The sequence below is a fragment of the Streptomyces sp. NPDC052107 genome (assembly GCF_040680215.1).
Taxonomy (GTDB): Bacteria; Actinomycetota; Actinomycetes; order Streptomycetales; family Streptomycetaceae; genus Streptomyces.
Genome location: NZ_JBFAWG010000005.1, coordinates 110,420 through 299,845, shown reverse-complemented (window position 1 = coordinate 299,845; position 189,426 = coordinate 110,420). Strand labels below are relative to the sequence as shown.

171 protein-coding genes, 2 tRNA genes and 7 pseudogenes (1 of these 180 running past the window's edge) are annotated in these 189,426 nt (G+C 72.0%); 87 read left to right on the top strand and 93 right to left on the bottom strand.

Annotated elements, in window-relative coordinates; translation table 11 throughout:
* Both AB0M27_RS08250 and AB0M27_RS08245 read right to left on the bottom strand, forming a co-directional pair.
* Nucleotides 1–794, bottom strand: a 794-nt coding sequence (locus tag AB0M27_RS08250; RefSeq protein ID WP_365719204.1) for a helix-turn-helix domain-containing protein, incomplete at its 3' end; no start/stop codon positions are given.
* Between the two features lie 163 nt (nt 795–957).
* Nucleotides 958–1,031 (bottom strand) — tRNA-Pro (locus AB0M27_RS08245).
* Nucleotides 1,032–1,136: 105 nt separating this feature from the next.
* On the opposite strand from AB0M27_RS08245, the gene AB0M27_RS08240 reads away from it, so the two are divergent.
* Nucleotides 1,137–1,643, top strand: coding sequence for a DUF309 domain-containing protein (locus AB0M27_RS08240; protein ID WP_365719202.1), 507 nt, complete (start codon nt 1,137–1,139; stop codon nt 1,641–1,643).
* A 73-nt stretch (nt 1,644–1,716) separates the two neighbouring features.
* Nucleotides 1,717–2,490, top strand: a complete 774-nt coding sequence (gene cobF / locus AB0M27_RS08235) for a precorrin-6A synthase (deacetylating) (protein WP_365719200.1) — start codon at nt 1,717–1,719, stop codon at nt 2,488–2,490.
* A gap of 90 nt (nt 2,491–2,580) precedes the next feature.
* On the opposite strand, the gene AB0M27_RS08230 is transcribed toward cobF, so the two are convergent.
* A complete protein-coding gene (locus AB0M27_RS08230) occupies nt 2,581–3,339 on the bottom strand; it encodes a cobalt-precorrin-6A reductase (RefSeq protein ID WP_365719198.1) in 759 nt (252 codons plus the stop codon).
* Between the two features lie 60 nt (nt 3,340–3,399).
* Between AB0M27_RS08230 and AB0M27_RS08225 the strand changes: the two genes are divergently transcribed.
* Entirely contained in the window at nt 3,400–4,200 is an 801-nt protein-coding gene (locus AB0M27_RS08225) for an HAD-IIA family hydrolase (RefSeq protein ID WP_365719196.1), read from the top strand.
* Here AB0M27_RS08225 and AB0M27_RS08220 read toward each other — a convergent pair.
* The 3 genes from AB0M27_RS08220 to AB0M27_RS08210 all read right to left on the bottom strand — a co-directional run bounded on the left by AB0M27_RS08220 (nt 4,197) and on the right by AB0M27_RS08210 (nt 7,817).
* On the bottom strand, nt 4,197–4,970 hold the full coding sequence (locus tag AB0M27_RS08220; RefSeq protein ID WP_365719194.1) for a sulfite exporter TauE/SafE family protein: 774 nt from the start codon (nt 4,968–4,970) through the stop codon (nt 4,197–4,199). The genes AB0M27_RS08225 and AB0M27_RS08220 overlap by 4 nt on opposite strands.
* 84 nt (nt 4,971–5,054) lie before the next feature.
* Complete coding sequence (locus tag AB0M27_RS08215; protein ID WP_365719192.1) at nt 5,055–6,569, bottom strand: long-chain fatty acid--CoA ligase; 1,515 nt, start codon at nt 6,567–6,569, stop codon at nt 5,055–5,057.
* 60 nt (nt 6,570–6,629) lie between these two features.
* Nucleotides 6,630–7,817, bottom strand: coding sequence for a thiolase family protein (locus AB0M27_RS08210; RefSeq protein WP_365719190.1), 1,188 nt, complete (start codon nt 7,815–7,817; stop codon nt 6,630–6,632).
* Nucleotides 7,818–7,971: 154 nt separating this feature from the next.
* Between AB0M27_RS08210 and AB0M27_RS08205 the strand changes: the two genes are divergently transcribed.
* From AB0M27_RS08205 to AB0M27_RS08185, 5 genes and pseudogenes are all read left to right on the top strand, one after another.
* A complete protein-coding gene (locus AB0M27_RS08205; RefSeq protein WP_365719188.1) occupies nt 7,972–8,781 on the top strand; it encodes a lysophospholipase in 810 nt (269 codons plus the stop codon).
* An 85-nt stretch (nt 8,782–8,866) separates the two neighbouring features.
* Nucleotides 8,867–9,358: a DNA starvation/stationary phase protection protein gene (locus AB0M27_RS08200; RefSeq protein ID WP_365719186.1), complete on the top strand. Its 492-nt coding sequence runs from the start codon at nt 8,867–8,869 to the stop codon at nt 9,356–9,358.
* A gap of 30 nt (nt 9,359–9,388) precedes the next feature.
* On the top strand, nt 9,389–9,733 hold the full coding sequence (locus AB0M27_RS08195; RefSeq protein WP_365719184.1) for a DUF3140 domain-containing protein: 345 nt from the start codon (nt 9,389–9,391) through the stop codon (nt 9,731–9,733).
* 2 nt (nt 9,734–9,735) lie between these two features.
* Nucleotides 9,736–10,379 (top strand): annotated as a pseudogene (locus tag AB0M27_RS08190) (endonuclease).
* 48 nt (nt 10,380–10,427) lie between these two features.
* Entirely contained in the window at nt 10,428–11,228 is an 801-nt protein-coding gene (locus AB0M27_RS08185; protein ID WP_365719182.1) for an SAM-dependent methyltransferase, read from the top strand.
* A 74-nt stretch (nt 11,229–11,302) separates the two neighbouring features.
* Here the strand turns inward: AB0M27_RS08185 and AB0M27_RS08180 are convergent, their stop codons facing one another.
* Nucleotides 11,303–12,157: a Cof-type HAD-IIB family hydrolase gene (locus AB0M27_RS08180; protein ID WP_365719180.1), complete on the bottom strand. Its 855-nt coding sequence runs from the start codon at nt 12,155–12,157 to the stop codon at nt 11,303–11,305.
* Nucleotides 12,158–12,383: 226 nt separating this feature from the next.
* On the opposite strand from AB0M27_RS08180, the gene AB0M27_RS08175 reads away from it, so the two are divergent.
* The 7 genes from AB0M27_RS08175 (at nt 12,384) to AB0M27_RS08145 (ending at nt 20,109) form a co-directional block, all read left to right on the top strand.
* Complete coding sequence (locus AB0M27_RS08175; protein ID WP_365719230.1) at nt 12,384–13,196, top strand: SAM-dependent methyltransferase; 813 nt, start codon at nt 12,384–12,386, stop codon at nt 13,194–13,196.
* Between the two features lie 75 nt (nt 13,197–13,271).
* Entirely contained in the window at nt 13,272–14,675 is a 1,404-nt protein-coding gene (locus AB0M27_RS08170) for a glutamine synthetase family protein (protein ID WP_365719178.1), read from the top strand.
* A gap of 2 nt (nt 14,676–14,677) precedes the next feature.
* The gene (locus AB0M27_RS08165; RefSeq protein ID WP_365719176.1) at nt 14,678–15,853 is read left to right on the top strand and encodes an amidohydrolase family protein; all 1,176 of its coding nucleotides are present in this window, start codon (nt 14,678–14,680) and stop codon (nt 15,851–15,853) included.
* A 16-nt stretch (nt 15,854–15,869) separates the two neighbouring features.
* Nucleotides 15,870–16,397, top strand: coding sequence for an NUDIX hydrolase family protein (locus AB0M27_RS08160; RefSeq protein WP_365719228.1), 528 nt, complete (start codon nt 15,870–15,872; stop codon nt 16,395–16,397).
* Between the two features lie 183 nt (nt 16,398–16,580).
* Entirely contained in the window at nt 16,581–17,375 is a 795-nt protein-coding gene (locus AB0M27_RS08155; protein ID WP_365719174.1) for a hypothetical protein, read from the top strand.
* A gap of 230 nt (nt 17,376–17,605) precedes the next feature.
* Nucleotides 17,606–18,928, top strand: coding sequence for a GAF domain-containing SpoIIE family protein phosphatase (locus AB0M27_RS08150; RefSeq protein ID WP_365719172.1), 1,323 nt, complete (start codon nt 17,606–17,608; stop codon nt 18,926–18,928).
* Between the two features lie 125 nt (nt 18,929–19,053).
* Complete coding sequence (locus AB0M27_RS08145; protein ID WP_365719170.1) at nt 19,054–20,109, top strand: MASE1 domain-containing protein; 1,056 nt, start codon at nt 19,054–19,056, stop codon at nt 20,107–20,109.
* Between the two features lie 28 nt (nt 20,110–20,137).
* Here the strand turns inward: AB0M27_RS08145 and AB0M27_RS08140 are convergent.
* Nucleotides 20,138–20,214 (bottom strand) — tRNA-Pro (locus AB0M27_RS08140).
* 182 nt (nt 20,215–20,396) lie between these two features.
* On the opposite strand from AB0M27_RS08140, the pseudogene AB0M27_RS08135 reads away from it, so the two are divergent.
* A pseudogene (locus AB0M27_RS08135) lies at nt 20,397–20,598 on the top strand (transketolase); the annotation flags it as partial.
* Between the two features lies 1 nt (nt 20,599).
* A pseudogene (locus tag AB0M27_RS08130) lies at nt 20,600–20,746 on the top strand (transketolase); the annotation flags it as partial.
* A gap of 135 nt (nt 20,747–20,881) precedes the next feature.
* Here the strand turns inward: AB0M27_RS08130 and AB0M27_RS08125 are convergent.
* The 14 genes from AB0M27_RS08125 to AB0M27_RS08060 all read right to left on the bottom strand — a co-directional run bounded on the left by AB0M27_RS08125 (nt 20,882) and on the right by AB0M27_RS08060 (nt 34,584).
* Nucleotides 20,882–22,165, bottom strand: a complete 1,284-nt coding sequence (locus AB0M27_RS08125; RefSeq protein ID WP_365719168.1) for an MFS transporter — start codon at nt 22,163–22,165, stop codon at nt 20,882–20,884.
* A 94-nt stretch (nt 22,166–22,259) separates the two neighbouring features.
* Nucleotides 22,260–22,619 carry an MmcQ/YjbR family DNA-binding protein gene (locus AB0M27_RS08120; protein ID WP_365719166.1) on the bottom strand — a complete coding sequence of 120 codons (360 nt, stop codon included), beginning with the start codon at nt 22,617–22,619 and terminating at the stop codon, nt 22,260–22,262.
* 30 nt (nt 22,620–22,649) lie between these two features.
* Nucleotides 22,650–23,180, bottom strand: coding sequence for a GNAT family N-acetyltransferase (locus AB0M27_RS08115; protein WP_365719164.1), 531 nt, complete (start codon nt 23,178–23,180; stop codon nt 22,650–22,652).
* A complete protein-coding gene (locus AB0M27_RS08110) occupies nt 23,177–23,761 on the bottom strand; it encodes an XRE family transcriptional regulator (protein ID WP_365719162.1) in 585 nt (194 codons plus the stop codon). The genes AB0M27_RS08115 and AB0M27_RS08110 overlap by 4 nt, the downstream gene beginning before the upstream one ends.
* A gap of 52 nt (nt 23,762–23,813) precedes the next feature.
* The gene (locus AB0M27_RS08105; protein WP_365719226.1) at nt 23,814–25,175 is read right to left on the bottom strand and encodes a radical SAM protein; all 1,362 of its coding nucleotides are present in this window, start codon (nt 25,173–25,175) and stop codon (nt 23,814–23,816) included.
* A 48-nt stretch (nt 25,176–25,223) separates the two neighbouring features.
* Entirely contained in the window at nt 25,224–26,126 is a 903-nt protein-coding gene (locus tag AB0M27_RS08100) for a LysR family transcriptional regulator (protein WP_365719159.1), read from the bottom strand.
* Nucleotides 26,127–26,157: 31 nt separating this feature from the next.
* Complete coding sequence (locus tag AB0M27_RS08095; RefSeq protein WP_365719157.1) at nt 26,158–27,351, bottom strand: glycine C-acetyltransferase; 1,194 nt, start codon at nt 27,349–27,351, stop codon at nt 26,158–26,160.
* Between the two features lie 45 nt (nt 27,352–27,396).
* Nucleotides 27,397–28,425, bottom strand: coding sequence for an L-threonine 3-dehydrogenase (tdh, locus tag AB0M27_RS08090; protein ID WP_365719155.1), 1,029 nt, complete (start codon nt 28,423–28,425; stop codon nt 27,397–27,399).
* 189 nt (nt 28,426–28,614) lie between these two features.
* Nucleotides 28,615–29,190, bottom strand: a complete 576-nt coding sequence (locus AB0M27_RS08085) for a GAF domain-containing protein (RefSeq protein ID WP_365719154.1) — start codon at nt 29,188–29,190, stop codon at nt 28,615–28,617.
* A 61-nt stretch (nt 29,191–29,251) separates the two neighbouring features.
* Nucleotides 29,252–29,851, bottom strand: a complete 600-nt coding sequence (locus AB0M27_RS08080; RefSeq protein ID WP_365719151.1) for an ATP/GTP-binding protein — start codon at nt 29,849–29,851, stop codon at nt 29,252–29,254.
* Complete coding sequence (locus AB0M27_RS08075; RefSeq protein ID WP_365719149.1) at nt 29,829–30,200, bottom strand: DUF742 domain-containing protein; 372 nt, start codon at nt 30,198–30,200, stop codon at nt 29,829–29,831. The genes AB0M27_RS08080 and AB0M27_RS08075 overlap by 23 nt, the downstream gene beginning before the upstream one ends.
* Nucleotides 30,201–30,202: 2 nt before the next feature.
* On the bottom strand, nt 30,203–30,637 hold the full coding sequence (locus tag AB0M27_RS08070; protein WP_365719147.1) for a roadblock/LC7 domain-containing protein: 435 nt from the start codon (nt 30,635–30,637) through the stop codon (nt 30,203–30,205).
* A 92-nt stretch (nt 30,638–30,729) separates the two neighbouring features.
* Nucleotides 30,730–33,072 (bottom strand): ATP-binding protein, encoded by a 2,343-nt coding sequence (locus tag AB0M27_RS08065; protein ID WP_365719145.1) that lies wholly within the window; start codon nt 33,070–33,072, stop codon nt 30,730–30,732.
* Between the two features lie 345 nt (nt 33,073–33,417).
* Nucleotides 33,418–34,584, bottom strand: a complete 1,167-nt coding sequence (locus AB0M27_RS08060) for an MBL fold metallo-hydrolase (RefSeq protein ID WP_365719143.1) — start codon at nt 34,582–34,584, stop codon at nt 33,418–33,420.
* Nucleotides 34,585–34,803: 219 nt separating this feature from the next.
* On the opposite strand from AB0M27_RS08060, the gene AB0M27_RS08055 reads away from it, so the two are divergent.
* From AB0M27_RS08055 to AB0M27_RS08035, 5 genes are read left to right on the top strand one after another with little or no spacing between them, the layout of a single operon-like run.
* Complete coding sequence (locus AB0M27_RS08055; RefSeq protein WP_365719141.1) at nt 34,804–35,961, top strand: acyl-CoA dehydrogenase family protein; 1,158 nt, start codon at nt 34,804–34,806, stop codon at nt 35,959–35,961.
* On the top strand, nt 35,961–37,616 hold the full coding sequence (locus AB0M27_RS08050) for a 5-guanidino-2-oxopentanoate decarboxylase (protein ID WP_365719138.1): 1,656 nt from the start codon (nt 35,961–35,963) through the stop codon (nt 37,614–37,616). Before AB0M27_RS08055 ends, AB0M27_RS08050 begins: the two co-directional genes overlap by 1 nt.
* Complete coding sequence (locus AB0M27_RS08045; protein WP_365719136.1) at nt 37,613–38,797, top strand: Glu/Leu/Phe/Val dehydrogenase dimerization domain-containing protein; 1,185 nt, start codon at nt 37,613–37,615, stop codon at nt 38,795–38,797. The genes AB0M27_RS08050 and AB0M27_RS08045 overlap by 4 nt, the downstream gene beginning before the upstream one ends.
* On the top strand, nt 38,794–41,067 hold the full coding sequence (locus AB0M27_RS08040; RefSeq protein ID WP_365719134.1) for an acetate--CoA ligase family protein: 2,274 nt from the start codon (nt 38,794–38,796) through the stop codon (nt 41,065–41,067). Before AB0M27_RS08045 ends, AB0M27_RS08040 begins: the two co-directional genes overlap by 4 nt.
* A 50-nt stretch (nt 41,068–41,117) precedes the next feature.
* A complete protein-coding gene (locus AB0M27_RS08035; protein ID WP_365719132.1) occupies nt 41,118–41,726 on the top strand; it encodes a TetR/AcrR family transcriptional regulator in 609 nt (202 codons plus the stop codon).
* Nucleotides 41,727–41,747: 21 nt separating this feature from the next.
* Here the strand turns inward: AB0M27_RS08035 and AB0M27_RS08030 are convergent, their stop codons facing one another.
* Both AB0M27_RS08030 and AB0M27_RS08025 read right to left on the bottom strand, forming a co-directional pair.
* On the bottom strand, nt 41,748–42,512 hold the full coding sequence (locus tag AB0M27_RS08030) for an SDR family oxidoreductase (RefSeq protein ID WP_365719130.1): 765 nt from the start codon (nt 42,510–42,512) through the stop codon (nt 41,748–41,750).
* 201 nt (nt 42,513–42,713) lie between these two features.
* Nucleotides 42,714–44,267, bottom strand: coding sequence for an APC family permease (locus tag AB0M27_RS08025; protein ID WP_365719128.1), 1,554 nt, complete (start codon nt 44,265–44,267; stop codon nt 42,714–42,716).
* 189 nt (nt 44,268–44,456) lie between these two features.
* On the opposite strand from AB0M27_RS08025, the gene AB0M27_RS08020 reads away from it, so the two are divergent.
* Nucleotides 44,457–45,071: a TetR/AcrR family transcriptional regulator gene (locus AB0M27_RS08020; RefSeq protein WP_365719126.1), complete on the top strand. Its 615-nt coding sequence runs from the start codon at nt 44,457–44,459 to the stop codon at nt 45,069–45,071.
* 325 nt (nt 45,072–45,396) lie between these two features.
* Here the strand turns inward: AB0M27_RS08020 and AB0M27_RS08015 are convergent, their stop codons facing one another.
* The 3 genes and pseudogenes from AB0M27_RS08015 to AB0M27_RS08005 form a co-directional block, all read right to left on the bottom strand.
* Entirely contained in the window at nt 45,397–46,182 is a 786-nt protein-coding gene (locus AB0M27_RS08015) for an SGNH/GDSL hydrolase family protein (protein ID WP_365719124.1), read from the bottom strand.
* A 225-nt stretch (nt 46,183–46,407) separates the two neighbouring features.
* A pseudogene (locus AB0M27_RS08010) lies at nt 46,408–46,755 on the bottom strand (M23 family metallopeptidase); the annotation flags it as partial.
* Between the two features lie 72 nt (nt 46,756–46,827).
* On the bottom strand, nt 46,828–48,900 hold the full coding sequence (locus tag AB0M27_RS08005) for an alpha-galactosidase (RefSeq protein ID WP_365719224.1): 2,073 nt from the start codon (nt 48,898–48,900) through the stop codon (nt 46,828–46,830).
* Between the two features lie 175 nt (nt 48,901–49,075).
* Here AB0M27_RS08005 and AB0M27_RS08000 point away from each other — a divergent pair, with 175 nt between their 5' ends.
* Entirely contained in the window at nt 49,076–49,873 is a 798-nt protein-coding gene (locus AB0M27_RS08000; protein WP_365719122.1) for a tyrosine-protein phosphatase, read from the top strand.
* A 185-nt stretch (nt 49,874–50,058) separates the two neighbouring features.
* On the opposite strand, the gene AB0M27_RS07995 is transcribed toward AB0M27_RS08000, so the two are convergent.
* The 21 genes from AB0M27_RS07995 to AB0M27_RS07895 form a co-directional block, all read right to left on the bottom strand.
* Nucleotides 50,059–50,859: a hypothetical protein gene (locus tag AB0M27_RS07995; RefSeq protein ID WP_365719120.1), complete on the bottom strand. Its 801-nt coding sequence runs from the start codon at nt 50,857–50,859 to the stop codon at nt 50,059–50,061.
* A 30-nt stretch (nt 50,860–50,889) separates the two neighbouring features.
* Nucleotides 50,890–51,012, bottom strand: a complete 123-nt coding sequence (locus AB0M27_RS07990) for a DUF6126 family protein (protein WP_365719118.1) — start codon at nt 51,010–51,012, stop codon at nt 50,890–50,892.
* The gene (locus AB0M27_RS07985) at nt 51,009–51,632 is read right to left on the bottom strand and encodes an XRE family transcriptional regulator (RefSeq protein ID WP_365719116.1); all 624 of its coding nucleotides are present in this window, start codon (nt 51,630–51,632) and stop codon (nt 51,009–51,011) included. Before AB0M27_RS07985 ends, AB0M27_RS07990 begins: the two co-directional genes overlap by 4 nt.
* Nucleotides 51,633–51,971: 339 nt before the next feature.
* Nucleotides 51,972–53,357, bottom strand: coding sequence for an aspartate aminotransferase family protein (locus AB0M27_RS07980; RefSeq protein ID WP_365719114.1), 1,386 nt, complete (start codon nt 53,355–53,357; stop codon nt 51,972–51,974).
* 52 nt (nt 53,358–53,409) lie between these two features.
* Entirely contained in the window at nt 53,410–55,362 is a 1,953-nt protein-coding gene (gene dxs, locus AB0M27_RS07975) for a 1-deoxy-D-xylulose-5-phosphate synthase (RefSeq protein ID WP_365719112.1), read from the bottom strand.
* Nucleotides 55,363–55,396: 34 nt separating this feature from the next.
* The gene (gene ispG / locus AB0M27_RS07970) at nt 55,397–56,524 is read right to left on the bottom strand and encodes a flavodoxin-dependent (E)-4-hydroxy-3-methylbut-2-enyl-diphosphate synthase (RefSeq protein ID WP_365719110.1); all 1,128 of its coding nucleotides are present in this window, start codon (nt 56,522–56,524) and stop codon (nt 55,397–55,399) included.
* Nucleotides 56,525–56,528: 4 nt separating this feature from the next.
* Nucleotides 56,529–57,554, bottom strand: a complete 1,026-nt coding sequence (gene hpnH / locus AB0M27_RS07965) for an adenosyl-hopene transferase HpnH (RefSeq protein ID WP_365719108.1) — start codon at nt 57,552–57,554, stop codon at nt 56,529–56,531.
* Between the two features lie 5 nt (nt 57,555–57,559).
* Complete coding sequence (locus AB0M27_RS07960) at nt 57,560–58,201, bottom strand: 1-hydroxy-2-methyl-2-butenyl 4-diphosphate reductase (protein ID WP_365719106.1); 642 nt, start codon at nt 58,199–58,201, stop codon at nt 57,560–57,562.
* Nucleotide 58,202: 1 nt separating this feature from the next.
* Nucleotides 58,203–60,230, bottom strand: coding sequence for a squalene--hopene cyclase (gene shc / locus AB0M27_RS07955; RefSeq protein ID WP_365719104.1), 2,028 nt, complete (start codon nt 60,228–60,230; stop codon nt 58,203–58,205).
* A 121-nt stretch (nt 60,231–60,351) separates the two neighbouring features.
* Complete coding sequence (locus AB0M27_RS07950; RefSeq protein ID WP_365719222.1) at nt 60,352–61,416, bottom strand: polyprenyl synthetase family protein; 1,065 nt, start codon at nt 61,414–61,416, stop codon at nt 60,352–60,354.
* A 71-nt stretch (nt 61,417–61,487) separates the two neighbouring features.
* Nucleotides 61,488–62,921, bottom strand: coding sequence for a hydroxysqualene dehydroxylase HpnE (gene hpnE, locus AB0M27_RS07945; protein WP_365719102.1), 1,434 nt, complete (start codon nt 62,919–62,921; stop codon nt 61,488–61,490).
* The gene (locus tag AB0M27_RS07940) at nt 62,918–63,022 is read right to left on the bottom strand and encodes a DUF6380 family protein (protein ID WP_365719220.1); all 105 of its coding nucleotides are present in this window, start codon (nt 63,020–63,022) and stop codon (nt 62,918–62,920) included. Before AB0M27_RS07940 ends, hpnE begins: the two co-directional genes overlap by 4 nt.
* A 23-nt stretch (nt 63,023–63,045) precedes the next feature.
* Entirely contained in the window at nt 63,046–64,008 is a 963-nt protein-coding gene (gene hpnD, locus AB0M27_RS07935; RefSeq protein ID WP_365719100.1) for a presqualene diphosphate synthase HpnD, read from the bottom strand.
* Nucleotides 64,005–64,901 (bottom strand): squalene synthase HpnC, encoded by an 897-nt coding sequence (gene hpnC / locus AB0M27_RS07930; protein WP_365719099.1) that lies wholly within the window; start codon nt 64,899–64,901, stop codon nt 64,005–64,007. The genes hpnD and hpnC overlap by 4 nt, the downstream gene beginning before the upstream one ends.
* A gap of 360 nt (nt 64,902–65,261) precedes the next feature.
* A complete protein-coding gene (locus AB0M27_RS07925) occupies nt 65,262–66,074 on the bottom strand; it encodes an ABC transporter ATP-binding protein (RefSeq protein WP_365719097.1) in 813 nt (270 codons plus the stop codon).
* The gene (locus AB0M27_RS07920) at nt 66,067–66,996 is read right to left on the bottom strand and encodes an ABC transporter permease (RefSeq protein ID WP_365719095.1); all 930 of its coding nucleotides are present in this window, start codon (nt 66,994–66,996) and stop codon (nt 66,067–66,069) included. The genes AB0M27_RS07925 and AB0M27_RS07920 overlap by 8 nt, the downstream gene beginning before the upstream one ends.
* A 61-nt stretch (nt 66,997–67,057) precedes the next feature.
* On the bottom strand, nt 67,058–67,930 hold the full coding sequence (locus AB0M27_RS07915; protein WP_365719218.1) for a glycosyltransferase family 2 protein: 873 nt from the start codon (nt 67,928–67,930) through the stop codon (nt 67,058–67,060).
* Between the two features lie 8 nt (nt 67,931–67,938).
* Entirely contained in the window at nt 67,939–68,718 is a 780-nt protein-coding gene (locus tag AB0M27_RS07910; protein WP_365719093.1) for a CDP-alcohol phosphatidyltransferase family protein, read from the bottom strand.
* Entirely contained in the window at nt 68,696–69,757 is a 1,062-nt protein-coding gene (locus AB0M27_RS07905; protein WP_365719091.1) for an iron-containing alcohol dehydrogenase family protein, read from the bottom strand. The genes AB0M27_RS07910 and AB0M27_RS07905 overlap by 23 nt, the downstream gene beginning before the upstream one ends.
* A complete protein-coding gene (locus AB0M27_RS07900) occupies nt 69,745–70,497 on the bottom strand; it encodes a phosphocholine cytidylyltransferase family protein (protein ID WP_365719089.1) in 753 nt (250 codons plus the stop codon). The genes AB0M27_RS07905 and AB0M27_RS07900 overlap by 13 nt, the downstream gene beginning before the upstream one ends.
* Nucleotides 70,494–72,299 carry a DUF5941 domain-containing protein gene (locus AB0M27_RS07895; RefSeq protein ID WP_365719087.1) on the bottom strand — a complete coding sequence of 602 codons (1,806 nt, stop codon included), beginning with the start codon at nt 72,297–72,299 and terminating at the stop codon, nt 70,494–70,496. Before AB0M27_RS07895 ends, AB0M27_RS07900 begins: the two co-directional genes overlap by 4 nt.
* Before the next feature lie 273 nt (nt 72,300–72,572).
* Between AB0M27_RS07895 and galE the strand changes: the two genes are divergently transcribed.
* From galE to idi, 3 genes are all read left to right on the top strand, one after another.
* Nucleotides 72,573–73,544: a UDP-glucose 4-epimerase GalE gene (galE, locus tag AB0M27_RS07890; RefSeq protein WP_365719085.1), complete on the top strand. Its 972-nt coding sequence runs from the start codon at nt 72,573–72,575 to the stop codon at nt 73,542–73,544.
* A 157-nt stretch (nt 73,545–73,701) separates the two neighbouring features.
* A complete protein-coding gene (locus tag AB0M27_RS07885; protein ID WP_365719083.1) occupies nt 73,702–74,643 on the top strand; it encodes a cation diffusion facilitator family transporter in 942 nt (313 codons plus the stop codon).
* 198 nt (nt 74,644–74,841) lie between these two features.
* Nucleotides 74,842–75,435, top strand: coding sequence for an isopentenyl-diphosphate Delta-isomerase (idi, locus tag AB0M27_RS07880; RefSeq protein ID WP_365719081.1), 594 nt, complete (start codon nt 74,842–74,844; stop codon nt 75,433–75,435).
* A gap of 247 nt (nt 75,436–75,682) precedes the next feature.
* Here idi and AB0M27_RS07875 read toward each other — a convergent pair whose 3' ends face one another.
* Nucleotides 75,683–76,177 (bottom strand): ATP-binding protein, encoded by a 495-nt coding sequence (locus AB0M27_RS07875; RefSeq protein ID WP_365719216.1) that lies wholly within the window; start codon nt 76,175–76,177, stop codon nt 75,683–75,685.
* 175 nt (nt 76,178–76,352) lie between these two features.
* Nucleotides 76,353–76,952: a DUF308 domain-containing protein gene (locus AB0M27_RS07870; RefSeq protein WP_365719079.1), complete on the bottom strand. Its 600-nt coding sequence runs from the start codon at nt 76,950–76,952 to the stop codon at nt 76,353–76,355.
* Nucleotides 76,953–77,081: 129 nt separating this feature from the next.
* Between AB0M27_RS07870 and AB0M27_RS07865 the strand changes: the two genes are divergently transcribed.
* A complete protein-coding gene (locus AB0M27_RS07865) occupies nt 77,082–77,837 on the top strand; it encodes an enoyl-CoA hydratase/isomerase family protein (RefSeq protein ID WP_365719077.1) in 756 nt (251 codons plus the stop codon).
* Here AB0M27_RS07865 and AB0M27_RS07860 read toward each other — a convergent pair.
* The gene (locus AB0M27_RS07860; RefSeq protein ID WP_365719214.1) at nt 77,824–78,459 is read right to left on the bottom strand and encodes a DJ-1/PfpI family protein; all 636 of its coding nucleotides are present in this window, start codon (nt 78,457–78,459) and stop codon (nt 77,824–77,826) included. The two genes, AB0M27_RS07865 and AB0M27_RS07860, sit on opposite strands and share 14 nt — an antisense overlap.
* 352 nt (nt 78,460–78,811) lie before the next feature.
* Nucleotides 78,812–79,771 carry a GlxA family transcriptional regulator gene (locus tag AB0M27_RS07855; RefSeq protein WP_365719075.1) on the bottom strand — a complete coding sequence of 320 codons (960 nt, stop codon included), beginning with the start codon at nt 79,769–79,771 and terminating at the stop codon, nt 78,812–78,814.
* Between the two features lie 170 nt (nt 79,772–79,941).
* Between AB0M27_RS07855 and AB0M27_RS07850 the strand changes: the two genes are divergently transcribed.
* The 4 genes from AB0M27_RS07850 to AB0M27_RS07835 all read left to right on the top strand — a co-directional run bounded on the left by AB0M27_RS07850 (nt 79,942) and on the right by AB0M27_RS07835 (nt 84,124).
* Nucleotides 79,942–80,073, top strand: coding sequence for an LPFR motif small protein (locus AB0M27_RS07850; protein WP_365719073.1), 132 nt, complete (start codon nt 79,942–79,944; stop codon nt 80,071–80,073).
* A gap of 111 nt (nt 80,074–80,184) precedes the next feature.
* Complete coding sequence (locus AB0M27_RS07845; RefSeq protein ID WP_365719071.1) at nt 80,185–82,572, top strand: Tex family protein; 2,388 nt, start codon at nt 80,185–80,187, stop codon at nt 82,570–82,572.
* Nucleotides 82,573–82,662: 90 nt separating this feature from the next.
* Nucleotides 82,663–83,238, top strand: a complete 576-nt coding sequence (locus tag AB0M27_RS07840) for a DinB family protein (protein ID WP_365719069.1) — start codon at nt 82,663–82,665, stop codon at nt 83,236–83,238.
* Nucleotides 83,239–83,335: 97 nt separating this feature from the next.
* Nucleotides 83,336–84,124, top strand: coding sequence for a calcium-binding protein (locus AB0M27_RS07835; RefSeq protein ID WP_365719067.1), 789 nt, complete (start codon nt 83,336–83,338; stop codon nt 84,122–84,124).
* Between the two features lie 11 nt (nt 84,125–84,135).
* Here the strand turns inward: AB0M27_RS07835 and AB0M27_RS07830 are convergent, their stop codons facing one another.
* Nucleotides 84,136–85,776: an ABC-F family ATP-binding cassette domain-containing protein gene (locus tag AB0M27_RS07830; RefSeq protein WP_365719065.1), complete on the bottom strand. Its 1,641-nt coding sequence runs from the start codon at nt 85,774–85,776 to the stop codon at nt 84,136–84,138.
* A 70-nt stretch (nt 85,777–85,846) separates the two neighbouring features.
* Nucleotides 85,847–86,878, bottom strand: a complete 1,032-nt coding sequence (locus tag AB0M27_RS07825) for an oxidoreductase (RefSeq protein ID WP_365719063.1) — start codon at nt 86,876–86,878, stop codon at nt 85,847–85,849.
* Nucleotides 86,879–86,955: 77 nt separating this feature from the next.
* Between AB0M27_RS07825 and AB0M27_RS07820 the strand changes: the two genes are divergently transcribed.
* A complete protein-coding gene (locus AB0M27_RS07820; RefSeq protein WP_365719061.1) occupies nt 86,956–87,894 on the top strand; it encodes an FAD-dependent oxidoreductase in 939 nt (312 codons plus the stop codon).
* A 134-nt stretch (nt 87,895–88,028) separates the two neighbouring features.
* Here the strand turns inward: AB0M27_RS07820 and AB0M27_RS07815 are convergent, their stop codons facing one another.
* Nucleotides 88,029–90,008, bottom strand: coding sequence for a Xaa-Pro dipeptidyl-peptidase (locus AB0M27_RS07815; RefSeq protein WP_365719059.1), 1,980 nt, complete (start codon nt 90,006–90,008; stop codon nt 88,029–88,031).
* 199 nt (nt 90,009–90,207) lie between these two features.
* Between AB0M27_RS07815 and AB0M27_RS07810 the strand changes: the two genes are divergently transcribed.
* Nucleotides 90,208–91,710, top strand: coding sequence for a M1 family metallopeptidase (locus tag AB0M27_RS07810; protein ID WP_365719057.1), 1,503 nt, complete (start codon nt 90,208–90,210; stop codon nt 91,708–91,710).
* 48 nt (nt 91,711–91,758) lie between these two features.
* Here the strand turns inward: AB0M27_RS07810 and AB0M27_RS07805 are convergent, their stop codons facing one another.
* The 3 genes from AB0M27_RS07805 to AB0M27_RS07795 are packed head-to-tail and all read right to left on the bottom strand — an operon-like array spanning nt 91,759 to nt 94,688.
* Nucleotides 91,759–92,676 carry an adenosine kinase gene (locus tag AB0M27_RS07805; protein ID WP_365719055.1) on the bottom strand — a complete coding sequence of 306 codons (918 nt, stop codon included), beginning with the start codon at nt 92,674–92,676 and terminating at the stop codon, nt 91,759–91,761.
* Nucleotides 92,673–93,161 carry a macro domain-containing protein gene (locus tag AB0M27_RS07800; RefSeq protein ID WP_365719052.1) on the bottom strand — a complete coding sequence of 163 codons (489 nt, stop codon included), beginning with the start codon at nt 93,159–93,161 and terminating at the stop codon, nt 92,673–92,675. Before AB0M27_RS07800 ends, AB0M27_RS07805 begins: the two co-directional genes overlap by 4 nt.
* 42 nt (nt 93,162–93,203) lie before the next feature.
* Nucleotides 93,204–94,688 carry an amino acid permease gene (locus AB0M27_RS07795; RefSeq protein WP_365719050.1) on the bottom strand — a complete coding sequence of 495 codons (1,485 nt, stop codon included), beginning with the start codon at nt 94,686–94,688 and terminating at the stop codon, nt 93,204–93,206.
* A gap of 234 nt (nt 94,689–94,922) precedes the next feature.
* Here AB0M27_RS07795 and AB0M27_RS07790 point away from each other — a divergent pair, with 234 nt between their 5' ends.
* Nucleotides 94,923–95,630 (top strand): MerR family transcriptional regulator, encoded by a 708-nt coding sequence (locus AB0M27_RS07790; RefSeq protein WP_365719048.1) that lies wholly within the window; start codon nt 94,923–94,925, stop codon nt 95,628–95,630.
* On the opposite strand, the gene AB0M27_RS07785 is transcribed toward AB0M27_RS07790, so the two are convergent.
* The 3 genes from AB0M27_RS07785 to AB0M27_RS07775 are packed head-to-tail and all read right to left on the bottom strand — an operon-like array spanning nt 95,616 to nt 100,259.
* A complete protein-coding gene (locus tag AB0M27_RS07785) occupies nt 95,616–97,799 on the bottom strand; it encodes a 3-hydroxyacyl-CoA dehydrogenase NAD-binding domain-containing protein (RefSeq protein WP_365719046.1) in 2,184 nt (727 codons plus the stop codon). The genes AB0M27_RS07790 and AB0M27_RS07785 overlap by 15 nt on opposite strands.
* Before the next feature lie 41 nt (nt 97,800–97,840).
* Entirely contained in the window at nt 97,841–99,055 is a 1,215-nt protein-coding gene (locus tag AB0M27_RS07780; protein WP_365719044.1) for an acetyl-CoA C-acetyltransferase, read from the bottom strand.
* A gap of 43 nt (nt 99,056–99,098) precedes the next feature.
* On the bottom strand, nt 99,099–100,259 hold the full coding sequence (locus AB0M27_RS07775) for a CaiB/BaiF CoA-transferase family protein (RefSeq protein ID WP_365719042.1): 1,161 nt from the start codon (nt 100,257–100,259) through the stop codon (nt 99,099–99,101).
* 419 nt (nt 100,260–100,678) lie between these two features.
* Between AB0M27_RS07775 and AB0M27_RS07770 the strand changes: the two genes are divergently transcribed.
* Entirely contained in the window at nt 100,679–101,878 is a 1,200-nt protein-coding gene (locus AB0M27_RS07770; protein WP_365719040.1) for a saccharopine dehydrogenase NADP-binding domain-containing protein, read from the top strand.
* A gap of 115 nt (nt 101,879–101,993) precedes the next feature.
* Nucleotides 101,994–102,182, top strand: coding sequence for a hypothetical protein (locus AB0M27_RS07765; protein ID WP_365719038.1), 189 nt, complete (start codon nt 101,994–101,996; stop codon nt 102,180–102,182).
* Here AB0M27_RS07765 and AB0M27_RS07760 read toward each other — a convergent pair.
* On the bottom strand, nt 102,146–102,886 hold the full coding sequence (locus AB0M27_RS07760; RefSeq protein WP_365719036.1) for an endonuclease V: 741 nt from the start codon (nt 102,884–102,886) through the stop codon (nt 102,146–102,148). The two genes, AB0M27_RS07765 and AB0M27_RS07760, sit on opposite strands and share 37 nt — an antisense overlap.
* 61 nt (nt 102,887–102,947) lie before the next feature.
* Between AB0M27_RS07760 and AB0M27_RS07755 the strand changes: the two genes are divergently transcribed.
* Nucleotides 102,948–103,244: a YciI family protein gene (locus AB0M27_RS07755; protein WP_365719034.1), complete on the top strand. Its 297-nt coding sequence runs from the start codon at nt 102,948–102,950 to the stop codon at nt 103,242–103,244.
* Between the two features lie 7 nt (nt 103,245–103,251).
* Here AB0M27_RS07755 and AB0M27_RS07750 read toward each other — a convergent pair whose 3' ends face one another.
* The gene (locus AB0M27_RS07750) at nt 103,252–103,590 is read right to left on the bottom strand and encodes a plasmid stabilization protein (RefSeq protein WP_365719032.1); all 339 of its coding nucleotides are present in this window, start codon (nt 103,588–103,590) and stop codon (nt 103,252–103,254) included.
* Between the two features lie 59 nt (nt 103,591–103,649).
* On the bottom strand, nt 103,650–104,753 hold the full coding sequence (locus AB0M27_RS07745; protein WP_365719030.1) for an oxidoreductase: 1,104 nt from the start codon (nt 104,751–104,753) through the stop codon (nt 103,650–103,652).
* A 211-nt stretch (nt 104,754–104,964) separates the two neighbouring features.
* On the opposite strand from AB0M27_RS07745, the gene AB0M27_RS07740 reads away from it, so the two are divergent.
* Nucleotides 104,965–105,381 carry an SsgA family sporulation/cell division regulator gene (locus tag AB0M27_RS07740; protein ID WP_365719028.1) on the top strand — a complete coding sequence of 139 codons (417 nt, stop codon included), beginning with the start codon at nt 104,965–104,967 and terminating at the stop codon, nt 105,379–105,381.
* A gap of 135 nt (nt 105,382–105,516) precedes the next feature.
* Here AB0M27_RS07740 and AB0M27_RS07735 read toward each other — a convergent pair whose 3' ends face one another.
* On the bottom strand, nt 105,517–106,236 hold the full coding sequence (locus AB0M27_RS07735; protein WP_365719026.1) for an isocitrate lyase/phosphoenolpyruvate mutase family protein: 720 nt from the start codon (nt 106,234–106,236) through the stop codon (nt 105,517–105,519).
* A gap of 352 nt (nt 106,237–106,588) precedes the next feature.
* Here AB0M27_RS07735 and AB0M27_RS07730 point away from each other — a divergent pair, with 352 nt between their 5' ends.
* The 3 genes from AB0M27_RS07730 to AB0M27_RS07720 all read left to right on the top strand — a co-directional run bounded on the left by AB0M27_RS07730 (nt 106,589) and on the right by AB0M27_RS07720 (nt 110,364).
* Nucleotides 106,589–108,214: an ABC-F family ATP-binding cassette domain-containing protein gene (locus AB0M27_RS07730; protein WP_365719024.1), complete on the top strand. Its 1,626-nt coding sequence runs from the start codon at nt 106,589–106,591 to the stop codon at nt 108,212–108,214.
* Between the two features lie 137 nt (nt 108,215–108,351).
* Nucleotides 108,352–109,128 (top strand): dimethylargininase, encoded by a 777-nt coding sequence (gene ddaH / locus AB0M27_RS07725; protein ID WP_365719022.1) that lies wholly within the window; start codon nt 108,352–108,354, stop codon nt 109,126–109,128.
* A 261-nt stretch (nt 109,129–109,389) separates the two neighbouring features.
* Nucleotides 109,390–110,364 (top strand): acyl-ACP desaturase, encoded by a 975-nt coding sequence (locus tag AB0M27_RS07720; protein WP_365719020.1) that lies wholly within the window; start codon nt 109,390–109,392, stop codon nt 110,362–110,364.
* 59 nt (nt 110,365–110,423) lie between these two features.
* On the opposite strand, the gene AB0M27_RS07715 is transcribed toward AB0M27_RS07720, so the two are convergent.
* On the bottom strand, nt 110,424–110,669 hold the full coding sequence (locus AB0M27_RS07715; protein WP_351806980.1) for a WhiB family transcriptional regulator: 246 nt from the start codon (nt 110,667–110,669) through the stop codon (nt 110,424–110,426).
* Between the two features lie 271 nt (nt 110,670–110,940).
* Here AB0M27_RS07715 and AB0M27_RS07710 point away from each other — a divergent pair, with 271 nt between their 5' ends.
* A complete protein-coding gene (locus AB0M27_RS07710; RefSeq protein ID WP_365719018.1) occupies nt 110,941–111,732 on the top strand; it encodes a VOC family protein in 792 nt (263 codons plus the stop codon).
* Nucleotides 111,733–111,779: 47 nt separating this feature from the next.
* Here AB0M27_RS07710 and AB0M27_RS07705 read toward each other — a convergent pair whose 3' ends face one another.
* Both AB0M27_RS07705 and ligD read right to left on the bottom strand, forming a co-directional pair.
* Complete coding sequence (locus tag AB0M27_RS07705) at nt 111,780–112,895, bottom strand: LacI family DNA-binding transcriptional regulator (protein WP_365719016.1); 1,116 nt, start codon at nt 112,893–112,895, stop codon at nt 111,780–111,782.
* A gap of 323 nt (nt 112,896–113,218) precedes the next feature.
* Entirely contained in the window at nt 113,219–114,238 is a 1,020-nt protein-coding gene (gene ligD / locus AB0M27_RS07700; protein ID WP_365719014.1) for a non-homologous end-joining DNA ligase, read from the bottom strand.
* 74 nt (nt 114,239–114,312) lie between these two features.
* Between ligD and AB0M27_RS07695 the strand changes: the two genes are divergently transcribed.
* On the top strand, nt 114,313–115,389 hold the full coding sequence (locus AB0M27_RS07695; protein WP_365719012.1) for an ATP-dependent DNA ligase: 1,077 nt from the start codon (nt 114,313–114,315) through the stop codon (nt 115,387–115,389).
* Nucleotides 115,390–115,448: 59 nt separating this feature from the next.
* On the opposite strand, the gene AB0M27_RS07690 is transcribed toward AB0M27_RS07695, so the two are convergent.
* Complete coding sequence (locus tag AB0M27_RS07690; RefSeq protein WP_365719010.1) at nt 115,449–116,639, bottom strand: zinc-dependent alcohol dehydrogenase; 1,191 nt, start codon at nt 116,637–116,639, stop codon at nt 115,449–115,451.
* 209 nt (nt 116,640–116,848) lie between these two features.
* Between AB0M27_RS07690 and AB0M27_RS07685 the strand changes: the two genes are divergently transcribed.
* Nucleotides 116,849–117,823 (top strand): DUF3048 domain-containing protein, encoded by a 975-nt coding sequence (locus AB0M27_RS07685; RefSeq protein ID WP_365719008.1) that lies wholly within the window; start codon nt 116,849–116,851, stop codon nt 117,821–117,823.
* Nucleotides 117,824–117,841: 18 nt separating this feature from the next.
* Here the strand turns inward: AB0M27_RS07685 and AB0M27_RS07680 are convergent, their stop codons facing one another.
* Nucleotides 117,842–118,306 carry a MarR family transcriptional regulator gene (locus tag AB0M27_RS07680; RefSeq protein WP_365719006.1) on the bottom strand — a complete coding sequence of 155 codons (465 nt, stop codon included), beginning with the start codon at nt 118,304–118,306 and terminating at the stop codon, nt 117,842–117,844.
* Between the two features lie 182 nt (nt 118,307–118,488).
* Here AB0M27_RS07680 and AB0M27_RS07675 point away from each other — a divergent pair, with 182 nt between their 5' ends.
* From AB0M27_RS07675 to AB0M27_RS07640, 8 genes are all read left to right on the top strand, one after another.
* The gene (locus tag AB0M27_RS07675; RefSeq protein ID WP_365719004.1) at nt 118,489–119,244 is read left to right on the top strand and encodes a CoA transferase subunit A; all 756 of its coding nucleotides are present in this window, start codon (nt 118,489–118,491) and stop codon (nt 119,242–119,244) included.
* Nucleotides 119,244–119,888, top strand: coding sequence for a CoA transferase subunit B (locus AB0M27_RS07670; RefSeq protein WP_365719002.1), 645 nt, complete (start codon nt 119,244–119,246; stop codon nt 119,886–119,888). The genes AB0M27_RS07675 and AB0M27_RS07670 overlap by 1 nt, the downstream gene beginning before the upstream one ends.
* Nucleotides 119,885–121,105, top strand: coding sequence for a thiolase family protein (locus AB0M27_RS07665; RefSeq protein WP_365719000.1), 1,221 nt, complete (start codon nt 119,885–119,887; stop codon nt 121,103–121,105). Before AB0M27_RS07670 ends, AB0M27_RS07665 begins: the two co-directional genes overlap by 4 nt.
* Nucleotides 121,106–121,120: 15 nt before the next feature.
* A complete protein-coding gene (gene pcaH, locus AB0M27_RS07660; RefSeq protein WP_365718998.1) occupies nt 121,121–121,894 on the top strand; it encodes a protocatechuate 3,4-dioxygenase subunit beta in 774 nt (257 codons plus the stop codon).
* Nucleotides 121,895–121,899: 5 nt separating this feature from the next.
* Nucleotides 121,900–122,502: a protocatechuate 3,4-dioxygenase subunit alpha gene (pcaG, locus tag AB0M27_RS07655; RefSeq protein WP_365718996.1), complete on the top strand. Its 603-nt coding sequence runs from the start codon at nt 121,900–121,902 to the stop codon at nt 122,500–122,502.
* Nucleotides 122,503–122,525: 23 nt separating this feature from the next.
* Nucleotides 122,526–123,857 carry a 3-carboxy-cis,cis-muconate cycloisomerase gene (pcaB, locus tag AB0M27_RS07650; RefSeq protein WP_365719212.1) on the top strand — a complete coding sequence of 444 codons (1,332 nt, stop codon included), beginning with the start codon at nt 122,526–122,528 and terminating at the stop codon, nt 123,855–123,857.
* On the top strand, nt 123,854–124,999 hold the full coding sequence (gene pcaD, locus AB0M27_RS07645) for a 3-oxoadipate enol-lactonase (protein WP_365718994.1): 1,146 nt from the start codon (nt 123,854–123,856) through the stop codon (nt 124,997–124,999). The genes pcaB and pcaD overlap by 4 nt, the downstream gene beginning before the upstream one ends.
* A gap of 64 nt (nt 125,000–125,063) precedes the next feature.
* A complete protein-coding gene (locus tag AB0M27_RS07640; RefSeq protein WP_365718993.1) occupies nt 125,064–125,855 on the top strand; it encodes an SDR family NAD(P)-dependent oxidoreductase in 792 nt (263 codons plus the stop codon).
* A 16-nt stretch (nt 125,856–125,871) separates the two neighbouring features.
* Here the strand turns inward: AB0M27_RS07640 and AB0M27_RS07635 are convergent, their stop codons facing one another.
* Nucleotides 125,872–128,556 (bottom strand): AAA family ATPase, encoded by a 2,685-nt coding sequence (locus AB0M27_RS07635; RefSeq protein ID WP_365718991.1) that lies wholly within the window; start codon nt 128,554–128,556, stop codon nt 125,872–125,874.
* A gap of 172 nt (nt 128,557–128,728) precedes the next feature.
* Between AB0M27_RS07635 and AB0M27_RS07630 the strand changes: the two genes are divergently transcribed.
* Entirely contained in the window at nt 128,729–129,268 is a 540-nt protein-coding gene (locus tag AB0M27_RS07630) for an anhydro-N-acetylmuramic acid kinase (RefSeq protein WP_365718989.1), read from the top strand.
* 112 nt (nt 129,269–129,380) lie between these two features.
* Nucleotides 129,381–130,472 (top strand): DUF2510 domain-containing protein, encoded by a 1,092-nt coding sequence (locus AB0M27_RS07625; RefSeq protein WP_365718987.1) that lies wholly within the window; start codon nt 129,381–129,383, stop codon nt 130,470–130,472.
* Between the two features lie 178 nt (nt 130,473–130,650).
* Here AB0M27_RS07625 and AB0M27_RS07620 read toward each other — a convergent pair whose 3' ends face one another.
* Entirely contained in the window at nt 130,651–131,265 is a 615-nt protein-coding gene (locus AB0M27_RS07620) for a TetR/AcrR family transcriptional regulator C-terminal ligand-binding domain-containing protein (protein WP_365718984.1), read from the bottom strand.
* 244 nt (nt 131,266–131,509) lie between these two features.
* Between AB0M27_RS07620 and AB0M27_RS07615 the strand changes: the two genes are divergently transcribed.
* From AB0M27_RS07615 to AB0M27_RS07605, 3 genes are all read left to right on the top strand, one after another.
* Nucleotides 131,510–132,313, top strand: coding sequence for a phosphatase PAP2 family protein (locus tag AB0M27_RS07615; RefSeq protein WP_365718982.1), 804 nt, complete (start codon nt 131,510–131,512; stop codon nt 132,311–132,313).
* Entirely contained in the window at nt 132,310–133,257 is a 948-nt protein-coding gene (locus tag AB0M27_RS07610) for a hypothetical protein (RefSeq protein WP_365718980.1), read from the top strand. Before AB0M27_RS07615 ends, AB0M27_RS07610 begins: the two co-directional genes overlap by 4 nt.
* A gap of 105 nt (nt 133,258–133,362) precedes the next feature.
* Nucleotides 133,363–134,325 carry an SDR family NAD(P)-dependent oxidoreductase gene (locus tag AB0M27_RS07605; RefSeq protein ID WP_365718973.1) on the top strand — a complete coding sequence of 321 codons (963 nt, stop codon included), beginning with the start codon at nt 133,363–133,365 and terminating at the stop codon, nt 134,323–134,325.
* A 132-nt stretch (nt 134,326–134,457) separates the two neighbouring features.
* Here the strand turns inward: AB0M27_RS07605 and AB0M27_RS07600 are convergent, their stop codons facing one another.
* Both AB0M27_RS07600 and AB0M27_RS07595 read right to left on the bottom strand, forming a co-directional pair.
* Nucleotides 134,458–135,306, bottom strand: a complete 849-nt coding sequence (locus AB0M27_RS07600) for a phospholipid scramblase-related protein (RefSeq protein ID WP_365718970.1) — start codon at nt 135,304–135,306, stop codon at nt 134,458–134,460.
* Between the two features lie 66 nt (nt 135,307–135,372).
* Nucleotides 135,373–137,421, bottom strand: a complete 2,049-nt coding sequence (locus AB0M27_RS07595) for a phosphocholine-specific phospholipase C (protein ID WP_365718968.1) — start codon at nt 137,419–137,421, stop codon at nt 135,373–135,375.
* 415 nt (nt 137,422–137,836) lie between these two features.
* On the opposite strand from AB0M27_RS07595, the gene AB0M27_RS07590 reads away from it, so the two are divergent.
* The 3 genes from AB0M27_RS07590 to AB0M27_RS07580 are packed head-to-tail and all read left to right on the top strand — an operon-like array spanning nt 137,837 to nt 139,994.
* Nucleotides 137,837–138,901, top strand: coding sequence for an aromatic ring-hydroxylating dioxygenase subunit alpha (locus AB0M27_RS07590; protein ID WP_365718966.1), 1,065 nt, complete (start codon nt 137,837–137,839; stop codon nt 138,899–138,901).
* On the top strand, nt 138,898–139,068 hold the full coding sequence (locus tag AB0M27_RS07585) for a hypothetical protein (RefSeq protein ID WP_365718964.1): 171 nt from the start codon (nt 138,898–138,900) through the stop codon (nt 139,066–139,068). The genes AB0M27_RS07590 and AB0M27_RS07585 overlap by 4 nt, the downstream gene beginning before the upstream one ends.
* A complete protein-coding gene (locus AB0M27_RS07580) occupies nt 139,065–139,994 on the top strand; it encodes a PDR/VanB family oxidoreductase (RefSeq protein ID WP_365718962.1) in 930 nt (309 codons plus the stop codon). Before AB0M27_RS07585 ends, AB0M27_RS07580 begins: the two co-directional genes overlap by 4 nt.
* Nucleotides 139,995–140,212: 218 nt before the next feature.
* Here AB0M27_RS07580 and AB0M27_RS07575 read toward each other — a convergent pair whose 3' ends face one another.
* Complete coding sequence (locus AB0M27_RS07575; protein WP_365718960.1) at nt 140,213–140,884, bottom strand: hypothetical protein; 672 nt, start codon at nt 140,882–140,884, stop codon at nt 140,213–140,215.
* Nucleotides 140,885–141,124: 240 nt separating this feature from the next.
* On the opposite strand from AB0M27_RS07575, the gene AB0M27_RS07570 reads away from it, so the two are divergent.
* From AB0M27_RS07570 to AB0M27_RS07560, 3 genes are all read left to right on the top strand, one after another.
* Nucleotides 141,125–141,781, top strand: a complete 657-nt coding sequence (locus AB0M27_RS07570) for a helix-turn-helix transcriptional regulator (protein WP_365718958.1) — start codon at nt 141,125–141,127, stop codon at nt 141,779–141,781.
* Nucleotides 141,782–141,795: 14 nt separating this feature from the next.
* Nucleotides 141,796–142,353, top strand: a complete 558-nt coding sequence (locus AB0M27_RS07565) for a toxin-antitoxin system, toxin component (protein ID WP_365718956.1) — start codon at nt 141,796–141,798, stop codon at nt 142,351–142,353.
* A 173-nt stretch (nt 142,354–142,526) separates the two neighbouring features.
* Complete coding sequence (locus AB0M27_RS07560) at nt 142,527–142,754, top strand: hypothetical protein (protein ID WP_365718954.1); 228 nt, start codon at nt 142,527–142,529, stop codon at nt 142,752–142,754.
* A 33-nt stretch (nt 142,755–142,787) separates the two neighbouring features.
* Here AB0M27_RS07560 and AB0M27_RS07555 read toward each other — a convergent pair whose 3' ends face one another.
* Nucleotides 142,788–143,468 carry a 4'-phosphopantetheinyl transferase superfamily protein gene (locus AB0M27_RS07555; RefSeq protein WP_365718952.1) on the bottom strand — a complete coding sequence of 227 codons (681 nt, stop codon included), beginning with the start codon at nt 143,466–143,468 and terminating at the stop codon, nt 142,788–142,790.
* Nucleotides 143,416–144,321: a metallophosphoesterase gene (locus AB0M27_RS07550; protein ID WP_365718950.1), complete on the bottom strand. Its 906-nt coding sequence runs from the start codon at nt 144,319–144,321 to the stop codon at nt 143,416–143,418. The genes AB0M27_RS07555 and AB0M27_RS07550 overlap by 53 nt, the downstream gene beginning before the upstream one ends.
* A 321-nt stretch (nt 144,322–144,642) precedes the next feature.
* Here AB0M27_RS07550 and AB0M27_RS07545 point away from each other — a divergent pair, with 321 nt between their 5' ends.
* Both AB0M27_RS07545 and AB0M27_RS07540 read left to right on the top strand, forming a co-directional pair.
* Nucleotides 144,643–145,752, top strand: coding sequence for an ATP-grasp domain-containing protein (locus AB0M27_RS07545; protein ID WP_365718948.1), 1,110 nt, complete (start codon nt 144,643–144,645; stop codon nt 145,750–145,752).
* 122 nt (nt 145,753–145,874) lie between these two features.
* Nucleotides 145,875–147,560 (top strand): carbohydrate binding domain-containing protein, encoded by a 1,686-nt coding sequence (locus tag AB0M27_RS07540; protein WP_365718946.1) that lies wholly within the window; start codon nt 145,875–145,877, stop codon nt 147,558–147,560.
* Between the two features lie 174 nt (nt 147,561–147,734).
* On the opposite strand, the gene AB0M27_RS07535 is transcribed toward AB0M27_RS07540, so the two are convergent.
* Together AB0M27_RS07535 and AB0M27_RS07530 are read right to left on the bottom strand one after the other, a co-directional pair.
* On the bottom strand, nt 147,735–150,875 hold the full coding sequence (locus AB0M27_RS07535) for a glycoside hydrolase family 38 C-terminal domain-containing protein (protein ID WP_365718944.1): 3,141 nt from the start codon (nt 150,873–150,875) through the stop codon (nt 147,735–147,737).
* 58 nt (nt 150,876–150,933) lie between these two features.
* Nucleotides 150,934–152,271 (bottom strand): 6-phospho-beta-glucosidase, encoded by a 1,338-nt coding sequence (locus tag AB0M27_RS07530; protein ID WP_365718942.1) that lies wholly within the window; start codon nt 152,269–152,271, stop codon nt 150,934–150,936.
* A gap of 162 nt (nt 152,272–152,433) precedes the next feature.
* Between AB0M27_RS07530 and AB0M27_RS07525 the strand changes: the two are divergent.
* The 3 genes and pseudogenes from AB0M27_RS07525 to AB0M27_RS07515 all read left to right on the top strand — a co-directional run.
* A pseudogene (locus AB0M27_RS07525) lies at nt 152,434–153,063 on the top strand (beta-galactosidase domain 4-containing protein); the annotation flags it as partial.
* 232 nt (nt 153,064–153,295) lie between these two features.
* Nucleotides 153,296–155,122: a LamG-like jellyroll fold domain-containing protein gene (locus AB0M27_RS07520; protein ID WP_365718940.1), complete on the top strand. Its 1,827-nt coding sequence runs from the start codon at nt 153,296–153,298 to the stop codon at nt 155,120–155,122.
* 125 nt (nt 155,123–155,247) lie between these two features.
* The gene (locus tag AB0M27_RS07515; RefSeq protein WP_365718938.1) at nt 155,248–156,024 is read left to right on the top strand and encodes an IclR family transcriptional regulator; all 777 of its coding nucleotides are present in this window, start codon (nt 155,248–155,250) and stop codon (nt 156,022–156,024) included.
* A 20-nt stretch (nt 156,025–156,044) separates the two neighbouring features.
* On the opposite strand, the gene AB0M27_RS07510 is transcribed toward AB0M27_RS07515, so the two are convergent.
* On the bottom strand, nt 156,045–156,383 hold the full coding sequence (locus tag AB0M27_RS07510; RefSeq protein ID WP_365718936.1) for a nuclear transport factor 2 family protein: 339 nt from the start codon (nt 156,381–156,383) through the stop codon (nt 156,045–156,047).
* 140 nt (nt 156,384–156,523) lie between these two features.
* On the opposite strand from AB0M27_RS07510, the gene AB0M27_RS07505 reads away from it, so the two are divergent.
* From AB0M27_RS07505 to AB0M27_RS07490, 4 genes and pseudogenes are all read left to right on the top strand, one after another.
* Nucleotides 156,524–157,774, top strand: a complete 1,251-nt coding sequence (locus AB0M27_RS07505) for an Ig-like domain-containing protein (RefSeq protein ID WP_365718934.1) — start codon at nt 156,524–156,526, stop codon at nt 157,772–157,774.
* Nucleotides 157,775–157,957: 183 nt separating this feature from the next.
* Nucleotides 157,958–159,358, top strand: a complete 1,401-nt coding sequence (locus AB0M27_RS07500; protein WP_365718932.1) for a glycoside hydrolase family 16 protein — start codon at nt 157,958–157,960, stop codon at nt 159,356–159,358.
* A gap of 244 nt (nt 159,359–159,602) precedes the next feature.
* Nucleotides 159,603–159,731 (top strand): annotated as a pseudogene (locus tag AB0M27_RS07495) (NADP-dependent oxidoreductase); the annotation flags it as partial.
* A 122-nt stretch (nt 159,732–159,853) separates the two neighbouring features.
* Nucleotides 159,854–160,027, top strand: coding sequence for a hypothetical protein (locus AB0M27_RS07490; protein ID WP_365718930.1), 174 nt, complete (start codon nt 159,854–159,856; stop codon nt 160,025–160,027).
* A 5-nt stretch (nt 160,028–160,032) separates the two neighbouring features.
* Here AB0M27_RS07490 and AB0M27_RS07485 read toward each other — a convergent pair whose 3' ends face one another.
* On the bottom strand, nt 160,033–160,938 hold the full coding sequence (locus tag AB0M27_RS07485) for an AraC family transcriptional regulator (protein ID WP_365718928.1): 906 nt from the start codon (nt 160,936–160,938) through the stop codon (nt 160,033–160,035).
* Between the two features lie 146 nt (nt 160,939–161,084).
* On the opposite strand from AB0M27_RS07485, the gene tkt reads away from it, so the two are divergent.
* Genes tkt through AB0M27_RS07450 form a run of 7 tightly spaced genes read left to right on the top strand, consistent with a single transcriptional unit; the run spans nt 161,085 to nt 170,000 of the window.
* The gene (gene tkt, locus AB0M27_RS07480; protein WP_365718926.1) at nt 161,085–163,160 is read left to right on the top strand and encodes a transketolase; all 2,076 of its coding nucleotides are present in this window, start codon (nt 161,085–161,087) and stop codon (nt 163,158–163,160) included.
* Between the two features lie 30 nt (nt 163,161–163,190).
* Nucleotides 163,191–164,336, top strand: coding sequence for a transaldolase (gene tal / locus AB0M27_RS07475; RefSeq protein WP_365718924.1), 1,146 nt, complete (start codon nt 163,191–163,193; stop codon nt 164,334–164,336).
* Nucleotides 164,333–165,940, top strand: a complete 1,608-nt coding sequence (gene zwf, locus AB0M27_RS07470; RefSeq protein ID WP_365718921.1) for a glucose-6-phosphate dehydrogenase — start codon at nt 164,333–164,335, stop codon at nt 165,938–165,940. The genes tal and zwf overlap by 4 nt, the downstream gene beginning before the upstream one ends.
* Entirely contained in the window at nt 165,937–166,863 is a 927-nt protein-coding gene (gene opcA, locus AB0M27_RS07465) for a glucose-6-phosphate dehydrogenase assembly protein OpcA (RefSeq protein ID WP_365718919.1), read from the top strand. The genes zwf and opcA overlap by 4 nt, the downstream gene beginning before the upstream one ends.
* A gap of 1 nt (nt 166,864) precedes the next feature.
* The gene (gene pgi / locus AB0M27_RS07460) at nt 166,865–168,526 is read left to right on the top strand and encodes a glucose-6-phosphate isomerase (protein WP_365718917.1); all 1,662 of its coding nucleotides are present in this window, start codon (nt 166,865–166,867) and stop codon (nt 168,524–168,526) included.
* 1 nt (nt 168,527) lies between these two features.
* Nucleotides 168,528–169,406, top strand: a complete 879-nt coding sequence (gnd, locus tag AB0M27_RS07455; protein WP_365718915.1) for a phosphogluconate dehydrogenase (NAD(+)-dependent, decarboxylating) — start codon at nt 168,528–168,530, stop codon at nt 169,404–169,406.
* A 6-nt stretch (nt 169,407–169,412) separates the two neighbouring features.
* Nucleotides 169,413–170,000 carry a histidine phosphatase family protein gene (locus AB0M27_RS07450; RefSeq protein ID WP_365718912.1) on the top strand — a complete coding sequence of 196 codons (588 nt, stop codon included), beginning with the start codon at nt 169,413–169,415 and terminating at the stop codon, nt 169,998–170,000.
* A gap of 39 nt (nt 170,001–170,039) precedes the next feature.
* Here the strand turns inward: AB0M27_RS07450 and AB0M27_RS07445 are convergent, their stop codons facing one another.
* From AB0M27_RS07445 to AB0M27_RS07435, 3 genes are all read right to left on the bottom strand, one after another.
* Nucleotides 170,040–171,980 carry a transglutaminaseTgpA domain-containing protein gene (locus tag AB0M27_RS07445; protein ID WP_365718910.1) on the bottom strand — a complete coding sequence of 647 codons (1,941 nt, stop codon included), beginning with the start codon at nt 171,978–171,980 and terminating at the stop codon, nt 170,040–170,042.
* Nucleotides 171,981–172,242: 262 nt separating this feature from the next.
* Nucleotides 172,243–174,024, bottom strand: a complete 1,782-nt coding sequence (locus tag AB0M27_RS07440; RefSeq protein WP_365719210.1) for a TIM barrel protein — start codon at nt 174,022–174,024, stop codon at nt 172,243–172,245.
* A 14-nt stretch (nt 174,025–174,038) separates the two neighbouring features.
* A complete protein-coding gene (locus tag AB0M27_RS07435) occupies nt 174,039–174,932 on the bottom strand; it encodes a shikimate dehydrogenase (RefSeq protein ID WP_365718908.1) in 894 nt (297 codons plus the stop codon).
* A gap of 163 nt (nt 174,933–175,095) precedes the next feature.
* Here AB0M27_RS07435 and AB0M27_RS07430 point away from each other — a divergent pair, with 163 nt between their 5' ends.
* The gene (locus AB0M27_RS07430; RefSeq protein WP_365718906.1) at nt 175,096–175,761 is read left to right on the top strand and encodes a TetR/AcrR family transcriptional regulator; all 666 of its coding nucleotides are present in this window, start codon (nt 175,096–175,098) and stop codon (nt 175,759–175,761) included.
* A gap of 194 nt (nt 175,762–175,955) precedes the next feature.
* Entirely contained in the window at nt 175,956–177,323 is a 1,368-nt protein-coding gene (locus AB0M27_RS07425) for an MFS transporter (protein WP_365718904.1), read from the top strand.
* A gap of 112 nt (nt 177,324–177,435) precedes the next feature.
* Here the strand turns inward: AB0M27_RS07425 and AB0M27_RS07420 are convergent, their stop codons facing one another.
* Nucleotides 177,436–177,777, bottom strand: a complete 342-nt coding sequence (locus AB0M27_RS07420) for a VOC family protein (RefSeq protein WP_365718902.1) — start codon at nt 177,775–177,777, stop codon at nt 177,436–177,438.
* Between the two features lie 317 nt (nt 177,778–178,094).
* Nucleotides 178,095–178,691 carry a TetR/AcrR family transcriptional regulator gene (locus AB0M27_RS07415; protein WP_365718900.1) on the bottom strand — a complete coding sequence of 199 codons (597 nt, stop codon included), beginning with the start codon at nt 178,689–178,691 and terminating at the stop codon, nt 178,095–178,097.
* A 104-nt stretch (nt 178,692–178,795) separates the two neighbouring features.
* On the opposite strand from AB0M27_RS07415, the gene AB0M27_RS07410 reads away from it, so the two are divergent.
* Nucleotides 178,796–179,674 (top strand): NAD(P)-dependent oxidoreductase, encoded by an 879-nt coding sequence (locus tag AB0M27_RS07410; RefSeq protein WP_365718898.1) that lies wholly within the window; start codon nt 178,796–178,798, stop codon nt 179,672–179,674.
* Nucleotides 179,675–179,692: 18 nt separating this feature from the next.
* Here AB0M27_RS07410 and AB0M27_RS07405 read toward each other — a convergent pair whose 3' ends face one another.
* Nucleotides 179,693–180,142 (bottom strand): PPOX class F420-dependent oxidoreductase, encoded by a 450-nt coding sequence (locus tag AB0M27_RS07405; protein ID WP_365718896.1) that lies wholly within the window; start codon nt 180,140–180,142, stop codon nt 179,693–179,695.
* 90 nt (nt 180,143–180,232) lie between these two features.
* Between AB0M27_RS07405 and AB0M27_RS07400 the strand changes: the two genes are divergently transcribed.
* From AB0M27_RS07400 to AB0M27_RS07390, 3 genes are all read left to right on the top strand, one after another.
* Nucleotides 180,233–180,814: a TetR/AcrR family transcriptional regulator gene (locus AB0M27_RS07400; RefSeq protein ID WP_365718893.1), complete on the top strand. Its 582-nt coding sequence runs from the start codon at nt 180,233–180,235 to the stop codon at nt 180,812–180,814.
* Entirely contained in the window at nt 180,811–182,247 is a 1,437-nt protein-coding gene (locus tag AB0M27_RS07395; protein ID WP_365718891.1) for an MFS transporter, read from the top strand. The genes AB0M27_RS07400 and AB0M27_RS07395 overlap by 4 nt, the downstream gene beginning before the upstream one ends.
* A 61-nt stretch (nt 182,248–182,308) precedes the next feature.
* A complete protein-coding gene (locus tag AB0M27_RS07390; RefSeq protein WP_365718889.1) occupies nt 182,309–183,532 on the top strand; it encodes a serine hydrolase domain-containing protein in 1,224 nt (407 codons plus the stop codon).
* A gap of 54 nt (nt 183,533–183,586) precedes the next feature.
* Here the strand turns inward: AB0M27_RS07390 and ribA are convergent, their stop codons facing one another.
* The gene (gene ribA / locus AB0M27_RS07385; protein WP_365718888.1) at nt 183,587–184,258 is read right to left on the bottom strand and encodes a GTP cyclohydrolase II; all 672 of its coding nucleotides are present in this window, start codon (nt 184,256–184,258) and stop codon (nt 183,587–183,589) included.
* 38 nt (nt 184,259–184,296) lie between these two features.
* Between ribA and AB0M27_RS07380 the strand changes: the two genes are divergently transcribed.
* Nucleotides 184,297–185,085: a creatininase family protein gene (locus AB0M27_RS07380; RefSeq protein WP_365718886.1), complete on the top strand. Its 789-nt coding sequence runs from the start codon at nt 184,297–184,299 to the stop codon at nt 185,083–185,085.
* 245 nt (nt 185,086–185,330) lie between these two features.
* On the opposite strand, the pseudogene AB0M27_RS07375 reads toward AB0M27_RS07380, so the two are convergent.
* From AB0M27_RS07375 to AB0M27_RS07355, 5 genes and pseudogenes are all read right to left on the bottom strand, one after another.
* A pseudogene (locus AB0M27_RS07375) lies at nt 185,331–186,488 on the bottom strand (lysylphosphatidylglycerol synthase transmembrane domain-containing protein); the annotation flags it as partial.
* Nucleotides 186,485–187,654 (bottom strand): class I SAM-dependent methyltransferase, encoded by a 1,170-nt coding sequence (locus AB0M27_RS07370; protein WP_365718884.1) that lies wholly within the window; start codon nt 187,652–187,654, stop codon nt 186,485–186,487. The pseudogene AB0M27_RS07375 and the gene AB0M27_RS07370, both read right to left, overlap by 4 nt.
* On the bottom strand, nt 187,651–188,838 hold the full coding sequence (locus tag AB0M27_RS07365) for a glycosyltransferase family 4 protein (protein ID WP_365718882.1): 1,188 nt from the start codon (nt 188,836–188,838) through the stop codon (nt 187,651–187,653). Before AB0M27_RS07365 ends, AB0M27_RS07370 begins: the two co-directional genes overlap by 4 nt.
* The gene (locus AB0M27_RS07360) at nt 188,835–189,233 is read right to left on the bottom strand and encodes a 6-carboxytetrahydropterin synthase (protein WP_365718880.1); all 399 of its coding nucleotides are present in this window, start codon (nt 189,231–189,233) and stop codon (nt 188,835–188,837) included. Before AB0M27_RS07360 ends, AB0M27_RS07365 begins: the two co-directional genes overlap by 4 nt.
* A 112-nt stretch (nt 189,234–189,345) precedes the next feature.
* Nucleotides 189,346–189,426, bottom strand: the final stretch of a protein-coding gene (locus AB0M27_RS07355) for a zinc-binding alcohol dehydrogenase (RefSeq protein ID WP_365718878.1). Its footprint extends 909 nt past the window's final position; 81 of the gene's 990 nt are visible here — the last part of the coding sequence; its start codon lies off the right edge, out of view; its stop codon occupies nt 189,346–189,348.

Below are 189,426 nucleotides of genomic sequence, written 5' to 3'. Positions count from 1 at the left end.
GAGGTTGCTGAACTGCTGCCCCGTTTCATGTTCTCCACATCGACCGAGGAGAACCGGCGCTCACGGCCGACCCACGTGAACGGGATCTTGCCGTCGAGAGCCCACTGGCGAAGCGTCATCGGGTGTATCCCGAGACGCTTCGCAGCCTTGGAGATACGCAGCAACTCCATGCACGCAACTATACATGCAACACTAAGGATTACTAACGAAGTTGGTGAGCCTTCGACGTAGAAGCCGAAGAACTCCAGCATCGCTCGCTCGCCCAGGTCCAGCGGATGGAACGGCAGCGGGTAGGGCTCCTCGTCCTCGAAGGGTGGACAGGGCTCCACGGGGTGCCGACCGTTCCAGTACGGCAGTTCGAAGGGAAGCCGTTCGCCGATGTCCTCGATGACGCCGATGTCCGGGGACAGGCTCAGCGAGCGGATGAGCCGGCCGTCGTCCCAGACGGCGAAGGCGAGCCAGTCGACGACGCTGTGCATCGCGTGGAGGTAGAGACGTCGGCCCCGGCCGGCGGCGACCAGGTGCTCGGGAAGTCGGGAGGGCCGGTCAAGCATGATCTCCCGGTCGCACACCAGGTCAAGGCCCGGTGCCGACAGCGCGCAGATGGTCCCTTCGGGCGGATGGAGCGCATCTGCCAGTTCCCACGGCTCCCCTTCGTCCATATGAACGCTCTGCCCTGAACGAACCCGGGCCACGAGTGCGGCAGCCCGGTCCCTGTCGCTTGTCGGCGCGTCCTGGAGCAGGCCGGCGACTGCCTTATCCGCGTAGGCCAGCACCGCGGTCTTCGCTCCCATGCCACCGTCCCTCGTCCGTCCTGTGGAGCCCTGCCGGGAGGCTGACGACCGCATCTGACAAGCAGGATCAACGGAGGGCGGCGGGCGTCCGGAAACAATCAAGAGCCCTGTCTCGCTGATGCGAAACAGGGCTCTGACCTGCGACTACGAAGTAGGCTTCGTGTCGGGACGACAGGATTTGAACCTGCGACCCCTTGACCCCCAGTCAAGTGCGCTACCAAGCTGCGCCACGTCCCGATGCACTCACTCGCGGTGACCCGCGTGATCGCGCGAACAGCACTTTACCCCACCTTCGGGGGTGGGCCGAAGAGGGCCCGGGGTGAGCCGGGGACAATCGGTTGTATGACGAACGCGGGCGCATCGGATGCCAGGGACCGGGACCCGGAGGGGCGGGCACGCAACGCGCGGCCCCGGGACGGGCTGGGCCGGCCGCTGCCCTACGCCACGGAGGGTGTCGCCCGGCAGCCGGAAGGTGTCGTGCGGCAGCCGCAGGAGACGGTCGTCGAGGCGCAGGCGCTGCTGGACGCCGGCAAGCCGTTCCACGCGCACGAGGTGTTCGAGGACGCCTGGAAGTCGGGGCCCGAGGAGGAGCGCACGCTGTGGCGGGGGCTGGCCCAGCTGGCGGTGGGCCTCACACACGCGGCACGCGGGAACACCGTCGGCGGCGCCAGGCTGCTGCGGCGGGGCGCGGGGGCGCTCGGGGATTGGGAGACGGAGCAGGGCGAGGACCGGCCGTACGGCATCGATCTCGCCGGCCTCACCCGGTGGGCACGGGAGCTGGCGGGGAGAGTGGACAGCGGCGACGGGCCCGTGGACGCGGCGGACGAGGCGCCCAGGCTCCGGTCCTGACGGGTTCGTGCGCTGTCGCAGGGTGTGTGGACGCGGTGCACCCGCTGTCAGTGGCATGCGGCAGACTCGGGGCGTGCGAAAGATTCATGTCATCGGTATCGGCGCGGGCGACCCCGACCAGCTGACCCTGCAGGCGGTCAAGGCGCTGCGGAGCACGGACGTGTTCTTCCTGCTCGACAAGGGCGAGGTGAAGGACGATCTCACTCAGCTCCGCCGGGACATGCTGGACGCGCATCTGCCCGAGGGCTCGTACCGGGTGGTGGAGGCCCGCGACCCGGAGCGGGACCGGAAGGCGGGCGGGTCGGCGTACTCGCCGGCGGTGGAGGACTGGCGCAGCGCCCGCGCCGGGATCTACGAGCGGCTGATCGCCGAGGAACTGGACGAGGACGGCACCGGCGCCTTCCTGGTGTGGGGCGATCCGGCGTTGTACGACAGCACGCTCGGGATTCTGGAGGAGGTGCTGGAGCGCGGCGCGGTCGCGTTCGAGTACGACGTGATCCCCGGCATCAGCAGTGTCTCCGCCCTGGTCGCCCGGCACCGCACGGGCCTGAACCGGGTGGCCCGTCCGGTGCAGATCACCACCGGGCGGCGGCTGGCCGAGGCGTTCCCGGAGGGCGTGGACGACGTGGTGGTGATGCTGGACGCCCATCAGGCCTTCCGGCAGTACGCCGACGACGACATCGACATCTACTGGGGCGCGTACATCGGCACCCCGGACGAGCTCCTGGTCTCCGGCCCGATCGCCGAAGCCGGTCCACGCATCGAGCGGGTGCGGGCCGAGGCACGCGAGCGCAAGGGCTGGATCATGGACACGTATCTGCTGCGCAGAAACCCCGGGGACCGGTAGGGCCCCGAACGGGAGGGGCCGTGCCGATATGCGGCTGCGCCGCGCCGGCACGAATCAACCACCACGACGCCGCAGACGAACGACGGCCCATCACGTCGCTTCCTGCGAAGCGCTGAGACCGAGCCACTCCAGTACGCCCGCCACATCCGACACCGCCGCCACGCCCTGCGGGAGCGGGGGGCGCCTCGTCACGATGACGGGCAGGCCGAGTTCCCGCGCCGCCGTGAGCTTCGCGGCCGTGGCCTCGCCGCCGCTGTCCTTGGTCACCAGCACCTCGATGCGGCGATTGCGCAGCAGCTCCGTCTCGTCGGCGACGGTGAACGGGCCGCGCGCGAGGACCAGTTCGGTGTCCGGCGGCATGGGCGGCTCGGGTGGGTCGACGGACCGCACGACGAAGTGCAGATCCGTCAGGTGGGCGAACGCGGACAGGCCCAGCCGTCCGGTGCTGAGGAAGACCCGGCGGCCGAGGCCGGGCAGCGCCGCGGCGGCGCCGGCCAGGGACGGGACGTCGTACCAGCGGTCGCCGGGGCGCGGCCGCCAGCCGGGGCGGCGCAGGACGACGAAGGGAGCTTCCGTGGCCGCCGCCGCGTTGGCCGCGTTGGCCGTGATCGTCCCGGCGAAGGGGTGGGTGGCGTCGACCAGGGCGTCGACGTGGTGCGTGCGCAGCCAGTCGGCCAGGCCCTCCGCACCGCCGAAGCCGCCGATCCGCACCTCTCCCGCCACCGATCCCGGCCGCGCGACGCGGCCGGCCAGGGACGTGGTCACCCGGACGCCGGTCCGGGCGGCGAGGTCGGCGGCGAGGCGGCGGGCCTCGGTGGTGCCGCCGAGGATCAGGACGTGCGCGGGCATAGGGGTGAGCGTACGAGGTCGTACGGGACGGTCCGCCGTGCGGGTCGCTACCGTCGAGCCATGCAATCCGTGCAGTCCGTGCGTGCCGTGCTGATCGACATCGACGGTGTCCTCACCGTCTCCTGGAAGCCGCTGCCGGGTGCGGTGGAGGCCCTGCGCGCGATCCGCGCGGCGGGGCTCGGCGTGGCTCTGGTGACCAACACGACGTCCCGTACCCGGGCGTCGATCGCCGAGACGCTGAGCGGCGCCGGTTTCGACGTGTGTGCCGAGGACGTCCTCACCGCGCCCTCCGTCACCGCCGCCCACCTGGCCGCGCACTTCCCCGGCGCCCGCTGCGCGCTGCTCAACAGCGGGGACATCGCGGAGGACCTCGGCGATGTCACCCTGGTGGACGAAGATCCCGAGGTGGTCGTGTTCGGCGGTGCCGGGCCGGAGTTCGACTACGCGGCGCTCAACCGGGCGTTCGGGTTTCTCCAGCGGGGTGCGCGGCTGGTCGCCATGCACCGGAACCTGTACTGGCGGACCGACGCCGGGCTGCGGCTGGACTCCGGTGCCTTTCTGCCCGGGCTGGAGAAGGCCGCGCACACAGAGGCGGAGGTGACGGGCAAGCCGTCCCGGGCGTTCTTCGAGGCGGCGCTGGCCCGGCTGACGGTGGACGCCGGGCAGGCGCTGATGGTGGGCGACGACGTGGAGTCGGACGTGCTCGCGGCGCAACGGGCCGGGCTCACCGGGGTGCTGGTGCGGACCGGGAAGTTCCAGCAGGAGACCCTGGACGGCGCGAGCGGCACCCCGGACCACATCCTGGACTCCTTCGCGGACCTCCCGGCGTTGCTGGGGCTCGACCGGGGCACCGGGAGCTAGCGCAGGAGCAGTTGTACTCCGCCCACGATCGTCGCCGCGATCACGAGGTGTTCGAAGAGTCGCTGGTTGATCCTGTTCACAGCCCACTTGCCGAACAACGCACCGGGCACGACGAACACCGCGAGTGCCGCGTCAAGGAGCAGCGAACGACCGTCGATCAGGCCGAGCCCCGCGCTGAACGGCACCTTCGAGACGTTCACGATGAGGAAGAAGAACGCCGAGGTGCCGAGGAAGCCGAGCTTGCGGAAGCCCGCCGACAGCAGGTACATCGACATCACCGGCCCGCCCGCATTGGCGACCATCGTGGTGAACCCGCCGAGCACGCCGTACGAGCGGGCCTTGGCGCGGCCGGCGCGCGAGGTGACCGGGTCCGGTGCCTCCCCGGCGACCGCCGTACGCCGCCGCCACATCGTCACCCCCGCCATCAGCAGCAGGATCGCGCCGATCGAGGTCCGTACGACCCCGTCGTCGGCCCACACCAGGAACAGCGTGCCGACCACCACCCCGGCCGCGACGGCCGGGAACAGCCGCCACAGGGTGGGCCAGTGGGCGTGCCGCCGGTAGGTGAGGACGGCGAGCACGTCACCGACGATCAGGACGGGCAGCAGGATCCCGGTGGAGGCGCGGGCGGGCAGCACCGCGGCGAAGATCGCGAGGCTGACCGTGTTGGCGCCGCTCACCGCGGTCTTCGAGAAGCCGACGAGCAGGGCCGCGAAGGCGAGCGCCGCGAACCCCCAGCCGGACATGTGCCAGAGCGTCATCGTGTTCATGCGGGGACCGATGCTATGTCCGGACAAGTGTCCGGCGTAAGGACCGTCTCGCCTGGTGGCCCCTGCCGCGACCTCTTCCGCCCGCTATGACCGTTCCGCGTACTGCGCCCGCAGCTCCCGCTTGAGCACCTTCATACTGGGCCCGAGCGGCATCGCGTCCGTGAACTCCACGCGCCGCGGGTACTTGTGCCGGCCGAGGTGCTCCTTCGACCACTCGGTGATGCCGGCGGCGTCGGGCGCGGTGCCCGGTGCCGGTACGACGACGGCGCAGACCTCCTCGCCGTGCAGCTCGTCGGGCAGACCGATGACCGCGACCTGGGCGATGCCGGGGTGACGCATCAGCACCTCCTCGACCTCCCTCGGGTACACGTTGTAGCCGCCGCGGATGATGACGTCCTTCTTGCGGTCGACGATCCGCAGGAAGCCGCCGCCGTCCTTGGTGCCGAGGTCGCCGGTGCGGAACCAGCCGTCGACCACGGCCTCGGCAGTGGCCTCGGGCCGGCCGAGATAGCCGGAGAAGACGTTGTGGCCGCGGATGACCACCTCGCCCAGCTCGCCGGGCGGCAGCAGCTCGATGCGGCCCTCCACCTCGGCGCGGGCGATCTCCACGTCGACGCCCCACAGCGGGTGGCCGATGGTGCCGGCCTTCGTGCCGAACAGCGGCTGGTTGACGGTGGCCGTCGGCGAGGTCTCCGACAGCCCGTACCCCTCGTAGATCTTCGCCCCGAACGCCTCCTCGAACCGCTCCAGTACCGCGACCGGAAGCGAGGCCCCGCCGGAGACGCACACGCGCAGGGCGGGCAGCGCGTCGGCGTCCGGGGCCGCCGCCGCGAGGGCGACGAACATGGTCGGCACGCCGTGGAAGGTGTTCACGCCCTCCTTCACCATCAGCTCGATGGCGCGGGCCGCGTCGAAACGGGGCAGCAGCACGAGCGTGGCGCCCGCCCGCCAGGTGGAGTTGAGCGACACCGTCTGGCCGAAGGCGTGGAACAGCGGCAGCGCGCCGAGGGCGATGTCGTCGGCGCGGATGTCGTTGGCGTCGAAGGCGTTGACGGTCGCGTTCATCACGATGTTGAAGTGGCTGAGCACGGCGCCCTTCGGGACGCCGGTCGTGCCGCTCGTGTAGAAGATCACCGCCGGGTCGTCGGCGGTCCGGGTGACGTACGCCGGCAGCGGTTCGGCGGCGGCGGCGAGCTTGTCGAGCTCCTCGCCGAGCACGACCACTCGGACGCCGGTGGCCTCGGCGGCGGCCCGGCCGGTCGCCGCCTGGGCCGGGTGCACGAGCAGCAGCGTCGCCCCGCTGTCCCCGAGCACGTGCTCGACCTCGCCGGACGACAGCAGCAGATGCACGGGGACGACGACTCCGCCCGCCGCGGCGATCGCGAAGTAGGCGACCGGGAACTCGGCGGTGTTGGGGGCCATCAACGCCACTCGGTCGCCCGGCCGGACACCGAGCCCGGTGAGCGCTCCCGCCCGGGCCAGCGCCTTCCGCCACACCTGGGCGAACGTGAGCCGCAGGTCCCCTTCGACGAGCGCGGTCTTGTCAGGGCGGCGCCTGGCGTTCTCGGCGAGAATGGCGGCGACGGACAGGGTTGCCATGGAGTGCTGCTCCGTTTCCTTGCTGCGGCTCGACTGACCAGATCCCCCGTCGGAAAAGCGCTAGTGCCTCTCGACCAGCACCGCGCTCCCCTGCCCCACGCCCACGCACATGGTCGCGAGTCCCCGCTCGGCGCCCGTGCGCCGCATCCGGTGCAGCAGCGTCGTCAGGATGCGGGCGCCCGAGCAGCCAAGGGGATGGCCGAGGGCGATGGCCCCGCCGGTGGGGTTGACCAGGTCGGGGTCGATGCCCAGTTGGTCGACGCAGGCGAGGGCCTGGGCGGCGAACGCCTCGTTGAACTCGGCCTCCTGGAGGTCGGCGACGTCCCAGCCGACCCGGTCCAGTGCCTTGCGGGTGGCGGGGACCGGGCCGATGCCCATCACATCGGGGTGGACCCCGGCGGAGGCGCCCGCGACATAGCGGCCCAGGGACTCCAGGCCCAGCTCGTTCAGGGCTTCCTCGCTGACCAGGAGCAGCCCGGCCGCGCCGTCGTTCATCGGCGAGGCGTTGCCCGCGGTGATCGTCCCGCCCTGGCGGAAGACCGGCTTGAGGCGGGACAGCTTCTCCAGCGAGGTGTCCTCGCGGACGCACTCGTCCTGCTCGACCACGATGCCGTCCGGCCGCTCCACGGGCAGGAGTTCATCGTCGAAGTGCCCGTTCTTTCGTGCGGCGGCGGCGAGTTGGTGGCTGCGCAGGGCGAACTCGTCCTGGCGTGCGCGGGAGACGCCGTACCGCTCGGCGACCTCCTCGGCGGTCTCGCCCATGGACAGCAGGCCGTGCAGGTCCTTCATCGCCGGGTTGACCAGGCGCCAGCCCAGGCGGGTGTCGTAGGTCTCGATGCGCTGCGGCAGGGCCTCGTCGGGGCGGGGCAGCACGAACGGGGCGCGGCTCATGGACTCGGAGCCGCCCGCGATCACGATGTCGGCCTCGCCGGCGGCGATGGTGCGGGCGGCGGCGGTGACGGCTTCGAGGCCGGAGGCGCACAGCCGGTTGACGGTGGCGCCGGGCACGGTCTCGGGCAGCCCGGCGAGCAGGGCTGCCATGCGGGCCACGTTGCGGTTGTCCTCGCCGGCCTGGTTGGCCGCGCCCCAGTAGACGTCGTCGATCCGGGCCGGGTCGAGGGCGGGTACGTCGGCCACCACGTGGCGGATCACGGTCGCCGCCAGGTCGTCGGGGCGGACGGAGGAGAGGGCTCCACGCAGCTTGCCGATGGGGGTGCGGCGGGCGGCCGCGAAGTGGACGGGACGCACGGCTTCGACTCCTGACCTACGACCGATCGACGGCACTGTCGATCAGCGGACCACACGGGAACACTAAATTAGCACTGCTAGTTTTAGACTATAGACCTCCGACCGGCCCGCTGGGAAGATCCCCCCGGAGCTTCACCGACGCACCGGAGGAGACATGCACCACGTTCGCGAGCACACCCTCGACGGCACCCACGGCCCGGTCGCCGTACGCGAGTGGCCGCACCCCGCGCCGAGGTACCTGGCCCTGGTGGTGCACGGATACGGCGAGCACGCGGGCCGGTACGACGAGCTCGCCGCCGTACTGACCGGGCACGGGGCGGCCGTGTACGGGCCCGACCACATGGGCCACGGCAGGTCGGCCGGGGAGCGGGTGCTGATCGAGGACTTCGAGGACGTGGTCACCGATGTGCACGCGGTGGCGGACCTCGCCCGGGCGGCGCACCCCGGCCTGCCGCTCGTCCTGGTCGGCCACTCCATGGGCGGACTGATCGCGGCCCGCTACGCCCAGCGGTACGGCGCCGAGCTGAGTGCGCTGATCCTGTCCGGGCCGGTGATCGGCGCCTGGGAGCTGCCCGGGCGGCTGCTGGCCCTGCCGGAGATCCCGGACATCCCGGTGAGCCCGGCCGCGCTCTCCCGGGACCCGGCCGTCGGCGCCGCCTACGCGGCCGATCCGCTGGTGTGGCACGGGCCGATGAAGCGGCCGACGGTGGAGGCGTTCGCGCGGACCCTGCAGGCCGTCGACCGGTCCTGTGACATCGGCCCGCTGCCGCTGCTGTGGCTGCACGGGGACGACGACCGGCTCGTGCCGCTGCCCGGCAGCCGCATCGGCGTGGAGCGGCTGGCCGGTTCCCGGCCGACCGAGCGGATCTTCGCCGGGGCGCGGCACGAGGTGTTCCACGAGACGGACAAGAAGGAGGTCTTCGCCGAGGTGATCCGCTTCCTGGACCGGTCGCTGCCCCGCTGATCAGGCCTGTTTGCTCCCCCGAGCGCTGGGCACCCGCCCCTTCGAAAAGGACCGCACACACCCGACGAAAGGGGACGGACGCACCATGACGGTGATGAAGAGCACGCTGCCCGAGGAGGCACTCGGCGTCACCGGGACCGCCCTGCAGGAGACCCTCGTGGACCTGCTCGGGCTGTCGCTGATCGGGAAGCAGGCGCACTGGAACATCGTGGGCCCGCGGTTCCGGTCGATCCACCTCCAGCTCGACGAGGTGGTGGCGACGGCCCGCGCCCACTCCGACACGGTCGCCGAGCGCGCCGCCGCCCTGGGCGTGCCCCCGGACGGCCGGCCCGAGACCGTCGCCGCGACCTTCGCGCTGCTCGGCACCAAGGACGGCCGGCTGAGCGAAACCGAGGTCGTGGAGCTGATGGTGTCGGCGCTGGAAGGGGCCGTCGGCCGGTTGCGTGAGCGTATCGCCGCCACGGAGAGGCCCGACCCGGTCACCCAGGACCTCCTGATCTCCGTCACCGCCGACCTGGAGAAGCAGCGCTGGATGTTCGAGGCCGAGAACCACCCGCGCGAGACCGCCTCCAGCTAGCACGACACCCCCGCACGGAAGGGGAGACCCATGGCCGACTTCCTCGAAACCGAAGCGCTGTGGGAGGACTTCCACCGCGTGGTGAACATGACCTCGGCGGAACTCGCGGCCTGGCTGCGGGTCCGGGACGCCGACGAGGACACCGAGCCGCTGCCCGAAGAGGCGGGCACGGAGACCGGACAGCATGTCCTCGCCATCCTCCAGAAGCGCCGCACCGACCTCACCGACGACGACATCCGCGTGATGCACAAGGTTGTCGACACGGTCGGAGATCTGGTCGACATGGAGGACGAGCCGGAGCCGGAGAGGGCCCCGGAGGACACCCGCCGCCGGCACCGGCTGATGACACTGGGCCACGACCCGCTCAAGCCGTAGCCATGAACCGCGACGAGAAGGTCCTGCGCGAGCTGCTGTCCGCCTACGGGGAGACGCCGAGGAAGCGGGCATCAAGCTGAAGGACACCCCGCAGCCGCTGTACCGGCTGCTGGTGCTGGCCCTGCTGCTCAGCGCCCGGATCCGCGCCTCGGTCGCGGTGGCCGCCGCGCAGGCCCTGCACGAGGACCACCTGGACAGCCCGCGCCGCATGGCCGACGCGGACTGGCAGCAGCGGGTGGACGCGCTCGGCCGCGGCGGCTACCGGCGCTACGACGAGCGCACCGCCACCCAACTCGGCGACGGCGCCGAACTGTTGCTGGACCGCTGGTCCGGCGACCTGCGCCGGCTGCACGAGGAGGCGCACGGCGACACCGGGGAACTCAAGCGGCTGCTGCAGGAGGAGCCGGGGGTCGGTCCGGCCGGCGCCGACATCTTCCTGCGCGAGGCCCAGCGCGTCTGGCCCGAAGTGGCGCCCTACCTGGACGGCAAGGCGCTCTCCGGGGCACAGCGGCTCGGCCTGCCGAAGGACCCCGACAAGCTCACCGAGCTCGCCGGGAGGACCGAACCGGCCGTGCTGGCCGCCGCGTTGGTGCGGGCCGCACTCGACAAGGAGGTGGCCGAAGACTGTCTGCGCCGCGCGTCATGATCGTGTCAGACTGCTGCTCGCACCTCGGCGGGAGTGAAGGAGCAGCACGTGACGGGGACCGAGCCGGCCGCACAGCGCATCGACACCACACGGCCGCACCCGGCCAGGGTGTACGACTGGTTCCTCGGCGGCAAGGACAACTACCCCGTCGACGAGCGGCTCGGCCGCCAGATCGCCGCCGTGGACGGGGGCGGCGCGCCCCGGGCCGCGCGCGCCAACCGGGCGTTCATGCACCGGGCCACGCGCGCTCTCGCCGAGGACGGCATCCGCCAGTTCCTGGACATCGGCACCGGCATACCGACCGAGCCGAACCTGCACCAGATCGCCCAGTCGGTGGCGCCCGACGCGCGGGTGGTCTATGTCGACAACGACCCGATCGTGCTGGCCCACGCCGGCGCGCTGCTGCGCGGCACCCCCGAGGGCGTGACGGAGTATGTGCAGGCCGACGCCCGCGATCCGCGCGCCATCCTCGAAGAGGCCGCCCATGTCCTGGACTTCGGCCGTCCGGTGGCCCTGTCCCTGATCGCGCTGCTGCACTTCGTCGCCGACGAGGACGGCGCCCATGAGGTGGTGTCGACCCTGGTCGACGCGCTGGCGCCGGGCAGCTGCCTGGTGCTGTCGACGATGACGGCCGACTTCGAGCCGGAGAACGTGCAGAAGGGCATCGCCGCGTACGCCGCCGGCGGGGTGACCCTGGTCGCGCGTTCCCGCGACGAGGTGGCCGCCTTCTTCAAAGGCCTCGACCTGCTGGAGCCGGGCGTCGCACCGGTCGACGCCTGGCGCAGCGAACGTTCCCCGGAGGACGCGGGCCCGGTCTCGCTGTACGGCGCGGTGGGCCGCAAGCCCTGACGTGGCCGGACGGCGCGGTGGGCGTCAGTCCTGACTTCCTCGCCCGTCCGGGGACTCACCGGTGTCCCCGGCGGTCAAAGGCCGAGCACGCGGGAGATGGTCCGCAGTACGCCGTCGTCGTTGTTGGACGGGGCGAGGTGGCGGGCCCGGAGGACGACCCGGGGGTGGGCGTTGGCCATCGCGAAGGACCACTCGGCGGCGTCGAGCATCTCCAGGTCGTTGAGGTAGTCGCCGAAGACCATGGTCTGCGCCGGGGTGATGCCCAGCGCCCGCTGGAGAGCGCGCAGCGCGGTGCCCTTGTTGGCGGTGCGGTTCATGACGTCCACCCAGTGCTCACCGGAGACGACGACCTGGTGGGTGGCGGCGACCGACGCGAGGGCCGGGGCGGTGGAGTGCTCGGCGAACCCGAAGTCGAACAGCGCGACCTTGATCACGTCGTCCTCGACGGCGGTGACGTCCTCGACGATCCGGTGCTCGACGTAGTACTTGCGCACCTCCGCGAGGAACGCCTCGTCCGTCCGCTCGACGTACGCCGACCGCTTGCCGCACACCACGGCGCCGACGTCCACGCCGTCCGCGACCAGCCGTCGTACCGTGTGGGCCACCCCGGCCGCGACGGCCCTGTCCATCGTGTCGGAGCTCAGCTCCACGCCGTCGCGGACCACATATGTGCCGTTCTCCGCGATGAACACCATGCCCTCGGCGACCTCGGCGAACTGCCGGGCCAGCGTGGCGTACTGGCGGCCGCTCGCCGGGCTGAACAGCACGTCCCGTCGGCGCAGTTCGGCGAGCATCGGCCACAGACCGTCGGGGATCCGCTTGGCGTCGTCCAGCAGCGTGCCGTCCATGTCGGTGACGATCAGCCGGATGTCGGCGGGGCCCGCGGGCAGGCCGGGGACGGCGAGGAGGGGCGTGGGCGTGGCGGGCATGTGCTGCTTCCGGTCGGGGGGCGGCGTACCGGTCCAGTGTTCCTCATGCGCCGGAACGTCCCGGAACCGGTTCCTCGTACGCCGGAACGTCCCGAATTCGGTCCCTCCTGTACCGAAACGTCCCGGAGCCGCCCCGAACCGCCCACGGTGCGCGTTTTCCAGGACAGCGCGATCACCGGGCGGCACAATGACGGCGGAGAACCGAGAACCGGAGAAGGGCGGAGACGTGACCGAGGGCCACTCCCCGACGGCCGGACCGGAGAAGCTGAACACCTCCGTGGCGCACAACGCCCGTGTGTGGAACTACTGGATCGGCGGCAAGGACAACTACGAGGTCGACCGGCGGGTCGGTGACCATGTCGCCGGGATGTTCCCGGTGATCCGGGCGGTGGCCCGCGCGGACCGGGAGTTCCTGGCCCGGGCGGTGCGGTTCCTGGCCGCCGAGCGCGGGATGCGGCAGTACCTGGACATCGGCACCGGCCTGCCGACCGTCGAGAACACCCACGAGATCGCACAGCGGATCGCCCCGGAGTCACGGATCGTGTACGTCGACAACGACCCGATCGTGCTCGTGCACGCCCGCTCGCTGCTCACCAGCTCCCCGGAGGGCGTCACCGACTACATCGACGCCGATGTGCACGACCCGGACGGCATCCTGCAGCGCGCCGCCGAGACCCTGGACCTGGGCCGGCCTGTCGCGCTGATGATGCTCGGCATCCTGAACTTCGTCCTGGACACCGGCCAGGCCCGGGACGTCGTACGGCGGCTCATGGCGGCGCTGCCCTCGGGCAGCCACCTGGTCCTCACCCACCCGACCCACGACGCCGACGTGGGCGGCGAGGGCAACCGGGCCGCGATGGAGTTCTGGAACGCCAACGCCACTCCGCCGATCACCGCCCGCAGCGGCGCCGAGATCGCCGGCTTCCTCGACGGCCTGGAGGTGATCGAGCCCGGTCTGGTGCCCTGCTCGCAGTGGCGCGCGGAGGCGGCATCCGCCGCCGCGGTGCCGCAGTTCGGCGCCGTGGCCGTGAAACCCTGACGCCGGCACGGGCAGGTGGACCGACGCCGGACGGACGGACCGACGCCGAGGAGGACGTATGGCCGAGGAGAACGTATGACCACCCTTGCCGACCCCGTGCCGGGCGGGCGTCCGGAGGATCTGCGCCGGGTCGCGGGGCTCACGGCCGACCTCGCCGCGCGGGGCGTGCGCGGGATCGTCCTGGCCTATGTGGACACCGCGGGTGTCTGCCGGGTGAAGACGATCCCGACGGCGCGGCTGGAGGCCGCGGTGTGCTGGGGTGTCGGCATGTCCCCGGTGTTCGACACCTTCCTCGCCGACGACTCGATCGTCACCACCGACGTCCTCGGCTCCCCGGACGGTGACCTGCGGCTCTATCCGGACCTGGACCAGCTGGTGGAGCTGTCCGGGCAGCCCGGCTGGGCATGGGCGCCGGTGGACCGGATCACCCAGGAGGGAGAGCGGCACCCCGGCTGTGCCCGAACCTTTCTGCGCCGGATCGTCGCCGACGCCGCCGAACGGCACGGCCTCGCCTTCAAGGCGGCGATCGAGGTCGAGTGGGCGGTCGGGCTCGGCTCGGCACCGCCCGGGGAGTTCGTGCCGGCGGTGTCAGGACCGGCGTACGGCGCGATCCGGCAGGTCGAGCTGAGCGACTACTCCTCCGATCTGCTGGCCGCGTTCGACGCCCAGGGCGTGCCCGTCGACCAGTTGCATCCCGAGTACGCGGCCGGGCAGTTCGAGGTGTCGGTGGGCGCGCTGGATCCGGTGGCGGCGGCCGACCGCAGCGTGCTGGTCCGGCAGACGATCCGGGCGGTCGCACAGCGGCACGGCCTCAGGGTTTCGTTCTCGCCCGCGGTGTCCGCCGAGGGCGTCGGCAACGGCGGCCATGTCCACGTGTCCTGCTGGCGCGCGGGCGTGAACCTGCACGCGGGCGGGGAGCGCCGGTACGGCATGACGCCCGAGGCGGAGTCCTTCGCGGCCGGGATCCTGGCCCGCCTGCCCGCCCTGACGGCGGTCACCGCGCCGAGCCCCGCCAGCTATATGCGGCTCAAACCCTCCCAGTGGGCGGGGGTGTTCACCGCCTGGGGCCGGGAGACCCGCGAGACCGCGCTGCGGATGATCACCGGCTCGGCGGGCCGCCGGGACCAGGAGGCCAACCTGGAGGTGAAACCGGTCGACCTGGCCGCCAACCCCTATCTCGCCCTCGGCTGTGTCCTCGCCGCCGGCCTGGACGGGCTCGGCTCGTCCCTCGCCCTCCCCGAGGAGATCACCGGCGACCCGGCCCGGTACGGCCCGGACGAGGCGGCGGCTCTCGGCGTACGGCGGCTGCCGCAGTCGCTGCCGAGGGCCGTCGAGGAGTTCCGGGCGGACGAGGTGCTGCGGGCGGCGCTGGGCCCGGTCCTCGCGGACGCGGTGACCGCCGTACGGCTCGGGGAGGCGGCGGCCGTCCGGGGCCTGGACGACGCGCGGGTGGCGGCGGCCTACCGCTGGGTGTACTGACCATGGCCACGCCGGGACCGGTCCACGAGGCCCTCGCCGAGCTGGAGCTGGTGGACCACCACTGCCACGGCGCCGTGACGACCGACCTCGCGGCCGAGGAGTTCGCCTCGCTGCTGACCGAGGGCGAGCCCTGGCCCGGCGTCTCGCCCTTCGACACCCCCGCCGGCGTGGCCGTACGCCGGCACTGCGCGCCCCTGCTGGACCTGCCCCGGCACGCGCCGCCGGCCGAGTATGCGGCCCGCCGCGCGGAACTGGGCTGGCGGGAGGCCAACCGCCGCTTCCTGCGGGCCGCGGGAGCCGGGGTGTTCCTCGTGGACACCGGCTACGCCCCGCACCCGCTCACCTCGCCGGCCGAACTGGCGGAGGCCTCCGGCGCCGCCACCTTCGAGGTCGTACGCCTGGAGCAGGTGGCGGAGGCGGTGGCCGCGCGGGGCGTCGAGCCGGGCGAGTACGCGGCCCGCTTCCGTGCCGCCGCAGAGGAGGCCGTACGCCGGCCGGGCGTGGTGGCGGTGAAGTCGGTGGCCGCCTACCGCACCGGCTTCGCGCTGGACCCGGCGCGCCCGGCGGACGCCGAGGTGACCGGGGCCGCCCGGCACTGGCTCGCGGACGGCGGCCGGCTCACCGACCCGGTTCTGGTGCGGCATCTGATGTGGACCGCCGTGGACCTCGGCCTACCGCTGCAGTTGCACACCGGCTTCGGCGACGCCGACCTGCGGCTGCACCACGCCGACCCGGCGCTGCTGACCGACTGGCTGCGGCTGACGTCCGGCACGGTCCCGGTGCTGCTGCTGCACTGCTGGCCGTACCACCGGCAGGCCGCCTATCTCGCCGCGGTGTTCGAGCAGGTGTACCTGGACGTGGGCCTCGCCCTGCACCACACCGGCCCGGCCCGCTGCCGGGCGGTCCTTGAGGAGGCGCTGGAGATCACCCCGTTCCGCAAACTGCTGTACAGCTCCGACGCCTACGGGGTGGCCGAATTCCACCACCTCGGCGCCCTGTGTTTCCGGCAGGGGCTCGCCGATCTGCTCCAATCCCGCGTCGACGCCGACGAGTTGAGTCTGCCCGACGCCCTGCGGATCGCGTCCTGGACCGGCCGTGACAACGCCCTGCGCCTCTACGGACCGCCCGTATCCGACCCGGCCCGCGATCCCAGCGAGCGCCCCACCCGGAAAGTATGATCAAGCAATGTCTGACATGACCGAGACGACTCCCGGCTGGCTGTCCACGGACGAGCTGGAAATGGCCAGGGCCCGGATGCCGATCCTGTACGTCGAGGCCGTGCCCGTGCGCGTGGACGACAGCGGCGAAGTCACCAGCATCGGAGTGCTGCTGCGGATCGGCCCGGACGGGACGGTCAGCCGAACCCTGGTCTCCGGCCGCGTCCTGCACCACGAGCGGGTCCGCGACGCCCTGCTGCGCCACCTGGAGAAAGACCTCGGACCGGTGGCCCTCCCCCGTGTCCCCGCCTCCCTGCAGCCCTTCACGGTCGCGGAGTACTTCCCGACGGCGGGCATCACGCCGTACCACGACCCACGCCAGCACGCGGTGTCCCTCGCCTACATCGTCCCGGTCACCGGCGACTGCCGCCCCCGGCAGGACGCGCTGGACCTGGTCTGGTTCAGCCCGCAGGAGGCCGCCTCCGCGGCGGTGCAGAGCGAGATGCCGGGCGGGCACGGGGTGCTGCTGAAGCAGGCGCTCGCGCACGTGGGTCTGGCCTTCTGACGCCGGCGGCCGCCCGACCCGCCTGTCTATCAGGCCGGTCAGGCCGCCGACCAGGGGTTTCCTCGGCGTGTTCAGGTTGCTTTCAGGTTCGCGGCGGACCGTGGCAACAGCTGCACCAGAAGCCCCAAAACAATGGCAAAGAGGGCTGGGGAAACGCGAGTTGGGCGTGCGAGGGTGCGGGCCATGAGCACAGAGCACGTCCTGGACGACCGGCCCCGCGGTGACGTACGCGCGCGCATACGGGAGAGCGCGAACAAGGTGCCGGAGGTCACCGTCTACTTCTGGATCATCAAGGTCCTCACCACCGGCATGGGCGAGACCGCCTCCGACTTCCTCGCCCATCTGCTGGGCCCGATCCCGGCGGTCGGCCTCGGCGGCCTCGCGTTCGCGGCGTCGCTCGTGCTCCAGTTCGCCGTCCGCCGGTACGTGGCCTGGATCTACTGGACCGCGGTCGTCATGGTCAGTGTGTTCGGCACGATGGCCGCGGACGTGCTCCATGTCGGCCTCGGCGTCCCGTACACCCTGTCCACCCCGCTGTTCCTGATCGCCCTGACCGCCGTCTTCGCCCTGTGGTACGCGTCCGAGCGCACCCTGTCCATCCACTTCATCTGCACTCGGCGCCGCGAGTTCTTCTACTGGGCGGCCGTCCTCGCCACCTTCGCCCTGGGCACCGCCGCGGGCGACCTCACCGCGACGATCGGCCTCGGCTATCTGGGCTCGGTCGTCCTGTTCGCCGTGGCGATCTGCGTCCCGGCCGTCGCCCACCGCACCCGCCTGCTGGGCGCGGTGACCGCGTTCTGGACGGCGTACGTCATCACGCGCCCCCTCGGCGCCTCCCTCGCCGACTGGATGGCCCTGCCGGGCACCCGTGGCGGCCTCGGCTGGGGCCTGGGCCCGGTGACCCTGTCCTGGACGGTGGCCATTCTCGCGCTCGTCGGCTACCTCGCCGTGTCACGCCAGGACGTGCGCACCGTCTGAAGCCGCCCGCAGCACAGGAAACCGTCTGAAGCCGCCCGCCAGCACGGGCAAGGGCCTCGCCCGGCAGCGCCGGCGAGGCCCTTCACCTGCGGTACCGGCCGCCGTCATGCCGCCCGAGCAGGGTGCCGATGCCACAATCGAAGGTGACGCTGCCGTCCCGCGGGGACCGGCCTCGTGCCAGGAGGCCGGAACGGCGGGAGACGAGGCGGGAGGCCGGAATGGCGGGAGAGATGGCAGGGAGACAGCCCAGCCGACCGTACCTGCCCGACCTGCACATGCGTCTGCGGTCCGAGCTGGGCCGGATCGACGACCAGCTGCGCGCCCTGCTGTCCTCCATGGACCGGCTGCAGGGCCTGCTGGACGCGGTGGTGGCCATCAGCCGTGAGGTGGAACTGCCCGCGGTGCTGCACCGTATCGTGACGACCGCCATGGACCTGGTCGGCGCCCGCTACGGAGCCATGGGTGTGCTCGACGAGTCCGGGGAACGCCTGGAGCAGTTCATCGCGGTCGGTCTGTCCGAGCGGGAACGCGCTGCCCTGGCCGACGCCGGACTGCCGCGTGGTCTGGGTGTCCTGGGCCATCTGATCCGCTACCCCGACCCCCTGCGGATCGACGACATCCCGGGCCATCCCGCCTCCGCCGGATTCCCGGCCGGCCACCCGCGCCTGCGCTCCCTGCTCGGCGTCGCCATCACCGTGCGCAGCGAGATCTACGGCGACCTCTACCTCTCCGAGCGGCTCGACGGACAGCCCTTCGACGTGCACGACGAGAACGTCGTCGTCGCCCTGGCCAGCGCCGCCGGCATCGCGATCGAGAACGTCCGCCTGTTCGAACGGATCCGCGTGGGTGCCGAGCAGTTCCAGCGGCTTCTGCTGCCCACCCTGCCCGATCTGAGGCCGTTCACCGCCGCCGCCATCTACCGGCCCGCCGCCGAGCCCAGTCAGCTCGGCGGGGACTGGTACGACGCCATCCCCCTGCCCGACAACGTCGTGGCCGTCGTCATCGGCGACGTGGCCGGCCATGATCTTCAGGCCGCGGCCGCCATGGCCGCCACCCGCAACATGCTGCGCGCTCTCGTGTTCGACCAGAACAATCCGCCCGGCGCGGTCCTCTCCCGGCTCGACCGGACCCTGGAGGCGGTCGCGCACAATCGCATCACGACCACCACCCTGGCCCGCATCGAACCGGAGGGATCGGGCTGGCGACTGCACTGGAGCAGCGCAGGCCATGTCCCACCGTTGCTGATCACCCGCGAGCACCACGTGGTCTATCTGCTCGCCGAGCCCGGACTGCCGCTCGGCGTCGACACCGCGCAGCCCCGCCCGGACCACTCCCGCCTCCTGCCCCCGGAGGCCACCGTCGTCTTCTTCACCGACGGGCTGATCGAGCACCCCGACCACCCCGTCGACGAGAGTCTGAGCGAACTCGCCGGTCTCGCCGCGGTCCATGCATCCCTCCCGCTGGCGGAGTTCGTCCAGGCACTGGCCGATCAGCACCCCAGCGACGGTCACGACGACATGGCCATCCTCGCCCTGCGCACCCCGCCCGCCTGACCCCCGGGTCACCGCGCTCGTCGCCGCCCCGCGGGCCGGCGGGCCCGCCGTGGAGGATCCGGCGGGAGGGGCGGATGATGGGTTCGGATGACGGGTTCGGGCGATGTCGAAGCGGAGGTCGCCCCATGGCTGTCGCGCGGCATCAAGAACTCCGGCTCAGTGGTAGGGCCACGGCCGCCCTGGAGATCTGCGCCATCGCCGCGCTGTACTACGGCTCGGCCAGGCTGGGACTGCTCCAGCAGCTGGTGCGCGGCCAGGTCACTCCGCTGTGGCCGCCGAGCGGTATCGCGGTGGCGAGCCTGCTCCTGCGCGGCCCTCGGGTCTGGCCCGGAATCGCACTCGGCGCGTTCCTGGTCAACATCGCGCTGGGGCCGACGCTCCCGGCCGTGCTCGCCATCGCGGCGGGGAACACCGTCGCGCCCGTCTGCTCCTGCCTGCTGCTCCGCCGTACGGGGTTCCGTGCGGAACTGGACCGGCTGCGGGACGCGCTCGCGCTGATCTTTCTCGGCGCCTTCACCGGGATGCTGGTCAGCGCGACGACGGGCAGCGGGGCCCTGTTCCTCGCGGGCGCGCTGGCCCCCCGCGACTTCTGGCCGACATGGTCGGTCTGGTGGACCGGCGACGCGATGGGCGTCCTGGTGGTCACGCCGGTCCTGCTGGTCCTCCGCTCGGCACGCCCGCCGAAGTACGCGCGGCCCTCCCGATGGGCAGAGGCGCTGCTGCTTCTGGCGGCCACGGCCGTTGTGGGATTCCTCGTGACCAGTCACGTTCCGCTGCTGTTCGTCGGGTTCCCGCTGCTGATCTGGGCGGCCTTCCGTTTCCAGCTGGCCGGGGCCGCGCCCTGCGCGCTGGCCGTGTCGACCTTCGCTGTCATCGCGGGGGCCGAGAGATCAGGCCCGTTCGCCGCTCACGACCTGCTCACCAAGATGATCACCCTGCAGGCCTTCAACGGTTCCGCCGCGCTGACCGCGCTGCTGCTCTCGGCCGTCGTCAGCGAGCGGAACCAGGCCCAGTGGGAGATCGCGCGGGCCTGCGGGCAGCTCGCCACGATGGCGGCCAGGATCGCCACCGGCGACCGCCTCCCGACGCTTTCCGACGCGGAGGGCGAGAAGGAGGCCTACGCCCCCCACACACGGCAGACACGACGGCAGACACGACAAAGGTCGTCTCCTCATCACTGAGGAGACGACCTCCGACCGGCAGAAAAGCTGGTCGGGACGACAGGATTTGAACCTGCGACCCCTTGACCCCCAGTCAAGTGCGCTACCAAGCTGCGCCACGTCCCGGTGCCGTTTGACCTGGGGTTTCCCCGGTCGAAACGCGCAGGGAAACAATACCGCACTCCGCTCGGTGATCGCGCACCCGTTTTCCGGTTGACCTCAAGTTTGGTAGAGGTCGAACGATCGTCGGCACGACGATCGCAACGGGCGAGAACCGCACGTCCGGGTACGACGACCTGCCCGGCCCGATGATTCTGATGACGGGCGACGAGAAGCACGGCCCGGCGGCCGCCTCCACCCTCGCCCTGCTGTGGCTGCTCTACGACCGGGTGCTCCGGGTGACGCCGCAGCGGCGGGACGATCCGGCCCGCGACCGGTTCCTGGAGCAAGGGGCACGGGCCGACGGCGTACTACGCGGTGCTGGCCGCGAAGGGGTTCGTGCCGGTGGACGCACCGGGTCCTGGGCCTCGGCGTCGGCCGCGGCGAGCTGCGCCGCTGCGGCAGCATCGAGGAGCATGTGGCCGCGCACGGCCTGGACCCGGCGTCCTTGCGCGACCGAATCGGACGGTTCATGGCGCCCACCCACCGAGCCGGTTGAGCGCCGTACGCGACCGCAGTCTGCGCCCACCCGTGCCGCTGGGGGTACCCCCTCCGGGGGAGGCCTCGCAAGCGCGGGCAAGCGGCCCGACCCCCAGCCAGCACCAGCGCAGGGCACCTGCACACGCCCCTGCGCTCACCGCGCGGGCGCATCCGCTCGGACCAGGTCGCGTATCGCCGGGACCGCGAGCAGGGCCATGGCCACCGCCAGGCTCGTCGCGGCGGCGATCAGCAGGACGTGCCCGGCGCCGACCGCATCGGCCGCCGGACCCGCGAGGGCCTGGCCCACCGGCATCATGGCGAGGGATCCGGCCACGTCGTAGGCGTGGATGCGGTTGAGGACGTCCGGCGGGACCTGGGTCTGCACGCTGGTCGCCCACATCACGCCCCAGAACGACATCCCGGCTCCCGCCACGGCCGCTCCGATCGCCATCGCCGGCACACCGAGGCCCGCGCCGACGGCCGCGGGAAGGCCGAAGAAGGCGAACAGGGAGATCGCGCCGGCACGGAGCATGCGGCGGGGCCGCAGTCGCAGGGCGAGCAGGCCCCCGACCACCGTGCCCGCGCCGAGGGCGGAGTTGACCAGGCCATAGGCGCCCGGGCCGTGCTGCTGGACGATCTCCGTGGCCACGAGCGGGACGGTCGGCCCCCAGACCGCGATCATGTACAGGCACCAGACGGCGATCACGGCCCACAGCCAGGTACGGGACCGGAACTCCCGCCAGCCCTGGACCAGATCGGCCCGGAAGGCACGCATCCCCCGGCCGGTGGCGGCACTGCTGCCCTCGGGGAGCGGGGGCAGCCGGAGCAGCAGCAGGCACAGGGCGCTCGTCGCGTAGGTCGCGGCGTGCGCGGCGAACACCGCGCCGGGCGAGGCGAAGCCGACCAGGAGACCGGCAACGGCCGGGCCGGCGAGCTGGGCGGCGGACTCGGCGATGCGGATCGCGCCGTTGGCGCCCTGGATGTCGGTGGCCAGCCGGGGCACCGTACTGGCCACGCCCGGCTGGAAGACCGCACCCGCCACGCCGTTGACGAAGCCGATCGCGCAGATCTGCCACAGCACCACATGCCCGGCGAAGAACAGCCCGGCGGCGAGGGACTGGGTGACGAGCCGGACGAGGTCGGCGCCGATCATCAGCCTGCGGGTGCTGAACCGGTCGGCGATGACCCCGCCGAAGACGACGAGACCGGCGAACGCCGCCGCAGTCGAGGCCATGGCGAGACCGACCGCGCCCGCGCCGTACCCGTGCTCCAGCAGGCCGGCGGCGAGCGCCACGGGCAGCATGGTGTCGCCGAGCCGGGCGACGGCCCTGGCCACGAAGAACAGGGCGAAGTCCCGTGACCAGACGGCCCGCCCGCCGGTCTCGGCCCTGCCCGCCCCGCGCGTGCCGACGTCGCGCCGTGAGTCCGTTCCCGTCATCGCGGATGCTCCCTCCCCGCCGCCCCCTGCGCTGCCGCGCCCGTCTGCACCGCGCGGGATCATGCCACGCCCGGCTCGCGCACACGGGGTATTTTCACTCCCCGGGCGGCAGCCCCAACTCGGGGTGGGCGTCGAGGAGTCCGGGCGGTGCTGCCTGTCGCCAGGAGTCGGCGAGGATGTCGCGCAGCTCGTCCTCGTCCTCCAGTGCGGCGAGTCTCGCTCTGACCCAGGCGAACTGGGCCTCGTGGTCGGCGATCCAGAACTTCCCCGGCTCGGCCAGCACCAGTTCGTCGCGCTCCTCCTTGGGGCAGCGCACGGCGATGGACGTCTCGTCCTCGGGCAGGGTCGCGAACATCTTCCCGGCCACCCGGAACGTGGGCATGCTCCAGGCGATCTTCTCCGTGGTGTCCGGCAGGGACAGGGCGATACGGCGTACGTCTTCGGCATCCGGCATGCAACGCACCGTAGCTCCTGCCACTGACAGTCACCCCGCCGGCGGTTCCAGCCGCTTGTAGTACAGGGTCGTCGGGCGCAGCTCGCCGCCGGGACTCTCCGCGTAGTCGGGGATGACGCCGGCCCGGGTCCAGCCGGCCGAGCGGTAGAGGTGCTCGGCGGGGCTGCCGGTCTCGGTGTCGAGGTGGAGCAGGGTGATGCCGGCGGCTGCGGCGGCGTCCTCGGCGGTGGCGAGGAGGCGGCGGCCGAGCCCCTGCCCGCGCGCGGAGCGGTGCACCATCAGCTTCACCAGTTCCGCGCGGTGGCGGCTGTTCGGCTTGTCGGGGTGGACCAGGCTCACGGTTCCGGCCGGGCGGCCGGTGCTGTCGAGCGCCGCCCAGACGGCGAGCCGGCCCGCCGCGGTCGCCTCGGCCCGCTCCCACCACCACGCGGTGGCCTCCTCGCGGGTGAGCGCCGCGAGGAAGCCGACCGAGGCGCCACCGGCCACGGTGTCGGTCAGCAGGTCCGCCAACTCACCCGCCCGCTGCCGTAGTTGCGCGGCGTTCCAGCGCTCCACCCTCACGGCCGCACCACCGCCAGCACATACCGCGCCTCGACGGGGCCGGCGCACCGGAACCGGGTCCGGCCGAAGACGCGCATCCGCAGGCAGTCTCCGGGGTCCAGGTGGTGAACCTGCTCCCCGTCGGTCACCTCCAGGGTGCCGTCGAGCACCCACAGATGCTGTTCCAGACCGGTCACGGGCGGACGGTCGTAGGCGATGTCGGCACCCGGCACGAGCCGGCCCTCGACCAGTTCGCCGCGGAGCCCGGCGTGCGGCGGGGACACGGACCGCCGGACGAACCCCGAACCACGGTCCTGCCAGATCTGCTGGTCGGCGGCCCGGACCAGCGGCGCGGGTGCCGCCTCCACCTCGCTGAGCAGCTGGGACATGGTGCGGCCGTAGACATGGCAGAGCCGGTTCAGTACGGCGGCGGTGGGGCTGATCTCCGCACGTTCGGCGCGCGACAGGGTGGACCGGCTCACCCCGCTGCGCTCGGCCAGCTCCCCCAGGGACCAGCCGTGCTCGGCGCGCAGCTCGGCGAGGCGGGCGCCGAGCCGGACGTCGACTGGCTCCGGGGTCGATGCGACATCGTCCTGTTTCATATCAGGGATTCTATGCCATATATGAGACGAGTCCAGAGCTCCGGGGTTCTCTTCACTCCCGTCCGCCGAACGCCGCCAGCGTCCGCTCCAGCATCGGCAGCGCCCGCACCACCCGGCGGGAGCGGATCAGCAGGTCCCAGGCGGGCTCGAACTTCTTCCAGCCGCCCGCGTAGGCCAGGTGCCGCAGCCGCTCCTGCCGGCCCGGCTGGGCCGCCGAGCAGCGCCAGATGCTGGACCACCGGTAGAAGTCGCGATAGGCCCGCCAGTAGCCGTCCTCCAGCTGGCGCGGCGTCATGCCCTTGGGCCGGTAGACGACATGACGGGTGTCGTACAGGTCCCAGTCGCGGTGCGTGATGCGTCCCTCGGACTCCAGCTGCCTCCACAGCCCGGTCGACGGGTACGGCGTCATGATGTGGAAGGTCGCCGTCTCGATGCCCTGCTCGACGGCCCACTCCACGGTGCGCTCGAAGACGTCGGGGCCGTCCTGGTCGAGCCCGAAGACGAAGCTGGCGTTGGCCATCACCCCGGCGTCGTGCAGGCGTCGTACCGCGGCCGCGTAGTCGGTGCCGATGTTCTGGTTCTTGCGCCGTTCGGCGAGGTTGGCGTCGTTGACCGTCTCGAAGCCGACGAACAGGCTGCGCAGGCCCGCCTCCACCGCCCGCTCCAGCAGGCCGGGCTGGAGCACGGAGTTGACCGTGCCCGCCGCCTGCCACAGCCGGCCCATCCCCCGCATGCCGTCGAACAGGGCCTCGGCGAAGCGCCGGTTGCCCAGCAGGTGGTCGTCGAGGAAGTAGAGATGGCGGCCGGGGAGGCGGTCGATCTCGGCGAGGGCGTCGTCGACGGCCTGGGTGTAGAAGGACTTGCCGCCCTCGAAGAAGGCGTCCTTGTAGCAGAAGTCGCAGTGGTGGGGGCACCCGCGGGACACCACGATCGAGTTGGGCACGAGGTAGAGGTGCCGCTTGATCAGGTCGCGGCGCACCGGCGGCAGTCCGGCGAGGGTGCGCCGGGTGGAGTCGTAGCGGCGGGCCGGTACGCCGTCGCGGAAGTCCTTCAGGAACAGCGGCCAGGTGTCTTCACCGGGCCCGGTGAAGACGGTGTCGGCGTGGGCTGCGGCCTCCTCGGGCAGGGAGGTGACGTGCAGACCGCCCATGGCGACATGGACGCCGCGGGCCCGGAAGTGGTCGGCTATCTCGTAGCTGCGCCGGGCCGAGGTGATGTACGGCTGCACCACCAGGAGGTCGGGGGTGTCCAGGGCCGCCACGTCGATGCGCTCCACGTGTTCGTCGAGGAGCGTGACCTCGTCGTCCGGGTCGAGGTAGCCGGCCAGGGTGGCCAGGCCCAGCGGCGGGAACAGCGAGTACTTGATGGGCCTGAACAGCGGGCTGGTCGCTTCGGTCAGGGCCGGGAGGATCATCGTCACACGCATGACCTCCCAGACTGCGTGCGGCCGATGGCCGGTTCCCTACCCCCGGGCCGCTTCCCGCAGCGCGTCCAGCACCGGCCGGATCAGCGGGTGCCCCTCGGCGCCGCGCCGTACGGCGGCGAAGACGCGGCGGGTCGGGGCCACGCCGTCGACGGGGCGTACGACGACGCCGGTGAGGTCCATGCCGTTCAGCGCGGAGCGCGGTACGAGCGCCACGCCGGCATCGGCCGAGGCGAGCGCGACGACCGCGCGGAAGTCGTCGGAGGAGTGCTCCAGGCGGGGCTGGAAACCGGCGCTCTCGCAGGCCAGCACCACCACGTCGTGGCAGGGGTTGCCGGGGTACGGGCCGATCCAGGGGTCCTTGGCCAGCTCGGCGAGGGGCACCTCGGCGGCGTCCGCGAGGCGGTGGCCGACGGGTACGACCGCGTCGAACGGCTCGGCGTAGAGCGAGACGTGGGTGAGCCGGGGGTCGTCGGCGGGCGGGGCGCCCCGGTACTCGACGGCGACCGCCACGTCGACCTGCCGGTCCAGCACCATGGGCAGGCTCTCGTCGCCCTCGGCGTCCTGGACGCGGATGCGGATGCCGGGCGCGCAATGGGCGAGCCGGGCCACGGCCGGGGCCACGACCTGGGCGATGCCGGTCGCGAAGGCCGCCACGGTGACCGTGCCCGCCTCGCCCGAGCCGTAGGCGGCAAGTTCGGCCTCGGCCCGCTCCAGCTGGGCGAGGACCGCGTTGGTGTGGCTGAGCAGGATCTCGCCGGCCGGGGTGAGCCGTACGCCCTTGGCGCTGCGCTCGACCAGGCGGTGGCCGGTCTCCTGCTCCAGGGCCGTCAGCTGCTGGGACACGGCCGACGGGGTGAGATACAGCGCGGCGGCTGCCGCGGTGACCGTGCGGTGGTCGGCCACCGCACGGAGGATGTGGAGCCGCCGTGCCTCGATCATGCGGTCAATTATCGCAAGCCGTCGATGCCGGTCAGGCCCCCAGCTCGGCGCGGGCCGCGACGAAGGCGTCGACCGCGCGGTTGACGTCCTCGGTGGAGTGCGCGGCGGACAGCTGGACGCGGATGCGGGCCTGGCCCTGCGGGACGACCGGGTAGGAGAAGCCGACCACGTACACGCCCCGCTCCAGCAGCAGCTCGGCCATGCGGCCCGCCTTGGCCGCGTCGCCGATCATCACGGGGGCGATGGCGTGGTCGCCGGGGAGGATATCGAAGCCCTCGTCGGTCATCCGGCGGCGGAACAGCGCGGTGTTCTCTCCCAGCCGGACCCGCAGGTCGTCGGCGGACTCCAGCAGGTCGAGGACCTTCAGGGAGGCGGCGGCGATCACCGGCGCCAGGGTGTTGGAGAACAGGTACGGCCGCGAGCGCTGGCGCAGCAGGGCGACGATCTCGGTACGGGCGGCGACATAGCCGCCGGAGGCGCCGCCGAGGGCCTTGCCGAGGGTGCCGGTGATGATGTCGACGCGGTCCATGACGCCGTGCAGCTCGGGGGTGCCGCGGCCGGTCGGGCCGACGAAGCCGACTGCGTGCGAGTCGTCGACCATGACCATCGCGTCGTAGCGGTCGGCGAGGTCGCAGATCTCGCGCAGCGGGGCGACGTAGCCGTCCATGGAGAAGACGCCGTCGGTGACGATCAGCCGGCGCCGCGCGTCGGACGCCTCCTTCAGCTTCGCTTCCAGGTCGGCGAGGTCGCGGTTGGCATAGCGGTAGCGGCGGGCCTTGGACAGGCGAATGCCGTCGATGATGGAGGCGTGGTTGAGGGCGTCGGAGATCACCGCGTCCTCCTCGCCGAGCAGCGTCTCGAAGACACCGCCGTTGGCGTCGAAGCAGGAGGAGTACAGGATCGTGTCCTCCTGGCCGAGGAACGCCGAGAGCCGGGCCTCCAGCTCCTTGTGCACCTCCTGGGTGCCGCAGATGAAGCGGACGGAGGCCATGCCGTAGCCCCAGCGGTCGAGGGCCTCGTGGGCGGCGGCGATCACCTCGGGGTGGTCGGCGAGGCCGAGGTAGTTGTTGGCGCAGAAGTTGAGGACCTCGCCGGGGCGGCCGCCGGCGATGACGTTCACGGTCGCGGACTGCGGGGTGCCGATGATCCGCTCGGGCTTGTGCAGGCCGGCGGAACGGATCTCGTCGAGGGTGGCGCGCAGGTCGTCGCGGACGGTGTCGAACATGGGAAAGCTCCTGAAAGTGCTGGCGCGGCGGGTGATTGACGTCGCTTACGCGGTCCAGTCGAGGATGACCTTGCCGCCCTTGCCGCTCGCGGCGTCGGCAAAGGCCGCCTCGAAGTCGCGGTAGCCGTACCGGCCGGTGATCACGGGGGCGAGGTCCAGGCCGCCCTCCAGCAGCACGGACATCGCGTACCAGGTCTCGAACATCTCACGGCCGTAGATGCCCTTGATGGTGATCATCGAAGTGACGATCCGGGCCCAGTCGACCGGGAACTCCTGCGCCGGCAGGCCGAGCATGGCGATACGGCCGCCGTGCGTCATGTTGGCGATCATGTCCCGCATGGCCTCGGGACGGCCGGACATCTCCAGGCCGATGTCGAAGCCCTCGCGCAGGCCCAGCTCCCGCTGTCCGTCGGCGATGGTGGACTCGGCGACGTTCAGGGCGAGGCTCACACCGATCTTGCGGGCCAGGTCCAGGCGCTCCTCGCTGACGTCGGTGATGACGACGTTGCGGGCGCCCGCGTGCCGGGCCACGGCGGCGGCCATCAGGCCGATCGGGCCGGCGCCGGTGATCAGCACGTCCTCGCCGACCAGCGGGAAGGAGAGCGCGGTGTGCACGGCGTTGCCGAACGGGTCGAAGATCGCGGCGACGTCGAGGTCGACGGGGACCCGGTGCACCCAGACGTTGCTCGCGGGCAGGGCGACGTACTCGGCGAAGGCACCGTCCCGGCCGACGCCGAGACCGACGGTGGCCCGGCACAGATGGCGGCGGCCGGCCAGGCAGTTGCGGCACTTGCCGCACACCAGATGGCCCTCGCCGCTGACCCGGTCGCCGATGCGGATGTCGCTCACGTCCCGGCCGGTCTCGACGACCTGCCCGACGAATTCGTGCCCGAGCACGAGCGGGGTCCGGATCGCCTGCTGCGCCCAGCCGTCCCAGGCCCGGATGTGCAGGTCGGTGCCGCAGATACCGGTCCGCATGACCTTGATGAGTACGTCACCCGGCCCGATCTCGGGCTCCGGGACGTCCGTCAGCCAGAGCCCCGGCTCCGCCTTCTCCTTGACCAGCGCCTTCACGCGTGCGGCTCCTGTGGGTGAGGTCCCGGCCCGCGGGCAGACGTAAGAAGCCCGCACCGGGTCAGAGGGGTGAAATCACCCTGCAATCTGCCGTATGCGTGGGCCGCGGGTCCATCGAGCTTTTCTTAACCGCCGCCTCAGCTTTCCTTCACGCCCCAGGTACCGGCGGCGAAGGCACGCCCCGGCCGCTCACAGAGGCAGCCCGTCCTCGGCGCTCCGTTCGAGGCGTACGACGAGATCGGCGGCCAGCGCCTTGATGGTCTCCAGGCCCGATCGGCCCCAGACCCGGGGCTCGGTATCGGCCGCGCACACGGTGCCGAGCGCCATGCCGGAGCTGTCGATGAGCGGGGCGCCCAGATAGGAGCGCATGCCGTACTCGTCCACGACGGGGTTTCCGGCGAACCGCGGATAGTCGCGGACGTCCTCGAGCACCAGTGCCTTGCGGCGGACCACCACATGGGGGCAGAACCCGTGCTCGCGCGGCAGGACCCGGCCGAACTCCGGCCTGCTGCCGTCCTCCCTGAGCAGCGGCGCGACGGCGGGGACGCACAGGCCCGCGAAGAACTGGTGGCCCTCGCCGACGAAGTTGACCATGGCGTAGGGCGCGCCGGTGAGTCGGGCGAGATGGTCCGCGAAGGCGTCGAGCGCCGGGTCGGGACGGTCCGCCAGGCCGAGCAGGCGCAGTCGGTGCACGCGGGCAGGGGCCTCCTTGTCCTCGGGGGTGAGCAGCAGACCCCGGACCGGACGGGGCGGCTCGTAGGTCATGGCCGGGCTCCAGCGCTGTGGGCGTACCTCATAGGGGAACTCCGTGGACGGTAGTGCGGGATCACATGTGGGCGCCATGGCTCGGCGCTGTCGCCGGGGCGTGGGCGAGGAGGTGGCGTACGAGGGTGAGCAGGGTCTGCACGCCGGAGCTGGAGATCCGTGCGTCGCAGCGGACGACGGGGATCCCGGGGTCCAGGTCGATGGCGGCACGCACCTCCTCGGGGTCGTAGCGGTAACCGCCGTCGAACTCGTTGATGGCGACGATGAAACCGAGTCCGCGTTCCTCGAAGAAGTCCACGGCCGCGAAGCAGTCCTGGAGCCGGCGGGTGTCGGCGAGGATCACCGCGCCGAGCGCGCCCTCGGACAGCTCGTCCCACATGAACCAGAACCGCTCCTGCCCCGGAGTGCCGAACAGGTACAGCACATGGTCCGGATCGAGGGTGATCCGGCCGAAGTCCATGGCGACCGTCGTCTCCATCTTGTTCTCGACGCCGTCGAGACTGTCCGTGCCGACGCTGACCGTGGTGAGCAGCTCCTCCGTGCTGAGCGGGGCGATCTCGCTGACCGCGCCCACGAAGGTCGTCTTGCCGACTCCGAACCCGCCCGCCACCAGGATCTTCAGCGCGGTCGGGAACGGGTCAGAGCTGTCGTCGTAGTCCATCGAGCACTGCCTCCAGCAGAGACCGGTCAGTGGGTGTGTGGTGGAAAGCGGGGGGCTTGGTGGTCAGCGCCCCGCAGTCGACGAGGTCCGAGAGCAGCACCTTGGTGACCACCGCGGGCAGTTTCAGATGCGCGGCGACCTCGGCGACCGAGACGGGGGCCCGGCACAGGTCGAGCGCCTGGGCGTACTCGGGGCCGAGATAGCCGAGCGGGGTGACACCGGTGGCCATCACCTGCGACATCAGGTCCAGGGCGACGCTGGGCTCGGTGCGTCCGTTGCTGACCGTGAACGGGCGCACCAGCCGTCCGGCCGCGTCGTCCAGCCAGGGCCCGTCGCCGGCTGCGGCCACGCTCAAGGCCTCGTCGCCGTGGGTTCGACGGCGTGCTGCCGGGGGGCGGTCACCAGATAGGGGCGGACGCTCTTGACGAGCATCGCCATCTCGTAGCCGAGCACGGCGGCGTCGGCCTCCCGCCCCGCGAGCACGGCGAGACAGGTGCCGGAGCCGGCGGTGGTGACGAACAGCAGGGTCGAGTCGAGCTCGACGACGACCTGACGGACGTCCCCGCCGTCGCCGAACCGGACGCCCGCGCTGCGGCCGAGCGAGTACAGGCCGGAGGCCAGGGCCGCCATGTGGTCGGCACTGTCGACGTCGAGGCCGTGCACGGACTTCACCAGCCCGTCGCAGGACAGGAGCACCGCGCTGGTGGTGTGCGGTACGCGCTGGACGAGGCCGCTCAGCAGCCAGTCGAGATCGGATGCGTGGGCGGTCGGCGCATCGCTCGCCATGGTGGATCGACTCCTTGGGGTACGAAGGTCTGCGGGAGCGCTGGCGGTTGGGGGTGCGTGGTCGGAGGTGGGGGGTGGGTACGGTGCGGGCGTCAGCCGGCCGGGGCGCTCCCGTCGGGCCGGCCGGCGCCACGGGCACCGTCGGATGCGGGCGCGTGGGTGCGGCCCTGGGGTATGGGGGCGGGGTCTCTGTGGTCGGAGCCCATATGGTCTGAGTCCGTGTGGTCCAAGCCCATGCGATCCGAGCTCGTATGGTCTGAGCCCATGTGGGTGGACTGCACACGTGGTGGGTCGGTGAACGCCGCTGCGACGGACCCGAGGTGATGGGTCGTCATGGGGATGGCACGGGCTGCGTCGATGTGGGCGGACTCCATGTGGGCCGTGTCCATACGAGCGGAGTCCAGGCGGGCGGTGTCCAGACCGGCGGGCTCCTGGCTCTCCATGTGCTGCTGCGCCTCGGCGAGTCCGATCCCGCGCTGGAAGGCCGCCATCAGCCCCGGGTCGTGGCCCGGGACGGTGTCGCCGTCCTGGCGGGGTGCGGGACCGCCGCGCAGTTGGGGGACGATGTGCTCCTGGGCGCGGCGGCGGGGCAGTTGGGGCTTGTTCATGGTGCCGCGCACGCTGCCGGTGCGCGGCGTGGGCAGGATGCCCGCGTGCGCCTCGACCGCCGCCCGGTCCCCGGCGCCGATGCCGGGCGGGGCCTCGGCGGGGTTGGGCCGGTCGTGCCGGGCACCCCGCACGGGGAGCGGCGCGAGGCCGCCTCCGCTCTGCCCGCCGTCACCGCTCTCGGCACCGGGCCGTACGACCTCGCTCTCGGCGCCGCGCCGTCCGACCTCGCGCAGGGCGTGCCGCCGCCGTCCGGTCACCTGGGCCTGTCCGCCTCCGGTGCCGACCTCGCCTTCTAAGCCCACCGGCGCGCCTTCCCCGGCCACGGCCCGCGAGTCGGCCGGGGCATCGGCCTCCGGCCCGGTACCGCCGTGCGCAGGGCCGACACCCGCGGACCGCGGTCCCGGCACAGGCCCGGATACAGGTGCCGGCACAGATCCCGGCACCTTCCCCAGCGCGGACCCGTGCACTTGCCCGAGCCCCTGCCCCAGCACCCGGCCATGCCCACCGGTCTGGCCGTGAAGCCGTACCTGCGGCGAGGCACCGGTGTCCGCCGCATCCTGTGGCGGCCGGTGCACGCCCGCCCCGCCCGCCGCACCGGCGACCGCGCCGGACACCCCGGGTGCCGTACCCAACAACGCCTGCGGGACGACGAGTACGGCCTGCACACCGCCGTAGATGTTGGTCTGCAGCCGCACATGGATGCCGTGCCGCCTGGCGAGCTGGGAGACGACGTAGAGACCGATGCGGCCGTCGGCCAGCAGGCTGGCGACGTTGACCTGGTCGGGGTCGGCGAGCAGGGCGTTCATCCGGTTCTGTTCGCCGACCGGCATGCCGAGCCCGCGGTCCTCGACCTCCACGGCCAGCCCGGAGGTGACGAGGTTGGCGCGGAGCAGCACCTGGGTGTGCGGGGCGGAGAACACCGAGGCGTTCTCGATGAGTTCGGCGAGCAGATGGATGACGTCGGCGACGGCGTGGCCGCGCAGTTCGCCGTCGATCGGCGGCACCAGCTTGATCCGGGAGTACTGCTCGACCTCGGCGATGGCGGAGCGCAGCACCTCGGTCATGCTGACCGGGTTGCTCCACTGGCGCCGGGAGACGGCGCCGCCGAGCACGGCGAGGTTCTCGGCGTGCCGCCGGATGCGGGTGGCCAGGTGGTCGACGTGGAACAGGCCCTTGAGCAGGTCGGGATCCTCGATCTCGTTCTCCAGGTCGTCGAGGATCGAGATCTCCCGGTGCACGAGGGACTGGAGCCGGCGCGCGAGGTTGACGAAGACCTCCAGCTTCTGCTCGCTGCCCGCCTGGCTGGAGAGCTGGGCGGCGCGCACGACGGCGGTGACGGCACCGTCGTGCGCGCGGGCCAGGTCGGCGGCGAGCAGTTCGAAGTCGTCGGCGTCCTCGGGCGGCCGGCGGCGCGGTGCGCGCTGCGGCGAGGCCTCGCCCTGGCGCAGCGCGTCGACCAGGGTATGCAGGTCGGCCTCGCCGCGCGCGGCGGTACGGCGCAACGCGTCGACGCGGTCGGAGACCGAGCGGGCGGCCCGGTCGGCGGCCACGGCGGCGATCAGGATGCCGGCGACGGCCACGGTGACCGCTCCGCCGACCACGCCCCACAGGACGGGGCCGGTGCGCGCGCCGGTGGTGCGGATGCTGTACAGGACGGCGGCGGTGGCGCTGAGGGCGACCGCGAGCGGCGGCAGCACGGCGAGCCGCATGAGCTGGGGCCGTATGTGCGTCTCGGGCAGTGCCGGAGCGGGTCGGGCGACCGGTCGCCCGTGCCTGCCGCCCTCTCGGCGGTCGGCACGGGCGACCGGTGCTCGGAGGTGAGACATCTGCGTCCTCGTACTAGTCCGTCGGGCTGCCATCCGGCCACTGACGGTAGTCGCCTACCCCTCATGTGCGGGGGGCAGTTGACAAAGTCCCGCAGGATAGATCCCGCTCTGGTATGAGGTCTCGTACGACAGACCGATTACCCAGTCATGCACGGGAATTGGACTCGAAACACATCGATACGACTTGCGCAGAACCGATCACGACGCCGTGATCATCATCTGGACATTCCGCACGCCTGTCGACCCGGCCATCCACAGATCGGGCAGGCAAATTGTCACGCAGAGTATCCACTTTGGCCTTGACTGAGTCGTGTCAGGCAGGCCCTCCTTGCCGTCGGCGCGGCGTCACCTCTTGGCGGGCGGCTCCGCCACGAACGCGCCGACCGAGCGCCAGGTGCGCCGCAGCTCCCCGGACACGCCGCGCCACCACGCCTCCGCCGGGAGCTTGCCCGCCGGTTCGAAGGGCTCGCCCGGACGGGGCAGGGCCACCGCCTGGCCGGCCTCCTCGGCCGCCTCCTTCGTCCACTCGCCCGGCTCGGCCCAGGGGTGCGGGGCCAGGTTGAAGGTGCCCCAGTGGATCGGCAGCAGCGCGCCGTGCGGCGCACCTCCCTGCAGGTCGAGGTGGGCGCGCAGGCCCTCCTCGGGGGTCATGTGGATGTCGGGCCAGAACTCGCTGTACGCGCCGATCTGGATCATCGTGGCGTCGAAGGGCCCGTGGTCCGCGCCGATGTCCTTGAAGCCATCGAAATAGCCCGTGTCACCGCTGTGGTAGATCCGGTACTCCTCGCCGGCGACGACCCAGGACGCCCAGAGGGTGTGCTGGGTGTTGCGCAGGGCGCGGCCGCAGAAGTGGCGGGCCGGGGTGGCGGTGAGGGTGAGTCCGCCGATCCGGGTCGACTCGTGCCAGTCCAGCTCGCGCAGCCGGTCCGGGGAGACGCCCCAGTGCTCGAGGTGGGCGCCGACGCCGAGCGGCGCGGCGAACAGGGTGTCCGTGCCGGCCAGCGCCTTGATGGTGGGCAGGTCCAGGTGGTCGTAGTGGTCGTGCGAGATGACGACCACGTCGACCTCGCCGAGCGCGGCCAGCGGCAGCGGCACGGGGTGCAGCCGCTTGGGTCCGGCGAAGGGGAACGGGGAGCAGCGCTCGCCCCAGACGGGGTCGAACAGCACCCGGTGGCCGTCGATCTCCGCCAGGACGCTGGAGTGGCCCATCCAGGTCAGCCGCAGTCCGGTGGCGGGCGGCTTGGCCAGGTCGGCGAAGGCGGTGGGATGCACCGGGACGGTGCCCTTGGGGGCGCGCAGGGGCCGGGTGTCCTTGTCGAGGAACACCTTCGCGAGGTCCAGCGTGGAGCCGGAGGGCCGGGTGCGCGCCGTGCCGCCCGGGTTCTGGAAGACGCCGTCCTTGAAGTGGGGGGAGCGGCGGATGCGTGCCAGGCGCTCACCGCCCGGTTCCGCGCCGAAGGCCGCGGGCCGCAGGGCGCGGAGCCCGGAGCTCGAGGAACGCAGTCCGGTCACGGTACCTCCCGGTGAAGTGGGTGAGGCTCCCCATTATGGTCGGCGCCTCCGACAGCCCGGCCCGGCCGGGGTACCCCTGCGGGCCCGGGGGCACGCTACTGAACCTCCGTTCAGCACGTTGACAGGGGGCGGACCGGCTCCGGATACTGACTCACGATTCAGTAGAGACCTGTCCGGCGCCCTTCGCCGACCACCGTCCGCGGCCGCCTTGGAGGCACCATGTCCGACCTCCCCACCGAGCTGGTCCCGCTCCGCCCCGAACAGCAAGACGTCGTCGATCTCGCCCGGGCCTTCGCCCGCGAGGAGATCCGGCCACGCGCGCGTGCCGTGGACGAGGCGGACGTGGAGACCCCCTGGGATCTGTGGCGAAAGGCCGCCGAGGTCGGCATCACCGGCTTCATGCTGCCGGAGGAGTACGGCGGGGGCGGCTTCACGGACGTCTTCACCCAGTGCCTGGTCCAGGAGGAGCTGTGCGTGGGCGACCTGGGCATCGGCAACCTGCTGTGCTCCAACGGCTTCTTCGCCGACCCGGTCCTCGAACTCGGCACCAAGGAGCAGAAGCAGGAGTGGCTGACGCCCCTGACCGGCCCGGACACCCCGATGACAGCCCTGGCGACGACCGAGCCCGGCGCCGGATCCGACGCCGCGTCGATCGTCACCACGGCGCACCGCACCGCGGGCGGCTACCGGCTGCGCGGCCAGAAGGCGTGGATCTCGAACGCGGGCGAGGCCGAGAGCTACGTGGTCTTCGCCAAGACCGACCCCGCCCGGCGCTCGCGCGGGGTCAGCGCGTTCCTGCTGCGCAAGGGCACCGAGGGCATGACCTTCGGCGAGCCGATGCGCAAGATGGGGCAGCGGGCGATCGTCTGCCGGGAGATCTTCCTCGAGGACGCGTTCGTACCCGAGGAGCACCGGCTCGGCGCCGAGGGTGAGGGCTTCGTCGGGCTGATGCGGACCTTCGACATCTCCCGCACGGTGCTGGGCGCGGCGGCGACGGGAGTGGCCCGGGCGGCGTACGAGTACGCGCGCGACTACGCCCGTGAGCGGCGGCAGTTCGGCAAGCCGATCATCGAGCACCAGGCGGTCGCCTTCCGCCTCGCCGACATGCGCACGCGCGTGGAGCAGGCACGGCTGATGACCTGGCGGGCGGCCCGCCGGCTGGACGCGGGTCTGGAGGCGACCGCCGAGGCCGCGATGGCCAAGCTGACGGCGTCGGAGACGGCCGCGTACTGCACCTGGGCGGCCGTGCAGACACTCGGCGGCTGGGGCTACTCGCGGGAGTTCCCGGTGGAGCAGTGGATGCGGGACGCCAAGCTGGAGGAGATCGAGGAGGGCACCTCCGACATCATGCGGCTCGTCATCGCGCGGAGCCTGTGATGGGCGCTCCCGCCCGGCCCGGCACGCAGGACACCTCCCGCGGCCCCCTGACCGGCGGACAGGCCCTCGTACGGGCCCTGCGGGCGCACGGCGTGACCCGGGTCTTCGGCATCCCGGGCACACACAACCTGGAGGTGTACCGGCACCTTCCGGCCTACGGCATCGACGCTGTGACGCCCCGCCACGAGCAGGGTGCCGGGTACGCGGCCGACGGGTACGCGCGCGTGACGGGCCTTCCGGGTGTGGTCCTCACGACGACCGGGCCCGCCCTGCTGAACGCGGCGGCCGCCGTCGGCGAGGCCTACGCGGACGGCGTGCCGCTGCTGGTCGTCTCGCCGGGCATGCCGCTCGGCCATCCCCGGCTGGCCACCGGCGCGCTGCACGAGATGCGCAGCCAGACCGAGGCCGTGCGCGGCGTCGCCGCGTTCAGTCACCGGGTCTCGTCGGTCCCGGAGATCGACGCAGCCGTGGCCCGGGCGTTCACCCTGTTCCGCACCCGGCGCCCGCGCCCCGCGCACATCGAGGTGCCGCTTGACCTGCTGACGGCCACTCAGATGCTGGGACCCGTCCGGCGCGCCCCGTGCACCCCACCGTCCGCGCCCGCCCCGGAGGCCGTACGGCGGGCCGTCACGGCCCTGTGCGGCGCCCGTCGCCCCGCGCTGGTGCTCGGCGGCGGAGCCGTCGGCGCGAGGGCGCAGTGCCGCGCCCTCGCCGAGCGCCTTGCCGCGCCCGCCGTGACCACGGCGGCCGGCAAGGGCACGGTCACGGAGACCCATCCGCTGTCCCTCGGCGTGTCGCTGCACAGCCCCGCCGTGCAGAAGTGGCTCGCCACACGGGACGTCGTCCTCGCCGTCGGCACGGAGCTGTCCGAGTCCGACTTCTGGACCGTCCCGCCACCACTGGACGGCACGCTCGTACGCGTCGATCTCGATCCGGACCAGATGTACGCGGGCGTGGCGGTGGACGTACCCCTCGTGGCGGACGCACGGCTCGCCCTGGAGGCGCTGCTGGCGGCACTGCCGGACGACGGGCACGCGCGCGTACCCGCGGACGCCGCGCACACGCGCGTGGCCGACGAGGTGGCCACGCTGCGCGCCGCGCGGGACGCCGAGACCGCCGCGCGGGACGCCCGCTGGATCCCGTATCTGCGGGCGGTGCGCGAGGTGCTGGCGGCCGACGCCGTCATCACCTCCGACAGCGCCCAGTGCTGCTACTACGGCGCCCTCCCCCACCTCCCCGTCGGTCCCGAGGGCCGGTATCTGCACCCCACCGGCTTCGGCACCCTCGGCTACGCGCTGCCCGCCGCGCTGGGCGCCAAGGTCGCCGAGCCGCACCGGCAGGTGCTCGCGCTGAGCGGGGACGGCGGACTGCAGTTCACGGTGCAGGAACTGGCGACCGCCGTACAGCTCCGGCTCCCGTTGCCCATAGTGGTGTTCGACAACGGCGGCTACGGAGAGATCCGTGACGAGATGCGGGCACGCGGCGACGTGCCGGCCGCCGTGGACCTGGCACCGGTCGACCTGCCCGCCCTGGCCCGCGCCTACGGAGGACACGGCACGCGCGCGTGCGACCCGGCCGCACTGGCGCGCGCCCTCACCGAGGCCCTCGACCGGCCCGGCCCCACCCTGATCACCGTCCCCGAGGAGACCCCATGACCGCCCCCGCTCCCCTGCTGTCGCTCGTCTGGACCGACCACGTCACCGGTCGCCAGGGCTTCCTGGTCGTGGACCGGCTGGTGCGCGGCGTGGCCAGCGGCGGGCTGCGGATGCGCCCCGGCTGCACGCTCGAGGAGGTGGCGGGGCTCGCCCGCGGCATGACGATGAAGGAGGCCCTGCACTACGACCCCGAGGCCCGTTACGTCCCCCTCGGCGGGGCCAAGGGCGGTATCGACTGCGATCCCCAGGATCCACAGGCGTACGGGCTGCTGGTGCGCTATCTGCGCGCCATGCGGCCGTACATCGAGGGTTTCTGGACCACCGGGGAGGACCTCGGCCTCACTCAGGACCTGGTCGACCGCGCGGCGGCCGAGGCGGGTCTGGTCTCCTCCATCCAGGCCGTGTACCCGCTGCTGGACGACGAGGCGGCGGCGCGCGAGCGGCTCGCGGAGGCCTTCGCGGTCGAGGTGGACGGCATCGGCCTGGACGAGCTGGCGGGTGGCTGCGGGGTCGCCGAATCGGTGCTCGCGGCGCTGGACCGGGCGGGCGTGCCGTACGCGGGCGCCCGGGTGGCGGTGCAGGGGCTCGGCACGATGGGCGGGGCCACCGCGCGGTTCCTCGCCCGCGCGGGGCTGACGGTGGTGGCGGTCGCCGACGTCAAGGGCACGATCGCCAATCCCGCGGGGCTGGACGTCGAGGCCCTGCTGGCCGCGCGGGACGGCTACGGCACCGTCGACCGCCGTGTGCTGCGCGCCGGCGACCGTGAACTGCCCGGCGACGCCTGGATGTCCGCCGACGCGGAGGTGCTCGTGCCGGCAGCGGTGTCGTACGCGATCGACGCCGCCGACCAGGACCGGATCCGCGCCCGCTGGATCGTGGAGGCCGCCAACATGCCCGTGCTGCCGGAGGCGGAGGAACTGCTGGCCGCTCGCGGGGTCACCGTGCTGCCGGACGTGGTGGTCAACTCCGGTACCAACGCCTGGTGGTGGTGGACGCTGTTCGGCGACATCGGCGCGGATGCCGAGGAGGCCTTCGCGTACATCCGGCGGTCGATGCGGGCCCTGATCGAGCTGATGCTCGCGCGCGCCGAGGCCGACGGCACGACTCCGCGTGCGGCCGCCCACGCGCTGGTGACCGATCGGCTGCCGGTGATCGCGGACCGCTTCGGGTGGTACCGGTGACGGGCCCCGGCGAGCCGTCCCCGGCCGCGGGCGCCGGCGGGCCGCGCACGGACGCGCTCTTCGACCCCGCCTCGGTCGCCGTCGTCGGTGCCTCCGCACAGCCCGGGAAGTGGGGCTACTGGCTCGCCAAGGGGGCGCTGGCGGGACGGAGGCGGCGTGCGGTGCACCTGGTGAACCGTCGGGGCGGGAGCCTGGACGGCGTACCGTTCCGCGCCGGGCTCACGGGGCTCGCCTGCGAGCACGTCGTGGTGGCCGTGCCGCCCGCGCAGGTGCGGCCCGTGGTGACCGAGGGCCTGGCGGCGGGTGCCCGCCACTTCACCGTCATCACCTCCGGCGGGGACCCGGCCGAGGAGCGCGCGCTGGCCCGCGACATTACCGACCGGGGCGCCCGGCTGCTCGGGCCCAACTGTATGGGTTTGGTCGACACCGCCAGCGACCTGCGGCTCAGCTGGGGCGAGTTCCCGGCGGGCGCGGTGGGACTGGTGTCGCAGAGCGGGAACCTCGCCCTGGAGATCGGGCGGCTGCTCGCCCGCGCGGGACAGGGCTTCTCCCGGTTCGTCTCGCTCGGCAACCAGCGCGACCTCGACGCGGCGGAGGGCCTGGAGGCGCTCGTCGAACACGGGCCCACCCGGGTTCTCGCCGCCTACGTGGAGGACTTCCGCGACGGCCGCCGTCTCGCGCGGGTGCTGAGGGCCGCACACGCGGCGGGCAAACCGGTGCTGCTGCTCACGGTCGGCCGCAGCGCCGCCGCCGCGGGCGCCGCCGCTTCCCACACGGGCGCGCTGGTCAGTTCGTACGACACGGTGGCGGCCGTCTGCCGGGACAGCGGCGCGCTGCTGCTGGACTCGGCGGGCGAACTGGTGGACACGGCGTTGTGTTTGCTGGCCGTGCCGGGGTGGTCGGCCGGACGGGGCGAGCGGGGATGGGGCCACGCCGGTGGGCCAACACCCGGTGGCAAACGCTTGTTGGCCAACAGTTGTGGGCAGCAGCATCGGGCAGGGGTCAACGCTGGTGGGCAAACGAGCGATGGCGAACGCCTGTTGGCCAACACCCGTCGGCAAACACCCGATGACCAACACCCGTTTGCCAACACCCGTTGGCACGCGTCCGCCCGCATCGCCGTAGTAGGGGACAGCGGGGGTCAAGGGGCCCTCGCCGCCGATGCGTTCACCGTGCGCGGGGCTCAGGTGCCGGAGTTGTCGGCAGCCACCGTACGCCGCCTCGCCGAGGTGCTGCCGCCCGGTGCCGGCTGCCACAACCCCGTGGACCTGGCGGGCGCGGGCGAGGCCGATCTCGGCAGTTACGCGCGCGTGGTCGAGACACTGCTGGAGAGCGGGGAGGCCGACGCGGTCGTCCTGACCGGCTACTTCGGCGACTACGCGAGCGCCGACCCCCAGCGCACGGCCCACGAGTGCGAGGTGGCCGGCGCGCTCGCCGACGCCGCCGCCCGCACCGGACGCCCGCTGCTGGTGCACACCATGGCCCGCGACACCCCCGCCCTCGCCGTCCTGCGGGAGCGCGGGACACCGGTGTACGAGCGCATCGAGCAGGCGGCCGTGGCCCTGACCGGTGCCGTACGGCTCGCCGCCGCGGCCCCGGCCGGCCCACCGCCCCTCCCCCGCCCCGCGCCGCCCGCCCCCGACGGCGGCTACGAGACCGTCCGCGCCCTGCTCGCCGCCCAGGGACTGCGCTTTCCCCGGGCCGAGTTCGTGACGGACACCGAGGCGGCCGTGGCGGCGGCACGGCGCGTGGGCTTCCCGGTCGTACTCAAGGCGATGGGCCTCGCGCACAAGACGGAGGCCGGCGGGGTCGCGCTGGCCCTCGCCGACGCGGACGGCGTACGCACGGCCCTGGCCCGGATGCGCGCGTCCACCGGCGCCGCGCGCTACGCCGTCGAGGCCATGGCGGCACCGGCACACGCCCATGAGCTGATCGTCGGTGTCCGGCACGACCCGGCGTTCGGCCCGGTCGCCCTGGCCGGCGTCGGCGGCGTCACCGCGGAGTTGCACGCCGACACCGCACTCGCCCTGGCCCCACTCACCCCGGCACGCGCGCGTGCGCTGCTGCTCGGGCTGCGCCACGCGCCCCTGCTGACCGGCTGGCGCGGCGCCCCGCCCATCGACCTGGAGGCCGCCGCGACCGCCCTGTGCGCCGTCGCCCAAGTCGCCGTCGGCCACCCGGAGTTCACCGAGCTCGAAGTCAACCCGCTGCTGGCGCACCCGGGCGGGGCGCTCGCCCTGGACGCGCACGCGGTCGTCCGGGGCACATGAGAACCCACCGGGCTACAATGGACTGTCCAGTCCACTTTATGGAGGCCGGCATGGGCGGAAAGCTGACCGCGAAGGGGAGGGCGACGCGGAACCGGATCGTCGAGGGTGCCGCGGCGGTGCTCCGGGAGCGGGGTGTCGCCTCGGTGACGCTGGACGACGTCATGGCGCGGACGAGCACCAGCAAGAGTCAGCTGTTCCACTACTTCCCGGCCGGCAAGGACGAACTGCTCCTGGCGGTGGCCCAGTTCGAGGCCGATCAGGTCATCGAGGACCAGCAGCCCCACCTCGGCCGCCTCGACTCGTGGGAGGCCTGGGAGCGATGGCGGGACGTGGTCGTCGAGCGGTACGAGTCGCAGGGGGACCAGTGCCCGCTCGGGTCGCTGTTCCTGCAGATCGGGCGCTCCACCCCCGGAGCACGGGCGATCGTGATCGAACTCATGCGCCGCTGGCAGGAGAGCCTGGCGGCGGGCATCCGGGCGCTGCAGGCCACCGGCAGGCTCCCCGCCGATCTCGATGTCGACGTCAGGGCCGCGGCCCTGCTGGCCGCGATCCAGGGCGGTGTGTCGATCCTGCTGTCCACGGGCGGGTCGGCCCACTTGCGCGCCGCTCTCGACCAGGGGATCGCGGACCTGCGCCGCGCGGGCCGCACCGCGGGGTGAGGGGCGTACCGATCCCGGATGTCAGCCGGCGATGACGGCGGTCGCGGTGCGCCCGCCGTCGACGTCGAGGACGATGCCGTGCACGAAGGAGGACTCGTCGCCGGCCAGGTACACGGCCGCGTCGGCGATGGCGCCGGGGGTGCCCATGCGCCCTGCCGGGGTGCCCTTCATCATGGCCTCGGCGGGGTGTACCGTTCCCGGTTCGGGCGTCAGCACCACCCCCGGGGAGATCGCGTTCACCCGCACGCCCCGCGGCCCGAACTCCGCAGCCCACGCCCGCGTCAGCGTCTCCATGGCCCCCTTGGTGGAGCTGTAGAGGGCGCCGATCGGCACGCCCAGGCGCGCGATCCAGGACCCCAGGTTGACGATCGCTCCGCCGCCGGCCTCCACCATGGCCGGTGCGACGGCCGCGGTCAGGAAGAACGGGGCCTTCACATTGACCGCGTAGACCTTGTCGAAGGTCTTCTCGTCGGTCTCCGCCGTCGTGTCGCCCGGGTAGATGCCGGCGTTGTTGACCAGGACGTCGATACGGCCGCCGAGGACCCGCGTCGACTCCTCGGCCAGCGCCCGCGAAGCGGCGGCGCTTCCGTCCAGGTCGGCCAGGACGAAGTCGGCGCGGCCGCCACGGGCGCGGATTCCGTCGACCACCTCCTTGCCGCGCCCGGCACTGCGGCCCGAGACGACGACATGCGCCCCCTCGGCCGCGAAAGCCTCCGCGATCGCCCGTCCGATGTTGCTGGTCGCTCCGGTCACCAGTGCTGTCCTGCCCGCGAGCCGCTTCGACATGGTCCACTCCCTCGCCAGTCGATCCTGTTGAACCCGAACGACCGGACGGCATGCCGCCGCCGGCCGGACAGGACCCCGGACTGCCGGGGCAGGTGCCACTGTGCGGCGGCAAAAATGGACTTGCAAGTCCAAAAACGCGGAGCAGGCCGCAAGTCCGGGAACGTGGAGCGGGCCGCAAGTCCGGGAACGTGGAGCGGGCCGCTACCCCTTCTCCCTGCGCGTTCGCGCCCCCGCCGCGTAGAAGCCCAGCCCGATGAGCACGAACAGCACCAGCGGTACGACCTGGCTGAGGGTGTAGGCCGCCCTTTGCCCGGCGAAGGACTGCGGCAGCGAGTCCGCGGGGTTCCCGCCGGTGCCGAACCAGCCGACGCCGAAGCCCGGCCAGATCAGGACGACGACCGTGAAGGCCACGAAGGCGGTGGCGAGGCCGCTGATGAGACGGGCGCCGGGCAGCCCGCCGGGGACGGCGTAGGGGCGGGGCACGTCCGGGTGCTTGCGGCGCAGGACGGCGAGGCTCGGGAAGGTGATGACGTACGAGATGAACGTGGTGCTGATGGTCAGGCCGAGGCCCGCCGCGAAGTACTTCTCGCCGTCGCCGCCGGTGAGGTTGAGGGCGGTCACGAACAGCGCGGAGGCGAGGACGGCGGAGAGCAGGTTCACCCGCACCGGAGTGCCGTGCTTGTCGGAGATGCGGCCGAGCCAGGCGGGACCGGCGCCGTCCGCGCAGGCCACGGCCTGGGCACGGTGGGCGCCCATGGCCCAGGTGACGCCCGAGGTGAGCAGCCCGACGATGAGTCCGGCGGCCGCGATCCCGCCGCTCACCGCGCCGAAGCCGGTGAGGGTGACCGTGCCGTCCGCCGCGATCGAGCCGCCGTAGACCGTGAAGACGGCCTTGCAGGCGTCGATGAACCCGCCGAGGCTGCCGATGCGTTCGCCGGGCAGGACGAACAGGATGCCGAGGATCGGGCCGCCGTAGAGCAGGAGCGCGGCGAGGCCCGAGCGGAGGATGGACAGCGGGATGTCCCGGCGTGGGTTGCGCATCTCCTCGGCGGCCGAGCTGGGGAGTTCGAAGCCGACGTAGTTGAAGATCAGCACGGGGACGAGGGCGACGAAGCCGGCGTACGTCGGGGTGAAGCCTTCGGCGGGCAGGGCGTGGACGCCGTTGCGGACGGCGTAGACGACGACCGAGACAAGGAAGAAGCCCAGCAGCACGACCCGGGCGACGGCACCGGCGATCGGCACCCACTTCCCGATCCGCACCGACTGTACGACGGCCAGCGCGCCGCCCCAGATGAACACGAACCCGGCGACGTACTTCCAAGCGCCGGGCAGCGGGGTGAAGAACTCCTCCCAGGTGGTCAGCGCGATGATGCAGAGGCTGCCGCCCACCCAGACCGGGTTCGATATCCAGTACAGGAGCTGGTTGACGCCTGCGGTGAGGCGCCCGAAGGCCAGCCTGGTCCACACGTACGGACCGCCCTGGACCGGGAAGGCGGCGCCGAGTTCGGCGACGAGCAGGCCGTACGGCAGGAAGAACGCGAGCGCGAGGATCGCCATCCAGGTCAGGCCCTGCGGCCCCTGGGCGGCCACCGAGCCGATGGTGTCCAGGCCGACGAGCGTGCAGATGAGGAAGAACAGCACGTCGAGCCGGCGCAGGTCCTTGCGGAGCCAGGTGCGCTGCTCGTCCCAGCCGGCGGAGAGATCGGGTGTGTCGGGGCCTTGCGGATGCGCGGAGGTGGTCGGGGCGTGGGTCACGGGCGGACTCCTACGGGCGCGGGCTGACTCCTACGACGGCGGGGGGTGGCGGTGGCGCGGTGGCCGACTGTGACAGCGGACCGCTTACTGACTGAACGAGCAGTCAGTAGTGCGGTACTGTGGCCCCGTCCGCACAGGGGTGTCAAGAGGTCGTCGGCGCATGTCCGGGCGGCTGTGTAGGGTGACCGCGTGGCGAGAGTGCGGTTGAGCGTGGCCGAGCGGCGGGAGGAACTGCTGCGGGCCGCCATCGGGCAGATCGAGGCGCGGGGCGTGGCGGCGGTCAGGATCGCCGACGTGGCCGCGGCGCTCGGGGTGAGCAACGCGCTGGTGCTGTACCACTTCTCGACGAAGGAGAAGCTGGTCGCGGCCGCGTTCACGTACGCGGCGGAGGACGATCTCGCGCACTTGCGCAAACTGCTGGGCCGGCGGACGTCCGCGCTGCGCCGGCTGCGGGCCGCGGTGCGCTGGTACGCGCCGACGGGGCAGGCCAAAGGCTGGCGGCTGTGGATCGAGGGCTGGGCGGTGGCCCTGCGTGAGCCGGCCCTGCGGGAGGTCACCCGGGACCTGGACAAGCAGTGGAAGGCGGCGATCACCGAGGTCATCGCCGAGGGCGTGGCGGCGGGCGAGTTCGCCTGCGCCGACCCGGTGGGCGCCGCGCTCCGGCTGACCGCGCTGCTGGACGGGCTCGCCGTCCAGCTGACGTCATACCCGGGAGCGGTGCCGCGGACGCGCGCGCAGGAATGGGTCGACGAGGCGCTCGCACGGGAACTCGGGCTGGACCGGGCGGCGTTGTCAGAGCGCTAGGGCCCTGCTTCCGGCTGCGGGCAGCCGCGGTCCTCTGGCCGACCCGAGCCGGTGGCGATGGGGTGCGCCTCGCGCGAGCGCGTGCGAGTCCGGGGCGCACTGCGGCGAGGTGCACGAGGGAGCCGGCGCGGCGGGGTCGCCACGTCGCGCCCAGCACGACACGCCTCCCGATCGGTGTCGGGTCCTGCTCGGCACCGTGCGATCGAATCCGTTGCGGGCCCCGCACTGCCCGCCCCATTCCACCGAGGTACACCGGCCACCCACACTCCGCCCCAACAGCCGTGCCCCGCACCGCGATCCGCGGTACGGGGCACGTAGGCGCCGGTCAGGCGACCGAGGCGATGCGCATCTTGATGTCGTCGGGCGACAGGGTGCCCTTCGCCGTCACATGGTCGCCGGAGGACTCGCCGCGCAGTCGGCGGCCGATCCACGGGACGAGGTACTCGCGGGCCCAGTGGACGTCGTCGCGGCGGATCTCCAGGGTGCCCCGGGGCGGCTGCGGCGGCCACGGCTGCTCCGGGTCGGCCGGGATCTGAAGGCCCAGGGCCTGACCGGCGCGCAGCGCCACGCGCGTGTGCCCCTCGGGTGAGAGGTGCAGCCGGTCGCTGTCCCAGGCCCTGCGGTCCTGCACGGACTTCAGGGACCACAGGTCGAGCACGGGGCAGCCGTACCGGTCCGCGATGGCGCGGACGTGTCCGTTGTACGTGGCGATCTTGCCGCGCAGATGCTTGAGCACGGGGACGCCACGGGTGTCGAAGCCCGTTGTCACCATGACCGTGCCGGCTGCCTCGGTCAGCCGGGCCACGGCCCGTTCGAATCGCTCGGCCACCTCGTCCGGGTCCGTGCCGGGCCGGATGATGTCGTTGCCGCCCGCACAGAAGGAGACCAGGTCCGGGGCCAGTTCGACGGCCTTCGGGAGCTGGTCCCGCACGATCTGGTCGAGCAGCTTTCCGCGGACCGCGAGATTGGTGTACTGGAAGTCGCCCTCGGGCTGCCGGTCGGCAAGCAGTACCGCGAACCGGTCGGCCCAGCCCACGAACGCCCCGTCGGGCCCCGGGTCGCCGACGCCCTCGGTGAAGCTGTCCCCCACCGCCACGTACGACCCGATCACTGATCTGTTGTCATTCTTCGAATCGTCTGCCACGTCGGACCATGATTCACCTTCTTATGTGACTTACGCGACCGTAAGGAGGGGTTGACGAACGGTGAGATGTGACACTCTTAAATAATTTGCCAATCCAGGAATAGGGCCGGACGGCACGCCGAAGGCCGGACCCGGGGGGTGTGGGTCCGGCCTTCGGCGGCGTGTCAGGAAGGTGGTTCTGGTGCTCGGGCGTCAGACGACCGGGACGCCGTGCGCGCGGAGGTAGGCGACCGGGTCGATGTCCGAGCCGTAGTTCGGCGTGGTGCGGATCCCGAAGTGCAGGTGCGGGCCGGTGACGTTGCCGGTGGCGCCGGACAGGCCGATCTGCTGGCCCTCGGTCACGGTCTGCCCGGCCGGGACGGAGAACTGGGAGAGGTGGCCGTACTGCGCGTAGTGGCCGTCGTTCAGCCTGATGACGACCTGGTTGCCGTAGGCGCCGCCCCAGCCGGCGGAGACGACCGTGCCCGCGCCGACGGACTTGACCGAGGTGCCGGCCGGTACGACGAAGTCCGCTCCGGTGTGGTAGCCGCTGGACCATATGCGCGCATGGTCCCGCCACGACCCCTCATCCCGGAGCGAGTTGGAACTAAGGCGCAAATTCGGGCAGAAGGCTCAGATGCGCTGCAGCCGGAGGACCGTCGCATCCAGGTCGCCCTTGAGTCCGGTACGCAGCCCATGGTGCAGCAGGACGGCACCCCGGTGCACTTCGCCCGTTTCGCGGCATTCATACGACGCCGTGGGGTCGAGCCCGCGCAGCCGCAGCGCCGGCACCGGCTCGCCGTAGCTCTGCGCCTGGAGCCAGGCGAGGAGCACCGTGTCCTCCCCCAGGACGTACTGGACGGCGCTCAGACCGCCGGCCGGGGGCCGCAGCCGGTACAGCTCGCCCTGCTGGACGACCGGGCGGATCTCCTTGTAGAGCTCGACCCACCGCCGGGCCTCCGCCAGCTCCTGGTCGGTCCACTCGGTGAGGTCGCCACCGACCCCGAGGACGCCCGCCATGGCGCTGACGAACCGGAAGCGCAGGGAGCTGACCCGGCCGTTGAGCTGAGCGTTCGGGCTGTCGGTGACCCAGGCGGCCATGACCCGGGCGGGGTGGATCTGGGTGAAGCCGTGCTGGATGGCGAGCCGGTCCAGCGGGTCGGTGTTGTCGGAGGTCCACACCTGGTCGGTGCGGCTCATGACACCGAGGTCGATCCGGCCGCCGCCGCCCGAGCAGGACTCGAAGGCGACCTGCGGGTGGGCCGCGCGCAGCCGGTCCAGCAGGGCGTAGAAGGCGCGGACGTGGTCCACCCACAGGCGCTGCGGGTACGGCTCGCCGGGCCAGCCGGCGTCGGTGAAGCAGCGGTTGAAGTCCCACTTCACATAGTCGATCGGCGCGCTGGAGAGCAGAGCGTCCAGCTGCTCCCAGAGGTACTCCTGGACATCCTCGCGGGCGAGGTTGAGGACGAGCTGGTTGCGCAGTTCGGTCCGCTTCCGTCCCGGTTGGTACTGCACCCAGTCGGGGTGAGCGCGGTACAGGTCGCTGTCCGGGTTGACCATCTCGGGCTCGACCCAGATGCCGAACTGCATGCCGAGGCCGTGCACCTGGTCGGCGAGGGGCTTCAGGCCGTGCGGGAAGCGGTCGGGGTTGGGCGTCCAGTCGCCGAGGCCCGCGCGGTCGCTGGTGCGGGCACCGAACCAGCCGTCGTCCACGACGAACAGCTCGACGCCGATCCCGGCGGCCCGGCGGGCGAGCGCGCGCTGCTGCTCCTGGGAGATGTCGAAGGTCGTCGCCTCCCAGGAGTTGAACAGCACCGGCCTGTTCCGCCCGGCGTCCGGGATGACGTGCGCGCGTTGGTAGGCGTGCCAGGTGCGGCTCGCGCCGCCGAAACCGCCGTCGCTCCACAGGCCGGCGAAGACGGGGGTGGTGTACGACTCCCCCGGCTCGAGGAGCAGCAGGCCCGAGTCGTCGTAGCCGGCGCCGCCGGTGATCTGCACGCGCGCGTCCGGGAGTTGGGCGACCGCGATACGCCAGGAGCCGGACCAGCCGAGCGCGCAGCCGTAGACCTCGCCGCGCTCCTCGGTGGCGTCGGTGTCGAGCGCGACCCAGGGCAGGTGCTGGTGGCCGGTGTGGCCGCGGCGGCTGCCGATGACCTTCTCGCCGTAGGTGAGCGGGGCGGTGCTGAGGCGGGACTCGGCGGCCCAGCGGCCGTGCAGCTGGGACAGCCGCCAGCCGTCGCGGTCGGGCAGGGTCCAGGTGGCCGCGTCGGCGCGCAGCAGCTCCACGCGTGCGTGCGTGACGTTCGCCACGGCGACCCAGCGCTCGACGACGTCTCCCCGCATCCGGTAGTGCAGGGTGACGGCGAGGCCGTCGTCGTCGAAGCGCAGCCGCAGCTCGTCGCCCTGCGTGTCGTACGACACGAAACGCCACTCGGTGCCGCGGCGCTCGTCGGTGCGCACGGACAGGGCGGGGCGGACGAAGCGGGGGCCGCCCTCGACGGGGTACTCCTCGCGGCCGTCGAGCGGGGACTCGAAGGGCCAGTAGCCGGGCAGCGGGTCCTCGGCCAGGGCCTCCGCGTCCGGGAGGGCGATGCGTGGCCCCCAGTGCAGGTGGAGCAGCTCGTCCGCGTCGGTGAGATGCAGGGCATAGCTACTGGTGGGCCCCGAGAGGAGCCAGGTACGTCCGTCTTCGGCGATGTCCACCACGTAAGACCTCACAGGTGCCAACAGATCCGCTCAAGTGCCAACATCATCAGGGGGCGCAGCCCCTGGTGACAATGCCTGTGGACAACTCCTTGCCCGAGGAAACCGATGTCGTATGGTCGACGGAGCGCCCGCCGGCGAGATGCGACGGCGGGGCCCGACCCGGGAGGAGCCCCCCGTGACGCAGCAGGTCCCGTCGACCGAGCCGGAGCTGGCCGGTGTGCGCAATTTTCGTGACGTGGGCGGACTGCCCACCACGGACGGACGGCGGGTGCGTCATGGCGTGCTGTTCCGCAGCGGGCACCTGGCGCACGCGACGGAGGACGACGCGGCCTTCCTCGCCTCCCTGAGCCTGCACACGATCTTCGACTTCCGCAACGCGGCCGACCAGAAGCTGGAGGGCCCGGACGTCGAGCTGCCGGGCGTGCGGAACGTGAACCTGCCGCTGAGCGACCCGGCGGACGGCGCCGAGTTCTGGAAGATGGTCCGCGAGGGCGACCTCGACCAGCTGCGCGGCATCCTGGACGACGGCAAGGGGGCGGCCCGGATGATCGCCTCGTACCGGTCGATCGTCACGGAGCGCACCGCCGAGCACTCCCGGGTGCTGCGCGCCCTCGTCGAGGACAGCGTGCCCGCCCTGATGCACTGCGCGGCGGGCAAGGACCGCGCGGGCATCTCCATAGCCGTGACGCTCCTCGCACTCGGCGTGGAGCGCGAGGCGATCGTCAACGACTACCTGGAGTCCAACGCCAAGCACCGGCGCTACAAGGTCCGCCGCAGCGGCAGCGCGGACACCGCGTACACCCCGGAGATCATGGAGCTGCTCAGCCCCCTCTTCGACGCCCGCGCCGAGTACCTGCACGCGGCGTTCGAGACCATCGAGGAGACCTGGGGCGGGATGGACACCTACCTGGAACAGGGTCTCGGTCTCACCCCGGCGTCCCGCGACGTGCTGCGCGAGCGTCTGCTGGACTGACCGACGTGCCGCGCGAGCCTGTGCTGGACTGACCGGACGCGGCCGGACCGCGTCCGTCTACGCTGCCCGCATGTGGCTTTGCTGCCGGCCGATCGCAGCAGGCGGTGGGCCGCCCGGGACCTGCGGGCCCGCCTCGGCCGGTCCCTGGCCCGCGACGGAGACGACGGGTACCGCTGATCCGTCGGTCAGGGCGCCCAGGGCAGCCGGACCGCCTCGAGCTCGGTGTCGTGCAGCAGGGCCTCGACGAGCGGTGCGGGGCCCGACACCTTGGTGCCCCACAGGTCGTAGTCGGTGCACAGGACCCAGGAGCGGTCCTCGGCCCAGAGGTTGGACGGGCTGAAGTGGACCTCGGGGTTGTCGTAGAGCGACTCCGCGTCGCCGAGCCGGCCGACCCGCACGTGCGGGTTCGCCATGTCGATGTCCCGGAACATCAGCGGGTTGTAGTAGACCAGGCAGCGCGTGTCCGGGCCCGCCGGGCTGTGCTGGGTGAGGACGGCGATCAGCCGGTTCCAGGTCTCGCGGTCCAGGCTGCCCTCGGTGGGCGGGGTGAGGGAGAGGGGCCAGCTGTCCCCTGTGCGGGCCGATGGGAAGCACCGGTAGGAGGGCAGGAGTCCTTCGGGGACCAGGGGATCGCCGGTCCGCTCGGCGAGCTCCGCCCAGCGCAGCCGCCGCCATCCGGGCCCGGGATGCTCGGCCCGGCCGATACCGCCTCCCGTGGCGACTCCCGCCTCGGTGAGGTCGGCACCCCCGACGGCGCTCCGTCCGGCGCTGCCGTCCGCCACGCGGGCCCGGTGGACATCGTCGTACGTGACGTCGGCCGGAGCCTGCGCGTGCTCGTACATGGCGTTCAGGATCCAGGCCGAGTCCGGCAGCGGCGGCGGCATGAACCCGGTGATGCCGTCACCCGCCAACTCGTGCAGCCAGTCGGCCTTCCCCGGCGAAGTGAGCGGCCCGTGCGCGGTCAGCAGGCAGGACCTGTCATGCATGCGCACATGATTCCACGCGGCCCGGCCGGGTCAGTTCTTCGCCCCCAGCGCGAACAGCAGGAAGAGGAACGCGGCCAGGACATGGCCGGCAGCGATGTAGATGATCAGCCGGATCCACAGGGAACGGGGGAACTTCGTTTCTAGGTCGCTCATGGCAGCTCTCCGGTCAGCGGGCCCAGGCACAGCGTGGCCGTGGGGCTCTGCAGCAGGGTGTGGACGAACAGCAGCTCGACACCGTCGTGATCCACGGCGGCGAGGCGGTGCGGGGTGAGGGAGTCGAAGTGCGCGCTGTCGCCGGGGGCGAGCAGGTGCGCGGTGTCACCGAGGCGCAGCCGCAGCCGGCCCCGGAGGACGTAGAGCCACTCCTCGCCGGGGTGGACGCGCACGATGTCGCCCTGCGAGCCGTACGGCGCGTGCACGCGCAGCGCCTGCATGCCGCGGCCCGGCGCCCCCGCCTGGAGGTACGTCCAGCCGCCCGCCCTGGTCGGCTCCATGTCGCCGGCCCGGACGATCGCGTCCCGGTCGGCGACCGTCTCGCCGAGCAGTTCGGAGACAGTCGTACCGTAGATACGGGCGAGGGCCAGCAGCATCGGCAGCGACGGTTGCCGCTGTCCGGTCTCCAGCCGGGACAGATGGGCCGGTGAGAGCCCGGCAGCACGGGCCGCGGCCTCCAGGGTGAGGCCGGTGCGCCGGCGCAGTGCCCGCAGCTGCGGTGCGACGGCGGGCAGCTCGTCGCCCGGGGCCGCCGGTGGTCCGGCGTCTGAGGCGTTCATGCCTCCATTCAGCCCGAGGTTTGCCTATGGGGCAAATTTATTGCCTCTGAGGCAAACCGTGACTCACCCGCGGCAGCCCTGGGCTGCACCGCTCCGTTCCTGGGGCTCGGGGCCACGACGGGCCCGTGGCCGACGCTCACGTTCGACCTGTTCTCCGTGACGGTCGTCGCCGGCGTGCTCGCCATCGCCTTCGGTGCCGCGGGCGTCCACTACGCCCGCCGCGGCATCGGCCGGATGTGAATCGCCGTCACGGGAACCGTCCTGGGCGCGATCGGTTTCACCTGGCCCGTCTCCCGCACCGGGCGGTGCCGGTGCGGGACGCAGGCGGGCGCGGTGGGGTCAGCGGTTGGCCACCGCCTGCTTGATGAGTGTCTTGCCGAAGTCCCACATCAGCCCGCCGCCGCTGTGCGCGTCGTCCATCACCGCCGTGAAGGCGTCCACGAACCGCTCGACGTCCGCCTCGTCGATGATCAGCGGTGGGATCAGCTTGATCACCTCCAGGTGGTCGCCGGAGACCTGGGTGAGGATCCGGTGCCGCTGCAACAGCGGTACGACGACCATCTGCGCGAACAGACCCTTGCGGGCGGCCTGGAGCATGGTCCAGCGGCTGCGCAGCTTCAGCGAGGAGGGCCTGCCGAACTCGATGCCGATCATCAGGCCCCGGCCGCGGACGTCGGCGAGCAGCTCGTACGTGTCGACCATCGCGGTCAGCCGGGACTTCAGCAGCTCGCCCGTCTTGCGCACGCCCGCGACGATCTGCTCGTTCTCCATGACCGACAGCACCGCGAGTCCGCACGCCATCGCCTGGGCATTGGAACCGAAGCTCGCCGAGTGGACCAGGACCCGGTCCATCGACGAGTAGACCTTCTTGAAGATCCAGTCCTTGCCCAGGGTGGCGCCGACCGGGACGTACCCGCCGGACAGCGCCTTGGCCACGCACACCAGGTCCGGTTCGACACCGTCCTCGTGCTGGTAGGCGTAGAAGTCGCCGGTGCGGCCCAGACCGGTCTGCACCTCGTCGGCGATGAGCAGCGCCTTGTGCTTGTGCAGCAGCTCCTGGGCGGCGCGCAGATAGCCGGGCGGGGCCTCGTGCACCCCCTTGCCCTGGATCGGCTCCACGATCAAGGCGGCCACGTCGCCCTTCTTCAGCTCCCGCGCCAGGGCGTCGAGATCACCGAGGGGGACGGCGGTGTCGGGCAGCAGCGGGGCGAAGCCGTCGCGGAAGCCGCTCTCGCCGTTGACCGACAGGGAGCCGGTGGTCAGGCCGTGGAAGGCGTGGTCGCAGTAGAGGATCCGGGGCTTGCCGGTGGCGTACCGGGCGAACTTCAGGGCCGTCTCGACGGCCTCCGTGCCGCTGTTGCCGAAGAACACCCGGTCCAGGTGCGGGCTGTGGGTGAGGAGCCGTTCGGCGAGCAGTCCGGGAAGCGGCTGGCAGTCGAACCGGGTGAGGTCCGCGAGGTCCAGGTCGAGCACGTCGTGCAGCGCCTTGCGGACGACCGGGTGATGGCGGCCGAGGCCCATCACCCCGAACCCGGCGAGCATGTCCAGGTGGTCGTTGCCGTCCGCGTCGAAGAAGTGGGCGCCCTCGGCCCGCTCGTAGACCTTGTCGAAGCCGATGGTGTGCAGCATGCGCGAGAGCTGCGGGTTGAGGTGCTTCGTGTGCAGCTCGTAGCGCTCGGTTCCGCGCTCGGCGAGCAGGGCGCCGAGGTCGAACTCCGTGCTCATTCACTCTCCTTGTCAGTGCCCCGAAGGAGCGCGGGGCCATGTCGGTATGCGGCTACCGCCGCGAGGGCGCGACCAGCCCCGACGGCGCCGCGGACGCGATGGGGTCTTTCTCGGCACTTCCAGCCCCGCGCTCGGCGTCCCGCACCGCGAGACCGGCGCTGATCCTTCCGGCGATCTCGACGGGCGTGAGACCGATGTCGGCCAGCACCTCGCCGCGTTTGGCGTGCGCGAGGAACTGCTCCGGGATGCCGAACCGCCGTACCGGCACGTCCACGTCGGCGTCGCCGAGGGCCAGCGCCACGGCCGAACCGACGCCCGCGGCACGGCTGTTGTCCTCCACCACGGCCACCAGCCGGTGTTCGGCGGCGAGGCCCGGCAGCGAGGAATCGACGGGCTTGACCCAACGGGGATCCACCACCGTGCAGTTGATGCCACGGGCCTCCAACAGGTCGGCCACCTGAAGGCACACCGGGGCCATCACGCCGACGGCCACCAGGAGCACCTCGGGGCGTTCGGCTCGGTGCAGGACGTCCATGCCGCCGACCCGGTCGACGGCCGGGATGTCGGGGCCGACCGACTCCTTGGGGAAGCGGACCAGGGTCGGTGCGTCGTCCACGGCGACGGCCTCGCGCAGCTGGGCGCGCAGCTGGCCGGCGTCGCGCGGGGCGGCGATCCTCAGGCCGGGCACGACCTGGAGGATCGACATGTCCCACATGCCGTTGTGGGAGGCCCCGTCGACACCGGTGACGCCGGCCCGGTCGAGCACGAAGGTGACACCGCAGCGGTGCAGGGCGACGTCCATCAGCAGCTGGTCGAAGGCACGGTTGAGAAACGTGGCGTAGACGGCGACGACCGGATGCAGCCCGCCGGTGGCGAGGCCGGCCGCCGAGACGGCCGCGTGCTGCTCGGCGATGCCCACGTCCCACACGCGGTCGGGGAAGCGCTCGGCGAACTGGCCGAGGCCGACCGGGTGGAGCATGGCCGCGGTGATGGCGACGACGTCGTCCCGTTCCTCGCCGATTTTCACGATCTCGTCGCCGAACACCGAGGTCCACGAGGGGCCGTTGGAGGGTGCGAGGGGCTCGCAGGTCAGCGGGTCCATCACACCGACGGTGTGGAAGTGGTCCTCCTCGTGGGCGAGGGCCGGCTCGTAGCCGCGGCCCTTCTCGGTGAGGCAGTGGACCAGCACCGGGCCGTGGAAGCGTTTCGCGCGGCGCAGCGCCGACTCGACGGCCTTGACGTCGTGGCCGTCGATCGGGCCGACGTACTTCAGGCCCAGATCCTCGAACATGCCCTGCGGGGCGAAGGCGTCCTTGAAGCCCTTCTTCGCGCCGTGCAGGGACTCGTAGAGGGTGTTGCCGACGATCGGGGTGCGCAACAGTACGTCCTTGCCCCAGGCGAGGACCTTCTCGTAGCTGTCGGTGGTGCGCAGGGTGGCCAGGTGGTTGGCGAGGCCGCCGATGGTCGGGGCGTAGGAGCGTTCGTTATCGTTGACGACGATGATCAGCGGGCGGTCCTTGGCGGCCGCGATGTTGTTCAGCGCCTCCCAGGCCATGCCGCCGGTCAGCGCGCCGTCGCCGATGACCGCGACCACATGGCCCTTCTCCCCCTGCACCTGGTTGGCCTTGGCGAGGCCGTCGGCCCAGCCGAGCGCGGTGGAGGCGTGGCTGTTCTCGATGACGTCGTGCTCGGACTCCTCGCGCGAGGGGTAGCCGGACAGTCCGCCCTTGCCGCGCAGCTTGGAGAAGTCCTGACGCCCGGTCAGCAGCTTGTGGACGTAGGACTGGTGGCCGGTGTCCCACAGGATGCGGTCGACCGGTGACTCGAAGACCCGGTGGAGGGCGATGGACAGTTCCACCACCCCCAGATTGGGCCCGAGGTGACCTCCGGTCCTCGATACCGCTTGCACCAGGAACTCGCGTATCTCGTGGGACAGTTCACCGAGTTCCGCCTCGGACAGCGCCTTCAGGTCGCGTGGTGTCCGGATGGTCTCCAGAATGGTCACGCTGGGCCCCCTCTCGGTCCGTGCCGTGCTCTGCTCATTCGTCTGCGGGGATCGTCCGCTCGGCGAGCTTCATGGCCTCCTCGATGAGGGTCTCCACGATCTTCGACTCGGGGACGGTCTTGATGACCTCGCCCTTCACGAAGATCTGCCCCTTTCCGTTGCCCGAGGCAACTCCGAGGTCGGCCTCGCGGGCTTCACCGGGACCGTTCACCACGCACCCCATCACCGCGACCCTGAGCGGCACTTCCATGCCGTCGAGGCCCGCCGTGACCTCCTCCGCGAGCTTGTAGACGTCCACCTGGGCCCGGCCGCAGGACGGACAGGAGACGATCTCCAGGCGCCGCTGCCTGAGCCCCAGCGACTGAAGGATCTGGATGCCGACCTTGACCTCCTCGGCGGGCGGAGCGCTCAGCGACACCCGGATCGTGTCGCCGATGCCCCGGCTGAGCAGCGCCCCGAAGGCCACCGCCGACTTGATCGTGCCCTGGAACGCCGGGCCGGCCTCCGTGACCCCGAGGTGCAGCGGGTAGTCGCAGCTCTCGGCGAGCTGCCGGTAGGCCTCGATCATCACGACCGGGTCGTTGTGCTTGACCGAGATCTTGATGTCCCGGAAGTCGTGCTCCTCGAAGAGCGACGCCTCCCACAGCGCGCTCTCCACCAGCGCCTCCGGGGTGGCCCTGCCGTACTTCTGCAGCAGCCGCCTGTCCAGGGAGCCGGCGTTGACGCCGATCCGGATCGGCGTGCCGTGGTCCTTCGCGGCGCGCGCGATCTCCCTCACCTGGTCGTCGAACTTCTTGATGTTGCCCGGGTTCACTCGGACCGCCGCGCAGCCGGCCTCGATGGCCGCGAAGACGTACTTCGGCTGGAAGTGGATGTCCGCGATCACCGGGATCTGCGACTTGCGCGCGATGGTCGCGAGGGCGTCCGCGTCGTCCTGGGTGGGGCAGGCGACGCGGACGATCTGGCAGCCGGACGCGGTGAGTTCCGCGATCTGCTGCAGGGTGGCGCCGATGTCCGACGTACGGGTCGTCGTCATCGACTGCACCGACACCGGGGCCCCGCCCCCGACCGCCACCGGCCCGACGTGGATCTGCCGCGACTGCCGCCGCGGCGCGACCGGCCGGGCCGGTACCTCGGGAACGCCCAAGGGCACGGCGGTCATCGCCTCAGCCCTGCTTTCCGCTCGTCATCGTCTCGCGCGCGGCCCGCAGGGACTCCTTCAGGGAGCCCATCGTGGCGAGTACGGCGGTCGGCTCGTAGCCGCAGTGCGCCATGCAGTTGGCGCAGCGCGGGTCCTTGCCGCGGCCGTACTTGTCCCAGTCGGTCTCCTCGACGAGTTCGCGGTACGTGGACACGTATCCGTCGCTCATCAGATAGCAGGGGCGCTGCCAGCCGAAGAGCGAGTAGCTCGGGATCGCCCACGCCGTGCAGGGGAAGTCGACCTTGCCCTCCAGGAAGTCCAGGAAGAGCGGGCTCTGGTTGAGCCGCCACTTCTTGCGGTTGCCGCCCGCGAACGCCTTCTTGAACAGCTCGCGCGTCTGCTGCACACCGAGGAAGTGCTCCTGGTCGGGGGCCTTCTCATAGGCGTAGGCGGGCGAGAGCATCATCTCGTCCACCTTCAGGTCGTCATTGAGGTAGTTCAGCACCTCGATGACGGTCTGCGGGGTGTCGGTGTTGAAGAAGGTGGAGTTGGTGGTCACCCGGAAGCCGCGCCGCTTGGCCTCCTTGATGGCCTCGACCGCCTCGTCGAAGGTGCCCTCCTTCGCCACCGAGGCGTCGTGCCGCTCGCGCAGCCCGTCGATGTGCACGGCCCACGCGAAGTACGGCGAGGGCTTGAACTTGTCCATCTTCTTGCGCATGAGAAGGGCGTTCGTGCACAGGAACACGAACTTCTTCTTGGCTACCAACTGCCGTACGATCTCGTCGATCTGAGGGTGCATCAACGGTTCACCACCAGCGATGGACACCATCGGCGCGCCGGATTCCAGCACCGCGCCCACGGCCTGGGCGACGGGCATGCGCTGCTTGAGGACGCCTGCCGGATGCTGGATCTTGCCGCAGCCCTCACACTTGAGGTTGCACGCGAACAGCGGCTCCAACTCGACCAGCAGTGCGAACTTGTCCCGCTTCTTGAGCTTCTGTTCGAACAGGTATGTAGCGACCTTGATCGTCTGGCGCAACGGCATGGCCATCTGGCTCACCTCCGGGGGAGCAGCAAAGAACGGTGCCATTCGAAAAATGCGGGAAGAACGGAACGAAGAACACGGAAAGCAGATATTCCACCGCGTACGGTGCCGATCCGGACGAGTTCATGTTCGGGAGCGTCCACGACCACCCGTACGGCCGCGACCGGGCGCGCACCGGGGCGGACTGCCGTGAGGAGCGTGGCCGCCGACTCCATGTCGACCGCGATCGAGCCGGTCGCGAGCAGGTCGGACCGCTCATGGCCCCGGACGACATGGTCGGAGCCGGTGAGCGGGCCGGTGTGGACCGTGCGTCCGGGCAGGATGCGCACGAGCTCCTTGACGAGCAGTTCGGTGCCCACGCAGGCGACGGCGCCGCGCGGGTCCCGGGTCTCCTCGGCGACCACCAGGTCGCCGGGGTGCATGCCGGGGGCGAGCCCGGCGCAGAAGCCGGTGGCCAGTACGGCCGCGCCGGCCAGCGCCGGGACCGCGAGCTGCCGGGTGACGGAGCGTTCCGCCGCTCGGGGGCCCATGCCCGTACGGAGGAAGCTGACCGGCCCGTCCGCCCCGCTCCTGTCCCCGGTGCGCAGGGCGAGGCGCTCGATGCCGAGCGCGCAGGCGATCAGCAGCGGGACGGGTGCGGGCCGGGTGGTCAAGTCAGCTCCCCTTCGCCTCGGCCAGCGGCTTCCGGGTGAGGAGGCCGCGCTCGAAGGGGTCGCCGTACAGATACCGGCCGAGCGCGGTGAGCGGGAAGACCTGCCGGTACAGGTGGTAGTTGATGGAGAAGTCCCAGGGGAAGCCGGTGCCGGTGAAGTACGGCTCGTCCCAGGTGCCGTCCTCCTGCTGGGTGTCGGCCAGCCACTGGATGCCGCGCTCGACGGCCTTGGAGTCCTTCTCCCCCGCCGCGAGCAGCGCCATCAGCGCCCACGCGGTCTGCGAGGCGGTGGAGGCGCCACGGCCGCTCCACTCCTTGACGTACTTGTAGGAGCGCAGGTCCTCGCCCCAGCCGCCGTCGTCGTTCTGCACCCTCTCCAGCCAGCCCACGGCCCGCCGGATCGCCGGGTGCGAGCCGGGCAGGCCGGCCGCGGTGAGCGCGGGCACCACCGAGCCGGTGCCGTAGACGTAGTTGACGCCCCAGCGGCCGAACCACGAGCCGTCCGGCTCCTGTTCGGCGAGCAGCCAGTCGATGCCGCGCCGGGTGCGCGGGTCATGGGCGAGCCCCTCGGCGGCGAGCATCTCCACGACGTGCGCGGTGACGTCGGCCGAGGGCGGGTCGATGACCTCGCCGAAGTCGCAGAACGGCAGCCGGTTCGGGAACGGGCTGGTGTTGTCGACGTCGAAGGCGCCCCACGCCCCGTTCTTCGACTGCATCCCGAGGTTCCAGCGCACCGCGCGCCCGATCGCCCCGTCCACGCGGTCCGGGTCGTGGTGCCGGACCCGGCGCAGCGCGAGGGAGACCTCGGCGGTGTCGTCGATGTCGGGGTAGTTGTCGTTGTGGAACTCGAACGCCCAGCCGCCCGGCGGAAGTTCCGGTCGGCGTACGGACCAGTCGCCGGGCCGGACGATCTCCTCGCCGAGCATCCAGTCGGCCGCCTTGACCAGTTGCGGGTGGTCTACGGGGAGACCCGCGTCGACGAGTGCGATGGTGGCGAGGCAGGTGTCCCACACCGGGGACTGGCAGGCCTCGATCATCCGGGCGCCGTCCTCGCGCCATACGGCGAAACGGTCCAGCGAGGCGAGGCCCTCGCGCATCACGGGATGTTCGAGGTCGTAGCCGAGCAGGTGCAGGGCGATGACCGAGTACACGGCCGGGGGCTGGATGCCGCCCCAGCAGCCGTCGTTCTCCTGCCGCTCGATGATCCACCGGGCGGCCGAGTTCAACGCGGCCTTGCGGAGTCTGCGCACGGCGACCTTGCGGTAGCCGCGGACCACCTTGTCGAGTCGCTGGAACAGCCCGTCCCAGCTCACCACCGGGGCGAGCGGCTGCGGCGGGTTGGGGTTCGCCGGATCGGTGTGCAGCTCGTCCAGCGGGAACGGCGCCGGGCGCACCGGGCGCTTGGCGGAGACGACGGTGAGCGGCACGATCGTCTGCCGCGCCCAGCAGCCGAAGTCGTAGATGTTGAGCGGGAACCAGGTGGGGAAGTAGATCAGCTCCGGTGGCAGCTCGGGCAGGTCCTCCCACTTCCACCAGCCGAACAGGGCCAGCCAGATCCGGGTGAAGACACGGGAGGCGGCGATACCGCCGCGCTCACGGATCCAGGCGGAGGCCTTGGCCATGTGCGGCTCGTCCGGCGCGTCACCAGCCAGGCGCAGGGCGACGTACGCCTCGACGGTGGTGGACAGTTCGCCGGGCCCGCCGTAGAAGGAGGCCCAGGTGCCGTCCTCGCGCTGCTCGCCGCGGATGAACGTCGCGGCGGCCTGCGTGGTCTTCTCGTCGCGGATCCCCAGGAACTGGCGGAGCAGCAGGTCCTCGGCGTCCATGGTGACGTTGGTCTCCAGGTCGCCCTTCCACCAGCCCTCGGTGTCCTGCCGCGCGAGCAGGAAGTCGGTGGCGCGCCGGGCGGCGCGTGTGGCGGCTTCTTGTACCCCGGCCGTCTCGGGGGTGGTGATGGCGGTGGTGTCGCTGGCCGCGGCAGCGCGGGACGGCACAGTCGCCCCGGTGCTTCCGTCGGTCGTCGCTGTCATGGCTTCCCCTTCGTGCAGTCGTGCGAGTCGTGCTGCTGTGGGTCCGCCGTCGGCCGGTGTCCTGATGTCGATCCTCGGACACCGGCCGGCGACTACGCGAGGCGTGTTGGGCCGATAGTGATCATCTCTTTCGTACGACGACGAAGTCGGCGAGCGCCGTGAAGGAGTCGCGCACCCGGTCGGGCATGTCGACGGCCTCGAGGGCTTCGATGGCGATGGTGTGCTGACGGCGCGCTTCCTCGGCCGTCCAGTCCCGGCCGCCCGCCTGCTCGATGAGAGCCGCGCGGGCCGCGAACTCCTCCTCGGAGAAGTTCTCGACGTCGCTGCTCTTGGCGTCCGCGGCGAGGATCTCACCGAGCCGCTCGGAGGCGGAGCCGCCGGCCGCGAGCGCGGCCACGACCGGCAGGGACTTCTTGCGCTGGCGCAGGTCGCTCCAGGTCTGCTTGCCGGTGGCCTCCGGGTCGCCCCAGATGCCGAGCAGGTCGTCGACGGCCTGGAAGGCGAGGCCGAGGTGGTAGCCGTACCGCTCCAGGGCGTCGGCGGTGGCGGTGTCGGCGCCGCCGAGGACCGCGCCGATGGAGCTGGAGGCGGCGAGCAGCGCGCCGGTCTTGTTGCCCTCCATCTCCAGGCACTCCTCGACGGTGACCCGGTCGCGGTGCTCGTAGGAGATGTCCTGCGCCTGACCGTCGATCAGGGCGCGGGTGGCGGTGGTGAGTCTGCGGGTGGCGCGGCCGGCCTCGACGGTGCCGAGCTCCAGCAGGATCTCGTTGGCCAGGGCGAACAGGGCGTCGCCGACCAGGATCGCCTGGGCGGGGCCGTGCACCTTCCAGACGGTGTCCCGGTGCCGGCGCTGCTCGTCGCCGTCCATCAGGTCGTCGTGCAGCAGCGAGAAGTTGTGGACGAGTTCGACGGCGACGGCGCCGGGGATGCCCACCTCCGGCGCGGCGCCGGTGACCTCGGCGGAGAGCACGGCGAGCGCGGGACGCACGGCCTTGCCGCCGTCGCCGTCGGCCGGATTGCCCTGGGCGTCGATCCAGCCGAAGTGGTAGGCGGCGACGGTGTCCATGGGAGACGCCAGCCGGTCGACGGCCGCACGCAGGACCGGAGTGGCCAGGGTCCGGCCGCGCTCCAGCAGCGCGGTCACGTCCACCGCGGCCCGTGGGACGGGCGTCGAGGCCGGGGGCACAGTGGGCACAGTCTCTCCTCTTGTTGCGGTACCGGGGGTGCGGGGGCCTGCCGCGGGCTTCTGATCGAGCATCAGGCCGCCTCCTCGAACTCGAAGAGATGGCGGGGGCGGGGCCGGCCCAGGGCACTGAGGGCGGCATCGGCCGCGCTCACTCCACTGCGGACCGCACTCTCCATGGTCGCGGGCCACCCGGTGGCGGTCCACGCTCCGGCCAGGTACAGGCCGGGGGCCTTGGTGCGGGCGCCGGGCCGCAGCCGCCCGACGCCGGGGGTGGGGGCGAACGTGGCCGTGCGCTCCCGGGTCACGAAGAAGTCCTTCACCACGGCGCCCCGCGTACCCGGGATCAGCCGCTCCAACTCGGGCAGATAGCGCTCGCGCAGCTCGGCGACCGGCAGATCGACCTCTCCATGCGCGGCCGACTGGGACAGCGCCAGGTACTGACCCTCGCTCAGCCCGGAGGCGTCGGTGCGGTCGAACACCCACTGCACGGGGGTGCCCAGGGCCGCGAAGAAGGGGCGCGCGAGCACCTTGCGGTCGTAGACGACATGGACGTTGAGGATCGGCGCGGTGCCGATGTCCAGCAGCTGCCGGGGGGCGTCGAGGGCGCCGGGCGGCAGCAGGTCGTGGGCCTCGCGCTGGGGTACGGCGAGGACGACGGCGTCGGTTTCCAGGCTCTCGCCGGGAACCTGAACGCTCCAGGTGCCGTTCTCGTTGATAGAGACGGAGGTGACGCGTGTACGGACCTCGGTACGGACGCCCGCGGAGTCGAGCGCCTTGCGGGCCAGCCGGTCGTGCAGTTCGCCCAGCGGGACGCGGGCCCAGCCGATGTCGGCCGCGCCCGGGTCGGACAGCAGACCGGTCTTGAAGACCATCGCGGCGAGCCCCAGCGAGGCGTCGCCCGCGACCGCGTTGAGGGTGGCGACCCCGACCAGGTCCCACAGGGCCTCGACAGCGCGCGCCGACTGGCCGTGCGCGGCCAGCCAGCTGCCGAAGTCCTGGGTGTCCAGGGCCGGATCGGCGAGGTCGAGCCCCTTCAGCGCGAGCGCGGCCCGCCCGACCGCGGCGCGCTCGGCGAGCGAGAGGTGCGGATAGGCGGCCAGGCTGCGCCCCAGATGGAGGGGCACGGGCAGCGGGTCGCGCCGCAGCCGGCCGAGCCGCCTGCCCTCGGGCTTGGCGACGTCGACGACGGGCACGTCCAGGCGGTCCTGCAGCGGTGCCAGCGCCGCGCCCTCGATCCGGTCGAGGAACCAGCGGTAGGCGGTGCAGCAGCGCAGGTACACGTGCTGGCCGTTGTCGACGGTCAGGTCGCCGCGCTGGAAGGAGAAGGCGAGGCCGCCCAGCCTGGGCCTGCCTTCGAGCAGGGTGACACGGACGCCCGCGTCGGCGAGCGCGAGCGCCGCGGTGATCCCGGCGAGCCCGCCGCCGACCACGACGGCGCTGCGGCCTGCCGCACCCTCTTCTCCCGCAGTGGCGTGCTGCTGTGCGGGGCGTGAGCCGTCGCTCATCGTGCGTCCTTCCATGCGTGGCGAGCGTGCAGGTTGAACGGTGCACGGTCGGCCGTCGCAGTCAGGGACGCCACGCCGCAGTGGAGGGTTGCCTGCCGCATGTCTCCTGGTTCGGTGAGGTCCATCAGGGGCGCCTCCTGACGGAACGCGGGGAGACATGGCGGCTCACGTGCCGGGTGTCCAGACCCGACAGACCGCGTACCGCGACATAGGCCTTCTCGCGTCCGGGCAGCGAGACCCGGCCGCGCAGCACGGCCTCCGGGTCGCGCTCGATGCGGTCCAGCAGCCGGCGGTAGATGCCGGCCATGGCGGCGACGCACGCGCCGCTGCGCCGGTCGAGCATGGGCAGCAGCTGGTAGCCCTCGGCGAACAGGGCGCGGGCCCGCCGCACTTCGAAGTGCACGAGGCCCGCGAAGTCGGAGCCCTCCGGCGGGGTCGGCCCATGGAACCCGGCGGAGCAGCCGAACTTGGCGAGGTCGTCGGCGGGCAGATAGGTACGGCCGCCGGCCGCGTCCTCGCGTACGTCCCTGAGGATGTTGGTCAACTGCAGGGCGAGGCCGAGCGTGTCCGCGTACTCGGCCGCGCGCTCGGCGCCGCGCGCGCCCGGCTCGGTGCCGAACACGCCGAGCGAGAGGCGGCCGATGGCACCGGCGACACACCGGCAGTAGACCTTCAGGTCGTCCCAGGTCTCGTAGGTCTCGCCGCGTACGTCCATCTGGACGCCGTCGATCAGCTCGTCGAGCCCGCCGAGCGGGATCGGGAAGGCGCGCGCGGCATGGGCGAGGGCGACGGCGACCGGATCGGTGTCGTCCTCCTCGACCTCGTCCTCCCGGACCCGGGCGAGCAGCGCCCGGGTGTCCTCCAGCCGCTTCAGCTTCACCTCGTCGGCCAGGTCGCCGTCGCCGATGTCGTCCACGCGGCGGGAGAACGCGTACAGCGCCGACATGGCGCGGCGCTTGGGTGTGGGCAGCAAGCGGATGCCATAGGCGAAGTTGCGTGCCTGCTGCCCGGTGACGGTCTCGCAGTAGCTGTAGGCGGCGAGTACCGGTGCGGACACGTGCGACGGAGAATCCACGGTCCGGATCACCCCTCTCCTCGCAGGATCACGCCCGCCTCACGCAGCAACTGGACCTTGCCGGGTCGGGGCGGGCCGGGAAGTACGTCGTATTCGGCGGCGGCGATCGCCCTGATCGCCGCCCTTCCCCCCGCCACGAACCCTGCGAGAAGCAGCTTCAACCTGCCGTGGACGCTACCCACCAGGGGGGCGCCTTCATTCAGCAGATCGCGGGCGCGTTGTGCCTCGTATGCAACCAGGGCGCGCACCGATGCGCTCGCGGTTTTCGCGGAGAGATCCGTTTCCTGGACGTGAAAGCGCTTCATGTCGGCGGCCGGGAGGTAGATCCGGTCACGGCCGAGGTCCTCCGCGACGTCCTGGAGGTGTTCCACGATCTGCAACGCGGTGCAGACGGCGTCGGAGAGCCGGATCCGCTCGGGGGTCGAGGTGCCGGTGACGGCGAGGACGAGGCGGCCGACGGGGTTGGCGGACAGTTCGCAGTAGGCGAGGAGGTCGTCGTAGGTCTCGTAGCGGGCGACGAGCTGGTCCTGGCGGTTGGCGGCGATCAGGCCGAGGAAGGGCTCGGGGGTGAGGGAGCGGCGGCGGACGGTGGGCTGGAGGCGGCGCAGCAGGGGGTGGCGCGGGGTGCCGTCGAAGACGCGGCGCAGGTCGGCCTCGAAGGCGTCGAGGAGGACCAGGCGGTCCTCGGACTCGGCGGCCGACACGCCGAGCAGCCGGGCGTCGGCGCCGCCGGGGGCGAGGTCGCCGTCGCCGATGTCGTCGACGAGGCGGGCGAAGCCGTAGACGGCCATGAGGTCGTCGCGCCAGGCCTTGGGCAGGAAGAAGGGGGCCACGGGAAAGTTCTCGCTCGTGGCCTTGTCCAGGGTGGCGCGCTCCGGATCCGGCGCCGTTTCGGTGGCCGTCATCGGGCGCTGCCCGGCGGGGGGACGGCACATGCTGCGTTGAGCTGGGGAGTTTCCGTAGCCATTGCCGTCACATCTCCCGTTCTACACTGCCGACCCAATAGACACTATTTCGGACACGCCGCCCTGCAATCCGCGGGGTCGCCCTGGCGCGGGATGTCGCGCATTATCGCCCCACTTGCCGCTTTCCGGCACCGGTACAGCTTACGTTGTACAACGCGGCAAGGTTCGTCGGGGTGTCCTGCACATCACAACAACACACCGATTGGCTCCAAGATTCCTCACGCGAAACGGAGTTGACGGTTCCTTTGCAGACGCCGGGCCCCGCCGGACGGCTTCCGGCGGGGCCCTGGCCGAAACGGGCTACTTGCCCGTGAACTTCTCGTACTCCTTCAAGACCTCTTCGGTCGGTCCGTCCATGCGCAGCTCGCCGCGCTCCAGCCACAGGACGCGGTTGCAGGTGTCGCGGATGGACTTGTTGTTGTGACTGACCAGAAACACCGTGCCGGCCTCCTTGCGCAGTTCCCGGATGCGTTCCTCGGAGCGCTTCTGGAACTTGCGGTCACCGGTGGCGAGCGCCTCGTCGATCATCAGGACGTCGTGGTCCTTGGCGGCGGCGATGGAGAACCGGAGCCTGGCGGCCATACCGGAGGAGTACGTGCGCATCGGCAGGGTGATGAAGTCGCCCTTCTCGTTGATGCCCGAGAAGTCGACGATCTCCTGGTAGCGCTCCCTGACCTGCTCCCGGGACATCCCCATGGCGAGACCGCCCAGGATGACGTTGCGCTCACCGGTCAGGTCGTTCATCAGGGCCGCGTTGACGCCGAGCAGCGAGGGCTGGCCGTCGGTGTAGACCCTGCCCTTCTCGGCGGGCAGCAGGCCGGCGATGGCGCGCAGCAGCGTGGACTTGCCGGAGCCGTTGGAACCGATCAGGCCGATGGCCTCGCCGCGGTACGCGACGAAGGACACACCGCGCACGGCGTGCACCTTGCGCACGCCCCGCGCTGCCTCGTCGGAGCCTCGCTTCAGGATGCGGCTCAGGGCGGCCGTCGCGCTGCCCTTGCCGGTCCTGGCGCCGCTGACGCGGTAGACGATGTGCAGGTCGTCCGCGATGACAGTGGGGCGACGCTCCCCGGTGTTCTGCTCGGCGTCGTGCTCGGCGTTCTGCTCAGCCACGGCCGTACCTCTCCTCCGCCTTCCAGAAGTACACGAAACCGCCGGCGAAGACGACCACGGCCCAGAACAGCGCGATGGCCCACACGTGCGGCGGCAGGTTCGAGGCGCCGTAGCCGTCGATCAGCGCGTAGCGCATCAGGTCCATGTAGACGGCGGCCGGGTTGACCTGGAGCAGCCGGACCGCGATCTCGGAGCGGCCCTCCATCATCTTGTTGATGGAGAACATCACACCGGAGGTGTACATCCAGGTACGCAGGATGAACGGCATCAGCTGGGCGAGGTCCGGCGTCTTGGCGCCCATGCGGGCCACGATCAGCGCGAGCCCGGTGTTGAACAGGAACTGCAGCAGCAGGACCGGCACGATCAGCAGCCAGGCGGGGCTCGGGTAGCTGCCGAAGCCGATCGCCACGACGAACATCACGATCATCGAGAACAGCAGCTGCTGGAGCTGCTGCAGCGAGAAGGAGACGGGCAGCGAGGCGCGCGGGAAGTGCAGGGCGCGCACCAGGCCAAGATTGCCGGAGATCGCACGGACACCCGACATGACCGAGCTCTGCGTGAAGGTGAACACGAACACGCCCGTGACCAGGAACGGGATGTACACGTCCTGGGACAGACCGCGGCTCGCGTGCAGGATCACGCCGAAGATGAAGTAGTACACGCCCGCGTTCAGCAGCGGCGTCGCCACCTGCCACAGCTGGCCCAGCTTGGCCTGGCTGTACTGCGCCGTCAGCTTCGCCTGGGAGAAGGCGAGGATGAAGTGGCGCCGCCCCCACAGCTGGCGGACGTACTCGGACAGCGAGGGCCGGGCGCCGCTCACGGCGAGCCCGTACTTGGCGGCGAGCTGCGCCGCCGTCAGTCCCTCGTCGGGCGACGGTATCGCGCTCACCGCGACACCGCCGTCATGGGTTGTGTGACTCACGAGTGGAAATCCGGACTCTCTTTGGGTAAGAAGCTTGCTCTCTTCAGGTAAGAGAAGCTTCTCAGATCACCGGAGGACGGCCCAGCCGGGTCAGCCGCCACACCGTGCGCCAGCGCATCGGGCGGCGGGGGCCGCACGGCGTGGTCCACCCCTCCTTGAAGCCGCCGAACCAGGCCCGCAGGGCCGGGCGGGAGGGACGGCGGACCAGCGTGAGCAGCAGCCAGACCCCGAGGTAGACGGGTACCAGCAGGGCGGGGAGGTTGCGGCGGGCCAGCCACACGCGGTTGCGGGCGACCATGCGGTGGTAGACCGCGTGCCGCGAGGGCGCGGTGGTCGGGTGGTACAGCACCATGTCGGACCGGTAGTCGATCATCCAGCCGGCGTCGAGGGCGCGCCAGGCCAGGTCGGTCTCCTCGTGGGCGTAGAAGAACTCGTCCGGCAGGCCGCCGACCTCGGCGAACACCCGGGTACGGACGGCGTTGGCGCCGCCCAGGAAAGTGGTCACCCGGGAAGAGCGCATCGGGTCGGAGGCGCGCAGCCGGGGCACATGGCGGCGCTGGGTCTCGCCGGTCTCCGGGTCGGCGATGCGGAAGCTGACGATGCCGAGCTCCGGGTCCGAGGCGAAGGCCTCGCGGCACAGCTCGGCGGTGTCGTGACGGGCGAGCAGCCCGTCGTCGTCGAGGAAGAGCACTATGTCGACATCCCGGCCGCCGGGGCCGAAGGCCTCTATGCCGACGTTGCGGCCGCCGGGGATGCCCAGGTTCTCGGGCAGTTCGATCGTCCGTACGCCTTCGGGGACGTCCGGGACGGGCGAGCCGTTGCCGACGACCACCACCTCCACCGGGTCGCCGTCCTGCTTGGCGACCGAGTCGAGCAGGGCCCGCAACTCCTCGGGGCGGTTGCCCATCGTGATGATGACGGCGCCGACCCGCATGGCCGTGCTCACTTCAGCCTGCTGGAGGCGAGGATGGACACCAGGTGCAGCAGGGTCTGCAGCAGGGCGATGGCGGCCAGCACCGCCACACCCAGCCGGGAGAAGAACAGGTCGCCGCGCACCTGGTCGACGATCGCCAGGACCAGGATCAGCAGGGACGCCTCGATGCCGAGGATCAGCCGGTGGAACTTCAGCGCGGCGGCCGCCCGGCGGGCCAGCGCCATGCCGGAGGAGCGCATCTCGGCGGCGGCCTCCTGCACCGGCGGCTTTCCGGCCTGGTGGCGGGCGACGCCGACCAGGTCCGTCTCCGCCTTGATCAGGATGGCGCCGAGCGCGGCCAGGGTGCCGAGGAAGGCCCACAGCCAGTCGATACGGCCGCTCCCCCACAGGTCGGCGGCGCGCAGCCCGAAGCCGGTGAGCACCGCGGCGTCGGTCAGATAGGCGCCGACCCGGTCCAGGTAGACGCCGTTCAGCGAGTACTGCTTCTTCCAGCGGGCGATCTCGCCGTCGACGCAGTCCAGCAACAGGTACATCTGGACGCACACCACGCCGAGCACGGCGCCCGGGATCCCCGGCACCAGGAGTGCCGGGGCCGCGAGCACGCCGAAGACGGTCATCAGGTACGTGAGCTGGTTGGGCGTGACCCTGGTGTTGACCAGGTAGCGGTCGACCCGCAGGGACACCTCACGCATGTAGAGGCGTCCCATCCAGTGCTCACCGCTGCGCCGGTCCTTCACCCCCGCGGGGTGGACGACCGGACGGAGTTCAGCTACCGATGGCCTTGACATAGTCGGCGTAGATGTCCTTGATCTGGTTCGTCTTGAGGTCGAGGTGTTCGAGGATCGTGTAACGGCCGGGGCGGGTCTCCGGGGCGAACTCCACCACGCGCACGAACTCGTCCACGGTGAAGCCGATCTCCTCCGGCAACACCGGGAGCCCGTGCCGGCGCAGCACGCCGGCGGTGTGGACGGCCTCCTCGTGCGCCCCGCGCAGATACATCGCGAAGGCCGCGCCGAGCCCGCACTGCTCGCCGTGGGCGGCAGCCCGCTTGGGGAAGAGCAGGTCGAAGGCGTGGTTGATCTCGTGGCAGGAGCCGGAGGACGGGCGGGAGTCGCCGGAGATCGACATCGAGATGCCGCTGAGCACCAGCGCCTCGGCGAGCACCTGGAGGAAGTCGTTGTCGCCGATGCCGCCCGGGTGGCGCAGCACCGCCTCGCCGGCCTGACGGGCCATGGCCGCGGCGAGACCGTCGATCTTCTCGCCGTTGACCCGGTTCGACAGCTCCCAGTCCGCGACCGCGTTGATGTTGGAGATCGCGTCGCCGATGCCGGCCCGGACGAAACGGGCCGGGGCCTCGCGGATCACGTCCAGGTCGATGACGACCGCTATGGGGTTCGGCACACCGTAGGAGCCGCGTCCGGCGTCGTTGTCGAGCGTCGCGACCGGCGAGCACAGGCCGTCGTGCGCGAGGTTCGTCGGCACGGCGACCAGGGGCAGGCCGACGCGGGCCGACGCGAACTTGGCGCAGTCGATGATCTTGCCGCCACCGAGCCCGACCACCGCGTCGTAGTGGCCGGACTTCATCTCGCCGGCCAGCCGGATCGCGTCGTCGAGGGTGCCGCCGCCGACCTCGTACCAGCTGGCGCCGGGCAGCGAGGGGGCGATGCGCTCGCGCAGCTTCGAGCCGGAGCCGCCGCTGACGGCGACGGCGAGCCGGCCGGACTGGGCGATGCGCTCGTCGGCGAGGACACCGGCCAGGTCGTCCAGGGCACCCGGGCGGATGTCCACGACGACCGGCGAGGGAATCAGCCGGGTCAGTAGTGGCACGCGATCTCCCGTCCCTTGGCGAGGTCGTCGTGGTTGTCGATCTCGACCCACTTGACGTCGCCGATCGGCGCCACGTCGATCCGGAAGCCGCGGCCCACCAGCTCCTGGTACCCGTGCTCGTAGAACTGCTGCGGGTCCGTCTCCCAGACCGTCTTCAGCGCGTCGGCCAGCTCGGGGGCGGCGTCGCCCTCGATCAGGGTGACGCCGATGTACTCGCCGGTGGCCTCGGCGGGGTCCATCAGCTTGGTGATCTTCGTCATGCCCTTCTCGGGGTCGACGACGACCTTCATCTCCTCGTCGGCGAGGTTCTTCACGGTGTCCAGCGCGAGGATGATCTTCTTCCCCCCGCCGCGGGCTGCGAGCAGCGTCTTCTCGACGGAGACCGGGTGCACGGTGTCGCCGTTGGCGAGGATCACGCCGTCCTTGAGGGCGTCACGGCCGCACCACAGGGAGTAGGCGTTGTTCCACTCCTCGGCCTTGTCGTTGTCGATGAGGGTGAGCTTGAGGCCGTACTTCTGCTCCAGGGCCGCCTTGCGCTCGTACACGGCCTCCTTGCGGTAGCCGACGATGATCGCGACCTCGGTCAGGCCGATCTCGGCGAAGTTGCCGAGGGTCAGGTCGAGCACCGTGATCGAGTCCTCTATGCCCGCGGGCCCCACCGGCACCAGCGCCTTGGGCAGGGTGTCGGTGTAGGGGCGCAGACGCCGTCCGGCGCCGGCCGCCAGCACGAGGCCGATCATGCGGGTTCTCCTTCGTCGTGTACGGCTGGGGCCCCGGCGGAGACCCAGAAGCGGATGCTCTCGGCGAGCACCACGAGGGCGACGGCCACGGCGAGGACCGTGAGCGCGACCGTGAACTGCGAGGCGGTGAGCACCGCGGCCAGAACGGTGACGAGCAGCGTCCGCCCCTCGTGCCCGCCGATGACGCGCACCAGCCAGGCCGGGGGCGCTCCGGCGTTGCCGCGGATGCGGTACACCGTGTCGTAGTGATGGTAGGCGACGGCCGCCACCAGGCCGAAAGCCGCAGGAAGGGCACCGTTCACCCCTGCTTTACCGGCGAGGGCGAACACGGTGCCGTACTCGGCGGCCCGGAAGAAGGGCGGGACAAGCCAGTCGAGGGCGCCCTTGAGGGGGCGGGCGACGGCGAGGGCCGAGGTGAGGACGTAGAGCAGGGCGCCGATCACCGGCAGCACCGAGCCGTAGCCGGTGAGGGCGGAGCAGGCGACCACCGCGGCACCGCCCAGGAGCGCGACGGCGGGCACGGCGAGACCCGGCAGGCCCCGCTTGGCGACCTGCTTGACAGCGTCCGCGAGCGGTCCGGAGTCGGCGAGGTCCGCCAGCGCCTGGGCGGCCCGGTCGGAGCGTCGGGCCTTGCGGGTCAGGGAGCGCAGCACGCGGCCCGCCGTGGTGTAGGTCGCGGCGAAGGCACAGCCGATGAGCAGCACGTAGAAGGTGATCCGCGGGGTGGTGGCCGCGGTGAGGACCGCGATCAACGCCCAGCGCTCGCCGATCGGCAGCACGATCATCCGCCGCAGCCACACCGTCCAGCCGACGCTGTCCAGCTTGTCCGAGAACGCGGCGGTGGGGCTGGTGTTGGCGGTGGCGTCGTGGTTGGCCTCGTTGAAGGAGAAGTCGACCACGTGCCGGCAGGTCTGCAGGACCATCGCGCCGAGCGCGAGCGCCCATACGTCGTCATGGCCGCCGCCCCGGGCCGCTCCCAGCGCGAGGCCGGCGTAGTAGGCGTACTCCTTGGCCCGGTCGAAGGTGGCGTCGAGCCAGGCGCCGAGCGTGGAGTACTTCAGGGCGTAGCGGGCGAGCTGGCCGTCGGTGCAGTCCAGCACGAAGGAGGCGATCAGCAGCACGCCGGCCGCTATGAAGCCGCCGCGGGTGCCGGTGGCCGCGCAGCCCGCCGCGATCAGGGCGGTGAGCAGCGAGGCAGTGGTGACCTGGTTCGGGGTCAGGCCGTGCCGGGCGCACCAGCGGGCGATGTAGCGCGAGTAGGGGCTGATGAAGAAGGTGGTGAAGAAGCCGTCGCGGGACTTCACCGCCGACTTCAGGCGTACGGCCTCGTCGTCGACGGCGGCGACGGCCTGCCGTGCCTCGTTGCGGGCCTGGGGGTCGGCGGGGACCGCGGCGACCAGGCTGCCCAGCTCCGGCCGGTGCACCTCGCCGGCGTCGGCGTCGAGGGCGGTGACGACACGGTCGGCGAGGCTGTCCACGGCGAGCGCGGTGCCGCCGCCGACGGAGGTCTCGCGGGCCACGGCCCGGGCCATGGCCTGCCGCGCGGCCGGCTGGGCGGTCACGGCGCCGGGGATCGCGGAGAGCGGGAAGCGCGGGTCGGCCAGGCCGAGACGCAGGGCGTGCCGGTGGCCGACGAAGCGGGCGTCGACCAGGGCCACGCGGTCGCCGGCGGGTGCGGCGGCGAGCAGGGTCTCGGCCTCGGCGGCGTCCGCTGCCACCCGGACGTCGAAGCCGAGCGACCGCAGATCGTTCTCGAGGGACGATCCGGGGACCGGCTGACCGGTGACGATGGCGGTCGACAACCGAACTCACTCCCTGGGTGCCGGCGCGGTGGCGCCGGTCTCTTGCGTGGTGGGGCGCCCTGCCAGCGGCACCCGGGCGGCATGTCGGCAGAGGTTATCGGATGAGCGGGAGCCCTTGTTCACCGGCCGTTCACGGCCCGGTCCACGGGGGCTGCCCCGGCCTTTGCCGCGATCATCATCGGGGATCCGGGGCCCGGCCCACAAACCCGTGGGCACAGACCCGGGCATCCGGGACACCCTGCGCGTCGGGACGGCGGCATAGGGTGAACGACCATGACGTGGCTGATCACCGGCGGAGCCGGATACATCGGGGCGCATGTGGCACGGGCCATGGCAAGCGCCGGGGAGAGCGTCCTGGCGCTGGACGACCTGTCGGCGGCGGTGCCCGCCCGGCTGCCCGCGGACGTCCCACTGGTCGAGGGCTCGACGCTGGACGGGGACCGGTTGAAGCGGGTCTTCGCCGAGTACGACGTCACGGGCGTCGTCCACCTCGCGGCGCGCAAGCAGGTCGCCGAGTCGGTGGCACAGCCCACCCGGTACTACCAGGAGAACGTGGGCGGCCTCGCCACCCTGCTGGACGCGGTCGCCGAGGCGGGGATCGACCGCCTGGTGTTCTCCTCGTCGGCGGCGGTGTACGGCAACCCGGACGTGGACCTGATCACCGAGGACACCCCGTGCGCGCCGGTGAACCCGTACGGCGAGACCAAGCTGGCCGGTGAGTGGCTGGTGCGGGCGGCCGGAAAGGCGCAGGGAATCTCCACGGTGTGCCTGCGCTACTTCAACGTGGCGGGCGCGGTGGCACCGGAACTCGCGGACACCGGCGTGTTCAACGTCGTGCCGATGGTCTTCGACCGGCTCACCCGCGACGAGGCCCCGCGGATCTTCGGTGACGACCATCCGACACCGGACGGCACCTGCATCCGCGACTACATCCATGTGGCCGACCTCGCCGAGGCCCACCTCGCCGCGGTCCGCCGGCTCACCGACGGGGGCCTGTCCGGTGATCTGACGCTGAACATCGGACGGGGCGAGGGTGTCTCGGTGCGCGAGCTGATCACGGTCATCGGCGAGGTCACCGGTGACCGCCGGGATCCGGTGGTGGAGGCGCGCCGGCCGGGGGACGCGCCGCGCGCGGTCGCCTCGGCCGAGCGGGCGGCCGAGCAGCTGGGCTGGCGGGCCCGGCGCGGGGTCCACGAGATGGTCGCCTCGGCCTGGCAGGGCTGGCGGCTGCACCACGGCGGCTGAGCGGAGGACGAACCGAGCAGGAGCCGCACCCATCCTGACCTGCGGAACGTTTCCGCAGGTCAGGGCACATGACAACGGTGTTCAGTGCCGCGTTGCCCCATACCCCCCGCCCGTAGTTCACTGGGCCAAGCCGGACGGATACGGAAGGGCGGATGTCATGGGGGCAGGGCACGACCACGGGCACGCGCACAGCCATGCGCCGCCCACGGGTACGGCCGCGGCAGCGTACCGGGGCCGGCTGCGGATCGCGCTGGGCATCACGCTCACGATCATGGTGGTGGAGATCGTCGGCGGTCTGGTCGCGGACTCACTCGCGCTGATCGCGGACTCGGCGCACATGGCGACCGACGCGGTGGGCCTCGGCATGGCCCTGCTCGCGATCCACTTCGCCAACCGCCCGCCGAGCACCAACCGCACCTTCGGTTTCGCCCGCGCCGAGATTCTCGCCGCCCTGGCCAACTGTGTGCTGCTGCTCGGGGTCGGCGGATACGTCGTGTACGAGGCCGTCCAGCGGTTCGTGACGCCCGCGGAGACCCGCGGCGGCCTGATGATCGTGTTCGGTCTGATCGGCCTGGTCGCGAACTCGGTCTCGTTGACCCTGCTGATGCGCGGGCAGAAGGAGAGCCTGAACGTGCGCGGCGCCTTCCTGGAGGTCGCCGCGGACGCGCTGGGCTCGTTCGCGGTGCTGGTGTCGGCGGCGGTGATCCTGACCACCGGCTGGCAGGGGGCCGACCCGGTCGCCTCGCTGGTCATCGGCGTGATGATCGTGCCGAGGACGCTGAAGCTGCTGCGCGAGACGCTGGACGTGCTGCTGGAGGCGGCCCCGAAGGGCGTCGACATGGCCGAGGTGCGGACGCACATCCTGGCGCTGGACGGCGTGGAGGACGTACACGACCTGCACGCCTGGACGATCACCTCCGGGATGCCGGTGCTGTCGGCGCATGTGGTGGTCCGCTCGGACGTGCTCAGCGCCATCGGCCACGAGAAGCTGCTGCACGAGCTGCAGGGCTGCCTCGGCGACCACTTCGACGTGGAGCACTGCACCTTCCAGCTGGAGCCGAGCGGGCACGCGGAGCACGAGGCGCGACTGTGCCACTGACGGGGCGCGAGGACGCCACGACGAGTCGCACGGGCGTTCGACACCCACCTCGGACGGTTCCGTGATCTCCTGATCGGGCAGATGATCTACCGGGTCCGCCTTCCGGTCCCGCGCCGCGCGCGGACGTGCGGGGAAGTGCCGGGAGTGCCGGATTCGTACGGCAGACTTGGGGTGCGAAGACCGAGGCGAAGGATGGGTATGCCGATCACACCTGCCACCGCGACGCACAGCTCGTCGAATGGCCCCGCAGAGGCGATTTTGCTGGAACTGGTCGACGAGAAGGGTGTGACGATCGGCACGGCGGAGAAGCTCGCCGCGCACCAGCCGCCGGGACAGCTGCACCGCGCGTTCTCGGTGTTCCTCTTCGACGAGCAGGGCCGGCTGCTGCTGCAGCAGCGGGCGCTCGGCAAGTACCACTCCCCCGGTGTGTGGTCCAACACCTGCTGCGGTCACCCGTACCCGGGCGAGGCGCCGTTCGCCGCCGCGGCCCGGCGCACCTTCGAGGAGCTTGGCGTGTCCCCGTCGCTGCTGGCGGAGGCGGGCACGGTCCGCTACAACCACCCGGACCCGGCCTCGGGCCTGGTCGAGCAGGAGTACAACCACCTGTTCGTCGGCCTGGTGCAGTCGTCGCTCGCGCCGGACGCGGAAGAAGTCGCCCAGGCCGCCTTCGTGACGGCCGCCGAGCTGGCCGAGCGGCACGCCCGCGACCCCTTCTCGGCCTGGTTCATGACCGTCCTGGACGCCGCCCGCCCGGCGATCAGGGAGCTGACGGGCCAGTCCGCGGGCTGGTGAGCCGCCCACGGCAACACGGCGGGCCCGCGACGCCACCACAGCGCCGGCGGGCCCTGCGGTGCAGCACCCCCGGGGCCACGGCAGCCTCGCAGGCCTGCGGGCTCACGCACACGGGCGTGCCAGTTCGGCGGTCTCGCCGGCCCGCAGCGCTACGGCAGTCTCGTCGGCCTCGGGGCCATGGCGCTCTCGCCGGCCCGCGGTTCGGCAGGTTCGCGGACCTGCGGTTACATGGCGGCTCGGCGCGGATCTACGGCAGCATCGCGGGCTTGAGCGGAAGGGCGGCCCAGATGACCTTGCCGCCGCTCGCGGTGTGCTCCACGTCCACCGTCCCGCCCGCCTCCCGCGCCACCTCGCGGACCAGGAGCAGGCCCCGGCCGCCGGTCTGGCCGTGGTCGGCCTCCAGGGCGGTCGGACGGTAGGGGTGGTTGTCCTCCACGGACACCCGCACCCACTCGGCTCCGACGGCGACCTCCACGGCCAGCATCGGCGACAGCAGCGCCGCGTGCCGGACCGCGTTGGTGACCAGCTCGGAGACGATCAGCAGCAGGCCGTACACCAGCTCGTCGGAGACCGGCACGCCCTGGCGCAGTAGCAGGTCCCGCACGGCATGCCGGGCCTGCGGGACCGAGGCGTCCACCGCGGCGGCGGTGAACCGCCAGACACCTTCGTACGGCAGTGGATCGGGCAGCCGCTCGGCGCCCCCCGCTGGGCGCGGCCCGTCCCCGCGCCCGTGGTTGTCCATCGTCCGGTCGCCACCCTTGCGCTCGATTGTCACCACACGTCGAGTGTTGGTAACGATCCGCTCCGGTCCGCGGGACTGAACACAAGTCAGCGGGTATCGAACGCTTTCTGACCGAGTGCGTATGACACGGTCAGGTGTGGGACTGTTCCTGTCGCCCGGACGCCCGGTTCGCTAACTAGTCGGGTCGTACGTGTTTGGGCTGTCCCTGCTCCGAGACGAGCCCGACGACACGGCGCCCGCTGTAACCGGTGGCCACGAGGCCGAGGCCGTCGAAGAGCAGGGCGAGCGAGAAGAAGGCCCCGATGACGTACTGACTGCTGCTCGGCCAGGAGCCGAGGACCAGGATCCCGAGCAGCAGGTCGAAGGCGCCGAGCAGCAGCGTCCAGCCCAGCTGCGGTCCGCGCACCACCAGGCCACCGACCAGCCGGAACAGGCCCGCGGAGAGGAACAGCAGCGCGGCGAACATGGTGAGCGCGGCGGCCGCGGCGTGCGGCAGGCGGATGACGACGACGCCGGCCGCGATGTTCAGAGCGGCGACGACGACACCGAGCCAGAAGAAGCTGGTGCCTCGGGCCTGGATGGCGTGCAGCAGACCGACGATCCCGCCGATCAGCAGCAGCCAGCCGAACAGCAGCATCGAGGTGAGCGTGGCGGCCGCGGTGTAGATGAGTCCGACGATCCCGGCGAGCACGAGGAGCACGCCGAGGCCGGTGAGCCAGCTGAAGCCGCGGTGGAGTTTCGTCGCGCTGTCTCTGCGTGTGCGGGCCCTGGCCATCGCCACCTCCTCGGTCCACGCTCCCTGCCACCCACTCCCTTTTTGTCCCCATTAAGTGGCTTTCGTAACGCGCCGCATCTGCCGACCCGCACCCCCCGTACCAGCCGGAGCCCCCGATACGATCCGCGCATGGAGCCCCAGCTGTCGCACCGCGTCGAAGGCGCTGTCGCCACCGTCGTCATCCGCAACCCGGCCAAGCGCAACGCCATGACCGCCGCGATGTGGCGGACCCTGCCGCCGCTCCTGGACGAGTTGGCGCGCGACCCCGGCGTACGGGCGCTGGTGCTCACCGGCGAGGGCGGGACCTTCTGCGCGGGCGCGGACATCAGCACGCTCCAGGGCTCCCCGGAAGAGGCGCAACGGCTCGCGGTGGCGGCCGAGGAGGCGCTCGCCGCGTTCCCCAAGCCGACCGTGGCCGCCGTGCGCGGGCACTGCGTGGGCGGCGGGGCACAGCTCGCCGCGGCCTGCGATCTCCGCCTGGCGGAGGAGGGCGCGCTGTTCGGGGTGACTCCGGCGCGGCTCGGCATCGTCTATCCGGCCTCCTCGACCCGCCGGCTGGTGTCGCTCGTGGGTCCGGCCACCGCCAAGTACCTGTTGTTCACGGCCGAGTTGATCGACGCGGGGCGGGCGCTCGGCACCGGGCTGGTGGACGAGGTGCTGCCGGAGGGCGAACTGGGCAAGCGGGTCGCGGAGTTGGCCCGGGTCCTGGTCTCCCGCTCGCAGCTCACCCAGGCCGCCGCGAAGGAGTTCGCGGGCGGCCGTACCGACCGGGACGCCCACTGGGCTGAACAGGCCCGTGGCAACCCCGACACCGTGGAAGGGGTCGCCGCGTTCCTGGAGCGCCGGCAGCCGCGGTTCACGTGGAGCGGGTCTACGTCAGACTGAACCGGCCGCCCGTGCGGAGCTCCTCGACGAGGTGCGCGGGCGCTTTGTGCGGCGCACCCGCGTCGTAGGGGGGCTGGGGGTCGTACTCGGTCCACAGCTGGACGGCCTGGGCGTGTTCGTCGCCGGCGATCCTGCCGACCAGGGTGAGGGCCATGTCGAGACCGGCGGACACCCCGGCCGCGGTGACGTACTTGCCGTCGGTGACGACCCGGCCGCCCGTCGGTTCGGCGCCGAACTCCTTCAGCAGATCCAGGACGGCCCAGTGGCTGGTCGCGCGGCGGTCGCGCAGCAGCCCCGCGGCGGCGAGCAGCAGCGAGCCCGAACAGACCGAGGTCGTCCAGGTGCTCGTCGCGTCGGCCGCGCGCAGCCAGTTCAGCAGGGCCGGGTTCTCCAGCTGGACCACGGTGCCGGGTCCTCCCGAGACCACGAGAAGGTCGGGGCTGGGCAGCTCGTCGAGAGCCTCGTCGGCGGTGACGGCGAGAAAGCCGGTATCGGTACGGACGGGACCGGTGCGCTCGGCGACGAACACGGTCTGGGCACCGGGGAGGCGGGAGAGGATCTCGTACGGGCCCACGGCGTCGAGCGCGGTGAACCGGTCGTAGACGACGATGGCGACCTGCATGGGGTGTCCCTTCATGGTGTTTTCCCTTGGGGCGGGCGGGTGATGGCGGGCAGCACGGGTGGCCGGCGACGGACGACAGCGGGGGATGGCGAGGCGGACGCGTCAGTGGGCGCAGCCGGGCAGGTGGGTGGGTCTGGGGCTCCAGTGGGCGGTAAGCGCGTAGTTGCGGGCCTCGAGTGGGCGGTTACGGCTCTCGGTGGGTGACGGCGGGCCGAGCCGCCGGTCGCGGGGCGCAGGGGACGACAGCTGCCGGAGGCGACGACGACGGGGCTCGGTGGACTTACGGCTGCCGGAAGCAGCAGTGGTGGGGCTCAGTGGACGCAGGCAGGCCGGACCACCCGTGGGCCAGGGCTCAGGGGGCCATGGCCGGGCGGAAGCGGCGGCGGTACTCGGCCGGGGCCGTACCGAGGGTCTTGACGAAGGCGCGGCGCATGGCCTCGGGGGTGCCGTAGCCGCTGGCGCGGGCGACCTCCTCGATGTTGTCGGCGGTGTCCTCCAGCAGGCGGCGGGCGTGTTCCAGGCGGACCCGGTCGACGTAGCGGCCGGGTGTCATGCCGGTCTCCTCGCGGAACGCGCGCGCGAAGTGGCGCGGTGAAAGGCGGGCCCGGGCGGCGAGCGCGTCGACCGTCAGGTCGCCCGCCGGATGCTCGGTGACCCAGCGCTGGACCTCCCGCAGCGGTGCGCGCTGCGCGGTCTGCGCGGCGAGCTGGGCACTGAACTGCGCCTGGTTGCCGGGGCGGCGCAGGAAGACCACCAGGTGCCGGGCGACCGCGAGCGCCACGTCCCGGTCCAGGTCCTCCTCGACCAGGGCCAGGGCCAGGTCGATGCCGGAGGTCACCCCGGCCGAGGTGGCGACGTGCCCGTCCCGGACGTAGATCGGCTCCGGATCCACGGCGACGGCCGGGTGATCGCGGGCGAGTTTGTCGCAGTAGGCCCAGTGGGTCGTCGCCCGGCGGCCGTCGAGGAGACCGGCGGCGGCGACCGGGATGGCGCCCGTGCACACCGAGACGAGCCGCGGGACGCCTGGTCCGCGGGCGCGCAGCCAGTCGATCAGCCGGGGGTCGGGGTGGCGCGTGCCCTCGCCGCCGGGCACCAGCAGGGTGTGCGGGTCGGCGGCGGTGGTGAGCGCCTCGTCGGGTACGAGAGTCAGGCCGCTGGAGGTGCGTACCGGGCCGCCGTCCAGGGAGGCCGTACGGACCCGGTAGGTGCCCGGCGTGTGCTTCTCGGCGCCCGCGAACACCTCGAGCGGCCCGGTGACGTCGAGGCTCTGGACGCCGTCGAAGAGGACGAAGAGGACGGTTCGCTGCGCCATGCCCTCGATTCTTCGCCCCCGGCGGCGTGGCTGCAATGACGTGTTTCCCACCTTTTCTGCCAGGGGCGGCGGCGGCGCGGCGCATGGGCGGGCGGCGTCCGAGGTACCCGGTGACGCACAGCGGATCCGGTCAGGACGGACAGCGGATCCGGTCGGAAAGGGGATATTCCGTGTTCAGTGCCCTCGCAGACATACTGCGCCAGACCGGCGGGGCCGTCGCCACAGTGGTCACGCTGCCGTTCCGGGCGCTCGCCCGGCTGTTCGGCGGGGCCTCGTTCACCGCGCGCGGGAGCCGGGCCTGAGAAACGGCCCGGCGGCCCGGCGGCCCGCCGAGGTGCCGCCCTGATCCCCGGTTGTCGGTGTCACCTGCCACAATTGCCGCGCAACCTCAGTGGAGAAGGCGGTACGGGATCGTGACGACACCCGGATCCATCGGAGCGGGATCCATCGAAGGCAGGATCGCCGAGGAACTCGGCGTACGGGAGCGGCAGGTGAAGGCCGCGGTGGAACTGCTCGACGGCGGTTCGACGGTGCCCTTCATCGCCCGCTACCGCAAGGAAGCGACCGAGATGCTCGACGACGCGCAGCTGCGCACGCTCGAGGAGCGGCTGCGCTACCTGCGGGAGCTGGAGGAGCGGCGGACCGCGATCCTGGAGTCGGTGCGCGAACAGGGCAAGCTGACCGAGGAGCTGGAGGCCCGCATCCGCGGCGCCGAGACCAAGGCGCGGCTGGAGGACATCTACCTCCCGTACAAGCCCAAGCGGCGCACCAAGGCGCAGATCGCGCGCGAGGCGGGTCTGGAGCCGCTGGCGGAGGGCCTGCTGGGCGACCCGACGGTGGAGCCGCTGGCGGCGGCCGCCGCGTTCGTGGACGCCGACAAGGGCGTCGCCGACCCGCAGGCCGCGCTGGAGGGCGCGCGGGCGATCCTCACCGAGCGGTTCTCGGAGGACGCCGACCTGATCGGCGAGCTGCGCGAGCGCATGTGGGTGCGCGGACGGCTGGCCGCGAAGGTGCGGGAGGGCAAGGAGGAGGCGGGCGCGAAGTTCGCCGACTACTTCGACTTCGCCGAGCCGTTCACCGAGCTGCCCTCGCACCGCATCCTGGCGATGCTGCGCGGCGAGAAGGAGGAAGTCCTGGACCTCGTCCTGGAGCCGGAGGAGCCGACTGGGTCCTCATCGGCTCCCTCGTCGTACGAGGGCATCGTCGCGAACCGGTTCGGGGTCGCCGACCGGGGCCGGCCCGCCGACAAGTGGCTGGCGGACACGGTCCGCTGGGCCTGGCGCACCCGCATCCTCGTCCACCTCGGCATCGACCTGCGCCTCAGGCTGCGGACGGCCGCCGAGGACGAGGCGGTGAACGTGTTCGCGGCGAACCTGCGCGACCTGCTGCTGGCCGCCCCGGCCGGCACGCGCGCGACACTGGGCCTGGACCCCGGTTTCCGTACGGGTGTGAAGGTCGCCGTGGTCGACGCGACCGGCAAGGTCGTCGCCACGGACGTGATCTACCCGCACGTCCCGGCCAACAAGTGGGACGAGGCCCTCGCCAAGCTGGCCCGGCTCGCGAAGGAGCACGCGGTCGAGCTGATCGCGATCGGCAACGGCACGGCCTCCCGCGAGACCGACAAGCTCGCCGGTGACCTGATCACCAAGCACCCGGAGTTGAAGCTCACCAAGGTGATGGTGTCCGAGGCGGGCGCGTCGGTGTACTCGGCGTCGCAGTACGCCTCGCAGGAGCTGCCGGACATGGACGTGTCGCTGCGCGGCGCGGTCTCCATCGCCCGTCGGCTGCAGGACCCGCTGGCCGAGCTGGTGAAGATCGACCCGAAGTCCATCGGCGTCGGCCAGTACCAGCACGACCTGTCCGAGGTGAAGCTGTCCCGCTCGCTGGACGCGGTCGTGGAGGACTGTGTGAACGGCGTCGGTGTGGACGTCAACACCGCGTCCGTGCCGCTCCTGTCGCGGGTGTCGGGCATCTCCTCCGGTCTCGCCGAGAACATCGTGGCGCACCGGGATGCCAACGGCCCGTTCCAGTCCCGGTCCGAGCTGAAGAAGGTGGCGCGGCTCGGCCCGAAGGCGTACGAACAGTGCGCGGGCTTCCTGCGCATCCGCGGCGGCGACGACCCACTGGACGCCTCCAGCGTGCACCCGGAGGCCTACCCGGTGGTCCGCCGCATGGTGAAGACCACCGGCCAGGAGGTCGCCTCCCTCATCGGCAACACCGGCGTGCTGCGCTCGATGCGGCCCGCCGACTTCGTGGACGACACGTTCGGTCTGCCGACCGTGACGGACATCCTGAAGGAGCTGGAGAAGCCGGGCCGCGACCCGCGTCCCGCGTTCAAGACGGCCACCTTCAAGGAGGGCGTGGAGAAGATCTCCGACCTGTCCCCCGGGATGATCCTGGAGGGCGTGGTGACGAACGTGGCCGCGTTCGGCGCGTTCGTGGACGTCGGCGTCCACCAGGACGGCCTGGTGCACGTCTCGGCGATGTCCAAGACGTTCGTCAAGGACCCGCGCGATGTCGCCAAGCCCGGCGACATCGTCAAGGTGAAGGTCCTCGACGTAGACATCCCGCGCAAGCGGATCGCGCTTACCCTGCGCCTGGACGACGAGGCCGCACCGCAGGGGCAGGGCGGCGGCCGGCAGCAGCGCGGTGGCGGCGCCCGGCCGCCCCAGCAGCGACAGGGCCAGCGTCAGGGCCGCGGTGGCGAACGGGGCGGGCGCCAGGCGCCGCCGCCGCCGGCCAACAGCGCCATGGCCGACGCGTTGCGGCGGGCCGGTCTGCTGGATCCGAAGAAGCGCTGACGAGTGGGGTCCGGGCCGGGCGAGTCGATCGCCCGGCCCGGGCCTGCAAAACCGGGTGCCCGGAGATCACCTGGTTGCCAGACTCACGCCATGACCGTCACGGACCCCAAACACGACCTCCAGGTGTATCTCCAGGACGCCCGCGACGTCCTCCTGTGGAAGCTGGAGGGCCTGTCCGAGTACGACGTCCGGCGCCCCCTGACCCCGACGGGGACCAATCTGCTGGGGCTGGTCAAGCACCTCACCGGCGCCGAAGCCCTGTACTTCGGCGCGACCTACGGCCGGCCCTTCGACGCAACGCCCGTGTGGTGCACCGGAGACGCGGAACCCAACGCCGACCTGTGGGCCCGGGCGGACGAGAGCCGCCAGGACATCGTCGGCCGGTACCGCGCGGCCTGGGCGCACTCCGACGAGACCATCGCCTCACTGCCCCTGGACGCGGTCGGCCGCATACCCGGGGACAAGGGCAGGGAGGTGACGCTGCACCACAGCCTCACCCACATGATCGCCGAGACCCAGCGGCACGCCGGACACGCCGACATCGTCCGGGAGTTGATCGACGGGGCGACGGGGCAGCGGCCGGACGGCGCCAACATGGCGCCCGGGGACCGAGCCGCTTGGGCGGCGCACCGGGAGCGGGTGCAGCGGGCGGCCGAAAAGGCTTGACGGAAAAGTCTGTTGAGAGAACGGTCGGATCACTACTATTCGATCGGTTTCGACTTCTGCCCTGTTTCCGGGCGAAAACTCATCCTTATGGGGACACATGTTCAGACGTTCCGCCGTCGCGGCCCTGTCGGGCGCGCTGGCACTGTCGGCCCTCACCGTGACGGCCGCCCGGGCCGACTCCGGCGACGGAGACACCCAGGTCCTCCTGGCCGTCGTCAACGGCGGCGAGCCGGTCGTGCTGGGCGCGATGACGAAGAAGACGGTCACGCTCAGCATCAGCGCGAGCGACGACTCCGGGATCAAGGACGCCTACGGCTTCCTCTACCACGGCTCGTTCGACAATCCCGACGGCTCCGCCGGCCCCGGTTCCGACACTCCGCTGACCTGCACCCCGGTCGCCGGAAGCAGCACCACGTCCACCTGCACCGCCAGCATCACCATCGACCCGAACGCGATGCTCATCAACGCCAACGCCGGTACCTGGCACATCTGGACGTCCGTGGACGCCAACGACTTCGACTACGTCAACACGGAGAACGCGGGCACCTTCCTGATGAAGCGTGCCGCCAGGCTGACCGTCGACGCCTCCCCCGAGCCGGTGGCCGCGGGTGCCACGATCACCGTCAAGGGCGCGCTGACCCGCGCCAACTGGGGCAAGGGCGGCACCTACAGCGGGTACGCGGGCCAGTCGGTGAAGCTGCAGTTCCGCAAGGCCGGCGCCACGACGTACACCACCGTGAAGACGGTGACCAGCGGCACCGACGGCCTCCTCAAGACCACGGCGACGGCCACCGCGGACGGCTACTGGCGCTGGAGCTTCGCCGGGACCGGCACGACCGGGCCGGCCAAGGCCTCCGGCGACTACGTGGACGTCACCACGGGCTGACCCGGCGGGCCCTAACGCTCCGTCACCTTCCCCGCCGCCACCTCCAGGCGGCGGGTCACCCGGACCGCGTCCAGCATGCGACGGTCGTGGGTGACCAGGAGCAGGGTGCCCTCGTAGGAGTCGAGCGCGGACTCCAGCTGTTCGATGGCGGGCAGGTCGAGATGGTTCGTCGGCTCGTCCAGGACGAGGAGGTTCACTCCCCGGCCCTGGAGCAACGCCAGTGCGGCGCGCGTGCGTTCGCCCGGGGAGAGGGTCGCGGCCGGGCGCAGGACGTGGTCGGACTTCAGGCCGAACTTGGCGAGCAGGGTGCGGACCTCGACCGGCTCGGTGTCGGGGACGGCCGCGCGGAACGCGTCCAGCAGGGACTCGGGGCCGTGGAAGAGCTTGCGGGCCTGGTCGACCTCGCCGACCAGGACGCCCGAGCCGAGCGCCGCGTGCCCCGAGTCGAGCGGGACACGGCCGAGCAGCGCGCCGAGCAGGGTGGACTTGCCGGCGCCGTTGGCGCCGGTGACCGCGACCCGGTCCGCCCAGTCGATCTGCAGGGACACCGGTCCGAAGGTGAAGTCGCCGCGCCGGACCTCCGCGTCCCGCAAGGTCGACACGACGGCACCGGAGCGCGGGGCGGACGCGATCTCCATGCGCAGTTCCCACTCCTTGCGCGGCTCCTCCACCACCTCCAGGCGCTCGATCATACGCTGGGTCTGCCGCGCCTTGGCCGCCTGCTTCTCGCTGGCCTCGCTGCGGAACTTGCGGCCGATCTTGTCGTTGTCGTTGCCGGCCTTGCGCCGGGCGTTCTTCACGCCCTTGTCCATCCAGGCCCGCTGCATCTGCGCGCGGTCCTGGAGGGCGGCCTTCTTGTCGGCGTACTCCTCGTAGTCCTCGCGCGCGTGCAGCCGGGCCACCTCGCGCTCCTCCAGATAGCCCGCGTAGCCGCCGCCGTAGAGGTTGATCTGCCGCTGCGCCAGGTCGAGTTCCAGGACCTTGGTGACCGTGCGGGTGAGGAACTCGCGGTCGTGGCTGACGACGACCGTGCCGGCGCGCAGGCCGGCGACGAAGCGTTCCAGGCGCTCCAGGCCGTCGAGGTCGAGGTCGTTGGTGGGCTCGTCCAGGAGGAAGACGTCGTAGCGGGACAGCAGCAGCGAGGCGAGCCCGGCGCGGGCCGCCTGGCCGCCGGACAGCGCGGTCATCGGCTGGTCCAGGTCCACGGCGAGACCGAGCGAGTCGGCGATTTCCTCCGCGCGCTCCTCCAGATCGGCGCCGCCGAGGCCGAGCCAGCGCTCCAGCGCGGTCGCATAGGCGTCGTCGGCGCCGGGTGACCCGTCCACGAGTGCCTGAGTGGCCTCGTCCATGACGCGCTGGGCCTCGGCGACACCCGTACGACGGGCCAGGAACTCACGGACGGTCTCGCCCGGCCTGCGCTCCGGCTCCTGCGGCAGATGACCGACGGTCGCGGTCGGCGGGGACAGCCGCAGCTCGCCCCGTTCGGGCGGGGTGAGTCCGGCGAGCAGCCTCAGCAGAGTGGACTTGCCCGCGCCGTTGGCACCGACCAGACCGATCACGTCGCCGGGCGCGACGACGAGGTCCAGCCCGGAGAAGAGGGAACGGTCGCCGTGCCCGGCGGCGAGGTTCTTGGCGACGAGGGTGGCAGTCATCAGGAAGCCGATCCTAATGGGCCCGGCACCCGCGTCTCAGCCCGGATTCCGGTGGGCCCGCCCCCGCGCCTCAACCCCGCCTGCCCCCGGTGACCGGCGCCGCGAGCACGCCCCCCGTCGTGCGGGCGACGACGTACGCCTCCCCCTTGACCGCCTTCGGGTCCAGCGGGACGTGGTGCCGGCCGGGGTCCAGGACGCCGTCGAAGACCTCGCGGGTGTGGGTGCGGTAGAGCCGGTCGAGGCGGTAGGCGGTGATCCGTACGCGGCACGCCGAGGTCACCTCGACGTCCGCGGTACTTCCGGCGGCGGCCAGCCCCACGAGCCGGCGCTGGAAGAGCGGGCTGCGGTCGAGGGCGTGCTCGACCTGGGCGAGGAGCAGCGGCACGATCGGGGCCAGGCCGTCTACCCGGGCGATGTCGATCCCCGCGCGCTCGAAGGCCTCCAGTACGGCGGCTCGTTCGTCCTCGCCGACCGCGCGGCCGAAGGCGACCGCGCCGTAACCGCGCAGTTCCTCGGCGGGGACGGCCCGGGCGTCCTGGGTGATGTCGGCGCCGATGCCGATGGAGCGCAGCGCGGCGGCCAGCTTGGCCAGGACCGCGACCCGGGCGCCGATCAGCAGCACCCGCCGGCGGGGCGCGGAGGAGCCCTCCATCAGGTCGCCGAGTGCGGCGCGGTACTCGGCACCCCGGAAGCGGAACGGCCCTATGCCGTGGTAGCCGTTCAGCTCCAGGTCGGCGTGTTCATCCGTCTGCCAGGCGAAGTCCCGCCAGATGTAGTCCTCGCCGTCGTGCTCGATCACGGCGGTGACGGCCCCGCAGGCCAGGTCCGCGCACTCGGGGCAGCCGTAGATGACGAACCGGCCGTCCGGGAGCGGCGGTTCGGCCTCCAGGAGCAGTGCACGCACCTGCGCGGTGAAGATGGCGGGCGGGACGTCCGAGGCGAGCGGGGAGACGGCGTCGAGGTCGGACAGCCGGAACAGCAGCGGACGGCCGTCCACGACGAAGTCCACGAAGTCGCGGTGGACCTGGTAGCCGCCGTCGGCGAGCACACCGCCGGCGCGGATCGCCGGGGCCAGGTCGAAGGTCGCGTATGCGGCAGACATACTGTGAGTATCCCCACACGGGCACGGATGTGAGCGCGGCATGACAGAGTCGTCCGGACAGGGCCTATCGTCCTGGCGTGGACAGGGAGCCGAGCGACGAAGTGATCGTGGTCGGGAGCGGGGCCGCCGGGCTGACGACGGCCGTGGTCCTGGCGGAGTCCGGGCGCCGGGTACGGGTGTGGGCGCGGGAGCCCGCCGAGCGTACGACCTCGGCCGTCGCGGGCGGCCTGTGGTGGCCGTACCGCATCGAACCCGAGCCTCTGGTGGGCGCGTGGGCGCTCGCGTCCCTCGCCGTGTACGAGGAGTTGGCGGGTCTTCCGGACGAAACGGGCGTACGCCTGGTCGACGGCGTACACCAGGGGACCCGGCTGGACGACCTGGGCGCCTGGGCGGGCCGGGTGCCGGGACTGCGGGCGGTGGCCGACGGCCTGGCGGCGCGGCTGCCGGTGATCGACATGCCGGTGCATCTGGCGTGGCTGCGGGAGCGGCTCGCGGAGGCCGGAGGCGTGATCGAGGGGCGCGAGGTGACCGACCTCGCCGCGGTACCCGCGCCGGTCGTGGTCAACTGCACGGGCCTGGGCGCGCGTTCCCTGGTGCCGGACCCGGCGGTGCGTCCGGTGCGCGGTCAGCTGGTGGTCGTGGAGAATCCGGGGATCACGACCTGGTTCACCTCCGTCGACCACTCCTCCGCCGCCTCCGCGTACTTCATCCCGCAGCCGGGCGGTCTGCTGCTCGGCGGTACGGCGGAGGAGGACGACTGGTCCCTGCGGCCGGACCCGGCCACCGCCGCGGCGATCGTGGCCCGGTGCGCGGCGGTCCGCCCGGTACTCGCGCAGGCGCGGGTGCTGGACCACCGGGTCGGGCTGCGCCCGGCCCGGCACGCGGTACGACTGGAACGGCAGCCACTGCCGGACGGCCGGACGCTGGTCCACAACTACGGGCACGGCGGGGCCGGGATCACCGTCGCATGGGGATGTGCACGGGAGGCGGCCGGGTTGGCGTTCCCGGCCGCCTGAGAGGTGCCCGCAGCTGCGCGCCCCGAAAGGGGCGCGGGGCTGTATCGATATGCGGCTCCGCCGCGTGGGCGCGACCAGCCACGACGAACCCGCAGGCGCCGGACGGCCCAGGCCGCGCAGTGACCCGGCGTCGGTCAGTTCGCCGGAATGTGCTGGGTGGCGTGCGGTGCGCGGACGCCGGTCAGCCGTGCCGGGGCGGGGGCCTTGGCCGTCGTACCGCCGGTGGCCCTCACGAACGCCGGCGCCCCACCGACCAGCGGGAGCCCGGCCGTCGTATCCGACAGGGACACGGTGAGGGTCGGCTTCGTGGCGGGCGGGTCGATGAGGTCCTTGTCCGTGCCCGCGATGATCAGGGCCAGCCGGTGGCCCTTGGGGACGACGTGGTCGGTGGCCGCGAGACGAAGAGTCATCGTGTACGCCTTGCCCGGGGTGAGCGGGACGCCCTTGCCGAGTGAGGCGTAGTGGCCGAGGTCGGCCCAGCCGCGGCTGAACACGGTGTAGTCGACCTCGGCCGTCTTCGCCGCCGTCTCCTTGAAGCAGGCGCTGTCCCCGGCCGTGCTCGCGCCCCAGCAGGTGCGGTGGGTGAGGGTGGTGATGCCCTCGCCGTCGGCGCCGTAGTCGCGGATGGTGTCCGGGCCGAGGTCGACCAGCACGGCGGACAGGTGGGCCGAGGTGGTGGTCGGTGTCGCGGTCACCGTCACCGTGGACGAGCCGGACAGGCGCAGGCCATGGCTGAGCGGCCCGGTGAGGAAGCCCGCCTTCTCCGGGGTCGGCGTGGTGAGGTGCGCCGCCCAGTCGGTCTCGCTCAGTTTCGGGTCGTCGGTGAAGGTCTCGGTGCCGGTGGCCGGGCGCAGGCCGAGCGTGCCGACGCCCGCCCGGGTGCCGGGGGCCGGGTGCACGACGGTGGTACGGGTGGTCTGCGGGGGCCAGACGCGGGAGGTGACCCACTGGTCGGGGTGGCGTTCGATGTCGGCCATCGGCTCGCGGTCGATGCCGTTGTCGTAACCGAGGAGTTCATGGTCGAACCAGCGGTGCAGGGTGTCCACCCAGGCGCCGCGCCGGTAGTCGAAGGGGTCGACGTGCCCGGTCTGGGAGAGCCAGATCTTGCGCTGCACACCGTGCTTCGCGAGGGCGTCCCACCACTGGCCGACGTGCTTGGTGCGGACGTTGAGGTCCTGCATGCCGTGTACCAGGAACACGCTGGCGCGCACCCTGGCCGCGTCCTTGACGTAGTCCCGCTCGGTCCACAGCGGGGTCCAGTCGCCGCTGCGCGGGCTGCCGTCGGCGAGTTCCTTCTGTACGGCCGCGCAGTGGGCGTGCGCCGCGTCGCTCTCGACGTAACCGGCCAGTTCGTCGGGGCCGCCGTCGTACAGCGGGGCGCCCTGCGCGAAGTAGTAGTCGTACCAGGAGGAGATGCCGCTGATCGGGACGATGGTCTTCAGGCCCTTGACGCCGGTGGCGGCGACGCCGTTGGCGATCGTGGCGTCCCAGCTCTTGCCGATCATGCCGGTCCGGCCGTTGGTCCAGGTGGCTGTGACGGTCTTCGTCCCGGTCCGGCTCGCGTACGCCCTGGCGCGGCCGTTCAGCCAGTCGACGACGGCCTTCGCGGACCGGATGTCGGAGCGGCCGCCGACGTCGACACAACCGTCGGAGCGGTTGGTGCCTGCGAGGTCGACGCCGACGAAGGCGTAGCCGCGGGGCACGAAGTAGTTGTCGTAGAACAACGGCATCTGCACGACGTGGCCCTGCGCGTCGTATGTCTTGACCTGGCTCTCGTTGCCGCGTCCGCAGCAGGAGTAGTAGGGGCTGGCGTCCATGATGACGGGCACTTTGCGGCCCTGCCGGGCGGGTTCGGCGGGCCGGACGATGTCGGCGGCGACACGGTCGGTCCTGCCGTCGCCGTCCTCGTCGAGCCCCGTCTCCACCCAGACGGACTCGCGGACGGCGTGGGCGTAGGAGTAGACGGGCCGGCTCTCGCGCGGGGCCCGGCTCGCGCCGGTGCCGGCCTGCGCGGCGGACGGGGTGAGGAAGGCGGCCGTCAGGATGACGACGACCGCGGTCGCGAGCGCTCTCCAGATCGTGAAGCGCGTCCGGATGAGGGTGCGTATCGACATGCGCGGACGGTACCCCGGTGAACTCCCGCTACAGAAGGGGACTTTACGGCACTCCGCGGGTACGTGACGGCCGAATGGCGATCGTGTGACAGCGGGGGCCATGGACAGATCAGGGGCCACAGGGACTGAATAGGCTCCGAACAGCGTTCCCCGAAGGACCTTCCGAACGGACATGCAGTCCCGACGACTTGGAGCTGATGTGCACCGCAGAATCATCGCGCCGGGCGCGCTGGCGGCGGCCTCCCTCCTGCTGGCGATCCCGGCATCGGCCGCAAGCTTCTCCCCCGGCGCGCCGGGCATCGGCGACCCCTACTACCCGTATTACGGCAACGGCGGCTACGACGTCTCCCACTACGACCTGAGGCTCCGGTACCAGCCGACGACGGACGAGTTGCAGGGCACGGCGACGATCCTGGCGAGGACCACGCAGGCCCTGTCCAGCTTCGACCTCGACTTCCTGCTGGACGTGAGCGAGGTCCGGGTCAACGGCGCCAAGGCCGCCTTCACCACCTCCGGGCAGCACGAACTGGTGATCACGCCGAAGACGCCGCTGGCCAAGGGCACGCCGATCACGGTGGTGGTCCGCTACAGCGGGGTGCCGTCGACGAAGAGCGCCTACGGCTTCACCACCTGGCACCGCACGCCCGACGGCGCGGTCGCGGCCGACGAACCCGAGGCCGCCTGGTGGTGGTACCCGAGCAACGACCACCCGAGCGACAAGGCCACCTACGACGTGTCGGTGGCCGTGCCCGACGGCACGCAGGCCCTCTCCAACGGCACGCTGCAGTCGACCAGTTCGAAGCTGGGCTGGACCCGCTACAACTGGCGGCAGAACAAGCCGCAGGCGACCTATCTGACCACGCTCGCCCTCGGCGAGTTCGACATCACGACCAGCACCTCCGACGGCGGCGTGCCGGTCATCAACGCCTACAGCAAGGATCTCGGCGACAACGACGGGGCCGCGCGGGCGAGCGTGGAGCGCACCGGGGAGGTCGTCGACTGGCTGAGCGGCTACTTCGGGCCCTACCCGTTCAGCACGGCCGGCGGATACGTGCCGAACACCACCACCGGGTACGCGCTGGAGACCCAGACCCGCGTCTACTACAGCCCGAAGCAGTTCGCGAACGGCTCCAACACCTCGGTGGTCGTGCACGAGCTGGCCCACCAGTGGTACGGCGACGACGTGTCGCTGAAGGGCTGGAAGGACATCTGGATCAACGAGGGCTTCGCCCGGTACGCGCAGTGGCTGTGGTCGGAGCACGAGGGCGAGGGCACCACGCAGGAACTCGCCGACTACGTGTACGCCTCCCATCCGGCCGACGACGCGTTCTGGACGGTCAAGCCCGGCGACCCGGGCCCGGACGACCAGTTCGACATCGCCGTCTACGACCGTGGAGCGCTCGCCATCCAGGCACTGCGCAACGAGATCGGTGACGACGCGTTCTTCCGCATCCTGAAGGGCTGGCCCAAGGAGCACGCGTACGGCAACGCCTCGGTGGCCGACTTCCAGAAGTACGCCGAGCAGGTGTCCGGCAAGCCCCTCGCGGCGCTGTTCGACACCTGGCTGTTCCAGCCGTCGAAGCCGGCCGCGCCCGCGGCACGCGCCGCGTCCCTCGCCAAGGCGGACACGGCGGTGGCCCAGCCGAAGTCGTGGAAGAAGATCGAGGCGACGAACGACATCCACGCCGCACGCGGGCGCTGACCCACCCGGCCCGGGCCGGGGCCGCCTCGGTCCCGCCGTCCAGCCGGTTCAGGGTCTCCGTTCCGCCGCCCGTTTGAGGAGCTCGTCCCGGTCTATCGACTCCGCTCGGGAGGCCGGGACGGTGCAGGCGTACGCGCCCGCGACCGCGCCGTAGCGGGCGCAGGTCCCGGGCGGCTCGCCGGCGAGTCGGCCGTAGAGGAACGCGGCGGCGAAGGCGTCGCCCGCGCCGTTGGAGTCCACCACCGGCGCGGGCGGCAACGCCGCGGGCACGCGGGTCAGCTCGCCGTCGGCCAGTAGATACGCGCCCTCGGCCCCGGCGGTGGCGACGACCACCTCGGCCCTGCCCCGCTCGGTGATGCGCCGCATGGTGCGCTCGGGGTCGGTCAGGGCGGTGGCCGACAGGAAGACGACGTCCGCCGCGTGGGCGAAGGGCTCGTGGTAGGGGTTGTCCCCGTCCCAGTCGTGCAGATCCGTGGACAGCGGCACGCCCGTCGCGGCCAGGACCGGCAGAGCCTCGGCGCAGGGCTGGGTGATGGTCACGTGCGCATGCCGGCTCGCCCCGGCCAGCATGCGCAGCCTCTCCGGCGGGAAGCGGTCGCCGGGGCGGGCTCGGCTGGTGTCGTACAGGGACAGGCGGCGGCCGTCCGGGCCGACGAGATTGACGGCCCGTTTGGTGCCGGCGGGCTGCGGGAGTGCGGTCAGTCCGATGCCGTGCTCGCGGTGCAGGGCGCGTACGAGGTCGCCCTCGGGGTCGTCGCCGAGCAGGTCGAGGTGGTGGGTGCGCAGGCCGAGTGCGGCGAGGCCCAGCGCGACGAAGTCGCCGGTCTGCCCGGCCCGGGTGCGGATCCCGGAGTCGATCATGTAGCTGTCGGCGTACGGGAGGGGCAGTTCGGGGACGTGGATGATCGTGTCCACGCCGGCTCCGCCCAGCACCAGGACGTCCGTCGCAGGGGTGTGTGAGCTCATCCGCCGCCCTCTCCGTGGTCGTACACGGTGACCGTGATGTCGCGCTTCACCAGCCGCTCGGTGATGAGCGGCTCTATGCGGGACCAGGTGCCGCCCGCCAGGCGGCAGCCTATGCGGGGCATGTGCACGGACGCGCCCAGTTCGATCACTTCGCCGGCGAGCCGGTCGAGTGCGGTGTCGATCGCCTCGTAGCGGACGGGCACGCCCTTGCTGCCCCTCCGGATACCGCGCTGGCCGATCATGTTGGCCACCCACACATACGGCTCGACCCGGACCATCTGGACCGCGCCCAGGCCGAAGTCGTTACGGGCGCGGGCGCGGTGCCAGGTGCGGTATGCCGCCTCCGGTTCCGGCCAGCGCCGCGAGACGGCGAGGACGAAGCCCTTCCCCCAGCCGCCGATGTCGTTGCAGACGTGGGCGATCACCTTGACGCCCTTGACCGACGGCACGGTGGCGTCACCCCGGACATACGTGATCTCCGACATGACGCCACCGTAGACGATGCCACTGACAGTGGCGCTGAGCTGCTAATTCGTGGAGCGCGACAGCTCCGTCAGCTCCTTGTCGGTGTTCTTCGACACCCGGCGGCGCACGCCGAACCAGCCGGCGACCAGCATGACGGCGATCACTGGAATCAGCAGGATCGTCTTCCGGCCGACCTCGGGGTCGTTCCACATCATGCCGAGGCAGATCAGCAGGAACGCGATCGTGGCGATCTCGGTGACCGGGCTGAACTTCAGCTGGAAGTGCGGCCGGGTCACAAGGCCGGCGCGGGCGCGGCGCACGAAGATCATGTGGCAGATCATGATGATCACCCAGGTGCTGATGATGCCGAGGGAGGCGATGTTCAGCACGATCTCGAAGGCCTGGCTGGGCATCAGGTAGTTCAGGCCGACGCCGAGCACACAGACCGCGCAGGTCAGCAGGATGCCGCCGTAGGGGACCTGGCTGCGGTTCATGCGGGCGGTGAACTTCGGGGCGGAGCCCGCCATGGCCATGGAGCGCAGGATGCGGCCGGTGGAGTACAGGCCGGAGTTCAGCGAGGACATGGCGGCGGTCAGCACGACCAGGTTCATCACGTCACCGGCCGCCGGGACGCCGATCTTCGACAGGACCGTGACGAACGGGCTCTCGTCGGCGGAGTACACCGAGCCGGGCAGCAGCAGGGCGAGCAGCACGACCGAGCCGACGTAGAACAGGCCCACACGCCACATGATCGAGTTCACCGCGCGCGGGACGACCTTCTCCGGCTCGGCGGTCTCGCCGGCGGCGATACCGACCAGTTCCAGGGCGGCGTAGGCGAAGATCACGCCCTGCATGACCAGGACGACCGGCATCGCGCCGTGCGGGAAGAGTCCGCCGTGGTCGGTGACGACGCTCAGGCCGGGGGTGTGGCCGCCGACCTTGTGCTGGGTGGCGAGCAGGAAAATGCTGATCAGCATGAAGCCGACGATGGTGGCGACCTTGATGATCGAGAACCAGAACTCCAGCTCGCCGAAGATCTTCACCGAGATCAGGTTCACGGCCAGGACCACCGCGAGGGCGATCAGGGCGAGCACCCACTGGGGAATGGTGGTGAACATGCTCCAGTAGTGCGTGTAGAGCGCGATCGCGGTGATGTCGGCGATGCCGGTGGTCGACCAGTTCAGGAAGTACATCCAGCCGGCGACATAGGCGCCCTTCTCGCCGAGGAACTCGCGCGCGTAGGACACGAAGGACCCGGAGGACGGGCGGTACAGGACCAGTTCGCCGAGGGCCCGGACGACGAAGAAGGCGAAGACGCCGCAGACCAGGTAGGCCAGCGCGAGCGCCGGGCCCGCGTTGTGCAGGCGGCCGCCGGCGCCCAGGAGGAGTCCGGTGCCGATGGCGCCACCGATGGCGATCATGTTGACGTGGCGGGCCTTGAGGTCCTTGCTGTAACCGGCGTCGCCCGCGTCCGCGGGCGTCCGGGCCGCCTGCGCCGCCTGGGTGCGGGCGGGGGCCTGTGCCGATTCCACGGCGTCCTTGCTCACGGGTGGTTCACTTCCTGGTGCGCCCGGACCTCGTGGGCCCGGGGGACGTGCAGGGCTTGGTCCGCACCACCCCGTTGGGTCGAGGCACAGACCAAGCCAGCAGCTTCCCAGAAAGATCCGCCCCTACGCGATGGCTCATGTCACACAGCGTTACTTCTCACACGATCAACTCGGGGTTCACATGACGTTCACCAGAGGTTTCACACCATTGGTGAGACAGCGATACTGCTGCACATGACGACCGATGCCGGGGACACGCCCCTCACCATCGACGAGCTGGCCGCCCGGGCCGGCGTCACGGTGCGCACCGTCCGGTTCTACGGGAGCAAGGGCCTGCTGCCGCCCCCGGTGATCGGCCCGCGCCGGGTGGGGCACTACGGACCGGACCACCTGGCGCGGCTGGCCCTGATCGAGGAGCTGCAGCAGCAGGGCATGACCCTGTCGGCGATCGAGCGCTACCTCAGGCAGCTGCCCGCGGACCTCTCCCCGCACGACCTGGCCATCCACCGTGCGGTGGTCGCGTCCTGGGCGCCGGACGCGGTCGACACGGTGTCGCGGGAGGAGCTGGAGCGCCGGGCCGGCCGACCGCTCGCCGACGAGGACGTGGAGCGCCTTGCGGCGATGAACGTGGTCACGGCGGCGGAGGACGGCACTTTCCGCGTCGACTCGGGGCTGCTCCGGCTCGGGGTGCAGCTGCTCGACGTACCGCTGTCGCACGAGGTGATCCTCGCGGCGCGCAAGGTGCTCATCGAGCACTCGCGCGCCGCGGCTCACGAGCTCTCCCAGCTCCTCCGCGGCGAGGTGGCGGAGCGTGACGCCCGGGACGTGAAGTCCCTGTCGGCGCACATGCACCCTCTGGTGGTGCAGGCGCTGCTGACGACGTTCCAGCGCTCGCTGCGGGAAGAGCTGAGCGAGTGGGTCACCGGATCAGGAACGGACTGAGTCGCTGAACGGCTCCCCCTTCTCGGCCTTCTCCACGAGCAGCGCGGGCGGGGTGAAGCGCTCGCCGTAGGCCTCGGCGAGTTCCCGCGCGCGGGCCACGAATCCGGGCAGGCCGCCTTCGTAGCCGTTGATGTACTGGAGCACACCGCCGGTCCAGCCGGGGAAGCCGATGCCGAAGATCGAGCCGATGTTGGCGTCGGCGACCGAGGTCAGGACACCCTCCTCCAGGAGGCGTACGGTGTCGAGCGCCTCGGAGAAGAGCATCCGCTCCTGCATGTCCCGGAACGGGATCTGGTGCCCGGGCTTGGTGAAGTGCTCGCGCAGGCCCGGCCAGAGTCCGGCCCGCTTGCCGTCCTCGGTGTAGTCGTAGAACCCGGCGCCGCCGCTGCGGCCGGGGCGGCCGAACTCGTCGACCATGCGGTCGATGACGGCTTCCGCCGGGTGCGCGGTCCAGGTGCCGCCCGCCTCCTCCACGGCCCGCTTCGTCTCATTGCGGATCTTGCGCGGGAGGGTGAGGGTCAGCTCGTCCATGAGGGAGAGGACCTTGGCCGGGTAGCCGGCCTGGGCGGCGGCCTGCTCCACGGAGGCGGGCTCGATGCCCTCGCCGACCATGGCGACGCCCTCGTTGATGAAGTGGCCGATCACGCGGGAGGTGAAGAAGCCGCGCGAGTCGTTGACGACGATCGGCGTCTTGCTGATCTGCCGGACCAGGTCGAAGGCCCGGGCCAGGGCCTCGTCACCGGTGCGCTCGCCCTTGATGATCTCCACCAGCGGCATCTTGTCGACGGGTGAGAAGAAGTGCAGCCCGATGAAGTCGGCCTGGCGCTCCACGCCCTCGGCGAGGGTGGTGATGGGCAGGGTGGAGGTGTTGGAGCACAGCAGGGCGTCGGACGCGACGACGGACTCGATCTCCTGGAACACCTTGTGCTTGAGCGCGGTGTCCTCGAAGACGGCCTCGATGACCGCGTCGCAGCCCGCGAGATCGGCGGCCTCGGCGGTGGGCGTGATCCGGGCGAGCAGCGCGTCCGCCTTCTCCTGGCTGGTACGGCCCTTGGCGACGGCCTTGGCGCACAGCTTCTCGGAGTAGCCCTTGCCCTTGGTCGCCGCCTCCAGGGAGACGTCCTTCAGGACGACGTCGATGCCGGCGCGGGCACAGGAGTAGGCGATGCCGGCGCCCATCATGCCGGCGCCGAGGACGGCGACCTTGCGGACCTGACGGGACTCGATGCCCTTGGGGCGGTTGGCGCCGGAGTTGACGGCCTGGAGGTCGAAGAAGAACGCCTGGATCATGTTCTTCGAGGTCTGCCCGGCGGCCAGCTCCACGAAGTAGCGGGCCTCGATGACCTGGGCGGTCTCGAAGTCGACCTGGGAGCCCTCGACGGCCGCGGCGAGGATGTTGCGGGGAGCCGGGTAGGGGGCGCCGTTCGTCTGCTTGCGCAGGGTGGCCGGGAAGGCGGGCAGGTTCGCGGCGAACTTCGGGTTGGCGGGCGTGCCGCCGGGGATCTTGTAGCCGGGCTTGTCCCAGGGCTGCCGCGACTCGGGGTTGGCGTCGATGAAGGCGCGGGCCTTGGCGAGCAGTTCCTCGGGTGTGGCGGCGACCTCGTGGACGAGACCGTTCTCCTGGGCGCGGCGTGCGTTGTACTGCTGGCCCTGGAGGAGCACCTTCAGCAGGGCGTCGGCGATGCCCAGCAGCCGTACGGTGCGGACGACGCCGCCTCCGCCGGGGAGCAGGCCGAGGGTGACCTCGGGGCAGCCGATCTTGGTGCCGGACGTGTCGAGGGCGACCCGGTGATGGCAGGCGAGGGCCAGTTCGAAGCCGCCGCCCAGGGCGGCGCCGTTGATGGCGGCGACGACGGGCTTGCCGAGGGTCTCGATGCGGCGCAGGTCGCGCTTGATGGCGAGGCCGCCGTCGAAGAGGTCCTGGGCGGTCTCCGGGGTGACCCGGATCAGGTCGCGCAGGTCGCCGCCCGCGAAGAAGGTCTTCTTGGCGGAGGTGAAGATGATGCCGCGGACGGAGTCCTGCTCGGCCTCCAGGCGGTCGGTGATCGCGGCGAGGGAGTCGCGGAACGCCTGGTTCATGGTGTTCGCGGACTGGTCGGGGTCGTCCAGGACGAGGGTGACGACACCGGTGTCGTCCTGCTCCCAGCGGATGGTGGTGCTCTCGGTCATGACAGTCGTCTCCGTTGAAGTCTGGTGAATCCGCGGGGAGTTCAGATGCGCTCGACGATGGTGGCGATGCCCATGCCGCCGCCGACGCACAGGGTGGCGAGGCCGTGGCGCTTGTCCTGGCGCTCCAGCTCGTCGATGAGCGAGCCGAGGATCATCGCGCCGGTCGCGCCGAGCGGGTGGCCGAGGGCGATGGCGCCGCCGTTGACGTTGACCTTGTCCAGGGACAGGCCCATGTCCTTGACGAAGCGCAGCACGACCGCGGCGAACGCCTCGTTGATCTCGACCAGGTCGATGTCGTCGATGGTGAGGCCGGCCTTCGCCAGGGCCTTGCGGGTGGCGGGGGCGGGCCCGGTGAGCATGATGGTCGGTTCGGAGCCGGAGACGGCGGCGGAGACGATCCGCGCGCGCGGGGTGAGGCCGTAGCGCTCGCCGACCTCCTTGGAGCCGATCGCGACGAGCGAGGCGCCGTCCACGATGCCGGAGGAGTTGCCCGCGTGGTGGACGTGGTCGATCTTCTCCACCCAGTGGTACTTCTGCAGCGCGACGGCGTCGAAGCCGCCCAGCTCGCCGATGTCCGCGAAGGACGGCTTGAGCTTGGCGAGCGAGTCGGCGGTGGTGCCGGGGCGCAGATGCTCGTCGTGGTCGAGGACGACCAGGCCGCTGCGGTCCTTCACGGGGACGACCGAGCGGTCGAAGCGGCCCTCCTTCCAGGCCGTGGCGGCGCGCTCCTGGGACAGGGCCGCGTACTCGTCGACGTCGCGGCGGGAGAAGCCCTCGATCGTGGCGATCAGGTCGGCGCCGATGCCCTGCGGCACGAAGTTGACCGCGAGGTTGGTCATCGGGTCGTTGAACCAGGCGCCCCCGTCGGAGGCCATCGGCACCCGGGACATGGACTCGACGCCGCCCGCGAGGACCAGGTCCTCCCAGCCGGACCGGACCTTGGCGGCGGCCAGGTTGACGGCCTCCAGACCCGAGGCACAGAAGCGGTTCTCCTGCACGCCGGCGACCGTGTCGGGCAGTCCGGCGGCGATCGCGGCGATCCGGGCGATGTCGGAGCCCTGGTCGCCGACCGGTCCGACGACACCGAGCACGATGTCGTCGACGGCGGCCGGGTCGAGGCCGGGGAAGCGGTCGCGGATCTCGTGGATGAGGCCGACGACCAGGTCGATGGGCTTCGTGCCGTGCAGGGCGCCGTTCGCCTTGCCGCGGCCGCGCGGGGTGCGGATCGCGTCGTACACGTACGCTTCGGTGCTCACTGGTGTGCCTTTCGGGAGGGTGGGCCGAGCGGGGTGGGCCGGGTCAGTCGGCGTCGGTGACCGGGTCGCCGTCGACGGGTGCGGGTATCCCCCAGTCCCGTGCCACCGCCTCCGTGTCGGCGCCCGGCAGGGCGGGGCCGGTACGGACGGACGTCGGTGTGGCGGAGAAGCGGGGGGCGGGGGCCGGCTGGGTGATGCCGGCGTGGTCGGTGAAGGTGCCGCGGGCGGCCAGGTGCGGGTGGTGCGGGGCCTCGCGCAGGGACAGCACGGGCGCCACACAGGCGTCGGTTCCCTCGAAGAGTGCCGTCCACTCGTCCCGGGTGCGGGACTTGAAGCGGGCGGCGACGCGCTCGCGCAGCTCGTCCCAGCGGCTCCAGTCCTTGTGGGCCGGTGCCAGGTCCTCCAGGCCGAGCAGTCGCAGGAACTCCATGTAGAACTGCCGTTCCAGGGCGCCGACCGCCATGTACTTGCCGTCGGCGGTCTCGTAGGTGCCGTAGTACGGGCAGCCGCCGTCGAGGAGGTTGGCGGCGCGCCGGTCCTGCCAGCCGCCGGCCGCGAGCATGCCGTGGATCATCGCCGAGAGGTGGGCCGTCCCGTCCACGATGGCGGCGTCGACGACCTGTCCGGTGCCGGTCACGCGCGCGTGGTGCAGGGCGGCGAGGACGCCGACGACCAGGTAGAGGGAGCCGCCCGCGTAGTCGCCGAGCAGGTTGGCGGGAAAGACCGGGGGCTCGTCCGGGCGGCCGGTCATGCCGAGGGTGCCGGTCAGCGCGATGTAGGCCACGTCGTGGCCCGCGCGGTCGGCGAGCGGGCCGTCCTGCCCCCAGCCGGTCATGCGGCCGTAGACCAGGCGGGGGTTGCGGGCGTGGCACTCCTCGGGACCGACGCCGAGGCGCTCGGCGACGCCCGGGCGGTAGCCCTCGATGAGGATGTCGGCCCGCTCGGCGAGGTCCAGCACGCGCGCGGGGCCGTCCGCTGCCTTCAGGTCGACCACGATCGAGCGCTTGTTGCGGTTGGTGACGTCGTAAGCGGGGTCGACGCCGAGGCCGGGGCCGCCCGGCCGGTCCACCCGGACCACGTCCGCGCCCAGGTCCGCGAGGAGCATGGCGGCGAACGGGCCGGGCCCGATGCCGGCCAGTTCGACCACGCGCACGCCGGAGAGCGGCCCGCCGCCCGGCGTCGCCGGCGTCCCTGCCGTCGTCATGCGTCCAGCCCCCAAGCGTGTGTGTGACACAACTGATGTAACACCGGTGATGCTAAGAACGTGTTCCACCGGACACAAGACCTAACGAGCAAGCGCTTAGCCAAGTGCCCGGATCAGCGCGGATCACCCGGGAGAGTGAGAGGCGGCTGCGCCGTGGCGCAGCCCGTGTGCGCCAGGAGACCCGTGTGCCGAGTTCGGCCATGGGGCGTTCCGGGGCGATCGACCGGTTGCTCTCCTCGCCCCGCTCGCACAGCGGCCCGCTCTCGGAAACCGAGGGCGAACCCGGGTACTTTCTCCCGCTTCGTCAGGGCACTCCTGGCTGCGGCCACCACTGCCTCCGGGCTGGTCGTCGACACTCGCACTCCTCACGCTAGCCTCAGCCACCGACAGCGGCGCGGGCTGCGGGACCAAGGGGTGTCATGAGCAGGCTAAATAGGACAGACCGTCCCTACGACCTCGTGCTCTTCGGAGCCACCGGCTTCGTCGGCACCCTCACCGCGGAGTATCTCGCCGCGCACGCGCCCGAGGACCTGCGCTGGGCGGTGGCCGGCCGCGACGAACGCAGGCTGGAGCGGCTGCGCGAGCGCCTGCCCGGCGGGGCGGACGTCGGCGTCCTGCGGGCCGACGTGACCGAACCCGCGACCCTGCGCGCCCTCGCCGAGCACGCGCGCGTGGTCGCCACGACCGTCGGGCCGTACGTGCTCTACGGCGAGGAACTGGTCGCCGCCTGCGCGGACACCGGGACCGACTACCTGGACCTGACCGGCGAGCCGGAGTTCGTGGACCTGACGTACGTCCGGCACGACGCACGCGCGCGGGAGACCGGCGCACGCCTGGTGCACGCGTGCGGCTTCGACTCCGTACCCCATGACCTGGGCGTGTACTTCACGGTCGGGCAGCTGCCGGAGGGCGTACCGCTGACCGTGGACGGATACGTGACCGCCGACGCGGCCTTCTCCGGCGGCACCCTGGCGTCGGCGCTGAACCAGTTCGCCCGTGGCCGGCAGCTCCTGGCCGCGGCGCGTGAGCGGGGCCGGCACGAGCCGCGGCTGATGGGGCGCCGGGTCGCGGCGCCGACGGGCGTGCCCCGGTTCGCCAAGGAGGTCGGCGCGTGGGCGCTGCCGCTGCCGACCGTCGACCCGCAGATCGTGCGCCGCTCGGCGAAGGCGCTCGACCGGTACGGCCCCGACTTCCGCTACCGGCACTACGCGGCGGTGCGCCGCCTGCCGGTCGCCCTCGGCGGGGTCGCGGCCGTCGGCGCGGTGCTGGCCGCCGCCCAAGTGCCGCCCGCGCGGCGCTGGTTGTCGGGCCGGCTGCAGCCGGGGGACGGGCCGAGCGCGGAGAGGCGGGCGCGGAGCCGGTTCGCGGTGCGCTTCGTCGGCGAGGGCGGCGGGCGGCGCGTGTTCACGGAGGTCTCGGGCGGCGACCCCGGTTACGACGAGACGGCGAAGATGTTCGCCGAGGCGGCCCTCAGCCTGTCCTTCGACGACCTCCCGCCGACGGCCGGGCAGCTCACCACGGTTCAGGCGATGGGTGACGCCCTGACCGGGCGGCTGCGCGCTGCGGGGATCACCTTCCGGGTCGCGGCCACAGGCCCGGCTGCCTCCTCTCCCGTTTGAGACTTTCACAGTCGATGCCCCCGACTGCCTGCGGACTTCGCCGCGAAAGTCTCACACGGTTCTTCAATGAAACGATGGAGGCCCAGGCCGCTGAACCGAAGGAGGCGGGTGAGGCATGAAGTTCGTGCTCGAAGTGACCGTGGACGAGGGTGCGTCGGCGCGGGACCGCGCCGCTGAGCTGGGGCGCATCCTGCGCTACTGGGGCGGGAACCTCCACCATTACGGCCTCGAACCCGGAGACGGCTCGGCCGTCTACGACTCGGCGTATCAGGAGGTCGGCGCCTGGCGGGTGGTCGCCTCCTGAGCGCCTCCTCCGGCGCTCCGTGCCGCCTCCCGAAGGGCCCGGCGGCACAGGGCGTCCGCCCGGCGTGTGGTCTCCGGCAGCCGGTAGCGCGGGGTCAGGGCCAGCGTGTGGGCCACGGCGTTGTCCAGGCTCACCCGGTGGCCGACGGAGACGAAGACCGGTTTGACGCCGTCCCGGGTGCGCAGCGCCCGCCCGACCTCCTCGTCCCCCGCGAGCAGCGGAGCGCAAGCGCCCCGCGCCGGGTCCGGATCGTCGTACGTGAACGTGAACGGGTTCTTGGCGACGCCGATGACCGGCAGGCCGGTGAGCACTCCGAGGTGGCTCGCGAGACCGAAGCGACGCGGATGGGCCAGGCCGTAGCCGTCGCACACGACCAGACCGGGCGGGCACGGAAGCCGGTCCAGGGCGGCCCGGACGGTGGGGATCTCGCGGAAGGCGAGGAGGCCGGGCACATACGGGAAGGACACCCGGCCGACGGCCGTCGCCTCGGCCACCACGTCCAGGGTGTCGGCGTCCAGCACGACGGCGGCCGCGGCGACCAGGTCGAGCTCGTCGTCGTAGGCGACGTCGACCCCGGTCACCCGGCCCGTGCCCGGCTCGGGTCCACGCTCGTCGAGCACCACCCGCCCGCGCAGCTCGTCCTGCACCGCGCGGGCCTCTTCCTCCGTCGCGGGCCAGCCCGCGGGTACGCCAACGGTCGTCATGATGACGTGAACTGTACGGTCCCAGAGGCCGTTTTCGGAGCCAGGAGGTACGCTCGCGATCATGTTCGTGCTGGAGCTGACCTACACCGCGCCTCTCGACGCCGTCGACGCGCTGCTGCCGGACCATGTGGCGTGGCTGGAAGAGCAGTACGACAAGGGCTTCTTCCTGGCTTCCGGGCGCAAGACCGCCCGGGACGGCGGGGTGATCCTCGCCGTCGCCGAGGACCGCGCCCGGATCGAGGAGATCGTGGCGGGCGACCCGTTCGCCGTCGGCGGCGTGTGCACCTACCGCATCGCGGAGTTCACCGCCACGAAGACGGCTCCGGAGCTGGCCCGCCACCGGCAGACACCGGACTGACCGCCGCTCATCCCTTCTTGGCGTTCAGCGCGCGCTGCAGCTGGTCCTTGTTCATGTGCGAACGGCCCTCGATGCCGCGCTGCTTCGCCTCGTTGTACAGCTGGTCGCGGGTCGGGCCCTGGGAACCTACCCGGTTGCCCGACCGCTGACCGCCGCGCCTGCTGGACGACATGTCCTGCTTCGAGCTGCGGCTCGCGGTCTCGGACTCGCCGGAACGGGCACGTTCCTTGTTCACGGTCCGCGCGGCGATCTCCTTGGCGCGCCCGGTGCTCTCGCCCCGGTCCTGCGCGCTCTTCTTGATGTGCTCGTACTGACGCTCGCGCTTGGAGCTGGAACCGGCGGGCATGATGGCTCCCTTCGTCGCGGGTCCCGTGCGACCCGAGTACCCGGTTCCGGCGGCTCACCTCAGCGTTCCAGCCGCGCGACCCTCCCCTGCTCACCAGCCGCCCAGCAGCTGAAGTCGGGCGTGCAGTCCACGGTGTCGTACGAGCCGTTGTCGATCGTGCGCCAGCTGCGGCCGGCGTCGGTGGTGAGGTCGGTGCCGGTGGGGCCGACGGCGAGCGCGGCGGTGCGGCTGTGCGGCAGCCAGGCGGCCCCGGAGCGGTAGGCGGGCGGGGGCGTGGCGGCCGGCGCCCAGGTGCGGCCGCCGTCGCCGGTGACCGCGGCGGCCTGCGGCGAGGCCTGGTCGGGTCGGTAGTCGCCGCCGACGGCGAGGCCGTGGTCGCGGTCGCGGAAAGCGAGCGCGAAGACACCCTTGGCGGGATCACCGGCCGGGACCGGCGTGTCGGCGGCCGTCCAGGCCAGTCCGCGGTCGGCTGAGTGCAGCACGCGCGCGTGCGCGCCGCCGCCGGTGGCCAGCCAGACGTCCTTCGGACCCGAGGTGACCAGGCACTGGCCGCTCGCGGCGAAGCCCGCCTCACCGTCCAGGGCGGGCGGCATGCCCGCCGAGGGCAGCACCCGCCAGGAGCGGCCGCCGTCGCTCGTGGACAGGATGCGGAACCTTCCGTCCACGGGGTCGCTCATCGCGAGGCCGTGCCGGCGGTCGAAGAAGGCCAGGCAGTCGTAGAACGCCTTCGGGTCGGTGTTGCGGAAGGACTCCGTCCAGGTCGCCCCGCCGTCGTCGGTGCGGAACACGCGGGAGGCCTCGCCCTCGCCGATGGCCAGCACCACGGCGCGCCGCGCGTCGAACGCCTCGACGTCCCGGAACTGCAGATCGGCCGCGCCCGGCGGAGAGACGTTCCGCCAGCTCGCTCCGCCGTCGGTGGTGCGCAGCACCGTACCGCCGGTACCGGCCAGCCAGGCGGTGTGCCGGTCGACGGCGGCGAGGCCCCGGAAGCGGACCTGGGGGGTGCCCGGGTCCTTCGGCGCCCAGTGCGGACTGCCCTGCCCGAGGGGACCCGCCTCGGCGGCGGGCGCGGTCAGCGCGGCCAGCGCCGCCCCGCACGCCACTCCCGCCGCCACCAGCCTGCTCCTGCGTCCTCTGCGTCGCGTGCTCCCCAAGCGCCTCATGGCGGGCGAAGCTAGCCCACCGGGCCGACGCCGTCCAGAGGCCAACTGCCGTCCGTCGCAGGCGGAAACGAGCGGGCCCGCGCCGTGCATGAACGCGGTGACCGAGGTCACTCGTGCTTCCTGTGCACGGATCGGCCGGATCCGTCGTCTCTTCCGTTGCCGGGTGCCCGCGCACCCGGGCGTAGTCCAGCCGTCACGAGGGAGCAAGGCGTTGTCCACCGTCATCGAGCAGCCCGTAGAGGCCCGTCTCGTCGCCGCCGCACCGCGCATGCCGAGCATTCCCGCGACGCTGCGCTACGACCGACGTGATCCGTTCGCCGTCGTCATGACCTTCCCGGCGCCAGCCACCCTGGAAGGGGTCGAGGTGTGCTGGACCTTCTCCCGCGAGCTGCTCACGGCCGGGCTGCAGGGCCCGGAGGGGCGCGGGGACGTCCGGGTGCGGCCGTACGGCTACGACCGCACCGTGCTGGAGTTCCACGCCCCCGAGGGCACCGCGATCGTGCACGTGCGCTCCGGCGAGATCCGGCGCTTCCTGGAGTCGACCAGCGAGCTCGTCCCCGTCGGCCTCGAACACCTCCAGCTCGACCTGGACCACGACCTGGCCGAACTGATGCGGGACGCCTGCTGAGCGCTCCGCGCGTGAGGCCGAGCGCCACGCACGCGTGAAGCCGAGAGTGCCGCTTCGCGCGCGTGAAGCCCGCGTGCGTGGCCGGAGCGTTCAGCCCGCCGGGCGCGAGAGCAGGGTGTTCAGCTCCCCGTAGTCCTAGCCGTCGGCCAGCGCCCCGTACGTCCCCGCCTCCAGCAGCTCCGGCGCGGCGCGGCGGACCAGGGCGTGGGCGGCCCGGGCGAGTCCGCAGCCCGCGCTGATCCGGGCGACGCCGAGGGCGGCCGGCTCGGCGACGGAGGGCGCGCCGGGGAAGACCATCACGTTGACCCGGCCGTCGATGCCCGCGACCAGCTCCTTCACCGTCCCCGGGTCGACGGCCCCGGGGACGAAGATCCCGTCGGCGCCCGCGGCGCGAAAGGCCGCGGCCCGCTCCAGGGTGGCCCCCACCCCCCCGGCGCCGCGCAGGAACGTGTCGGTGCGCGCGTTGACGAACAGCGGCACGCCCGCCTCCTCTGCGGCCGCGCGGGCGGCGGCGATCCTCCCCCGGACTTCGTCCGGGGGACCCCATTTCGCTTCGCTCGCCTGCCCGGCGACGGGCCGCGCTGGCTCGCCGCCCTCCTCGTGCGAGGCGTCCTCGATGTTGATGCCGACCGCGCCGGCGGCGAGCACCACCCGTACGGTGTCGGCGACCCCGGCCGGGTCCATCGCGTGGCCGGCCTCGGTGTCCGCGCTGACCGGGACGCGTATGGCGGCCGCGATGCGGGCCACGGCCTCGATGGCGTGGTCGCCGTCGAGCCGGGCGCCGTCGGCGGCGCCGAGCGACCAGGCCAGCCCGGCACTGGTGGTCGCGACCGCCGCGGCGCCGGCCTCCGCCACGACGGCGGGCCGTGAGTTGGCAGGAATCCGGCATGTGGGTGGGGCACACCTCGGTCGTCAGCCGCTGCGCGGACGGGGCCGCCATCAATTGCGTTGACAGCCGTCAGACCCCCTCCTACGGTGTACATCGGTCCTGTTGCCGTCGATTGGAGAAGGACGTTGCTCGTCTGAGGTCCTGAGGCATCGCGTCGCACCGGTTGAGGTGTGCGCGGCGTACGACCTCGGCGTCCGAGCCGTCCTCGGGCACAGGCCCTTTTTCGTGGCCTCTTGGTGCCCCACGACCTTCCGGTTCCCGCCTCGCGGTGTCTCGACATGCGCCCACCGACCGCACGAAACCCCTCGCGAGGCCCTCATGTCATCTTCCCTCACCTGTACGTCCCTGACCTTCACCTGGGCCGACGGCACCGCCGTCTTCGACGGCCTCGACATCTCCTTCGGGCCCGGCCGGACCGGCCTCGTCGGCACCAACGGCTCGGGGAAGACAACCTTGTTGAAGCTGCTGGCAGGCGAACTCACCCCGGCCGACGGCACCGTCAAAGTGTCCGGCGAGGTCGGCCACCTCCCGCAGAACGTCACCCTCGACACCGCGCTCCGCGTCGACGAGGCCCTCGGCGTCGCCGAACGGCGGGCCGCGCTGCACGCCATCGAGGAGGGCGACGTCGCCCAGGAGCACTTCGAGACGCTCGGCGACGACTGGGACGTCGAGGAACGCGCCCTCATCACGCTCGGCGAGCTCGGCCTCGGCCACATCGGCCTGGACCGCACGGTCGGCGAGGTCTCCGGTGGCGAGTCGGTGCTGCTGCGGCTGGCCGCGCTGCTGCTGCGCCGCCCGGACGTGCTGCTGCTGGACGAGCCCACCAACAACCTCGACCTGTACGCGCGCCGACGGCTGTACCAGGCCGTCTCCGCGTGGCCGGGCGTCCTGGTCGTGGTGAGTCACGACCGGGAACTGCTCGACCTGGTCGACCAGATCGCGGAACTGCGCTCCGGGGAGGTCACCTGGTACGGCGGCAACTTCTCGGCGTACGAGGAGGCTCTGGCCGTCGAGCAGGAGGCGGCCGAGCGGATGGTGCGCGTCGCGGAGGCCGATGTGCGCAAGCAGAAGCGCGAACTGGCCGACGCCCAGGTCAAGCTGGCCCGCCGCAAGCGGTACGGGCAGAAGATGTGGGACTCCAAGCGCGAGCCGAAGATCGTCATGGGCGCCCGCAAACGCGCCGCCCAGGAGTCGGCGGGCAAGCACCGCATCATGCACGAGGAGCGGCTCGCCGAGGCCAGGGAGCGCCTGGACGAGGCGGTGGAGGCGGTACGGGACGACGACGAGATCCGCGTCGACCTGCCGTACACGGCCGTACCGCCCGGCCGGCAGGTGCTCACCCTGCAGAACCTGGAAATGGCCTACCACGCGCGCGTGGAGGGCATTCTGGATCTGCGGGGCCCGGAGCGGATCGCGCTGGTCGGCCGCAACGGCGCCGGCAAGACGACGCTGCTGCGGACCGTCGCCGGGGAGCTGGCACCGGTGACCGGCGAGGCGCGGGCGCATGTCCCGCTGCGCTTCCTGCCCCAGCGGCTGGACGTGCTGGACGACACGCTGACGGTCGCCGAGAACGTGGCCCGGTTCGCGCCTGACGCCACCAACAACCGGATCCGGGCGCGGCTGGCCCGCTTCCTGTTCCGGGGCACGCGGGCCGACCAGAAGGCGGGCACCCTGTCGGGCGGCGAGCGGTTCCGGGCGGCCCTGGCCGCACTGATGCTCGCCGAGCCGGCACCCCAGCTGCTGCTGCTCGACGAGCCGACCAACAACCTCGACATGGCGAGTGTGCGGCAGCTGACCTCGGCCCTGGACTCGTACGAGGGCGCGCTGCTCGTGGCGAGCCACGACCTGCCGTTCCTCGAGTCGATCGGTATCACCCGCTGGCTGCTGATGGAGGAGGGGGTGCTGAAGGAGATCTCGCCGGACGACATCGGGGCCTCGGCCTAGGACCCGACGTCTCAGGAGGGCCACAGCCTGACGACGAGGGTTTTGTCGTGGCCGGGGCGGATTGCATGATGGCGGACCGGTGCCGTGTCACCGGCACCCGCACCGGAAAACCGCACCATCGATTCGAAAGGCCCCTCGTGCCCAGCAAGAAGGCCCTCGTCCGCCGCCCAAGCCCCCGCCTCGCCGAAGGCCTGGTGACGCACATCGAGCGGGAGAAGGTCGATGTCGGGCTCGCCGTCGAGCAGTGGGAGGCCTACGTCGAGGCCCTGCGCACGCACGGCTGGGAGACGATCGAGGTCGACCCGGAGGACGACTGCCCCGACTCGGTGTTCGTCGAGGACACCGTCGTCATGTACAAGAACGTGGCGTTGATCACCCGGCCCGGCGCGGAGTCCCGGCGCGCCGAGACCGTCGGCGTGGAGGAGGCGGTGGCCCGCCTCGGCTGCTCGGTCAACTGGATCTGGGAGCCGGGCACGCTGGACGGCGGTGACGTCCTGAAGGTCGGCGACACGGTGTACGTCGGCCGCGGCGGGCGCACCAACGCGGCCGGTGTGCAGCAGGTGCGGGCCGCGTTCGAGCCGCTGGGCGCGCGCGTGGTGGCCGTTCCCGTGAGCAAGGTGCTGCACCTGAAGTCCGCGGTGACCGCGCTGCCCGACGGCACGGTGATCGGGCACATACCGAAGGTCGACCGGCCGTCGCTGTTCCCCGGCTTCCTGTCGGTGCCGGAGGAGTCCGGCTCGCACGTGGTGCTGCTCGGCGGCCACAAGCTGCTGATGGCGGCGAGCGCACCGAAGACCGCCGAACTGCTGACCGACCTCGGTCACGAGGTGGTCACGGTGGACATCAGCGAGTTCGAGAAGCTCGAGGGTTGTGTGACGTGCCTCTCGGTGCGGCTGCGGGAGCTGTACGCCTGACGGGCGGTCCCGACACCGCGCCGGCTCCGGGTTCCGCAGATCCCGGGGCCGGCGCCATGTCCGGGAGAGGCCGGCGAAGGCACGGGGACACGCAGCCGAAGCCACCCGTCCGGCCGTACTGATCAGCAATCTTTACAACGGCCTTAACCTACGGCTTCGTAACCTACGGATTCGTAGCCTACGATCACGTAGGTTTCCGGCACCGCTCGCCGGACTGTCCCCTCTTTCTCCCCCGTTGTTCGGCGTCCCCCTGGAGTTCCCGTGACGATCACTTCCCCTCACCTCGGCAGCCCGTCCGCATGGACCGACGCGCGGCTGCTGTTCGCGCTGGAGGAAGTGGTCGAGACGGAACTGAACCGGCATCTGAAGGTGGCCAAGGACTGGATGCCGCACGAGTACGTGCCCTGGAGCGACGGCCGCAACTTCCCCGGCCTGTTCGAGGACGGGGAGGCCTGGGACAAGGACCAGTCCAAGGTGACCGAGATCGGGCGCATCGCCCTCGTGGTCAACCTGCTCACCGAGGACAACCTGCCGAGCTACCACCACGAGATCGCCTCGCTCTTCGGCCGTGACGGCGCCTGGGGCACCTGGGTGCACCGCTGGACGGCCGAGGAGGGCCGGCACGGCATCGTGATGCGTGACTACCTCCTCGCCTCGCGCGCGGTGGACCCGGACAAGCTGGAACGTTTCCGCATGTCCCATATGAGCGAGGGCTTCGAGTCCGACAACCGGCACTCGATGCTGCACTCGGTCGCCTACGTCGCCTTCCAGGAGCTGGCCACCCGGATCTCGCACCGCAACACCGGCCACCAGTCCGGCGATCCGGTCTGCGACCGCATGCTGGCGCGCATCGCGACCGACGAGAACATGCACATGGTCTTCTACCGCAACCTGCTGAAGGCCGCCTTCGAGCTGGCCCCGGATCCGACCATGCAGGCGGTCCGGGACGTCGTGGTGAACTTCCGCATGCCCGGCCACGGCATCCCCGGCTTCGAGCGGGCCGCCGCGCAGATGGCCATCGGCGAGGTCTACAACCTGCGCATCCACCACGACGACGTGCTGCAGCCCGTCCTGCGCTTCCTGAAGGTCATGGAGATCGACGGCCTCGGCCCCGAGGGACGCAAGGCGCAGGAGGAACTCGGCCTGTTCATGGGGGGCCTGGACGCGGAGGCCCTCAAGTTCGACGAGAAGCTGGCCGCGCGCAAGGCCCGGATGGCGGCGCGGGCCGGGGCCTGACGCACGCCGGGCCGGTCCTTCCAGGAGGACGGGCGACGGTCGGGCGCCGGCGGACGACGTCAGTGGGACGTGCGGCGCAGGGCGAGGCGCTCCTTCTCGGACAGCCCGCCCCAGACGCCGAAGCGCTCGTCGTTGGCCAGCGCGTAGTCCAGGCAGGCCGGGCGCAGCTCGCACATGGCGCAGATGCGCTTCGCCTCGCGCACCGAGCTGCCGGGCTCGGGGAAGAAGAAGTCCGGCCCGGTCTGCGCGCACAGGGCCTGCGCCTGCCAGGCGTCGTCGGCCGGGGTGATCGTCTCGAAGTGCATGCCCAGGATCGTGCCGCGCGGCGAAAAACGTTCGATCAACGCCGGGTCAACGCCGCCGACAGGGCCTCCGGCCGCTCCCGATGATGCTCCCCGGGACCGCACCGGCGCACGGCGGCGCGCGGGGCGCGGCGAAAACCCGGAGGACGCGCCCGGCCGCCCGCCGTGAGAACGGGATCCGTCCGGCGCGTCGCGGCGCTACGGCGGCGATTGTCAGTGGGGGGTGCCAGACTCGGCAGTGCAGAGGACGGGACCCCTTTCGAGGAGGGCGAAGATGCTCACCACCCGTTTCGTCAACGGCGCCCCGAACTGGCTCGACATCAGCACCCCCGACATCGACGGCGCCGCCTCCTTCTACGGCGGCCTCTTCGGCTGGCAGTTCCAGTCGGCGGGACCGGACGCCGGAGGCTACGGCTTCTTCCAGCTCGGCGGCAGGACCGTCGCGGGCGGCATGCAGTCCGGCCCCGAGCAGGGCCCGCCGGCCTGGACGGTGTACTTCCAGAGCGCGGACGCACAGGCCACCGCCAAGGCCGCCGAACAGGCCCACGGCAGTGTGCTGTTCCAGCCGATGGACGTCATGGGCGAGGGACACATGGCGGTCCTCGCCGACCAGGCGGGCGTGCCGTTCGGGATCTGGCAGCCGGGCCGGACCAAGGGCGTCGACATCGCGAGCGAACCGGGCTCACTGTGCTGGGTCGAGCTGTACACCTCGGACATCGCGGCGGCCGCCGCCTTCTACAACCAGACGCTGGGTCTCGAGACCTCCGCCGTACCCTTCCCGGGCGGGACGTACACGTGCGTCAATCCGGCCGACGGCGGCGAGGACGCGATGTTCGGCGGCATCGTGCCGCTGGCCGACGACCCGGCCGAAGCCCAGGGCAGCCCGTACTGGCTGCCGTACTTCGAGGTCGAGGACACCGACGCGGTGGTCGACAAGGTGCAGCAGCTCGGCGGAACGGTGCGTGTGCCGGCGACGACCATGGAGGGCGTCGGCCGCATGGCCAGACTCACCGACCCCTACGGCGCCCGCTTCGCGGTGATCAAGAGCGAGGCACCACAGGGCTGAATCCGGTCGGCCGACCGGACCGGGGCCGCCTTGCGCGTGCGGGGCGGCTAGGCGGACGCCCGTCGTATCAGCGTGGTCGGGAGGATCACGCCGCCGGCGGGCGGCGATCCGTCCGCCGTGGTTCCGGGCCGGTCGCGGCCGTCCGTCCGGTCGCGGCCGTCGGACAGTACGCGCAACAGCAGGCGGGCCATCAGGCGGCCCATGTCCTCGATGTCCTGACGGACCGTCGTCAGCGGCGGGTCGGCCTCCTCGGCGACGGGCAGCATGTCGTCGAAGCCGATCACGGCCACGTCCTCGGGCACCCGGCGGCCGCTCGCGCGCAGCACGCGCAGGGCACCGAGCGCGGTCAGGTCGTTGGCGGCGAACACGGCGTCCACGTCCGGGCAGCGCTCGAGGAGTTCACGCATGGCGCGTTCGCCGCCGGCCGGGGTGAAGTCGCTCTCCACCACCAGCCGGGGGTCGTTCCCGCCCGGCACCTCGCCCATGACGTCCCGGTAGCCGACGAGCCGGTCCACCGCCGACGTCTGGTCCAGTAGGCCGGTGAGATGCGCGATGCGTCTGCGGCCGAGGTCCACGAGATGCCGTACGGCCGCGCGTGCCCCGCCCCGGTTGTCGCAGTCGACGTACACCACGCCCGGGTCCTTCGCCGTGGAGCGAGCGGGGCCGGCCGCGCGGCCGTCGACGACCCAGCCGGGCCGTCCGCCGAACACAGTGGGCACGCCGGCGTCGTGGATGAGGCCGGGCAGCGGGTCGTCGAGGTGCAGGGAGAAGACGAGCGCGCCGTCGACATGGCCTCCGGAGAGATACCGGGCCACGCGCGCGTGATCGTCACGGCCCTCGGTGAGCAGCAGCACCAACTGGTTGTCGTGCGCGGTCAGTTCCTTGCTGATGCCGCGCAGCTGCAGCGCGAAGAAGGGGTCGGCGAAGACCCGGGTCTCGGGCTCCGCGATGACGACCGCGACGGCGTCGTGCCGCCTGGTGACGAGGCTGCGCGCCGCCTGGTTGGGGACGTAACCCAGCTCGGCCACGGCCTGCCGGACGCGCTCGGCCAGGGGTTCGCGCACTCCGTCGCCGCCGTTGACCACCCGCGACACGGTGGCCCGGGACACACCGGCCCGCGCGGCCACGGCCTCCAGCGTGGGACGCGACACTGCCTCGGTCACTTCGGGACTCCTCATCGGCGGCTGCCGGTCAGGATAACCGCGCGGTGGGGATCCCGCCGGTGCCGCGAGGGAGGCGTGGCCATGCCCGCTCGAGCCGTTGCCGGGCGTCGGCGCCGAGGTCGTGAAATGCTGTCCGGCACAGGTGTCCGCGAAGGCGAGCAGCGGGGCCCGGGACCAGGTCGCGCCCGACCCGGCGTCCCGACATGGCCGGGGGAACCGCTACGACGTCACCTCGGACTAGGCCCTGCCGGCCGACTGCCGCCGCATCCTGGCCGCGTGCGGCGAGCCCTGGTCCGGCTCAAGCGGTCCCCCGCGCGCCGCCCTCAGGACGTCTGCTCCCGCCGGGCCCGGCTCGGCTGGACGCGTTTGGGTTCGCCGGGCATCTTCGGGTACTCCGGCGGGTACGGCAGATCACCCAGGCCGTGGTCGTGCTCGTCGCGGCGGGCCAGTTCCAGCAGGGCGTCCAGGGAGTAGGCGTGGTCGTCCATGTCGGCGTGTACGTCGCCGAGTTCGGCGAAGCGAGCCGGCATGGTGGCGAGGTCGAAGTCGGCCGGGCGGGCCACGCCGACCTCCTCCCAGCGCAGGGGTGCCGAGACGGTGGCGTTCGGCTGGGGGCGTACGGAGTAGGCGGAGGCGATGGTGCGGTCTCTGGCCGTCTGGTTGTAGTCCAGGAAAATACGGCGGCCCCGTTCCTCCTTCCACCACTTGATCGTCACCTGGTCGGGCATCCGGCGTTCCATCTCCCGGCCGATGGCGATCGCGGCGCGTCGCACCTGGGTGAAGGTCCAACGTGGTTCGATCGGGACGAAGACATGCAGGCCCCGGCCGCCGGAGGTCTTCGGCCAGCCGCGCAGGCCGCCGAACTCGTCGAGGACGGCGCGCAGTTCCTGGGCGGCGCGGGCCGCGTCGTCGTAGTCGGTGCCGGGCTGCGGGTCGAGGTCGACGCGGAGTTCGTCGGGGTGGTCGACATCCGTGGCGCGCACCGGCCAGGGGTGGAAGGTGAGCGTGCCGTACTGCGCGGCCCAGACGACGGCGGCCTGCTCCGTGGGGCACATCTCGTCGGCGCTGCGGCCGCTGGGGAAGGTGATGTGAGCGGTCGGAATCCAGTCGGGCATGCCCTTCGGCGCCCGTTTCTGGAAGAACCACTCGCCGCCCACGCCGTCCGGATAGCGCTCCAGGGTGGTCGGGCGGTTGCACAGCGCGCGCAGGATGCCGGGGCCGACGGCGACGTAGTACCGCGCCAGGTCCAGCTTGGTGAAGCCCCGCTCGGGGAAGAAGACCTTGTCCGGGCTGGACAGCCGTACGGTCCGGCCGTCCACCTCCAGTTCCACCGCAGCGCCCATGCGGCCACGGTAGGCGCACCCCGCACAGCTCGCATACCGGGCGGCACGCGGCGTATGCGAGCAGAATCGAATCCATGGATCTCCCCGTCATGCCGCCTGTGAAGCCCATGCTCGCCAAGTCGGTGGCGAAGATTCCGCCGGGTATGCACTACGAGGCGAAGTGGGACGGGTTCCGTTCAGTCGTGTTCCGGGACGGGGCCGAGGTCGAGTTGGGCAGCCGAACGGGAAAACCGCTGACCAGGTATTTTCCCGAGCTGGTGGCGGCGCTGAGGGAACGGCTGCCGGAGCGGTGCGTGCTGGACGGGGAGATCGTGATCGCACGGGAGGGCCATCTGGACTTCGACGCGCTGACCGAGCGGATCCATCCGGCCGACTCCCGGGTGCGGATGCTGGCGGAGAAGACACCGGCGTCCTTCGTCGCCTTCGACCTGCTCGCCCTGGACGACCACTCCCTGCTCGACGTCCCGCTGACCGACCGCAGGGCCCTGCTGGAACGGGCGCTCGCCGACGTGACACCGCCGGTGCACGTGGCACCGGCGACGACCGACATCGAGGTGGCCCAGCGGTGGTTCGAGCACTACGAGGGCGCCGGGCTCGACGGAGTCGTCGCCAAACCGCTCGATCTGCGCTACCGGCAGGACGAGCGGGCCATGTTCAAGGTCAAGCACGAGCGGACGGCGGATGTCGTCGTGGCCGGGTACCGGTTCCACAAGACCGGGCCGGTGGTGGGCTCGCTGCTGCTCGGCCTGTACGACGACCGGGGGCACCTCCAGCACGTGGGCGTGTCGGCCGCCTTCGCCATGAAGAAGCGGGCCGAACTGGTCGAGGAGCTGGAGCCGCTGCGGATGGAGGACGTGGCCGGGCACCCGTGGGCGGCCTGGTCGGACGAGGCCGCCCATGAGACGGCCCGGCTGCCGGGCGCGCCGAGCCGCTGGTCCGGCAAGAAGGACCTGTCCTGGGTGCCGCTGCGGCCGGAGCGGGTCGCCGAGGTGGCCTACGACCACATGGAGAACGGGCAGCGCTTCCGGCACACCGCCCGCTTCCGCCGCTGGCGTCCGGACCGCACACCGGAGAGCTGCACCTACGCCCAGCTGGAGGAGCCGGTGCGCTACGACCTCGCGGAGATCCTGGGCGAGAAGGACCGGGACTGAGCCGGGGCGGGCTCTGGGGCTTGGCCGGGAAGCACCCGAGAGGGCCCCGAACTGGAGCCCTACGGCTGCATGAGGATCTTGATCGCGCCGTCCTGTTTGTGCTGGAACATGTCGTAGGCGTGCGGGGCCTCGGCGAGCGGCAGCCGGTGGGTGGCGAAGTCGTCGACGCCGAGCGGGTCCTCGTCGGTCAGATACGGCATGATCTGCTCGCTCCAGCGGCGGACGTTGGCCTGGCCCATGCGCAGCTGGATCTGCTTGTCGAACAGGGTGAGCATCGGCATCGGATCGGCCGTGCCGCCGTACACGCCGCTCAGCGAGATGGTGCCGCCGCGCCGTACCAGGTCGATCGCCATGTGGAGGGCGCTCAGCCGGTCGATGCTGAAGCGTTCCGCGAGGGGCCCGCTGATCTTGCGGGGGAGCAGCCCGGTGGCCGTCTGCGCGAGTTTGGCGGCGGCGCTGCCGTGGGCCTCGGTGCCGACGGCGTCGATCACGGCGTCCGGGCCCCGGCCGCCGGTCTCGTCGTGGATCGCGTGGACCAGTGCCTTCTCGTCGTCGAAGGCCCGCAGGTCGTAGGTCTCCACGCCGTCCCGGTCGGCACGCGCGAGCCGTTCCGGCACCAGGTCGATGCCGAACACCCGCTCGGCGCCGCGTGCCTTGGCGATCCGGCAGGCCATGTCGCCGATCGGGCCGAGGCCGAGGACGGCGAGGGTGCCGCCGGGTGGGACGGCGGCGTACTCGACGGCCTGCCAGGCGGTGGGCAGTACGTCGGAGAGATAGACGAAGCGGTCGTCGGGCGGGCCCTCGGGCACCTTGATCGGCCCGAACTGGGCCTGCGGCACCCGCAGGTACTCGGCCTGCGCGCCGGGCACGGCCCCGTACAGGCGGGTGTAGCCGAACAGGGCGGCACCCATTCCCTCGCCGGTGACCTGGGTGGTCTCGCACTGGGTCGGCAGCCCGGTCAGGCACATCCAGCAGGCGCCGCAGGCGATCTGGAACGGCACCACGACCCGGTCCCCTGCCTTGAGGTCCGGCACTCCGGCGCCGACCTCCTCGACGATGCCCATCGGTTCGTGCCCGAGGATGTCGCCCGGTGTCATGAACGGGGTGAGCACCTCGTAGAGGTGCAGGTCCGAGCCGCACAGCCCGGTGGACGTGATACGGATGACGGCGTCGGTGGGCTCTTCGATCCGCGGGTCGGGCACGTCCTCGACCCGGACGTCCCGCCGCCCCTGCCAGGTGACTGCCTTCATGGGATCCCGCTCCCTCGATCGCGTGGGCGTTTGGCGGTGGCGCCCGGGTACCCGCGCCCACCAGCACCGAACCCCTCGCGACGGAACCCGAGCCGCCCACGGAACGCGCATGGCCGTAAGCGTTCGGGTATGGCCAGCGGTGAGCCGATGAGCGCACAATCGGACAAAAGAACGGGGTGGGCACGGTGGGCATGAGACACAGAGCGCGCATGAGAGGCGCCGCGCTGACGGTGGCCGCGCTGACGGTCTCGCTGACCGTCTCCGTCACGGCAGGCTGCACCCACCACGGCCGGGACGACGACCGCGCGCCGCAGCACACGCCGACACCCACGTCGCAGGCTCCGACCCCGACGCCCGCGGTCACGGCGGCCGGTTCGCCGCTCGCCGTGAAGATCGACAACGTGTCCGCAGCCCGCCCGCAGACCGGGCTCGACGCGGCGGACGTGGTGTACGCCGAGCAGGTGGAGGGCGGTCTGAGCCGGCTGATGGCGGTGTACGCGACCCGGCTCCCGCGGACCGTCGGACCGGTGCGCAGCGCCCGCGAGTCGGATCTGGAGCTGCTGCGCCAGTTCCACCGGCCGACACTCGCCTTCTCCGGCGCCCAGCACAAGCTGCTGCCGCTGATCGACAGGGCGCCGCTGCGAGCGGAGTCCCCCGACGAGGCTCCCGCCGCCTACTACCGGGGCACCGGCAAGGCCGCCCCGCACAACCTCTATCTGCACCCCGCCAAGCTGCTGCCGTCCGCCCCGGGCAAGGCGGCGCTGACGACCGGTTTCAGCTACGGCCCGGCCCCGTCCGGCGGCACCCCGACCACCTCGCGCACCGTCCGCTACCCGGCCGCCCGCTTCACCTTCACCTGGTCCGTCGGGCGTCACCGCTGGCTGGTGGCGATGGACGGCACGCCCACGGTGACGACGGACGGCGCGCGGGTGGCACCGGCGACGGTCGTCGTGCAGTACGTGAAGATCCGGACCTCCCGCTACCACGACGTGCTCGGCAACCACACGCCGTACACCGAGACGGTCGGCTCGGGGAAGGCGCAGGTGCTGCGCGACGGCCGGTCCTTCGACGCCTCCTGGTCACGGCCGGCCGCGACGGACGGTACGACGTTCACGGCGGCGGACGGCAGCCCGGTGAACTTCGCCGACGGCCAGGTGTGGGTGGTGTTCGCGCCGGCGCCGTGAACTGCCGTACCGGACCGGTCAGCCCCGCGTGGCCAGCGGTTCGGCCGGGTTGCGCAGGCCCTCGGCCGCGTCCGCGACCCGGCGGATCAGGTCGAAGAACACGGTCTGTTCCTCGGCGGACAGCGGCGCCAGGAAGACCTGGTTCATCCGGGCGGTGCGCACGGTCAGCTTGCGGTGGACGCGCAGACCGTCGTCGGTCAGCCGGAGCAGGAAACGCCGGCCGTCCTCCGGGTCGCGCACCTTGGTCAGCAGCTCTCGGCGGCCGAGCCGGCTGATGACCTCGGCGATGGTCGAGCGGTCCAGGCCCACCCGCTCGCCCACGGTCCGCTGGTCGAGCCCCGGCTCGGCGACGAGCGCGTTCATGACCGCGAACTGCGGCGAGGTGATCTCCTCGGAGACCATCGTGTTCCACAGCAGGTAGTGCGCCTGCTGCAGCCTCCGGGCCAGATGCCCGGGATGGGTGGTGAGGTCCACCGCGGCCATGTGCGCTCCCTGATCACTTCGTTGGTGCACTGAATAATACTCGTCGACCGGACCTCCTGTCTCCCGTGAGAAGTGCAAATCCTCCACGCCTTGACGGACATCGTCTCCAGTGGCAGCGTGTGGGAACACCTCGCATAAATACTCAGTGCGCTGATTAACTGCGAAGAGATGAGGCTTCACGGATGGACAAGGTGGTCGCCACGGCCCTGGAGGCGGTGGCCGATGTGCCGGACGGCGCGTCCCTCGCGGTCGGCGGGTTCGGGCTGAGCGGTGTGCCGAACGTGCTGATCCAGGCGCTGTACGAGCGCGGCGCCGGCGGTCTCTCGGTCGTCTCCAACAACTGCGGGGCCATGGAGTCCGGACTCGCGGTACTGCTGGCCGCCGGGCGGATCAGCCGGGTGACCGGCTCCTACATCGGCGGCAACAAGGAGTTCGCCCGCCAGTACCTCGGCGGTGAGCTGGAGCTGGAGCTGATCCCACAGGGCACGCTGGCCGAGCGGCTGCGCGCGGGCGGCGCCGGCATCCCCGCCTTCTACACCCCGGCCGGGGTCGGCACCCAGGTCGCCGAGGGCGGGCTGCCGTGGCGCTACGACGGCGAGGGCGGGGTCGCGCTGGCCTCGCCGCCGAAGGAGGTGCGGGAGTTCGACGGCGTGGAGTACGTCCTGGAGCGCGCCATCCGCACCGACTTCGCGCTGGTCAGGGCCGCGACGGGCGACCGGCACGGAAACCTGGTCTTCAACAAGTCCTCCCGGAACTTCAACCCCCTCGCGGCCATGGCGGGGAAGGTCACGATCGCCGAGGTGGAGGAGCTGGTCGAGCCCGGCGAGATCGACCCGGACGCCGTACACCTGCCGGGCGTCTTCGTGCAGCGGGTGCTGGCCCTGACCCGGGAGCAGGCGGCGGACAAGCGGATCGAGCAGCGGACGGTGAGCATCTGATGGCCTGGACACGCGAGGAGATCGCCGCGCGGGCGGCGCGGGAGCTGCGCGACGGCCAGTACGTCAATCTCGGCATCGGCCTGCCGACGCTGATCCCGAACCACCTCCCCCCGGGTGTCGAGGTCGTCCTGGAGTCGGAGAACGGCATCCTGGGCACCGGCCCCTACCCGACCGAGGACCAGGTCGACCCGGATCTGATCAACGCGGGCAAGGAGACCGTGACGGTCCTGCCGGGCGCGTCCTTCTTCGACTCGGCGCTGTCCTTCGCGATGATCCGCGGCGGGCACATCGACGTGGCCGTGCTCGGCGCGATGCAGGTCTCCGCCGGCGGCGACCTGGCCAACTGGGCGGTGCCGGGCAAGCTGGTCACCGGGATCGGCGGCGCGATGGACCTGGTGCACGGCGCCCGTCAGGTGATCGTGGTGATGACCCACACCGCGAAGGACGGCTCCCCGAAGATTCTCAAGGAGTGCACGCTTCCGCTCACCGGCAAGTCCTGTGTGAGCCGAGTCATCACGGACCTTGCGGTGCTGGACGTCGGCGAGCGGGGTCTGACCCTCGTGGAGACCGCCCCCGGTGTGACCGTCGACGACGTCGTCGCCCGGACCGACGCCGAACTCACCATCCCGGAGAATCTGCTGTGAACGCCGTCAACAGGCTCAATACGGTTTACCTCGTCGACGCCGTCCGCACCCCCGTCGGCCGCTACAACGGCGCCCTGGCCTCCGTACGCCCGGACGACCTCGCCGCCCACGCGATCCGTGCCCTCCTGGCCCGTACACCGGACCTGGACCCGGCCCGGATCGAGGACGTCTACTTCGGCAACGCCAACGGCGCCGGCGAGGAGAACCGCAACGTGGCCCGCATGGCCGCGCTCCTCGCCGGACTGCCCACCTCCGTGCCCGGCGTGACCGTCAACCGGCTGTGCGCCTCCGGCCTGGAGGCCGTCGTCCAGGCGGCCCGCGCCATCGCCGTGGGCGACGCGCACATCGCCCTCGCGGGCGGCGTGGAGTCCATGACGCGCGCCCCCTACGTCCTGCCCAAGTCCGACCGCCCCTTCCCGGCCGGACACGCCGAGCTGTACTCCACGACCCTCGGCTGGCGCATGGTCAACCCGACGATGGATCCGCAGTGGACCATCCCGCTCGGCGAGAGCGCGGAACTGATCGCCGACAAGCACAAGATCACCCGCGAGCAGCAGGACGAGTTCGCCCTCACCTCCCACCGCAAGGCGGCCGCCGCCCAGGAACAGGGCTTGTTCGACGCCGAGTTGGTGCCCGTGCCCGTCCCGCAGCGCAAGGGGGAGCCGGTCTTCTTCGCCGCCGACGAGTGCGTACGGCCGGACGCCTCCCTCGCCGCGATGGCCAGGCTCAAGCCGTCCTTCCGTACCGAGGTGGGCACGGTCACAGCGGGCAACGCCTCCCCGCTGAACGACGGCGCCGCCGCCCTGCTTCTCACCGACGAGGAGGGCCTGAAGGCCACCGGCCGCGAACCGCTCGCCCGGATCTCCGCGACCGGGGTGTCCGCCATCGACCCGCACTACTTCGGCCTCGCCCCCGTGGAGGCCGTCAACCGGGCTCTCACCAAGGCGGGCAAGGGACTTGACGACCTGTCGGTCCTTGAGCTGAACGAGGCCTTCGCCGCCCAGGTCCTCGGCTGTCTCGCCGAATGGCCCGAGTTCGACCCGTCGATCCTCAACCCCCGGGGCGGCGCCATCGCGCTCGGCCACCCGCTCGGCGCCTCCGGCGCCCGGCTCGCCGGCACCGTCGCCCACCAGCTCGCCCGCCGCGGCACCGGCACCGGCGTGGCCACCCTCTGCATCGGCGTGGGCCAGGGCCTCGCCCTCGTTCTCGAACGCTGACCCCTAGGACGTCCCATGACCCTCAGCCAAGCCGACATCGACGTCGAAATCGCCGCCGAGCACGCCGCGTACGAGAAGCGCGTCGCCGACGGCGCCCCCGTCGAGCACCATCCGCGCCGCGACTACGCGCCCTACCGCTCCTCGGTGCTCCGCCATCCCAAGCAGCCCCTGGTCGCCATCGACACCGTCCAGGACCCGGAACTGGTGGAGCTGCACTCCCCCGCCTTCGGGGAGCGCGACATCACCGGGATCGACAACGACCTCACCCGGCACCACCGGAGCGAGCCCATAGGCGAGCGGATCACCGTCTCCGGGCGGCTGCTGGACCGCGCCGGGCGCCCGGTGCGCGGCCAGCTCGTCGAGATCTGGCAGGCCAACTCGGCCGGCCGCTACGCCCACCAGCGCGAACAGCACGACGCCCCGCTCGACCCGAACTTCACCGGTTTCGGCCGCACCCTCACCGACGCCGAGGGCCGCTACCACTTCACCACCATCCAGCCCGGCCCCTACCCGTGGCGCAACCACGTGAACGCCTGGCGCCCCGCGCACATCCACTTCTCGGTGTTCGGCACGGCGTTCGCCCAGCGGCTGGTGACGCAGATGTACTTCCCGAACGACCCGTTGTTCCCGTACGACCCGATCCTGCAGTCGGTGACGGACGACGCGGCCCGGCAGCGGCTGGTCGCCACCTACGACCACGGCCTGTCGGTGCCGGAGTTCTCGCTCGGCTACCACTGGGACATCGTGCTGGACGGCCCGGCCGCCACCTGGATCGAGGAAGGACGCTGACCGCCATGACGAAGATCGACACGAGCAGCCCGGAGCAGGTGCTGCCCACCCCGTCCCACACGGTCGGCCCCTTCTACGGCTACGCCCTGCCCTTCCGTGGCGGCGAGGACATCGCCCCGCTCGGCCACCCGGACACCATCACCGTGCGCGGGTACGTCCTCGACGGCGAGGGCAAGCCGCTGCCGGACGCGCTCGTCGAGCTGTGGGGGCCGCGCCCCGACGGCACGGTGCCGCGGGTGGACGGTTCCATCCGGCGCGACCCGGCCACCGGCGGCTACCTCGGCCGCAACGGCGTGGAGTTCACCGGCTGGGGCCGCGTCCAGACCGACGCCGACGGCCACTGGTACGCCCGTACCCTCCGCCCCGGCGCCCGCGGGCAGAGCGCCCCGTACCTGAGCGTCTGCGTCTTCGCCCGCGGCCTGCTGGTCCACCTGTTCACCCGCATCTATCTGCCGGGCGACGCCGCCGCACTCGCCGCCGACCCGCTGCTCACCCGGGTGGGCGACCGGCGCGACACGCTGATCGCCACCCAGGAGGGCCCGGGCACCTACCGTTTCGACATCCGCCTTCAGGGCGAAGGCGAGACGGTCTTCCTGGAGTTCCAGTGACTCCCCCACCCTTCGGGCGGGAGGTGCCCCCAGACGACAGCGACACCGGCCTGCTCGCCCCCGGGTGGGCCGGCTCCCCGGCCGCGCACGCGACCGGTGACCGCGCGTTTCTGCGGGCCCTGCTGGACGCCGAGGCCGCGCTGACCCGCGCCCAGGCCGCGCTGGGCCTCGCCCCGGCCGAGGCCGCCGACGCTGTGGCCGAGGCGGCCGACCCCGCCCGCTTCGACGTAGGTTCCCTCGCCGAGCGCGCCCGCGGCGGCGGCAACCCGGTCATCCCGCTCGTCGCCGACCTCACCGCGGCGGTGGGCGAGCCCTACGGCCCGTACGTACACCGGGGCGCGACCAGTCAGGACATCCTGGACACCGCGGCCATGCTGGTCGCCGCGCGCACCCTGGAGTCGGTCCGCGCCGACCTCGACCGCGCCGAGCACGCGCTCGCCCGCCTGGCCGCCGCACACCGCGATACGCCGATGCCGGGCCGCACGCTCACCCAGCACGCGGTACCGACGACCTTCGGTCTGAAGGCGGCCGGCTGGCGCTCGCTGGTCCTGGACGCCCGGGACCGCATCACGCGGGTGCGACAGGCGCTGCCCGCCCAACTGGGGGGCGCCGCCGGGACCTTGGCGGCCTTCCAGGCGTACGGCGCGCAGGACGCGACCGCGCTGACGGCGGCGTACGCCCGCGAAGCCGGCCTCGCCGCAGCGCAGTTGCCCTGGCACACCCTGCGCACCCCGGTCGCCGACCTGGCCGGTTGTCTGGCCTTCACCGTCGGTGTCCTGGGCAAGATCGGCGAGGATGTGCTGACGCTGTCCCGCACCGAGATCGGTGAGGTGACCGAGGGCAGCGGCGGGGGTTCGTCCGCCATGCCGCACAAGGCCAACCCCGTGCGCTCCACCCTCCTCGCGGCCGCGGCCCGCCGCGCCCCGCAGCTCGCGGCCACGCTGTACGGCTGCGTCGTTGCCGGGGACGAGCGGCCGGCCGGTGCCTGGCACGCCGAGTGGGAGCCGTTGCGCGACCTGCTCCGGCTGACCGGCGGTGCGGCCCGGGACGCGGCAGAACTCGCCGCGGGCCTGCGTGTGAACGCCGAGGTCATGCGCCGCAACCTGGACGTCACCGGCGGGCTGATCGTCTCCGAGCGGCTGTCCGCCGCCCTCGCACCCCGGCTCGGCCGCGCCCGGGCCAAGGCGCTGCTCACCGAACTCGCCCGCCGCACCCACGCCGAGGGCCGCTCGCTCGGCGAACTCCTCGCCGAGGAGCCGGAGTTGAAGGACATGGACCTGGCCGCCCTCACCGATCCCACCCGCTACACCGGTTTCGCCGGTACCCTCACCGACCGTGCCCTGGAGCGACGTTGACCGAGAAACTCCTCAACCACCTGGCAGAAGGCCCGGCCTCGGCGCCCCCGCTGTTGCTGGGGCCGTCGCTCGGCACCTCCTGCGCCCTGTGGGACGCGGTCGCTCCGGAGCTGTCGGCCGCCCATCGCGTGGTGCGCTGGGACCTGCCCGGCCACGGCGGGTCGGCGCCCGAGCTGATCGGGCCGGGCGCGAGCGTCGGCGACCTCGCCGCGCTGGTGCTGGGCCTCGCCGACGCGCTCGGCATCGACCGGTTCGGCTACGCGGGCGTCTCCCTCGGCGGCGCCGTCGGCCTCCACCTGGCCGTGCACCACCCCGACCGGCTGACCTCCCTGGCCGTGCTGTGCTCCTCCGCCCACTTCGGCGGCGCCACGGCCTGGCGGGAGCGAGCGCAGCGGGTGCGCCGCGAGGGCATGGAGTGGCTGGTGGAGAGCGCCGACGCGCGCTGGTTCACCCCTGGCTTCAGCGTACCGGGTCTGGTCCGGGACCACCGGGAGGCCGATCCGGAGGCGTACGCCGCCTGCTGCGACGCGCTCGCCGCGTTCGACCTGCGTGACCGGCTCGGCGACATCGCCGTACCGACACTCCTCGTGGCGGGGAAGCAGGATCCCGCTACGCCGCCCGCGCATCTGCGGGAGATCGCCGACGCGGTGCCCGGCTCGACGCTGGTGGAGCTGCCCGGCGCCTCCCATCTGGCGCCCGCCGAGTGCCCACGGGCCGTGCTGACGGCGCTGCACACCCAGCTCGACGGGCCCCCGGCGAGCGGCATGGCGGTGCGCCGGGAGGTGCTGGGCGACGCACATGTGGACCGGGCGCAGGCCCGGCAGACCCCGTTCACCGCCCGCTTCCAGGACTTCATCTCCCGCTACGCCTGGGGCGAGATCTGGACCGATCCGACGCTGTCGCGCCGCGAGCGCAGCATGATCACACTGACCGCGCTGGTCGCCCACGGTCACTACGACGAACTGGCGATGCACGTCCGGGCGGCGCGCCGCAACGGACTGACGCCTGAGGAGATCGGTGCGGTGCTGCTGCAGACCGCCGTCTACTGCGGGGTGCCGGCCGCCAACTCCGCGTTCGCGAGGGCCCAGCGGGTCCTCGACGAGTTGGACGAGGAGGAGGGGCGGGCCGAGGGCCGAGGGTGACCCTGCCGGTCGTAGCTTCAGCAGCACCTCCCTCGCGGCGCCGGGCCCTGCCTAGGGTGGAAGCATGTCCACCATTCTGATCACCGGCGCCACCTCCGGGCTCGGCCGGTACGTGGCCTTCGAACTGGTCCGCTCCGGCCATGTCGTCCTCGCCCACGGCCGGGACCGGGACCGCACCGAGCGGCTGGTCGCGGAGCTGCGCACCGAGGGCGAGGCGGAGGGGTTCGTCGCCGACCTGGCCCGCCTCGCCGAGGTGCGTGAGCTGGGCGCCCGGGTCGCCGAGGCGCATCCCGGCCTCGACGTGCTGATCAACAACGCGGCGGCGGGCGGCGGCACGCCCGGCTCCGGTCGGGAGCTGAGCGCCGACGGCCACGAGCTGCGGCTCGCCGTCAACTACCTCGCGCCCGTCGTCCTCACCCGGTCCCTGCTGCCGGTCCTGCGGGCCAACGCGCCGGCCCGGATCGTGAACGTCGGCTCGGCCGGCCAGGAGCCCCTCGACTTCTCCGACCCGGAACTCACCCGCGGCTACACCGGCATGTCGGCGTACTGCCGCAGCAAGTTCGCCCTCGCCGCGCACACCTTCACGCTCGCCGAGGAACTCGCCGACAGCGGGGTGTCGGTGAACGTCCTGCACCCCGCCACCTTCATGGACACGCCGATGGTCCGCGAGAGCGAGATCGCCCCGTGGAACTCGGTCGCCGACGGCGCACCGGGCGTACTGGCCCTGGCCACCGAGGAGTTGGGCAGCGGCGGCTACTTCGACGGCACGCGGCGGGCCCGGGCGCACGAGGAGACGTACGACCCGGAGGTACGCAAGCGACTGGCGGCGGTCACGGAGCAGCTGCTCACGGTGTGAGGGCTGCCGAGGGGCGCTAACGCAGCCCCCGTCCCGTCTCCAGCACCTCCCTCGCCTGGGCCACCAGCCCCTCCGCGCCGCAGGCCCGGGCGAGGTCCAGACCCCGGCCCAGTTCCGCGACGGAGCGGGCGGCGATGCCGTACTCGACGCGCGCCGCCGCGTGTTCGTACTGGCAGGGTGAGGCCTCCAGGTAGGTGACGGCCTGGGCGGCGAGCTGGACCGCGCGCCCGCCGGTCTCCAGGGCGGCGGCGCAGCGCAGGGCCTCGCCGATGGCGGTGTCCGTGCCGAAGCGTTCGGCCTGCCGGCCGGCGTCGGCGGCGAGCTGCGCGGCACGGTCCGGGTGCTGTTCGGCGAGGGCCTTGGCGAGCTCGATGGACCAGGGCGAGAGGACCGGGTTGTGGCCACCGCGCGAGGCGGCGATCTTCTCGGCCGCCTCCAGCTCGTGGACGCCCTCCTCGGTGCGGCCGACGGCGAGCAGCAGCCGGCCGCGTACGCAGCGGATGTCGGGCAGCACGATCGTGGAGGGGTAGGGCGGCGCGAAGCCGTACTGCTCGGCGATCGACCAGGCCTCGTCGACCCGGCCGCGGGCCAGCAGGGTGTCGACCAGACCACAGGTCGCCGACCAGTACAGCGGCAGCCGGCGGCCGACGCGTTCGGCGAGGAGCAGGGCCTCGCGCAGGGTGGACTCGGCGTCGCGCAGCCGGCCCTGCCTGCGGTAGGCGAGCCCGAGGAAGGCGTTGGCGAGGGAGAGGTGGCCGCCGCGCCAGCCGGCACCGGTGTAGACGCGCAGTGCCTCGGCGAAGAGGCTCTCGGCGCGGTCGAGCCGGTCGGTGTAGGCGTACGCGCTGCCCAGCATCATCAGCAGCTCGATGCCCCACTCGGGGTCGGTCCAGCCGAGGCCCGGGGCGAGGCGGCCGTTGACGAGGGCGCGGTCGCACAGTTCGAGCACCTCGTCGGCGCTCTCGCCGTGCGTCATGGCGTCGAAGCCGCGCAGGACGAGCAGGGCGCGTTCGGCGTTGTCGCGGCCGGTGCAGGTGCTCGCGAGTGAGGCGAGGCGCCGGGAGCGGGCCGGGGAGACCGTCTCGCCGTGGATGCCCTCCCACATGAACTGCACGGCCTGCAGCCGCAGCTTCACGGGGCCGGGTTCGTGCCGGGCGGCCTCGGCCTCGACGGTGCGGACGGCCTCCTCCAGCTGGTCGTTGTGGATCAGGGCCTGGGAGAGCCGGACCACCGCGTCGACCCGCCGTTCGCCGTCGAGGCCGGGCATGCCGAGGGCGTTCTGGAGGTGCTCGACGGTGACGGCGGGCGCGGTGAGCAGGGTGGCGCAGCCCAGTTCGTACAGGACGTGGGCGTGGGCCTCGGGGAGCGGCGGCTCCTGCAGGGCGCGTTCCAGGCAGGTGCGGGCCGCGTCCGGCGCGCCGACGGCGAGGTGTTCGCGGGCGGCCTGGCGCAGTTGCTCGACGAGTTCCTCGTCGCCGTCCGGGTGCACCTTCAGCAGGTGCCGGGCGGCCTGGGCGGCACCGCGGCCCAGCTCGGTGATGATCTGGGCGGCGACGCCGTGCATGGCGGTGCACACCCCGGACGGGATGGAGTTGTAGACGGCGCTGGCGATGAGCGGATGGACGAACTCCAGCTCGCCCTCCTCGCGTTCGGTGCCGGCCACGGGGTCGCGTTCGGTGAGGATGCGGGCGGAGCAGAGCAGTTCGGCGCAGTGCCGGGCGACGGTCTCGTCCATGGTGGCGAGGCGGGCGACCATGCCGACGGTGATGCCGGTGCCGAGGATGCCGGCCGCCCAGGCGAACTGGGTGGCTTCCAGGCCGAGTCCCTTGAGCCGGTCGACCAGTCCGCCGCCGCGGGCGGCGCGGTTGAGGGCGCGCAGTTCGCCGGCCCGGGCCTCGACCGGCTGCAGTTCGCTGTCCTGCACCTTGGCGAGGAGTTCGGTGGTCTCGTAGGGGTTGCCCGCGGTGACGGCCCAGACCTCGCGGCAGAACGCGTCGTCCGCGTGGCGGCCGAGGGCGGCACGGGTGAGCCCCGCCGCTGCGTCGGGCGTGAGGGCGCTGAGGTTGCTGACGGGGCGGCCCGCGGCGGCGGCCACCGCGTCGAGGTGGCGGGCGCTGTCGCCGCTGACCTCGCCGGGGCGGCGGGCGACCACGACGAGCACGGAGAGGTCGTCCAGACGCTCGGCGAACGCGGCGAGCCAGCGCAGCGTCTCCTGGTCGGCCCAGTGCGCGTCGTCGATCAGCAGCACGAGCGGCCACTCGCGGCGGGCGAGCCGGCGCACCGCGGCGACGAGTCCGTCGCACACGTACTGCGGGTCGGCGGTGCCGTCCTGCGGGTCGGCTATGCCGAGGGCGGGTCCGGCGATGTCGTACCAGTCGCCGAGGTACTCGCGGGCCTCCTCGGGCAGTAACGACAGCAGGCCGGGCTGGAGCAACTGCCGTACCACGTTGAACGGGACGGACTTCAGGGTCTCCGCGCCGCGCGCGGACCACACGGTGCAGCCTCGGCGTTCGGCGATGCGGCGTGCCTCGGCCAGCAGCGCGGTCTTGCCGAATCCCGCCTCGCCGCGGAAGACCAGCAGACTCCCCGTGGACGACTGGTCGGCGCACAGGAGGTCGAGTGCCTGTGCGACGGTGGCGATCTCCGCGTCCCGCTCCCACAGGGAAGCCGAGGCGGCCGCCGGCGGCCGTCCCTCCGTCATCCCCTTACCTCCCCAGGTCGCCCGAATGACGTACAGACCCTGAGCGTAGCCGTCCGGTGGGATGTGTGGTGGCCGCTCGGGGCAGCAGTTGCCCCGCCGGGTGAAAGTGGGTACGGGCAGGCGACGCGCACCCGGCCCGAACCGCCGGTCAGCAGCGGACGGAGCGTCAACCATGCTGCTGGACGCGGCGGTCCGGGAGGTCGGTGGCGGGCGTGCGGCGTACGACGCGGACGCCGCGCCTGGCCGGAAGCGGGCGACCTGGCTGCGGCTGCTGGAACGGCTGCTCGCGGAGCTGTACGACGCGCTGCCGCCGCCGAAGACGATCGGCAAGGAGCTGTTCCACGCCGGGTATCTGCGGTCGGCCGGGCCGTTCGACGGAGTCCGTCCCGAGGACGCGCCGGCGACGCTCACCCTGCTGACGGCTCGGCCGGTCGCGCACGCGGTGCGGTCCGTCGGCGCCGCCGAGGTGATCGCGTCCGGAGGGGGCCTGCGCGATCCGGTGCCGGCGGGGATGCTCCGGGAACGACTCGTGCCGGTGCGGCTGCGCGCCTCGGACGAACTGGGGCTGTGCACGGACGCGAAGCAGGCCTATGCCTTCGCGGCCCTCGGCTTTGTGACCGTCCACGGCCTGGCGGCTGCGGATCCGCGCGCCACGGGCGCCCGGCATCCCAGCGGGTGGAGGGTCGGAACCGGAGTCGTAGGACGGCTGTGACCGGGAGTCGGAACGGGGCAGGGAAAAAATCTCGGCGGTGAAATGTCCGGTCCGGTCGATTGGCGGCGGATCCTCTCATCACACTTTCACTGTCGCCTCATACGGTGGGGTCATGACGCAGGTGACTCCCCCCGGGTGGTACCCCGACCCCGGGCAGACGAACGACGGTCCGCCCACCGAGCGCTGGTGGGACGGCAAGGCCTGGACGGACCAGACCCGCCCCGCCGGGACGGCCGCCACGTGGGGTCCCCCGACGCAGGCGCCGCCGGCCGGCGGCCCGCAGCCGGCCGCTCCCGCGGCTCCCCCCGCCTATGGCGCGCATCCCGGGTATCCGGCGTATCCGGGTTACCCCGCCCCGCCTCCGGCCGGGCAGCCCCGGCGCGGTGTGCGCACGGGTATAGCCGTCGCGGCGGCGACCGCGGTTCTGGCGAGCATCGGGGTCGGCGTGTGGGCCCTCGCCAAGGCCCCCGGCGGCGGCAGCGCCGACCGGGCCGGGTCCAGCCAGGGTGCGGCGGGCGGACAGGACGGTGGTCAGGGCGGGCCCGGCGGCGGCTTCGGCGGTCAGGGCGGCACCGGAGGCTCGGGCGGGTCCGGAGGCTCGGGCGGCTTCGGCGGTCCGGGCGGGTCCGGCGGCGCCTCACCCTCGCCGAACCAGTCCGAGGCACCCAAGATCAAGGGCGGCGGCACGGTGCCGGACCCGGTCAACGGCATCAGCCTGCCGGTGCCCGACGGCTGGACCGGACAGACGATCAGCGTCGGCGCGGAGGTGACCTCCGACGACTCCTACAAGTGCCCCGGCAACTCCACCCAGACCTGCACCCCGGGCGGCGCCTACTCGGCTCCGGCCCAGGCGCTGGGCATCAAGGGCGACACGGCGGAGAAGGTCGCCGAGGCGGACATCGCGGCCAACGCCAAGCAGTCCTACGGCGGCACCACCTACGGCAGCATCACCTCGCACCAGGTGCTGGGCTCCGGCGCGGTGACAGTGGCCGGACAGAAGGGGTACATGGTGCGCTGGAAGGCGGTCACCAGCAAGGGCGCCGACGGCTATGTCGAGTCGGTCGCCTTCCCCTCGCCCGACGACGCCAAGCAGATCGTGGTGGTGCGCTTCGGCATCGACGTCGGACAGAAGACGTCGGTCATCGACGAGATCCTCAAGGGGATCAAGGTCTCGTCCGGCGGCGGGAACGGCCAGGACGTCTGATCCGCGGCTGCAGGGCCGTGATCCGGTCCGCGGCCGACGGGACATGACTGCGGCCGGGTGGGGCTCCCCTCCGCTCAAGAGGAGCCCCACCCGGCCGGGGGGTGCGCGCCGCCCCCGTCCCCACGGTGCGGCGCGGACAGGTCACCGTTCAGTCATCCCGTGAACGGCGGCCTGGGTCTCAGGTCAGCCCGAGCGCGGGCAGCACGGTGGCCTCCACGAACCGGGCGAGATAGTCGCCGTCGGCGTACTGGCCGCAGAGCACCGGCCGGATGCGCAGCACGCCGAACATCATGGCGGGGATGTACTCCAGCGCCGGATGGTCCTCCCGGACCTCGCCCCGGGCCACGCCCCGGGCGAGCATCTCCTGCAGCGCGGCGATCTCCGGGTACACCAGCGCCTCGCGCAGCGACTGGGCCAGCTCGTGGTCCGCCGTCACCGCGGGCCCGAGCGCCTGCAGCAGCCTGGTGTCCTTGCCGGACCAGTCCCCCGCGGCCCGTGCCGCCTGGCGCAGGTCCTCGGCGAGCGAGCCGGTGTCGATGCCGGCGAACCGCACCCGGCGGCTGGCGCGCAGCGCGGCCGCGACGAACTGCGGCTTGGTCTTCCACTGCCGGTAGAGCGTGGACTTGCTGCACCGGGTGCTGGCGGCGACGCCCTCCATGGTGACGGACTCGTAACCGCATTCGCGGATCTGCTCCAGCACGGCGTCGAAGAACTCCCGCTCACGCTCGGGCGTGATCTTGGAGCGGCGCGAGGCGGCGACCGTCTCCGGTCCGTCCGCGGCCTGCGACGTCATGCGGTGTTTCCCCTCACTCGTGACCTGAGGTCATTCCTGCACGGCCCGCGGAAGCACGGCTTGAGCCGGGCTCCCGACGGTGTCTCCAGTGTGTCGCACATCAACCGATACGCAAGTGTACCGGTACTCGGCCGTATCGGTACACTGACGTATCGGTACGATGACGTATCGATGAGCTCCGGCCCTGGAGGCGGGAGCTCGTCCGCACCACCACACGCACCACCGTCAGCGAAGGGGCCGGGGGATGAATGCCCGAACCGAGCCTGCAGAGGCAGAAGCGGAGCCGCCGGACGCGATAGCCCGGCCGCCGCTGTTGCGCGAGTTCCTGCTCGTCGCGGGACTCTTCCTCGTCTACAAGCTCGGCCGGCGACTGGCCACCGGACACACCGCGAACGCCCTCCACAACGCCCACCGCGTATGGGACCTGGAGCGGGCGCTGCATCTCCCCCACGAGAACGCCGTACAGTCCGCACTGCTGCGCGGCGACACCCTCGTCCACCTCGCGAACGCCTACTACGCCACCGTCCACTTCCCGGCGACGCTGGCCTTCCTGGTCTGGCTGTATCTCCGGCGGCCCGCGCACTACATATGGGCCCGCCGCGTCCTCGCGGTCGTCACCACGGCCGCGCTGGTGCTGCCGTTCACGTTCCCGCTGGCCCCGCCGCGGATGCTGACCGGCGACGGCCTGGTGGACACCGCCCGCCTCTACGGCCCGTCCGTGTACGGCCCGCCGTCCAGCGACCATCTGTCCAACCAGTTCGCCGCGATGCCGTCGCTGCACTTCGGCTGGGCGCTGATGGTGGCGATCGGCCTGATCGCGGCCACCCGGTCCCGGTGGCGCCGGCTGTGGCTGCTGCACCCGCTGATCACGCTGCTGGTGATCGTGGGCACGGCGAACCACTACTGGCTCGACGCGATCGTCGCGACGGCCATGCTCGGCATCGCCCTCGCCGTGATCCACCCGCCGCACCGGACGGCCGGCACGGCGGGACGCGGGGCCGGCCGGCTCGCGGCGCGCGAGCCCGTCCTGGCGGGAGCGGGCCGATGAGCGCCGCCGCCCTGATCGCCGTCGCCCTCTCCCTCGTCTCGGCCGTCGCCTACGCGCTGGCCGCCGTCGCCCAGGAACGCCTCGCCTCCCGCAGCGCCGGTACCGGTCTGCTGCGGCTGCTCGGCACCGGCGCCTGGTGGTCGGCGGTCGGCCTGAACGCGGCCGCCGCCCTGCTGCACGTCGTCGCCCTCAAGTACGGCCCGCTCACCCTGGTCCAGCCGCTGGGCGCGCTCACCCTGGTCGCGGCCGTACCGCTCGGCGCGCGGGCGGCCGGGCGCCGGGTCAGCGCGGTGGAATGGCGCGGTACGGCGCTGACGCTGCTCGGGCTCGCCGCCCTGCTCGTCACCGCCTCCGGTCCGGCGCCCGCGCGGGTGCTGTCGCTGACCGAGGCGCTGGCGGTCGCGGGTGCCACCGCCGCCACGATCGGCATGCTGTCCCGGCCCGGCGCCCGGGCCGGTCTCAGGCACGCGACGGCGTCCGGTTTCGCCTCCGGTGTCGCCTCGGCGCTGACCCAGACGGTGACCGTGGCGGCCACGGACCGCACGGGCCCGGTGCTGAGCACCGAGGTCGTCATGGTCGCCGTGCTCGTCGCCGCGTTCGCCGTCGGCGGGCTGCTGCTCTCGCAGACCGCCTACCGGGGCGGCCTCGGCGCGCCGCTGGCCGTGGTCACCCTCGCCAACCCGGTGGCCGCCGCGGTCATCGGCCTCACCCTGCTCGGCCAGGGCCTGCGAGGCGGCCCCGCCGGCGTCCTGCTGGCCCTCGCCGGAGCAGGCCTGGCCTCCTGGGGCGTGGTCCTGCTCACCCGGGTCACCCCGGAGCCGGTGCCCGAGGACGACGACCACCCCGTGGCCGCGGTACTGGCCCTGGAGCCGGACACGGCGACCGCGGAACCGGCCCTGGTGCCACGACAGCCGGAACAGCCCGGACATCTCACGGCACTCTGAGCCGGCAAGAGCCTCGCCGGCCGGTTCGGGACATGAGTGCGGCTGCCCGGACACACCGCTGGGTCGCTTGACTTGGAGAGCACTCGAATTCGTAGCGTTCCGGACATGAGTACTGCACAGCACAAGATCGGCTCGGGTTTCGGCGCCACCAGCACCGCCGACGACGTCCTGCGGGGCATCGACCTGACCGGAAAGCTCGCCCTCGTCACCGGCGGTTACTCGGGCATCGGCCTGGAGACCACCCGCTCGCTGGTGAAGGCCGGCGCCCACGTGGTCGTGCCCGCCCGCCGCCCGGCCACCGCCGAGCAGGCCGTGGCCGACATCCCCGGCGTCGAACTGGACGCGCTGGACCTCGGCGACCTGGAGAGCGTGCGCGGCTTCGCCGAGCGCTTCCTCACCTCGGGACGGACCATCGACATCGTGATCGACAGCGCCGGGATCATGGCGTGCCCCGAGACCCGCGTGGGGCCCGGCTGGGAGGCCCAGTTCGCCACCAACCACCTCGGTCACTTCGCCCTGGTCAACCGTCTGTGGCCCGCGATCGCGCCGGGCGGTGCCCGCGTCGTCTCCGTCTCCTCCCGCGGCCACCACCTCTCCGGCATCCGCTGGGACGACATCCACTGGCGGCAGGGCTACGACAAGTGGGAGGCCTACGGCCAGGCCAAGACCGCCAACGTCCTCTTCGCCGTCCAGCTCGACAAGCTCGGCCGTGACGCCGGCGTCCGCGCCTTCGCCCTGCACCCCGGCGGCATCATCACCCCGCTCCAACGGCATCTGCCCAAGGAGGAGATGATCGAGCGCGGCTGGATCGACGAGGCCGGCAACGTGCTCGATCCCGAGGGCTTCAAGACCCCGCAGCAGGGTGCGGCCACCCAGGTGTGGGCGGCGACCTCGCCTCAGCTGGACGGGCTCGGTGGCGTCTATCTGGAGGACTGCGACATCGCCGAGCCCGCGCCGGAGGGCGAGGAGCGTGCCGGTGTCAAGGACTGGGCGATCGACCCGGAGCAGGCGGCTCGGCTCTGGGCGCTGTCGGCGGAGCTGACGGGCGTCGACGCGTTCGCCGCCTAGACGTGTCGGCGCGGCCACGTCCCCCGGACACCCCGCAACGACACGCGGCGGCGGCCGGTGCGCGCGTACTCCGTGCGCACCGGCCGCCGTTGCCGTGCTCTTCGTGTCTTGTTCTCCCCCGTCGGGGCCTGTTCAGTTCCAGCCCCGCGAGTCCTGCTTGAGGGCGGTGTCGACGGTCAGGGCCGTCGCCACCACGAGGCTCAGCAGCGGCTCGGGCAGCTGGTAGTGGATCTGCAGGACGTAGTTGTCCGCGGTCGTGAAGAGCGTCTTGGCGAGGCCCTCCCAGGTCTTGGTGATCCGGGCGACCTCGTTGTCCGCGTGGTCGACGATCGCGAAGTTCCACGCCCGCCAGTTCTCCGCCTTGATCGCGCCGACCTGCTGGCCGTTCGCGTTCATCGCGAAGTTGATCTTCCCGATCATGTTCTGCTGGACGATCTCACCGACGGGCGAGCCGTCCGGGCGCGTCACGACGACCCGGGACTTGAGGAACTTCGCGGGCCGGGTCAGCAGCAGCTGCGGCTGGCCGTAGGCGTCGCGGATCTCCAGCTTGTGGGTCATGAACTGGTCGAGGCTGGAGACGAAGCGCAGGATCTTCTTCAGCACGCCCTGCCCGACCTCGGTGACCGACCCGATGTCCCGGCCGTTCTGATCCATGACCTTGTACTCGTTGGTCACCTCGATCAGCTTGGCCTTCTGGTTCACGACCAGGACGGGCTCGGTGAAGAGGGTGCCGCCGCCGGGGCCGCTCGCCGCGACCCCGGCCTGCTGCTGCACCTGGCGCTGCACCTTGGCGTCGGCGGCCTGCGCCTGCGGGGCGCCGTACTGCTGGGGAGCGGCCTGCTGCTGCGGAACCTGACCGGCGGGCTGCCCCGCCGGGTTGGTGTGCTGGGTCCACTGCGCGCCGTCCCAGTAGCGGAGCGTCTGCGGCGCTCCGTGCGGATCCGGGTACCAACCTGCCGGAGTGTTCGATTGCGTGGTCACCGGGGCACACTACCTTGATGTGACTGGTACCTGACCAGTCCGCACGGAGCGGTGTTCATCGCCCGTTCACTCCGAGGCGATCGCCGGGTCGCTGACGCCGGGGTGACCGTTCTCGACATGGCCGGCGAAGCCGCGCAGGAAGGCCGGGTCGGCTTCGCTGGTCACCGTCACGTCGTACCAGCGCTTGCTCGCCGTGAGGTCCACGGTGTGCTTGACGGTCGCGCCGGGCCGTACGGTCACGGTGGCCGGAGCGCCGCCGTAACCGTTTGCGACCTTCAGCTTCACCGTGCCGGAACCCTTGTTGGTGAAGGTGAGTTCCAGGTCGTCGCCCACGTGCCGCGCGGTCGCCTCCGGTCCCGCGGTCTTGCCCTTGCCCTTGAAGACGCGCAGGAAGCCGTTGGGGCCGTGCACGGCGAGGTCGTGCACGCCGCCGGACCAGAGCGAGTTCCAGGTGTCGGAGAGGGACTTGCCGGCCTCGGTGGTGTAGGTCCAGGGGCCGTCGGTGCGGTTGCCGGAGGTCACCAGGAAGCCTGCGCCCGCGTGCGCCCCCGAGGCGAACGTGAGCGTGAAGGTGCCGGCCGCGGTGTCGGCGGAACCGTCCACCACCGGGGTGTACTTCAGCGGGCGGGTGGGCCGGCTGCCGTGCTCCTGCTTGGGCAGGGCCGGGTGGGCGGGCGGCTTGGGCACGTAGTCGGGGTGGCGGCCCCGGTCCGGCGGCTCATAGGCGGCCGTGGACGGCAGCGCGACCGGCTTGGTGTCCTTGCGGGAGAAGTCGAAGGCGCTGGTCAGGTCGCCCACGACGGCGCGGCGCCAGGGGGAGATGTTCGGCTCCTGCACACCGAAGCGGCGCTCGATGAACCGGACGATCGAGGTGTGGTCGAAGGTCTCGGAGCAGACGTAACCGCCCTTGCTCCACGGGGAGACGACCAGCATCGGCACACGCTGGCCGAGCCCGTAGGGGCCGGCGACATGGCTCGCGTCACCCTTGTACAGGTCGAGGGAGACGTCCACGGTCGACTTGCCCTGGGCGCCGGAGGCGGGCGGGTACGGCGGGATGACGTGGTCGAAGAAGCCGTCGTTCTCGTCGTAGGTGATGAACAGCGCGGTCTTGCCCCACACGTCGGGGTTGGAGGTGAGCGCGTCCAGGACCTGGGAGACGTACCAGGCGCCGTAGTTGGCGGGCCAGTTGGGGTGCTCGGTGAAGGCCTCGGGGGCGACGACCCAGGAGACCTGCGGCAGCTTGCCAGCCTTGACGTCGGCCTTCAGCTGGTCGAAGAAGCCCTCGCCCTTGCGTGCGTCGGTGCCGGTGCGGGCCTTGTCGTACAGCGGGTCGCCGGGCTTGGCGTCGCGGTACTGGTTGAAGTAGAGCAGGGAGTTGTCGCCGTAGTTGCCGCGGTAGGCGTCGTCGATCCAGCCCCAGCCGCCGGCGGCGTCCAGGCCGTCACCGACGTCCTGGTAGATCTTCCAGGAGACCCCGGCCTTCTCCAGCCGCTCGGGGTACGTCGTCCAGCCGTAGCCCTTCTCGTCGTTGCCGAGGACCGGGCCGCCGCCCTGGCCGTCGTTGCCGACGTAACCGCTCCACATGTAGTAGCGGTTCGGGTCGGTCGAGCCCATGAACGAGCAGTGGTAGGCGTCGCAGATGGTGAAGGCGTCCGCGAGCGCGTAGTGGAACGGTATGTCCTCGCGGGTCAGGTGCGCCATGGTCGTGGTGCCCTTGGCCGGCACCCACTTGTCGTACTTGCCGCCGTTGAACGCGGCGTGCGTGTCCTGCCAGCCGTGCGGCAGATCCTGGATGAACGCGAGGCCCAGGTCGTCGGCGTCCGGGTGGAAGGGCAGGATGTCCTTGGTGCCGTCGGACTGCTTCCAGACCGAGCGGCCGTTCTGCGTCACGGAGCGGGGGTCGCCGAAGCCGCGGACGCCTCGGAGCGTGCCGAAATAGTGGTCGAAGGATCGGTTCTCCTGCATGAGGACGACGATGTGCTCGACGTCCCGGACCGTACCGGTGCGATGGTACGCGGGGAGTGCGGCGGCGCGCTGGATGCTGCTGGACAGCGCGGTGAACGCCGTGGTGGCGCCCGCGAGTTGGAGGAATCGGCGCCGATTGACTTCGGACATGGGTTTGCGGGTCCTCTCGTCCTGACATTCGCGATACCGCCCATATGACGGAATGTGCGCGGAGCGAGTGTTCCAAGAGCAACAAACGTCAGGGAAGGGCCTGGTGGCGCCCGTGTGAAAGTCGGGGGTACGGCCGGGGCTGGGATGATGCGGCTCCTGCCCGGTCCCGCACCGGCGCGGTCCGGCGTGACGGCCGCCGGGCGTGCGCCGACGGCCGGCCGGGCGGGCGGAGACCGACCGGCCTCCTCGTCCGCGTCTGCCGAGCGCCAACAGGTCTCCGAGCGCCGCATCGGACAGCCTGCCGAGAAAACCGCCTCTCGGCCGAACGGTTCTTCCGCGAGGCGGAAGCGGGCATTGCGGCAGGGCGGAGGCCTCCCGACGATGTGGCCACCATCCACGGACGGGAGCCGCAACCATGCCGCATATGACCGCTTTCGCGAGGAATCAGTGGTATGTCGCCGCCTACAGTGAGGAGGTCGGGCGCGAGTTGCTCGGCCGGACGATCCTCGGGGAGCCGCTCGTCTTCTACCGCGCCGAGGAGGACGGCAGCCCGGTCGCCCTGCACGACCGGTGCGTCCACCGCCGCTACCCGCTCTCCGCGAGCGGCCTGGACGGCGACCGCATCGTCTGCGGTTATCACGGTTTCACCTACGACCGCACCGGCGCCTGTGTGTACGTGCCGGGCCAGAAACGCATCCCGCGCACCGCGCGCGTCGCCTCCTACCCGGTGGTGGAGCAGGACTCCCTGGTCTGGGTGTGGATCGGCGACCCGGCGCTCGCCGACCCGCAGACGATCCCGCGCGCCCGCCATCTGGACTCCCCCGGCTGGACCACCGTACGCGGCATGGAGCCCATCGACGCCGACTACGGCCTGCTCGTCGACAACCTCCTCGACCTGTCGCACGAGACGTATCTGCACGGCGGCTACATCGGCACTCCGGAGGTCGCCGAGACACCCATCACCACCGAGGTGGACGAGGGCGCGGGCGTGGTCCGGGTCGGCCGGCACATGGACGACGCCGAGTGCCCGCCGTTCTACGCCCGTTCGACCGGCATCGAGGGCCGGATCACCCGCTGGCAGGACATCGAGTACCACGCACCCTGCCTGTATCTGCTGCACAGCCGGATCGCGCCGGTGGGCGTCGTACCGGAGCCGGACGGCGGCGACCCGCACGGCTTCCACACCGAGATCACCTACGCCATAACGCCCTCGGACGACGGCAAGGTGTACGACTTCTGGGCGGTGTCCCGGGACTGGGCGACCGAGGACGCCGAGGTCACCGAGTTCCTGCGGGCCAACAACCACACCGTCGTCATGCAGGACGTGGACGCGCTCAACCTGCTGCAGCGCACTCTCGGCACCGAACGCACCGGCTACCAGGAACTGAGCATCAACATCGACACCGGTGGCCTGGCCGCGCGCCGGATCCTGGCCCGGCTGGTCGAGGAGGGCGACAAGCCGGTCGAGGGGGTTCGGTGAGCGCCGGCACCGGCGAGGTCTACCGGATCGACTGGCTGCCGGGCACCGATCTGCTGCACGGCACCTGCCACTGCGGCGCGCAGCACACCGCCGACGACCCGGTGCAGATGTGGGAGTGGATGCTGGCGCATCCCGAAGGACACGACAGCGAAGAGGCCGTACGGTGACCGAACTCGAACTCGTCGTCGCGGGCCGGGAGTTGGCCGCCGACGGGGTGCTGATCCTGACGCTGCGCGATCCGCTGGGCCATGAGCTGCCCTCCTGGGAACCCGGTGCCCATGTGGACCTGTCGCTCGGGCCGGGGCTGGAGCGGCAGTACTCCCTGTGCGGCGATCCGGCGGACCGGTCGGCCTGGCGGATCGCGGTGCTGCGCGAACCGGACGGGCGGGGTGGATCGGTGTATGTGCACGAGCGACTGGGCGAGGGTGGGAAGGTACGAGTGCGCGGGCCGCGCAACCACTTCCGGCACGAGCCCGCGCCCCGTTACCGGTTCGTCGCGGGCGGCATCGGCATCACTCCGATCCTGCCGATGCTCGCGGCCGCGGAACAGGCGGGCGCCGACTGGACGTTGCTCTACGGCGGGCGCACCCGCTCCTCGATGGCGTTCACGGCAGAGCTGGCACGCTACGGCGACCGGGTCACCCTCGCCCCGCAGGACGAGACCGGCCTGCTCGACCTGGGCCCGGTACTGGACGACCTGCCCGACGGCACCCTGGTGTACTGCTGCGGTCCGGGGCCCCTGCTGGACGCCGTCGAGGAGCGCTGCCCGGCCGGAGTGCTCCGGCTGGAGCGCTTCCAGCCGAAGGAGCAACAGGCTGGCATCGACGAGGAGTTCGAGGTCGTCCTCGCCCGCAGCGGCCGTACCGTCACCGTCCCGGCGGAGGTGTCGGTGCTGGACGCGGTGCGCGCCGCCGGGGTCGAGGTGCTCTACTCCTGCACGGAGGGGACGTGCGGCACCTGTGAGACCGATGTGCTGGAGGGCGCCCCGGATCACCGGGACTCGGTCCTCACCGAGGAGGAACGGTCGGCCGGTGACACGATGATGATCTGCGTGTCCCGCTGCCGGGGCGCCCGTCTGGTGCTGGATCTGTGAGCGCGGTCCTGGCTCAGGACGCCAGGTAGGCCTCCACCTCACTGAACTGCCCGGCCGGCCGGCCCGCGTTGGCGCTGACGGTGAGGCGGAGGTGCCGCAGGTTCATGGTGCGTGGTACGCAAAATTTCGCACGATTATCAAGTGGTTTGCGTAAGGGTGGCGGGGCGCTCGCCCTTCGACCCGGCGCCGCCGGCGACCTGAACGCCGGCGGTGCCGGGTCAGCTCTCGGGGGCCGGGACGACCGTGAGATGGGCCGCCGTGCCCCGCGAGCGGCGCGGACGGCGTACGGGCGCGGCGGGCCGGCGGTTCTCACGCAGGACCATCGAAAGGCGCCGGTACCCCAGGTCCCGCAGGACCTCCGGCGTCTCCTCGACGATGCGGCACTCGGTGGGGCCGCGCCGCGGGTCGGGGTGGAGCAGCAGCCGGACGGCGCCGTCGAGCCTGGTCGCGCGCTCGCCGACGGCATGGATCCAGTGCGGCAGGCCCTGCCGGTAGGCGGCCTCCATGAGCGGGTCCTGGGCGATGTCCCGGCGGATCGCCTGGAGTTCGTGGTCGTGGCCGTACGTCTCCAGGGCGGTCCTGAGGTGGGCCAGCATCGGCAGGCACCAGCCCTGCTCGTGCTCGCCGAGGATGTCGCCCGCGTCCGGATGGAACAGGACGAACCGCAGGAAGTTGTCCCCGGGCATGGCCGTCGCCTGCCGGCGCATTCCCCGGAAAAGTGTCTCGAACGCGCCGTTGGCCATGACGACGTCCCAGCGGTGGTCCACGACCAGGGACGGGCAGACTTGGGACTCCAGCAGTACGGCGTAGTCCTGGAGGTACGTCTGGGTCTCGCAGGTGTCGGGGACGGGCCGCGGTGCCGGCCGCTGCCCTCCTGCCTGATGTGCCATCGGGAGGTCACCCCTCTTGCCTCTGCGGCCTTCACGCGGCCCTGCGATCCTGCGGCCCGCGACAAGACCGTGTCAACTATCGTGGCATTCCACGCCCGTTGACGGCTGAAATTCGCCACAGTTGTGGCGACACCTGGATGTGAGTTCGACGCACCCGCTACTCTCCGGGAAGTCCACGGCGATCGCTCGTGAGAAGCACGGACGCATCTGAAGCCCTCGAGAGACGTAGGAGTTCTGTCGGTGACGGATGGCTACGAGGATCCGGGCGCCACGGCGACCGCCCAGCTGCCGGCCGTCGTCGCCCGCGTCACCGCGCTCGCCGACCGGCTCGGCGTGCCGCACGCCGAGGTCTTCGACGTCGGGCGGCTCTCCGTGGCCTGCGGGGTCCCGGAGCCGGTGGTCAAGGCCCTGCTCACCGGCCGGCCCGCCGGTGAACCGGACGTGCAGGCGCGCTTTCTGCAGCGCCTCGGCCTGCTGCGGCGCACTCGGCTGAAACCCAACGGCCGCAAGTACACCCAGCAGGAGATCGCCGACGGCGCGGGCATGTCCCGGCAGCAGGCCGGCGCCCTCATCAACGGCGACCGGCGGCCGACCATGGAGCACTGCGACGCGCTGCAGCGTTTCTTCCGGGTGCACGCCGGCTTCCTGACCGCGGAGGACCCCGAGGCACTGGCGGGCGCGCTGCAGCGTACCGAGCAGGAGCTGCTGACGAAGCTCGCCGACCGGGAGCGGGCCGCGGCCGGGACCGACGAGGATCCGCTGGAGCGGCTGCTGCAGGACCACGGGGTGCGCGGAATAGCCTGGCGTGCCGCACAGTTGCCCACCGACCAGCATCGGGACAAGGTCGCGGAGTGGCTCGACATGCTCCTGGAGAGCGTCAAACGGCCCGAGTCGTGAGCCGGGGGAGGACAGTGGGCATCGGCAGGGACATGCGCCGGCTGTGCAACGAGCTGGTGGGCGGTCTTGCGCTGTCCGCGCCGGCGCCACCGCGGGAGCTGTACGGCGCGCTGTGCGAGGCGATGAGCCGCCGCCGGGGCCGTCCGGTGCACTTCCGTGCGGCCCCCTTCCCGCCGGGCACGGCGAGCGGCCTGTGGCTGGACCTGACCGACCGCGACCTGGTCGTCGTGGAGGAACGCACCGCGCCGGACCACCAGTTGGTGATCCTCGGCCACGAGCTGTGGCACATGCAGGCCGACCACCGCGGACACCACGTCGAGGGCGTCGGGGTCGCCACGCGCCTGCTGCACGACGACACCGACCAGGACGCGCTCCAGGCCACGGTGCAGCGGGTCGCGGCCCGGACCCGTTTCGATCTCGCCGAGGAGCGGGACGCCGAGACCTTCGGTCTGCTGCTGGCCAGCAAGTGCCGGACCTGGCTGGCCGGTTCGGCCCTGCGCGGACCGGTGCAGCGCGATGACGTGGCCGGGCGCATCGAGGCGTCCCTGGGGTATCCGGGGCTACAGGGCTGATCCAGGACGCAGGGGTGACCTGGGGCCGTGCGGCACAGGGGCGAAAGGATTCGGCCTCGGCTGAGCGGGCGAACCGGGACTCGGCCGAACGGCGTTGTCAGTGGTGGGCGGCAAGCTGGAGAGGCGCGCCGCAGGGCGCGCGACCGTGACGCCTACTCGGGGAGAGCCGACCGATGCCCACCGCCGTACTGACCGACCGTGAGCGCACCGCCGTACAGGCCTATCTGCGGCTGTTGCACACCGTGCGCGCCGCCTTCGACGGGCCGCCCGGCGGCGGCCGGCCCGCCCTGGTGCCGCCCGCCGTGCTGGCCGAGGCGGAACAGGCTCTGGCGCGCGCGGGCCTTACGGGCAACGAGGAGCAGTTCTTCCGGCTGCTGCGCGACTGGTGCCCGCCGGCCTGACCGGGCCGGGTGGTCCGAGCCGCTGCCGGGGGATCAGGAATGCGGGACGACCACGGCGGTGGCGACCACGCCGTCGCGTACGACCCACCTGCCGTCGAAGACCTGGAGCCGGCGGCCGCCGACCCGGGGCCCGGGGACGAGGAGTTCGGCACGCAGGGTGCCGTGCGGCTCGTCGCCGGGGCTCGGGTCGAGGGTGATGTCGGCCTCGGAGAAGTCCAGCCAGGTGCGGGTCAGGGGGAACCACGCCTTGTAGACGGACTCCTTGGCGCTGAACAGGATCCGGTCCCAGTGGACGGCGGGCCGCTGCCCGTGCAGCCGGGCGAGCCGCTCGGCCTCGGCGGGCAGGAAGACGGATTCACCGACGCCGTCCGGGAGCGGCCCGTGCGGTTCGGCGTCGATGCCGAGGGAGGCCAGGTCGCCGGCCGGGGCCAGCGCGGCGGCGCAGTAGCCGTCGCAGTGGGTCATGCTGCCGATCAGGCCGGCCGGCCAGCGCGGCGCGCCCCGCTCGCCGCTGAGGACGGACTGCGCGGACACGCCGAGCTTCTCCATGGCGCGCCGGGCGCAGCCGCGTACGGCGGCGAACTCGCGGCGCCGCTTGGTCACCGCGCGCTCGACGAGCGCTGCCTCGTCGGGGTGGAGCGGGGCGTCCCACAGCGGATCGTCACGGTGTGCCTCCACGGCCACGACCGACTCCGGGAGCAGCTCCTCGATCACCGGCTTCGACCTCCATCGGCAGGATGCGGCGCAGCGTTCCCGGCGGCTCCGGGCGCTTGCGCCATTCACGGGGATAGCCTACGGAGACCTCCTCGAAGCGGACTCCGTCGTGCCAGGTGGTGCGCGGTATGTGCAGATGGCCGTAGACCATGGTCGCCACGCGGAACCGGCGGTGCCAGTCGGCGGTCAGCAGGGTGCCGCACCACATGGCGAACTCGGGATACCACAGCACCTCGGTGGGATGCCGGTGCAGCGGATAGTGGTTGACCGGTACGACCGGCAGGTCCGCGGGCAGCTCGGCGAGCCTGCGCTCGGTCTCGGCCACCCGCGCCCGGCACCAGGCGTCACGGGTCGGATACGGATCGGGGTGCAGCAGGTACTCGTCGTTGCAGACCACGCCGGTGCTGTGCGCGTAGGCCAGGCCCTCGGCCTTGGTGGCGCAGCCGGCCGGCAGGAACGAGTAGTCGTACAGCAGGAACAGCGGGGCGACGACGACCGGGCCGCCGGGGCCGTGCCACACCGGGTAGGGGTCCTCGGGGGTGACGACGCCCAGCTCGCGGCAGAGTCCGACCAGGTGCTCGTAGCGGGCGACGCCGCGCAGGGTGACCGGATCCTTCGGGTGCGTCCACAGCTCGTGGTTACCCGGGGCCCACAGCACCTTGCGGAATCGGCCCGCGAGCTTCTCCAGGGTCCAGCGGATGTCGGCCACCGTCTCGGCGATGTCACCGGCCACGATCAGCCAGTCCTCGTCGCTCGTGGGCCGCATGTCCTCGACCAGTGCGCGGTTCTCCGGATAGGTGATGTGCAGGTCGCTGATGGCCAGCAGCTGCCCGGCCCCGGCCGCAGACTCCACCCCGCACCCCTTTCGATCATCGTCCGCCGGGACCACGAGAACACATTCCCGGACACCCCCACAAGAGGCACCCCGGCCCCTGTGTCGCACGGCCCGGCGGCGGCCGACGCCGACCCGGACGGACCCCGGCGAGCCTACTGGACGAGCCCCGGAAATCCGTAACATCCGCGTTGCACGCGCGGGCTCTTGAAAGCCGTATGATCGCCCCGACACCATCACCCCCAACCTCCCTTTTCGCAGGGGTTCTTTGGTGTCCCTTCCTCCCTCCTGCCCGGGCACGGGCCGCCGAGCCCTGCCCGCACACCGTGAAAGGCGGCCTGCATGCTCTCTCGCGTACGCGTCTGGCTCAACCGCACGTACGCGGAGAACGTTTTCTTCATGGATCAGCTGCGCAGAAATCCCAGCGATCGCGCGGTGGAGATCCATGCCACGCACGGGGACCCCGACTCCCCCGTCCTGGCCGCCGCCGACACCGCCGACCTGGAGCCGGAGGGCCTGTCCCCGGCCGCCTACGTCGAGTACGCGCTCGACCAGTGCGCCCGGCGCGGCATCGACGTGTTCGTGCCCCGGCTGCACCAGGCGGCGATCGTGCGGCACCGCGCCGAGTTCGCCGCCGCGGGTACGGCGCTGCTGGCGCCGACGCCCGAGGCGGTTGCCGTGTTCGAGGACAAGGCGACCGCGTACCAGGCGGTTCACTCGGTGGGCGTGCCCGTGCCACCCTGGTGGCGGGTGCGTACGGCGGACGAACTCCTCGCCGCTGTCGAGGAGTTGGAGGCCTCCGGGCACAGGGCGTGCTTCAAACCGGCCGCCGGTGCCGGCGGGGTCGGCTTCCGGGTGATCACCCGCGCCCCGTTCTCGCTGTCCAACCTGGAGGGGTTCCCGAGCCCGTACGTCCAGCTCGACCTCGTCGTCGAGGCGCTGCGGCGGTCCGGGCAGCCGGTGGACTGGCTGGTGATGCCGCGCCTGGAGCAGCCCGAGGTGTCGGTGGACTGCCTGACCGGGCCCGACAACCGGCTGCGGCTCGCGGTGGGCCGCACCAAGAACGGCCGCCGGAGGGGCTTCACTCTGGACGAGCGATGGCTGGAGCCGGCCCGGCTGATCGCGGAGGGCTTCGGGCTGCACCACCTGTCCAACATCCAGTTCCGCTTGCTCGGCGACCGGCCGGTGCTGCTGGATGTCAACACGCGGCCGGCGGGTGGCTTGCATCAGCTTTCACTGTGTGGGGTGAATGCGCCGTGGGCAGCCGTGCAGTTGGCGCTGGGTGAGGATCCGGGGGTGGTGGAGCCGCCGTTCCTGGGGCAGGACTACACGGTGATTTCGGGGCCGCGGTCCGTTCTGCCTGTGGTGCTTCCCCGGCAGAGGGAGGCGGAGGTCGCCCTTCCGGCGTTGCCCGTGCAGGTGGCCTCGGCGGTGGGGGTCCTGCCGCTTTAGTCCGCCGGTATGGACCAATTCTGCGTCTGTCCTTGACAGCTCGATTGGTCCATACCAAATTCTTCAGCGCACCTCTGCACAGCCGTGCACTCCCGAACACCGCATCCCCACAGGGAGATCGTGTGCGCAATCCACTCGGACGTCACAGACGTCGGCTTCTCGCTCTCCTCGGTTCCGTCGCTCTCGCGGTCGGCGGAGCCATCGCCCTTCCGGGCACCGCTCAGGCAGCCAACATCCTCACCAATCCCGGCTTCGAGTCCGGCGGCCTCTCCCCCTGGACCTGCACCGGCAATCTCGGCTCGGTCGTCTCCTCCCCCGTGCACAGCGGCTCGAAGGCTCTGCAGGGAGCGGTGACGAACAGCGACAACGCGCAGTGCAGCCAGACGGTCGCCGTGCAGCCGAACACGACGTACACGCTCGGCGGCTGGGTACGCGGCAGCTATGTGTACCTGGGCGTGAACGGCGGCGCCTCGACCTGGACCACGTCGCCGACGGCGTACAGCCAGTTGAGCGTCTCCTTCACCACCGGTGCCTCGCAGACCAGCGCCACCATCTATGTCCACGGCTGGTACGCCCAGGGCACCTACTGGGCCGACGACATCAGCCTGGACGGCCCCGGCGGCGGGGGCGGCGGTGACACCCAGGCACCGACCGCTCCTACGGGCCTGGCCTCGACCGGCAAGACGTCGTCGAGCGTCTCGCTGTCGTGGAACGCCGCGACGGACAACGTGGGCGTAACCGGTTACGACATCTACAGCGGCTCGAACCAGGTGCTGACCGTCTCCGGCACGTCCGCCACGGTCAGCGGGCTGTCGCCCAGCACGTCGTACACCTTCACGGTGAAGGCGCACGACGCTGCCGGGAACGTCTCGGCCGCCTCCAACGCCGTCTCCGTGACCACGAACGCGGGCAGCGGCGGCGGCACCGGGTTCACGCAGGCCGCGCCGTATCTGTACGAGGGCTGGGGCGATCCGCCGAGCCCGACGACGGTGATGAGCGCGACCGGGATCAAGTGGTTCACGATGGCGTTCGTGCTGGACTCCGGCGGCTGCACCCCGGCCTGGGACGGCAGCCGGCCGCTCACCGGCGGCGCCGACCAGAGCGCGATCAACGCCGTCCGGTCCGCCGGCGGTGACATCGTCCCGTCCTTCGGTGGCTGGCAGGGCAGCAAGCTCGGCGCCAACTGCTCCTCGGCCGCCGCGCTCGCCGGTGCCATCCAGAAGGTGATCGACGCCTACGGCCTGAAGGCCGTCGACATGGACATCGAGAACACGGACGAGTTCGAGAACGAGGCCGTGCAGGCGAAGATCCTCACCGCGCTGAAGACGGTCAAGGCCAACAACCCGGGGCTGAAGACCATCGTCACCTTCGGCACCTCGACCACCGGGCCGACGTACTACGGCAACCGGCTGATCGAGCAGGCGCAGTCGCTCGGCGCGAACATCGACGTGTTCACCATCATGCCGTTCGACTTCGGCGGTGGCTCGGACATGTACGGCAACACCGTGAACGCCGCGGAGGGCCTGAAGAACAAGCTGAAGTCGACCTTCGGCTGGGACGACGCGACCGCTTACGCGCACATCGGCATCTCCGGCATGAACGGCCTGTCCGACCAGCAGGAGACGACCACTCCGGCGATCTGGACCCAGATCCGCGACTGGGCGAACTCCCACCACATCGCGCGGCTCGCCTTCTGGTCGGTCAACCGCGACCGGCCGTGCCCGGGCGGCGGCGTGGTGAGCAACTGCTCCGGCATCAGCCAGAACAACTGGCAGTTCACCTCGATCACGGCCGGCTTCACCGGCTGAGCGCGACCCTCGGTGTCCCCCGGTTCCAGGACCGGGGGACATCTTTTTCCGTTGGGGGTGTATCAGGGCGCGGTCTCACGGCTCTCCATGACAGCAACGGAGAGCCGACGGGGGAAGACGGGGGAAGACGGGGGAAATCCGGGGGGGACGGGGGAACGGGTCGGTCGGTCGCGGTCACGGGGAGCGACCGGCCGACCCGGCCGGTCTGGGAGGCGGATCGCCTGTCCGGCGTCCGCCGGCCGGGACCCCGACTGCCTGGGATCCGACCGCCTTTGCTCGCCGCAGACGCAGGGTCAGGACCTGGAAGGGCCGCAGCGTGAGCGGGACCGAGCCGTCGGGGTCGGCCGTCGCGTCGCCCAGCGGGCGTTCGAGCAGGTCGGTGACCTCGGCTCCGGCCAGCGGGAACCCGGTGCGCAGCACCCCGGCGGCCCGGCCGCCCCGGGACTCGTACAGCCGGACCACCACGTCCCCGGAGCCGTCGTCGGCCAGCTTGACCGCCTCCACGGTCACACCCTGGCCCACGGTGGAGACGACCGGCTCGGGCTCGCCTGCGGAATCGGCGACGCGCAGCGGCAGGTTGAGGGCGTAGCCCTCGGCGACCGCGTCCTCGATGGTCGCGCCGGGCAGCAGGGCGTAGGTGAAGCGGTGCCGCCCCTGGTCGGCCTCGGGGTCGGGGACGCGCGGGGCGCGGACCAGGCTGAGGCGGACCGTGGTGGTCGTGCCCCCGTCCTCGCGGACGGTGCGGGAGACGTCGTGGCCGTAGGTGGAGTCGTTGATGACGGCGACGCCGTAACCGGCTTCGGCGATGTGCACCCAGCGGTGGCCGGAGACCTCGAAACGAGCCGCCTCCCAGCTGGTGTTGGTGTGGGTGGGCCGCTGGACGTGGCCGAACTGGATCTCGGCGCAGGAGTGCGGGGCGCGCAGATCGACGGGGAAGCCCGCCTTGAGGATCTTCTCCGTCTCGTGCCAGTCGATGTCCGTCTCGAAGTCGACACGGGCGCTTCCGGCGCGGACGGTGATCGTCTGGACGATGCGGGATCCCCTGCCGAAGGAGCGGACCACCCGGATCGCGCCGGCCAGGGCGCCCTCCTCGACCACGGTGACGGAGTCGGGCTCCAGCAGGTCGGTGTAGCGGTTCCTGTAGTGCTCGTCGATGTCCCAGGCGTCCCAGTAGTTGGGCAGGTCCGTGTGGAGGCGGAGCAGATTGCCCTGGCCGGCGAGGACTTCGCGGTCGGCCCGCAGATCGTATACAGACGACAGTGTTCCGTTTTCGCCTACCTGCACCCGGACGATCCCGTTGTCCAGGGTGCGCCCCTCGACCGTGACCGGGTGCGGGGGTTCGGCGGGCGTGAGGGGCGCGGAGCCGTTCGCGGGCACCCGCACGTACATCGGTGCGCCCTCGGCGGTGCGGACCACCTCGGCGCGGTCGCGGGGGCCGGTGTTGAACACGCGGGGCCCGCCGGCGCCCAGGGCGGCGATCGCCTCGTCCGTGAGCGCCGTCAACTCCCCCGCCAGGCGGGCGTATTCGGCCTCGGCCTCGCGGTGCACCCAGGCGATGGAGGAGCCGGGCAGGATGTCGTGGAACTGGTGCAGCAGGACCGTTTTCCACAGGCGGTCCAGCTTCTCGTACGGGTAGCCGTAGCCAGGCGCGTGCAGTGCGGCCGTCGTGGCCCACAACTCCGCCTCGCGCAGCAGGTGTTCGCAGCGGCGGTTGCCCTGCTTGGTGCGGGCCTGGGTGGTGTAGGTGGCGCGGTGCAGCTCCAGGTACAGCTCGCCCACCCAGACCGGGGCGTCCGGGTACTCCGCGCGGGCCTTGGCGAAGAACGCGTCGGGGTGTTCGATCTCGACCTTCGCGGAGCCCTCCAGGTCCTTCAGGCGGCGGGCGCGTTCCATGATCTCGCGGGTGGGGCCGCCTCCGCCGTCGCCCCAGCCGAAGGGGGCGAGGGAGCGGGTGGCGCCGCCCTTCTCGGCGTAGTTGCGGACCGCCCGGGCCAGCTCGGCGCCGCTGAAGCGGGCGTTGTAGGTGTCGATGGGTGGGAAGTGGGTGAAGATGCGGGTGCCGTCGATGCCCTCCCACCAGAAGGTGTGGTGGGGGAAGGTGTTGGTCTGGTTCCAGGAGATCTTCTGGGTGAGGAACCACTCGTTGCCGGCGAGCCTGGCCAGCTGGGGGTAGGCCGCGGTGTAGCCGAAGGAGTCCGGCAGCCAGACGCCCTTGGTCTCGATGCCGAAGTGGTCCATGAAGAACCGTTTTCCGTGGACCAGTTGGCGGGCCAGGGCCTCACCGCCGGGCAGGTTGCCGTCGGCCTCCACCCACATCCCGCCGACCGGCGCCCACTGGCCCTTCTCCACCGACTTCCTGATCCGCTCCCATACGTGCGGGTAGTGGTCGCGCACCCACGCGTACTGCTGGGCCTGGGAACAGGCGAAGACGAACTCCTCATACTCGTCGGCGAGCGCGGTGACGTTGGAAAACGTTCTCGACGTCTTGCGTTTGGTCTCGCGGATCGGCCACAGCCAGGCGGTGTCGATGTGCGCGTGGCCGACGCCGGAGACGATGTGCGCGCTGGCGTGGGCGGGCTTGGCCAGCACCGGGCGCAGAGACTCCCGTACGGCGGGTGCCGAGGCGGAGACGTCGTCCAGGTCGAGCAGGTCCATGGCCCGGTCGAGGGCGTGCATGATCTCGTGCCGGCGCGGTTCGTGCTCGCCGAGCTCCAGCATCAGTTCGCGCAGCACCTGGAGGTCGAGGTCGAGGTGCCAGACCTGCTCGTCCAGGATCGCGAGGTCGGCGCTGCGGAATGCATACAGGGGACGGTCACCCGCCGTCCGTACATCGCCGAGCGGGGTGGGTACGGCGAAGCCGTCGGCCAGGATGTCCGGGTTGGAGGCCGCCTCCACCAGGTACTCGACTGCTTCACCGCCCGCCGCCGGATGGGCGACCGGCACGTACTGGTTGAGCGGGTTGACCGCCTTCAGCGGCGTGCCGTCGGTGCGGTGGACGAGCGCCTCGGCCTGGTTGCCGGGCCAGTCGCCGACGAACCCGAGGTCGATCACCGCCTCCACCCGCTCGCCGGCCCACTCGGCGGGCACCCGGCCGCGCATCCGGAACCAGGTCGTCCCCCAGGGCGGACCCCAGGGAGTGTCCATCGCGAACGGCGTGTACGGAGCGGCCGCGGCCTCCTCGAAGGAGACCGGTTCCCCGGGGGCCTGCCAGGCCTCCACCTCCAGGGGGACACGTGCCGCGTAGATCGCGGGCTTGATGCGCTGGCTGTGGAGGCGTTCGACGCGCTGCTCGATCCTGCGGCGTTCGTCGTGCATGGAGATCTCCAGAGAAAGCGGGGGACGGCCCGGGAAGGGAGAGTGGCCGGGGAAACGCTTACTTGAGATACGCCAGGCCAGGATGGACCTCGACGTAGCCCTCGACCAGCCTGCGGGCCACGTTGACCGAGTCGACCAGCGGATGCAGCGCGAACGCCTTCACGGCCGCCTCCCGGGAGGCGGACTCGGCGGCGGCGAGCACCTCCCGCTCGACAGTCTTGACCGAGCAGACCAGTCCGGTGGCGTGGTCGGGCAGCGGGGCTACGGCCACCGGGTGGGCGCCGCCCGCGTCGACCCGGCAGGGGACCTCGATCACGGCGTCGCCGTCGAGCACGGCCAGCGTGTTCGCGTTGCGCACGTTGAGGATCAGCATGGTCCGCTCGTCGCGGGCGATGGCCCGCATCAGGGCGAGCGCGACCTTCTCGTAGCCGCCGGACAGGTCCTCGGCCTCGCGCTCGCCCGCGCCGGCGCTCTCCCGGTTCTCGGCCATGTAGGTGGCCTCGCGCTCCGCCCGGGTGCGGTCCCACACCTCAAGGGCGGACCGGTCCGTGCGCAGGGCCTCCGTGTAGAAGCGGGCCTGCTGGTCGCGCAGGAAGGCACCCCGGGTCTGCTCGGCCTGCTGGTAGGCGCGCACGGCTTCCCGGTTGAAGTAGTAGTAGTGCAGGTACTCGTTGGGGATCGCGCCGAGCGACTGCAGCCAGTCGACGCCGAACAGCCTGCCCTCCTCGAAGGAGCCGAGCAGGGCGGGGTCGGCGAGAAGGCGCGGGAGCTCGTCGCGCCCGGCGACACGCAGGCCGCGCACCCAGCCGAGGTGGTTGAGGCCGACGTAGTCGACGAAGGCCTCCTCCGGGTCGGCACCGAGAACCCGGGCGATACGGCGGCCGAGGCCGACGGGCGAGTCGCAGATGCCGATGACCCGGTCGCCGAGGTGCCGGGACATGGCCTCGGTGACCAGTCCGGCCGGATTGGTGAAGTTGATGACCCAGGCGTCCGGGGCGAGGCGGGCCACACGCCGGGCGATGTCGACGGCGACGGGCACGGTCCGCAGGCCGTAGGCGATGCCGCCCGCGCCGACGGTCTCCTGGCCGAGCACGCCCTCGGCGAGCGCCACCCGCTCGTCGTCCGCCCGGCCCTGAAGGCCGCCGACGCGGATCGCGGAGAAGACGAAGTCGGCGCCGGCGAGCGCCTCGTCGAGGTCGGTGGTGGCGGTCACCCTGGGCGCGTCGGGGATGCCGGCGGCCTGTTCGTCCAGGACACGGCGTACCGCATACAGTCGGCGCTCGTCCAGGTCGTGCAGGACGACCTCGGTGACCCGCCCCTCGGCGTGGTCGGTCAGCAGCGCACCGTAGACGAGCGGCACCCGGAACCCGCCGCCGCCCAGAATCGTCAGCTTCACGTCTGCACCCTTCCCCGGTCTCCCGCCACGACCACCTCGGCTCGGGCCCGCTGGAGGGCGGACCGGGCCAGGCGACCCTCTGGTGCATCTTCTCCTTCATCAGCCACTGACATCCTCCCCTCTCGAACGAGGGGCCCGGTAACCCCGACACACGGCCGGCCCGATCCGCACGGCACGCGCACGGACCACTAGGCGGCCATCGAGTCCACGCCGGGTCTTCAGAGCGGCTTCATCCGGGAGTCCTGGGACCACGGAATCGTGCGGAGCGTGAGCGAGGGAAGACCGGCCGGGCGCGCGGGTGCCGGGCTGTACGACAACGGTGTCACCGCACCCGGCTGCCGCTGGGCGTACGGCGGTGACCACGACAGCCCATGCACCGGGCACGGGGCGGACGAGGTCGACGGGGCCCAAGTGGTGGTCTTTCCCGGTCGCAGCGACCGCATCCCGAAGCCGGACCCGCGCCCCTGCGGGGACCTCGCGGCACCGGTCCGCATCCGGTGCTACCGGCACGAGGGGATCGTCGTCGCCAACCACCGGCGCTTCCCGGGTCTTGCCGGGCTGGCGGCGACCTGGGAGCTGGTGCCGGCCGACGGCCCCACCCTGACCGGTCCGGCCGAGCTGCCCGATCTGCGGCCGGGCGAGACCGCGGCCGTACCGCTGCCCTTCACCCTGCCCAAGGACGGCGGTGAGGCGTGGCTGACGCTGCGGGTGGTGACGGCCGAGGACGAGCCGTCGGCGCCGCGTGGCACCGAGGTGTGCGCGCCGCGCCTCCGGCTGCGGGCGGCGGGGCCGTCGTCGGTGGAGGCGGACGACGACAAGCTGCTGACCGTGGCGCCGGTGCTCACCCTCGGGCGGCCCCTCCCCGAGCACCGCGTTCCGCCGGGCGCCCACCGCCGGAACTGAAGCCCGCGCGTTCTGCAACCCGCGCGTTCTGCATCCCCTCAGGCCTCCCTCACGCCCCCTCGACGCTCCCCCCTCAGTCCCGCACCCCCGCCCTCCCCGACACTCACCTCATGGAGCACACGTGTGTACATCGCATGACGACAACCAGGGCGAGGCCGTGCTGGCCGGTGCCGGAAGACGCAGTTTCCTCAGGGCCACCGCGCTGCTCGGCGCCGCCGCCACGGCCGGGGTCGGCATTCCGGCCGTCGCCGAGGCGGCCGAGCGGAGCGGCCGGCGGCCGGACCCGGAGAGCCGCCGGTTCACGCTCGCGGTGATGCCCGACACCCAGTACCTGTTCGACGGCCCGAGCATCTACCCGGCGCCGCTCGAAGCCTCGTTGCGCTATCTTCTGGAGCACGGCAAGGAGGACAACATCGTCTTCCTGACCCACCTCGGCGACCTCACCCAGAACGGCGCCGAGGCGGAATTCGCCGCGATCGGCGAGTCGTTCGGGATCCTAGACCGACGGGGCGTCGGCTACAGCGTGCTGGCCGGCAACCACGACATCCGGTCGTCGACGGACGACCAGCGCGGCTCGACGCCGTACCTGGACACCTTCGGGCCGCGGCGCTTCCGGGACAAGCCGACGTTCGGGGGCGCCTCTTCGGACGGCTACAACACCTACCACCTGTTCCGGGCCGCCGGCCGCGAGTGGATGGTGCTCGCGCTGGACTGGAGGCTGTCGGCGAAGGGGTACGCCTGGGCGAAGGACGTGCTCGCCCGGCACCCGAAGACGCCGGTCGTACTCACCACGCACGAACTCGTCGCCGGGGACGAGCAGTTGTCGGCGTACGGGCAGCAGCTGTGGGACCAGCTGATCGAGGACCACGACCAGATCTTCCTGACCCTGAACGGCCACTACTGGCCCGCGGGCCGCGCGACCCGCAAGAACGCGGCAGGCAACGAGGTGCACCTGCACCTCACGAACTACCAGAACCGCTACTTCGGCGGCGCGGCGATGATCCGCCTCTACCACTTCGACCTGGACCGGAACGTCATCGACGTGGAGACGGTCTCGCCGTGGATCCTCGGCCGGGCCAAGCAGGGGCTCAACGAGCTGGAGCGGCAGGAGATGGAGCTCAGCGGCGACGCCGACCGCTTCTCCGTCGAGATCGACTTCGCCTCCCGCTTCTCCGGCTTCGACCCGGTGCCGGCCCGCCCGGCGCGGCCCGCCTCCCAGATGCTGGTCCGGGGGACGGTCGCGTACTGGCGCTTCGAGTCCCCCGTGTCCGGTACGGTCCGCGACCTGTCCGGCCACGGCAACGACCTCACCGTCGCCTCGGTGGGCGGCGGCACGCTCGGCTGGTCGGCCGACCACCATCCCGACCAGCCGGGCCACGGCAGCCTGGAGTTCCAGGGCTACAAGTCGCCGCTGAAGGGCGCGTATCTGCGCACCGTCGACACCGCCCCGCTCAACTCGGCCACGTTCGAGAACGGTTACACCATCGAGGCGTTCTACTGGCTGCCCGCCGACTGGGACGCCTCGCACAACGCCTGGTCCGGCCTGGTGAGCCGCACCGGCCGCAACGGCTCCGTGGGCACGGTCACGGACGACCCGGACGAACCGCTGGCCACGCTGTCGCTCTCCGACGGCCCCGGCCCGCAGTGGGCGGTCCACCCGCTCAACCAGCAGCAGCTCGCCACCAACTGGGGCGACGAGACCGCCCGCGAGACCTGGTGGCACCTGGCTGTGGTCAACGACGGACAGCACACGATCATGTACGTCCAGGGCTGTCCCGTGGCGCGCAACCCGCACGCCCCCGCGATCGGCATCGCCTCGTCCGGGCGCCCCTGGCTGCTCGGCGGCTACGAGTACGCGGACAAGGTCGACCAGATCCTGCACGGACGCCTCGGCGACGTCCGGATCGTCTCCCGGCCGCTGCCCGTCACCTCCTTCATGACTCACTGACCGGCACGTGGGGCCGGTGAGACACCGGCTCGTCGTCTTTCGCCCTGGGCCGCGGTCGAGCGGCGCGGGGCGGGGTCGTCGGTTACGATCCCGGCCGGGACGAACGGCGACAGGGTGAGGTGTCCGTGAGCGAGCGGTCCGCGGCCGACCGTCTGCTGGCCGTGCTCGCCGCCTTCGACCACGAGCACCCCGCCCTGTGCCTGACGGACATCAGCCGCCGGGCGGGGCTCAGCCTGACCACCGCGCACCGCCTGGCGGGCGCCCTGACCGCGTGGGGCGCGCTGGAGCGCGACGCGTCCGGGGTGTACCACGTGGGGCTGCGGCTGTGGGAGGTGGCCGCGCTCGCCCCGCGCGGCCTGGGCCTCAGACAGCTGGCGCTGCCGTACCTGGAGGACCTGTACGAGGCGACGCACGAGAACGTGCAGTTGGCCGTGCGGGACGGCGCGGAGGTCGTCTACATCGAGTGGCTGTCGGCCCGGTCGGCGGTGGGCGTGCACATCCGGGTCGGCGCGCGCTGGCCGCTGCACGCCACCGGCGTCGGGCTCGTCCTCCTCGCCCATGCCGACCCGGACCTGCAGGAGGAGTACTGCGCCGGGCCGCTGGCCGCTTTCACGCCGTACACGATCAGCGATCCGGTGCGACTGCGGCGTACGCTCGCCGAAGTGCGCCGCGCCGGCGTGGCTGTGAGTGAGCGTCAGGTGACCGAGGACGCGCTGTCGGTGGCGGCGGCGGTGCGCGGGCCGGGCGGGGACGTGGCGGCGGCGGTGTCGGTCGTGGTGCCCCGAGCGGGCGCCCAGGTGCCGGCGCTTGCTCCGGCGGTACGGCTCGCGGGCCGGGGGATCTCGCGGGCGCTGGGCTGGCGACCGGAGCGGCGGGCGGGACGACGTACGCGGGCAGGGTGACGTAGGCAGTCGGGTGCCGTTCACACCCGTCCGCCGAAGAAGACCTGCACCTCCCGGATGAGTCCGTCCCGCACGGTGACCGCCTCCATGTTGCGGTGACGCTCGCCACTGGTCAGTTCGTACTCGTACTGGACGAAGACCACCTCTTCGTCGGCGGCGACGAGGTGCAGGATCCGCTGCTCGGTGAACCGGTCCGCGGTGGGGAAGCAGCGCTCGAAGAACGCCGCTTTGCCGATGTGGTCGTCCTGGGGGCTGGTGAAGGTGAAGTCGTCGGCGTAGAGGGGCAGGGCCGCCTCGCGGTCCTGTGACCGGTAGTGCCGGAGGGCCGCCTCGACGACGCTGGCCGGAGATCCGTTCATGCGCTGTCCTCGGTCGGAGGGGACGAGGAGGGAGCCTCCTCACGGGAATCTCAGGAAGCACCCTCCGGATTCAAAGGAGCATCCCAGACAAGCCTCGCAGGATGCCCAGGCACCGTCGGGAGAACTCAGGAAGGCGTGTCGTGTCAGTGGCGCACATTTCGAACCGGTCCGGACGGCAGCCGCGGAGGTGGTCCCGGCGCGGTCTGCTCGCCGCGCTCGGCGCGGCACCCGCGGCGGCGGCCCTGGCAGGGTGCGGTTCCTCGGCGGACGCGTCCACCGCGGCCGACGGCAAGGGGGCCACGGCGTCCGCGCGGACGGCCGGGGCGAAGCCGGCGACGATCACCGTCACGCCCGCGGACGGTACCCGGAAGGCCGGTTTCAGCAGCCCTGTCGAGGTCACCGTCAGCGCGGGCACGCTCGCGTCGGTTGAGGTCACGGGCAACGACGGGTCGTCGCTCGCGGGCACGTTCAACACGGCCCGCACGAAGTGGACCTCCTCCCGCAACCCGTACTCCGGTACGAAGTACACGGTCACCGCCAGGGCCGAGGGGACCACCGAGGCACACGTGACGTCCTTCACCACCAAGGCGCCCGGCGCCACCTTCGTCGGCTACTTCACCCCGGACGCCGGTTCCACCTCCGGGGTCGGCATGCCGGTGTCGATCAACTTCACGCACGCGATCACCGACCGGGCCGCGGTGCAGAAGGCGATCACGGTGACGGCGGAGCCGGGCGTGGAGGTGGTCGGGCACTGGTTCGGCGACACCCGGCTGGACTTCCGGCCGGAGACGTACTGGGCTCCGGGCACGAAGATCACGCTGAGTCTGCGGCTGAAGGACGTTCAGGGCGCGGAGGGCGTCTTCGGCGTTCAGCACAAAGACGTCACGTTCCACATCGGGCGCGAGCAGATCAGCACGGTCGACCTGGCGACGAAGACGATGACGGTGCGGCGCGACGGCCGGACCGTCGCCACCTATCCGGTCACCGGCGGCGACTCCTCACACACCACCTGGTCCGGGATCATGGTGATCAGCGAGCGGTTCGAGCAGACCCGGATGGAGTCCTCCACGGTCGGCCTGGGCGACGAGTACGACATCCCGGACGTGCCGCACGCCCAGCGGCTGACCACCTCCGGCACCTTCGTGCACGGCAACTACTGGGCGTCCACCGCGGTGTTCGGACGCCGGAACACCAGCCACGGCTGTGTCGGGCTGCACGACGCCAAGGGCGCGGGCGACTCCTCGGTGGCCGGCTACAAGTTCTACGAGAGCTCGATGCTCGGTGACGTGGTGGTCGTGAAGAACTCCGGCGAGGAGACCGTCGACCCGGCCAACGGGCTCAATGGATGGAATCTGTCCTGGGCCGACTGGAAGGCGGGCAGCGCGGTCTGAGCCGGTACGGGAGGCTTCACCCCGTGAACTCCCCTGCGGGTCAACGACTTTCTTTGTTTCACGCCTTGACGGCCGCAGGGGCGAGGAGCACATTGGCGGCACCTTGAGAGCGCTCTCAGGCTCAGCGTGGGAGCGCTCTCACAACGCCCCCGCACACTCCCCGTACCTACCGAGAGGCCTCCCATGAGCGAATCCTCCGGCATACCCAGACCCCGCCCCCTGCGGCGCGCGCTGGTCGCCGCCGTCGCCACGCTCGGCCTGGCGGTGGCCGTCGCCACGGCCGCCACCGCACCCGCCGACGCCACCGCCCCCACCCCTCCCTCGGGCTGGACCCAGGTCTTCCTGGACGACTTCAACGGTGCGGCGGGCTCCGGCGTCAACACATCCAACTGGCAGTACGACACCGGGACTTCGTACCCGGGCGGGGCCGCCAACTGGGGCACCGGCGAGGTCGAGACGATGACCTCCAGCACGAACAACGTGGCCCTGGACGGCAGCGGCGACCTGCTCATCACCCCGCGCCGCGACGCCTCGGGCAACTGGGCCTCCGGCCGGATCGAGACCACCCGGACCGACTTCCAGCCCCCGGCCGGCGGCAAGCTGCGCGTGGAGGCCCGCGTCCAGATGCCCAACGTGACCGGGAACGCGGCCGCCGGCTACTGGCCCGCCTTCTGGATGCTGGGCGCGCCCTACCGCGGCAACTACCAGAACTGGCCGAGCGTCGGCGAGCTGGACGTGATGGAGAACGTCCAGGGCCTGAACAAGACATGGGCCACCATGCACTGCGGCACCAACCCGGGCGGTCCCTGCAACGAGACCACGGGCCTCGGCAACTCGACGGCGTGCCCCAACACCACCTGCCAGTCGGGCTTCCACACCTACTCCATGGAGTGGGACCGCTCGGTGAGCCCGGAGGCGATCCGCTTCTACGTCGACGGCGTCAACTACCAGACCGTCACGGCGAACCAGATGGACGCGACCACCTGGGCCAACGCCACGAACCACGGCTTCTTCGTCATCCTGAACGTGGCGATGGGCGGCGGCTTCCCCGGGGCCTTCGGCGGCGGCCCGACCGGCGCCACGGAGCCGGGCCACCCGATGGTCGTCGACTACGTACAGGTCCTGCAGTCCTCGGGCAGCGGCGGCGGCACCACTCCCCCGCCGCCCGGCAACCGCGACGCCTACAGCGCCGTCCAGGCCGAGTCCTACGACAGCCAGTCCGGCATCAGCACCGAGACCACCACGGACACCGGCGGCGGCCAGGACATCGGCTGGATCGCGAACGGCGACTGGGCGCAGTACAAGGGCGTGAACTTCGGCTCCACGGCGGCCACCCAGTTCTACGCCCGGGTGGCGAGCGGCGCGGCAGACGGCGTCAGCGGACTGGTCGAGGTACGCCTGGACAGCCGGAGCAACGCCCCCATCGGCAGCTTCGCCGTCGGCAACACCGGGGGCTGGCAGTCCTGGCGGACGATCCCGGCCAACATCGGCTCGGTCACTGGCACCCACGACGTGTATCTGACCTTCAGCAGCGGCCAGCCGTCCGACTACGTCAACGTCAACTGGTTCGACTTCGGCCACTGATCACCCGGCGCCGGGGGTTGACCTTCCTGTACGGTCAGCCCCTGGCGTCGCCGCCGTGACGACCACAACACATGCCTCCCGTAAGGGGCTTCAGGCCTGCCTTGCCGCCCACCCGACGCAGGCCCTGCCGGCCCCCGGTGACATCGAGATCACCGAGGCCCCCGTCCCGGAGGCCGGGGTGTTCCGGCGGGAGGACAGGGACACCTCTGCCGGCCCGTCCCCGCATCTCGGCTCCGGTCCCGTGGCGTACGTAGGACTCATGGAGGTGGCCCGACCGCGGCCGGGCGACACGGTGTTCGTCTCCGGCGCCGCGGCCGGGGCGACAGGCTCTCTCCCCGGGCAGACCGCCCGGTTGAAGGGCGCGGGACGGGTGGCTGCGCGACGGCTCGATCGTCCACGACGAGACGGTGATCGACATTCTCGAGCGCGCGCCGGAGGCGCCGACGCACCTGGTACGGGACCGGTACACCGGGAAGACCGTGGTACGCCTGGGCGTTGAGGACGATCGTGATGCTGATCGGTGAACTCGCCGCGACGACGGGCACCACCGCCCGTGCCCTCCGGGTTCACCGTGGAGCGCAGGGCGAAGAACTTCAGGAGCGGATCGAGGCGCTGACGTGGATGCGGGACACGCTCATACGCCGGATGCCGCGACTCGCCGCGCGCTGAACCGTTCAGCGCAGTTCCGCGCGGAACGCGACCGGCGTCTGGCCGGTGTGCAGATGGAAGAACTTGGTGAAGTTCGCCGCGTCCGGGAAGCCCACGGCCGCGCCGACGCGGCCGATCGGCAGGTCGGTGTGGGCGAGGAGGCGCTTGGCCTCCAGGACGACGCGTTTGTCGATGAAGCCCTTGGGGGTCTCACCGGTGGCGGCGCGGACGGCGCGGACGAGGGTGCGGCGGGAGTAGCCGAGGGCGTCGGCGTAGGCGCTGACGCTGTGGTTGGTGGCGAAGCCCTGTTCGACGGCGTCCCGGAAGCGGGTGAAGGTGCTGTCCGTCTGCTGCCGGTCGGCCTCGGCGGAGCTGGCCGCGAGGTGCGCGAGGCGCAGCAGGAACGCGGTGAGGGTGTGCCTCAGGACGGCGGTGTGCAGGCTGAGCGGGAGCGTGGCGGTGTCCTCGTACTCGCGCCGCAGCTGGTCGAGGGACGCCTGGAGGGCGGCGAGCCGGTCCGGGCCGGGGTGCAGCAGGGGCGGGAGGTCGTAGCGGTACAGGCCGGTGCCCTCGACGGTGGCGCGCGGCAGGAAGCCGGGCTGCATGGTCAGGACGGTTCCGCGGTACACGGCCTCGCGGGAGAAGCGGTGGACCTGTCCGGGGCGGATCCACAGCAGGTCGCCGGCGTCGGCCTCGTACTCGGCGAAGTCGATCATGTGGCGTACGGGGCCGTCGGTGAACAGCATGATGACGTGGAAGTCGATGCGGTGGACGCGGTGCAGGGGGGCGTCGGCGTGCCACGTGCGGTCGGCCCCCATGGAACCGATCTGCATACCGACGCCGCCGACGGCCAGTTCGGTCGGGAAGGGGAAGGTCTTGATGCCCTCACCGCCCGCGCTCGGCCCCTCGCCTTGGGGCGTTCTGTCAGCCATGTCCTTTTCGAGCCGTCCCTGTCGCGCGATCACTGTCCCAGATTCACCACAGGCTGACACACCTCGACCTTTCCTCCAAAAAGTCAGACTTTTAAGTTTGAACACGTCAGGCCAGCACTCCCGCACTGAACGAGGACTTCTTGAAGATGACCACGCAGACTTCCGATGGCTTCGAGTGGACCGACCTCGACCGGCGTGCCGTGGACACCGCCCGTCTGCTGGCGGCCGATGCGGTGCAGAAGGTGGGGAACGGGCACCCGGGCACGGCGATGAGCCTGGCGCCTGCCGCGTACACGATCTTTCAGAAGGTGATGCGTCACGATCCCGCCGACCCCGAGTGGACCGGCCGGGATCGTTTCGTTCTGTCCCCCGGTCACACCTCGCTGACGCTGTACACGCAGCTGTTCCTGTCCGGGTACGAGCTGGAGCTGGACGACCTGAAGGCGTTCCGCACCCATGGCTCCAAGACCCCGGGCCACCCGGAGTACGGCCACACCGCCGGCGTGGAGACCACCACCGGCCCGCTCGGCCAGGGTGCCGCCAACGCGGTCGGCATGGCGATGGCGGCCCGCTACGAGCGCGGCCTGTTCGACCCCGACGCCCCCGCGGGCACCTCCCCCTTCGACCACACCATCTGGGCGATCGTCTCCGACGGCGACCTGGAGGAGGGCATCTCCGCCGAGGCCTCCTCCCTTGCAGGCCACCAGAAGCTCGGCAACCTGGTCTTCCTCTACGACGACAACCACATCTCCATCGAGGGCGACACCGCGACCGCCTTCTCCGAGGACGTGCTGGGGCGGTACGAGGCCTACGGCTGGCACACCCAGCGCATCGAGCCCACCGCCGACGGCGACATCGACGTCCCCGCCCTGTACGCGGCGCTGACGGCCGCGCAGGCCGAGACCGAGCGGCCCTCGATCATCGCGATGCGCACAATCATCGCCTGGCCCGCCCCGAACGCGCAGAACACCGAGGCCTCCCACGGCTCCGCGCTCGGCGAGGACGAGATCGCCGCCACCAAGCGCGTCCTCGGCTTCGACCCGGAGCGGACCTTCCAGGTCGACGACGACGTCCTGAAGCACACCCGGCGGGCCCTGGACCGGGGTGCCGAGGCGCACGCCGCCTGGGACAAGCGGATCGCCGAGTGGCGCGCCGCGCAGCCGCAGCGCGCCGACCTGTTCGACCGCGTCAGCAAGGGCGAGCTGCCCGAGGGCTGGCAGGACGCGCTGCCGGTGTTCGAGGAGGGCAAGTCGGTGGCGACCCGCGCCGCCTCCGGCAAGGTGCTGCAGGCCCTCGGCCCCGTCATCCCCGAGCTGTGGGGCGGCTCCGCCGACCTCGCCGGCTCCAACAACACCACCATCGACAAGACCAGCTCCTTCCTGCCGGAGGGCAACCCGCTGCCCGAGGCCGACCCATTCGGCCGTACCGTGCACTTCGGCATCCGCGAGTTCTCCATGGCCGCGGAGATGAACGGCATCGCCCTGCACGGCAACACCCGGATCTACGGCGGCACCTTCCTGGTGTTCTCCGACTACATGCGCAACGCCGTCCGTATGTCGGCGCTGATGCAGCTGCCGGTGACGTACGTGTGGACGCACGACTCCATCGGCCTCGGCGAGGACGGCCCCACCCACCAGCCGGTCGAGCACCTGGCCTCGCTGCGGGCGATTCCGGGCCTGAACGTCGTCCGCCCGGCCGACGCCAACGAGACCGCGGTGGCCTGGGCCGAGATCCTGAAGAGGCACGCCGTGAACCCCGCCCCGCACGGGCTCGCGCTCACCCGCCAGGGCGTGCCGGTGTACGCGCCGAACGAGGACGCGGCCAAGGGCGGCTATGTGCTGCGCGAGTCCTCGACGCAGGTCCCGGAGGTGATCATCATCGCGACGGGCTCCGAGGTGCAGCCGGCCGTGGCCGCACGCGAGCAGCTGGAGGCCGAGGGGATCGGCACCCGGGTGGTGTCGATGCCGTCCGTGGAGTGGTTCGAGGAGCAGCCCCGCGAGTACCGCGAGCGGGTGCTGCCGCCGGCCGTGAAGGCTCGGGTCGCCGTCGAGGCCGGGATCGGTCTGACCTGGTACCGGTACGTGGGCGACGCGGGACGCATCGTCTCCCTCGAGCACTTCGGCGCGTCCGCCGACGCCAAGACCCTGTTCGCCGAGTTCGGCTTCACCCCCGAGAACGTCGCCGCGGCGGCCCGCGAGTCGCTCGCCGCCGCGCGCGCCTGACACCGACGCCCGATCCGACCCGAAAGAAGAATGATCACTGTGACCGAAGCAATCGCGACCCCGGGAGCCCTCAAGCGCCTCGCCGACGAGGGCGTGTCGATCTGGCTCGACGACCTGTCGCGCAAGCGGATCACCTCGGGCAGCCTCGCCGAGCTGGTGGCGAGCGGGAGCGCCGTCGGTGTCACGACGAACCCCTCGATCTTCCAGGCCGCCATCGGCTCCGGCGAGGGCTACGAGGAACAGCTGGCCGACCTCGCCGTACGGGGTGTGACCGTGGACGAGGCGGTGCGGATGATGACGACCGCCGACGTCCGCGACGCCGCCGACATCCTGCGGGACGTGTACGACGCCTCCGGCGGCCGCGACGGCCGGGTCTCCATCGAGGTCGACCCGCGCCTGGCGCACGACACGAAGGCGACCGTCGCCGAGGCCAAGCAGCTCTTCTGGCTGGTCGACCGCCCCAACGTGATGATCAAGATCCCGGCGACCAAGGCGGGCCTGCCGGCCATCACCGAGGTCATCGGGCTCGGCATCAGCGTCAACGTCACGCTGATCTTCTCCCTGGAGCGCTACCGCGAGGTCATGGCCGCCTACCTGGCCGGCCTGGAGAAGGCCCGCGAGCGCGGCATCGACCTCGCCACGATCCACTCGGTGGCGTCCTTCTTCGTCTCCCGCGTGGACACCGAGATCGACAAGCGGCTGACCGCCCTCGGCACCGACGAGGCCCTGGCCCTCAAGGGCCGCGCGGCCCTCGCCAACGCCCGGCTCGCCTACGAGGCGTACGAGGAGGTCTTCGCGTCCGGGCGGTGGGTCGTGCTCGCCGGCGACAAGGCCAACAAGCAGCGTCCGCTGTGGGCCTCCACGGGGGTGAAGGACCCGGCCTACAAGGACACCCTGTACGTTGACGAGCTGGTCGCGCCGGGCACGGTCAACACCATGCCGGAGGCCACCCTGAACGCAGTCGCCGACCACGGCGAGATCACCGGCGACACGGTGACCGGCGGCTACGCGCAAGCCCGCGCCGACCTGGCCGCCGTCGAGCGGCTCGGCATCTCCTACGACGCGGTCGTCCAGCAGTTGGAGGACGAGGGCGTCGCCAAGTTCGAGGCGGCCTGGCAGGAGCTGCTGGACGCCGTGACGACGTCCCTGAAGAGCAAGGGAGTTGACGCCCGATGACCGAGAACGCCCCCGCCGCCGAGCCGCCTGCACCCAAGGCGCCCGCACCCGAGGCGGTGCAGGTCCCGGTGGCCCCGGCCGCCGGCTGGGAGAACCCGCTGCGGGACACCCGCGACCGCCGGCTCCCCCGGATCGCCGGCCCGTCCGGGCTGGTCATCTTCGGTGTGACCGGTGACCTGTCCCGCAAGAAGCTGATGCCGGCGGTGTACGACCTCGCCAACCGGGGTCTGCTGCCGCCGGGCTTCTCCCTCGTCGGGTTCGCCCGCCGCGAGTGGGAGGACCAGGACTTCGCGCAGCTCGTGCACGACGCCGTGAAGGAGCACGCCCGCACCCCGTTCCGTGAGGAGGTGTGGCAGCAGCTCGCCGAGGGCATGCGGTTCATCCCCGGTGACTTCGACGACGACACCGCGTTCAAGCAGCTGAAGGACGCCGTGGAGGAGCTGGACGCCTCCCGTGGCACCGGCGGCAACTTCGCGTACTACCTCTCGGTGCCGCCCCGGTTCTTCCCGAAGGTCGTCCAGCAGCTGAAGAAGCACGGCCTGGCCAGTCCGCCGAAGGGTTCCTGGCGGCGCGCGGTCATCGAGAAGCCGTTCGGCCACGACCTGGCCAGCGCCCACGAGCTGAACGCGATCGTGCACGACGTGTTCGAACCGGACCAGGTGTTCCGCATCGACCACTACCTCGGCAAGGAGACCGTCCAGAACATCCTGGCGCTGCGCTTCGCCAACCAGATGTACGAGCCGATCTGGAACCGCAGTTACGTCGACCACGTGCAGATCACCATGGCCGAGGACATCGGCATCGGCGGCCGGGCCGGCTACTACGACGGCATCGGCGCCGCCCGTGACGTCATCCAGAACCACCTGCTGCAGCTGATGGCGCTGACCGCCATGGAGGAGCCCATCGCGTTCGACGCGGAGGCGCTGCTCACCGAGAAGCTGAAGGTGCTGAAGTCGGTGCGGCTGCCGCAGGACCTGGGCAGGCACTCCGTGCTGGCGCAGTACGCGGGCGGCTGGCAGGGCGGCGAGAAGGTCGTCGGCTACCTCCAGGAGGAGGGCATCGACCCGAAGTCGAAGACCGACACCTTCGCCGCGATCAAGCTGGGCATCGACAACCGCCGCTGGGCGGGCGTCCCCTTCTACCTGCGCGCCGGCAAGCGGCTGGGCCGCCGGGTCACCGAGATCGCGGTGGTGTTCAAGCGGGCCCCGCACTCCCCCTTCGACTCCACGGCCACCGAGGAGCTCGGGCAGAACGCGATCGTGATCCGCGTCCAGCCCGACGAGGGCATGACCGTGCGGTTCGGCTCGAAGGTGCCGGGCACCTCGATGGAGATCCGGGACGTGTCGATGGACTTCGCGTACGGCGAGTCGTTCACCGAGTCCAGCCCGGAGGCGTACGAGCGGCTCATCCTGGACGTGCTGCTCGGCGACGCGAATTTGTTCCCCCGTCACCAGGAAGTGGAAGAGTCCTGGAAGATCCTCGACCCGATCGAGGAGTACTGGGCGGCGCACGGGCGGCCGGCGCAGTACGCGTCGGGCAGCTGGGGACCGAGGGAAGCGGACGAGATGCTCGCACGAGACGGACGGAGCTGGCGCAGGCCATGAAGATCGACCTGACCGACACCACGGCAAGCAAGATCAACAAGGCGCTGGTGCAGGGCCGCCGCGCCATCGGCACCCCGGCCGTGGGCATGGTCCTGACGATGGTCATCGTCACGGACGAGGAGAACGCCTACGACGCGATCAAGGCCGCGGAGGACGCCTCGCACGAGCACCCCATGCGGACCCTGGTCGTCATCAAGCGGCACGTCCGCACCCTGCGCGACCGCACCCACTCGCGGCTGGACGCCGAGGTCCGCGTCGGCTCCGAGGCCGGCACCGGCGAGACGGTCGTGCTGCGCACCTACGGCGAGGTGTCCGACCACGCCGACTCGGTCGTGCTGCCGCTGCTGCTGCCGGACGCGCCCGTCGTCGTCTGGTGGCCGGTGGACGCCCCCGACGCCCCGTCCGAGGACCCGCTCGGTGCGCTCGCGCAGCGCCGGATCACCGACCTGTACGCCTTCGAGCGGCCGATGGAGGTCCTGGAGACCCGCGCCCGCAACTACGCCCCCGGCGACACCGACCTCGCCTGGACCCGGCTCACGCTGTGGCGGTCGATGCTGGCCGCCGCCCTGGACCAGGCCCGCGTGCGGATCACGTCGGCGGCCGTCGAGGCCGAGGCGGACAACCCCAGCGCCGAGCTGCTGGCCCGCTGGCTGGAGGCCCGCCTGCAGGTGTCCGTGGAGCGCGTGGTCACCGCCGGACCGGTCGTGACCGCCGTACGGCTGGGCACCCAGAACGGCGAGATCCGCATCGACCGCCCCGAGGGCCCCCTCGCCACGCTGACCCTGCCCGGCCAGCCGCCGCGCACCCTGGCCCTGAAGGTCCGCCCCACCTCCGAACTCATCGCCGAGGAACTGCGCCGCCTCGACGCCGACGAGATGTACGCCGTCGCCCTCAAGGGCGAGGCCGCCAAGGAGAACGCCTGAGATGGCAGAGTCCGAGTTTCCGAAGCTCGTCAACCGGCCCGAGTGGACGGCCCTCGCCGACCACCGCGCCGAGGGGCAGCCGCACCTGCGCGGGCTGTTCGCGGCGGACCCCGGCCGAGCCGAGCGGTATGTCGTACGGGTCGGCGACCTGTACATCGACTACAGCAAGCATCTGATCACCGACGAGACCCTGGCCCTCCTCCAGGAACTCGCCACCGCCACCGGCGTGTTCGCGCTGCGCGACGCCATGTTCCGCGGCGAGAGGATCAACGTCACCGAGCGGCGGGCCGTGCTGCACACCGCGCTGCGCGCCCCGCGCGAGGCGGTGATCGAGGTCGACGGCGAGAACGTCGTCCCGGAAGTGCACGCCGTCCTCGACAAGATGGCCGACTTCGCCGGCAAGGTCCGCTCCGGCGAGTGGACCGGCCACACCGGCAAGCGCATCAGGAACGTCGTCAACATCGGCATCGGCGGCTCCGACCTCGGCCCGGCGATGGCCTACGAGGTGCTCCGCCCGTACACCGCACGGGAGTTGACGTTCCGGTTCGTGTCGAACGTCGACGGCGCCGACCTGCACGAGGCCACCCGCGACCTGGACCCGGCGGAGACCCTGTTCATCGTCGCGTCCAAGACGTTCACCACGATCGAGACGATCACCAACGCGACCTCGGCGCGCTCCTGGCTGCTGAACGCCTTCGACGGCGACGAGAAGTCCGTCGCGCGGCACTTCGTCGCCCTGTCCACGAACGCGCAGAAGGTCACCGAGTTCGGCATCGACCCGGACAACATGTTCGAGTTCTGGGACTGGGTCGGCGGCCGCTACTCGTACGACTCCGCGATCGGCCTGTCCCTGATGATCGCCATCGGCCCGGAGCGGTTCCGGGAGATGCTCGACGGCTTCCGGATCGTCGACGACCACTTCCGCACCGCGCCCGCCGAGGCCAACGCTCCGCTGATCCTGGGCCTGTTGGGCATCTGGTATGGCAACTTCTACGACGCCCAGTCGCACGCGGTGCTGCCGTACAGCCACTACCTGTCGAAGTTCACCGCTTACCTCCAGCAGCTGGACATGGAGTCCAACGGCAAGTCGGTGCAGCGGGACGGCCGGCCGGTGGAGTGGCAGACCGGGCCGGTGGTGTGGGGCACGCCGGGGACCAACGGTCAGCACGCCTACTACCAGTTGATCCACCAGGGCACCAGGCTGATCCCGGCGGACTTCATCGGCTTCGCCCGGCCCGTCGCCGAGCTGAGCGATGAACTCAAGGCCCAGCACGACCTGTTGATGGCCAACTTCTTCGCCCAGACCCAGGCGCTCGCGTTCGGCAAGAGTGCCGAGGAGGTCCGTGCGGAGGGCGTGCCGGAGGAGCAGGTCACGCACCGCACCTTCCGTGGCGACCACCCCACCACCACGATCCTCGCCGGCGAGCTGACCCCGTCCGTGCTCGGCCAGCTGATCGCCCTCTACGAGCACAAGGTGTTCGTGCAGGGCGCGGTGTGGAACATCGACTCCTTCGACCAGTGGGGCGTCGAACTGGGCAAGGTCCTCGCCAAGCGGGTCGAGCCCGCTCTCACCGAGGGCGCGGACGTCCCCGGTCTCGACCCGTCCACCACGGCCCTCGTCGCCGCCTACCGCTCGCTCAAGAACGCTCAGGAAGTGAACTGATATGCAGCTCGGTCTCATCGGTCTCGGCAAGATGGGCGGCAACATGCGCGAGCGGGTCCGCCGCGCCGGCCACACCGTCATCGGCTACGACCGCAACCCCGAGGTCTCCGACGTCAAGTCCCTCGCCGAACTGGTCGAGAAGCTGGACGCGCCCCGCCATGTGTGGGTGATGGTCCCGGCCGGCACCGCCACACAGACCGTGGTCGACGAACTGGGCGACCTGCTGGAGCCCGGCGACACGGTGATCGACGGCGGCAACTCCCGCTGGACGGACGACGAGAAGCATGCCGCCGCCCTCGCCATCAAGGGCATCGGCTTCGTCGACGCCGGTGTCTCCGGCGGTGTGTGGGGCCTGCAGAACGGCTACGCGCTCATGGTCGGCGGCGACAAGGAGAACGTGGACCGGCTGCAGCCGATCTTCGAGGCGCTCAAGCCGGAGGGCCCGTACGGTTACGTGCACGCCGGCCGGGTCGGCGCCGGGCACTTCTCCAAGATGGTCCACAACGGCATCGAGTACGCCATGATGCAGGCCTACGCCGAGGGCTGGGAGCTGCTGGAGAAGGTGCACTCGGTGGAGAACGTCCGCGAGGTGTTCCGCTCCTGGCAGGAGGGCACCGTCATCCGTTCCTGGCTGCTCGACCTCGCGGTCAACGCCCTGGACGAGGACGAACACCTGCAGAAGCTGCGCGGCTACGCGGAGGACTCCGGCGAAGGCCGCTGGACCGTCGAGGCGGCCATCCACAACGCCGTACCGCTGCCCGCGATCACCGCATCCCTGTTCGCCCGGTTCGCCTCCCGACAGGACGACTCGCCGCAGATGAAGATGATCGCGGCGCTGCGCAACCAGTTCGGTGGCCACGCGGTCGAGAAGAAGGACTGATCCGCCGTGGGGGACCTCCTGCTGGTCCGCCACGGTGAGACGGCGTGGAGCCGGTCGGGACAGCACACCAGCTGGACCGACCTGCCCCTGACCGGGCACGGCGAGGAACAGGCCAAGTCCCTCGCCCCGCTCCTCACCGGCCGGACCTACGCCCTGACGCTCGCCAGCCCGCTGGGCCGCGCGCTGCGCACCGCCGAACTGGCGGGCCTCGTCGGGGTCGTACCCGACCCCGACCTGCACGAGTGGGACTACGGCGGCTACGAGGGTGTCACCACGGTCGACATCCACCGCACGCGCCCCGGCTGGGACCTGTGGACCGACGGCGTGCCGTCCGGCCCCGAGGGCCACCCGGGCGAGTCACCACAGGAGGTCGGCGCCCGCGCCGACCGGGTGCTGGCCCGGCTGTCCCCGGCCCTGGCGGAGGGGGACGTGGTCCTCGTCGCCCACGCCCACTTCCTGCGGGTGCTCACCGCCCGCCGGCTGGGTCTGCCGCCTGCCGAGGGCCGGCTGTTCCAGCTGGCCACGGGCACGGTCAGCCGGCTGTCCACCGAGCACGGGCGGCCCGTGATCGCCGAGTGGAACAGGCGGCCGTAACCGCTCCATGTCCGCAAGTCCCTTTGTACGCGGCCCGGTTCACCCCTGGTGAGCCGGGCCGCAGTGGTACAGCAGCCGGGTCCGGTCGCCGGGGTCGTAGGCGGCCGGCGGGACGAGCGCACAGTGGGTGGCGGTCCAGCGCAGCAGCGCGCCGACGGGACGGGCGGCCGCGAGGGCGCCGGGCCGCAGGTCGGCGCGCGGGACGAGGACGAAGTGCAGCCGTCCGGTGTCCACCAGCTTCCGGAAGGCGGCCGGCGCCGGGTAGGGGACGCGGCCGGTGAAACCGCCCATCGGCAGCACGGACGCGTCGGCGGCGATGACGTACGGCGCGGCGCTCTGCCAGCCGGGTACGGCGGCCAGGTAGCGGGCGCCGTCGCGGTGCGCGGTCAAGTAGGCCAGCAGCCGCCGGTGTTGGGGGCCGAGGGTGGTCGACGCGGTGCGGGTGCTGGTGGGGCCGACCCGGCCGAAGGAGCCGGGCTGGTTGTAGCGCAGGGACAGCGCGGACGCCGTCCACACGGCGGGGATCAGCAGGACGGCGGCGAGGGCGGTGGCGAGCGCGGCCCGCGGCCGGATGCGGCGGGCGGCCTCGCCGGAGCGCCGGCGCAGTTCCGCGAGCAGCAGAGCGAGCAGGCCGAGGGCGGCCGCGAAGGGCACCGACCAGGGCTGGAAGCGCGGGTACCACAGCGTCAGGGCCGCGCACCAGACGACGTTGACGGCGATGACGGCGGCGAGCGCGCGGGAGCGGCGGGCCTGTACGACGCCGGCCGCGGCGAGGGCGGCCACGGCCGCCGCGACGACGCCCATGTAGTAGGTGTGGCCGGTGACGCTGCCGAAGCTGAAGACCGCGAAGAAGGTCACGAGCCACACGCCCCACAGCACGTGTCCGGCGAGCAGCCGGTCGGTGCGCGGCACCCGGCGCCGCCGCAGCGCCAGCAGCCCGCCGACGAGACCGAGCGCGGCCAGCGGGTACAGCCAGCCGGTCTGGCTGGCGAGGCCGGGGCTGAACATCTTCCCCACGCCGTCGCCCATGCCCGGTCCCAGGTGTGCGCCCGCGCGCACCGCGCGACTGGCCACGATGCTGCCGGTGCCGGCCGCGTCGACGCCGACGGCGTGGAAGCGGGTCAGGAAGTTGTATCCGACGACCAGGGCGAACGGCGAGTCGTCGGTGGTGCCGTCGAGGTACGGGCGAGCGCCCGCCGGGGTGAGGGCGGCCACCAGCATCCACGACACCGACACCGCCACGGTCACCGCTCCGGCCAGCGCCACATGGCCGATACGGCGGCGCAGCGCGGCGGGCGCGGCGACGAGGTAGGTCGCGGCCAGCGCGGGCAGCACCGCCCACGCCTCCAGCATCTTGCACTGGAAGGCGAGGCCCACCCAGACGCCCGCGAGCAGCAGGGTGCGCGGGCGGGCCCGCTCGGTGGCCCGCCAGGTGGCCTCGGCGGCCAGCAGCAGGAGCAGCACGAACGGGGCGTCCTCGGTCACCGAACGGCCGAGGCCCACCGTCACCGGCGTCAGCGTCAGGAACGCGGCGGCCAGCAGCCCCGCGGGCACCCCGGCCCAGCGGCGCACCAGCAGATGCAGCAGCAGGACACAGCCCACCATCTCCAGGGCCTGCGGCAGCACCAGCGCCCACGGGTGGAAGCCGAACACCAGCGCCGCGAGCGCCTGCGGCCACAGGAAGCCGGGCAGCTTGTCCAGCGTGATGGAGCCGGCCGGGTCGAAGGAGCCGTAGAAGAAACCGGCCGGGCTGTCCGTCATGCTGCGCACCGCGCTCGCGTAGAAGGCGTGATAGGTGCTGTGCTCCAGGCCCCACAGGCACAGCACGGCGGCGAGTACGGCGATGGCGGCGAGCACCGGCCGCTCGTAGCGGTCGGCACGGGTGGCCGGGGGCGGTGCGGGCGGGGTGACCGGGGGCGTGACGGTCGCGGTCGGCGGCAGGTCGGGGCGCATCAGCGGCCGGCCGGCGGGGATGGGCATGGGACTTCCAGGCACCCGGTCCGGGACTCTCGGGTCCGGGACACCGGGTATGTCCTGGACCGTGCGAGTATCGGCCGCCGGAACGGGGGTCGGCGGGTGCCGGAGCCGGGTCTCACCGAGGTCTCACCGCGGGCTCACCGGCTCCTTCACCTCCTCTTTCACCTGCCTTGTCCTGCTGCCTCGTTCGACTTCCTCGTTCGACTGCCCCTTTCACCCGGCTCTTTCATCCGCCGCCTTCACCCACTGCTTTCGCCCGCTGTTCTCAGCGCCGCCCGGCGTGCTGGGCCGCGAGGCGCACCGGGGCGTTCACGGCGCCGTACCCCTGGTAGCCGGGGTCGCGCTGGATGAGTTCGAAGAAGACCCGGCCGACGGTCTCGGTGTAGCAGTGCCGGAAGGTGCCGCCCGCGTCCCGGTCGTAGAGGATGCCGAGGTCCCGGTAGGTCTCCAGCTCGTCGTCGGCGAGGTCGTAGCGGGCGGCGAGGTCGTCGTGGTAGTTGACCGGCACCGGCAGCAGCCGGCCGCCCGCGGCGCGGAAGGCGCGGGCCGCGGCCACCACGTCGTCGGTGGCCAGCGCGATGTGCGCCGCGTGCACGGTGTCGTCGGTGGGTGCCGCGCCGACGCCGAGGGCGATACGGACGCTGCCGTCGGCGTTGGCGACGGCGCGGCTGCGCATCAGGCCGTAGGGGTCGGCGAGGTCGACGCTCTCCTGGGCGGTGAGGCCGAGGACGCTGCGGTGGAAGAGCGTGGCCTCGTCGAAGTGGTGCCAGGGCTGGGTGAGGGCGAGGTGGTCGATGCGGGTCGCGGAGGGCGCCGGGGTGTCCGGCAGGTCGGCGAAGTCGGCCCGCCAGTCGGGGAGTTCGGGGTCGTCGGCGGCGCAGAAGAACAGTTCGGTGCCGTCGGGGGCCGCGACGGCGTCGAGCGGGGCGTCCCCGGGGGCGCGGTGGCGGGGCAGGACGGGGGCGAGCAGGGCCTCCGCGCGGCGGGCGGCAGCGGCGGGGTCCGGGGACTCCAGGCCGATCGCGGCGAGCCGGGTGCCCTCGCGGCGGGCGGTGGCGGCGGTGTTGACCAGGACGCGGGCCTCGCCGTGCTGCCACAGGTCGACGGGCTTGCCGCGGTGCCGGGCGGCGCGGGCGAAGCCGAGCGCGGTCAGCAGCGCGGTGACGGGTTCGGCGTCCGGGGTGAGGAGTTCGGCGAAGGCCACCCCGGTGGGCACGACGGGCGGCGGCAGTTCGGCGGCGCCGACGGCCTCCCGCAGGAGCAGCAGGGAGCGGTGGGCGTCGACGGCGGTGGGGCCGGCGTCGGCCTGACGGAAGACGTCGTTGAAGACCTCCAGGGACAGCGGCCCGCGGTATCCGGCGGCGAGAACGCGCCGCACCAGCCCGGAGACGTCGAAGCCGCCCTGGCCGGGGAAGCAGCGGTAGTGGCGGCTCCACTGCAGGACGTCCATCGCGAGCAGCGGGGCGTCGGCGAGCTGCAGGAAGAAGATCTTCTCGCCGGGGATGTCCTCGATGCCCTTCGGGTCGGAACCGCGGGAGAGGATGTGGAAACTGTCCAGACAGACGCCGAGCGCCGGGTGGCCGGCGGCCTCGACGATCCGCCACGCGTGCTCGTAGGTGTTCACATGCCGTCCCCAGGCGAGCGCCTCGTACGCCACCCGTATCCCGAACTCCTCGGCGAGTCCGGCCAGCCGAGCGAGCTGACCGGCCGCTCGTACGTCGTCGTCCACGGCGTCCGGCGACACACTGGAGCACACGAGGACGGTGTCCGCGCCGAGCCGGTTCATCAGCTCGAACTTGTGCCGGGCGCGCCGCAGATTGCGCCCGAAGACCTCGTCGGGCACGCCCTCGACGTCCCGCATCGGCTGATACAGATCGATGCTCAGCCCGAGGTCGGCACAGCGGGCACGGATCTCCTCGGGAGCGAGCGGGCAGGCGAGGAGGTCGTTCTCGAAGATCTCCACCCCGCCGAACCCGGCACGCGCGGCGGCGGCGAGCTTCTCGGTGAGGGTGCCGCTGAGGGAGACGGTGGCAATGGAGGTGTGCAGGCCCGTGTTCCTGGTCATCCGACAGCACTCCCCGAGCGCTCGACGCCCACCAGTTCCTCGAAGTCGGCCAGCATCCGCCCACTGTCCGGCTCCCGCCCCGTGAACAGCCGGAACGCGTCGGCGGCCTGGAACACGGCCATCCCGCCCCCGGCCAGGACGGCGCAGCCACGCGCGTGAGCGACTCGCAGCAGCCCGGTCCGAAGCGGCCGGTAGACGACCTCCGCGACCCACAGCCCGGGATGCAGCAGCTCCGCAGGCAGGGGCAGCCCGGGATGCGCGGCCATACCGGTCGGGGTGGCATGGACCAGCCCGCCACAGCCGTCGGCCTCTGCGAGCAGCGCCGGAAGCCGATCGACCGTCGCCGCCCCCGCCCGGCCGGGGCCGAAGTGCCGTGCCAGCGACTCGGCGAGTGCTTCGGCACGCTCGGGCAGCGCGTCGACAACGGTGACCCGCCCGGCGCCCAGGGTGAGCACCGCATGGGCGACGGCCGCGCCCGCGCCGCCCGCGCCGAGCTGGACGACCCGCTCCAGCGGAGCGTCCGGCAGGCCGCGCGCGAAGGCGGCGGCGAAACCGGTCACGTCGGTGTTGTGGCCGACGGCCCGGCCGTCGTCGAAGACCACGGTGTTGACCGCGCCGAGCGCCTCGGCCCGCGGGTCGAGCGCGTCGAGGTGGTCGATGACCAGCTGCTTGCAGGGGTGGGTGATGTTCAGCCCGTCGTAGCCGAGATCGCGGGCGGCGCGGACCAGGTCGCCGACCGCCTCGGGCGTCCGGCCGAGGACGTCGATGTCGAGGAGCCGGTAGAGGTAGCGCAGGCCCTGCCGGTCCGCCTCCCGCTGGTGCAGGGCGGGGCTGAGCGAGGGGCCGATCCCGGCCCCGATCAGCCCGACGAGATACGAGTCCTTGACCACGTGGCCCTCCCGAGCGGCGCTAATGTACGAACCAGTACGTTAGCTATATCAGCCGTAACCGCCGTGAGGAAGACCTCGGCGACGGTCCGGGGTCCTGCTTCTACAATCACCGGCACGCACAGCGAGCGTGCCGCCCTGGCGTCCACCGGCCCGAAGGAAAGCGATGACCAGCGTCGAAGAACCGGTACGACCCGGGGGACGGGTGCGCGACGCGGCCCGCACCAAGGCCGAGATCCTCGACGTGGCCACGCAGGAGTTCGCGCGGGCCGGCTACGACGGTGCCCGGGTCGACGAGATAGCGGCCCGCACCCGCACCACCAAGCGGATGATCTACTACTACTTCGGCGGCAAGGAACAGCTGTTCACGACCGTGCTGGAGCGGGCGTACGGGGTGATCCGCGAGGCCGAGCAGCAGCTGGACGTCGAGCACCTGGACCCCGTCGCCGCTATCCGCCGCCTCGCCGAACTGACCTTCGACCACCATGAGCGGCACCCGGACTTCATCCGCCTGGTCAGCATCGAGAACATCCACGGCGCCGAGCACATCGCGGCCTCCGAGAAGCTCGGGAAGATCGGCTCCCCGGCCCTGGAGGTGATCCGCCGGATCCTCACCACGGGACAGGAGTCGGGGCTGTTCACGGCCGACGTCGACGCGGTCGACCTGCACGCGATGATCAGCTCGTTCTGCTTCTTCCGGGTGTCCAACCGGCACACCTTCGGCGCCCTGTTCGGCCGGGACCTGGTGGACCCAGCCCAGCGGGAGCACTACCGCACCATGCTCGGCGACATGGTGATCGCCTACCTGACGGCGGAGCGGGCGGCCGGCTGACGCCGGCAGGCCCGCACTTCCGTACGGACTGCCGCACGGACTCTTGACAGCGGGGAAACGCGGGCGCAACATCCCACCCACCACGACTAACTATCCAGTGGGTTAATTAGCAGCCGAGATCCGGCCCTCGCCCGCTCCCTCCCCTCGTCGCTCACTCCGCCCTTCCGTAGGGTGGAATCCCCGAAGGAGCCGCCGTGTCCGTCCCCACCCCTGCCTCCGCGCCCGCCGCCGACGCCCCTCCCGGCCAGCCCTGGAAGGCGGCGACGGCCGCCTGGATCGGCAGCGCCCTGGAGTACTACGACTTCTTCGTCTACGGCAGCGCCGCCGCACTGATCTTCCCGAAGGTGTTCTTCGACTCCTCCAACCCCGCGACCGCGACTCTCCTGTCGCTCGCCACCTTCGGCGTCGCCTACGCCGCCCGGCCGCTCGGCGCGCTGGTCCTCGGGCACGTCGGCGACCGGCTCGGCCGGAAGAAGATCATGGTCTTCACGCTGATCCTGATGGGTGTTTCGACGTTCCTGATCGGCTGTCTGCCCACCCGCGCCCAGGCCGGCACGCTCGCACCGGTCCTGCTCGTGCTCTGCCGCGTGCTGCAGGGCATATCGGCGGCAGGCGAGCAGGCGAGCGCGAGTTCGATGAGCCTGGAGCACGCGCCACCGGGCCGGCGCGGGTTCTTCACCAGCTTCACGCTCAGCGGCACCCAGGGCGGCCAGCTCATCGCCACACTGGTCTTCATCCCCGTCTCCAGGCTCCCCGAGGACCAACTGCTCTCCTGGGGCTGGCGCTTGCCGTTCTGGCTGAGCGTCGCTGTCGCCGCCGTCGGCTACGTCATCCGGCGCCGGCTGCGTGAGACCCCGGCCTTCGCCCGGCAGGCGGCGACCGAGGGCGTGGTCCGGCTGCCGCTCGCGGTGCTGCTGCGCGAGCACTGGGCGGACGTGCTCCGGGTGATCGCAGGCGCGCTCATCGCCTCGGTCAGCACGATCTTCACGGTGTGGGCGCTGGCGTACGCCACCAGTGACGCGGTCGGGATGTCCCGGACGTTCATGCTCTGGGTGGGCGCCCTGGCGAACCTCGCCGCACTGGCCGCGATCCCGCTGTGGGCCACGCTCTCGGACCGGATCGGGCGCCGGCCGGTGTTCCTGATCGGCGCGGTGGGCAGCGCGGCGGCGATGGCCGGCTATCTGTGGGCGATCTCCACGGGCTCCCGCCCGCTGACCCTGATCCTCGGGATCGTGGCCTTCGGTCTCGTCTACAGCGCCGCGAACGGTGTCTGGCCCGCCTTCTACGGCGAGATGTTCGCCACCCGGGTACGGCTGTCGGGCATGGCCATCGGCACGCAGATCGGCTTCGCCGTCGCCGGGTTCGCGGTCACCTTCGCCGCCGAGATCGCCGGCCCGGGCGGCGACGACTGGTCGGCGGTGGCCCTCTTCACCGCCGCCCTCTGCCTCCCGCCGGTCCTGGCCGCACTCACCGCCCGCGAGACCCACAGGGTCCCGACCGACCTGCTCGGCGAACGGTCGGGCAGTCCGGCGACGCGGGCGGAACGGGTCACGGCGGCCTAGGACCGCCGAGATCCGGGTCCGATACCAGGTCTACCGGGGCCGCGCAGGGTCGAACGGCGCCTGCGCGGTCCGCCCCTCTGTCATACACGGACTACGGACTACGGTATTCCGCCTACGGCCTCGGGTGCCGCGGCTCGTACAGGGCGAGTTCGCCGCCGCCCGGCAGGCGAAGGGCGGTCACCCGGCCCCAGCGGGCCTCCTCGACCGGCCGGGTGAACTCCACTCCCCGCTCGGCGAGTTCACGCAGCGTCGCGTCGAGGTCGTCGCACATCAGCATCAGCTCGTGCGCGGGCTCGCCGTCGGTGGGGTGATTGGCCACCTCGGTGGGCGGCGCCTGGAAGATCAGCCATCCGTGGCCCGCGTCGACGTGCGCCCATCCGAGGGTGTCGCGCAGGAAGGCCCGGTCGGCCTCGGCGTCCCGGCTGTAGAGCACCACATGTGCACCATTGATCACGGGCGGAGGCTAGTGCGGCGGGCGGGTCCGGACAAGCACCGGCCGCCCGCGATCCGCCGCACCCGCCGCACCCGCCGCACCCGCCGCACCCGCCGCACCCGCCGCACCCGCCGCACCCGCCGCCATACCAACCACCCGCAACCCGCCGCACGCCACCCCACCCGCAACCCGCAACCCCACCACCCACCGCACGCCACCCCACCACACCAATCGGGCACAACCGGCCGCACCGCCGCACCACCGGCCGCACCGCCGCACCGACCCCCGCAATCCCCCGCACCGGCCACGCTCCCCCGACCGCGCTCCCCCGGTCGCGCTCACCCACCCACGGCCACCGCCGCGTCGAGCAACGGCCCGAGTTCCCGTGCCGCCGTGGTCAAGGGCCCTGCGTCCTGTTCGGCCCGGGCCATCAGGATCGCGCCCTCCAGGGTGCTGATCATCAGTGTCGCCAGGGATTCGGCGCGCGCCGCGGGGACGCCCATGTCGGTCAGGGCCTCGGCGAGCGGGGTCCGCCACGTCGTGAACGCCGCGGCCACGGCCTCGCGGGTCGAGCCGTCGGCCGAGGCGCAGTCGACGGTGGCGGCGGCGACCGGGCAGCCCGTCGCGAAGCCGTGCGCCGCGTACTCGTCGGTCCACTGCGCGACCATGGCCGCGAACAGTCCGCCCGGCGTCGGCTCGTCCAGCTCCACGAGGAAGCGCGCGATCCGCTTGCCCGCATACCGCCCGGCCCAGCCGACCGCCTCGTTGACCAGCTGTTCCTTCCCGCCCGGGAAATAGTGCTGGAGCGAGCCGCGCGGTGCGCCGGCGTGCTCGGCCACCTCCCGCATGCCGGTCGCGGCGACACCGTCACGCCGGATGAGCTGGGCCGCGCTGAAGACCATCCGCTCCCGCGGTCCGTGCCCTGTCTCGCTCATCGCCGACCTCCCGTCCTCGCCGCCCTCACCCTATGACCGGCGTCATAACGGCCGCTACTATGACAGCGGTCATAGTCGACTCCCCGAGCGGAGGGCGGTTTCCCGTGGACGTCGGTTTCATCGGTCTCGGAGTGATGGGCCGGCCCATGGCACAGCGTCTGGTGTCCGCCGGCACTCCCCTGGTGGTCTGGAACCGGACCCCGGAACGCACCGCACCGCTGCGCGCGGCCGGGGCCACGGTCGCCGCGGACGCCGACGAGGTGTTCGCCCGGGCGGACGTGGTGCTGCTGATGCTCGCCGACGAGGCCGCCGTCGACACCGTCCTCGGCCGGGGCACGCCCGCGCTGGCGGCACGGGTCGCCGGCCGCATCGTCGTCCACATGGGCACCACGTCCCCCGAGTACTCCCACGCCTTGGAGACGGACATCCGGGCCGCCGGCGGCCGGTACGTCGAGGCACCCGTCTCCGGGTCACGGGTACCGGCGGAGGAGGGGCGGCTGGTGGCGATGCTCGCCGGGGAGAAGGGCGCGGTGGACGCCGTACGGCCGCTGCTCGCGCCGTTGTGCCGGGAGACGTTCGTGTGTGGTCCGGCGCCCGGCGCGCTGCTGATGAAGCTGTCCGTGAACCTCTTCCTGATCACCCAGGTGACCGGGCTGACCGAGGCCTTCCACTTCGCCGAGCGTCACGGCCTGGACCGGCGGCTGTTCCTGGACGTCCTCGACGCGGGCCCCATGGCCAGCGGGGTCTCCCGGATGAAGGCGCCGAAGCTGTTCGACCGGGACTTCGCCGTGCAGGCGGCCGCGCTGGACGTCCTGAAGAACAACCGGCTCATCGCCGAGGCGGCCCGCAAGGCACACCTGGCCTCACCGCTCCTCGACGTGTGCCACACCCTGTTCGAGGAGACGGTGGCCCAGGGGTACGGCGGCGAGGACATGGTCGCCGTACTGCGCGCGATCGAGACGCGGACCGCCGAGGCGTCGTAGCCGCGAACCGGAGGCAGGTCAGCGCTTCGGGATACCGTACGCCCGGTCGACGTGCAGCCGGACCACCAGGCGGCGGTCGCGGACCATCGCGGTCCGGTAGTCGTCCCAGTCCGGATGCTCGCCCTGAACGTCCCGGTAGAGGCGGATCAGTTCCTCGACGGTGTCGTCGTGCGGGTCCTGGGCGACCGGGGACAGTTCGGCCGTGCCCTCGGCGACGGTGAACGCCCAGCGGTCGGCGCTGGTGACGTGGTAGGAGGCGCGGGGGTCGCGGCGCAGGTTGCGGGTCTTGGCGCGGTCGTCGGTGACGGAGATCCGGATGACGCGCTCGTCCGGATAGTAGGCGTGGTTGACGTTGGACAGCTGGGGGCGGCCGTCGCGTTTGAGGGTGACCAGGATGCCGGCGTCGCCTTCGGCGAGCAGTTCGAGCAGCGCGTCCTGCGTGGGGACCGAGGTGGAGTCTTCGCTCATGACACGGTCAACTCACCGGAGCGTCCCCCGCATTCCCCGCACCCGCCCGTCCAGTAGACAGCGTCTACGCAAGGCTGGTAGACACTGTCCATGACTGAGTCCGACATCGGGTTGCGGGAGCGTCTGGTCGAGGTCGGCGCGGAGCTGCTGGCCGCCGAGGGGCTGCAGGCCCTGACCCTGCGGGAGATCGCCCGGCGCGCCGGGGTCTCGCACGGGGCGCCGCGCCGCCACTTCCCCAGCCATCTGGAGCTGCTGTCGGCCATCGCGCGCCGGGGCTTCGCCGACCTGGCCGAGCGGGTGCGGGCGACACTCGCACCCGGCTCCTGCGGTCCGGGCACGCGGGTGACCGCGCTGGCGCGGGCGTATCTGGAGTTCGCGCTCGACAACCCCGGCATGTATGAGCTGATGTTCCGTCATGATCTGCTGGAGAGCGGACATCTGGGGTTGCGGGATACGAGCCTTCCCTTGTTCGGCGTGTTCGCCGGGCTCGTCGGCGAGGTCCGGCCCGGGGCCGACGCCCGGCGGGTCGCGGGCGCGCTGTGGGCCAATCTGCACGGGATCGCCCAGCTGTGGCGCTGGCGTAGTCTTCAACTCGCCCTTGAAGAAGATGACTTCGGGCCCTTGCTCGATGCGGTGCTGCTGGCCCACCTGGGCCCGGAGGGCGGCCGGTGAACCGGCGGTGGACGCTGGCGAGCAGTGTGGCGGGTGCGGTGGTCGTCGCGCTGGACGGTACGGTCCTCACCGTCGCACAACCCCGACTGCAAAGGGAGCTGGGGGCGTCGTTCGCCGAGGTGCAGTGGACCAGCACCGCGTATCTCGTCGCCGTGGCCAGTCTGCTGGTGTTCGCGGGACGGCTCGGTGACCGGTACGGACAGCGGCGGGTGTTCGCGCTCGGCATGCTGGGTTTCGGGGCGGCGTCAGCGGCGATCGGTGGCGCGCCCGGCATGTCGTGGGTGATCGGACTACGGGCGGCGCAGGGGGTGTTCGGGGCGCTGCTGCAGCCCGCCACGCTGGGCATGCTGCGGGCCACGTACCCGCCGGACCGGCTCGCGGGGCCACTCGCCGTGCGGACCGCCGCGATCGGGCTGGCGGCGGCAGCGGGGCCGCTGGTGGGCGGGGCGCTGGTGACCGGTCTGGGCTGGCGGGCGGTGTTCTTCGTCAATGTGCTGCCCGCGCTCGTCTTCGGCCTGCCTGCGCTGCTGCGGCCGCGGCGGCCCGCCGCGGGCTCCCGGACTGCGCTGGACGTGCCGGGTGCCGTGCTGCTCGCGGTGACCCTCTCCTGCCTGGTGCACTCGCTGACCGCGCGGCCCGCCTCCGGGGCGGGACTCGCCGTCGCCGCGGTCACCGCCGCCGTCCTCGTGCGGCACGAACGGCGCACGGCGAGCCCACTGCTGCCGCCGGCGGTCGTCGGCTCGCGGGCGGTCGGGGCGGCGCTCGGCGTGCTGGTGGTCGTGTCCGCGGCTTTGTTCGGCACCCTCTTCGTCGCCACCTATGTGCTGCAACACCGCCTGGGCCTCGACCCGTTGGACAGCTCCCTGCGCAGCCTGCCGCTCGCGGTGCTGATGGTGGCGTCCGCCGCACTCTGCCCGGTACTGCTGCGCCGGTACGGGCCGCGCCGTACGACGGCGGGGGCGACGGCGCTCCTTGCGCTCGGTGTCCTCGCGCTGTCCGGGGCCGGCTCCACGCCTGCGCTCGGCTGCGCCTTCGCCCTGCTGGGCGCGGGCTTCGGGACGGTGATGGTGGCGGCCACCCAGGTGGTCGTACGCCAAGCCGAGGTGGCGGTGGCCGGAGTGGCGGGCGGGCTGCAGCAGACGGCGCTGAACGTCGGCCCGGCCATCGGAGTGGCCACGGCCACCGCGCTCATGGGCGCCGGAACCGCGACCGCCCTGCTCACCCTGGCGGCCGTCGGGGTGCTCGGCGTGCCCCTGACCCGTGCGCTGCCGAGGGCCGATGGCGAGGACGACGGCGTACTGCCGGCGACGGACGGCGACCGCGCGCCGGCCGGAACCGGTGGCGATCGCGGGCTGCTGGGGGCCGACGGCGTCGCGTCGATCACAAACACCGCTGATGAACGGGTCCATGGTGGTGTTCCTGGGCGACGATGAGACCGGGTGTGTCCCGGCGGGCAGCCGGGGGCATCGCGTACCAGGCGGCGGGAGGAGAGCAATGGCACGGCTGCGGCAGGAAGTCGACCCGGGCGAGGCGGGGCTGGACGTCAAGGCGCTGGACCGCCTGGACCGGCATGTCGCGCACTTCGTCGACGAGGGGCGGCTGCCCGGCTTTCTGGTGGCCGTGTCGCGCGGCGGCCGGGTCGCGCACCTCACCAGGTACGGCCGGCGCGATGTCGCGGCCGGGCTGCCGGTCGAGGCGGACACGCTGTGGCGGATCTACTCCATGACCAAGCCGGTCACCGCGGTCGCGGTGCTCCTGCTGGTGGAGGAGGGCGGGCTCTCCCTGGACGACCCGCTCGAACGCCATCTGCCGGCGTTCGCCAACCCGCGTGTGTACGACGGCGGTTCGGGCGCCGAGTTGCGCACCCGCCCGGCCGCCGGTCCGATCCTGATCCGGCATCTGCTCACCCACACCGCCGGCCTGACCTTCGGTTTCTACTATCGGCACCCCGTCGACGCCCGCTACCGGGAGTCCGGCCTGGAGTACTCGGTGCCGCCGGGCGCCGATCTGGCGGAGACGGTCGAGGTGTACGCGCGGATGCCGTTGCAGTTCGACCCGGGCACCCAGTGGAACTACTCGGTGGCGTCGAACGTGCTGGGCCGTGTCATCGAGGTGGTGTCCGGGCAGCCGCTGGACGCGTTCTTCACCGAGCGGATCCTGCGCCCGCTCGGCATGACCGACACCGGCTTCCACATCGATCCCGAACAGGCGGTCAGGCTGGCCGAGTTGTACGGCGAGACGGAGGAGGGCGGGATCGAGCCGGTGCCGGGGCTGCCGGTGCACGGCCGGCCGAGGTTCCTGTCCGGCAGCGGCGGCCTGGTCTCCTCGGCGTACGACTTCCACCGGTTCATGGAGATGCTGCGCCGGGGCGGCGAACTGGACGGCGTGCGGCTGCTGTCCGCGGACAGCGTCGGCATGATGACCCGCAACCAGCTGCCCGGCGACGCGACGTTGCGGTCCTTCGGCGCGCCCGTCCACCAGGAGCCCGGCAACGACGGGCTCGGCTTCGGCTTCAACGTGTCGGTGGTGACCGACCCGTCCCGCACCCTGGCCCCCTCCAGCCTCGGCACGTACGGCTGGACCGGCGTGGCCACGACCGCGTTCTGGGTCGATCCGGGGCATGAGTTGGCGGTCCAGTTCATGACGCAGGTACGCCCGAAGACCCTGAAGATCTTCCCGGAGCTGCGGCGGCTGGTGCACGACGCGCTGGTGAACTGACCGCCGGGCGCCCGCCGCCCGTGGGGGAGGCGGCGGACGCCGGGACGGCCGGCCTCAGGAGCCCTGGGCGACGGCGTCCAGATGGGGCAGGATGTGGTCCAGCCGCTCCCGCTTGGTACGCAGATACGTGATGTTGCTCTCGCACGGCTCGATCAGCAGCGGCACCTGCTCGGCGACCTGGATGCCGTGCCGGACCAGCGCCTCCCGCTTGCGCGGGTTGTTGGACATCAGGCGCACCGAGCGCACCCCGAGGTCGTGCAGTATCTCCGCCGCGATGCCGTAGTCGCGGGCATCGACGGGCAGGCCGAGCGCGAGGTTCGCCTCCACCGTGTCCAGCCCCTCCGCCTGCAGGGCCATCGCGCGCAACTTGGCGAGCAGTCCGATGCCGCGGCCCTCGTGACCTCTCAAGTACACGACGATCCCGCTGCCTTCGGCGACGACGGCGCGCAGCGCGGCCTCCAGCTGGTCGCCGCACTCGCAGTGCCGGGAGCCGAACGCGTCCCCGGTCAGGCATTCGGAGTGCAGCCGCGTCAGCACGTTCTCGGTGCCGATGTCGCCGTACACCAGGGCCACTTGCTCGTCACCGCGGTCGTGGTCCAGGTAGCCGATCGCCTGGAATTTCCCGTACACGGTGGGCAGCGGTGCATTCACGACGCGTTCCGCGCCCGAACGCCGCGGGGCCTTCTTGCCGAGTACGCCCATGTTGACGCCGGTGTTTTCTGTCATGATCTGATTCCTAAGCAGAGACGAAAGGCCGTGAAACGATGAATGGTTCGGGCGCGCGTACGGCGGTGTGTGGGGGGACAAACAGCGTGGCGTACGGCGTGATGCCGGCGGACACCACCGAAGTGGTACGGACGCGGGGGGCGGGCGTTTCAACACAGGTCGCCGTCCTTCCCGTAGGCAGTTTCGAACAGCACGGTCCGTTCCTTCCGCTGGCGACCGACACGCTCGTCGCCTGTGCCGTGGCGCGGGAGATCGCCGCCGCGTACCCGGTGCACCTCCTTCCTCCGGTGACGGTCTCCTGCTCGCACGAGCACGTGGACTGGCCGGGGACCGTCAGCATCTCCGCCGTGACCCTCCATGCGGTGGTCTCGGACATCGCGGCGTCGCTGCGCCGCTCGGGCGTCGACGCGCTCGTCGTGGTCAACGGGCACGGCGGCAACTACGTTCTGGGCAACGTCGTCCAGGAGGCCTCCGCGCGGGGTGAGCGGATGGCCTTGTTCCCGGCCGCCGAGGACTGGGAGACGGCGAGGGAACGGGCGGGGGTGCGCACCTCGCTGCTCACCGACATGCACGCGGGAGAAATCGAGACCTCGATTCTGCTGCACGCTCATCCCGAATTCGTCCGCCCTGGTTACGAGTCCGCCGATTTCACCGCTGACGACCGTCGTCATCTGCTCACCGTGGGAATGTCCGCCTATACCGAATCGGGCGTCATCGGCCGTCCTTCCCTGGGCTCGGCGGAAAAGGGGAAGGAACTGCTGGCAAGCCTCACGGAATCCTTCGAGACGTATTTCGCGTTGCTCACGTCCGGGGCGGGGCGCGGGTAGTCCCTCGCGGGGGCGGAGTCCTGTCCGGGCGCTGGGTCATGCGCGGACGCGGCGTCGTCCGCGGTCGCGGGGTGCGGCGCGGGCCGCGGACCGTCCGCCACGGCCGTGCCGGAGTCCGGGGCGGGATCCGTCGTGGCGGGAGCGGCGCGCAGACCGGCGTACCAGCGCACGACGAGGACGACGGCGCCGGGCAGGCTCGCCACGAAGCTCAGCACGCCGTAGACGACGGCGACGGCGACTCCGGTGCTCGCGCCGAGCCCCGCGGCACCGAACGCCCAGGCGGTGGCGCCCTCGCGGGGCCCGAAACCGCCGACGTTCAGCGGCAGCCCCATGGCGACCAGGGCGAGAATCGCGAGCGGGACGAGGTCCACGAACGAGGCGGCGGAGCCGGCGACCCGGGCCGCCACGAAGAACATCGCCACGTGCCCGGCCAGGACCACGGCCGAGGACAGCGCGATGCCCGGCCCGCCCCGGCGGGAGAACAGGCCCTGGCGCGCCTCGCCGAGGGCGCCGCGCAGGCCCCCGGCCCGGCGGGAGGACGCCCGGTTCATGCGCACGGCGAGGCCGACGGCGAGCACGCCGGCCGCCGCGAGGGCGACCAGCGGGGCGAAGTCGCGGGCCTCGGCGCGCACCGGGGACGGCAGCGTCGGCAGCACCGCCGCGGCGAGCACGGCCAGCGCGATCTGCCCGGCGACGCGTTCCAGTACGACGGCCTTCACCCCGCGCCGCAGGTCGCCGGCGCTCTGTCCGTGCCGGACCGCCCGGTGCACATCGCCCAGGATCCCGCCGGGGAGCGCCGCGTTCAGGAACAGCGCCCGGTAGTAGTCGGCGACGGCGGGGCCCAGGGGCAGCCGGATGCGCAGGCCTCGGGCCACCAACTGCCAGCGCCAGGCACTGAGTACGGTGGTGACCACGCCGATGCCCAGCGCGGCCAGCACCGTCGCGGCGTCGATCCGCCGCAGCCCGTCGACGAGCACGCCCGTGCCCAGCCGCCACAGCAGCGCACCGAGGATGACCGCACCGGCGACGGTGCCGAAGTGCGTACGCAGCGCGCGGAAGCGGGGGCGCCGGGGCGCGGGGGGCGGCGCGGGCTCGGGCGCGGGCTCCGCGGACGGCCGGTCGGAGAGGGAGTGCGTCGACTCCGGGAAAGAGGGCGTCGGTTCGGGAGGCGAGGGCGGGAGTTCCGGAACCCGGGTGCCGGTCTCTCGGATGGTCGCCTCCGCCGTGGCCACACTCCCCACGCCCGCATGAATCGTGCCGGCGCCGTACAGGCACACGTCGGCCGGGCCACCGTCGTAGGCACGCGTGCACGCCTGACCCGTATCCGCCTCGCGCACCCACGCGTGGGTGCCGGTTCCGGCGGCCCGGTGCCCGGACTCCCTCGCGGCCGGCCGCGAGCTCATGACGCGCCGCCCGTCGGCCGGGGCAGGGCCAGCAGGTCGCTGTGGTGCACCACGACCCGCAGCTCACCGGCCGCGCAGGCGGCGAGCCGGTCCCGCAGATACCGCTCCGCGCGGTCGCGCAGTTCGGGCCGCTGCTCCACGGCCGCACCCACCCAGCCGCGCAACCACTGCTCGGTCAGCGCCGACTCCTCGGGGCCGAGCCGCCAGGGGCTCGGATGCACGCGTACGGCGGCCCCGCGCGCGGCGAACGCCTCGCAGGCCACGGTGACGGCGTCCGGGCCGAGCAGCCCGCCGCGCCGCTGATGGGCGTTGAACGCCTCGGCGATCTCCGCGTCCAGCGGGTCGGCCGGGGCGAGTTCGACGCGCCCGGCGACCGACAGGGTGAGCAGCGCGGGGCAGCCGGCCCCGGAGCAGGCGTCGACGAGGGTGACGACCTCCTCGCGGGTGAGCACGTCGAGCAGCGCCGAGGCGGTGACCAGCGAGGCCCCGGCCAGCCCCTCCGGCGTCAGCCGGGCGACGTCGCCGCGCCGGGTCTCGACGGTGACGTTGTTGCCGTCGGCGGCGGAGCGCGGTGAGCCCACCGCGGCGAAGTGCAGCAGGTAGGGGTCGCGGTCGTGCAGGACCCAGTGCTGGGGTCCGTCCAGGCGGGGCGCGAGCCAGCGGCTCATCGAGCCGGTGCCGCAGCCCAGGTCGTGCACGGCGAGTGCGCCGGTGTGGCCCGGCAGGTTCGCCAGCCGGATCCGCAAGGGGTCCAGCAGGTCCTGCGCGCGGGCGGCAGCGTCGGCCCCTTCCCGCAACCGCAGCCATTCGGGCGCGTACCGGGGCGGTTCCTCGGGCTCGCCGTGGCGCAGCCGTACGGTGGCCCGCTCACCGGAACGGCCGACGGGCCCGGCCCCGGCGACGACCGAGGCGTCCGCGCCACGCTGCCCGTCGTCGGCGGCACCGCCGGAGTCCCCGGCACCGTCCGCCGCCCGGGCGGCACCGCCGCCCTCCCCCGCACCGGAGGCCCCCGGACTCATCACGTCACCCGGGACACCGGCCTCCTCGCGACCGTTCTCCCGCACCGGCTCCCTCTCGCCCTCGCCGCGCATCGGCGCCACCGTCCTCGGTCCTGTCTGGGCCGGGATCGACGCCATGCCGTTCGTCGTGGTCTCCGGCGCTGTCATGCCGCCCTCCTCGGGGCTTCGGGGAGCCGTGCGAGGACTCCGGCCAGGCTGCGGGCGGTGGTGGCCCAGCCGTCGAGCGCGGCGCGGCGGCCGCGGGCGGCGGACTTGAGCCGGCGGCGTACGTCGGGCTCGCCGAACCAGCCGCGCAGTTCGGCGGCGAGCGCGGCGGGGTCCTCCGGCGGGACGAGGATGCCGGGCACCCCGCCGTCGGGGGCGCGGCCGACCGCCTCCGGCAGCCCGCCCACGTCGGTGGCGAGGACCGGGATGCCGCGGGCGAGAGCCTCGGTGACCGCCATGCCGTAGGTCTCGGCGTAGGAGGTGAGGACCATCAGGTCGGCGGCGGCGTAGGTGGCGTCGAGGTCGGCGCCGGTGCGCGGGCCGGTCAGGTGCAGCCGGTCGGCGAGGCCGTACCGGGCGATCGTCTCGCGCAACTGTGCGACGTACGCGCGGTCGTGGCCGAGTCCGCCGACGAGTTCACAGGTCCACGGCAGGTCCCGTACCGCCGCGAGCGCCTCCACGAGCCGGTGCTGGCCCTTGCGCGGGGTGACGGCGGCCACGCACAGCAGCCGGGAGACGCCGTCGGTGCCGGGCGCGAGGGGCGCGATGTCGGCGCCGGGCGCGGCGACATGCACCCGTTCGGGGCCGAGTCCGTGATGGGAGACGAGCCGCCGTACGGCCCAGTCGCTGGTGGCGATGACGGCGGGCGCGGCACGCAGCACGGCGCGTTCGCGCGCGTCGAGGTCGGCGGCGACGGCCGGGTCGAGGCCCGTCTCGTCGCCGAGCGGGAGGTGGACGAGCACTGCGAGGCGCAGCCGGTCGGCGTGCGGGGTGACGACGTCCGGGACGCCGCAGGCGACGAGCCCGTCCAGCAGCACCACCGCGTCGTCCGGCAGGTCCCTCAGGGTGCGGGCCAGGTGGTCGCGGGCGGCCTGGTCGGGGCACGGCCAAGTGCCGGACGCGGTGTGCCGGGTGACCTGCCAGCCGAAGCCGGGCAGGTCCAGGCAGACCCGGCGGTCGTAGGCGTTGCCGCCGCTGGGCGCGGCCGGGTCGTCGATGCCGCCCGGCAGGACGAAGTGCACGGTGCGCAGGGACATGGGGATGATTCCGGCCTTCTCGACGGCGACGGCTGTGGCCTGCGCCGGGACGTAGGACAGCCGTGCCCGCTCCGTGGTCGCCCCGGTCACAGGCCACGCTCGTAACTCGCCCAGGCGATGTGCGACTCGTGCAGGGTGACGGAGATGCCCGCGAGGCCCTTGGCGCCCTCGCCCAGCACGCCCTTGTGGACGCGTTCGGCGAGCCGGTCGGCGATGACCTTGGCGAGGAACTCGGTGGAGGTGTTGACGCCGGCGAACTCGGGTTCGTCGTCGAGGTTGCGGTAGTTCAGCTCGGCGGTGATGAGGCGCAGTTCCTGCGTGGCCAGGCCGATGTCGACCACGATGTTGTCCTCGTCCAGCTGCTCGCGGCGGAAGGTGGCGTCCACCAGGAACGTGGCGCCGTGCAGTCGCTGCGCGGGCCCGAACACCTCGCCGTGGAAGCTGTGGGCGATCATGATGTGATCGCGGACGGTGATGCTGAACAACGGACGACCCTCCCAGGTACGACGCGTCTGGTCCCCCTGTCCTTACCCGTCGGGGGATGCCGTGTAGTACGGCTCTTCGGTTCCCCGTGTTCAGCTCTCTCTCACTCTTTTCTCAGGTCAGGCCCGTCTCGGCGTACCGGATCCGGTGGCACAGGGCCGGGATCTCGCCCGAGGCGAGCTTGGGCATGACGTC

What these genes read in the sequence shown, in the direction of transcription:
- AB0M27_RS08240 (WP_365719202.1), top strand. Translation starts at nt 1,137, where the DNA reads ATGACGAACGCGGGCGCATCGGATGCCAGGGACCGGGACCCGGAGGGG.
- AB0M27_RS08230 (WP_365719198.1), bottom strand. Translation starts at nt 3,339, where the DNA reads ATGCCCGCGCACGTCCTGATCCTCGGCGGCACCACCGAGGCCCGCCGC.
- AB0M27_RS08225 (WP_365719196.1), top strand. Translation starts at nt 3,400, where the DNA reads ATGCAATCCGTGCAGTCCGTGCGTGCCGTGCTGATCGACATCGACGGT.
- AB0M27_RS08220 (WP_365719194.1), bottom strand. Translation starts at nt 4,970, where the DNA reads ATGAACACGATGACGCTCTGGCACATGTCCGGCTGGGGGTTCGCGGCG.
- AB0M27_RS08215 (WP_365719192.1), bottom strand. Translation starts at nt 6,569, where the DNA reads ATGGCAACCCTGTCCGTCGCCGCCATTCTCGCCGAGAACGCCAGGCGC.
- AB0M27_RS08205 (WP_365719188.1), top strand. Translation starts at nt 7,972, where the DNA reads ATGCACCACGTTCGCGAGCACACCCTCGACGGCACCCACGGCCCGGTC.
- AB0M27_RS08200 (WP_365719186.1), top strand. Translation starts at nt 8,867, where the DNA reads ATGACGGTGATGAAGAGCACGCTGCCCGAGGAGGCACTCGGCGTCACC.
- AB0M27_RS08195 (WP_365719184.1), top strand. Translation starts at nt 9,389, where the DNA reads ATGGCCGACTTCCTCGAAACCGAAGCGCTGTGGGAGGACTTCCACCGC.
- AB0M27_RS08180 (WP_365719180.1), bottom strand. Translation starts at nt 12,157, where the DNA reads ATGCCCGCCACGCCCACGCCCCTCCTCGCCGTCCCCGGCCTGCCCGCG.
- AB0M27_RS08170 (WP_365719178.1), top strand. Translation starts at nt 13,272, where the DNA reads ATGACCACCCTTGCCGACCCCGTGCCGGGCGGGCGTCCGGAGGATCTG.
- AB0M27_RS08165 (WP_365719176.1), top strand. Translation starts at nt 14,678, where the DNA reads ATGGCCACGCCGGGACCGGTCCACGAGGCCCTCGCCGAGCTGGAGCTG.
- AB0M27_RS08160 (WP_365719228.1), top strand. Translation starts at nt 15,870, where the DNA reads ATGACCGAGACGACTCCCGGCTGGCTGTCCACGGACGAGCTGGAAATG.
- AB0M27_RS08155 (WP_365719174.1), top strand. Translation starts at nt 16,581, where the DNA reads ATGAGCACAGAGCACGTCCTGGACGACCGGCCCCGCGGTGACGTACGC.
- AB0M27_RS08150 (WP_365719172.1), top strand. Translation starts at nt 17,606, where the DNA reads ATGGCAGGGAGACAGCCCAGCCGACCGTACCTGCCCGACCTGCACATG.
- AB0M27_RS08145 (WP_365719170.1), top strand. Translation starts at nt 19,054, where the DNA reads ATGGCTGTCGCGCGGCATCAAGAACTCCGGCTCAGTGGTAGGGCCACG.
- AB0M27_RS08125 (WP_365719168.1), bottom strand. Translation starts at nt 22,165, where the DNA reads ATGACGGGAACGGACTCACGGCGCGACGTCGGCACGCGCGGGGCGGGC.
- AB0M27_RS08120 (WP_365719166.1), bottom strand. Translation starts at nt 22,619, where the DNA reads ATGCCGGATGCCGAAGACGTACGCCGTATCGCCCTGTCCCTGCCGGAC.
- AB0M27_RS08110 (WP_365719162.1), bottom strand. Translation starts at nt 23,761, where the DNA reads ATGAAACAGGACGATGTCGCATCGACCCCGGAGCCAGTCGACGTCCGG.
- AB0M27_RS08105 (WP_365719226.1), bottom strand. Translation starts at nt 25,175, where the DNA reads ATGATCCTCCCGGCCCTGACCGAAGCGACCAGCCCGCTGTTCAGGCCC.
- AB0M27_RS08100 (WP_365719159.1), bottom strand. Translation starts at nt 26,126, where the DNA reads ATGATCGAGGCACGGCGGCTCCACATCCTCCGTGCGGTGGCCGACCAC.
- AB0M27_RS08095 (WP_365719157.1), bottom strand. Translation starts at nt 27,351, where the DNA reads ATGTTCGACACCGTCCGCGACGACCTGCGCGCCACCCTCGACGAGATC.
- AB0M27_RS08085 (WP_365719154.1), bottom strand. Translation starts at nt 29,190, where the DNA reads ATGACCTACGAGCCGCCCCGTCCGGTCCGGGGTCTGCTGCTCACCCCC.
- AB0M27_RS08080 (WP_365719151.1), bottom strand. Translation starts at nt 29,851, where the DNA reads ATGGACTACGACGACAGCTCTGACCCGTTCCCGACCGCGCTGAAGATC.
- AB0M27_RS08070 (WP_365719147.1), bottom strand. Translation starts at nt 30,637, where the DNA reads ATGGCGAGCGATGCGCCGACCGCCCACGCATCCGATCTCGACTGGCTG.
- AB0M27_RS08065 (WP_365719145.1), bottom strand. Translation starts at nt 33,072, where the DNA reads ATGTCTCACCTCCGAGCACCGGTCGCCCGTGCCGACCGCCGAGAGGGC.
- AB0M27_RS08055 (WP_365719141.1), top strand. Translation starts at nt 34,804, where the DNA reads ATGTCCGACCTCCCCACCGAGCTGGTCCCGCTCCGCCCCGAACAGCAA.
- AB0M27_RS08050 (WP_365719138.1), top strand. Translation starts at nt 35,961, where the DNA reads ATGGGCGCTCCCGCCCGGCCCGGCACGCAGGACACCTCCCGCGGCCCC.
- AB0M27_RS08045 (WP_365719136.1), top strand. Translation starts at nt 37,613, where the DNA reads ATGACCGCCCCCGCTCCCCTGCTGTCGCTCGTCTGGACCGACCACGTC.
- AB0M27_RS08035 (WP_365719132.1), top strand. Translation starts at nt 41,118, where the DNA reads ATGGGCGGAAAGCTGACCGCGAAGGGGAGGGCGACGCGGAACCGGATC.
- AB0M27_RS08030 (WP_365719130.1), bottom strand. Translation starts at nt 42,512, where the DNA reads ATGTCGAAGCGGCTCGCGGGCAGGACAGCACTGGTGACCGGAGCGACC.
- AB0M27_RS07995 (WP_365719120.1), bottom strand. Translation starts at nt 50,859, where the DNA reads ATGCATGACAGGTCCTGCCTGCTGACCGCGCACGGGCCGCTCACTTCG.
- AB0M27_RS07990 (WP_365719118.1), bottom strand. Translation starts at nt 51,012, where the DNA reads ATGAGCGACCTAGAAACGAAGTTCCCCCGTTCCCTGTGGATCCGGCTG.
- AB0M27_RS07985 (WP_365719116.1), bottom strand. Translation starts at nt 51,632, where the DNA reads ATGAACGCCTCAGACGCCGGACCACCGGCGGCCCCGGGCGACGAGCTG.
- AB0M27_RS07980 (WP_365719114.1), bottom strand. Translation starts at nt 53,357, where the DNA reads ATGAGCACGGAGTTCGACCTCGGCGCCCTGCTCGCCGAGCGCGGAACC.
- ispG (WP_365719110.1), bottom strand. Translation starts at nt 56,524, where the DNA reads ATGACCGCCGTGCCCTTGGGCGTTCCCGAGGTACCGGCCCGGCCGGTC.
- hpnH (WP_365719108.1), bottom strand. Translation starts at nt 57,554, where the DNA reads ATGGCCATGCCGTTGCGCCAGACGATCAAGGTCGCTACATACCTGTTC.
- shc (WP_365719104.1), bottom strand. Translation starts at nt 60,230, where the DNA reads ATGACAGCGACGACCGACGGAAGCACCGGGGCGACTGTGCCGTCCCGC.
- hpnE (WP_365719102.1), bottom strand. Translation starts at nt 62,921, where the DNA reads ATGAGCGACGGCTCACGCCCCGCACAGCAGCACGCCACTGCGGGAGAA.
- AB0M27_RS07940 (WP_365719220.1), bottom strand. Translation starts at nt 63,022, where the DNA reads ATGCGGCAGGCAACCCTCCACTGCGGCGTGGCGTCCCTGACTGCGACG.
- hpnC (WP_365719099.1), bottom strand. Translation starts at nt 64,901, where the DNA reads ATGACGGCCACCGAAACGGCGCCGGATCCGGAGCGCGCCACCCTGGAC.
- AB0M27_RS07915 (WP_365719218.1), bottom strand. Translation starts at nt 67,930, where the DNA reads ATGCGGGTCGGCGCCGTCATCATCACGATGGGCAACCGCCCCGAGGAG.
- AB0M27_RS07910 (WP_365719093.1), bottom strand. Translation starts at nt 68,718, where the DNA reads ATGTCAAGGCCATCGGTAGCTGAACTCCGTCCGGTCGTCCACCCCGCG.
- AB0M27_RS07900 (WP_365719089.1), bottom strand. Translation starts at nt 70,497, where the DNA reads ATGATCGGCCTCGTGCTGGCGGCCGGCGCCGGACGGCGTCTGCGCCCC.
- galE (WP_365719085.1), top strand. Translation starts at nt 72,573, where the DNA reads ATGACGTGGCTGATCACCGGCGGAGCCGGATACATCGGGGCGCATGTG.
- AB0M27_RS07885 (WP_365719083.1), top strand. Translation starts at nt 73,702, where the DNA reads ATGGGGGCAGGGCACGACCACGGGCACGCGCACAGCCATGCGCCGCCC.
- idi (WP_365719081.1), top strand. Translation starts at nt 74,842, where the DNA reads ATGCCGATCACACCTGCCACCGCGACGCACAGCTCGTCGAATGGCCCC.
- AB0M27_RS07875 (WP_365719216.1), bottom strand. Translation starts at nt 76,177, where the DNA reads ATGGACAACCACGGGCGCGGGGACGGGCCGCGCCCAGCGGGGGGCGCC.
- AB0M27_RS07870 (WP_365719079.1), bottom strand. Translation starts at nt 76,952, where the DNA reads ATGGCCAGGGCCCGCACACGCAGAGACAGCGCGACGAAACTCCACCGC.
- AB0M27_RS07865 (WP_365719077.1), top strand. Translation starts at nt 77,082, where the DNA reads ATGGAGCCCCAGCTGTCGCACCGCGTCGAAGGCGCTGTCGCCACCGTC.
- AB0M27_RS07860 (WP_365719214.1), bottom strand. Translation starts at nt 78,459, where the DNA reads ATGCAGGTCGCCATCGTCGTCTACGACCGGTTCACCGCGCTCGACGCC.
- AB0M27_RS07855 (WP_365719075.1), bottom strand. Translation starts at nt 79,771, where the DNA reads ATGGCGCAGCGAACCGTCCTCTTCGTCCTCTTCGACGGCGTCCAGAGC.
- AB0M27_RS07840 (WP_365719069.1), top strand. Translation starts at nt 82,663, where the DNA reads ATGACCGTCACGGACCCCAAACACGACCTCCAGGTGTATCTCCAGGAC.
- AB0M27_RS07835 (WP_365719067.1), top strand. Translation starts at nt 83,336, where the DNA reads ATGTTCAGACGTTCCGCCGTCGCGGCCCTGTCGGGCGCGCTGGCACTG.
- AB0M27_RS07830 (WP_365719065.1), bottom strand. Translation starts at nt 85,776, where the DNA reads ATGACTGCCACCCTCGTCGCCAAGAACCTCGCCGCCGGGCACGGCGAC.
- AB0M27_RS07825 (WP_365719063.1), bottom strand. Translation starts at nt 86,878, where the DNA reads ATGTCTGCCGCATACGCGACCTTCGACCTGGCCCCGGCGATCCGCGCC.
- AB0M27_RS07815 (WP_365719059.1), bottom strand. Translation starts at nt 90,008, where the DNA reads ATGTCGATACGCACCCTCATCCGGACGCGCTTCACGATCTGGAGAGCG.
- AB0M27_RS07805 (WP_365719055.1), bottom strand. Translation starts at nt 92,676, where the DNA reads ATGAGCTCACACACCCCTGCGACGGACGTCCTGGTGCTGGGCGGAGCC.
- AB0M27_RS07800 (WP_365719052.1), bottom strand. Translation starts at nt 93,161, where the DNA reads ATGTCGGAGATCACGTATGTCCGGGGTGACGCCACCGTGCCGTCGGTC.
- AB0M27_RS07790 (WP_365719048.1), top strand. Translation starts at nt 94,923, where the DNA reads ATGACGACCGATGCCGGGGACACGCCCCTCACCATCGACGAGCTGGCC.
- AB0M27_RS07785 (WP_365719046.1), bottom strand. Translation starts at nt 97,799, where the DNA reads ATGACCGAGAGCACCACCATCCGCTGGGAGCAGGACGACACCGGTGTC.
- AB0M27_RS07775 (WP_365719042.1), bottom strand. Translation starts at nt 100,259, where the DNA reads ATGACGACGGCAGGGACGCCGGCGACGCCGGGCGGCGGGCCGCTCTCC.
- AB0M27_RS07770 (WP_365719040.1), top strand. Translation starts at nt 100,679, where the DNA reads ATGAGCAGGCTAAATAGGACAGACCGTCCCTACGACCTCGTGCTCTTC.
- AB0M27_RS07765 (WP_365719038.1), top strand. Translation starts at nt 101,994, where the DNA reads ATGAAGTTCGTGCTCGAAGTGACCGTGGACGAGGGTGCGTCGGCGCGG.
- AB0M27_RS07760 (WP_365719036.1), bottom strand. Translation starts at nt 102,886, where the DNA reads ATGACGACCGTTGGCGTACCCGCGGGCTGGCCCGCGACGGAGGAAGAG.
- AB0M27_RS07755 (WP_365719034.1), top strand. Translation starts at nt 102,948, where the DNA reads ATGTTCGTGCTGGAGCTGACCTACACCGCGCCTCTCGACGCCGTCGAC.
- AB0M27_RS07750 (WP_365719032.1), bottom strand. Translation starts at nt 103,590, where the DNA reads ATGCCCGCCGGTTCCAGCTCCAAGCGCGAGCGTCAGTACGAGCACATC.
- AB0M27_RS07745 (WP_365719030.1), bottom strand. Translation starts at nt 104,753, where the DNA reads ATGAGGCGCTTGGGGAGCACGCGACGCAGAGGACGCAGGAGCAGGCTG.
- AB0M27_RS07730 (WP_365719024.1), top strand. Translation starts at nt 106,589, where the DNA reads ATGTCATCTTCCCTCACCTGTACGTCCCTGACCTTCACCTGGGCCGAC.
- AB0M27_RS07715 (WP_351806980.1), bottom strand. Translation starts at nt 110,669, where the DNA reads ATGCACTTCGAGACGATCACCCCGGCCGACGACGCCTGGCAGGCGCAG.
- AB0M27_RS07710 (WP_365719018.1), top strand. Translation starts at nt 110,941, where the DNA reads ATGCTCACCACCCGTTTCGTCAACGGCGCCCCGAACTGGCTCGACATC.
- ligD (WP_365719014.1), bottom strand. Translation starts at nt 114,238, where the DNA reads ATGGGCGCTGCGGTGGAACTGGAGGTGGACGGCCGGACCGTACGGCTG.
- AB0M27_RS07695 (WP_365719012.1), top strand. Translation starts at nt 114,313, where the DNA reads ATGGATCTCCCCGTCATGCCGCCTGTGAAGCCCATGCTCGCCAAGTCG.
- AB0M27_RS07690 (WP_365719010.1), bottom strand. Translation starts at nt 116,639, where the DNA reads ATGAAGGCAGTCACCTGGCAGGGGCGGCGGGACGTCCGGGTCGAGGAC.
- AB0M27_RS07685 (WP_365719008.1), top strand. Translation starts at nt 116,849, where the DNA reads ATGAGAGGCGCCGCGCTGACGGTGGCCGCGCTGACGGTCTCGCTGACC.
- AB0M27_RS07680 (WP_365719006.1), bottom strand. Translation starts at nt 118,306, where the DNA reads ATGGCCGCGGTGGACCTCACCACCCATCCCGGGCATCTGGCCCGGAGG.
- AB0M27_RS07675 (WP_365719004.1), top strand. Translation starts at nt 118,489, where the DNA reads ATGGACAAGGTGGTCGCCACGGCCCTGGAGGCGGTGGCCGATGTGCCG.
- AB0M27_RS07670 (WP_365719002.1), top strand. Translation starts at nt 119,244, where the DNA reads ATGGCCTGGACACGCGAGGAGATCGCCGCGCGGGCGGCGCGGGAGCTG.
- pcaH (WP_365718998.1), top strand. Translation starts at nt 121,121, where the DNA reads ATGACCCTCAGCCAAGCCGACATCGACGTCGAAATCGCCGCCGAGCAC.
- pcaG (WP_365718996.1), top strand. Translation starts at nt 121,900, where the DNA reads ATGACGAAGATCGACACGAGCAGCCCGGAGCAGGTGCTGCCCACCCCG.
- AB0M27_RS07640 (WP_365718993.1), top strand. Translation starts at nt 125,064, where the DNA reads ATGTCCACCATTCTGATCACCGGCGCCACCTCCGGGCTCGGCCGGTAC.
- AB0M27_RS07635 (WP_365718991.1), bottom strand. Translation starts at nt 128,556, where the DNA reads ATGACGGAGGGACGGCCGCCGGCGGCCGCCTCGGCTTCCCTGTGGGAG.
- AB0M27_RS07630 (WP_365718989.1), top strand. Translation starts at nt 128,729, where the DNA reads ATGCTGCTGGACGCGGCGGTCCGGGAGGTCGGTGGCGGGCGTGCGGCG.
- AB0M27_RS07625 (WP_365718987.1), top strand. Translation starts at nt 129,381, where the DNA reads ATGACGCAGGTGACTCCCCCCGGGTGGTACCCCGACCCCGGGCAGACG.
- AB0M27_RS07620 (WP_365718984.1), bottom strand. Translation starts at nt 131,265, where the DNA reads ATGACGTCGCAGGCCGCGGACGGACCGGAGACGGTCGCCGCCTCGCGC.
- AB0M27_RS07615 (WP_365718982.1), top strand. Translation starts at nt 131,510, where the DNA reads ATGAATGCCCGAACCGAGCCTGCAGAGGCAGAAGCGGAGCCGCCGGAC.
- AB0M27_RS07610 (WP_365718980.1), top strand. Translation starts at nt 132,310, where the DNA reads ATGAGCGCCGCCGCCCTGATCGCCGTCGCCCTCTCCCTCGTCTCGGCC.
- AB0M27_RS07605 (WP_365718973.1), top strand. Translation starts at nt 133,363, where the DNA reads ATGAGTACTGCACAGCACAAGATCGGCTCGGGTTTCGGCGCCACCAGC.
- AB0M27_RS07595 (WP_365718968.1), bottom strand. Translation starts at nt 137,421, where the DNA reads ATGTCCGAAGTCAATCGGCGCCGATTCCTCCAACTCGCGGGCGCCACC.
- AB0M27_RS07590 (WP_365718966.1), top strand. Translation starts at nt 137,837, where the DNA reads ATGCCGCATATGACCGCTTTCGCGAGGAATCAGTGGTATGTCGCCGCC.
- AB0M27_RS07575 (WP_365718960.1), bottom strand. Translation starts at nt 140,884, where the DNA reads ATGGCACATCAGGCAGGAGGGCAGCGGCCGGCACCGCGGCCCGTCCCC.
- AB0M27_RS07560 (WP_365718954.1), top strand. Translation starts at nt 142,527, where the DNA reads ATGCCCACCGCCGTACTGACCGACCGTGAGCGCACCGCCGTACAGGCC.
- AB0M27_RS07545 (WP_365718948.1), top strand. Translation starts at nt 144,643, where the DNA reads ATGCTCTCTCGCGTACGCGTCTGGCTCAACCGCACGTACGCGGAGAAC.
- AB0M27_RS07535 (WP_365718944.1), bottom strand. Translation starts at nt 150,875, where the DNA reads ATGCACGACGAACGCCGCAGGATCGAGCAGCGCGTCGAACGCCTCCAC.
- AB0M27_RS07510 (WP_365718936.1), bottom strand. Translation starts at nt 156,383, where the DNA reads ATGAACGGATCTCCGGCCAGCGTCGTCGAGGCGGCCCTCCGGCACTAC.
- AB0M27_RS07500 (WP_365718932.1), top strand. Translation starts at nt 157,958, where the DNA reads ATGAGCGAATCCTCCGGCATACCCAGACCCCGCCCCCTGCGGCGCGCG.
- AB0M27_RS07485 (WP_365718928.1), bottom strand. Translation starts at nt 160,938, where the DNA reads ATGGCTGACAGAACGCCCCAAGGCGAGGGGCCGAGCGCGGGCGGTGAG.
- tkt (WP_365718926.1), top strand. Translation starts at nt 161,085, where the DNA reads ATGACCACGCAGACTTCCGATGGCTTCGAGTGGACCGACCTCGACCGG.
- tal (WP_365718924.1), top strand. Translation starts at nt 163,191, where the DNA reads ATGATCACTGTGACCGAAGCAATCGCGACCCCGGGAGCCCTCAAGCGC.
- zwf (WP_365718921.1), top strand. Translation starts at nt 164,333, where the DNA reads ATGACCGAGAACGCCCCCGCCGCCGAGCCGCCTGCACCCAAGGCGCCC.
- opcA (WP_365718919.1), top strand. Translation starts at nt 165,937, where the DNA reads ATGAAGATCGACCTGACCGACACCACGGCAAGCAAGATCAACAAGGCG.
- pgi (WP_365718917.1), top strand. Translation starts at nt 166,865, where the DNA reads ATGGCAGAGTCCGAGTTTCCGAAGCTCGTCAACCGGCCCGAGTGGACG.
- gnd (WP_365718915.1), top strand. Translation starts at nt 168,528, where the DNA reads ATGCAGCTCGGTCTCATCGGTCTCGGCAAGATGGGCGGCAACATGCGC.
- AB0M27_RS07445 (WP_365718910.1), bottom strand. Translation starts at nt 171,980, where the DNA reads ATGCCCATCCCCGCCGGCCGGCCGCTGATGCGCCCCGACCTGCCGCCG.
- AB0M27_RS07430 (WP_365718906.1), top strand. Translation starts at nt 175,096, where the DNA reads ATGACCAGCGTCGAAGAACCGGTACGACCCGGGGGACGGGTGCGCGAC.
- AB0M27_RS07415 (WP_365718900.1), bottom strand. Translation starts at nt 178,691, where the DNA reads ATGAGCGAGACAGGGCACGGACCGCGGGAGCGGATGGTCTTCAGCGCG.
- AB0M27_RS07405 (WP_365718896.1), bottom strand. Translation starts at nt 180,142, where the DNA reads ATGAGCGAAGACTCCACCTCGGTCCCCACGCAGGACGCGCTGCTCGAA.
- AB0M27_RS07400 (WP_365718893.1), top strand. Translation starts at nt 180,233, where the DNA reads ATGACTGAGTCCGACATCGGGTTGCGGGAGCGTCTGGTCGAGGTCGGC.
- AB0M27_RS07390 (WP_365718889.1), top strand. Translation starts at nt 182,309, where the DNA reads ATGGCACGGCTGCGGCAGGAAGTCGACCCGGGCGAGGCGGGGCTGGAC.
- ribA (WP_365718888.1), bottom strand. Translation starts at nt 184,258, where the DNA reads ATGACAGAAAACACCGGCGTCAACATGGGCGTACTCGGCAAGAAGGCC.
- AB0M27_RS07380 (WP_365718886.1), top strand. Translation starts at nt 184,297, where the DNA reads ATGAATGGTTCGGGCGCGCGTACGGCGGTGTGTGGGGGGACAAACAGC.
- AB0M27_RS07370 (WP_365718884.1), bottom strand. Translation starts at nt 187,654, where the DNA reads ATGACAGCGCCGGAGACCACGACGAACGGCATGGCGTCGATCCCGGCC.